The sequence below is a fragment of the Burkholderia sp. 10_S31 genome (genome assembly GCF_056930375.1).
In genome coordinates, this window is record NZ_JBXOWK010000003.1 from 111943 (window position 1) to 339542 (window position 227600).

The 227600-nt window shown below is 65.2% G+C and carries 202 protein-coding genes, 4 tRNA genes, 3 rRNA genes and 3 pseudogenes (2 of these 212 only partly in view); 133 read left to right on the top strand and 79 right to left on the bottom strand.

The window, feature by feature from the left end; translation table 11 throughout:
- The 3 genes from AC1Z3W_RS20505 to AC1Z3W_RS20515 all read left to right on the top strand — a co-directional run.
- Positions 1-335: the 3' portion of a glutathione S-transferase N-terminal domain-containing protein gene (locus AC1Z3W_RS20505; protein ID WP_006400565.1), read on the top strand. Its footprint begins 277 nt before the window's first position; 335 of the gene's 612 nt are visible here — the last part of the coding sequence; its start codon lies off the left edge, out of view; its stop codon occupies positions 333-335.
- A 69-nt stretch (positions 336-404) separates the two neighbouring features.
- A complete protein-coding gene (locus AC1Z3W_RS20510) occupies positions 405-926 on the top strand; it encodes a ClpXP protease specificity-enhancing factor (protein WP_057924752.1) in 522 nt (173 codons plus the stop codon).
- 19 nt (positions 927-945) lie between these two features.
- A tRNA-Thr gene (locus AC1Z3W_RS20515) sits at positions 946-1021 on the top strand.
- 570 nt (positions 1022-1591) lie between these two features.
- Here the strand turns inward: AC1Z3W_RS20515 and AC1Z3W_RS20520 are convergent.
- From AC1Z3W_RS20520 to AC1Z3W_RS20540, 5 genes and pseudogenes are all read right to left on the bottom strand, one after another.
- The gene (locus tag AC1Z3W_RS20520; RefSeq protein WP_124834821.1) at positions 1592-1843 is read right to left on the bottom strand and encodes a PAAR domain-containing protein; all 252 of its coding nucleotides are present in this window, start codon (positions 1841-1843) and stop codon (positions 1592-1594) included.
- A gap of 46 nt (positions 1844-1889) precedes the next feature.
- Positions 1890-2825, bottom strand: a complete 936-nt coding sequence (locus AC1Z3W_RS20525; protein WP_483508367.1) for a hypothetical protein — start codon at positions 2823-2825, stop codon at positions 1890-1892.
- Between the two features lie 575 nt (positions 2826-3400).
- Positions 3401-4204, bottom strand: a pseudogene (locus AC1Z3W_RS20530) (hypothetical protein); the annotation flags it as partial.
- A gap of 124 nt (positions 4205-4328) precedes the next feature.
- A pseudogene (locus AC1Z3W_RS20535) lies at positions 4329-5177 on the bottom strand (DUF2345 domain-containing protein); the annotation flags it as partial.
- 232 nt (positions 5178-5409) lie between these two features.
- Entirely contained in the window at positions 5410-6138 is a 729-nt protein-coding gene (locus tag AC1Z3W_RS20540; protein WP_483508368.1) for a hypothetical protein, read from the bottom strand.
- Positions 6139-6425: 287 nt separating this feature from the next.
- On the opposite strand from AC1Z3W_RS20540, the gene AC1Z3W_RS20545 reads away from it, so the two are divergent.
- The 10 genes from AC1Z3W_RS20545 to AC1Z3W_RS20590 all read left to right on the top strand — a co-directional run bounded on the left by AC1Z3W_RS20545 (position 6426) and on the right by AC1Z3W_RS20590 (position 16877).
- Positions 6426-8957, top strand: coding sequence for a type VI secretion system Vgr family protein (locus AC1Z3W_RS20545; RefSeq protein WP_175826102.1), 2532 nt, complete (start codon positions 6426-6428; stop codon positions 8955-8957).
- Between the two features lie 5 nt (positions 8958-8962).
- Positions 8963-9940, top strand: coding sequence for a DUF4123 domain-containing protein (locus AC1Z3W_RS20550; RefSeq protein WP_483508369.1), 978 nt, complete (start codon positions 8963-8965; stop codon positions 9938-9940).
- A gap of 43 nt (positions 9941-9983) precedes the next feature.
- The gene (locus tag AC1Z3W_RS20555; RefSeq protein WP_483508371.1) at positions 9984-12884 is read left to right on the top strand and encodes a T6SS effector BTH_I2691 family protein; all 2901 of its coding nucleotides are present in this window, start codon (positions 9984-9986) and stop codon (positions 12882-12884) included.
- Positions 12881-13612, top strand: a complete 732-nt coding sequence (locus AC1Z3W_RS20560; protein ID WP_175826099.1) for a putative type VI secretion system effector — start codon at positions 12881-12883, stop codon at positions 13610-13612. Before AC1Z3W_RS20555 ends, AC1Z3W_RS20560 begins: the two co-directional genes overlap by 4 nt.
- A gap of 11 nt (positions 13613-13623) precedes the next feature.
- The gene (locus AC1Z3W_RS20565; RefSeq protein ID WP_175826098.1) at positions 13624-13875 is read left to right on the top strand and encodes a PAAR domain-containing protein; all 252 of its coding nucleotides are present in this window, start codon (positions 13624-13626) and stop codon (positions 13873-13875) included.
- A 117-nt stretch (positions 13876-13992) separates the two neighbouring features.
- A complete protein-coding gene (locus AC1Z3W_RS20570) occupies positions 13993-14799 on the top strand; it encodes a T6SS effector BTH_I2691 family protein (RefSeq protein WP_483509574.1) in 807 nt (268 codons plus the stop codon).
- A complete protein-coding gene (locus AC1Z3W_RS20575; protein ID WP_483508372.1) occupies positions 14796-15164 on the top strand; it encodes a putative type VI secretion system effector in 369 nt (122 codons plus the stop codon). Before AC1Z3W_RS20570 ends, AC1Z3W_RS20575 begins: the two co-directional genes overlap by 4 nt.
- 45 nt (positions 15165-15209) lie before the next feature.
- Positions 15210-16229 (top strand): IS30 family transposase, encoded by a 1020-nt coding sequence (locus AC1Z3W_RS20580; protein WP_483507661.1) that lies wholly within the window; start codon positions 15210-15212, stop codon positions 16227-16229.
- A 16-nt stretch (positions 16230-16245) separates the two neighbouring features.
- Positions 16246-16614, top strand: coding sequence for a putative type VI secretion system effector (locus tag AC1Z3W_RS20585; protein ID WP_483508373.1), 369 nt, complete (start codon positions 16246-16248; stop codon positions 16612-16614).
- A gap of 11 nt (positions 16615-16625) precedes the next feature.
- Positions 16626-16877 carry a PAAR domain-containing protein gene (locus AC1Z3W_RS20590; protein ID WP_483508374.1) on the top strand — a complete coding sequence of 84 codons (252 nt, stop codon included), beginning with the start codon at positions 16626-16628 and terminating at the stop codon, positions 16875-16877.
- 50 nt (positions 16878-16927) lie between these two features.
- On the opposite strand, the gene tssF (AC1Z3W_RS20595) is transcribed toward AC1Z3W_RS20590, so the two are convergent.
- Complete coding sequence (gene tssF / locus AC1Z3W_RS20595; RefSeq protein WP_483508375.1) at positions 16928-18739, bottom strand: type VI secretion system baseplate subunit TssF; 1812 nt, start codon at positions 18737-18739, stop codon at positions 16928-16930.
- 1232 nt (positions 18740-19971) lie between these two features.
- Here tssF (AC1Z3W_RS20595) and AC1Z3W_RS20600 point away from each other — a divergent pair.
- A complete protein-coding gene (locus tag AC1Z3W_RS20600) occupies positions 19972-20376 on the top strand; it encodes a hypothetical protein (RefSeq protein WP_483508376.1) in 405 nt (134 codons plus the stop codon).
- Positions 20377-20734: 358 nt separating this feature from the next.
- Here the strand turns inward: AC1Z3W_RS20600 and AC1Z3W_RS20605 are convergent, their stop codons facing one another.
- Entirely contained in the window at positions 20735-21034 is a 300-nt protein-coding gene (locus AC1Z3W_RS20605; RefSeq protein WP_260428371.1) for a LytR/AlgR family response regulator transcription factor, read from the bottom strand.
- 525 nt (positions 21035-21559) lie between these two features.
- Here AC1Z3W_RS20605 and AC1Z3W_RS20610 point away from each other — a divergent pair.
- The gene (locus AC1Z3W_RS20610; protein ID WP_057924837.1) at positions 21560-21763 is read left to right on the top strand and encodes a hypothetical protein; all 204 of its coding nucleotides are present in this window, start codon (positions 21560-21562) and stop codon (positions 21761-21763) included.
- Positions 21764-21844: 81 nt separating this feature from the next.
- On the opposite strand, the gene AC1Z3W_RS20615 is transcribed toward AC1Z3W_RS20610, so the two are convergent.
- A complete protein-coding gene (locus AC1Z3W_RS20615; RefSeq protein ID WP_057924734.1) occupies positions 21845-22645 on the bottom strand; it encodes a cystine ABC transporter substrate-binding protein in 801 nt (266 codons plus the stop codon).
- Positions 22646-23202: 557 nt separating this feature from the next.
- Here AC1Z3W_RS20615 and AC1Z3W_RS20620 point away from each other — a divergent pair.
- Entirely contained in the window at positions 23203-23520 is a 318-nt protein-coding gene (locus AC1Z3W_RS20620) for a DUF7716 domain-containing protein (protein WP_057924733.1), read from the top strand.
- A gap of 85 nt (positions 23521-23605) precedes the next feature.
- On the opposite strand, the gene icmH is transcribed toward AC1Z3W_RS20620, so the two are convergent.
- From icmH to tssJ, 3 genes are all read right to left on the bottom strand, one after another.
- On the bottom strand, positions 23606-24388 hold the full coding sequence (gene icmH / locus AC1Z3W_RS20625; protein WP_057924732.1) for a type IVB secretion system protein IcmH/DotU: 783 nt from the start codon (positions 24386-24388) through the stop codon (positions 23606-23608).
- Positions 24385-25731, bottom strand: a complete 1347-nt coding sequence (tssK, locus tag AC1Z3W_RS20630; RefSeq protein ID WP_057924731.1) for a type VI secretion system baseplate subunit TssK — start codon at positions 25729-25731, stop codon at positions 24385-24387. Before tssK ends, icmH begins: the two co-directional genes overlap by 4 nt.
- A 103-nt stretch (positions 25732-25834) precedes the next feature.
- Entirely contained in the window at positions 25835-26446 is a 612-nt protein-coding gene (gene tssJ, locus AC1Z3W_RS20635; RefSeq protein ID WP_057924730.1) for a type VI secretion system lipoprotein TssJ, read from the bottom strand.
- Positions 26447-26823: 377 nt separating this feature from the next.
- Between tssJ and AC1Z3W_RS20640 the strand changes: the two genes are divergently transcribed.
- The 9 genes from AC1Z3W_RS20640 to tssA all read left to right on the top strand — a co-directional run bounded on the left by AC1Z3W_RS20640 (position 26824) and on the right by tssA (position 37496).
- Positions 26824-27456, top strand: coding sequence for a tetratricopeptide repeat protein (locus AC1Z3W_RS20640; protein ID WP_057924729.1), 633 nt, complete (start codon positions 26824-26826; stop codon positions 27454-27456).
- 44 nt (positions 27457-27500) lie between these two features.
- A complete protein-coding gene (tssB, locus tag AC1Z3W_RS20645; protein ID WP_044845930.1) occupies positions 27501-28016 on the top strand; it encodes a type VI secretion system contractile sheath small subunit in 516 nt (171 codons plus the stop codon).
- Positions 28017-28031: 15 nt separating this feature from the next.
- Positions 28032-29522, top strand: a complete 1491-nt coding sequence (gene tssC, locus AC1Z3W_RS20650; RefSeq protein WP_039320274.1) for a type VI secretion system contractile sheath large subunit — start codon at positions 28032-28034, stop codon at positions 29520-29522.
- A gap of 70 nt (positions 29523-29592) precedes the next feature.
- Positions 29593-30096, top strand: coding sequence for an Hcp family type VI secretion system effector (locus AC1Z3W_RS20655; RefSeq protein WP_006477093.1), 504 nt, complete (start codon positions 29593-29595; stop codon positions 30094-30096).
- Positions 30097-30158: 62 nt separating this feature from the next.
- The gene (gene tssE, locus AC1Z3W_RS20660; protein WP_044845929.1) at positions 30159-30644 is read left to right on the top strand and encodes a type VI secretion system baseplate subunit TssE; all 486 of its coding nucleotides are present in this window, start codon (positions 30159-30161) and stop codon (positions 30642-30644) included.
- Between the two features lie 77 nt (positions 30645-30721).
- A complete protein-coding gene (gene tssF, locus AC1Z3W_RS20665) occupies positions 30722-32557 on the top strand; it encodes a type VI secretion system baseplate subunit TssF (protein WP_057924728.1) in 1836 nt (611 codons plus the stop codon).
- Positions 32521-33621, top strand: a complete 1101-nt coding sequence (tssG, locus tag AC1Z3W_RS20670) for a type VI secretion system baseplate subunit TssG (protein WP_057924727.1) — start codon at positions 32521-32523, stop codon at positions 33619-33621. The genes tssF (AC1Z3W_RS20665) and tssG overlap by 37 nt, the downstream gene beginning before the upstream one ends.
- Positions 33622-33665: 44 nt before the next feature.
- Entirely contained in the window at positions 33666-36335 is a 2670-nt protein-coding gene (gene tssH, locus AC1Z3W_RS20675; RefSeq protein ID WP_483508377.1) for a type VI secretion system ATPase TssH, read from the top strand.
- 39 nt (positions 36336-36374) lie between these two features.
- Positions 36375-37496, top strand: a complete 1122-nt coding sequence (tssA, locus tag AC1Z3W_RS20680; RefSeq protein ID WP_483508378.1) for a type VI secretion system protein TssA — start codon at positions 36375-36377, stop codon at positions 37494-37496.
- 73 nt (positions 37497-37569) lie between these two features.
- On the opposite strand, the gene AC1Z3W_RS20685 is transcribed toward tssA, so the two are convergent.
- The 4 genes from AC1Z3W_RS20685 to AC1Z3W_RS20700 all read right to left on the bottom strand — a co-directional run bounded on the left by AC1Z3W_RS20685 (position 37570) and on the right by AC1Z3W_RS20700 (position 44605).
- A complete protein-coding gene (locus tag AC1Z3W_RS20685; RefSeq protein WP_057924724.1) occupies positions 37570-38523 on the bottom strand; it encodes an OmpA family protein in 954 nt (317 codons plus the stop codon).
- 4 nt (positions 38524-38527) lie between these two features.
- The gene (gene tagF, locus AC1Z3W_RS20690; protein ID WP_057924723.1) at positions 38528-39517 is read right to left on the bottom strand and encodes a type VI secretion system-associated protein TagF; all 990 of its coding nucleotides are present in this window, start codon (positions 39515-39517) and stop codon (positions 38528-38530) included.
- Positions 39514-43458, bottom strand: coding sequence for a type VI secretion system membrane subunit TssM (tssM, locus tag AC1Z3W_RS20695; RefSeq protein ID WP_124834968.1), 3945 nt, complete (start codon positions 43456-43458; stop codon positions 39514-39516). Before tssM ends, tagF begins: the two co-directional genes overlap by 4 nt.
- A 301-nt stretch (positions 43459-43759) precedes the next feature.
- On the bottom strand, positions 43760-44605 hold the full coding sequence (locus AC1Z3W_RS20700) for a M15 family metallopeptidase (RefSeq protein ID WP_057924721.1): 846 nt from the start codon (positions 44603-44605) through the stop codon (positions 43760-43762).
- 121 nt (positions 44606-44726) lie between these two features.
- Here AC1Z3W_RS20700 and AC1Z3W_RS20705 point away from each other — a divergent pair, with 121 nt between their 5' ends.
- Together AC1Z3W_RS20705 and AC1Z3W_RS20710 are read left to right on the top strand one after the other, a co-directional pair.
- Entirely contained in the window at positions 44727-45680 is a 954-nt protein-coding gene (locus tag AC1Z3W_RS20705) for a hypothetical protein (protein ID WP_057924720.1), read from the top strand.
- Between the two features lie 182 nt (positions 45681-45862).
- Positions 45863-46891, top strand: coding sequence for a transporter (locus AC1Z3W_RS20710; RefSeq protein WP_057924719.1), 1029 nt, complete (start codon positions 45863-45865; stop codon positions 46889-46891).
- 128 nt (positions 46892-47019) lie between these two features.
- On the opposite strand, the gene AC1Z3W_RS20715 is transcribed toward AC1Z3W_RS20710, so the two are convergent.
- Positions 47020-49188 carry a M1 family metallopeptidase gene (locus tag AC1Z3W_RS20715; protein WP_057924718.1) on the bottom strand — a complete coding sequence of 723 codons (2169 nt, stop codon included), beginning with the start codon at positions 49186-49188 and terminating at the stop codon, positions 47020-47022.
- Between the two features lie 644 nt (positions 49189-49832).
- Here AC1Z3W_RS20715 and AC1Z3W_RS20720 point away from each other — a divergent pair.
- From AC1Z3W_RS20720 to AC1Z3W_RS20735, 4 genes are all read left to right on the top strand, one after another.
- Entirely contained in the window at positions 49833-50327 is a 495-nt protein-coding gene (locus tag AC1Z3W_RS20720; protein WP_057924717.1) for an LEA/WHy family protein, read from the top strand.
- A gap of 166 nt (positions 50328-50493) precedes the next feature.
- On the top strand, positions 50494-50826 hold the full coding sequence (locus AC1Z3W_RS20725; RefSeq protein ID WP_057924716.1) for a YegP family protein: 333 nt from the start codon (positions 50494-50496) through the stop codon (positions 50824-50826).
- A gap of 140 nt (positions 50827-50966) precedes the next feature.
- Positions 50967-52100, top strand: a complete 1134-nt coding sequence (locus AC1Z3W_RS20730) for a methyltransferase (RefSeq protein ID WP_057924715.1) — start codon at positions 50967-50969, stop codon at positions 52098-52100.
- 89 nt (positions 52101-52189) lie between these two features.
- Positions 52190-53077 (top strand): class I SAM-dependent methyltransferase, encoded by an 888-nt coding sequence (locus AC1Z3W_RS20735; protein WP_057924714.1) that lies wholly within the window; start codon positions 52190-52192, stop codon positions 53075-53077.
- 75 nt (positions 53078-53152) lie between these two features.
- Here AC1Z3W_RS20735 and AC1Z3W_RS20740 read toward each other — a convergent pair whose 3' ends face one another.
- Positions 53153-53725 (bottom strand): DUF1415 domain-containing protein, encoded by a 573-nt coding sequence (locus AC1Z3W_RS20740; RefSeq protein ID WP_124834961.1) that lies wholly within the window; start codon positions 53723-53725, stop codon positions 53153-53155.
- An 82-nt stretch (positions 53726-53807) separates the two neighbouring features.
- Positions 53808-54431, bottom strand: a complete 624-nt coding sequence (locus AC1Z3W_RS20745; protein WP_057924712.1) for a TetR/AcrR family transcriptional regulator — start codon at positions 54429-54431, stop codon at positions 53808-53810.
- Positions 54432-54648: 217 nt separating this feature from the next.
- Here AC1Z3W_RS20745 and AC1Z3W_RS20750 point away from each other — a divergent pair, with 217 nt between their 5' ends.
- The 3 genes from AC1Z3W_RS20750 to AC1Z3W_RS20760 all read left to right on the top strand — a co-directional run bounded on the left by AC1Z3W_RS20750 (position 54649) and on the right by AC1Z3W_RS20760 (position 58194).
- A complete protein-coding gene (locus AC1Z3W_RS20750; RefSeq protein ID WP_057924711.1) occupies positions 54649-55932 on the top strand; it encodes an MFS transporter in 1284 nt (427 codons plus the stop codon).
- A 157-nt stretch (positions 55933-56089) separates the two neighbouring features.
- Positions 56090-56695, top strand: a complete 606-nt coding sequence (locus AC1Z3W_RS20755; RefSeq protein WP_124834960.1) for a nitroreductase family protein — start codon at positions 56090-56092, stop codon at positions 56693-56695.
- A gap of 248 nt (positions 56696-56943) precedes the next feature.
- Entirely contained in the window at positions 56944-58194 is a 1251-nt protein-coding gene (locus tag AC1Z3W_RS20760; protein ID WP_057924709.1) for an Hsp70 family protein, read from the top strand.
- 124 nt (positions 58195-58318) lie between these two features.
- On the opposite strand, the gene AC1Z3W_RS20765 is transcribed toward AC1Z3W_RS20760, so the two are convergent.
- On the bottom strand, positions 58319-58522 hold the full coding sequence (locus tag AC1Z3W_RS20765) for a cold-shock protein (protein WP_006477070.1): 204 nt from the start codon (positions 58520-58522) through the stop codon (positions 58319-58321).
- A 421-nt stretch (positions 58523-58943) separates the two neighbouring features.
- On the opposite strand from AC1Z3W_RS20765, the gene AC1Z3W_RS20770 reads away from it, so the two are divergent.
- Positions 58944-60542 carry an APC family permease gene (locus AC1Z3W_RS20770; RefSeq protein WP_057924708.1) on the top strand — a complete coding sequence of 533 codons (1599 nt, stop codon included), beginning with the start codon at positions 58944-58946 and terminating at the stop codon, positions 60540-60542.
- A 109-nt stretch (positions 60543-60651) separates the two neighbouring features.
- Here AC1Z3W_RS20770 and AC1Z3W_RS20775 read toward each other — a convergent pair whose 3' ends face one another.
- The 7 genes from AC1Z3W_RS20775 to AC1Z3W_RS20805 form a co-directional block, all read right to left on the bottom strand.
- A complete protein-coding gene (locus AC1Z3W_RS20775; RefSeq protein WP_124834959.1) occupies positions 60652-61443 on the bottom strand; it encodes a DODA-type extradiol aromatic ring-opening family dioxygenase in 792 nt (263 codons plus the stop codon).
- A 218-nt stretch (positions 61444-61661) separates the two neighbouring features.
- Positions 61662-62258 (bottom strand): UbiX family flavin prenyltransferase, encoded by a 597-nt coding sequence (locus AC1Z3W_RS20780; RefSeq protein WP_057924706.1) that lies wholly within the window; start codon positions 62256-62258, stop codon positions 61662-61664.
- A gap of 13 nt (positions 62259-62271) precedes the next feature.
- On the bottom strand, positions 62272-62583 hold the full coding sequence (gene grxD, locus AC1Z3W_RS20785; RefSeq protein ID WP_011883132.1) for a Grx4 family monothiol glutaredoxin: 312 nt from the start codon (positions 62581-62583) through the stop codon (positions 62272-62274).
- A gap of 67 nt (positions 62584-62650) precedes the next feature.
- Positions 62651-63493 carry a peptide chain release factor N(5)-glutamine methyltransferase gene (prmC, locus tag AC1Z3W_RS20790; protein ID WP_483508381.1) on the bottom strand — a complete coding sequence of 281 codons (843 nt, stop codon included), beginning with the start codon at positions 63491-63493 and terminating at the stop codon, positions 62651-62653.
- 7 nt (positions 63494-63500) lie between these two features.
- The gene (gene prfA / locus AC1Z3W_RS20795) at positions 63501-64583 is read right to left on the bottom strand and encodes a peptide chain release factor 1 (RefSeq protein ID WP_124834957.1); all 1083 of its coding nucleotides are present in this window, start codon (positions 64581-64583) and stop codon (positions 63501-63503) included.
- 81 nt (positions 64584-64664) lie between these two features.
- The gene (hemA, locus tag AC1Z3W_RS20800; protein WP_057924703.1) at positions 64665-65963 is read right to left on the bottom strand and encodes a glutamyl-tRNA reductase; all 1299 of its coding nucleotides are present in this window, start codon (positions 65961-65963) and stop codon (positions 64665-64667) included.
- Between the two features lie 26 nt (positions 65964-65989).
- Entirely contained in the window at positions 65990-66751 is a 762-nt protein-coding gene (locus tag AC1Z3W_RS20805) for a response regulator transcription factor (RefSeq protein ID WP_483508382.1), read from the bottom strand.
- 171 nt (positions 66752-66922) lie between these two features.
- On the opposite strand from AC1Z3W_RS20805, the gene AC1Z3W_RS20810 reads away from it, so the two are divergent.
- The 4 genes from AC1Z3W_RS20810 (at position 66923) to AC1Z3W_RS20825 (ending at position 70244) form a co-directional block, all read left to right on the top strand.
- On the top strand, positions 66923-67177 hold the full coding sequence (locus AC1Z3W_RS20810; RefSeq protein ID WP_006759431.1) for a hypothetical protein: 255 nt from the start codon (positions 66923-66925) through the stop codon (positions 67175-67177).
- Positions 67178-67195: 18 nt separating this feature from the next.
- Positions 67196-69010, top strand: coding sequence for an aminopeptidase P family protein (locus tag AC1Z3W_RS20815; protein WP_124834955.1), 1815 nt, complete (start codon positions 67196-67198; stop codon positions 69008-69010).
- A gap of 62 nt (positions 69011-69072) precedes the next feature.
- Positions 69073-69624 carry a cysteine hydrolase family protein gene (locus tag AC1Z3W_RS20820; protein ID WP_483508383.1) on the top strand — a complete coding sequence of 184 codons (552 nt, stop codon included), beginning with the start codon at positions 69073-69075 and terminating at the stop codon, positions 69622-69624.
- The gene (locus AC1Z3W_RS20825) at positions 69621-70244 is read left to right on the top strand and encodes an HAD family hydrolase (protein WP_057924699.1); all 624 of its coding nucleotides are present in this window, start codon (positions 69621-69623) and stop codon (positions 70242-70244) included. Before AC1Z3W_RS20820 ends, AC1Z3W_RS20825 begins: the two co-directional genes overlap by 4 nt.
- 130 nt (positions 70245-70374) lie before the next feature.
- Here AC1Z3W_RS20825 and ettA read toward each other — a convergent pair whose 3' ends face one another.
- The 3 genes from ettA to gcvA form a co-directional block, all read right to left on the bottom strand.
- A complete protein-coding gene (gene ettA, locus AC1Z3W_RS20830) occupies positions 70375-72042 on the bottom strand; it encodes an energy-dependent translational throttle protein EttA (protein ID WP_006752677.1) in 1668 nt (555 codons plus the stop codon).
- Positions 72043-72222: 180 nt separating this feature from the next.
- Positions 72223-72531 carry a DUF3761 domain-containing protein gene (locus tag AC1Z3W_RS20835; protein ID WP_175826132.1) on the bottom strand — a complete coding sequence of 103 codons (309 nt, stop codon included), beginning with the start codon at positions 72529-72531 and terminating at the stop codon, positions 72223-72225.
- Between the two features lie 109 nt (positions 72532-72640).
- Positions 72641-73558: a transcriptional regulator GcvA gene (gene gcvA, locus AC1Z3W_RS20840; RefSeq protein WP_057924697.1), complete on the bottom strand. Its 918-nt coding sequence runs from the start codon at positions 73556-73558 to the stop codon at positions 72641-72643.
- A 193-nt stretch (positions 73559-73751) separates the two neighbouring features.
- Here gcvA and AC1Z3W_RS20845 point away from each other — a divergent pair, with 193 nt between their 5' ends.
- From AC1Z3W_RS20845 to AC1Z3W_RS20865, 5 genes are all read left to right on the top strand, one after another.
- Positions 73752-75014 carry an MFS transporter gene (locus tag AC1Z3W_RS20845; RefSeq protein WP_057924696.1) on the top strand — a complete coding sequence of 421 codons (1263 nt, stop codon included), beginning with the start codon at positions 73752-73754 and terminating at the stop codon, positions 75012-75014.
- 99 nt (positions 75015-75113) lie between these two features.
- The gene (locus tag AC1Z3W_RS20850) at positions 75114-75470 is read left to right on the top strand and encodes an MmcQ/YjbR family DNA-binding protein (protein ID WP_124834952.1); all 357 of its coding nucleotides are present in this window, start codon (positions 75114-75116) and stop codon (positions 75468-75470) included.
- A gap of 473 nt (positions 75471-75943) precedes the next feature.
- Positions 75944-77335 carry a GABA permease gene (gene gabP, locus AC1Z3W_RS20855; RefSeq protein ID WP_483508384.1) on the top strand — a complete coding sequence of 464 codons (1392 nt, stop codon included), beginning with the start codon at positions 75944-75946 and terminating at the stop codon, positions 77333-77335.
- Positions 77336-77642: 307 nt separating this feature from the next.
- Positions 77643-78143: a glycoside hydrolase family protein gene (locus AC1Z3W_RS20860; RefSeq protein WP_057924694.1), complete on the top strand. Its 501-nt coding sequence runs from the start codon at positions 77643-77645 to the stop codon at positions 78141-78143.
- The gene (locus tag AC1Z3W_RS20865) at positions 78140-78565 is read left to right on the top strand and encodes a lysozyme inhibitor LprI family protein (protein ID WP_483508385.1); all 426 of its coding nucleotides are present in this window, start codon (positions 78140-78142) and stop codon (positions 78563-78565) included. The genes AC1Z3W_RS20860 and AC1Z3W_RS20865 overlap by 4 nt, the downstream gene beginning before the upstream one ends.
- Before the next feature lie 87 nt (positions 78566-78652).
- Here the strand turns inward: AC1Z3W_RS20865 and ychF are convergent, their stop codons facing one another.
- Entirely contained in the window at positions 78653-79747 is a 1095-nt protein-coding gene (gene ychF, locus AC1Z3W_RS20870; protein ID WP_057924692.1) for a redox-regulated ATPase YchF, read from the bottom strand.
- 246 nt (positions 79748-79993) lie between these two features.
- Between ychF and AC1Z3W_RS20875 the strand changes: the two genes are divergently transcribed.
- The 4 genes from AC1Z3W_RS20875 to AC1Z3W_RS20890 all read left to right on the top strand — a co-directional run bounded on the left by AC1Z3W_RS20875 (position 79994) and on the right by AC1Z3W_RS20890 (position 84650).
- Positions 79994-81172 carry a UbiH/UbiF family hydroxylase gene (locus tag AC1Z3W_RS20875; protein WP_057924691.1) on the top strand — a complete coding sequence of 393 codons (1179 nt, stop codon included), beginning with the start codon at positions 79994-79996 and terminating at the stop codon, positions 81170-81172.
- Between the two features lie 90 nt (positions 81173-81262).
- Positions 81263-81991 carry a DsbC family protein gene (locus tag AC1Z3W_RS20880; RefSeq protein WP_057924690.1) on the top strand — a complete coding sequence of 243 codons (729 nt, stop codon included), beginning with the start codon at positions 81263-81265 and terminating at the stop codon, positions 81989-81991.
- A gap of 115 nt (positions 81992-82106) precedes the next feature.
- On the top strand, positions 82107-83906 hold the full coding sequence (locus AC1Z3W_RS20885) for a M61 family metallopeptidase (RefSeq protein ID WP_057924689.1): 1800 nt from the start codon (positions 82107-82109) through the stop codon (positions 83904-83906).
- Positions 83907-84053: 147 nt separating this feature from the next.
- Complete coding sequence (locus AC1Z3W_RS20890; RefSeq protein WP_057924688.1) at positions 84054-84650, top strand: FMN-dependent NADH-azoreductase; 597 nt, start codon at positions 84054-84056, stop codon at positions 84648-84650.
- 110 nt (positions 84651-84760) lie between these two features.
- Here AC1Z3W_RS20890 and AC1Z3W_RS20895 read toward each other — a convergent pair whose 3' ends face one another.
- The 8 genes from AC1Z3W_RS20895 to rpe form a co-directional block, all read right to left on the bottom strand.
- Complete coding sequence (locus AC1Z3W_RS20895) at positions 84761-85666, bottom strand: uracil-DNA glycosylase (RefSeq protein WP_124834948.1); 906 nt, start codon at positions 85664-85666, stop codon at positions 84761-84763.
- A 13-nt stretch (positions 85667-85679) separates the two neighbouring features.
- Entirely contained in the window at positions 85680-86306 is a 627-nt protein-coding gene (locus tag AC1Z3W_RS20900) for a CYTH domain-containing protein (RefSeq protein ID WP_057924686.1), read from the bottom strand.
- Positions 86306-87091, bottom strand: a complete 786-nt coding sequence (gene trpC, locus AC1Z3W_RS20905; RefSeq protein WP_124834947.1) for an indole-3-glycerol phosphate synthase TrpC — start codon at positions 87089-87091, stop codon at positions 86306-86308. The genes AC1Z3W_RS20900 and trpC overlap by 1 nt, the downstream gene beginning before the upstream one ends.
- Positions 87092-87120: 29 nt before the next feature.
- On the bottom strand, positions 87121-88152 hold the full coding sequence (gene trpD, locus AC1Z3W_RS20910) for an anthranilate phosphoribosyltransferase (protein WP_057924684.1): 1032 nt from the start codon (positions 88150-88152) through the stop codon (positions 87121-87123).
- A gap of 13 nt (positions 88153-88165) precedes the next feature.
- Entirely contained in the window at positions 88166-88765 is a 600-nt protein-coding gene (locus AC1Z3W_RS20915; RefSeq protein WP_057924683.1) for an aminodeoxychorismate/anthranilate synthase component II, read from the bottom strand.
- Positions 88766-88777: 12 nt separating this feature from the next.
- Positions 88778-90271: an anthranilate synthase component I gene (gene trpE / locus AC1Z3W_RS20920; protein ID WP_057924682.1), complete on the bottom strand. Its 1494-nt coding sequence runs from the start codon at positions 90269-90271 to the stop codon at positions 88778-88780.
- 358 nt (positions 90272-90629) lie between these two features.
- Complete coding sequence (locus tag AC1Z3W_RS20925; RefSeq protein WP_057924681.1) at positions 90630-91385, bottom strand: phosphoglycolate phosphatase; 756 nt, start codon at positions 91383-91385, stop codon at positions 90630-90632.
- Between the two features lie 4 nt (positions 91386-91389).
- The gene (gene rpe / locus AC1Z3W_RS20930; protein WP_006482066.1) at positions 91390-92076 is read right to left on the bottom strand and encodes a ribulose-phosphate 3-epimerase; all 687 of its coding nucleotides are present in this window, start codon (positions 92074-92076) and stop codon (positions 91390-91392) included.
- 176 nt (positions 92077-92252) lie between these two features.
- Here rpe and apaG point away from each other — a divergent pair, with 176 nt between their 5' ends.
- On the top strand, positions 92253-92627 hold the full coding sequence (gene apaG / locus AC1Z3W_RS20935; protein WP_057924835.1) for a Co2+/Mg2+ efflux protein ApaG: 375 nt from the start codon (positions 92253-92255) through the stop codon (positions 92625-92627).
- Between the two features lie 14 nt (positions 92628-92641).
- Here apaG and AC1Z3W_RS20940 read toward each other — a convergent pair whose 3' ends face one another.
- Positions 92642-92785 (bottom strand): hypothetical protein, encoded by a 144-nt coding sequence (locus AC1Z3W_RS20940; protein WP_006758475.1) that lies wholly within the window; start codon positions 92783-92785, stop codon positions 92642-92644.
- A gap of 28 nt (positions 92786-92813) precedes the next feature.
- Here AC1Z3W_RS20940 and mltA point away from each other — a divergent pair, with 28 nt between their 5' ends.
- Complete coding sequence (gene mltA, locus AC1Z3W_RS20945; RefSeq protein ID WP_483508386.1) at positions 92814-93938, top strand: murein transglycosylase A; 1125 nt, start codon at positions 92814-92816, stop codon at positions 93936-93938.
- A 130-nt stretch (positions 93939-94068) separates the two neighbouring features.
- Here the strand turns inward: mltA and paaK are convergent, their stop codons facing one another.
- The 5 genes from paaK to paaN all read right to left on the bottom strand — a co-directional run bounded on the left by paaK (position 94069) and on the right by paaN (position 99705).
- Entirely contained in the window at positions 94069-95367 is a 1299-nt protein-coding gene (gene paaK, locus AC1Z3W_RS20950; protein WP_057924680.1) for a phenylacetate--CoA ligase PaaK, read from the bottom strand.
- Positions 95368-95405: 38 nt separating this feature from the next.
- Positions 95406-95858, bottom strand: a complete 453-nt coding sequence (paaI, locus tag AC1Z3W_RS20955; RefSeq protein ID WP_057924679.1) for a hydroxyphenylacetyl-CoA thioesterase PaaI — start codon at positions 95856-95858, stop codon at positions 95406-95408.
- Between the two features lies 1 nt (position 95859).
- The gene (gene paaG / locus AC1Z3W_RS20960) at positions 95860-96651 is read right to left on the bottom strand and encodes a 2-(1,2-epoxy-1,2-dihydrophenyl)acetyl-CoA isomerase PaaG (protein ID WP_057924678.1); all 792 of its coding nucleotides are present in this window, start codon (positions 96649-96651) and stop codon (positions 95860-95862) included.
- A 57-nt stretch (positions 96652-96708) separates the two neighbouring features.
- The gene (gene pcaF / locus AC1Z3W_RS20965; protein WP_483508387.1) at positions 96709-97911 is read right to left on the bottom strand and encodes a 3-oxoadipyl-CoA thiolase; all 1203 of its coding nucleotides are present in this window, start codon (positions 97909-97911) and stop codon (positions 96709-96711) included.
- Between the two features lie 87 nt (positions 97912-97998).
- Positions 97999-99705 carry a phenylacetic acid degradation protein PaaN gene (gene paaN, locus AC1Z3W_RS20970; protein ID WP_057924676.1) on the bottom strand — a complete coding sequence of 569 codons (1707 nt, stop codon included), beginning with the start codon at positions 99703-99705 and terminating at the stop codon, positions 97999-98001.
- A 129-nt stretch (positions 99706-99834) separates the two neighbouring features.
- On the opposite strand from paaN, the gene AC1Z3W_RS20975 reads away from it, so the two are divergent.
- The 9 genes and pseudogenes from AC1Z3W_RS20975 to AC1Z3W_RS21015 form a co-directional block, all read left to right on the top strand.
- Positions 99835-100611 (top strand): enoyl-CoA hydratase, encoded by a 777-nt coding sequence (locus AC1Z3W_RS20975; RefSeq protein ID WP_006762438.1) that lies wholly within the window; start codon positions 99835-99837, stop codon positions 100609-100611.
- Between the two features lie 567 nt (positions 100612-101178).
- A 16S ribosomal RNA gene (locus tag AC1Z3W_RS20980) occupies positions 101179-102711 on the top strand.
- A gap of 64 nt (positions 102712-102775) precedes the next feature.
- Positions 102776-102852, top strand: a tRNA-Ile gene (locus AC1Z3W_RS20985).
- 42 nt (positions 102853-102894) lie between these two features.
- A tRNA-Ala gene (locus AC1Z3W_RS20990) sits at positions 102895-102970 on the top strand.
- Positions 102971-103257: 287 nt separating this feature from the next.
- Positions 103258-106139 (top strand): 23S ribosomal RNA (locus tag AC1Z3W_RS20995).
- Between the two features lie 128 nt (positions 106140-106267).
- Positions 106268-106380 (top strand): 5S ribosomal RNA (rrf, locus tag AC1Z3W_RS21000).
- The 16S, 23S and 5S rRNA genes sit together here with 2 tRNA genes alongside, the layout of an rRNA operon.
- A 505-nt stretch (positions 106381-106885) precedes the next feature.
- Positions 106886-108961, top strand: a complete 2076-nt coding sequence (locus AC1Z3W_RS21005) for a molybdopterin-containing oxidoreductase family protein (RefSeq protein WP_124835859.1) — start codon at positions 106886-106888, stop codon at positions 108959-108961.
- Positions 108962-109097: 136 nt separating this feature from the next.
- The gene (locus tag AC1Z3W_RS21010) at positions 109098-110771 is read left to right on the top strand and encodes a long-chain fatty acid--CoA ligase (protein ID WP_124835860.1); all 1674 of its coding nucleotides are present in this window, start codon (positions 109098-109100) and stop codon (positions 110769-110771) included.
- Positions 110772-110884: 113 nt separating this feature from the next.
- Positions 110885-111770 (top strand): annotated as a pseudogene (locus AC1Z3W_RS21015) (IS110 family RNA-guided transposase); the annotation flags it as partial.
- A 570-nt stretch (positions 111771-112340) separates the two neighbouring features.
- Here the strand turns inward: AC1Z3W_RS21015 and AC1Z3W_RS21020 are convergent.
- Positions 112341-113498 (bottom strand): porin, encoded by a 1158-nt coding sequence (locus AC1Z3W_RS21020; protein WP_057926866.1) that lies wholly within the window; start codon positions 113496-113498, stop codon positions 112341-112343.
- A 277-nt stretch (positions 113499-113775) separates the two neighbouring features.
- Here AC1Z3W_RS21020 and coq7 point away from each other — a divergent pair, with 277 nt between their 5' ends.
- From coq7 to lpxC, 18 genes are all read left to right on the top strand, one after another.
- Positions 113776-114402: a 2-polyprenyl-3-methyl-6-methoxy-1,4-benzoquinone monooxygenase gene (gene coq7, locus AC1Z3W_RS21025; protein WP_057926865.1), complete on the top strand. Its 627-nt coding sequence runs from the start codon at positions 113776-113778 to the stop codon at positions 114400-114402.
- 386 nt (positions 114403-114788) lie between these two features.
- Positions 114789-115217 (top strand): division/cell wall cluster transcriptional repressor MraZ, encoded by a 429-nt coding sequence (gene mraZ / locus AC1Z3W_RS21030; protein WP_006400450.1) that lies wholly within the window; start codon positions 114789-114791, stop codon positions 115215-115217.
- 23 nt (positions 115218-115240) lie between these two features.
- Positions 115241-116182: a 16S rRNA (cytosine(1402)-N(4))-methyltransferase RsmH gene (rsmH, locus tag AC1Z3W_RS21035; protein ID WP_057926864.1), complete on the top strand. Its 942-nt coding sequence runs from the start codon at positions 115241-115243 to the stop codon at positions 116180-116182.
- The gene (gene ftsL, locus AC1Z3W_RS21040) at positions 116179-116520 is read left to right on the top strand and encodes a cell division protein FtsL (protein ID WP_057926863.1); all 342 of its coding nucleotides are present in this window, start codon (positions 116179-116181) and stop codon (positions 116518-116520) included. The genes rsmH and ftsL overlap by 4 nt, the downstream gene beginning before the upstream one ends.
- Positions 116517-118364 carry a peptidoglycan D,D-transpeptidase FtsI family protein gene (locus AC1Z3W_RS21045; RefSeq protein ID WP_057926862.1) on the top strand — a complete coding sequence of 616 codons (1848 nt, stop codon included), beginning with the start codon at positions 116517-116519 and terminating at the stop codon, positions 118362-118364. Before ftsL ends, AC1Z3W_RS21045 begins: the two co-directional genes overlap by 4 nt.
- Entirely contained in the window at positions 118361-119899 is a 1539-nt protein-coding gene (locus AC1Z3W_RS21050) for a UDP-N-acetylmuramoyl-L-alanyl-D-glutamate--2,6-diaminopimelate ligase (protein WP_483508389.1), read from the top strand. The genes AC1Z3W_RS21045 and AC1Z3W_RS21050 overlap by 4 nt, the downstream gene beginning before the upstream one ends.
- Positions 119896-121302: a UDP-N-acetylmuramoyl-tripeptide--D-alanyl-D-alanine ligase gene (locus AC1Z3W_RS21055; RefSeq protein ID WP_483508390.1), complete on the top strand. Its 1407-nt coding sequence runs from the start codon at positions 119896-119898 to the stop codon at positions 121300-121302. The genes AC1Z3W_RS21050 and AC1Z3W_RS21055 overlap by 4 nt, the downstream gene beginning before the upstream one ends.
- A gap of 16 nt (positions 121303-121318) precedes the next feature.
- Complete coding sequence (mraY, locus tag AC1Z3W_RS21060; RefSeq protein ID WP_006752439.1) at positions 121319-122488, top strand: phospho-N-acetylmuramoyl-pentapeptide-transferase; 1170 nt, start codon at positions 121319-121321, stop codon at positions 122486-122488.
- Between the two features lie 28 nt (positions 122489-122516).
- Positions 122517-124025, top strand: a complete 1509-nt coding sequence (murD, locus tag AC1Z3W_RS21065; RefSeq protein ID WP_483508391.1) for a UDP-N-acetylmuramoyl-L-alanine--D-glutamate ligase — start codon at positions 122517-122519, stop codon at positions 124023-124025.
- Entirely contained in the window at positions 124022-125305 is a 1284-nt protein-coding gene (ftsW, locus tag AC1Z3W_RS21070) for a putative lipid II flippase FtsW (protein ID WP_124834538.1), read from the top strand. Before murD ends, ftsW begins: the two co-directional genes overlap by 4 nt.
- A complete protein-coding gene (murG, locus tag AC1Z3W_RS21075; RefSeq protein ID WP_057926858.1) occupies positions 125302-126405 on the top strand; it encodes an undecaprenyldiphospho-muramoylpentapeptide beta-N-acetylglucosaminyltransferase in 1104 nt (367 codons plus the stop codon). Before ftsW ends, murG begins: the two co-directional genes overlap by 4 nt.
- A complete protein-coding gene (gene murC / locus AC1Z3W_RS21080) occupies positions 126402-127799 on the top strand; it encodes a UDP-N-acetylmuramate--L-alanine ligase (protein WP_483508392.1) in 1398 nt (465 codons plus the stop codon). Before murG ends, murC begins: the two co-directional genes overlap by 4 nt.
- A gap of 1 nt (position 127800) precedes the next feature.
- Complete coding sequence (locus tag AC1Z3W_RS21085) at positions 127801-128742, top strand: D-alanine--D-alanine ligase (RefSeq protein WP_057926856.1); 942 nt, start codon at positions 127801-127803, stop codon at positions 128740-128742.
- Positions 128743-128761: 19 nt separating this feature from the next.
- Positions 128762-129514, top strand: coding sequence for a cell division protein FtsQ/DivIB (locus AC1Z3W_RS21090; RefSeq protein ID WP_057926855.1), 753 nt, complete (start codon positions 128762-128764; stop codon positions 129512-129514).
- Between the two features lie 26 nt (positions 129515-129540).
- A complete protein-coding gene (gene ftsA / locus AC1Z3W_RS21095; RefSeq protein WP_044844232.1) occupies positions 129541-130773 on the top strand; it encodes a cell division protein FtsA in 1233 nt (410 codons plus the stop codon).
- A gap of 111 nt (positions 130774-130884) precedes the next feature.
- Positions 130885-132081, top strand: coding sequence for a cell division protein FtsZ (ftsZ, locus tag AC1Z3W_RS21100; RefSeq protein WP_057926854.1), 1197 nt, complete (start codon positions 130885-130887; stop codon positions 132079-132081).
- Between the two features lie 200 nt (positions 132082-132281).
- Positions 132282-132788: a peroxiredoxin gene (locus tag AC1Z3W_RS21105; RefSeq protein ID WP_057926853.1), complete on the top strand. Its 507-nt coding sequence runs from the start codon at positions 132282-132284 to the stop codon at positions 132786-132788.
- Between the two features lie 240 nt (positions 132789-133028).
- Complete coding sequence (gene lpxC / locus AC1Z3W_RS21110; protein WP_057926879.1) at positions 133029-133946, top strand: UDP-3-O-acyl-N-acetylglucosamine deacetylase; 918 nt, start codon at positions 133029-133031, stop codon at positions 133944-133946.
- A 76-nt stretch (positions 133947-134022) separates the two neighbouring features.
- On the opposite strand, the gene AC1Z3W_RS21115 is transcribed toward lpxC, so the two are convergent.
- Entirely contained in the window at positions 134023-134502 is a 480-nt protein-coding gene (locus AC1Z3W_RS21115; protein WP_057926852.1) for a DciA family protein, read from the bottom strand.
- A gap of 267 nt (positions 134503-134769) precedes the next feature.
- Here AC1Z3W_RS21115 and secA point away from each other — a divergent pair, with 267 nt between their 5' ends.
- The 4 genes from secA (at position 134770) to AC1Z3W_RS21135 (ending at position 140297) form a co-directional block, all read left to right on the top strand.
- Positions 134770-137568 (top strand): preprotein translocase subunit SecA, encoded by a 2799-nt coding sequence (gene secA / locus AC1Z3W_RS21120; RefSeq protein WP_057926851.1) that lies wholly within the window; start codon positions 134770-134772, stop codon positions 137566-137568.
- 143 nt (positions 137569-137711) lie between these two features.
- Positions 137712-138953, top strand: coding sequence for a bifunctional glutamate N-acetyltransferase/amino-acid acetyltransferase ArgJ (gene argJ / locus AC1Z3W_RS21125; protein ID WP_057926850.1), 1242 nt, complete (start codon positions 137712-137714; stop codon positions 138951-138953).
- Between the two features lie 19 nt (positions 138954-138972).
- Positions 138973-139842 (top strand): ATP-binding protein, encoded by an 870-nt coding sequence (locus tag AC1Z3W_RS21130; RefSeq protein ID WP_057926849.1) that lies wholly within the window; start codon positions 138973-138975, stop codon positions 139840-139842.
- Entirely contained in the window at positions 139839-140297 is a 459-nt protein-coding gene (locus tag AC1Z3W_RS21135; protein ID WP_124834540.1) for an NUDIX domain-containing protein, read from the top strand. The genes AC1Z3W_RS21130 and AC1Z3W_RS21135 overlap by 4 nt, the downstream gene beginning before the upstream one ends.
- 61 nt (positions 140298-140358) lie before the next feature.
- On the opposite strand, the gene AC1Z3W_RS21140 is transcribed toward AC1Z3W_RS21135, so the two are convergent.
- From AC1Z3W_RS21140 to AC1Z3W_RS21180, 9 genes are all read right to left on the bottom strand, one after another.
- A complete protein-coding gene (locus tag AC1Z3W_RS21140; RefSeq protein ID WP_124500212.1) occupies positions 140359-140559 on the bottom strand; it encodes a DNA gyrase inhibitor YacG in 201 nt (66 codons plus the stop codon).
- A 28-nt stretch (positions 140560-140587) separates the two neighbouring features.
- Positions 140588-141343: a cell division protein ZapD gene (gene zapD / locus AC1Z3W_RS21145; protein ID WP_057926847.1), complete on the bottom strand. Its 756-nt coding sequence runs from the start codon at positions 141341-141343 to the stop codon at positions 140588-140590.
- A gap of 109 nt (positions 141344-141452) precedes the next feature.
- Positions 141453-142061 carry a dephospho-CoA kinase gene (gene coaE / locus AC1Z3W_RS21150; protein WP_124834541.1) on the bottom strand — a complete coding sequence of 203 codons (609 nt, stop codon included), beginning with the start codon at positions 142059-142061 and terminating at the stop codon, positions 141453-141455.
- 84 nt (positions 142062-142145) lie between these two features.
- Complete coding sequence (locus tag AC1Z3W_RS21155) at positions 142146-143057, bottom strand: prepilin peptidase (RefSeq protein ID WP_124834542.1); 912 nt, start codon at positions 143055-143057, stop codon at positions 142146-142148.
- A gap of 45 nt (positions 143058-143102) precedes the next feature.
- Positions 143103-144317, bottom strand: coding sequence for a type II secretion system F family protein (locus tag AC1Z3W_RS21160; RefSeq protein ID WP_124834543.1), 1215 nt, complete (start codon positions 144315-144317; stop codon positions 143103-143105).
- Positions 144314-145591, bottom strand: a complete 1278-nt coding sequence (locus tag AC1Z3W_RS21165; protein ID WP_124834544.1) for a GspE/PulE family protein — start codon at positions 145589-145591, stop codon at positions 144314-144316. The genes AC1Z3W_RS21160 and AC1Z3W_RS21165 overlap by 4 nt, the downstream gene beginning before the upstream one ends.
- Before the next feature lie 82 nt (positions 145592-145673).
- Positions 145674-146963 carry an HlyC/CorC family transporter gene (locus AC1Z3W_RS21170; RefSeq protein WP_082664715.1) on the bottom strand — a complete coding sequence of 430 codons (1290 nt, stop codon included), beginning with the start codon at positions 146961-146963 and terminating at the stop codon, positions 145674-145676.
- Positions 146964-147113: 150 nt separating this feature from the next.
- Positions 147114-147190: transfer RNA gene (locus AC1Z3W_RS21175), tRNA-Pro, on the bottom strand.
- A gap of 148 nt (positions 147191-147338) precedes the next feature.
- Positions 147339-148334 (bottom strand): polyprenyl synthetase family protein, encoded by a 996-nt coding sequence (locus AC1Z3W_RS21180; protein WP_006752232.1) that lies wholly within the window; start codon positions 148332-148334, stop codon positions 147339-147341.
- Between the two features lie 210 nt (positions 148335-148544).
- Between AC1Z3W_RS21180 and rplU the strand changes: the two genes are divergently transcribed.
- From rplU to proB, 4 genes are all read left to right on the top strand, one after another.
- On the top strand, positions 148545-148856 hold the full coding sequence (gene rplU, locus AC1Z3W_RS21185; RefSeq protein WP_006025184.1) for a 50S ribosomal protein L21: 312 nt from the start codon (positions 148545-148547) through the stop codon (positions 148854-148856).
- Between the two features lie 24 nt (positions 148857-148880).
- Complete coding sequence (gene rpmA, locus AC1Z3W_RS21190; RefSeq protein WP_006476999.1) at positions 148881-149144, top strand: 50S ribosomal protein L27; 264 nt, start codon at positions 148881-148883, stop codon at positions 149142-149144.
- Positions 149145-149330: 186 nt separating this feature from the next.
- Positions 149331-150443, top strand: a complete 1113-nt coding sequence (cgtA, locus tag AC1Z3W_RS21195) for an Obg family GTPase CgtA (protein ID WP_057926841.1) — start codon at positions 149331-149333, stop codon at positions 150441-150443.
- Positions 150444-150532: 89 nt separating this feature from the next.
- Positions 150533-151651 (top strand): glutamate 5-kinase, encoded by a 1119-nt coding sequence (gene proB, locus AC1Z3W_RS21200; protein WP_057926840.1) that lies wholly within the window; start codon positions 150533-150535, stop codon positions 151649-151651.
- Between the two features lie 110 nt (positions 151652-151761).
- On the opposite strand, the gene AC1Z3W_RS21205 is transcribed toward proB, so the two are convergent.
- The gene (locus tag AC1Z3W_RS21205) at positions 151762-152370 is read right to left on the bottom strand and encodes a CNP1-like family protein (protein ID WP_057926839.1); all 609 of its coding nucleotides are present in this window, start codon (positions 152368-152370) and stop codon (positions 151762-151764) included.
- A 13-nt stretch (positions 152371-152383) separates the two neighbouring features.
- Positions 152384-153031, bottom strand: coding sequence for an RNA pyrophosphohydrolase (locus tag AC1Z3W_RS21210; protein WP_057926838.1), 648 nt, complete (start codon positions 153029-153031; stop codon positions 152384-152386).
- 218 nt (positions 153032-153249) lie between these two features.
- Between AC1Z3W_RS21210 and AC1Z3W_RS21215 the strand changes: the two genes are divergently transcribed.
- Both AC1Z3W_RS21215 and AC1Z3W_RS21220 read left to right on the top strand, forming a co-directional pair.
- The gene (locus AC1Z3W_RS21215) at positions 153250-154986 is read left to right on the top strand and encodes a proline--tRNA ligase (protein WP_124834545.1); all 1737 of its coding nucleotides are present in this window, start codon (positions 153250-153252) and stop codon (positions 154984-154986) included.
- A gap of 21 nt (positions 154987-155007) precedes the next feature.
- Positions 155008-155610 (top strand): MarC family protein, encoded by a 603-nt coding sequence (locus AC1Z3W_RS21220; protein WP_012363042.1) that lies wholly within the window; start codon positions 155008-155010, stop codon positions 155608-155610.
- A gap of 77 nt (positions 155611-155687) precedes the next feature.
- Here the strand turns inward: AC1Z3W_RS21220 and AC1Z3W_RS21225 are convergent, their stop codons facing one another.
- Positions 155688-156239 (bottom strand): hypoxanthine-guanine phosphoribosyltransferase, encoded by a 552-nt coding sequence (locus AC1Z3W_RS21225; protein ID WP_057926836.1) that lies wholly within the window; start codon positions 156237-156239, stop codon positions 155688-155690.
- Positions 156240-156333: 94 nt separating this feature from the next.
- Positions 156334-157701, bottom strand: coding sequence for a signal recognition particle protein (gene ffh, locus AC1Z3W_RS21230; protein ID WP_124834546.1), 1368 nt, complete (start codon positions 157699-157701; stop codon positions 156334-156336).
- Between the two features lie 89 nt (positions 157702-157790).
- Between ffh and AC1Z3W_RS21235 the strand changes: the two genes are divergently transcribed.
- The 7 genes from AC1Z3W_RS21235 (at position 157791) to AC1Z3W_RS21265 (ending at position 165711) form a co-directional block, all read left to right on the top strand.
- Positions 157791-158684 (top strand): cytochrome C assembly family protein, encoded by an 894-nt coding sequence (locus AC1Z3W_RS21235; protein WP_057926834.1) that lies wholly within the window; start codon positions 157791-157793, stop codon positions 158682-158684.
- Between the two features lie 13 nt (positions 158685-158697).
- Positions 158698-159000: a PP0621 family protein gene (locus AC1Z3W_RS21240; RefSeq protein WP_124834547.1), complete on the top strand. Its 303-nt coding sequence runs from the start codon at positions 158698-158700 to the stop codon at positions 158998-159000.
- Positions 158997-159587, top strand: a complete 591-nt coding sequence (ampD, locus tag AC1Z3W_RS21245; protein WP_057926832.1) for a 1,6-anhydro-N-acetylmuramyl-L-alanine amidase AmpD — start codon at positions 158997-158999, stop codon at positions 159585-159587. The genes AC1Z3W_RS21240 and ampD overlap by 4 nt, the downstream gene beginning before the upstream one ends.
- Positions 159588-160039: 452 nt before the next feature.
- Positions 160040-163033: a ribonucleoside-diphosphate reductase subunit alpha gene (locus tag AC1Z3W_RS21250; protein WP_124834548.1), complete on the top strand. Its 2994-nt coding sequence runs from the start codon at positions 160040-160042 to the stop codon at positions 163031-163033.
- Positions 163034-163396: 363 nt separating this feature from the next.
- Complete coding sequence (locus AC1Z3W_RS21255) at positions 163397-164608, top strand: ribonucleotide-diphosphate reductase subunit beta (protein ID WP_057926830.1); 1212 nt, start codon at positions 163397-163399, stop codon at positions 164606-164608.
- Positions 164609-164690: 82 nt separating this feature from the next.
- Positions 164691-165017 carry a hypothetical protein gene (locus AC1Z3W_RS21260; RefSeq protein ID WP_080599407.1) on the top strand — a complete coding sequence of 109 codons (327 nt, stop codon included), beginning with the start codon at positions 164691-164693 and terminating at the stop codon, positions 165015-165017.
- A gap of 28 nt (positions 165018-165045) precedes the next feature.
- Positions 165046-165711: a histone H1-like DNA-binding protein gene (locus tag AC1Z3W_RS21265; RefSeq protein ID WP_057926829.1), complete on the top strand. Its 666-nt coding sequence runs from the start codon at positions 165046-165048 to the stop codon at positions 165709-165711.
- Positions 165712-165933: 222 nt separating this feature from the next.
- Here the strand turns inward: AC1Z3W_RS21265 and AC1Z3W_RS21270 are convergent, their stop codons facing one another.
- The 10 genes from AC1Z3W_RS21270 to AC1Z3W_RS21315 all read right to left on the bottom strand — a co-directional run bounded on the left by AC1Z3W_RS21270 (position 165934) and on the right by AC1Z3W_RS21315 (position 174160).
- Entirely contained in the window at positions 165934-166407 is a 474-nt protein-coding gene (locus AC1Z3W_RS21270; protein WP_057926828.1) for an outer membrane lipoprotein, read from the bottom strand.
- 19 nt (positions 166408-166426) lie between these two features.
- On the bottom strand, positions 166427-167365 hold the full coding sequence (locus AC1Z3W_RS21275) for a carbohydrate kinase family protein (RefSeq protein ID WP_057926827.1): 939 nt from the start codon (positions 167363-167365) through the stop codon (positions 166427-166429).
- A gap of 92 nt (positions 167366-167457) precedes the next feature.
- The gene (gene tpx, locus AC1Z3W_RS21280) at positions 167458-167961 is read right to left on the bottom strand and encodes a thiol peroxidase (RefSeq protein WP_057926826.1); all 504 of its coding nucleotides are present in this window, start codon (positions 167959-167961) and stop codon (positions 167458-167460) included.
- Between the two features lie 72 nt (positions 167962-168033).
- A complete protein-coding gene (locus tag AC1Z3W_RS21285; protein ID WP_483508394.1) occupies positions 168034-169371 on the bottom strand; it encodes a DUF3426 domain-containing protein in 1338 nt (445 codons plus the stop codon).
- 45 nt (positions 169372-169416) lie between these two features.
- Positions 169417-170319 carry a 50S ribosomal protein L11 methyltransferase gene (gene prmA, locus AC1Z3W_RS21290; protein WP_057926824.1) on the bottom strand — a complete coding sequence of 301 codons (903 nt, stop codon included), beginning with the start codon at positions 170317-170319 and terminating at the stop codon, positions 169417-169419.
- A 2-nt stretch (positions 170320-170321) separates the two neighbouring features.
- Entirely contained in the window at positions 170322-171689 is a 1368-nt protein-coding gene (gene accC, locus AC1Z3W_RS21295; RefSeq protein ID WP_057926823.1) for an acetyl-CoA carboxylase biotin carboxylase subunit, read from the bottom strand.
- An 85-nt stretch (positions 171690-171774) separates the two neighbouring features.
- Entirely contained in the window at positions 171775-172242 is a 468-nt protein-coding gene (gene accB / locus AC1Z3W_RS21300; protein WP_057926822.1) for an acetyl-CoA carboxylase biotin carboxyl carrier protein, read from the bottom strand.
- Between the two features lie 64 nt (positions 172243-172306).
- The gene (gene aroQ, locus AC1Z3W_RS21305; RefSeq protein ID WP_057926821.1) at positions 172307-172759 is read right to left on the bottom strand and encodes a type II 3-dehydroquinate dehydratase; all 453 of its coding nucleotides are present in this window, start codon (positions 172757-172759) and stop codon (positions 172307-172309) included.
- 194 nt (positions 172760-172953) lie between these two features.
- On the bottom strand, positions 172954-173508 hold the full coding sequence (locus AC1Z3W_RS21310; protein WP_057926820.1) for a TlpA family protein disulfide reductase: 555 nt from the start codon (positions 173506-173508) through the stop codon (positions 172954-172956).
- Between the two features lie 7 nt (positions 173509-173515).
- Positions 173516-174160 (bottom strand): hypothetical protein, encoded by a 645-nt coding sequence (locus tag AC1Z3W_RS21315; RefSeq protein WP_057926878.1) that lies wholly within the window; start codon positions 174158-174160, stop codon positions 173516-173518.
- Positions 174161-174393: 233 nt separating this feature from the next.
- Here AC1Z3W_RS21315 and mpl point away from each other — a divergent pair, with 233 nt between their 5' ends.
- The 18 genes from mpl to AC1Z3W_RS21405 all read left to right on the top strand — a co-directional run bounded on the left by mpl (position 174394) and on the right by AC1Z3W_RS21405 (position 194325).
- Positions 174394-175779, top strand: coding sequence for a UDP-N-acetylmuramate:L-alanyl-gamma-D-glutamyl-meso-diaminopimelate ligase (gene mpl / locus AC1Z3W_RS21320; RefSeq protein ID WP_175826758.1), 1386 nt, complete (start codon positions 174394-174396; stop codon positions 175777-175779).
- Positions 175776-176345 carry a YqiA/YcfP family alpha/beta fold hydrolase gene (locus AC1Z3W_RS21325; RefSeq protein ID WP_057926818.1) on the top strand — a complete coding sequence of 190 codons (570 nt, stop codon included), beginning with the start codon at positions 175776-175778 and terminating at the stop codon, positions 176343-176345. Before mpl ends, AC1Z3W_RS21325 begins: the two co-directional genes overlap by 4 nt.
- An 81-nt stretch (positions 176346-176426) precedes the next feature.
- Complete coding sequence (locus AC1Z3W_RS21330; RefSeq protein ID WP_057926817.1) at positions 176427-178517, top strand: ribonuclease catalytic domain-containing protein; 2091 nt, start codon at positions 176427-176429, stop codon at positions 178515-178517.
- On the top strand, positions 178514-179380 hold the full coding sequence (aroE, locus tag AC1Z3W_RS21335) for a shikimate dehydrogenase (protein ID WP_124834555.1): 867 nt from the start codon (positions 178514-178516) through the stop codon (positions 179378-179380). The genes AC1Z3W_RS21330 and aroE overlap by 4 nt, the downstream gene beginning before the upstream one ends.
- Before the next feature lie 14 nt (positions 179381-179394).
- Complete coding sequence (gene mtgA, locus AC1Z3W_RS21340) at positions 179395-180132, top strand: monofunctional biosynthetic peptidoglycan transglycosylase (protein ID WP_124834556.1); 738 nt, start codon at positions 179395-179397, stop codon at positions 180130-180132.
- Positions 180133-180559: 427 nt separating this feature from the next.
- The gene (locus AC1Z3W_RS21345; RefSeq protein ID WP_124834557.1) at positions 180560-182170 is read left to right on the top strand and encodes a S10 family peptidase; all 1611 of its coding nucleotides are present in this window, start codon (positions 180560-180562) and stop codon (positions 182168-182170) included.
- An 84-nt stretch (positions 182171-182254) separates the two neighbouring features.
- A complete protein-coding gene (locus AC1Z3W_RS21350) occupies positions 182255-182659 on the top strand; it encodes an EF-hand domain-containing protein (protein ID WP_057926813.1) in 405 nt (134 codons plus the stop codon).
- A gap of 336 nt (positions 182660-182995) precedes the next feature.
- Positions 182996-183895 carry an IclR family transcriptional regulator gene (locus tag AC1Z3W_RS21355; RefSeq protein ID WP_124834559.1) on the top strand — a complete coding sequence of 300 codons (900 nt, stop codon included), beginning with the start codon at positions 182996-182998 and terminating at the stop codon, positions 183893-183895.
- Positions 183892-184917 carry a 2-dehydro-3-deoxygalactonokinase gene (locus AC1Z3W_RS21360; protein WP_483508395.1) on the top strand — a complete coding sequence of 342 codons (1026 nt, stop codon included), beginning with the start codon at positions 183892-183894 and terminating at the stop codon, positions 184915-184917. The genes AC1Z3W_RS21355 and AC1Z3W_RS21360 overlap by 4 nt, the downstream gene beginning before the upstream one ends.
- A gap of 22 nt (positions 184918-184939) precedes the next feature.
- Positions 184940-185617 carry a 2-dehydro-3-deoxy-6-phosphogalactonate aldolase gene (locus AC1Z3W_RS21365; protein ID WP_057926810.1) on the top strand — a complete coding sequence of 226 codons (678 nt, stop codon included), beginning with the start codon at positions 184940-184942 and terminating at the stop codon, positions 185615-185617.
- Complete coding sequence (locus AC1Z3W_RS21370; protein WP_124834561.1) at positions 185617-186396, top strand: SDR family oxidoreductase; 780 nt, start codon at positions 185617-185619, stop codon at positions 186394-186396. The genes AC1Z3W_RS21365 and AC1Z3W_RS21370 overlap by 1 nt, the downstream gene beginning before the upstream one ends.
- A 100-nt stretch (positions 186397-186496) precedes the next feature.
- Complete coding sequence (locus AC1Z3W_RS21375; protein ID WP_483508396.1) at positions 186497-187492, top strand: arabinose ABC transporter substrate-binding protein; 996 nt, start codon at positions 186497-186499, stop codon at positions 187490-187492.
- A gap of 67 nt (positions 187493-187559) precedes the next feature.
- On the top strand, positions 187560-189071 hold the full coding sequence (gene araG / locus AC1Z3W_RS21380; protein ID WP_483508397.1) for an L-arabinose ABC transporter ATP-binding protein AraG: 1512 nt from the start codon (positions 187560-187562) through the stop codon (positions 189069-189071).
- A gap of 90 nt (positions 189072-189161) precedes the next feature.
- Positions 189162-190178, top strand: a complete 1017-nt coding sequence (araH, locus tag AC1Z3W_RS21385) for an L-arabinose ABC transporter permease AraH (protein WP_057926808.1) — start codon at positions 189162-189164, stop codon at positions 190176-190178.
- Between the two features lie 23 nt (positions 190179-190201).
- On the top strand, positions 190202-191017 hold the full coding sequence (locus AC1Z3W_RS21390; RefSeq protein WP_483508399.1) for an SDR family NAD(P)-dependent oxidoreductase: 816 nt from the start codon (positions 190202-190204) through the stop codon (positions 191015-191017).
- Between the two features lie 74 nt (positions 191018-191091).
- Positions 191092-192153 carry an aldose 1-epimerase gene (locus AC1Z3W_RS21395; protein WP_175826766.1) on the top strand — a complete coding sequence of 354 codons (1062 nt, stop codon included), beginning with the start codon at positions 191092-191094 and terminating at the stop codon, positions 192151-192153.
- A gap of 39 nt (positions 192154-192192) precedes the next feature.
- Positions 192193-193020: an orotidine-5'-phosphate decarboxylase gene (gene pyrF, locus AC1Z3W_RS21400; RefSeq protein ID WP_047899773.1), complete on the top strand. Its 828-nt coding sequence runs from the start codon at positions 192193-192195 to the stop codon at positions 193018-193020.
- A 246-nt stretch (positions 193021-193266) separates the two neighbouring features.
- Complete coding sequence (locus AC1Z3W_RS21405) at positions 193267-194325, top strand: HAD family hydrolase (RefSeq protein ID WP_124834565.1); 1059 nt, start codon at positions 193267-193269, stop codon at positions 194323-194325.
- 48 nt (positions 194326-194373) lie between these two features.
- Here AC1Z3W_RS21405 and AC1Z3W_RS21410 read toward each other — a convergent pair whose 3' ends face one another.
- From AC1Z3W_RS21410 to thiL, 3 genes are read right to left on the bottom strand one after another with little or no spacing between them, the layout of a single operon-like run.
- A complete protein-coding gene (locus AC1Z3W_RS21410) occupies positions 194374-194874 on the bottom strand; it encodes a CinA family protein (protein ID WP_483508400.1) in 501 nt (166 codons plus the stop codon).
- A gap of 32 nt (positions 194875-194906) precedes the next feature.
- Positions 194907-195452: a phosphatidylglycerophosphatase A family protein gene (locus AC1Z3W_RS21415; protein WP_057926803.1), complete on the bottom strand. Its 546-nt coding sequence runs from the start codon at positions 195450-195452 to the stop codon at positions 194907-194909.
- Positions 195442-196440: a thiamine-phosphate kinase gene (gene thiL / locus AC1Z3W_RS21420; RefSeq protein ID WP_057926802.1), complete on the bottom strand. Its 999-nt coding sequence runs from the start codon at positions 196438-196440 to the stop codon at positions 195442-195444. Before thiL ends, AC1Z3W_RS21415 begins: the two co-directional genes overlap by 11 nt.
- A gap of 179 nt (positions 196441-196619) precedes the next feature.
- Here thiL and AC1Z3W_RS21425 point away from each other — a divergent pair, with 179 nt between their 5' ends.
- The 3 genes from AC1Z3W_RS21425 to AC1Z3W_RS21435 all read left to right on the top strand — a co-directional run bounded on the left by AC1Z3W_RS21425 (position 196620) and on the right by AC1Z3W_RS21435 (position 200312).
- Complete coding sequence (locus tag AC1Z3W_RS21425) at positions 196620-198920, top strand: NADP-dependent malic enzyme (RefSeq protein WP_057926801.1); 2301 nt, start codon at positions 196620-196622, stop codon at positions 198918-198920.
- A gap of 380 nt (positions 198921-199300) precedes the next feature.
- A complete protein-coding gene (locus AC1Z3W_RS21430) occupies positions 199301-199732 on the top strand; it encodes a ribonuclease (RefSeq protein WP_057926800.1) in 432 nt (143 codons plus the stop codon).
- A gap of 16 nt (positions 199733-199748) precedes the next feature.
- Positions 199749-200312, top strand: coding sequence for a barstar family protein (locus AC1Z3W_RS21435; protein WP_057926875.1), 564 nt, complete (start codon positions 199749-199751; stop codon positions 200310-200312).
- A gap of 124 nt (positions 200313-200436) precedes the next feature.
- Here AC1Z3W_RS21435 and AC1Z3W_RS21440 read toward each other — a convergent pair whose 3' ends face one another.
- The 3 genes from AC1Z3W_RS21440 to speE form a co-directional block, all read right to left on the bottom strand.
- Positions 200437-201204: a 16S rRNA (uracil(1498)-N(3))-methyltransferase gene (locus tag AC1Z3W_RS21440; protein WP_057926799.1), complete on the bottom strand. Its 768-nt coding sequence runs from the start codon at positions 201202-201204 to the stop codon at positions 200437-200439.
- 17 nt (positions 201205-201221) lie between these two features.
- Positions 201222-201638 carry a VOC family protein gene (locus AC1Z3W_RS21445; protein ID WP_175826767.1) on the bottom strand — a complete coding sequence of 139 codons (417 nt, stop codon included), beginning with the start codon at positions 201636-201638 and terminating at the stop codon, positions 201222-201224.
- A gap of 236 nt (positions 201639-201874) precedes the next feature.
- A complete protein-coding gene (gene speE, locus AC1Z3W_RS21450; RefSeq protein WP_057926797.1) occupies positions 201875-202732 on the bottom strand; it encodes a polyamine aminopropyltransferase in 858 nt (285 codons plus the stop codon).
- A 216-nt stretch (positions 202733-202948) separates the two neighbouring features.
- On the opposite strand from speE, the gene tkt reads away from it, so the two are divergent.
- Both tkt and gap read left to right on the top strand, forming a co-directional pair.
- On the top strand, positions 202949-205021 hold the full coding sequence (gene tkt, locus AC1Z3W_RS21455) for a transketolase (RefSeq protein ID WP_483508401.1): 2073 nt from the start codon (positions 202949-202951) through the stop codon (positions 205019-205021).
- A gap of 87 nt (positions 205022-205108) precedes the next feature.
- Complete coding sequence (gap, locus tag AC1Z3W_RS21460; RefSeq protein ID WP_006485712.1) at positions 205109-206119, top strand: type I glyceraldehyde-3-phosphate dehydrogenase; 1011 nt, start codon at positions 205109-205111, stop codon at positions 206117-206119.
- A gap of 75 nt (positions 206120-206194) precedes the next feature.
- Here gap and AC1Z3W_RS21465 read toward each other — a convergent pair whose 3' ends face one another.
- Positions 206195-207085, bottom strand: coding sequence for a LysR family transcriptional regulator (locus tag AC1Z3W_RS21465; RefSeq protein WP_124834568.1), 891 nt, complete (start codon positions 207083-207085; stop codon positions 206195-206197).
- A gap of 151 nt (positions 207086-207236) precedes the next feature.
- Between AC1Z3W_RS21465 and AC1Z3W_RS21470 the strand changes: the two genes are divergently transcribed.
- The 4 genes from AC1Z3W_RS21470 to AC1Z3W_RS21485 all read left to right on the top strand — a co-directional run bounded on the left by AC1Z3W_RS21470 (position 207237) and on the right by AC1Z3W_RS21485 (position 211711).
- Entirely contained in the window at positions 207237-208010 is a 774-nt protein-coding gene (locus AC1Z3W_RS21470) for an SDR family NAD(P)-dependent oxidoreductase (RefSeq protein ID WP_057926874.1), read from the top strand.
- Between the two features lie 156 nt (positions 208011-208166).
- Positions 208167-209615, top strand: coding sequence for an MFS transporter (locus AC1Z3W_RS21475; RefSeq protein ID WP_057926794.1), 1449 nt, complete (start codon positions 208167-208169; stop codon positions 209613-209615).
- Positions 209616-209685: 70 nt separating this feature from the next.
- Positions 209686-210642 carry a 2-hydroxyacid dehydrogenase gene (locus AC1Z3W_RS21480; protein WP_057926793.1) on the top strand — a complete coding sequence of 319 codons (957 nt, stop codon included), beginning with the start codon at positions 209686-209688 and terminating at the stop codon, positions 210640-210642.
- Positions 210643-210652: 10 nt separating this feature from the next.
- On the top strand, positions 210653-211711 hold the full coding sequence (locus tag AC1Z3W_RS21485) for an L-idonate 5-dehydrogenase (protein WP_057926792.1): 1059 nt from the start codon (positions 210653-210655) through the stop codon (positions 211709-211711).
- A 93-nt stretch (positions 211712-211804) separates the two neighbouring features.
- On the opposite strand, the gene AC1Z3W_RS21490 is transcribed toward AC1Z3W_RS21485, so the two are convergent.
- Entirely contained in the window at positions 211805-213004 is a 1200-nt protein-coding gene (locus tag AC1Z3W_RS21490; RefSeq protein ID WP_483508402.1) for an MFS transporter, read from the bottom strand.
- Between the two features lie 312 nt (positions 213005-213316).
- Between AC1Z3W_RS21490 and cynR the strand changes: the two genes are divergently transcribed.
- The gene (cynR, locus tag AC1Z3W_RS21495; RefSeq protein WP_175826771.1) at positions 213317-214207 is read left to right on the top strand and encodes a transcriptional regulator CynR; all 891 of its coding nucleotides are present in this window, start codon (positions 213317-213319) and stop codon (positions 214205-214207) included.
- 57 nt (positions 214208-214264) lie between these two features.
- On the opposite strand, the gene AC1Z3W_RS21500 is transcribed toward cynR, so the two are convergent.
- Positions 214265-214987: a FadR/GntR family transcriptional regulator gene (locus AC1Z3W_RS21500; RefSeq protein ID WP_173938496.1), complete on the bottom strand. Its 723-nt coding sequence runs from the start codon at positions 214985-214987 to the stop codon at positions 214265-214267.
- Positions 214988-215200: 213 nt separating this feature from the next.
- Here AC1Z3W_RS21500 and AC1Z3W_RS21505 point away from each other — a divergent pair, with 213 nt between their 5' ends.
- The 3 genes from AC1Z3W_RS21505 (at position 215201) to AC1Z3W_RS21515 (ending at position 218170) form a co-directional block, all read left to right on the top strand.
- Positions 215201-216520, top strand: a complete 1320-nt coding sequence (locus AC1Z3W_RS21505; protein ID WP_057926873.1) for a C4-dicarboxylate transporter DctA — start codon at positions 215201-215203, stop codon at positions 216518-216520.
- 103 nt (positions 216521-216623) lie between these two features.
- Positions 216624-217631 carry an allantoicase gene (gene alc / locus AC1Z3W_RS21510; protein WP_057926788.1) on the top strand — a complete coding sequence of 336 codons (1008 nt, stop codon included), beginning with the start codon at positions 216624-216626 and terminating at the stop codon, positions 217629-217631.
- Positions 217632-217645: 14 nt separating this feature from the next.
- Positions 217646-218170: an ureidoglycolate lyase gene (locus tag AC1Z3W_RS21515; protein ID WP_124834574.1), complete on the top strand. Its 525-nt coding sequence runs from the start codon at positions 217646-217648 to the stop codon at positions 218168-218170.
- A 267-nt stretch (positions 218171-218437) separates the two neighbouring features.
- Here AC1Z3W_RS21515 and fur read toward each other — a convergent pair whose 3' ends face one another.
- On the bottom strand, positions 218438-218866 hold the full coding sequence (gene fur, locus AC1Z3W_RS21520) for a ferric iron uptake transcriptional regulator (RefSeq protein ID WP_011350926.1): 429 nt from the start codon (positions 218864-218866) through the stop codon (positions 218438-218440).
- 142 nt (positions 218867-219008) lie between these two features.
- On the opposite strand from fur, the gene AC1Z3W_RS21525 reads away from it, so the two are divergent.
- From AC1Z3W_RS21525 to AC1Z3W_RS21560, 8 genes are all read left to right on the top strand, one after another.
- On the top strand, positions 219009-219806 hold the full coding sequence (locus AC1Z3W_RS21525; protein WP_057926786.1) for an outer membrane protein assembly factor BamE: 798 nt from the start codon (positions 219009-219011) through the stop codon (positions 219804-219806).
- Between the two features lie 65 nt (positions 219807-219871).
- Entirely contained in the window at positions 219872-220669 is a 798-nt protein-coding gene (gene dapB, locus AC1Z3W_RS21530; protein ID WP_483508403.1) for a 4-hydroxy-tetrahydrodipicolinate reductase, read from the top strand.
- Positions 220670-220688: 19 nt separating this feature from the next.
- Positions 220689-221357 carry a MotA/TolQ/ExbB proton channel family protein gene (locus AC1Z3W_RS21535; protein WP_124834575.1) on the top strand — a complete coding sequence of 223 codons (669 nt, stop codon included), beginning with the start codon at positions 220689-220691 and terminating at the stop codon, positions 221355-221357.
- Positions 221358-221381: 24 nt separating this feature from the next.
- The gene (locus AC1Z3W_RS21540; RefSeq protein WP_057926783.1) at positions 221382-221837 is read left to right on the top strand and encodes an ExbD/TolR family protein; all 456 of its coding nucleotides are present in this window, start codon (positions 221382-221384) and stop codon (positions 221835-221837) included.
- A gap of 276 nt (positions 221838-222113) precedes the next feature.
- Complete coding sequence (gene leuS, locus AC1Z3W_RS21545) at positions 222114-224708, top strand: leucine--tRNA ligase (protein WP_057926782.1); 2595 nt, start codon at positions 222114-222116, stop codon at positions 224706-224708.
- Positions 224709-224746: 38 nt separating this feature from the next.
- Positions 224747-225298 (top strand): LPS-assembly lipoprotein LptE, encoded by a 552-nt coding sequence (locus AC1Z3W_RS21550; protein WP_057926781.1) that lies wholly within the window; start codon positions 224747-224749, stop codon positions 225296-225298.
- An 18-nt stretch (positions 225299-225316) separates the two neighbouring features.
- Complete coding sequence (gene holA / locus AC1Z3W_RS21555; protein WP_057926780.1) at positions 225317-226411, top strand: DNA polymerase III subunit delta; 1095 nt, start codon at positions 225317-225319, stop codon at positions 226409-226411.
- Between the two features lie 138 nt (positions 226412-226549).
- Positions 226550-227600, top strand: partial view of a glutamate-5-semialdehyde dehydrogenase gene (locus tag AC1Z3W_RS21560; RefSeq protein WP_057926779.1) — the 5' portion only. Its footprint extends 221 nt past the window's final position; only the first 1051 of its 1272 coding nucleotides appear in the window; its start codon is at positions 226550-226552; its stop codon lies beyond the right edge, outside the window.

The window sequence follows — 227600 nt, forward strand, 5'->3', positions numbered from 1 at the left end:
TCCTGCTCAACTTCGAGAAGGAGCTGTTCGTTCACGTCAGCACGCTCGAAAACGAGAAGGGCAAGGCAGCGGAGAAGAACCACGAGAAGGCACGCCTCGCGATCCGCGATCGCCTGACGCAGCTCGCGCCGATCTTCGTGAAGAACAAGTACATGCTCGGCGAGGAGTTCTCGATGCTCGACGTCGCGATCGCGCCGCTGCTGTGGCGTCTGGATCACTACGGCATCGAGCTGTCGAAGAACGCTGCGCCGCTGATGAAGTATGCCGAGCGGATCTTCAGCCGTCCGGCCTATATCGAAGCACTGACGCCGTCCGAAAAGGTCATGCGTCGTTGAATGCAATGAGGGCATGACGGAGCGGGCGGCGCGGCTTGCCGCGTGCCCGCTCCGGGTTCGAGGATTGTGATGCAAGAGATTTCAACGAAGCCTTATCTGCTGCGCGCGCTGTACGAGTGGTGCACCGATAACGGTTACACGCCGCATATTGCGGTGAGGGTCGACAACTCGACGCGCGTGCCGCGTCAGTTCGTGCGTGACGGCGAGATCGTGCTCAACATCAGCTTCGAGGCGACGAGCCAGCTGCAGATGGGTAACGAGTGGATCGAGTTCACCGCCCGGTTTTCGGGCAAGGCGCACAAGATCGAGATTCCGGTGGCCAACGTGCTCGCGATTTATGCGCGGGAGAACGGGCAAGGGATGGCGTTCCAGGTCGATGTGGTGGCGGGTGAGGGCGAGGATTCGGGCGCGTTCGAAGACGATGCCGCGCAGGCCGACGAGGCCCGGCGTGACGAGTCGCCTGCCGTGCTGACGCCGGTCGCCGAGCGCGGTGCGAATGAAGAACCGTCCGAAGGTGCCGACGAACCGCCGAAAACCGACGGAGATGGGTCGAAAGGCAGCAGCAGGCCTCGCCTCAAGATCGTGAAATGAGGTAGAATCTCGCGCTTACGCCGGCTTAGCTCATCTGGTAGAGCAGTTGATTTGTAATCATCAGGTGGCGGGTTCGAGTCCTGCAGCCGGCACCAATAAAATCAAGGGGTTACGTGAATTTCACGTAACCCCTTGTGCTTTCTGGGCGTTGAAAAGTACATTTTCGGTACAGTCAGCTCTCAGAGCAGGTACATGGCAACCATCGTCAAGACACCTTCCGGGACGTGGAAGGCGGTCATTCGCAAGATTGGTTGGCAAAGCAAAGCCGCCGGGCACTTCGGTGCCGGCGGCTTTTTTGCGTCTGGCGCCCATGCACGCGCGCGGCGGTTTATAGCGCCTCTGGACGGCCGCCGCCTAGATGCATCCCATGGCTCGGACCAGCCTGCCGCAGGGCCGTGGCGGGCCGCTTGGCGCGTCGGCGGGGCATCCCAAGGGCCGGACCCCTGCCCTTGGGATGACGATTCAGACCCGGCGCGCGCAGTTGTGACCCCGCCCCACCTGCCCGCAAAAATGAACGTTTTTATGCACTCATGCGCCCAGTGCTCGGGGCCGCCCGGCGCGGGCCACGTGGCGATCGGCGGGGCGATTCTTCTATGCACTTTTACGCGCCCTGATTATGCAGTCTCGGCATTTCGTGATCGCGAGCGGTCTGCTCCCCTGGTCGCTCAGGTGAGGCTCGAGATCAGGTGACAGCCGCACGTTGCGCGGTGGCCGTGCCGAGCGATCGGGACGCCGTCGTCCGTCATCGACGGGTCACCTTCCTCGATGACGTTGGGCGACACCTCGGGATGCTGCGGGCACGACACGCGATCACCCTTGCGCGCGACGAAGCGGCCGTCGAAGCGCATCGTCGTGGAGCCCGTTTCGACCTTGCCGCCGTGGTCGGTGTCGTCGCCGACGCGGATAAGATTCATCATGATTGCCTCCTCACCGAATGAGATTCGTTGTCGAAATCCCGTCTCATCATTGGTAGATTGCATCAGGAAGCAAAACCACGGGAAGCTGAGCGCTATTGCGTCTGGATACCCATGTTCCAGTTATATATGGTTTGAATTTTGTAATGCTGAATCTCCCCGTCTCATTTTTTTCATCTTCCTTTTCATATTCTCCAATGGTGGCTGATTTACCATTCTCGATGTTCCCTGATAGGTAAAATTTCCCCGATTTCCCGTCGTATGAGTAATGGCCGATAATTTTTCCATCCCTCTGATTTAGAGAGGCATGGAGAGGGTGCTTTCCGATTGTACCGATGAAATCTCCATCGAGCGAGGCGGCGGAGAAATCACAATTGCTATAGCAAATGATGCTATCCGGATTCAAGCCGCTGCGAGTTTGATAGAGGAAGGTGCGTGTCCCATTGGTCTTTCCGTCTCCATCGTAAACAGTGACCCGCACTGCAGAAAACCCACCGGGGGCGTGCGACAATTTATCCGATTTGAATTCGGATGCAGGCAACTTTCCTTGCCAGTCATATGCCTTATCCCAAGAGAATTGATTGAGACGGGATGGTTCTGCGAGATTGTATTCACTGCCCGACCAGACTTCATGTCCGGCTTGAGTGGATTTCATCAAGTCAATGGAGAGAAATAATACTCTTTTGAAACTTACAGATTGATCATAAAAATCTATCGGAACGATGATCAGGCTATGATCGTTGGTGCTACTCTCCCGGATCAAGTAGTATTTCTGATTTCGCTTTGACACATATGTGGTGTACGTGGCGACATTCCTGTCGTCAGCCTTCATAAGGACTGTATTTCGCTCGCCGTCCTGATACATGACCGCGCCTTTGCTATCAGTAAATACGGTACACGTTCGTGAGTCAGAACACTCCTTTGCGAACACTGCCGACGATATCGTTAGGAGGAGTGTTAATGATAAAATGTATTTTGCTTTCATGATCTCGTATCGTTTATAAGCTTCTCAAATTTTTCGGCATATTCTGCGAATATTCTGGTTTTGTCGGATCCGTTAATGATGTGTCGGGCTCCAATGTAATCTTTCTTTGAGCTATTTAGGTAGTCGGACAGTGATGAGCCAGTAAATACGCCATCACGCATTCCGATTACCATAATCTTAAAGGCAGTGTCCCACTCGAGGGCGATGTCGGGATTTTCGACAAGCGGTAGTTTGAGTCGCCCTGCGAACTCACCGTACATCTTCTTCCACGTAATCTGAACCAGGCCACGGCCCCGATATTTGTAGTCGTCGCCTACCGATGTATTACCGTTGGCTTTGGCAACCTCCGGGCGACGTGCGGTCGGGCCGCACCCATAGTCGATTTCCGCTTTTGCCTCGCTGATTCCCTCGCGAATCGGTCCAAAGAAGATGCCCTTATGAAAATCGTACGATTCGACTCTCGATGTCGCCAGCATGTACGCAATGTGCGGAACGTTGCAGGTGTTGCTCGGGTCGATATAGAGCGTTTTGATTCCCGTAAGCAAGGTTCTTAGGTTCTGTTCTGACGCTTCGTTGACCGGGGGCGGGAGCGGTGTCGCGTTTTGGGGCTCTTCGTCTGTCGGCGGAGGTTCGAAATTGTTGCGGATGAGGTCGCCTAGCGGATCGCTATCGGCGGCGTTGCGCCGCGGCGGCACCGGCGCCTTCGGCCGCGGGACTTCCTGCTTGTCCTTCGCCTTTTCGCCGACGCGATAGTAACGATCTCCTTCCCAATACGGCATAGGCCCGATGTTCAGCTTGGCGCTGTCGGCTTGGGCGACCTTCGCCTGTTCTGCCGCCGACTGGTAGCTGTTGTGATCCATCGTGTGCATGTACAGGCTGAAGAACGTCAACGTCTCGTTCGGTGCCGGTTTGCTCGTGCTGGCCGCTGGCTCCGTACCAGAATTCTTAGCTGGATTCTGTTTCGGTGGTGGCGGCGGCAGTTGCAGTCGATGGCGGATCAACACGAAGCCGGTCGAGTACAGCGCGTGCCGGCCGTCCTGGTAGTCCTGCTCCGGATACTTGCTGTCGAGCCGATATGCGACGACTTCCCCATCGGCGATCGCGCGGACGCCGTCGCCTTGCTTCAGCTTCGCGCCCGTACCTTGGCCGAAGTGGATGCCGCCGTGCCACATGCCGTTCGCGCCAAGCGGATAGAACCCGTCTTCAGCGGCGGCCAGCGCCTTCATGTAGGTCATCGGGTCGGCCGCGTCCGCATTGTCGGCCGGTGTGAACGGAAAGGCCCAGTTCAGCGGAGCGTAGGGCGGCGTCGCGGGGGCGCTCGGTGCGGCCGCTGGCTTGGTTGGCGGGGTCGGCTTCGTGGAAGGAGGGTTCTTGCTCATGTTTCTCGGAATCTCTCGTTTTTTCGTTCTGCGCTGGGTGTCGGCCAGGCGTCAGCCGGAGAACAGCGAGCCGCGCCCGCCGTCGGTCGACCCCGGCGGTTCTGCGCTGGGTGTCGGCCAGGCGTCAGCCGGAGAACAGCGAGCCGCGCCCGCCGTCGGTCGACACCGGCGTCGACTGCAACGGGTCGCGAATCGTCCCGCTCGCCCCGGTCGGCTTGTCCCAGTTCCCGCATTTTTCCAGAATCTGTCCGGTCGTCACGTTTTCGATCAACCCGCCCTTGATGCTGATGTACGAGCCGCCGGCGCCGATCCACACTTCCTTCGCGGCCGTTAGAATCAACCGTCCGTCCGCGCTTTCGATCTTCACGTCCTGAAGACCGACCAGGGAAGCCGGGCCGCTCTGCGCCTGAATCTCCACAGGCCCCTTCGCCGCGAAAATCTTGATGCCGAGGTTTTGCGCGAACAGGCTAATCTTGTCGAGCACGCTCGCGAGCAGCGACTTGCCGGCCGCCAGGTTGACGTTCTTCGACGCTACCACGTTCGCATGCTGGTTCGCGGTGATGTGCACCGACTGCTGCGTCGACGCGGCGATGCCTTCGGGGCTCGACAGCAGCATCACCGGCTTCGAGAAGCCGTTCGCGTTGCCAGTGCCGCCGCCCGCTGTGCGCCCGCCGCTGGTCGAACCCGCGACCGTGCGCTGCGTCGCGTCGGTGAACGACTTCAGCGCGGCCTGGCCGTCCTGCAGACTTTCAGCCCGGTTCGTTTCGCTGGCCTTCGACACGGTTTCGAATACGGCTTCCGCGCCCGCGAGCGGCTCGGTGGCGGCCGTCACGTTCAGCGGCTGCGCGGTGGCCGGCTGCGTCGACACATACAGCCCCTGCTCGGCGCGCACGGCGCCGTAGGCGCCGGACTTCAGGTCGAAACCGTTGCCGAGGAACGCGCCGCGCGTGTTGCCGCTCTGCTCGATCAGGTAGTCTCCTTGCGAATCTTGCCGACGTATTTGCAATGGCATGCGGCGACCAGCATCCCGCCAATGAACGCGAGGGCGAACGCGGCGAGGTAGTCGAGGGGAGAGGGATAGAGCATGGTTCGTTTCCTGAGAATGGACGAACGCGACGCGATGCATCGGCATGCCGACGCTGCCCGATGGTTCGGTAATTGAGCGCTTTTGGCCGGTTGCGCGGATCAGACGGCACGGACGGGGCTCAGCGAATGGTGGAGCCGAAGCCGTGGCCGCATGTCAGACACCGATAGTTGTCAAACACGTTGTCGTCGAGCACGGCGCCGACTGCGGTGCCGGCAACAGAACCGGCTGCGCTACCGAGCAGACCGGCCACGACCGCACCGGCCAGTCCGCCGAACACAGCGCCGACCGGTCCGCCGATTGCGCCGAGGGCTGCGCCGGCTTCAGCGCCGGACAACGCCATGGCAAAACCGCTTGTTGCGCCGGCGACGCTGCCGATCGTGCCGCCGGTTTTACGACCGACATTGCGCGTCTCAATATGCGTCGAACCGCAATGAGGGCAGCCATGTGCGCCCGCTGCGGGCGAGGCAGTTTCCGTCGCCGGTTGGGGCGCATAGGAGAAATAGTCGGAGGGCGGCGGCGCGCGATGCGCCTCCGGTGTGGGCGAGGCAGTCTCGAAAATAGATTCATCGATCTGGGGCGGTGTGGACGACGAGCGAGCGGATGCTGCGGGGCTTGACGATACTGAAACAGGGTTGTGTAGCGCGTCCATCGCATGATCGGGATACGGTGCCTGCGCTTCCCATTCATCGTGTTCGTAGATCACAGTGGACGATGGCGAGGACGGGGCTGGGGTTTGAGGGGAAGTGGGACGGTCTTTGGTCGCGAGCCAGTAGCACCCGAACGCAAACATGGCGACGAGAACGATGGCTAGGCCGACAAGCAAGGCGGTGTAGAGAGTGGAATTCACGAAGTCTCCTGAGCGAAGTGCGCCGATGCGGAGGTGCGTCGGTGAAGCGGCGATAGTGGGCCGTGCTCGTGGAGGTGATATGTGATTAAAAAAATCTAGCTCACGAAGCAATCGGAAATTTTTTCCTGAAAGATTGTGAAATTCTGGCTCTTTCGCGCACGAACGTCGGGTCGCTATTTTTTCGAGATAGGTAGATATGCGAGGCGCACTATCGTCTTGTTCCGAAAGGCATTTATAATCAGCCCTCGGCAGAAACCCCACCTGAATACCAACCAAGGGAAAGCTGCATGGGCCAAACCGCACTTTATAAGACGTTGCGTCTAGGCGACGCGCAATACAATCGTCTTGTCAAACTCGACACGCCGCTCGGCGTCGACTGGTTATTGCCGCTCTATGTGAAAGGCACCGCCCGGCTCGGTCGCGATTACGAATTCGTGATTGATGCCGTTTCACCACGCGGTAGCCAGATTGAACTGAGTGCGCTGCTTGCCAAGCCGGTTACGCTCTGGATTCAGCAGACGGACGGCTCATACATGCCGATCCATGGCTACGTTCACCGGTTCAGCCGGCTGGGAGCGGATGGCCCGTTGACTTTTTACAAGCTGGCGTTCTCGTCCTGGCTCTATTTCTTGCGCCTACGCCGCGACATGCGTGACTGGCAGGAGCAGAGCGGCGAGCAGATTCTGACCGACGTCTTCAACGAGCACCCGCAAGCACGGGGCGCGTTCCGCATCGATCTGCACAAGCCGCTGCCGTCCTATTCCAATCGCGTGCAGTGGGAATACGACCTGAATTTCGTCTATCGCAGCATGGAGGAGGTCGGCGTATTTCCGTACTTCGAGCAAGCCGAAAATGGTCGATCGCACACGATGGTGTTGACGGACGACGTTTATTTCGTCCCTCAACTGAAACAACCCGTTGTCGAGTTCGGTCCTACGGAAATCAGTGGGGAACTGGACGGGTTCGCGCAGTGGAAGGAGCAGCTTCAGATCGACAGTGCGCAGCTGACGTCGCGCTCGTTCGACTATAAGCGGCCCGATCTCCCTCGGCAGGTGCAGGGCGTAACGGACGTGAACGGCGAGTTGCCGACCGATGGGGAAATCTACGACTACCCCGGCGCGTACATGTGGTCGGACCGCGAACAAGGTGAGCGTCTTGCCCAGGTTCGGCTTGAAGAGCGCAAATCGCGGATGAAACGTTTTCACGGGATTGGCGGCTTGCGCTGCGCGATGCCGGGGCGGCGCTTCGAACTTCGCGGTCATCCGGTGCATGACGCGGGTAGCCAACCGGATCGCGAATTTGTTCTGCTCGGGGTTGACTGGCTGATTTGCAACAACCTGCCTGGTCTGGACGAGGCGGATCAATTTCCCGACGGGCTGGCTGCGGAAGTTGCGCAAGCGAAAGCTGGCGCGACGGTTCGCCACGCAGACGGCAGCGAAGGTTTCTTTCAGGTGGTGGTCGAAGCGCAGCCGCGCAACGTCCCGTTCCGTAGCCCGTTCGAACATAAGAAGCCGGTCATGCAATTGCAGAATGCGATCGTTGCCGGGCCGAGCGGGGAAGAGGTGTACACCGACTCACTGAACCGGGTGAAGGTGTGGTTCCACTGGAACCGCCGCAATGGCCAGGACGAACGTGCATCGTGCTGGGTGCGCCCGACGTTCCTGGATGCAGGCTCGAATCGTGGCGGGATTCAGCCGCTGCGCAAGGGCGACGAAGTGGTCGTCGGTTTCATGGAAGGTGACTGTGACCGGCCTGTCATTATCGCGAGAATGTACGGGGGGGCTACGCAGCCGGTGTGGCACACGAACGGCTTGTTGTCCGGTCAACGCTCGCGTGAGTACGGCGGCACTGGCTACAACCAGCTCGTAATGGACGACTCGACGCAGCAGAATCGGGTTCATCTTTACTCGAGCAGCTATCAGTCCCACTTGCACCTGGGGTACCTGATCCAGCAGACCGACAATACGCGTGGTGCTTTCCTTGGAAGCGGCTTTGACCTCAAATCAGATGCCTACGGCGCCATCCGGGCGGGGCAGGGCTTGTTCGTATCTACCCATCCGACAGCAACGAACCAACCATTGAACGTAACGGCTGCGTCCGAGCAGTTAGCCAGTGCGGAAACCGTTGTGGATTTGACGTCGCAGGCGAGCTCGGCGAATCAGGCCGAAAGTTTGCAGGAAGGGCAGGACGCACTCAAGAAGTTCACCGACGCGACGCACTATAGCGTGAGCGGCGGCGCCGGCAGCGGCGGCCGGACTGCGGGCGGCGGCACGGGTAACGCGAACGGCTTCTCGACACCGATCATGCTGATGGCGAGTCCTGCGGGCTTGGGGCTGTCGACTCAGGATTCAGCGCAACTGACGGCCAATCAGCAAGTCAATATCGTGAGCGGCAAGAGCACGCACGTGGCCGCCGGCAAATCGCTGATCGTAAGTGTAATGGAGAAGATTAGCCTGTTCGCGCAGAACGCAGGGATCAAGCTCTTTGCGTCCAAGGGCAAGGTCGAAATTCAGGCGCAGAGCGACGAGATGAAGCTCGCCGCGCTTAACGACGTGACGATCACGAGTTCGAATGGGAAAGTCGTCATTTCGGCGGAGAAGGAGATCTGGATCGGTGCAGGCGGTTCGTACATCAAGATCACACCTGATCTGATCGAGAACGGAACGAGCGGCCAGATTCTCGAAAAATGTGCGAGTTGGGACAAACCGGGCGCGTCGTCAATGCGCCTACCTTCACCGATTGCGAGCGTGCCGAAGGGGTGTTCGTGGAAGACGGCATCGGCGTCCGCAGATAGCGCTTCGAGCGTTGTACTGGAGTAGTGGATATGGAAGACTCAGACGCGCTCGGTGTGGATGAGGGGCCGGAGGCCATTGCGATAGACGCTACCGTCAGCAACTTGCGCACATATTTCAGCAAGCAGCCCAAGATGCACTGCTATCTCGTCGTCGATCCGAGTCAGCGAGATTTCACGAATGATGACGAGGGAGCTGAGCGGTTCCATGAGTTGAAGCGTGCGATCGTCGAGGTGATGCACGACGCGTTTCCTGACAATCACCGGCCATATCTTGTCGAGTTGGATCTTAATACTCCCGAAGGGGCAGGAGTGCTTGCGGAGAGTGTGAGGATTGCCTTCGCGGATCGTCGCCCTATGTCAATGGCCGAAGGACTGGGACAGCGCGTCGGTGGATGGCTGGCCAGTGAGGCGTCGTTAGACGAGGTCGCCGGGCATTGGGGACGCCACGTTTTGCAGTACAACGAGGAGGGGTTACCGTGTGTGCTGCGCTTCTACGATACGCGAGCCCTTAGTTTGATCTGGCCAGTGCTCTCCGAAGAACAACAGCAGACGCTACTGGGGCCGGTAAGGGTATGGCATGCGCTCGACGCGTGCACTAAACCTCGCACGTACAGTGTGTCGGCAGGGTCGCGTGCGGATCTTTCGTTGACGACTGAGCAGTGGCAGCAGATTCATCGTCACGGATTGGTCAATAGAGCGCTTGCGTTGTATGCCATGAAGGCTGATCGTCAGCCGGAACCCTCCGAAATTGCTGCGGCAGTCGCTGCCGCTGAGCGTGCCGAGCACTATGGACTGTTCGACCGGGACGATCGCGTGGCATTCGTTGAAAGTGCTCTGGGATGGCACCCCCAGTTCGACCTACATCCGAAGGTGCTGCAGCTTTTGGGCGCAAGAGCGCCAGACACGTTTTATACGGCAGCAGTTGTTGCTGCACTGACAAAAGAGGACGTCGCGGAGATTCGAGACGGCGCTTGGTACGATCGATTGAGCACTTCGTCGTCTCGTTGATTGGTGTTGGCAAAATTGCCTGAATTCAATACGAAGAGAGCGTATGGCAGCAAATAACCAGAAATGTGCCAACTGTGAGAAGACTGGGTTGCCGATCTTGCCGGTACGGTACACAGTCTTGCCCAAAACGGTAAAGGCCAAGATGCCCGCCGGCATCGTTGGCGACCGTGTCACCAATGTCAGCCTCTCCGAGCATCAATACGGTCTGCGGACCTTGCGCGATGGTTGGCTCTATCTTTTCTACGAAGTGGGTGCACGTGGTCCCAATTACTGGGAAGTGTACAAGGTGACTGAAGACGGTCGGTTATGGAAGCAGTCGCGACCGCTGCCGTCGGTTCCGACGACCCATCCGAATTGTGCGCAGTGTGCCATCGCCGTACCGATGGATGTCATTGCGATCGAGCAACCCGAACTGTGTACGGGGAAGGTCTATATCGCGTTCTCGCAACTTGCGTGGCATCCGCGAACGTTTGATAAATACGAGATTTACGTAGACTTGCGTAAACAACGTATGCAATGGATCGAACCGTCAAAATGGATCACTACCGGAAAGGACGGGACAGGTCACGCGGTCGTTGCAACGGAATCGTCAGTTAACGACGTACTCGAGTACATGCCGGGCCTGGATGCAAAGCAGTTGGACGTGTTGGACGACAAGCAGCGCTTTACTTCAGACGATGGTAGCTATCGAGAGGATCTGCTTGCCCGTGAGGTGTCGCGTTATCCTTTGAATATTCGACAGGCATCGCCAGCATCGGCGAGCCAGGCGCTTTTGAAAATGATGGGCCACATTGGAAAAACGGATGCGGGTGGAAGCGGGGCTACTCCGCCGACCTATCCCCCAATGTTGCTCGCTTTGTGGGATGCGGTCGGCAACGTTCACGAACTGAACGGCTTTCGCAACGACCCGGTGTCCTGGCTCGACCGATATGGGTCGCAGCAGGAACTCGGCATGAAAGTGATGGCTCTGAACGACATCGACACGGCCAAGCGTATCGTCGATTCGCGTACAAAACAGAATCTCGCAACGCAGGAGGCCATGGCGAAAGAGGCGCATGCCATGACTCCGCTCGGCTCGGCGACGGCCCGCGCGGGTTTGGCGGCGCAACGCACCAGAGCACTGGCGGGCGCGGATGCTGCACGTGCCCAAGAGGTCAATGCGTACTATGATGATCTCGACTGGATGGCTGCCAATAACATCCCGGGGAGCTATCAGACGCGTCTTATCCAGATTGGACGATTTAGTCGCGCGGGCAGCGCAAGTTCAAGTGCGCCTTACCTTGGTAAGTACCGCGATGAGATCATGAACGAAGCGCGTGAGTATGCGAAAGCGCAACCCGGCTTCCATGATCGTAATCTAGACAGAATGCAGAAGTCCGAATGGTCTCGGTACGAAGCCAGACTTCAGCGCAAGCAGATCGAGGATTTCCGCAAGCCATACAAGAAATTGCAGAACGCGGTGTTCCAGTTGCAGGACACACGCAGCAATGATGTTGGAAAATGGCTGCGAGCACCGCTTCTTGCGGATACGCTGGAGGACTATTACTGCGACGATCTCAGCGACAGCTTCGAATTCGAGGTTGTCGTTGCAATGGCAATCGACGGGCTGGGATCAACGCCCAAAGGAGTTGCGATTCTTGATGATCTGATTGGCCGTTGGAAGCCGACGGACAAGGAAAGCATCGTTTGGCGGGCAGTTGCCATGAATCATCCTGCGGGGCGCGAGGAACTTGAGAAATTTCTCGCCAGCGCATTGGAGCACAAGGATAAGCCGCTAGAGGACGATGGTGTCAAATACGTCGTAACGGCGGTGAAGTACATTGGCAAACTGGTTGATTATTACAAGAAATATTCAAAGTTGGCGCTCGAAACAAACCCAGCGAAGATCTCGTACTTAGGGGCAACGTACAAAGAGCAAGGGCGTGACGTATTACTCATGGCTATTGGTGATCGGGTTTTCGAAAAACTCCGAATCAATAAGTTGGGGGACTTCGTCGGGGAGAAGATTGTTCAGACGCTGTTTCTCCAGCGAGCGGGTGTCCCGGTCGAGGATGCACTGGCACTTGTCCGCAAGCAGGCTCAGTATGACAAGGTGAGCCGAAGCGAAATCTTGCAGCGTTTTCGCACAGCACGAACCGTGTTGGCAGGGTCGACAAAGGCTGGGCCTAACCCGACCACCGAGTTGTATGAGGTATGGGAAAAGTTGAAGGCGGACAAGGACGCGAACGCGATGAAGGAGCTTCGCCTCGGTCGTATCGCGGTGATTGCTGCGCTATGCGAGTTGGTTAACTTCTGGCATCTGCTGTCGGAAGCCAAGGACGAAGATACCAACGCCAAGTTGATCAAGTCTGGCGCATCACTCAGTGCTTCGATCATCACAATCACGATGACTCCGTATTATGGGACGCTGAAGAAGGCTGTTCGGACGATGAGTTGGAAGATGGTGGGTGGCTTTTTGTCGGGGGCAGGGGCATTTGCTGCAGCGTGGTTGGACTATGGGGCGACTCAAAAAAAGCTGAAGAGTGGCCAGTACGACGTAATGTGGATCCTGGTCGCCAAAACGCTGCTAGGGGCTGCGTCCGGTACGGCCTTCGTTATCGATGCCATCAGTACTGCGGCACCATTATTTAAGAAGTTGGCAGTTCGCTCAGGGAATAGAGTTGTCATCATGGCGGTCGAGGCCGTTGCATCGCGGGTGGCAATGGTTGCATCGCTTCGAGTGGTAAGCATGTTGATTACATGGGAAGCGACGATTGCGGTATTTTCACTTCAAGTGCTCGCCGACGTCCTAACCCCGAACGAGTTGGAGTCGTGGTGTTCTCGCTGTGCATTTGGTACCGGGAAAGAGGCCATCCTTCGAGTGAAAGATCATGGCGTTGAAAAATACACAGATATGGAACAGCAGGAAAAAGACTTTGATAAGGCAATGACGGAGATGGCATGAGTTCTGAGCGAGAATATGCGGTTCAGGCGCTGCGAGGCACGATCAGTAACCTTAAATGCCGGCGTCGCCAGCAGGACTTCGTTTTAAGTGAAGCTCAGCATGCCTACATGCAAGCGACGGCTGCTGGCGCAGCGTTGGCGGGCATGGGTGCTTCTGCAATTGGGTTAATTCAATCGTCTGCGAATTCGGAGGAGGAAGCGGACTGGGTGGAATTTGAACTCGACGGCAAGCAAATCGAGGGATGGCTCTGGAAGATGCCGATGACAAATGGTGACGAGGTTGAAATTGTTGCCGAATCGAGGCCGCGTGATCGGTACTTTGCCTATTCGATCCGAAGAGTCGAGGACGATACGGTTGCGGTGTACCCGCATGCGACGAGAGGAAGGACGGCCCTTTATCGATGGCTGATGAAGATCATGCTGTGGTTTTTTGTGCCGATCTACGCCCTAATGTGCTTCATGCTGTCACGTGATTCAGGTGGTATCGACAGGGAGACTCTCGTGATAGTTCTCGGCGGGGCGGGTGCCTTCTCTCTATTGATATTCTGGATTTTATTCCACCGTGCTTATCTGAAGATGAAGCACTTTGCCAAATTGGCCGAAGTAATTTTCTCGTGCTACGGCTGGAGCGACGTCCGTAGGATTAATCTCGTGCGTTCGTCGAAGGAGATGAGACCAGAGAATCGAGATCTCGAATATGGCATTCACTATTTTCGCTATCGTTCGTAAGGCATTTTACGATGATGAATCTCATCCGCGTCGGTGATGATACCGACCATGGCGGCAAGGTGATCACCGGTTCGTCGACGATGCGTTTCGACGGTCGCTTCGTTGCTCGCAGGGGGGATGAGGTAACTTGCCCCCAACATCCGGACGTCAAACCGAATTTGATCGAAGAGGGCGATGAATCGATGACAGATAACGGTATTCCGATTGCTCGGCACGGTCACCGGGCGACCTGCGGTTGCCACCTCATTTCGAGCCTTACCTAATCTTAATCTACACGAGTTGTAGGGTGACTCGATCGTCGCGGTTTGGAGGCAGGAAAATCAGGCGAGCATGATTGTGCCAGGTCGTGGCGCGCAACGTCGAATTTCCGCGCCGGAACAGTGTTGGCAGGGGCGACAAAGGCCGGGCCTAACCCGACCACCGAGTTGTATGAGGTATGGGAAAAGTTGAAGGCGGACAAGGACGCGAATGCGATGAAGGAGCTTCGTCTCGGTCGTATCGCGGTGATTGCTGCGCTATGCGAGTTGGTGAACTTCTGGCATCTGTTGTCGGAAGCCAAGGACGAAGATACCAACGCCAAGTTGATCAAGTCTGGCGCATCACTCAGTGCGTCAATCATCACAATCACGATGACTCCGTATTACGGGACGCTGAAGAAGGCTGTTCGGACGATGAGTTGGAAGATGGTAGGTGGTTTTTTGTCGGGGGCTGGGGCATTTGCGGCGGCGTGGTTAGATGCTGGGGCAGGGAGTAAGAAAGAAAAGGCCGGCCAATATGATGTGATGGCAGTGTTATTCGTGAAGGCTGGGTTAGGGGTAGCCAGCGGCACGGCGTTCGTTATCGATGCCATTAGTACTGCAGCGCCACTGTTTAAGAAACTGGCGGCCCGTACTGGAAGCCGCGTCGTTATTATGGCGATCGAGACAGCGGCGCCGCGAGTGGTAATGATTGCATCACTGCGAGCGGTGAGCATGCTAATCACGTGGGAAGCGACGATTGGATTGTTCGCATTGCAGGTACTTGCCGATACCCTAACCCCCGATGAGTTGGAATCCTGGTGTTCTCGCTGTGCATTTGGTACCGGTAAAGAGGCTATCCTTCGAGTGAAAGATCATGGCGTCGAGAAATACACAGATATGGAACAACAGGAAAAAGACTTTGATAAGGCAATGACGGAGATGGCATGAGTTCTGAGCGAGAATATGCGGTTCAGGTGCTGCGAGGCACGATCCGTAACCTTAAGTGCCGGCGTCGCCAGCAGGATTTCGTTTTAAGTGAAGCGCAGCATGCCTACATACAAGCGACGGCTGCTGGGGCAGCGTTGGCGGGCATGGGTGCATCTGCAATTGGGTTAATTCAATCGTCTGCGAATTCGGAGGAAGAAGCGGACTGGGTGGAATTTGAACTCGACGGCAAGCAGATCGAGGGATGGCTCTGGAAAATGCCGATGAAAGACGGTGATGAGGTCGAGATCGTTGCCGAACCGAGGCCGCGTGATCGGTACTTTACCTATTCAATCCGGAGAGTTCAGGACGATATGGTGGCAGCTTAGACTCTAGTTTCAAGTGCAACACCTTGGATGAGGTAGGGTGTTGCAATGACGAAATACCAGCATCTGAGCGCCGAAGAGCGCGCGGCGATCATGATCGAGAGGACCAGAAACACGAGCGTCAGGGCGATTGCAAGGCTGCTTGGTCGCAGCGCGTCGACGATCACGCGAGAACTGGCACGCAATCGTACGGAATCGTCTCGCTGTTATGACGCCACGAGCGCGGCTAGAGCCTACCGGGCGCGCCGCGAGCGAAGTCGGCGTCCGGCGAAGCTGGCAACAGGAAGCGCGCTGTACTGGCAAGTGCATCACGACCTGGTTTATCGGCGCTGGTCGCCGCAGCAAATTGCTGCCAAACTTCGCGAGATGCATCCAGATAATCCCGAGCAACGCGTCAGTCATGAAACGATCTACGCGGCGATTTATACCCATCCCCGCGGCGGCTTGAAGCAGGCGATGATCGAGGCCCTGCGCCAGAACAAGCCGGTGCGCGGCAACGCGCGCAAGACGTTGGCCCGCAAGAGCTTTGTACCGGAAGAACTGCGCATCATCCATCGACCCGAGGCAATCGAAACGCGCCAATGGCCCGGTCATTGGGAAGGCGATCTCATCAAAGGCGCCTTCAATCGCTCCTGCGTCGGTACCTTGGTCGAGCGCAAGACCCGGTTCGTCGTGCTGTGCCGCATGGATGGGTGTACGGCCCAGGACGCACTGGAGGGGTTCACGCGCCAGATGAAGAAGCTCCCGGCCTTTCTGCGTGAGAGCCTGACGTACGATCGTGGATCGGAAATGACTTGTCATGTCGAGCTGGCTGAACGACTGAATCTGGACATCTGGTTCGCAGATCCCTACGCCCCTTGGCAACGGGGCAGCAACGAAAATACCAACGGCCTGCTGCGCCAGTTTCTGCCCAAGGGGGCCGACCTGTCAGGCGTCACCCAGATGCAATTGAACGACATTGCCAAACTGATGAACGGCCGCCCTCGCCAAACCCTCAACTGGAAAACCCCTGAAGAGGCTATGGCGATGGAATTGACTGCCGCCGGATTGGCTAAACGTTGCACTTGATTCTTGAGACCACCCAGTGTATCCGCATGCGACGAGAGGGCGATCGGCACTTTATCGCTGGCTTATGAAATTCATGTTAATCGCCTGGGGGTTTTGCAATGGTATTGTAACGGTCTTTATGTTCCGGGACCACGAGGGGATTGATTTAAGTACGCATATTCTGGTAATGACCGGTGCTTGGGGCTTTTCATTGATTGTTTTTTGGATATTATTCCACCGTGCTTATCTGAAGATGAAGCACTTCGCTAGATTGGCCGAAGTCGTTTTCTCGTGCTACGGCTGGAGCGACGTACGTAGGATTAATCTCGTACGTTCGTCGAAGCAGATGAGGCCAGAGAATCGAGATCTCGAATATGGCATTCACTATTTTCGCTATCGTTCGTAAGGCATTTTACGATGATGAATCTCATCCGCGTCGGTGATGATACCGACCATGGCGGCAAGGTGATCACCGGTTCGTCGACGATGCGTTTCGACGGTCGCTTCGTTGCTCGCAAGGGGGATGAGGTAACTTGCCCCCAACATCCGGACGTCAAACCGAATTTGATCGAAGAGGGCGATGAATCGATGACAGATAACGGTATTCCGATTGCTCGGCACGGTCACCGGGCGACCTGCGGTTGCCACCTCATTTCGAGCCTTACCTGATCGGTACGCGCTACGGCGTGACGTGAACTTCGCGGTTTGGACGCGGGAGATCACGCGAGCATGATTGTGCCTGGTCGTGGCGTGCAACGTCGAATTTCCGCGCCTGTGTTGGCTGACATCACGACAAGTTGGACAAAGCTTGTCGTCGGCGCGTGCACGGTGAAGAAGTGATCCATTACGCTGATGAACGCGTTCAAACTGACGGCGGCAAACGCTTGTTCGTTGACCGTCAACGTCACTTCCAAACCCCGAACGAAACTCGGCATTGGTTTTCCCGGAAGCCAGAGCTGTTTGGTTCGATGACTCAGATTCGTCAGTCCGTCGAGGAGTTTCGCGTGTCCCGCAGAGTGAGGGGCGAATTGGTGGAACAGGCGTTTCAGCTCCGCAAGCCCGGTGCGGGTCAATTCGATCGAGTGCGGGGCGAACTGCGTGATGAGCCGCCAAGCCGCATCGCCCTCCTTCGACAATCGCGTGACTTCCGTAGGTGCGTCCAGCATCACGATGCGCGAAACCATCGTTCCCTGCTCGTTCACAAGATCACCATCCTCGGCGCCGGACCGAATCGTGCGAGGGAAATCGCCATTCGAGCAGGTGACATCTGCCGTTATCTGTTCGATTCCGGTGTCGGCGGCCGGTCGGCCGTCGAGTCCGACCAAGCCGAGCGCGGTTTCTTTCTTTCCCGATGGCGAGGCCGCGTTATGGTGCATGAGAACCCAATAGGGGCCCGCTGGTTTGCCGGAACTGCCGTGCATGAGCGACGTGAACGGATGAATAATGTTCGTTCTGGAACTGCCTGTCGTGGCACGAACCGACTCGACAGACCAAACTTCGACACGCGCAACGCCCGTATTCTGGGATTGCACGGGGTACGTGTTCGTGATCGGACTCCGCTTGAGTGGCAGCGACGAAAGCCGGAACAGATTGACGATCGGTGTGCAAAAGAGCCTCAGATTGTCCGCCGACAGATTCTTTAGTCGTTGTGCCGTCCACGAATCTGGATGAACGCCGCAAATGGCGAGATGCACGGTAAGTTGCTGGCTGGAGCCTGCCGTATGCGCGAGCGCGGCGAGATCGACGTCGACGAAATCGAATTTCTTGGGGAACGCAAAATATTCGCTCAGTAGCCGCAGGGCTGGTGGACCGTCGTCTTCGTCGAGAAGCTTCTCGGCCTCATCGTAGCCGGCGGCGGCGAGTGGCGGTGTGATCAGCGTTGACCAGCGACGTTCGGCGTTTTCGACGAAGGCGGCTACCGTATGCATCGTCATCGTGTCCATTGCCGCGCCGACGACTTCGCGAGGGCCGCTGACATGGATGCGCAACGGGCTGGGGACGGTTTCGATGCGAAAGTCTGGGCGGGCAACCGTAAAAGTGATGGAAAGCAGGCCGGTTGTGCCGGCGGGCAGGACGACGTCGGCGGGAACGGCAGTTGCCGGAGCGTAGCGTGCAGTCGAAATCCGCACTGGAGCTAGCGTTACGTCATATACGGTTCGGAAAAGGCAGTCTTCCGTTTTGCTCGCCAGTTCCGTGCCGCGGGCAATGAGCGATGGCTCAGTGAGCTTTTCGAACATGTCTGAGACATCGAACTGGGCGATTGCACACGCAGGAACCGTTCGGAGATACTGGGGATACAGCATGCCGAGGAGGGCCTCGGCGAATTCCGGATAGTTGTCGTCGAGCCGGCTTCCTATATCAGCAGCGAGGAGAGCGAACGACTGCAGCATCCGTTCGACGTGGGGATCTTCGGAGCGGTCGCCGGAAATCCCCAGGCGAACAGCAATTTTGGGATAGCGTGTCGCAAAGATCGCAACTGACCGGCGCAGCAGTGAAAGTTCTCGTTCGTAGTGCGGAAGCAGATGATCCATTGCGTGAAATAATGAACCGGCCGGACAGTAAAACGCCAAGTCTTCCTCTGGCGCGGTTGCGCTGAATGTGTCGGGCACGCCAACGTTTGACGTTGCTATGATAACCGCTTAACTGGGAGGGCCTGTACGTCGATCGTCTCGGAGGCCCGCTGGACCCCGCGATCAGCGGGACCGGAGCGTCTTGTACCGCCCACAACGTATCTTTGTCGCACATGCCAGTTCAGCAAGACGAATCGCATCCGGTATTGGGTCGTAGTCGCGCTTTGCGCAATGCAGCCGAAAAGCATGGCCTGATTTGCCTGGATTTGACCTATCGAGGACTGAGGGAAAAACACCGATTCGCGTGCGAATATGGTCACGTAACCCGTATCAGCCCGCGCAACTTGATCCGTCAGCGAGAACTCGGTTGCCGGGAGTGTACGCAGATTGCGGCGACGGAACGCATGCACCATCTCGCGAAGAAAGCCGATTCGATCTGCCTGAACGTAAAGTGGCGAGGCACGGCTGCACAATACCGTTTCCGCTGCAATGCCGGACATACTTGGTCATGCCTCGGTCAGTCTCTACTGCGCGGGGCAGGGTGTACGGTCTGTGCTGCGCTGAATGGTCAGTTGGCGGGGGCACCGCTCCTGAATGGCCTCAAGCGATTGCAAGATGCCGCCGCGCAGCATGGAGGCGTTTGTCTGTCGAGGCGATACCAGGGCGTGCAGGCCGACTATAAGTTTCGCTGTGCTCAAGGGCATACGTGGCAGACCAAAGGGGCGACCGTTCTCTATCATCATTCGTGGTGCGCGCGATGTGCTCGCGACAGGAAGTACTTCTTGCCGGACGGGCTCGAGCGATTGCGGGCGCTGGCCGCGCAGCGCGGTGGGCGCTGTTTGTCAAAGTCGTTCGGGGGCGCTGCGGCGAAGCACCAATTTGAATGTGCGAACGGCCATCGATGGGAGGCCACGGCCGGAGCACTGCTTTATAGTGGGAGTTGGTGTCGTCGCTGCGCGTACGATCGCCGTCGTTCGTCAGATGGGCTGGCACGGTTGTATGCCGCTGCGCAGACACACGGCGGGCGATGCCTGGCTGATCGCTATGACGGCGTACTTGCGCAATACACCTTTGAGTGTGCAGAAGGTCACAGATGGCAGACGGCAGGTGGCCGAGTATTGCGGGGAAGCTGGTGCAGGCAGTGCGCAAACGCGTATGTCGGTGACGTCCTCCGACATTCGGACGGACTGGCGATGCTCCAGGCTAAAGCGATGGCCAATGGCGGTGAATGTCTGGATGAGCTGTATCTGGGAACGCATCATCCTCATCGGTTTCGTTGCAGTGAAGGCCACGAGTGGGCGGTAAAGGCCGGGAATGTGCTGCGAGGGAGTTGGTGTGCGCGCTGCGGCATTGAGCGGCAGCGCTTGACGATTGAAGATGCGCGAAGGGTTGCTCATGAACGTGGAGGTGCATGCTTGTCGGACGAGTACCTCAACGCGCGCAGCCGGCTCACATGGCAATGCCATCGCGGTCACGTCTGGCAGGCTAATTTCGACAACGTCAAGAACAAGGGCAAGTGGTGCCCGGATTGCAGAAACTTGAACCAGATTACAAACGCGAAATCGAAGGCGGGACGGCGTTATGAGCCGAAAGGTTGATAGCACGGTATCGAGGTATCGCATGATTGGCGTGGGCAGTGCGAGGGCGGGAGATAACGGATGAGAAGAAATACGATGGGGCGAGGTAGCCGCTCGGCGTTAACAAAAGAGATGCTGCAGCCGCACCATATCTGACAAGGGGTTACGAGATTTCGTCTCGTAACCCCTTTTCGTTTTCGCCTTCATGCGGCCGCCACGTAACCCGTTTGAGGGGCCGGCCATCATGACGCCAATATGCGCGTGCCTTGGAAGTAACGGCTAGGCACCAGGCAGCATTTGTCGTATCGGTGTGGCCGAAACGGCATGGCGGCAGCGACATTGCGAGCGTTCTGCGCAAAGGGGGTAGATAGCATCACATCTACCTGAGTAACCCCGCATGCGCGCGACTGACAGGCAGCATCTCCCGCTGCCCACGCACGCGAATCCGCAGCCTTCCCGGCAAATCGTGCTCGACACGATCGTTCGCTGCGTACACAACGATCACGCCGCGATGCACCTGCGCGAATCGCTTCGGATCGAGCCGCTGCGTCAGCGCCTTCAACGGCGTACGAATCACGAGCCGTTCGCCGGACGTGACGATTTCCGTGTACATCTCCGACGCTTGGAAATACGGCACATCGTCGACCGATACGAGTCGCGTCGCATCTTCCACACTCACAGTCAGCCATCGACGCGAGGCGCCACCGGTCCGCGAATTACGGCCGCCCGTCGCAAGCCGTGCCGTTTGCCGGCGCGGCGCATGTCCACTCCGATCAGGCGAATCGACCATGACGCTCGGGCGCGCGGTCAACGTGGTCGTGCGCTAGATGCGTCATGCGAACGCGGCGGGAGACGGCTTACCGTATTCGGTCGATCCGCGATGACGGTGGGAAACGCGAGGCGTTTCGTCGTCGGTCGAATCGGCACCGGACGGATCGAAGCGGCTTGTCACGCGCGCTCTTTTGCCCCCGTTTTACTGTCACAGTCGCGTCACGCTGCGCCCCTAAGGTTGCACGTTCCCGTCGCGGCCCCATTGCCGCGATCCGGGCGTGCGTAACCCGCCCACGACGCCGTGCCTGCGTCGCGCAGCGGTCAACCGGGATCTCGCTTCCGGCAACGCATCGACAAGGCCTCGCACCATTTCATTCGAAAACACGATCGACGCCGATTGAGCTGGATCGCGGACGATCAGGAGACAGGGACCATGCTGAGTCCACATGAATTTTCGATGCTGCTGCGCATTGCACGCGCGCCGGACAGCGTCGACCTGGCGAACCCGGCATTCGCCGTGCTCGTCGAAAAGCGGCTTGTTGACGATACGCAGGTGCGCGTGAATGCGGTGGCCGCGCGCCCGGCGCTGACATCGATCGGCCAGATGCTGCTTGCGCGCTTCGACGAAGCGGCTTGAAGGAAGGGGACAGAACTGCAGAAGCGCGTCACGCCTTCGCTGCAGCGAAGGTCGTGACGCGGTGAAAGTGCGGCGAACCGCTTACTGCGCGACCGGCACCGTCACGTCGCTGCCGAACCAGTGCATCGAGATCTTCTTCAACGTGCCGTCCTTGCGCAGCGAGTCCAGCGCGTCGTTGATGGCCTTCTCGAACTTCGGATTGCCCTTGCGGAACGGGATCGCCATCTCCTGCTTGCCGCCGTTCAGCACCGCACCCGAGCGCAGCGGCAGGTTCGACGTCTTGATCATGTACGGCAGCATCAGGCGGTCATCGAGCGTCGCCTCGATCCGGCCGGCGGCAAGGTCGCGCAGCTTCTCCGGCGCGCCCGGATACGTCTGCACCTCGATGCCCGGCACGCTGCGCGCCATCTGGTCGTAGTTGGTGCCGAGCGTCACGCCGAGTTTCTTGCCCTTGAAATCCTCGAGCGACTTGAAGTTGCGCGTGTCGTCCTTGCGCTGGATCAGCTGCGCGGCCGAGTACGTGTACGGTTCGCTGAAGTCGAGCGCTTCCTTGCGCTGCGGCGTGATCGTGACCTGGTTGACGATCACGTCGAATTTGCCGGCCTGCAGGCCCGCGATGATGCCGCTCCATTCGGTCGGCACGAACTGCGTCTTCACGCCGAGCTTGCCGGCAACCGCATTCGCGACGTCGACGTCGAAACCCTCGAGCTGACCCGACGTGCCGCGCGAGTTGAACGGCGGATACGTGCCTTCGAGCCCGACGCGCAGCACGCCGGCTTTCTTCACCGAATCGAGCAGATCGTCCGCGTGGGCGGCGACGGCCGTGAAGCCGAGGGCCGACGCGAGCAGCAGACCCGACAGCAGGAACTTCGAACGTTTCATCGCAGATCTCCAGTGTTCAGTGTGGTAATCGAGCGCCGGGTATCGGTCGTGCCCGGGCTGGGCCGGAATACGGGCACGTAGACACTACTCGCAACCGGGCCGCGCCGGAAGTCGAATTGGCCCTGATTGCAATCGATTTCAGTGGGCGCAGGGTGAGCGGTGCAGCGTGACGACATGGCTCGTACATGCCGAACGAGCGTTTGAACCGTTCTCCCGGCCCGTCCGGAACACGCTTGAAAATATTCCTTTAAAAGCGGATCGCGCAGCCGGTCACGTTGTGGGTCCAGCAGGGCAATCGCAGCAACCGGCCGATCAACGGATACGTGCATATCGCATACCGCATGCCGCCTCGGTGCCGATGGCGGGCTCACGATCTAAGCGTACGCCGGCGTTCGTGGAACGCCAAAGACCGCAAATGAGACGTTGCGCGATCATGCGGATCGGCCGACAACGAACGCCGGCCAATCTTACGGTCCGGGAGTTGGCATAATCACGGCTTGAATCGTGACGTCACGATCTCCGCACCGTATTCACCAAGCCATGCAACCGCAATGCCCATGTTGACCACCGTCGCGACTGCAGCGTCGCTGAAACACATTCTCGAACACCCCGGCGATTTCTCCGGTTGGCTCTGTCTGCCGCCGATGCCGTGGACGCTCGATACAGAGGGCGCATTCATCGAAGACGCCGAGCAAGCCGAAGCCGATACGCCGCCCGCCACAGCACCGCAACCGGGCTGGCGCGTCACGCTGAATAGCACGACGATCGAGGACATCGTGATCAACGCGCATGATCAGGTCGACGAACCGAGCGTCGCGCAACTGTTCGACGCATTCGTGTTCTACGTCGACAACGAAGAATTCATTCTGCTCTGACGACGCGCGCCACGCGCCACAGTAAGAAAGGACCGCCAGGCGGTCCTTTTTTTATGAAGCAGCAGCGTCGAACGAAGCCCGCCCGTCAAGGCAACGAAATCGTCAAATTAGCCGACTCCGGGCCCACTTTGATGACCTGCGAATAAGGCGCCAGCGCCTGCAGCGTCTTGTCCTTCAGATACGTATTGAGCCCGAGGTACCCCAGCAGCGCGACGAGCGCGAACACTGCCCCGATCGCCCAAACCGGCACCTCGCGCTTCAACCGATGTGCGATCTGATCCGGCAGCGGCCAGTGCGGCGCGAACGGTGCGCGCTTGCCCTTCATATGCGCGATCTCGTCGCCCAGCCGCGCGGTGAGGTAAGCCAGCTTCTCCGGCCCTTCGAGCAGATACTTGCCCTGGAACCCGAGCAGCAGGCACATATGAAACACCTCGAGCGACTGCAGTCGCGCCGCGCCCTGTGCCCGACATTCCTCGAGATACTGAAAGAACTTCTCCCCCGCGAGCTGCTCGCCGAACAGCACGAGTTGCAGCGGCCGGCGTTCCCAGTCGGTCCGGATCTTGAACTGCGATGACAGCACCATCTCGTCGACGGCGGCGCAGTACGCGAACTTCGCGCCGTACACGTCCTCGGCGGGAATGTTGAGCTTCTTCGCGCCGCGCTCGAAATCCGACAGGAATTCCTGGATCTTCGTGCTGAACTCGCCCGCGCTGTCCGGCTCGCGGCCGTTCTTGAGCAGGAACAGCATGAAGAACCCGTCGTACAGCAGATCGAGCAGCGAACGGGCCTGGAACGCGGCGTCGGTCGACGCCGGGGTCTGCAACGGGGCCGGCGTGTTGTCGCCGAACAGGGAGGGCGCGTAGCTCATGATGTGACCGCGATCAGTTCGAATTTCAGGTCATTGATGCCAGTCGGTGCATAGATCATCGCGGACTGGGCCTGCAGCATGCGCTCGTACAGCGCACCGCGCGAATCGAGCTGGAAATAGCACGCGCCGGGCCGCACCGGAATCGCGGGCGGCACCTGCGGCATGTACGACAGCCGCACGCCGGGCATGGCCGACAGCACGAGCTTGTCGACATCGTCGGGCGCACCGACCTTGAAGCGGGCCGGCACCGCATCGATGAGCTCGACGTTGGGCATGTCCGCGGACACGGCCAGATAGAACTCGGTCTTGTCGTCGATCTTGCCCGAATCGAGGCGGCCGAGGTGGAACGACGGACGCACCTCGTCGAGCGTGATCGCGAAGTAGCGCGTCGAGATCACGGTGTCGAGCAGCTCGCGCAGCATCAGGTCGAGACGCGCGAAGCTCGGGCCCGGATCGTCGTGGCGATACACGGGCAGGTCGGCGAGCGTATAGCCCTTCGAGAACGTCATCAGCTGGCCTGCGAGGCGCAGCAGTTCCTGGAACAACCGCTCGGGATGCAGCGCCGCATGCTGGTGCAGGTGAGCGAGCGTCGCAAACGCGGCGTTCGCGGTGTGCAGCAGCCAGAACGATGCGATGTCGCCCGAGCGGAACTCGATGATGTTCTTCGACGGCTCGCGATGAAAGCCGTACAGCGCGTTGACCTTCGCCTGCAGCGCGTCGACGAGCTGGCGCAGCCGCTGGTGCAGGATCGGCGACGCGTCGATCGCGAGGCACGGCGGCACGAAGCTGTCGTCGATCTCGAAGCCGGACGTCGCGGTGCGGCGCACGCGCACGAGCGGCACCGACAGCAGCTGGTCGCGCGGCTCGCTGTGCGCGATCAGCTTGACCTGCGTCTTCAGGAACGTGATGTCGGCTTCGGCGGCGTCGGTGAAGTTGTCGGCGACACTCGTCTGCTCGCTGACGAAACGCGTCATGAAGCCGGCGGCCGGATCGTCGCTGTAGTTGGTGCCGTTCTCGCGCAGCGGGTGCAGCGCGAGGTAGAACACGAATTCGTTGATGCCGTCGGGCAGCGTGTCGAGCGCGATCGGCGGCGGCAGGTCGTCGGCCTGCGGCGCGGCATACAGCGCGCCGTCCTGGAACACGAGCGCGAGTTCGGCTACGCGCAGCACGTTGCTGCCGAGCGCATCGCGGTCGATGCGCACCGAGCGCACGCCCCAGTTGTACGGCTGGATCGCCTGGATGGATTCGAACAGGCGCGCCTCGTGGTAGGCGTCCTGCCGCTGAAAGTGTTGAGGCCGGAGGAACAGCCCTTCCCCCCAAAGCACCTTGGCCGAATAGCTCATGTCAAATCCGGTTAATGTGGCGTTGCGATGTAATCGATTTGTTCATGCCCGAATTAAATCGCCAATTTGTTAACTCTTGTTAATTGACACTCGTGCGTCATGTTTAACCGCAGGTGACCGACGAAAGCATATTCAGCGGTTGCGAAGGCGCACCTTGTTGCGGTGCGATGACGGAGCCATCGGTGACCGTCATCGCGCAATTATGCAGGCCGATGATTATGCCGGATTTCTCCGACTTTGCCGGATCGAACGTCAGTTTCCATCGCTGGATTGCGGGATCACGAAACAGAGCGACGATGCCGAATGCCTGCGCTTCGCGCGATACCTTTTCGGTCGCTGTATAGCGCTGGCCCGGAATCAGCGTGATTTCACGCACGTTGAGCAGATCGGCGCCCAGCGCTGCCTTTTCCTTGGTCGGATCGGTGAACGCATCGAACGGCGCCTGCTGGAACGAAGTCGGATCCTTTAGCGCGTAGAGCCTTACTACTAATGCGAGCGGCTTGTGATCGTTCGCGGCGTTGAGATTGGGCGCGGCGGCGAGCGTGAGCCCGATATTGCGCGGCGGCTTCTGGGCATCCGGCAGTTCGGGCTTGCCGATGCCGGCAGCCTGCATCACGGCGCCCGCGGCGGAACCGAGCAGCGGGGCGGCCGCGCATCCGGCCAGGAGCGCGCAGGCGATCAGCGGCAGCGCATAGCGAATCATGGACGATCTCATCGTATTTCCGGCGTGCCGCCTTTAACTCCCCTGTCAAAACTACCGGGCCTTTCCGCGTTCGCCGCGAATGCCCGGCGTATCTGCCGTTCAACTATTAAGCACACTGCGCTGCATCGCGCCTTCGGAAATTTTTTCCGTCATCCGGGCAATGCGCTGCAGAGCAAGTAAAACTTGCGCATTCCGGCCGATGGAAAAGCCGCCGTCGGGCTGCTGCCAGAGGCGTTTCGAGGGGGTAGCGCACGGTTTTAAAAGGAATTACTCTGCACGCAGCGATTGAATTATGAAAAATTGATCGGTACTATACCCGCGCGCTTCTTGCAAAGCAAAAGAACCAGATTCTCAATGATTTTAATACTCACGCGCCGGTGGATATAACGATGAAAGACCGTCTCTTCGCAAAACTTTCTGGGGTAGTGCTGGCTTGCGGCGTGATCGCCGGTTGTGCGAGCCAGCCGCCGGCGCCGCCGACTGCCGAGGTGTTCAACAAGTCGCTGGCCGATGCGGACGCCGTTGCGAAATCGGGTGATCAGGACAAGGCGCTCGGCCTGTACCAGCAACTCGCGAAGTCGGATCCGACGCGCGAGGAACCGTGGTCGCGCATCGCGCAGATCCAGTTTGCACAGAACCACTATGGCCAGGCGATCGTCGCCGCGCAGGAAGCACTGCAGCGCGACGCGACCGACCGCCAGGCGAAGAGCGTGCTTGCCGTCGCGGGCCTGCGGATCGCGACGCAGTCGCTCGGCGAGCTGCGCCAGGATTCGTCGCTGGCCGGCGACGCGAAGTCGGACGCGCAGGCGCTCGCGAAGCAGCTGCGCGATACGCTCGGCGAATCGGCGCTGTTCCCGCCGGAGCAACGGGGCGCGAAGACGCGCACGACGCGCCGCGTGATTCATCGTCCGAAGGCGGGTGCCGCACCGGCCGCCGAGGCAGCGGCTGCTGCAACCACCGCGCCGACGCCGCCCGTCGCGCCGCAAAAGGGTGGCGCCGATCCGTTCAGTGCCCTGCGCTGACCGAAACTGACGCGATAACCACAACTAACCTGGGAGCCGTCGAGATGGCCAAGAAAGAAAGCATTCAGAAAAGCTTGCAGAAGATACGGCCGCCGCGCGTCCAGCTGACCTACGAGGTCGAGAAGGGCGATGCGATCGAGGTGAAGGAACTGCCGTTCGTCGTCGGGGTCGTCGGCGATCTGGCGGGCCAGTCGGAAGTCGAGCAGCCGAAGCTGCGCGACCGCAAGTTCGTCAACATCGACCGTGACAACTTCGACGACGTGATGAAGGCGATCGAGCCGCGCGCCGCGTTTCAGGTGGAAAACCGCCTGAGCCCGGAAGGCGGCAAGTTCGCGGTCGACCTGAAGTTCCGTTCGCTGTCGGATTTCAGCCCGGACGAAGTCGTCGAGCAGGTCGAGCCGCTGCGCCGTCTGCTCGAGGCGCGCTCGAAGCTCGCCGACCTGCGCAACAAGCTCGCCGGCAACGACAAGCTTGAGGATCTGCTGTCGGAAGTGCTGAAGAACACGCAGCAGCTGCAGGAGCTCGCGAAGGGCACGGGCGGCGACAAAGACGGCGAATGACGACGGAGTGTTGAGATGAACCAGCAAACGGCTGCGGCCCAAGCGAGCGGCGCGGAATACGCCGCCGGGACTTCGCTGCTCGACGACATCGTCGAGAAGAGCAAGGTCGCGAAATCCGATTCCGAGCATGCGCGCGCGAAAGACCTGATCGGCGAGCTCGTGCACCAGGTGCTCGACGGCACGGTGATCGTGTCGGACAACCTGTCGGCGACGATCGACGCGCGCGTCGCGGAACTCGACCGCCTGATCTCCACGCAGCTGTCCGCGGTGATGCACGCGCCGGAATTCCAGCGCCTCGAAAGCACATGGCGCGGGATGGACTACCTGGTCAAGGAAAGCAACACCGGCCAGACGATCAAGATCAAGGCGCTGCACGCACCGAAGCGCGACCTCGTGCGCGACTTCAAGGGCGCGAGCGAGTTCGACCAGAGCGCGCTGTTCAAGAAGGTCTACGAAGAAGAGTTCGGCACGTTCGGCGGCTCGCCGTTCGGGGCGCTGATCGGCGATTACGAGATCTCGCGCCAACCGGAAGACATGTACTTCATCGAGCAGATGTCGCACGTCGCGGCGGCCGCGCATGCGCCGTTCATCGCGTCGGCGTCGCCGGAGCTGCTCGGCCTCGAGTCGTTCTCCGACCTCGGCAAGCCGCGCGACCTCGGCAAGGTGTTCGACACGGTCGAATATGCGAAGTGGAAGTCGTTCCGCGACGCCGAAGATTCGCGCTACGTCGGCCTCACGCTGCCGCGTTTCCTCGGCCGCCTGCCGTTCAATCCGAAGGACGGCCAGACCGCGGAGAACTTCAACTTCGTCGAGGATGTCGACGGCACCGAGCACGACAAGTACCTGTGGTGCAACGCGGCGTGGGCCTTCGCGGCACGCCTGACAGCTGCGTTCGACGACTTCGGCTGGTGCGCGGCGATTCGCGGCGTCGAAGGCGGCGGCCTCGTCGAGGATTTGCCGACCCACACGTTCAAGACCGACGACGGTGAAGTCGCGCTGAAGTGCCCGACCGAAATCGCGATCACCGATCGCCGCGAGAAGGAGCTGAGCGACCTCGGCTTCATCCCGCTCGTCCATTGCAAGAACTCGGATTACGCTGCGTTCTTCGCCGCGCAATCGGTGCAGAAACCGAAAAAATACAGCACCGACAGCGCGAATGCGAACGCCGTCCTGTCCGCCCAGCTTCAGTACATCTTCTCGGTATCGCGCGTGGCGCACTACCTGAAGGCGATGATGCGGGACAAGATCGGCAGCTTCGCATCGGCGCAGAACGTGGAGACTTTCCTCAACCGGTGGATTTCGCAGTACGTCCTGCTCGACGACAACGCATCGCAGGAACAGAAAGCGCAATTCCCGCTGCGCGAGGCATCCATACAAGTGTCGGAGATTCCGGGCAAGCCGGGCTCGTATCGTTCGGTCGCGTTCCTGCGCCCGCACTTTCAGCTCGACGAACTCTCGATTTCTCTGCGACTTGTCGCTGATCTGCCCAAACCGGCAAATTCATAAGCGAGCAAATCGCCCGGGCGGGCCGCCTGGGTAGGACGTTAAAACCACCTCTTTGGGGAGTCGAAGGGCCATGTTACATATGCACTTGCAGTTTGGTAGTCCCGCGGTGAAGGGCGAGTCCGCGGACAAGGACCACCAGGGCTGGATCGAGCTGAAATCGTGGGATCACTCGATCGTTCAACCGCGTTCGGCAACCGCATCGACCGCAGGCGGTCACACGATGACGCGCTGCGAGCACGGCGACATGATTTTCACGAAGGAAATCGATTCGTCGAGCCCGCTGCTGTACCAGCACGCTTCGGGCGGCACCACGTTCGATGAAGTGACGGTCCATTTCTCGCGCGCAGACGGTGAAGGCAAGCGCGTGCAGTACCTGGAAGTGAAGCTCAAGTACGTGATCATCTCGAGCATCGCGCCGAGCGTCCGCGAAGAAGGTCTGCCGCTCGAGACGTTCTCGCTGAAGTACGCGGCCGTGCAGTGGAAGCAGACCCAGCAGAAGATCGGCGGCAACCAGGGCGGCAACACGCAGGGCGCCTGGAGCCTGACGAAGAACGACAAGACCTACGCGGTCTAACGTCGGTTGCGGCAACGGGGCGCGTCGCGTCCCGTTGCCGTTTTCGCTGTGTACGCCGGCCGATGAAACGATTCGAACCCAGTTTTCTCGACAAGCTGTTCGACGATGAACCGCACCTGCCGGCCTCGGCCGCGATGCGGCAATTGTCGCTGGACGAGCTCAAGAACACGGTCGCCCGCGACGTCGAGGCGATCCTCAACACCCGTATCGCGCACACCGAAATCGAGCTGGCCGCACTGCCGGAATGCCAGAAGTCGGTGCTGACCTACGGGCTGAACGATTTCGCGGGGCTGAGCCTCGCGAGTCACTACGATCGCGCGTTCATCTGCAAGTCGATCCAGCAGGCCATCGCGCGCCACGAGCCGCGACTGCAGCAGGTGCAGGTGACGTTCGAGCTGAACGAGCAGTCGACCAACGCGCTTTACTTCGCAATCCAGGCGCTGCTCGTCGTGCATCCGGCCGAGGAGCCGGTCAGTTTCGACGCGATGCTGCAGCCGTCGACGCTGCAGTATTCGGTCACGCGCGCACGCGCTGCAAGAATGCTGTAAATCAAGCCGCCGAGCGGGCCGGACCGCCCGGTGGTGGATCAGGGTCCGGCAGGAAATATTGAGGTTCGGGGTCGTCGATGGAAGAGTTGCTGCCGTATTACGAGCGCGAATTATCGTTTTTGCGGCGCTATTCGCGAGATTTCGCCGAACGCTATCCGAAGATCGCCGCGCGGCTCGCGTTGTCCGGCGAGCACTGCGAGGATCCGCACGTCGAGCGGATGATCGAGTCGTTCGCGCTGCTCGGCGCGCGGATCAACAAGAAGCTCGACGACGATTACCCGGAATTCACCGAAGCGCTGCTGGAAGTGCTGTATCCGCACTATCTGCGGCCGTTCCCGTCGTGCTCGATCGCGCAGTTCACGCCAGCTTCGCCCGGCCAGCAGACCGAACCGGTCGTGATCGATCGTGGCACTGAACTGAAGAGCCGTCCGATCCGTGGCGTGCAGTGCCGGTTTCGCACCGCCTATGACGTGACGCTCGCGCCGATCCGCATTTCGGAAGCGCGCTACACGCCGGTCGCGCTCGCGCCGAGCGCGACAGTGCTGCCGTCCAACGCGACGGGCGTGATCTCGATCACATTCGAGTCGCTCGCCGCGCAGCTCGATCTCGGCGCACTGAAGCTGCCGACGCTGCGCGCGCACCTGCACGGCGAACAGTCGTTCGTCGCCGCGCTGACCGACTGCCTGTTCGTCAACGTGCTCGGCGCGTATGTCGAGCCCGAACGCAACGGCCGCTGGACCGCGTTGCGCAAGCTGCCGATCGCGCACGCCGGCTTCGACGAGGACGACGCGCTGATCGACTATCCGGCGAAGTCGCACCCCGCGTATCGCCTGCTCACCGAATACTTTGCGTTCTCCGACAAGTTCGATTTCGTCGACTTCGACATCGCGGCGATCGCACGCGCGACGGGCCGCTGCCAGCGCGCGACGCTGCATCTCGTGCTGCAGGACGTGCGCAGCGATTCGCACGTCGCGCGGCTGCTCGAACTGCTGACTGCGAGCCACTTCCGGCTGTTCTGCACGCCGATCGTCAACCTGTTCCGCCAGCACGGCGAGCCGATTCGCATCACGCACCGCGCCGTGTCGTACCCGGTGATCGCCGAAGCGCGCCGCGCGTTCGCGTACGAGGTGTACTCGATCGATTCGGTGAAGCTCGTCCGGCAGCAGGCGCATGAAGAGTCGGTGATCGAGTTCCGGCCGTTCTATTCGCTGCATCACGGCGAGTCGGCGCGGATCGGTCATTACTGGTTTGCGCGCCGCAACGACTGGGTCGCGCAGAAGAGCCCCGGCTACGAAACCGAGATCTCGATCGTCGACATCGACTTCGAGCCAACGTCGCCGCAGACCGACACGCTGAGCCTCGATCTCACCTGCACGAACCGCGACCTGCCGTCGATGCTCGCGTTCGGCCTCGAAGGCGGCGACCTGTTCCAGGAAGGCGGCGCGCAGACGAGCGGCATCTCGCTCTTGCGGCGCCCGACGCAGAGCGTGCGTTTCGAGCGCGGCCGTGCCGCGCACTGGCGGCTCGTGTCGCACCTCGCGCTGAACCACGTGTCGCTGGTCGCGCACGGGCTCGCGCCGCTCAAGGAAATGCTGACGCTGTACGACCTGCGGCGCACCGCCGTGTCGATGCGTCAGATCGACGGGCTGACCGGCGTCGAGCAGCGCGGCGCCGTGCAGTGGCTGCCCGGCAAGCCGTTCGCGACCTTCGTGCGCGGCATCGAGATCCGCCTGACGATCGACGAGGAACACTTCGTCGGCGCGAGCCTCGCGTCGTTCGTGCGCGTGCTCGACAGCTTCTTCGGGCTGTATGTCCACCTCAACAGTTTCGTTCAACTAGTCGTCGTGTCGAAGCGCACCGGCGAGGAGATCATCCGATGCAAGCCCCGAACCGGCGAATCGATCCTGGCGTAGTCGACGCGCTGCTCGACGAGCCGCACCGCTTCGAGTTCTTCCAGGCGGTGCGCGTGCTCGAAGGGCTGTTCGCGCGGCAGGCGTCAGATGCGCCGGGCGCTTGGCGGCAGGGTGACGTCGTCGCGCAGCGCATCGAATTCCGCAACACGCTGTCGCTCGGCTTCCCGCCGAGCGAGATCGAAGGCGCCCGCTCGTTCGACGATGGCGGCACGCTGCTCGATTCGGGCGAGGAGCGCGGCGCCGCGCTCGCGGCCGGCGAGCTTGGCCACGTCGAGCTGACGCCCGCGTTCTTCGGGCTGCTTGGCGGGCAGGGCGCGCTGCCGCTGCACTACACCGAGCAGATCGTCGCGCGCGAGCACCTGAAGCGCGACCACGCGGCCCGCGCGTTCTTCGATGTGTTCTCGAACCGCGCGACCGCGCTGTTCTACGCGGCGTGGAAAAAATACCGGCTGCCGTTCCATTACGAACTCGATCGCGACGAGCGCTACCTGCCGCTGCTGCTCGCGATCGCCGGGGTGCCGAGCGACGAGGTCCGCGACAGCCTCGCGGCCGGCGCGGGCGGCGTGCTCGACGAGGCCGTCGCCGGCTACGCGCTCGCCGCGCGGCACCGGCCGATGTCGGCCGCGTACCTGCAGCGCACGCTGTCCGATTACTTCCGCGTGCCGGTGAAGATCGACCAGTTCGTCGGCAAGTGGTACGACGTGCCGCCTGACCAGCTCAGCGTGCTCGGCGAGGTCAACGCGGTGCTCGGCGCGACGGCGCTCGTCGGCGAACGGGTGTGGCAGCGCGACATGCGCGCGCGGATCGTCGTCGGCCCGCTGTCCAAGCGCGACTACGAGGCGTTCCTGCCCGGCGGCGCGCAGGCCGTCGCGCTCGAGCGGATGCTGACGCTGCTCGCCGGCGTCACGCTCGAATACGAGGTGAAGCTCGTGCTGAAGCGCATCGAGGTCGGCGCGAGCGTGCTCGGCGCGGGCTCGCGGCTCGGCTGGGACGCGTTCCTTTGCACACGCGACGCGGTCGACGACCGGTCGGATGCACGCTACGAACTGCATGTGATTCACTGATTCCGAACGACAACAAAGACGCAATCGAACCTGAGATCGACGCCATGAGCACGCCCCTGAAGACCCTGATCACGAAACTGAACCCGCTGTGTCGGCACGCGACCGAGCGGGCGGCGAGCGCGTGCCTGGCGCGCGGCCATTACGAGGTCGATCTGGAGCACTTGTTCCTTGCGCTGCTGGACGAAGCGACGGGCGACCTGCCGCTCGCGCTGCGCGCCAGCCGCGTCGATCCGCATGCGCTGCGTGCCGATCTCGAGCGCGAACTCACGCGCCTGAAGACGGGCAATACGCGCACGCCGGTGTTCTCCGTGCACTTGATCGCGCTGTTCGAACAGGCGTGGCTGATCGCATCGCTCGATTCGCAGCTCGGCCGCATCCGCTCGGGGCACCTGCTGCTCGCGCTGCTGACCGCACCCGATCTCGCGCAGTTCGCGCAGCGCATGTCGTCGCAGTTCGCGGAAATGAACGTGACGGACCTGAAGCACAAGTTCGACGAGATCATGGCCGGCTCGAGCGAGGCCGAGCCGCGCCAGGCGGAGGTGGAAGGCGACGACGTTGCGTCGGCCGCTGACGGCGCCGCGCCCGCGGCCGGCCCGTCGAAGACGCCCGCGCTCGACACGTACACGACCAACCTCACGCAGCGCGCACGCGACGGCAAGATCGACCCGGTGATCGGCCGCGAAGCGGAGATCCGCCAGGCGATCGACATCCTGATGCGCCGCCGCCAGAACAACCCGATCATGACCGGCGAGGCCGGCGTCGGCAAAACGGCGGTCGTCGAGGGCCTCGCGCTGCGGATCGCGGCCGACGACGTGCCGCCGCCGCTCTCCGGCGTCGCGCTGCACGTGCTCGACATGGGCCTGCTGCAGGCCGGCGCGAGCGTGAAGGGCGAGTTCGAGAACCGCCTGAAGAGCGTGATCGACGAGGTGAAGAAGAGCGCGCATCCGATCATCCTGTTCATCGACGAGGCGCACACCATCATCGGCGCGGGCGGCCAGGCCGGCCAGAACGACGCGGCAAACCTGCTGAAGCCGGCGCTCGCGCGCGGCGAGCTGCGCACGATCGCCGCGACGACGTGGAGCGAATACAAAAAGTACTTCGAGAAGGATGCGGCGCTCGCGCGGCGCTTCCAGGTCGTGAAGGTCGAGGAGCCGAGCGAGCCGCTCGCGGCCGCGATGCTGCGCGGGATGTCCGGCCTGATGGAGAAGCACTTCAACGTGCGGATCCTCGACGATGCGATCACCGACGCCGTACGCCTGTCGCATCGCTACATCAGCGGCCGTCAGCTGCCGGACAAGGCGATCAGCGTGCTCGACACCGCGTGCGCGAAGGTCGCGCTCGCGCACAGCGCGACGCCGGCGGCGATCGACGACACGAAGAAGCGCATCGAGCGCATCGACGCGGAAATCGCGTCGCTGGAGCGCGAAGCGGCGGGCGGCGCGTCGCACGACGAACGACTCGGCGAGCTGCGCGGCGCCCGCGACACGGCGCTCGCGCAATTGACCGAGGACGAGGCGCGCTATGAAGCCGAGCGCGCGATCGTCGCCGAGATCACGGAACTGCGCGACACGCTCGACAAGGCACGCGGCCCGTCGGAAGACGGCGAGCCGGTCGACGTGCCGGCCACGCGCGAGAAACTGGCCGAACGCGTCGCGGCGCTGCATGCGCTGCAGGGCGGCGAGCCGATGGTGCCGCTGCAGGTCGACGGCCATGTGGTCGCCGAGATCGTCGCCGCGTGGACGGGCATTCCGCTCGGCCGGATGGTGAAGGACGAGATCGACACCGTGCTGAACCTGCAGCCGCTGCTCACTGCACGCGTGATCGGCCAGGATCATGCGCTGGACGCGATCGCGCAGCGCGTGCGTACCGCGACCGCGAACCTCGAGGATCCAAACAAGCCACGCGGCGTGTTCATGTTCGTCGGGCCGTCGGGCGTCGGCAAGACCGAGACGGCGCTCGCGTTGGCCGACATCCTGTACGGCGGCGAGCGCAAGATGGTCACGATCAACATGAGCGAGTACCAGGAAGCGCACAGCGTGTCGGGCCTGAAGGGTTCGCCGCCGGGCTACGTCGGCTATGGCGAGGGTGGCGTGCTGACCGAGGCCGTGCGCCGCAACCCGTATTCCGTCGTGCTGCTCGACGAGGTCGAGAAGGCGCACCCGGACGTGCTCGAGATGTTCTTCCAGGTGTTCGACAAGGGCACGATGGACGACGCCGAAGGGCGCGAGATCGACTTCCGCAACACGCTGATCATCCTGACGTCGAACGTCGGGTCGGCCGCGGTGATGCAGGCGTGCCTGAACAAGCCGGCGGAGGAACTGCCCGATCCGGACGCGCTCGCCGAGGCGCTGCGTCCGCAGTTGTACAAGACGTTCAAGCCGGCGTTTCTCGGCCGGATGAAGGTCGTGCCGTACTACCCGATTTCCGACGACGTGCTGGCCGAGATCATCGAGCTGAAGCTCGAACGGATCCGCCGTCGCATCGAAGCGAACCACAAGGCCGCGTTCGAATGGGACGAATCGCTCGTCGATGCGGTGCTCGCGCGCTGCACCGAGGTCGATTCGGGCGCCCGCAACGTCGACCATATCCTGAACGGCACGCTGCTGCCGGAGATCGCGGGCCACGTGCTCGGGCGGATCGCCGACGGCGCGGCCATCGCGCGCATCGCGGTGCGCGCGGATGAGGCCGGCGAATTCGCGTACACCGTCGAATGAGCGCGGCCGCGCAACCCGCATTGATGAACTGACCGAACCATGCCGATCAATCTCCCCGAGCTGCTGACGCCGATCAGCGATGCATCACCCAGCGGCGACGACCTGCTGTTCTCGAACGAATTCGACGCGATCCAGGACGCGCGGCGCTATGACGATCCGACGCTCGACCAGGGCGAGTGGGTGACCGAGATCAAGGAGGCCGACTGGGGCTTCGTCGTCGATCACGCGGGCGAACTGCTGCGCACGCGCACCAAGGACCTGCGGCTCGCCGTGTGGCTGACCGAGGCGCTCGCGCTCGAGGACGGCATCACCGGCCTCACCGAAGGCTATGCGCTGCTGGAAGGCCTGTGCCGCGACTACTGGGACACCGTGCATCCGCTGCCCGAAGGCGACGACGTCGAATATCGGCTCGGCAACGTCGCATGGCTGTCCGGTCGCACGGCCGAGCTGCTGCGCGGCATTCCCGTGACGGAAGGCGCGTCGAACGCGTTCACCACGCTCGACTGGGAAGTCGCGCAGCATGTGGCGCAGGCCGTGAAGCGCGACCCCGAACACGCGGACGACATCGCGCGCGGCAAACCGTCGGTCGAGCAGATCGATGCGTCGCGGCGCGTGACGCCGATCGCGTTCTACACGGCGCTGCTCGCGAACCTGAAGGTGTTCGAGTTTGCGCTCGACGCGTTCGAGGAACGGCTCGTCGAACGCGCGGGCGATTCGGCGCCGAGCTTCCGGCAGACGCGCGACGCGTTCGAGACCGTGTACCGGCTCGCCGAGCGCTTTGCGCGCGAGCAGGGCTATACGGGCAGCGCACCGCATGCGCCGTCGGCACCGCAGGCCCAGCCCGAGCGCATCGAGCCGAGCTTCGGCGACACGTTCCACACCGAGGAGACCCAAGTGCAGTCGCAGACCGCTCCGCGTCCGCCGGTGACGCACATGATCGCCGGCATCCAGAACCGTGCGCAGGCCGTCGACCAGCTGCGTGCGGTCGCACGTTACTTCCGCCAGACCGAGCCGCACAGCCCGGTCGCGTATCTCGCGGACAAGGCCGCCGAATGGGCCGACATGCCGCTGCACAAGTGGCTCGAGAGCGTCGTGAAGGACGACGGGTCGCTGTCGCATATCCGCGAGCTGCTCGGGGTGAGGCCCGACGAGCAGTCGTAAACGCAAAAGGGCGGCGCATGACTGCCGCCGCCCGTTGCCTGCCGGCCGCTCCGCGCGGAGCGGCACGCCTCCGTTACTGCCCCACCCGGAACTCGATCCGTCGATTCCGCGCGCGCCCATCCGCCGTGTCGTTCGGCGCGATCGGCTGATCCGGCCCGACACCCGTCGTCGTCATCTGCTGCGGCAGAATGCTCTTCGTGATCAGGTAACCCTTCACCGCATCCGCGCGTGCCTGGCTCAGCGCGATGTTCGACGTCCGGTTCCCCGAGTTGTCGGTGTGGCCGATGATGTCGACCGTGCGGTTCTGCATCTTCGACAACGCGGCCGCCATCTGGTCGAGAATCTGCTTGCCTTGCGGCGTGAGCGTCGCGCTGCCCGTCTCGAACTCGATCGTCCGGTTAGCGAGCGTCTGGTCGAGCACGCCCTGCTCGGATGCCGACACGCGCAGCCCGTTCTTGATCGTGTACGTCGGATTCAGCGTGTTCGCCATGTCGCTCGCGAGCTGCTGGCGCTGCGCTTCGTTGTGCACCTCGCCCTTCATCTCGATCTGCGTGCCGTTGATCTTCAACTGGCCCTTGCTGATCTGCTTGAGCTGCGCGCCGAGCAGCTTCTGCACGTTCGCGCTCCAGTTCGGCGGCGTCGCGACATCGCCGACCTCGATCTGGTCGACCACGTTTGCCGCGCCGTAGGTGTCGCGCAGCTTCTGTAGCACGGCGGCCTTGGTCGCCTCGTCGGGCACCTTGCCGCCGACCACCACCTGGCCGGGCGTCGCGTTCGCGGGCGGCGGCGTGATCGTGCCGGCCGTGCCGTGCACGACCGTGCCGGACGCCGTGGCCGGCGCGGTGCCGGGGTTCGTGTTCGCGGGCAGGGCGGCGGCCGCGACCGTGCCGTTGCCGACCGGCGTGACGGTCGCGCCGCCCGTGTTCTGTGCGCAGGCCGCGCCGCTAGCGACGAGGCCGGCGGCGACGAGGACTGCAACGAAGGGCGACAAGCGTGCGCGGCGGCGGACGTGAATCGTGCGTTGCATCCCGTCAGCCTCCGATGAACGCTTCGCGGAAGGCGTCGATGGCGACGCGCAGCGAGAGTTGCGGTTGGTCGAGGTAGCTGACGAGCTTGCTGATCTGATGATCGTTTTGCGCATGGGCGTCGATCCACTCGGGATCGTCGATGTCGATGTTGTGGGCGGCGTAGGTCTGCGGGTCGACGACGCTCAGCAGCGTCTTCGACGACGCGCCGTTGAAGCCGATGATCAGCCGTTCGCGCTCGGCGATCGTGCCGATGAAGATCGCGAGCTCGAAGTCGGCCTGCGCGACGAACGGTGCGATCAGTTCGAGCCAGAATGCGGCGACGAGGCTGCGATAGAACGGATCGACCGGCAGCGGCAGCGTGAGGCCGCGCTCGATGTGCGACGAACCGCTCTGCATCACGGGCCGCAGGAGCGAGCCGAGCGCGAGCATCGCGCCGCGCAGCCGGACCGGATGGCCGCTTTCGAGCAGCATCTGCTGCAGGCCGTACAGCGACTGGTGTTCGATGAAGTCGTTGAAGGTGCCGTCATGCGACGTGCCGGGGCCGCCGACGTCGATCGGCACCTGCGTGTCGCCGAGCGCCTGCAGCGCGCCGGGCGGCTCCTCCTTCGCGAGCAGCGGCGGCATCTGCGCGGCGACGCGCGACCACAGCCGCGCGAATGCGAGCGGGCTGCGCGCGAGGAACGCGAGCGGCCGGTCGACTTCCAGCGCGGTCGCGCCGAGGAACGGGAAGCGGCGCATCGACACGTCGTGGCTCGCGACCATGTGGCCCGCGATCGCGAGCTTGCTGCGCGAGCCGAGGAACGCGAAATGCATCGGCTTCGCATCCTCGTAGACGATCTTCCAGCGCGGATCTTCCGCGAGCAGTTCGAGCGCCTGCGCGATCCAGCGATCGAGCGTCTGCAGCAACTGCGGATTGTGCGGGCTCTTCACGAAGTCGCCGCGCGACGGAATCTTGCCGAAGTAGGCGATCTGTGCCTGAACGGTTTGCGTCATTGCGCCCCCTGTGCGTTCGTTGCGGTGGCGGCCGCGACGGCCTGTGCGGCCGCCGGCGCGCCCGTGCCGGCCTGCGTCGCGTTCTGCGCGGCGCCCGCGCTCGCGTCGGCGACCGACGACGGCAGCTGCAGGCCGCGCAGGCTCTGCTGCTGCGGCTGGTCGCCGCCGCCGCTGGTCGGCTGCGACGTGCTGATGATGCGCATCGTCACCGACACGTTCACGCTGCCCTGGACCCATGTGAGATCGAAGGTGCCGTCCGGGCGGCGCTTGCGCTGCGCGGAGTTGATCAGCTTCTCGAGACCGTAGCGGCCCGGCTCGTTGACGAGCTGCACCGTGCGGCCGTCGAAGGTCGTCGCGGACAGCGTCGCGCCCGGCGAACCCTGCGGGTTCGGCCACACGAAGTTGGTCCACTGCGGCGGCGTGTTGCGGTAGCGCAGCTGCTGGCCGTCGATCGCGATCGTGTATTCCGTCGTGCCCGTGCTCGGCTGCGGCAGGATCTGGAACACGGTCTGCGGCTCGGACGCCGCGGCCGCGCCGCCTGCGGCGCCGCCGGCGAGCGGGGCGACCCAGCGCGCGAAGCCGTTCGTGAAGTCGGGCGTGAGGCCGATGCCCATGTCGCCCCACGTGCGGGCCGCGAGCGTGTCGCCGCGACGCACCGCGAGCGGGCCCAGCGTCGTGCCGACGAACTTCGCGATCGCACCGTCCGGACCGAACACCTGCGCGATTTCACCGGCGCCGGCCTCGACCTTCGCATTCGCGGCGAACGGGTACTTCGTCGCGAGCGAGTTCTGGAACGGCTGGTAGACCTGCGCGTTCCACACCTTGTTGACTTCGGCGCTGGCCGGCTGGATCACCACCGAGAACGCCTGCATCAGCGGGCGCACCAGCAGCGGGCGCAGCGACTTGCGTTGCGAATCGGTGAGGCCGGTCAGCATCTGCTCGTCGACGAACTTCAGCGAATCGGCGAGTTCCGAGCCGTTGCCGTCGAGCGTCTGCTGCATCAGCTGGCGCGCGCCGGGGCCGGGGTCGCCCTGGTTCTTGATCACGTTGAAGCGCGTGCGGACCTTCGACAGCGACTCCATATAACCCTTGAGCATCGACGTGCCGTCGTGCGTCGCGACGATCCGCGCGAGCCCGATGAACTCCTGGCCGATCGGACCCATCGGCACCTCGGCCGGATTACCGTTGATGTCGATGTTCGCGGCTGCCATCTGGCCGGCCGGCGAGCGCGTGAACAGTTGCTTGACCCAGTTCACGACACCCGTCTGCGCCTTCTTGATCGTCACGTTCGCGAGCGACGGGTTGTCCCACGACGTCTGGTCGTACGCGGTCTCGAGGATCTTGCGGATCGGCGAATCCTGCGGGTCGCCGAGGCGGTTCATCCCGTCGACGGCCTGGCCGAAGCTGCTGAAACCCTGCACCGCGATGCCCTGCATGAACTTCTGCCAGTGCTGCGCGTATTCGGTCTTGTACATGCCGACGAGCGTCTTCTGGATCTGCTCGGGGCTGCCTTCCAGCGTCAGGTCGTCCTGCGTCGACGTGTTCAGCACCCAGTCCTTCGCCTGCAGCTCCTTGGTCGCCGCGTCGCGGATCGCCGGCTGCACGTAGTCGAACCACGCTTCACGCGTGAACGTGCCCGGAATCGCATAGCTGCCGGCGACCAGGCCCTGGTTGCCGTCGCCGACGATGCGTGCGATGGTCATCGGCGCGAAGCGGGTCGACGCGCGGGCCTTGATTTCCTCGTAGACACGCTGGCGGGCCGGCATGCCGCGCACGACGCGGCGCAGGTTCTCGCGGGTCTGGTCGACCAGTGCGAGGTTCGCGTCGATCATCGGCCAGTCGTCGTCGTTCACGCGCGACAGATAGAACGAGATCATGCGCTCGGCGCTCTTGATCATCTCGTCGCGCGGCATGTTGCCGCGATTCGTCTCGAGCCAGCCGCGCCAGAAGCGTGCGAGCTGGTCGGTCAGGTGCGCCTGTTCGACGTGACGCTTGTCGGACAGCATCAGGTAGGTCTTCAGCGCGTTGTACGCGTCCTGCACGTTGGTCGGCGACGCGTCGCTGTACAGCCCGCCCTGCGGTGCGGCCGGCTGCTGCTGCGGCGCCGCGGCCGTCGCGGCGGATGCGCCTTGCGCGGCGCCGGCCAACGGTGCGGCGCCCGGCGGGTTCGTCGAGACCGGCAGCGTGCCGCCCTGCACGGCACCCGATTCGGGCGGGCGCGTCATCGGCACGAGCTGTTCGGGGTGCGCGTTCACGTCCTTCATGAACGACGCGAGGTTCTGCGAGACCGGTGCCAGCAGGATCTGGCGCACGCCGTTGTAGTACTCGGTCAGCAGGTGCTGCTCGAGACGGTCGCCCTGGTACAGGCCGAGCGACACCGACACCGGCTTGTCGCGGCGGAACTGCTCGAGCTGTTCGATCCGGTCTTCGAGAATGTCCATCGCCTGCAGGCGCGACTGCAGGTCGTTGCGGCCCTGCTGCAGGCGCGTGACGTTGTCGAGGTCGGCCTGCACGTTCGCGACGAGCTGCTGGTTGCCGATCGTCGACCAGGTCCAGCCGCCGAGCGCCAGCGCGAGCGCCGCGACGAAGCCGAAGAAGGTCGCGTAGCGCAGCCGGGTCTTGGTCGGGCTCGCGAACTGACGTACGGTCTGGCGGTCGGCGAAGATCACCTTCGAGAACAGGTCGCGCAGGAAGAAGCCGTTCTTCGAGAACGCGCTGTGCGGTTTCGGCAGCGCACTCGCGTCGAGGCCGAAGCGGTGCGCGATGCGCTGCGCGGCCGCGCTGTTGGTTTCGCCTTCCTGCAGTGCGCTGGTGAAATAGAAGCCGCGGAAGATCGGCTTGTACTGGAACGGGTTGTTCTCGAACAGCGTCGCGAGGAATGCGCGCAGCGACGGCTTGATCGTCGAGAATTCGAGCGGGAAGCTCAGCTGACCCGGCGACAGCTGGTTGCCGCGCGACAGCGACAGCTGCGCGACGCTGATCTCCTTCAGCCCTTCGTAGAGTTCCTCGAAGTGCGTGTCGAACTGTGCCACGACATCGCGCTTGTCGTCGGGCTCGTAGGGCAGGGTGGCGCCCCACACGCGGTCGTATTCGTGCTTGTCGCTGCTGCTGAAGAATTCGGTGAAGCCGGTGATCAGGTCGGCCTTCGTGAACATCACGTAGACCGGCGCGAACACCTCGAGCTTCTCCGTCAGCTCCTGAACGCGCTGGCGGAGGTTTTTCGCGAGATTGATCGCGAATTCGGGGCGGTTGCCGGTGAGTTCGGCGATGCTCGCGGTGACGATGATGCCGTTGATCGGTGCCTTCGGACGGTAGCGCTTCAGCAGGCCGAGAAAGCCGAGCCATTCGCTGCGGTCTTCCTCGTGCACCGAGTAGCGGCCGGCCGTATCGAGCAGGATCCCTTCGGTCGTGAAGAACCAGTCGCAGTTGCGCGTGCCGCCGATGCCGTGGATCACGGCGCTGTTCTTGTCCGCGAACGGAAACTGCAGGCCCGAGTTCAGCACGGCGCTGCTCTTGCCCGCGGCCGGGTTGCCGATCACGATGTACCACGGCAGTTCGTACAGCGCGGAGCCGCCCGACACCTGGCCGATCTTCGACGTCTTGATCGTCTTCACCGCATCCGACAGGCGCGTGCGCAGCACGTCGAGGTCGGCGGTCTTCGTGTCGGGCGCGAGCGCGGCCGCGGCCGGCGCGGCGATCTTGCCGGTTTCCGCCTGCTCTTCCAGCACCTGGCCGAGCTGCTGGTTCGCGCGCTTCACTCGCCAGCGGCGCCACAACGCGACGCCGAGCCACAGCACGAGGATCGCCGCGAAGGCGACCGCCGCCCACAGGAGCGGCAACTGCAGCATGTCGGCGACGATGAAGAGAATCGCCGCTAGCGCGACGATCCCGACAATCGAGAGCGTACGCGGATGAGTCAGCACGTTGAGGATGCGTTGCATAGGACGTTCAGGTTCCGGGGCGATTCAGTGAGGCGACGCAGGCGCGCCGAGCGGCAAGAGTGGCGCTGCGATGTGTCGCCATGCTGTCAAACGGGATGAAGGGGGCTGGCATCAATGCGCCCGCGGCATCGGAGAAGGCGCGCGCAATAATGAAAGGACGCTGTGAGAATTAAAACGGAAGCGGCGGCCTGAAAAAATCGCGCAACGGAATGCCCGATCGATTGCGCCGCCCAAATCGTTTCCTGCCGGGTGATTAAAAAGCCCCATGCCGCCCTCATTATTTCTTGTCCGGCAGCCCTGACTAGCTGCCGCGTCCCAGTTTAAAACCGGGTTTATGGTATTCCACGTGCCCGAGATCCATCATTTTCCATCGGCCTCCCCAGGTCAGGCCGACCTGCTCGGCAACCTGTCCGTACAACTGGTAGCCGCGCATCGCCCAGGGATCTTTCTCGGAAATGACCAGCTTGCCGTCGCGCAGAAACGCGTTGTCGGCCGCCAACCCGAACTGGTGATAACTCTGGAAAGCCGCCGCATTGGTCACATTGGTGCCCATCTGCGCGAGCCGGTTCTGCCGTTCCGGACTCCGATAACCTTCCAGCAGCGCCATTTCGTAACCATATTGTTCGTGCATGATCTTATAGACCAGCAGCAAACGCGTACGGAAATCGGGATCCAGCAGGTTCCAGTCGCGGCTCGCATCCTTGAGCGCCGGCCGCACCTGTTCGACTTCCTTCGTGGCAAAGACTTCCGGCGGCAACGGTGGCGGCGGCACGAGTTGTTCGCCTTGCAGCAGCGCAGCGATCTTCTCGTCGGGCACGCGCGCCGTGTCGTCGTATTGAAACAATTGCCGACCGCGTAACGCAATGGCCACCAATGGCGGCGTCGCAAGAATACCTGCCGACACCATAATCATCAAGCGTCGCCGAATCAGTAAATTTTGCACATCACTTAATGCGCCGCGCGTAACGGTTGCCGATTTAACAATTTGACTTCGCGTGCGTGCGGCGCGATCGTTCGCACGGCGCGTCAGGCGGCCGTGAAACTGGGCGACGGTTTCGAAAACGGTCGCCCGGATACCCGGTAAAAGCAACAGTGCCGCAACCGCGACGGCAAGGGCGAAATAGGCGACGAGTGCGACGGCAATCAATGAAATCCCCGGAAATTGGAATTGATTGTGTTTTGCAATGCTTGCTCTTAGAATCAGGCTGCTTTGAGAGGCCGGGCTATATTATCGCGGTGAATTAAACCAGGATTCAATGAGACGCTGAATGAGTGCGCCGGAAAATTCAAATTCGAAAACCCCGCCCAGCCTGTTGTCCGATACCAAACCGGCAGGCGAGGGTGGACCTCAGCAGTCGCGCATTCTCGCGAATCTGGAAGGACGTGTCACGCCGCCAGCCGAAGCGCCGCGCCGTTCGCTGAAGGGGCCGATCGCGGCCGTCGTCGCGCTGGTGGTCGCCGTCGGCGGCTGGGGCGCCTGGCGCTGGCAGCAGCAATCGGGCGAGCAGGCCGTCGTGGCCGCTGCGCCCGCGCAGGCACCCGCGAAAGCCGAGGCAGCCAGCGGCGCCGCCGTGCAGGTCGCGCAGAATGCAGCGTCGGCCACGCCCGCCGCGCAACCGGCGACGATCGTCAATGACGATGCGGCATCCCAGACCGTTGCGTCCGCATCGGGTGCGGACAGCAGCCGCTTGTCGCGCGCGCTCGCGAACGGTGCCGACGATGCATCGGGCGCAGCCACGGCAGGCGCCGTTGCCGCGACGGCCGCCGCAGCAGCGGCGACGAAAACGGCGAAGGCCGATACCGCGAAGGGCGACAAGGTCGCCGCACGCAGCAAGACCGATGCGAAGGCGGAAGCGAAGGCGGAAGCCCGCAAGTCTCATAAGGAACAGCAGGCGGAGCTCGCGCAGGCGAAGAAGCGTCGCGATGCGACGACCCGCACCGCGAGCGGGAAGGCGTCCGGGAAGGACGATCCGGATGCGGACCTGCTCGCCGCGCTCGTCGCACGTACGAAGCCGGCCGACAAGAAGGCCGCCGCGCAGAAGGGGCAAGTCGTGCCGACCAAGACGGCCGCCACGACGGGCGGTTCGCTCGCATCGCGCGTGAAGGATTGCTCGGAACGCGGCTTCTTCGAGGATCAGCTGTGCCGCTGGCGCGTCTGCGACGGCCACTGGGGCAAGGATCCGGCATGCCCGACCGCCGCGCAGTCGGAGACGCGGCAGTAATCGACGGCTTCACGCCGACCCGCTCGTCGCACATGCGCCGCCCATCCGGGCGGCGCGTTGCTTTTGGGGCCGTGTGGCGCACGGACGGCCGCATGTGACAGTGTCACGAGAGCGACACATGCGTCGGGCATACGTTTCCTTTCATTTCCCGGCGCGGCGCGCGCCGCACGACCTTCGACACGATGGACCTGATCGTACAGACTTACGGCGCCGATACGTCCGGCATGGTGTGCGGATTCCGCTTCATCCCGGGCGGATCGGGCGCGATGCTCGATGCCGACGCGGCCGCCGCGTGGCTGCGCGCGTGCCGCGAGCGCGAGGCGGCCGCATCGGACGATTTCGTCTGGCTGCACTTCAATCTCGCGCACGGCGCGAGCGAGCGCTGGATGCGCACGCACCTCGGCTTGCCCGACAGCTTCTTCGAGTTCCTGCACGAAGGGTCGCGCTCGACGCGCATCGAGCAGGAGGACGGTGCGTTGCGCGCGATCGTCAACGACGTGATGTTCAACCTCGAACTGACGCCGTCGGAAATCGCGACGCTGTTCGTTCACGTCGAGCGACGCATCATGGTCACCGCGCGGCTCAAGCCGCTGCGCTCGGTCGACACGCTGCGCGCCTGCGTGCGCGACGGCGAGCGGTTCCGGTCGCCGGCCGAATTGCTCGTGCACCTGCTGCGCGACCAGGCCGACCTGCTGATCCAGATCATGCGGCGCACGAGTGTCGACGTCGATCGCATCGAGGATCGCTTCCTGTCGCAGCGGCTCACGTCGAACCGCATCGAGCTCGGTGCGATGCGCCGCACGCTGACGCGGCTGCAGCGCATGCTGGCACCCGAGCCCGGGTCGATCTTCCGGCTGCTCGCGAAGCCGCCCGCGTGGCTGCATCCCGAAGACGTGCAGGAGCTGCGCGAGTCGACCGAAGAGTTCTCGCTGGTGCTGGCCGACCTGTCGGGGCTCAACGAGCGGATCAAGCTGTTGCAGGAAGAGATCGGCTCGCGGCTCGACGAGCAGAACAACCGGACGCTCTTCACGCTGACGCTCGTGACCGTGATCGCACTGCCGATCAACATCGTCGCGGGTTTCTTCGGGATGAACGTCGGCGGCGTGCCGTTCTCCGAGAACAAGCACGGCTTCTGGCTGATGGTGCTGCTGGTCGCGGGCTTCACCGCGCTTGCCGCGTGGTGGGCGTTTCGCCGGCGCGACGATCGCTAGCCATGCCTTTGCGGATGCTGCGCGAACGGCAAAAAAACAGGCCCCGCATGCGAGGCCTGCCGAAGGACGTGAAGGTTTGAACACCGGCCGGCGCCGCGTACCGCACGGCACCGGCCGGCCGGACCCTGTTACTGAACCAGCGTCTTGCGCGGCTTGAACATGCCCTGGTAGCGCAGCGACGGACGTTCCTTCACCGTCGGCGCGATGCCGCCGAAGCTCGGCGTCTGGCGCAGCTTCATCGCGGCCGGCGAAGCGACCGAGCCGATCGACGTCGAACGCGAAGCCGGGGCGAGGTTGTTCGCGACGAGCAGCGCGGCCTCGCTCTTCAGGTTCGCGAGCAGCACCGGATCGGTCGAGCTGTTGACCTGCGTGAGCAGGCCGCTCCACGCGGCGTCGCTGTAGTTCACGACGTAGTAGTCGAGACCGCTCGGATCCGCGACCACCCCCGTGCAGCCGTCGATCCGCGTCTGCGCCTGCGTATCCTTCAGCGCGAGCGTCGTGTGTTTCGCGAGACCCTGGCCGTACGCGAGCGTGATCGGTACCGTCCACTGCAGGCCCGGATACGCGTTCGTGTTCGGGAACGGCTGCTGTTTCAGCGTGACGACGGTCTGGTTCTTCGTCATGTCGCACTGCGTGTCGAGCGAGATCAGCGGCACGCCCGTCTGGCGCACGTAGCTGTCGCCGATCGGGCCGACCGGCTGGCCGCTCGCCTTCGACAGCGCGTCCCACAGACGCTTCGGCGTGCCGTTGCCGAACGAGTAGTCGACCAGGTACTGCTGCAGGCCGTGGCGCAGCGTCTGCTCGCCGAGATAGTTCTCGAGCGTCTTCAGCACATGGCCGCCCTTGTCGTACGTGAACGCGCTCGCGCTCAGCACGAAGTCGTTCGACGCCCAGTCGTTGAAGTTCGGCGCGACCGGGAACGCGTTCGGGCCGATGTCGCGATTGATCACGCGGTACTTGTTCTTCACCTGGTCGAGCCAGCTGAACTCGTCAGGGAAGAACTGGATCGTCGTCTTCGTCTCGAAGAACGTCGCGAACGACTCGTTGAGCCAGACGTTGTCCCACCAGTCGGTCGTGACGAGGTCTCCGAACCACTGGTGCGCGACTTCGTGCGTCAGCACCTCGTTACCGTAACGCGACATCGGCTGGCCTGGCTGCGGCAGGATGTCGTCCGCGAATTCGAGGATCGATCCCCAGTTCTCCATCCCGCCGAAGTTCAGGTCCTTCTGCTCCTTGAACGCGTCGTTCGCGGCGACCGTATCGAATTTCGTGAGCGGCAGCGGAATGCCCGTGTAGCGGTAGTAGAAGTCGAGCGCCTGCTTGGTGCGGTCCATCGCCGGCTTCGCCCAGTCGCTCATGCCCGGTGGCGTGAACACGCGCAGGTGCAGGCCGCCCTTGCTGCCCGGCAGCGGGCTCGAGAAATCGTCCTCGTAGGTGTCGAACATGCCGCCGCCGAAGAACAGCAGGTACGACGGCATTGGCGGCGTCTTCTCGAACTGCACGAGCTTGTAGCCGCCGCCGACGTTGGTCGACGGCTTCTCGGCCGCGTTCGATACGACGCGCCAGTTCTGCGGCACTTCGGCCGTCACTTCATAGGTCGGACGGAACGCCGGCTCGTCCCAGCCCGGGAACCACTGGCGCGCCAGGTTGGTTTCGCCCTGCGTGAGGATCGCGCCGCTCGTCGTGCCGTCGGTGCTCTTCAGGTCGACGCGGAACACGCCTTCGGCGGCCGAGCAGCCCGGATACGGATCGTCGCCGCAGCTGCCGCCGGTGTGGTTGACCGGATCGTCGTACGACTTGAAGTTGATGATGCCCGACCATTCCATGTGCAGCGAATAGTTGCCCGGCGAGATCGTGCCGGCCACCGGGCGCAGCTGGTAGAAGTCGCCCTTGTCCTGCGGCGTCGCGATCAGCTGGATGTTGCCCGGCTGCAGCGTGATGCGGCCGTTCGTGAACTTGATCCGGTGACCGGCGATCACGATATTGTTGACCGGTTTCAGCACCTTGATTTCGACATCGGCGCGCCCGTCGAACGCGTTCAGCGCGTCGTTCGGGCGGAACCACAGGCGGTAGTTGACCGGTACCACGGTGTCCGGCAGTTCGACAGGCGACACGCTCTTGTCGACGTTGGACGCGCTCGGCGGCGTGTTGGCGGCGGGCGACGAGCTCGAATGCGGCGCGCCGGCGGAACTGAGTGCGGAAGCCGAGCCCATGCCGCCGTCGTCGCCGCCGCACCCGGCGAGTGCGAGTGCGGCAACCAGCGGCAGATAACGCATCTTGTGAATGTTGATCGACATGACTGAAACCTCGATTGTTGAAAGAGTCGTTCAGTGCTGCGAAAACGCCGGCAAAAGCAATCCCTCGCCGTTAATCAATAGCGACGAGAAATGCAAGTGACGGATTATTCGAAAAGACGGCTGGCCGACTACGTGAAGGTAATCATGGTTTACTGCCCCCTCTGTGTTTCCGGATGTCGGTTAACTTGCCGGTTCAAAATGGCCGGGCGCGTGTTGTACTGAATTGATTTCGCGCGCACGACACGGGGCCGCCCGCCCTGCGCGGGCGTGCATTCCCTTTGAACCGACGACCCACGGGGCTGGCCGTACCAGGCCGCAGGACGGAAGGACGGCGTGTCGCCGTTCCGTAAAATCGCCGTCATGCGGCATCAAGGTTTGTCGGCCTGCTCGAAGGATGCGTAAATATACTTGATGGTTTTGGGTAAAGGAAACGAAAAAATTAGAAAATGATTCGATTGGGTTTTTCGTGTGACAGTGAATGCCGGAAGGCATTAATTCACTTTCCGTTTAGCTGTTCATTTCCGTAGTTTTAATCTATTAACGATCTTGGCGATGCGCGAAAACTACGAATCAGGGTGTCGCGACGCGCGCTCGGTACAATGCATCGACGACTTGTCGATCGATTGCCGCAAGGAGGCCAGCCCATGCCACGAGCCCTGTTTCGTATCGCGCCGCTGCGCGCGATGCTGCTGCTGTTCGCCGCCGTGCTTATGCTCGGCGGTTGCGCGGGCCTGATGCGCGAGCCCGTGAGCGTGTCCGTCGCCGGGCTCGACCCGCTGGCCGGACAGGGCCTCGAGATGCGCTTCAGCCTGAAGCTGCGCGTGCAGAACCCGAACGACACGCCGATCGAATACGACGGCATTTCGGTCGCGCTCGAGTTGAACGGCACGCCGTTCGCGAGCGGCGTCAGCGATCGCTCGGGCGTCGTGCCGCGCTTCGGCGAGGCCGTGATCGACGTGCCCGTTTCGGTATCGGCGTTCGCCGCCGCGCGGCAGGCGTGGAACCTGCCCGGCGCGGCGGCCAGCGGCGAGTTGCCGTACGCGTTGCGTGGCCGGCTCGCGGGTGGCGCGCTCGGCACCGTGCATTTTCGCGATGTGGGCACGTTGCGCATGCCGGCGACGCCGGGGTGGGGCGGGTAGACGATGCCTGCGCGATGCCGGATGCCAGGCTGGATGATGCGGCGCGATCGCAACGCCGTCTGACGATTCCTGACGATCGAATTTCGCGTGTCTTACGTCTTGCGTTGCAATCGCGTTTAGACTGCCTCGGTCCGGAGGGCCGGACGACTTTTCCGAGAGGGTCATCATGGCAGCGAAATTCGTCATCAAGAAAGCGAGCGACGGGCAGTTCCTGTTCCACCTGAAGGCCGCCAACGGCGAGATCATTCTGCGCAGCGAGCTGTACAAGACCAGGGCGTCGGCGGAAAACGGCGTCGCGTCGGTGCGCAAGAACGCGCCGGACGACGCGCGCTACGAGCGCAAGACCGCGACCAACGGCCAGTTCATGTTCAACCTGAAGGCCGGCAACCACGAGATCATCGGCACGAGCGAGCTGTACCAGGCCGAAGCGGGCCGCGAGAACGGCATCGCGTCGGTGAAGCAGAACGCGCCGGACGCGGCGCTCGACGACCAGAGCTGACACGCCGCGAGCATCCCCCGCGTGTGGCGGCCAGGGCGGTCGCCCGCGCTTTGCCGCGTGGGCAAAGCGCGGTATGGTGTGGTCCGCGCGGCGCACTCCCGTAGTGCCGCCTGTCTGAAGCCAACCGTAGCCGAGCTCGCGTGACCGATTTCCCCGTTTTCCACTGGACCGACGCCGACGGCGCCGAACATGCCGTGCGCTGGCGCTCCGAAGCCGGCGTGCAGCCGCCCAAGCGTGCCGTGCCCGCCGACGACCGTCTCACCGCCGACGCGGCGTATCGCCTCGCGTGCGAGGGCACGGCACTCGTCTGGCAGGGCGACTTCCAGAATGCGCGCCAGCTCGTGCAGGCGATGGCGCGCCGCGTCGAACGCAAACCGAAGAAGGTGAAGGCCGCGGTGGGCGTCGACGCATTCAACCTGCACCGTCTCGCGCAATCGCAGCGCGCCCGTACGCTCGGAATGCTGCTGATCCCGCTCGATGCCGACTACACGATCCCGCTGCGCCGCGCGCCCGACGTGCGCGCAGCGTGCGAGGAAGCGTACGGGCCGGGCGGCACGCCGTCGGTCGTGTCGCTGCGCGAACTGCTCGGCCTCGTCGGCGCGCACGAATGGCGCAAGAAGGGCGTACCGATTCCGGCGCTCGGCGGCGCGCCGATCCATCCGCATTACGGCGTGTTCTCGCCGGTGCGCGGCGAATATGTCGAACTCGTCGCGCGCGCGCCGCTGCCGGCGACGTCGCTCGCGTTCGACATCGGTACGGGCACCGGCGTGCTGGCGGCCGTGCTCGCATCACGCGGCGTCGAGCGCATCGTCGCGACCGACCAGGATCCGCGTGCGCTCGCATGCGCACGCGAGAACGTCGCGCGGCTCGGCCATGCCGATCGCGTCGACGTCGTCGAAGCCGACCTGTTTCCGGCCGGCCGCGCGCCGCTCGTCGTCTGCAACCCGCCGTGGGTGCCGGCGCGTCCGAGCGCGCCGATCGAATACGCGGTCTACGATCCCGACAGCCGCATGCTGCGCGGTTTCCTCGCCGGGCTTGCCGACCATCTCGAACCGGGCGGCGAAGGCTGGCTGATCCTGTCCGATTTCGCCGAGCATCTCGGCCTGCGGCCGCGCGACACGCTGCTGCAATGGATCGAGGAAGCCGGTCTCGTCGTGCTCGGCCGCGAAGACATCCGTCCCGCGCACCCGAAGTCGGCCGACGCTGACGATCCGCTGCACGCGGCCCGCCGCGCCGAGGTCACGTCGCTCTGGCGACTCGGCGCGCGGGCCTGATCGCGCATTTTCGGTAAACTGTCGCCATTCCTCACGAATTCCCGTCGCCGGGCCGTGGTCGACCGACCGTGGCCCGGCGCCGTTTCACGATGTCGAACAAGACCTACGAAATCCGTCCGGAGCAGTCCGTCGAGCTGCTGAAGGAACTGCACATCCTGACCCGCGACGGCAAGCTGAACCAGGACAGCCGCCGCAAGCTGAAGCAGGTCTATCACCTGTTCCAGTTCATCGAGCCGCTGCTCGCGAGCGTGCAGGCCGACAAGGGCGGCGTGACGCTCGTCGATCACGGCGCCGGCAAGTCGTATCTCGGCTTCATCCTGTACGACCTGTTCTTCAAGCAGCAGCCGGGGCACGGCACGCCCGCGTTCGCGTCGCACGTGTACGGGATCGAGACGCGCGAGGAGCTCGTCACGCGCTCCACCGAACTCGCCGCGCGACTCGGGTTCGGCGGGATGTCGTTCCTGAACCTGTCGGTCGCCGATTCGATCACGTCGCCGAAGCTGCCCGAAACGGTCGATGTCGTGACCGCGCTGCATGCATGCGACACGGCGACCGACGACGCGATCCGCTTCGCGCTCGCGAAGCGCGCGCAGCACATCGTGCTGGTGCCGTGCTGCCAGGCGGAAGTCGCGGGCGTACTGCGCAAGAACAAGGGCAAGTCGCTCGCGAATGCGTTGGCGGAAGTGTGGCGGCATCCGCTGCACACGCGCGAATTCGGCAGCCAGATCACCAACGTGCTGCGCTGCCTGCAACTCGAGGCCCACGGCTACCAGGTCAGCGTGACCGAGCTGGTCGGCTGGGAGCATTCGATGAAGAACGAGCTGATCATCGCGCAGTACAAGAACCTGCCGCGCCGCAAGCCTGGCGAGCGGCTGAACGAGATCCTCGGGATGTTCGGGCTCGCCGAACTCAACGAGCGCTTCTTCGTGCCGGCGCCCGCGGCGGCCGGCGCGGCCGTCGAGCCTGCTGCGGACTGAGGCAGATTGAGGCCGATTGAGGTCGACTGACGCGCGGCGGGTCCGCCGCGCGGTAGCCGGCCGTTGCGCGACGCGTCAGACGTCGTCGCCGGGCCGGCGCATCCATTCACGCCAGCCGTCGTGGCCGAGGCGGCGCAGCGTTTCCTGGTTTTTCTCGTAGATCGCGGACGCGTCCGGAAACGCGTCGACCGCGCGCGCGATGCTGTCCTCGCGCAGCAGGTGCAGGATCGGATACGGTGCGCGGTTCGTGTAGTTCTCGATGTCGTCGGCTTCGCTGCCTTCGAACCGGTACTCGGGATGGAAGCTCGCGATCTGTAGCACGCCGTCGAGCCGTAGCTGTCGCACGAGCCGATCGGCGAAGAACAGCGCATCGTTGTAGTCGACGAAATCCGCGAACACGCGCGGATAGATCACGAGCGTCGTGTCGACCTGCTGCGGATCCGCCGCCTCGAGCGCGCGCAGTTCGGTTTCGAGGTCGGCGAGCGCGTCCTCGAGCGTCGTCGCTTCGCTGATCGCATAGCGCACCTGTTCCTTCACGTAGACGCTCTTCGCGAACGGGCACAGATTGAGCCCGATCACCGCGCGCGCGAGCCAGTGCCGCGTGGCGGCGAGGATGTCGTCGTGCGAGTCGGAGCGGGTATCGGTCATGGCAGAGGCAATCGGGCAAAGCGACAGCGAGGGCCGCATTGTAGCCGGAGCGGATCCGCCCGGTTCGGGCAGGCGCCGCCCGTCACGCACAGGCGGCTTCGATCAGCTGCGTGACCAGCGCGGGCGCGGTGCCGATCGGCGTTTCGCCGTGCCGGTAGGTCTGGCTGGCTGCGTAGATGCCTTCGATCACGAGCGCGAGCCCATTGGCGAGCGCTTTCGGCTGCCGTGCACCGGCGCCTTCGCACAACGCGACGAGCCGCTTCATCAACTGTTCCTTGTTCTGCGCGACGCGCTCGCGCGCCGGGTGCGACGTATCCGGGAATTCGGCCGCGACGTTGACGAACGGGCAGCCGCGATAGTCCTTCTGCGTCGCGCGCTCCGCGAGATCGACGAAATACTGGATCAACTGCGCTTTCGGCTGGCCCGGGTGCTTCGCGACGCTCGAATCGAAACGCTCGAAGAAGCACGCATCCATTCGCTCCAGATACGCGAGGATCAGTTCGTCCTTCGACGAGAACTGGCGGTACAGGCTCATCTTGTTGACGCCGGCGAGTTCCACGACCGCCTCGACACCGACCGCGCGCACCCCTTCCTTGTAAAACAGCTCCTCGGCGGCGCGCAGCAGGTGCTCCTGCGCGGCGGCCGCGGCGATCGGCCGGCGCGTGCGCCGTGCCGGCGCCTTGTTGGCGGCCTCGATGCCCGACATGATGACCCTCGACTGCGTGATGAATTGCTTGACATGTTACCGACTGGTCACTACGATCGCAACACACTTGTGACCGATCGGTAACAATGCCGTCCGGATCGACAGACAAATGCCAGGTGTCGGCCCGGGTCAGCCGATGCAGCGTGCGGCGGAGGTGGCCTGGTGGTGAGGCGGGGCAGGCACGCGGGCGCCGGGCCGCCAACTGGAGAGCGACAACATGAACTGGGCAGTGACACGAATCGGCGGGCGCTTCCACTACGGATGGCTCGCGGCGGCGGTGGTTTTCCTGATCCTGCTGGCGGCGGCCGGCACGCGCGCGACACCGAGCGTGCTGATGGTGCCGCTCGAGCGTGAGCTCGGCTGGAGCCGCGCGGCGATTTCGCTGGCAATCTCGGTGAACATCGCACTGTACGGGTTGACGGGCCCGTTCGCGGCTGCGGCGATGCAGCGCTTCGGGCTGCGGCCGACGATCCTGACCGCGCTGGTGACGATGAGCGTGGGCGTCGCGCTGTCGTCGATGATGACGCAGAGCTGGCAGATGGTTGTGATCTGGGGCCTGATGGTCGGCTGTTCGACCGGCGTTGTCGCCTTGACGCTGTCCGCGACCTTCGTCACGCGCTGGTTCCATGCGCGGCGCGGCCTCGTGATGGGCATCCTGACCGCGAGCACGGCCACCGGCCAGCTCGTGTTCCTGCCGATGCTCGCGGCGATCGCGCAGCGCCACGGCTGGCGGCCGGTCGTGCTGGTCGTCGCGGTGGCTGCCGCGATCGTGATTCCGCTGGTCGCATTCCTGCTGCCCGAGCGGCCGGCCGACGTGAAGCTGCGCCCGTACGGCGAGCCGGCCGATGCCCCGCCCGCGCCTGCGGCGACGAAGGAGAATCCGCTCGCGGTCGCGTTCCGCACGCTGCTGACGGCGAGCCGCTCGCGCGATTTCTGGCTGCTGTTCTTCAGCTTCTTCATCTGCGGCGCGAGCACCAACGGCTATGTCGGCACGCACCTGATCGCGATGTGCAGCGACTACGGGATGACCGAAGTGCAGGGCGCGTCGCTGCTTGCCGCGATGGGCGTGTTCGACCTGTTCGGCACGACGCTGTCGGGCTGGCTGTCCGACCGCTACGACAACCGCGTGCTGCTGTTCTGGTACTACGGGCTGCGCGGCCTGTCGCTGATCTACCTGCCGCATGCGTTCGGCATCGATTTCTTCGGGCTGCCGCTGTTCGCGATGTTCTACGGGCTCGACTGGATTGCGACCGTGCCGCCGACCGTGCGGCTCGCCACCGACGTGTTCGGCAAAGCCGCGGCGCCGGTCGTGTTCGGCTGGATCGTCGCCGGCCACCAGCTCGGCGCGGCATTCGCGGCGCTCGGCGCGGGGCTGCTGCGTGCGAGCCTCGGCACCTACACGATCGCGTCGATGATCTCGGGCGGGCTCTGCATCGTCGGTGCGCTGATCGTGCTGCGGATCAACCGCGGCCCGTCTCGCGCGGCTGCGCAGGCGGCCTGAATGCGGCGCTCCGGCCGGCCCGTGCGCGGGGCGGCCGATCAATGCAGGATCGCTGATTTGCATTGCGCGGGATGATCGGGCGCGTGGCGGCTCAAGCGGTTATGCTTGCGGTTCGCCGGGCGTTCGCGCCCCTTCATCGATGTCAGCGAGGAACCGCATGTCCGTCAAACCTGCTCCCACCACTGTTTCGATTCACGACCTGATCGCGGGCCGCTGGAGCCCGCGCGCGTATTCGGACGAGCCGATCGGCGCCGCCGATCTGCACGCGGTGCTCGAAGCCGCGCGCTGGGCACCGTCCGCGTACAACGCGCAGCCGTGGCGCTTCATCGTGTTCGATCGCGCGCAGGACGAAGCAGCGTTCAAGCGCGCATTCGCGACGCTGGTGCCATTCAACCAGGGCTGGAACGCGCCGGCGCCGGTGCTGATCGCAGTCACCGCGCACACGCTCACGCCGAAGGGCGAGCCGGCGCCGACCGCGCTGTACGACGCGGGCGCGGCCGCGATGTCGCTGGTACTGCAGGCGCATGCGCTGGGACTTGCCGCGCACCAGATGAGCGGTTTCGACGCGAAGGCGTTCCGCGATGCATTCGAGATTCCGGCAGACGTCGCCATTCCGGCAATCATCTCGCTTGGCCACTACGGCAACGTCGACAAGCTCGATCCGGTGCTGCGCGACCGCGAAAAGGCGCCGCGCACGCGCCATGCGCTCGGCGAGGTCGTGTATGCAGGCGCCTGGAAGAAGGGTTTCGACGCAGCAGCCTGATTCCCCGGGCGGGCAGGCATGGGGCGAGCACCTTGCCTGCGCCAGTTGCCGGCGTGCTGCAAGCGCGCGACGGGGATGCGTCGAGCACCCCGTTCGCACCTGTCGCCGGCGCGCCGCAGGTGCGCCTGATCGCCGCCCTGTGCTGGTTGCACGGTACTGGTGGCCGGCCCCGGTTGTGATCCGGCGGGCTTCATGTTACAAAGCCCGTCCTTTCCGTTTTCGCGCCGGCCATGCTGCGGCACCTTCCCATGACTTACTGCGCGATCGATTTCGGCACGTCCAATTCCGCCGTGGCGCTGCCCGACGGCGGCGGCATGCGCCTCGCGCCCGTCGAGGGCGACCACCTGACGCTCCCCACCGCGATCTTCTTCAATAACGACGAGGAGACGGTCGAATTCGGCCGCGCGGCGCTTGCGTCCTATATCGACGGTTTCGACGGCCGGCTGATGCGCTCGATGAAGAGCATCCTCGGCTCGCCGCTCGCGGAAACCACGACCGATCTCGGCGATGGCAGCGCGATGGCGTACACGGAGATCATCGCGCGCTTCCTGACGCACCTGAAGCGCAAGGCCGAAGCGCGCGCGGGCGCGCCGATCGGCCGCGCGGTGCTCGGCCGGCCGGTGTTCTTCGTCGACGACGATCCGCGCGCCGACCGCCTCGCGCAGGATCAGCTCGAAGCGGCCGCGCAGTCGGTCGGCTTCGCGGACGTGCATTTCCAGTACGAGCCGATCGCGGCCGCGTTCGACTACGAGTCGCGCCAGCCGGCCGAACGGCTCGTGCTAGTCGCCGACATCGGCGGCGGTACGTCGGACTTTTCGCTGGTGCGTGTCGGGCCGGAGCGGATGGCGCGCCTCGAGCGCAAGGACGACGTGCTCGCGCACCACGGCGTGCACGTCGCGGGCACCGATTACGACCGCCGCGTCGAGCTGGCGGCAATCCTGCCGGCGTTCGGATATCGCTCGCTCGATCCCGAAGGGCGCGAACTGCCGAACCGTATCTACTTCGACCTGGCGACCTGGCACCTGATCAACACGGTCTACACGCCGAAGCGGCTGGGCGAACTGAAGCTGATGAAGCACCTGTACCAGGACGTGCGGCAGTACGACCGGCTGACGCGCGTGGTCGAGCAGCGGCTCGGACATGCGCTGATGGCGCGTGCGGAAGAGGCGAAGATCGGCGTTGCGGCGGGCGGGGAGACGATGATCGACCTGAACGACGTGGAAGAGGATCTGCAGATCGCGTTCGACGCCGAACGTCTTGTCGGTGCGAGCGTCGACGACACCGCGCGTATCGTCGACGCCGCGCGCGAAACCGTGCGGATTGCGGGCGTCGCGCCGCGCGACGTCGGCGCGCTGTATTTCACCGGCGGCTCGACCGGGCTCGCATTCCTGTCGGGTGCGCTCGCCGGCGCGTTTCCGGACGCGCAGCCGGTGTTCGGCGACCGTCTCGCGAGTGTCGCGACGGGGCTCGGCATCCACGCGCAACGGCTGTTCGGCTGAGCGGGTGCAAAAATCCAACACGGCCGATGGCCGCTCGGATTATCGGCGGCAGCATGATCCGCGCGCCGCAAAACAAAAAGCCCCGCCGAAGCGGGGCTTTTTTACACGAAATATCGCGCCGAACTTAGACCGGACGGATGTTCGCAGCTTGCAGACCCTTCGGGCCCGTCTTCACTTCGAATTCAACCTTCTGGTTTTCTTGCAGCGTCTTGAAGCCTTCGACGCGGATTTCCGAGAAGTGCGCGAACAGATCGTCGCCGCCGCCTTCCGGGGTGATGAAGCCGAAGCCCTTTGCGTCATTGAACCACTTGACGGTACCGGTTGCCATGTTACTTGTTCCTAAAAAGATAAAACGGGGCCGAGGCCCATGGGTGCGGAAAATCAAGGAAGGGGGTAATAGGACCAACCGGAGTACCGTTGATGGGCGAACTACGAAAGAACCAATTCACTCGCCGCTTGAAATCCTGCAACGTTGTTTATACGGCTTATCGCTCCCGCGGTCAACCGGATTTCCATTCACTCAGGGTTATTGCGGGGTTCAGGTTTACAAACCTTGCAAATGACGCGAATTTTTTGTAGAGGCTGGATGATTTTGGCGCCAACTTGCAGGTGCAACCCGTTAAACTACGCGCCGCGTGGACGGGTTGCCCCGATCGGGTGATCCGTCCCCCCAAAATGGCGTGCGCGCTGCTGTCCGAGCCGATCCCGGACCGCGGGCCGACCACGCTTTTTGAGACACAGGAGAGGATGTGAAGAGTTCTATTCAACGGAACATCGGCCCGTTTGCACTGATGTTGACGGGGCTGGGTTCAATTATCGGCTCGGGCTGGCTGTTCGGCGCCTGGAAGGCCGCGAAGATCGCCGGTCCGGCGGCGATTTGCGCGTGGATCATCGGTGCGGTCGTGATTCTCGCGATTGCGCTGACGTACGCTGAACTGGGCGCGATGTTCCCCGAGTCGGGCGGCATGGTGCGCTACGCGCGCTACTCGCACGGTTCGCTGGTGGGCTTCATCAGCGCGTGGGCGAACTGGATCGCGATCGTATCGGTGATTCCGATCGAGGCGGAAGCGTCGATCCAGTACATGAGCACGTGGCCGTATCCGTGGGCGCATGCGCTGTTCGTGAACGGCGAACTGACGACACCGGGCCTGCTGCTGTCGGCCGTGCTGGTCGTCATCTACTTCATGCTGAACTACTGGGGTGTCAAGGCCTTCGCGCGTGCGAACACCGCGATCACGATCTTCAAGTTCCTGATCCCCGGCCTCACCATCCTCGGCCTGATGCTGACGAGCTTCCACCCGGACAACCTCGGCACCGCATCGAACGCGAGCTTCGCGCCGTACGGCTGGTCGGCCGTGCTGACCGCGGTCTCGACGAGCGGTATCGTGTTCGCGTTCAACGGCTTCCAGAGTCCGGTGAACCTGGCCGGCGAAGCGCGCAATCCGTCGCGCAGCGTGCCGTTCGCGGTGATCACGTCGATCCTGCTCGCACTCGTGATCTACGTGCTGCTGCAGATGGCGTACATCGGCTCGGTGAATCCGGCCGACGTTGCGAAGGGCTGGGCGCACTTCAACTTCTCGTCGCCGTTCGCGGAACTCGCGATCGCACTGAACCTGAACTGGCTGGCGATCCTGCTGTATGTCGACGCGTTCATCAGCCCGAGCGGCACCGGTACGACTTACATGGCGACGACCACCCGGATGATCTACGCGATGGAGCGCAACAACACGATGCCGAAGATGTTCGGCAACGTGCACCCGATCTACGGTGTGCCGCGCCAGGCGATGTGGTTCAACCTGCTCGTGTCGTTCATCTTCCTGTTCTTCTTCCGTGGCTGGAGCTCGCTCGCGGCGGTGATCTCGGTTGCGACGGTTATCTCGTACCTGACCGGCCCGATCAGCCTGATGGCGCTGCGCCGCGCGGCGACCGACATCGAGCGTCCGCTGTCGATTCCGCTGATGAAGCTGATCGCACCGTTCGCGTTCGTCTGCGCGTCGCTGATCCTGTACTGGGCGAAGTGGCCGCTGACCGGCGAAATCATCCTGCTGATGATCGTCGCGCTGCCGGTGTACTTCTTCTTCCAGGCCAAGGCTGGCTGGACCGGCTGGGGCGCTGACCTGAAGGCCGCATGGTGGCTGGTCGCGTACCTGCCGACGATGGCCGTGCTGTCGCTGATCGGCAGCAAGGAGTTCGGCGGTCATGGTCTTCTGCCGTACGGCTGGGACATGCTGATCGTTGGGGGGATTTCGCTGGTGTTCTACTTCTGGGGCGTGAACACGGGCTACCGGACCAAGTATCTCGACGAGCGCGAGTCGCACGACGAGATCCTCGAAGGGGTCGGTGCCTGACGCCTGATCTGCCACCGGAATCGGCGGTGGCGGAAAGTGCAGGAAAAAGCCCGCCCGAGCGATGCTCGGGCGGGCTTTTCGTTTGTGGTCGCCGGTTGTGCCGCGCGACTCAGGCGGCCGCGCTCGCGAATACGTAGTTCGTCATCGCGAGCACGCGTTGATACGTGCCGAGCGACTGGATGCCCAGCCGGTAATCGTCGTCGGCCGCACCGAGCGCGGTGAACACCGGCAGCAGGTGTTCGTCGGTCGGGTGCATCAGTACCGCGTGCGGCGCCTGCCGGCGATAGTCGAGTAGTGCATCCACATCGCGTGCGGCAAGCTTCGCCTCGAACCAGTCGGTGAACTCCGCGACGCGCGGGTCCGCATCCTCGGGCGCCGCACCGAAATCGGCTTCGCGCAGGTTGTGCGTGATCTGGCCCGAGCCAATCACCATCACGCCTTCGTCGCGCAGCGGCCGCAGCGCGCGGCCGAGCGCGAAGTGATGGGCGGCGTCCGCGCGCGGCTGGATCGATAGCTGCGCGACCGGTACGTCCGCCTCCGGAAACATCAGCAGCATCGGCACCCACGCGCCATGGTCAAGGCCGTGCTCGGTCGTGGCGGTCGCGATGCCGGCTGCGTTCAGCAGCGTGGCCGCCCGTTCGGCGACCTCGGGCGCGCCGGGTGCCGGATAGCGGATCTCGTACAGCGCGCGCGGGAAGCCATGGAAGTCATGGATCGTTTCCGGCTGTGCGGCCACGCTCGCGACCGGCTGCTGCGTGCCCCAGTGCGCGGACAGCATCAGCACCGCGCGCGGGCGCGGCAATTCGGCACCGAGGTATGTGAATGCGCCGGATGGCAGCGTCGGGTCGATCGGCAGCGTCGGCGCGCCGTGGGACAGGTAAAGCGAGGGCAAGCGGTTCATGGTGGGAGCCGGCAAAAAGGGTTTGCATGTGACTATAGGCGCGCACCACGCATTGATAAACCCGCGGAGTGGAATTTGATTGAATCTCGCCGGTTGATAATGTGACCGATTCCGCAGGCATGAGAGCAGGCGGGGCCTGATGGGCTCGATCGAGCCGGAAGGCGGCCGAATCGGCGGAGATGCGTGAAGAACGGTGCGCAAGCGCCGCGTCGGGCAGCTTACTGTGCGGGCCGGATGCCGGCCCACGGCGGCGTCATCGGCGCACTGAGCGCGAACAGGTCGAGCACGCGCGTGACGGTCTGGTCGACGAGTTCCTCGATCGTCTTCGGCATTGCGTAGAACGCGGGTAGCGGCGGAAACACGATGCCGCCCATTTCGGTCACGGCGGTCATGTTGCGCAGATGCGCGAGGTTGAACGGCGTTTCGCGCACCATCAACACGAGACGGCGGCGTTCCTTCAGCGTGACGTCGGCTGCGCGCGTGATCAGGTTGTCCGACAGCCCGTGTGCGACGCTCGCAAGCGTCTTCATCGAGCAGGGTGCGATCACCATCCCGTCGGTCGCGAACGAACCCGATGCGATCGTTGCGCCGACATCGCGCACCGAATGCACGACATCCGCACGGCTTTCGACCTCGGCCTTCGACAGCTTCAGTTCATGCTGGATATTGAGCCAGCCGGCGTTCGAAACCAGCAGATGCGTTTCGACGCCGCCGGCGGCGCGCAGCAATTCAAGCAGCCGCACGCCGTAGACCGCGCCGGTGGCGCCGGTGATCGCGACGATCAGCCGGCGTGGCGGCGCGCTGGGAGATGCCATCGGGAAGGGGGCGTTACGCGGCGGCGAACAGTTGCTGCAGTTCGCCCGACTGGTACATCTCCATCATGATGTCCGAGCCGCCGATGAATTCGCCCTTCACGTACAGCTGCGGGATGGTCGGCCAGTTCGAGAATTCCTTGATGCCCTGGCGGATTTCGTCGTCCTCGAGCACGTTGACCGTCTTGAACTGGTCGACGCCGCAGGCTTTCAGCACCTGCACGGCGCGGCCCGAGAAGCCGCACATCGGGAATTGCGCGTTGCCCTTCATGAAGAGCACGACCTGGTTTTCGTCGACGATTTGCTTGATACGTTGTTGGGTGTCCATGACTGACCTTGCGTTTGCGGGGCGTTAGAACGAAATGATAGCGGATTTCAACCGGGCGGGCGGGCCATCAGCCGGGCCGGCGGCCGCCTGTCGTGCGTTCGATCGCAGCCAGATCGGTGAGCGATTCGACCGCGACGAAGCCGCGTGACACGAGCAGCGCGCGGACGGCTTCGGCCTGGTCGTAGCCGTGCTCGATCCAGAGCGTGCCGCCCGGTTTCAGGTAGGCGCCGGCGCCTGCGACGATCGTGCGGATCGCGCTCAGGCCGTCGGCGTCGTCGGTGAGCGCGCCGCGCGGCTCGAAACGCAGGTCGCCCTGCGCGAGGTGCGGATCGTGCCGCGCGATGTACGGCGGATTGCTGACGATCGTGTCGAACGCGAGCGCCGGGTCGAGCGCGGCGTACCAGTCGCTCCGCAGCCAGTGCAGCGGGCCGCCGGGGCGGCGCGCGTCGAGCAGCTTGTCCGCGTTGTGCTGCGCGACTTCGAGCGCGGCCGACGAACGGTCGAGCGCCCAAACGCGTGCGTCAGGCCGTTCTGCCGCGATCGACACGGCGATCGCGCCGCTGCCGGTGCCGAGATCGAGCACGGCCGGATGCGGCCGTTCGTCGATCGCATCGAGCGCCGCTTCGACGAGCAGTTCGGTTTCGGGGCGCGGAATCAGCACGTCGGGCGTCACGTCGAACGGCCGGCCGAAGAATTCGCGCATCCCGACGAGCTGCGCGACCGGCTCGCCGGCCACGCGGCGCGCTTCGAGGGCGCGGAAGCGCTCGATCGCGGCAGGCTCGAGCGGGACGTCGCCGCGCGTGATGAGTTGCGTTCGCGTCCAGCCGAGCGCGTACGCGAGCAGCACGCGTGCATCGACCGGGTCGAGCGGCGATGCACGCAGCAGGTCGTCGGCGGTGGTGTCGGACATCGCGGCCTCAGTCGGTGTCGCCGAGCGACGCGAGCAGTTCGGCCTGGTGCTCGCTGACGAGCGCGCCGATCAGTTCGTCGAGATCGCCGTCCATCAGCGCCTCGAGCCGGTACAGCGTCAGGTTGATCCGGTGGTCGGTCATCCGGCCCTGTGGGAAGTTGTACGTGCGGATCCGCTCCGAGCGGTCGCCGGAGCCGATCAGGCTCTTGCGCGTCGCCGCTTCCTTCGCGTGCTGCTCGTGATACTGCTTGTCCTTGATCCGCGCGGCGAGCACCTTCAGCGCGCGATCCTTGTTCTTGTGCTGCGAGCGGTCGTCCTGGCACTCGACGACGATCCCGGTCGGGATGTGCGTGACGCGCACGGCCGAATCGGTCTTGTTGATGTGCTGGCCGCCCGCGCCCGACGCGCGGAACGTGTCGATCCGCAGGTCGGCCGGATTGATCTCGACCTCGCCGATCTCGTCGGCTTCCGGCATCACCGCGACCGTGCATGCGGACGTGTGGATGCGCCCCTGCGTCTCGGTTGCCGGCACGCGCTGCACGCGATGGCCGCCCGATTCGAACTTCAGGCGCGAGTACGCGCCCTGGCCCGCAATCCGCACGATCACTTCCTTGTAGCCACCGAGATCCGACGGGCTCTCCGACATCATCTCGACCTGCCAGCGCTGGCGTTCCGCGAAGCGCAGGTACATGCGCAGCAGGTCGCCCGCGAACAGCGCCGATTCGTCGCCGCCGGTGCCCGCACGGATTTCGAGGAAAATGTTGCGGTCGTCGTTCGGGTCCTTCGGCAGCAGCATCTTCTGCAACTCGCCTTCGAGGCGGACCATGCGCTCACGTGCGCTGCGAATCTCGTCTTCGGCGAAATCGCGCATCGATGCATCGGAGAGCAACTCCTGCGCGGCCGTCTCGTCGCTGCGCGACTGGCGCCACAGTGCGTACTGCTCGACGACCGGGCCGAGTTCCGCGTGTTCGCGCGTCAGCTTGCGGTACTGGTCGAGGTCGGCCGTGACGTTTTCGCGGCTCAGCAGGTCGTTCAGTTCGGCCAGCCGGGTAGACAGCTGGTCGAGCTTGCGTTGCATGCTCGTCTTCATGGTGTGGAGCGGCGCTCCCGGGCAAGGGTATTCGGAAAGGATAGGCCGGCTCGCGGCCGGCGGCAGGGCAACCGACCGGCGCTAGTGGCCGGACTGGTCGTTCGAGCGCGGCGCGTGCTGGTAGAAGCCGCGCATCAGGTCGATCAGCGAATCGCGGTCGGCGCCGTTCACGCGGTTGAGCGCGCTCGTCGGGCCGTGGATCAGCTTGTTGGTGAGCGCCTGCGACAGCGCTTCGAGGACGGCGGCCGGATCGTCGCCGCGCGCGAGCAGCTTCTGCGCCTTCTCGACTTCGGCACGGCGCAACGCGTCGGCCTGCGTATGCATGTGGCGGATCACCGGCACGACACTGCGCGTGTCGAGCCACTGCATGAAATTCTGTACGCGCGTCTCGATGATCGTCTCGGCCTGCGCGACCGCGGCCTGGCGCGATGCGTTGCCTTCGCGCACGATCGCGCCGAGATCGTCGACGGTGTAGAGGAATACGTCCTTCAGCTTGCCGACTTCCGGCTCGATGTCGCGTGGCACCGCGAGGTCGACCATGAAGATCGGACGGTGGCGGCGAGCCTTCACCGCACGCTCGACCGCGCCGAGGCCGATGATCGGCAGCGTCGACGCGGTGCACGACACGATGATGTCGAACTCGTGCATGCGGGCCGGCAGGTCGGACAGCGGCATCGCGCGGCCATTGAAGCGTTCGGCGAGCCGCTGGCCGCGTTCGGCCGTGCGGTTCGCGACGACGAGCTCGCGCGGGCTCTGCGCGGCGAAGTGCGTCGCGCACAGCTCGATCATCTCGCCGGCGCCGATGAACAGCACCCGTTGATCCGACACCTTTTCGAAGATGCGCTGCGCGAGGCGGACTGCGGCGGCGGCCATCGACACCGACTGAGCGCCGATCTCGGTCGTGCCGCGCACTTCCTTCGCGACGGCGAACGTGCGCTGGAACAACTGGTTCAGATAGGTGCCGAGCGCGCCGGCTTCCGTCGCGGTGCGCACCGCATCCTTCATCTGGCCCAGGATCTGCGTTTCGCCGAGCACCATCGAATCGAGGCCCGACGCGACGCGGAATGCGTGCCGGACCGCTTCCGACTGCGGCAGCGCATAGACGTGCGGCGCGAGTTCATCGACTGGAATCTGGTGGTACTCCGACAGCCAGCGAATCGCCCCCTCGCGGGCGGCGCGATCGTCGGTCGCGCAGTAGAGCTCGGTGCGGTTGCAGGTGGAGAGGATCGCCGCTTCGGGCGCATTCGGCGCCTGGGGGCCGAGGAACACGTTCTTGAACGTGACGAGAGCCGGCTTGATTTGCTCGAGCGGAAACGCCACGCGTTCGCGCAGGGCGACAGGCGCAGTGTGGTGGTTGATTCCGATCGTGAGGAGTTGCATATCGAGGGCTATCGTTTAGCCCCATATTATAGCGTTTCAGCGATTTCCTCACTCGCGGCATACCGGGCATCAGTGTGGCGTGGCCTCGAATTTGGGGGCTCTATCGGCACGCGATCGAGCTGATAGCCAAAGCCATAGAGCGGCAGAAGCCGGTAGCCGCGCTCCGGAAACAACTGCAGTTTGCTGCGCAACCGCGACGCATGGGTGTCGAGGGTGCGCGACTTCATGTCGCGGCGGCAGGCCCAGACCGTTTCGAGGATATGGGCCCGCGACACGGGGCGGGACAGGTTTGCGAACAGCAGCTGCGCGAAGCGGAACTCCTTCGGCGTGAGCGAGACGACCGCGTCGCCGAAGCGCACGAGGCCGTGGGTCGCATCGGACGCGTATTCTCCATACATTTCGCGCGAGCGATTCGGCGGCCGCCGGACCCCGGCGCGCCGGCTCAGCGCGTTGACCCGTGCGAGCAGCTCGGGCCCGCTCACCGGCCGCACGAGGCAGTCGTCGGCGCCTGCGTGCAGGCACGACACGACTTCGCTTTCGCGCGGCAACTGCATCACGACGATGGCCGGCAGCCCGGGCAGGATCGTCTGCGCGCGCGGGATGACTTCCTCGGCCGGTTGATCGCCGGCCCAGTGGCCGGTGATCAGCATGTCGCAGGTATCGGTGGCGAGCCACTCGAAGAATGCCGCGCTGGACGCAAACGCGTGGCACACATGACCGCCGGCGAAGAGCAGGCGGTTCAGGAGCGCAGCATGACGCGCCTCCGGATCGATCAGGGCGATTCGCATGAGGATTTCTTCAATACGGCTGCCGGTGCGCGCTTGCCATAATGTCAGGTCGGCCCATACACTCGAATGTTCGCGGCGCCCGGCTGGTCTCGGGTTCGATGGATGAATCGATGCTAGCCGCTGGCAACGTTCACGCCTATGGGACGAATCTGAATTTATAGAAGGCGTTGAATGAACTGGTTTGGAATCCTTGTCCTGGGAGCGGCTGTCGGGCTGTTCGGCCGGTGGCTGCATCCGATGCGGCGCACGGGCCGGCCGGCATGGTGGATCGTGGTGCTGGTCGGTATCGCAGGCGCCGCCGCCGCGCGCATGGCCGGCAACCTCTCTGGACTGTTTTACGATGGCGAAACGCTCGAATGGCCGGTCTGCACCGGTGTCGCGTTCCTCGCCGTAGCCGTGACGGTCGCCCTGTCGGCCCGTCGCTGAAAGCTCTCAGGTGAAATCATGAATGCCCGTCTCCCCGAAGCCTCGCCGGTGCCGGCCCGCCTCGCGCTGCTGCGCGGCGCGATGGTCCGCGAGGACCTGGCCGCCTATCTCGTGCCGTCCGCCGATCCTCACCTGTCCGAGTACCTGCCCGAACGCTGGCAGGCGCGCCGCTGGCTGTCCGGGTTCACGGGCTCGGTCGGCACGCTGGTCGTGACCGCGGATTTCGCGGGCTTGTGGGTCGATAGCCGTTACTGGGTGCAGGCCGAGGCCGAACTGGCCGGCACGGGCGTCCAGCTGATGAAGATGACGGGCGGGCAGCAGAGCGCGCCGCATGTCGACTGGCTCGCGCAGAACGTGCCGGCCGGTGCGACGGTCGGCGTCGACGGCGCCGTGCTCGGCGTCGCCGCGGCACGCGTGCTGACAGCCGCGCTGAGCGCACGCGGCATCGCGCTGCGCACCGATCTCGACCTGCTCGACGCGATCTGGCCGGAGCGCCCGGGGCTGCCGGGCGATGCGGTGTTCGAGCACGTGGCGCCGCAGGCCGACACGACGCGCGCAAGCAAGCTCGCGGAAGTGCGCCGTGCGATGCACGAGCAGGGCGCGCAATGGCATTTCGTATCGACGCTCGACGATCTCGCCTGGTTGTTCAACCTGCGCGGGGCCGATGTCAACTTCAATCCCGTGTTCGTCGCGCACGCGATGATCGGCACCGATCGCGCGACGCTGTTCGTCGCCGACGGCAAGGTGTCGCCGGCGCTGGCTGCATCGCTCGCGCAGGACGGCGTCGAGGTTCGCGCGTACGATGCCGCGCGCGCGTCGCTCGCGGCGCTGCCCGACGGCGCGACGCTGCTGATCGATCCGCGCCGCGTGACGTTCGGCACGCTCGAGGCCGTGCCGGCCGGCGTGAAGCTGATCGAGGCCGTGAACCCGTCGACGTTCGCGAAGTCGCGCAAGACATCCACCGAGATCGAGCACGTGCGTGTGACGATGGAGCACGACGGCGCCGCGCTCGCCGAATTCTTCGCGTGGTTCGAGCAGGCCGTGCACCGCGAGACGATCACCGAACTGACGATCGACGAGAAGCTCACGGCCGCGCGCGCACGGCGCCCCGGCTACGTGTCGCCGAGCTTCGCGACGATCGCCGGCTTCAACGCGAACGGCGCGATGCCGCACTACCGCGCGACGGCCGAGTCGCATGCGACGATCGCCGGCGACGGCCTGCTGCTCATCGATTCGGGCGGTCAGTACACGACCGGCACGACCGACATCACGCGCGTCGTGCCGGTCGGCACGATTACCGACCTGCAGCGCCGCGATTTCACGATCGTGCTGAAGTCGATGATGGCGCTGTCGCGCGCACGTTTTCCGCGCGGCATCCGCTCGCCGATGCTCGACGCGATCGCGCGCGCGCCGATGTGGGCGGCAGGGCTCGACTACGGTCACGGCACCGGCCACGGCGTCGGCTACTTCCTGAACGTGCACGAGGGCCCGCAGGTCATCTCGCACTACGCGCCGGCCGAGCCGTACACGGCAATGGAAGAGGGGATGATCACGTCGATCGAGCCGGGCGTGTACCGGCCCGGCAAATGGGGCATCCGGATCGAGAACCTGGTCGTGAACCGCGCGAGCGGGCAGACCGAGTTCGGCGATTTCCTCGCGTTCGAGACGCTCACGTTGTGCCCGATCGACACGCGCTGCGTGCTGCTCGAGATGCTGCATGAAGAAGAGCGTGCGTGGCTGAACGCGTATCACGCGACCGTGCGCGAGCGTGTCGGTCGGCACGTGAGCGGCGACGCGAAGGCGTGGCTCGACGCACGCACGCAGCCGATCTGATTCCACGCACAACGCGCGGCACCGGCCGCACGACGACCGGACCGTGATCGAGAGGGCAACCGATGGCAGATACCGCAGTGATCGTGATCGACATGCAGCGCGGGTTGGTACAGCGGGCACGGCCCGCGTACCGGCTCGACGACGTCGTGTCGGGTATCAACCGGCTGACGGCGGCGGCGCGCGCGGCGAACGCGCCCGTATGCTTCGTGCAGCATGACGGCGATGCGGACGACGACATCGTGCCCGGGACGCCCGGCTGGGAACTGCATGAGGCGCTGATCGTCGGTCGCGCCGACTGGCGCATCCGCAAGCAGATGAGCGACTCGTTCCACGACACGCCGCTCGCCGCGCAACTCGATGGCCGCGGCATCCGTTCGGTGCTGATTTGCGGCTATGCGACCGAGTTCTGCGTCGATTCGGCCGCGCGTCGCGCGGCACTGCTCGGCTACCGGACGACCGTCGTCTCCGACCTGCACACGACGAACGAGCGCACGCACCTGTCGGCCGCGCAGATCGTCGCGCATCATCACTTCGTCTGGGAAAACAATACGCTGTCGGGCAATGCGGTGACGCCGCATCCGCTTGCCGATGTGCTCGCCACGGAGTTCGCATGACGATCAAGGCGGTGGTGTTCGATTTCGGCGGCGTGCTGATCGACTGGAGCCCCGAATATCTGTACCGGCAGCTGATTCCGGACGAAACCGAGCGTCGCTGGTTCCTCACGCACGTGTGCGCGATGGACTGGGTGATCCGTCAGGACGGCGGGCAGACGATCGATGAGGGAACGCGCGAGCTCGTCGCGAAGTTTCCGGCGCACGAGGCGCTGATCCGTGCGTTCTACGCGCGCTGGCACGAGATGATCGGCGGCGTGCTCGACGAAGGCGCGGCGCTCGTCGACCGGCTCGACGCGCAGGGAATGCCGCTCTTCGGGTTGACCAACTGGTCCGCGCAGACGTTTCCGTATGCGTGGGACAACTTCCCGGTGCTGCGGCGCTTCAAGGACATCGTCGTGTCGGGCCGCGTGAAGCTCGTGAAACCCGATCCGGCGATCTATCGCGAAATGCATGCGCGCATCGATCCACACCTGCCGGGCATCGCGCCGCACGAGCTCGTGTTCATCGACGACAACGCGAAGAACGCGGCGGCCGCGACGGCGCTCGGCTGGCATGGCATTCATCACACGAGCGCGGCGGCGACCGAGGCGCGCCTGCGCGAACTGGGCGCGCTCGCGTAGGCGGTGACGCAACGATAGCCAGACGAAAAAGCGGGCCGGAGCCCGCTTTTTCGTTTTGTCGATCCGGGAGCGGCCGCTTTCGGCCCCCGGCTCTGCGTTGCCGCAGTGCCGGATGCCCGGGCCGCGCCGTTCAGCGGCTGATCGGCTTGTAACGCAGGCGCTTCGGCTTCGCGGCTTCCTCGCCGAGGCGTGCACGCTTGTCGGCTTCGTATTCCTGGTAGTTGCCGTCGAAGAACGTGACCTGCGAATCGCCTTCGAACGCGAGGATGTGCGTCGCGATCCGGTCGAGGAACCAGCGATCGTGCGAGATCACCATCACCGAACCCGCGAACTCGAGCAGTGCGTCTTCCAGCGCGCGCAGCGTTTCGACGTCGAGGTCGTTCGACGGTTCGTCGAGCAGCAGCACGTTGCCGCCGGAGATCAGCGTCTTCGCGAGGTGCAGGCGCCCGCGTTCGCCGCCGGACAGGTTGCCGACGATCTTCTGCTGGTCGCCGCCCTTGAAGTTGAAGCGGCCGATGTACGCACGCGACGGCGTTTCGTACTTGCCGACCGTCAGCACGTCGGCGCCGCCCGAGATTTCCTCGAACACCGTCTTCGAGCCGTCGAGCGCGTCGCGGCTCTGGTCGACGTATGCGAGCTTCACGGTCGGACCCATCACGACTTCGCCCGAATCCGGCTGTTCCTTGCCGGTCAGCATCCGGAACAGCGTCGACTTGCCGGCGCCGTTCGGGCCGATGATGCCGACGATCGCGCCAGCCGGGATCTTCAGGTTCAGGTTGTCGATCAGCAGGCGGTCGCCGAATGCCTTGCTGACGTTCTTGAACTCGATCACTTCATTGCCGAGGCGGTCGCCGACCGGGATGAAGATTTCCTGCGTTTCGTTGCGCTTCTGGTATTCCTGGCTGTTCAGCTCCTCGAAGCGCGCGATACGTGCCTTCGACTTCGCCTGGCGGCCCTTCGGGTTCTGGCGCACCCACTCGAGTTCCTTCTTGATCGCCTTCTGGCGCGCCGATTCCGACGCTTCTTCCTGCTTCAGGCGCTCTTCCTTCTGGTCGAGCCAGCTGCTGTAGTTGCCCTTCCACGGAATGCCGTGGCCGCGGTCGAGTTCGAGAATCCACTCGGCCGCGTTGTCGAGGAAGTAGCGATCGTGCGTGACGGCGACGACGGTGCCCGGGAAGCGCACCAGGAACTGCTCGAGCCAGTCGACCGATTCGGCGTCGAGGTGGTTGGTCGGTTCGTCGAGCAGCAGCATGTCCGGCTTCTCGAGCAGCAGCTTGCACAGCGCGACGCGGCGCTTTTCGCCGCCCGACAGGTGCTCGATCTTCGCGTCCCACGCCGGCAGGCGCAGCGCGTCGGCGGCCACTTCGAGCTGCTGCTCGGGGCTGCCGCCGTCGCTCGACGCGAGGATCGCTTCGTATTTCGCCTGCTCGGCCGCGAGCGCGTCGAAGTCGGCGTCCGGTTCCGCATACGCGGCGTAGATTTCTTCAAGCTTCTTGTTCGCCTGGAACAGGTCGCCGAGGCCTTCCTCGACGGCTTCGCGCACCGTCTTCGTCGGGTCGAGCTGCGGCTCCTGCGGCAGGTAGCCGATGTTCAGGTTCGGCATCGGCGTCGCTTCGCCTTCGATGTCCTTGTCGACGCCCGCCATGATGCGGATCAGCGTCGACTTGCCCGAGCCGTTCAGGCCGAGCACGCCGATCTTCGCGCCGGGAAAGAACGACAGCGAGATGTCCTTCAGGATCTGGCGCTTGGGCGGCACGATCTTGCCGACCCGGTTCATCGTGAAAACGTATTGGGCCATTTCGGTGTGAAAGTCAGAAAGGGTTGAGACTGCCACGCAGCGCATGGGCGTGCGTGGCGTCGGGTGATTCGGTACGGAGCGTGGCGCGGCGGCGTCGCCGCGGGTTGGCGGCGCGAGCGCGTATTGTACTTCGCCGCCGGCTGCCGCTGGCACCGCGCAGGCCATTCGGCCGACCCGCGTTCACAGCCACGCGGCGACGCCGCCGTGCCCCGAGCAGGTGCCGCGCCGATGGCGGCTGAAGCTGTCCGTGCCGTCGCGGCAGCGCGCGCTCGCACCCTCGGGCACGCGGCCCGATTTCGAATGGGCCGGCGCATGGACGGTGTCGCCGTCGCGATTGCGGTACGTGTCGTGCCGGTCGAGATCGGCTTCGTTGCCATAGCCAGGCGACGCGCGATACGCGTGCGCCGGAGGCGGCAGGGCAGCGCACGCGACGAGCAGCGCGGCCGACAGGGTCGCGATGCGCGTCGTGCGGCGGAGCAGGGCGGGTATGGTCTCTCTCCGGATGTTGTTGTCTGCTGGTGATCGCAGGCCGGCGGGCCGGGTCGCATGTCAGTCGACCGGCTGAAGATCGGTGCCGCCGCCCGGTGGTACGGCCACGCTACGCCGCGCCGGTCATCGATGCCGCGCCGTCGGCCTGCGCGGCATCGAGTATCCACCGGCGGAACGCCGCGACTTTCGCACGTTCCGCATGATGCGGCGGATAGACGAGGTAGTACGCGAAGTCGTCGAGCCACGCGACGTCGGCAAGCTGCACGAGCCGGCCGCTCGCGAGTTCGTTGCGCACCATCGCCGCCGGCAGCAGTCCGGCGCCCTGGCCGGCGAGGATTGCCTGCAGCAACAGGCCGGAATCGTCGAACGCGGGGCCGCGCGGCGGGCCGAAGTCATCGATTCGCTGCGCATCGAACCAGATGTGCCAGCCCTTGCGTTCGGCGTCGTGCAGATGAGGCCAGCCGGCCAGGTCGGCTGGCGTGGCCGGCATGCCCAGCCGCGCGACGAGTGCCGGCGCCGCGAGTGCGACGATCTCCACCGTCAGCAGCCGTTCACTGCATAGCCCGATGTAGCGGCCGAGACCGTGGCGGATCGCGACGTCGACGCCGTCGCGGGAGAAATCGGCGAGCGCGTGGCTCGCGACGATCTGCAGGTCGACGTCCGGGCACGCGTCGCGGAACTGCGCGAGGCGCGGCACGAGCCATGCGGACGCGAAAAACGGCGTGACGCTCACCGTCAGCACGCCGCTGTCGGCGGTGCCCGACACGCGTTGCGATGCGTCGGCGATCTGGCGGAACGCGTTGCGCACGGGCGGCAAGTAGTCGCGGCCCGCCGCAGTCAGCAGGATGCCGCGGTTCACGCGCTCGAACAGTTGCACGCCGAGATGTGTCTCGAGCGTGCGGATCATCTGGCTTACCGCGCCGGGCGTGACCGACAGCTCCTCGGCCGCGGATTTCACCGACAGATGGCGGGCGGCCGCCTCGAACGCACGCAGCGCGTTGAGGGGCGGTAGGCGGGAACGGATCATTGAGTTTTTCTAAAGCGAAAGGCCGACGAAATATCGTTTGAGGCGATGCGTACGCGCGAGTACCGTCAGCGCAACGGATCGCATTCGTCGCGGCTGTCTTGCTGCAGGCGATGCGATCAACATAGTTCAACTATATCCATGAGGCAATCCGGATGCCGCGCGGCATCCGGCGAAACCTGAGAGGAGCATCGTCATGAGCAGCCCGCGCGCATCGCGCGTCTTCTACGGCTGGTATGTGGTGGCGGCGGCATTCGCCGTCACGTTCGTCGGATTCGGCAGTGCGTACACGTTCAGCGCGTTCGTCGAATCGCTGCAGCGGGATTTCGCCGCCTCGCGCGGGCAGATCTCGCTCGTGTTCTCGCTCGCCGGCTTCCTGTATTTCGGCTTCGGCATCGTCAGCGGCCCGCTTGCCGATCGCTTCGGCTCGCGGCGGCTCGCCATCGCCGGCATGTTGCTGACGGCCGCCGGTCTCGCAGCGGCCGGTGCCGCGCATACGCTGCTGCAGGTCTATGTCGCATACGGGCTCGGGGTCGGTTTCGGCGTCGGCTGTGCGTATGTGCCGGCCGTCGGCGCCGTGCAACGCTGGTTCGTGCGGCGGCGCGGTTTCGCGTCGGGGCTTGCGGTTGCCGGGATCGGTGTCGGCACGCTCGTGATGCCGCCGCTCGCATCCGCGCTGATCGCGCACGTTGGCTGGCGCGGCGCGTATGTCACGTTGGCGGCGATCGCGTTGGTGGTGGGCGCGGGCATGTCGCTGCTGATCGAGAACGATCCGCGCGGGCGCGGCTTGTTGCCCGACGGCGACGCGGCGCGTACGCAAGCGGGCGACGCGCCGCCCGGCGCCGCTTCGTCGGCACCGGCCGGCGCGACCGTGCGCGAGGCCGTGACGTCGCGACCGTTCGCGAGCCTCTACGCCGCGTGTCTCGTGTGCTCGTTCGGCGTCTTCGTGCCGTTCGTGCACCTCGTGCCGTACGCGCTCGATCATGGTGTTGCGCCGTCGACGGCCGTGCTGCTGCTCGGCGCGATCGGCGTCGGCAGCACGGCAGGGCGCTTCTTCCTTGGCGGCCTCGCCGACCGCTTCGGCCGCCGCGCGTCGCTGCTCGCGATGTTCGCGGGCATGGCCGTCGCGCTCGTCGCGTGGGCCGGCGCGGGGAGCGTTGCGACGCTGGCCGCGTTCGCACTCGTGTTCGGCGTGTTCTACGGTGGCTGGGTCGCCGTGCTGCCCGCCGTCGTGATGGACTATTTCGGCGGCCGCAACGTGAGCGCGATCATCGGCGTGCTGTACACGAGCGTCGCGTTCGGCACGCTGATCGGGCCCGCCGCGGCCGGTTTCATCTACGACGCGGGCGGCGGCTATCTCGTGCCGATCCTGGCCAGCGCAGTCGCCAATGCGATCGCGTTCGCGATCGTTGCCACTACCGGACGCGCACCGGTGGCCGCGCGCGCGGTCGGCCGCTAGGTAGGTGTCGCGGCACGGCCGGGCGCCTCGCGGTCAGGTGTCATCCGCGATTTCTGCTACGGTGTGCGGGCGTCGATCATCGACGGGCGGAGGCGCATCGTGACATTCGACGAAGTTCGGCAGATCGCGCTGGCATGGCGCGGTGTCGAGGAGGGCACGTCGTACGGCACGCCTGCACTCAGGGTGAAGGGCAAGATGCTCGCGCGGCTGCGCGAGGACGGCGACACGCTCGTCGTGAAGGGCGTCGGCCCAGACGAGCGGGCGTGGCTGATCGAATCGGAGCCCGACGTGTATTACGTGACCGACCACTATGCGGGCTGGCCGATCGTGCTGGTGCGTCTGTCGGCCGCGCATCCCGACGCCGTGAAAAACCTGCTTCTGCGCGCATGGCGCACGATCGTGCCGGCTAAATGGCGGGACGAAGGGCAGGGCGAGGGGCCGGGCGGCGCGAACTGAGCAGCCGGCGCAACACCTGCGTGGCACGCGAACCACTTCGACCGGACGCGTTTGTCGCCGCGACACCGGACGACCCGTATCGCCTTCAATCGCTTGATCCGGCGGCGCTCGCGTGAATGCCGAACCGGACCAAGCGTTGCATCGATTCACATCGATGCAACAAGTGGTTCTATCGAAATTCTTCAATTGGTTCTTAGTGAAGAACCGTTTGGTGCTTACACTCCTTCGCTTCGAAGGCGGCTGACCGACAGCCGACGGAAAGGGCGCACGCGATGCGCCGGCACCCTTGAGCGCCGCATCGCACCCGCAGCTTCGCAGCCTGCGTCGCGCCCCGAACCGGAACAGGCTCGATCCGGCTTCCTGCCCACGTGCCGCGCACGCGCGGCGGGCGGCCGGGTTCAACAACGACAACTCCCCGCGCCGCCTTCACGCGACACCCGGTCGTACCGGAACCGTTTTTTGGAGAGAGACACATGAGTGGAAGCAACACGGGCCTCGGCACGGGCCTGAAGCAGCGTCACGTGACGATGATGTCGATTGCGGGCGTCATCGGCGCGGGCTTGTTCGTCGGCTCCGGCCATGCGATCGCGGAAGCCGGTCCGGCTTCGATCCTCGCGTATGCGATCGCGGGCGTGCTGGTCGTGCTGGTGATGCGCATGCTCGGCGAGATGGCCGTCGCGCATCCCGACAGCGGTTCGTTCTCGACCTATGCCGATCGCGCGATCGGCCATTGGGCCGGCTTCGCCATCGGCTGGCTGTACTGGTGGTTCTGGGTACTCGTGATTCCGATCGAGGCGACCGCCGCCGCCACCATTCTCAATGCATGGTTCCCCGGCATCGCGACCTGGATCTTCGCGCTCGGCATCACGCTGCTGCTGACGATCACGAACCTCTTCTCGGTCAAGAACTACGGCGAATTCGAATTCTGGTTCGCGCTGATCAAGGTCGTCGCGATCGTCGTGTTCCTGTGCATCGGCGGTGCGGCGATCGTCGGCATCGTGCCCGCGCCGGCCGTATCGGGCGTATCGAACCTCTTCGTGCACCAGGGCTTCATGCCGAACGGCGCCGGCGCGGTGCTCGCGGCGATGCTGACGACGATGTTCTCGTTCCTCGGCACCGAGATCGTGACGATCGCGGCCGCCGAGTCGGACAACCCGCAGCGTCAGATCGTGCGCGCAACGAATTCCGTCATCTGGCGTATCACGCTGTTCTATCTCGGCTCGATCCTCGTCGTCGCGGCCATCGTGCCGTGGAACGATCCGCTGCTGCCGAAGCACGGCTCGTATCAGCGCGCGATGGAGCTGATCGGCATCCCGAACGCGAAGGCCATCATCGACGTGATCGTGCTCGTGTCGGTCGCGAGCTGCCTGAATTCCGCGCTGTACACCGCATCGCGGATGCTGTTCTCGCTGTCCAAGCGCAAGGACGCGCCCGCCTTCCTGCATCGCACCGATGCGACCGGCACGCCGCGTGCGGCCGTGCTGGCATCGACCGCGTTCGGTTTCCTGACCGTGATCGCGAACTACCTGATGCCGGAGCAGGTGTTCGGCTTCCTGCTGGCGACGTCGGGCGCGATCGCGCTGCTCGTGTATCTCGTGATCGCGATCTCGCAGCTGCGGATGCGCAAGACGCTCGAATCGAGCGGCGCCGACCTCACGTTGCGGATGTGGCTGTTCCCGTGGCTCACGTGGGCGGTGATCCTGTTCATCTGCGGCACGCTGACCGTGATGTTCGTCAGCGAGGAACACCGGATGGAAGTAGGCGCGACGGCCGTGCTCGCGTTGCTCGTGCTGTTTGCGTCGTGGCTGAACAAGCGCGGCCGCGACGCGCAAGCGTGGGCGGGGCGGCGGGTATCGGCGATGTGATGACGACGTGATGGAGCGGCGGCTGCGCTGAGCGTTTGCTGCCCGCCGGCGCGGGGATTCCCGTCGTGAAAATGGCCCGATCGGCATGTGCCGGTCGGGCCATTTGTTTTTCATGAGTAAGCAGATGCGCTTGCCCCTGGCGATGCAGGCCGTTCCGCAACATGGCGCGGCATCGACATCTGGACTCACAAAAATCGAACTCGTCTGATTTCATCGACAACGGCAACTTCATACATTGTTCGCTTCGACAACCGAAGTGAATGATGAAGTCGACTCGCGATTAGCGGTCGTGCCGGGAGGGTGACAGATGGCGAATGAGAGCATGCGATTGAGTGAAGCGGGCTGGGCCGAGCTGCGTCGGCGGGAAAGCGCGGTGATGGCCTACTACAACGATCAGGCAAACAACTGCACTTATGGTGTCGGGACGCTTGCTCATACCGGGCCTTGCACCCCGGAAGAATTGCGCAGGCCGGTTACGACGACGCAGGTGAATGCGCAACTCGCAGCCCGTGTCAGACGGGCGGAGGCCGCCGTGCGACGACATGTCTCAACTCGGCAATTGACGCAGGTGCAATTCGATGAACTCGTCAGCTATACATACAATGCCGGTAATACAGGCGCGCTGGCCGCGCTGCATTCGGCGAATCAGAGCGATGATGCTGGCGTGGTGTCACACATGATTCAGCTCGTCTGGATTCATCCGCGAGACGAGAACGGGCGTCGCCTGGCACCGGTCCGTTCGAACGGTCTTGTCAATCGGCGTCGGCTCGAATCGGCGCCGTTTCAGCCACAACAGAGGGCACAGTGAGACGGGCCATGATAGGTTTGTTCGTGCTGGTGTCGATGAATGCATGTGCCGGTCCGACGCCAGCCGACGAGATAGCAGCACGCAGTGGTTTGCCGGCAAGCGAGGTCAATGCGTTGCTCAGCGACTGCTATTCGAATCAGACGAGCATGAATTTCTGCGCTTGGCGCGATCAACTTGTCGCCGAGCGGGAATTGCAGCGCGTCGTCGATAAACAGGCGGGCGAGCAGCCGCGGCGCAAGAAGGCGCTCGACGCGCAGATTGCGAAGTGGAAGAGGGCGCGCGACGCATCATGCAAAAAATCGACGCGTAACGCATGGGGTGACGGGTCAATGCGTCCCGCAGCACAGGCGATCTGTGCAGCGGAGGCGACGAAGGAAATGACGAAAAGATTGTCCGCGAGCACCTCCCGCAAACCTTCATGAACCAATGCGGAATGAAAAAAGGCCCGCTACTTCAGCGGGCCTTTCCGGGGTGCCGTGACACTGCGAGAGGCGGTGTCTGTCGATGTGTCAGACGTTGAACAGGAAGTTCATCACGTCCCCGTCGTGCACGACATATTCCTTCCCTTCCGCGCGCATCTTGCCGGCTTCCTTCGCACCCTGTTCACCCTTGTACGTGATGAAGTCGTCAAATGCGATCGTCTGCGCGCGGATGAAGCCGCGCTCGAAGTCGGTGTGGATCACGCCGGCTGCTTGCGGCGCCGTGTCGCCGATGTGGATCGTCCACGCGCGCACTTCCTTCACGCCCGCGGTGAAGTAGGTCTGCAGGCCGAGCAGCTTGAAGCCCGCGCGGATCACGCGGTCGAGGCCCGGCTCTTCCATGCCCATGTCGGCGAGGAACGCTTCCTTGTCCGCATCGTCGAGATCGGCGATTTCCGCCTCGATCGCCGCGCACACCGCGACCACCGGCGAATTCTCGGCTTCCGCGTACTTGCGTACCGCGTCGAGGTGCGGGTTGTTCTCGAAGCCGTCATCCTTCACGTTCGCGACGTACATTGCCGGCTTCGCGGTGATCAGGCAGAACGGCTTGAGCAGCGCCTGCTCGTCGTCCGACAGATCGAGGCCGCGCACGGCCTTGCCCTGGTCGAGGTGCGCGCGCACCTTTTCGAGCACCGCGGCGAGCTTCACCGCTTCCTTGTCGTTGCCCGACTTCGCGGCCTTCGAGTAGCGCGTGAGCGCCTTCTCGACAGTGCCGAGGTCGGCGAGCGCGAGTTCGGTGTTGATCACTTCGATGTCGTCGATCGGGCTGACCTTGCCGGCGACGTGGATGACGTTGTCGTCCTCGAAGCAGCGTACGACGTGCGTGATCGCATCGGTTTCGCGGATGTTCGCGAGGAACTGGTTGCCGAGGCCTTCACCCTTGCTCGCGCCCGCGACGAGGCCCGCGATGTCGACGAATTCGACGACGGCCGGCACGACGCGCTCGGGGCTGATGATTTCGGCGAGCGCCTTCAGGCGCGTGTCGGGCACTTCGACGATGCCGACGTTCGGCTCGATCGTGCAGAACGGGTAGTTCTCGGCGGCGATGCCGGCCTTGGTCAGCGCATTGAACAGGGTGGACTTGCCGACGTTGGGCAAGCCGACGATGCCGCATTTGAGACTCATGGAATCCTTCGGACGGGTGGAGCGGCGCGGCCGGACAAGGCACGGCGGCGCGGGAAAATAGGGACGGCCGGCGCCTGGGGCGCGGCGGGCCGACGTTCAAAGGCGCTATTGTACCGTGCCGACGCCCGGTTTCCGGCCTTCCCCCGAACGCCTGATGTGACCGGCCGCTACGCTGCCGGGCCGGCCCGCGATTCTGCTGATTTCCCGCAAAGTCCGGCCGCGTAAGGGATGGGCCCCGCAGCTATAATGCCCGCCATGACTGCCCACCACACCTTCGACGTCGCCGTGGTCGGCGGCGGGCTTGTCGGCAAGACGGCCGCGCTCGCGCTGACCCAGTCCGGCTACAAGACCGCCTTGCTCGCCCAGCCGGCCACACCGCGCCCCGCCGATCTCGCGTTCGACACGCGCATCTACGCGCTGTCGTCCAGCTCGCAGGCATTGCTCGAGCGGCTGCGGGTCTGGCAGGCGCTCGACCATGGCCGGCTCGCGCCGGTCTACGACATGCGCGTGTACGGCGATGCGCACGCGGAGCTGCATTTCTCCGCGTATCAGGCCTCCGTGCCGCAGCTCGCGTGGATCGCCGAATCGTCGCTGATCGAGGCGTCGCTCGACGCCGCACTGCGGTTCCAGCCGAACCTCACGTGGTTCGACGCGCGCGCGCAGGGCTTCGACGTACGCGACGACGCGGCCGTGCTCACGCTGTCGTCGGGGCAAGTGCTCGAAGCGGACCTCGTGGTCGGCGCGGATGGCGCGCATTCGTGGGTGCGCTCCCAGATGGGGGCCAGGATCGAGCGGCGCGATTACCGGCAGACGGGCGTCGTCGCGAACTTCAAGGCGTCGCTCCCGCACCGCGAGGCTGCCAGCCAATGGTTCCGCGACGGCGAGATCGTCGCGTTGCTGCCGCTGCCGGACGGTCATGTATCGCTCGTGTGGTCCGCGCACACCGCGCACGCGGACGAACTGCTCGCGCTCGATCCCGCGCAACTCGCGGCCGAGGTCGAGCGCGTGTCGCACGGCCGGGTCGGCGCGCTCGAATGCGTGACGCCCGCAGCCGGTTTCCCGCTCGCGCTACAAACCGTCGACAAGCTGATCGCCCCGCGCGTCGCGCTCGTCGGCGATGCCGCACACCTGATCCACCCGCTCGCGGGGCAGGGGATGAACCTCGGGCTGCGCGATGTCGCGGCGCTCGCCGATGCGATCGCGAACAAGGAGAGCTTCCGCAACCTCGGCGACACGGTGCTGCTGCGCCGCTACGAGCGTTCTCGCCGCGAGGACATCCGCGCGCTGATGGTCGCGACCGACGGGCTGCAGCGGCTCTTCGCGGTGCCCGGCTCGTTCGCGAAGGCCGTGCGCAACGCGGGCATGGCGTTCGTCGGCGCGCAGCCGCTCGTGAAGCGCTGGCTCGTGTCGGCCGCGCTCGGCTGATCGAACCTTCGCGTCCCCGGCTTGTCGGACAGGGCTCCGTTACGGCGTACACTGTGACGTGCACTCCGATTGAGCTGAAGGAACAACAGGATGAAAAAAACGATCCGCATCGCATCGCTGGCGCTGGCCGTCACGATGGCGACGCTCGGCTGCAGCGCGCAGGCCGACCAAACCACGGACAAGCTGAAAGCCACGCTGCAAGCGCGTCTCGGCAGCGACGCGCCGATCAAGAGCGTGTCGAAATCGCCGGTCGCGGGCCTGTACGAAGTCAACCTCGGCACGCAGATCATCTATAGCGACGCAGCCGGCGACTACGTGCTGCTCGGCGATCTCGTCGACACCAAGACGCACAAGAACCTGACCGACGCACGCCTGTCCGACCTCAACAAGATCGACTTCGCGAGCCTGCCGCTCGCCAACGCGATCAAGGTCGTCAAGGGCAACGGCGCACGCAAGATCGCGGTGTTCTCCGATCCGAACTGCCCGTACTGCAAGCGGCTCGAGACGACGCTTCAGTCGATCGACAACGTGACCGTCTACACCTTCCTGTACCCGGTGCTGTCGCCCGATTCGACCACCAAGTCGAAGGCGATCTGGTGCGCGACCGACCGCGCGAAAACCTGGGAGGGCTGGATGCTCGACCATCGCGCACCGTCCGGCGCCGGCAACTGCGATACGAGCGCGCTCGACAAGAACCTCGCGCTTGGCCGCGGGATGAACGTCACCGGCACGCCGACGATCTTCCTGCCCGACGGCCGTCGGCTGCCGGGCGCGGTGTCGGCCGACCAGCTGAACCAGGCGCTCGCGTCGAGCAAGTAACCGACCGACACGCCGGGCCGCGTGGCCCGGCCAGCGAGGGGCGCCCGCGATATTTGCCGGCGCCTCTCTTCGTTTCCGCCGCCGTATTCCGTCCGATTTTCGACCGATTGCCACGATGACCCAGCCGATCCGTTATTCGATTGCCCCGAAAGATCTTGCCGCGCACCTGTTCGAAGTGTCGGTGACGGTCACCGATCCCGATCCCGCAGGCCAGCGCTTCTCGCTGCCGGTGTGGATTCCGGGCAGCTACCTCGTGCGCGAGTTCGCGCGCAACATCGTGACGCTCGCCGCGTTCAACGACACGGGCCGCAAGGTGCGGATCGCGAAAACCGACAAGAACACATGGCAGGCCGCGCCGGTGAACGGCACGCTGACGCTGCGCTACGACGTGTATGCGTGGGACCTGTCGGTCCGCTCCGCGTATCTTGACGAATCGGGCGGCTTCTTCAACGCCACGGCCGTGTTCTTGAGCGTCGCCGGTCGCGAGGATGCGCCGTGCGAAGTCGACATCGCGAAACCGGCGGGGGCCGCGTTCCGCACGTGGCGCGTCGGCACGTCGCTACCTGAGGCGCGCGGCACCAGGCGCTACGGGTTCGGCGCGTATCGCGCGTCGAACTATGACGAGCTCGCCGACCATCCGGTGACGATCGGCGAGTTCGCACTGGCGACCTTTGACGCACACGGCGTGCCGCACGACATCGTGATCGCCGGGCGCGTCACGCAGCTCGACATGGAGCGGCTGCGCACCGACCTGAAGCGCGTGTGCGAAGCGCAGATCGCGCTGTTCGAGCCGAAATCGAGGAAGGCACCGATGGACCGCTACGTGTTCATGACGCTCGCGGTCAGCGACGGCTACGGCGGCCTCGAACATCGTGCGTCGACCGCGCTGATCTGCAACCGCACCGACCTGCCGGTGAAGGGCCGGCAGGAAACGACGGAAGGCTATCGCACGTATCTCGGCCTTTGCAGCCACGAGTATTTCCACACGTGGAACGTGAAGCGCATCAAGCCGGCCGCGTTCGTGCCGTACGACCTCGCGCGGGAAAACTACACGTCGCTGCTGTGGCTGTTCGAGGGCTTCACGTCGTATTACGACGACTTGATGCTCGTGCGCAGCGGGCTGATGTCGCAGGACGAATATTTCGCGGCGCTCGGCCGTACCGTCGGCGGTGTGCTGCGCGGCACGGGGCGCCTGAAGCAAAGCGTCGCGGAAAGCTCGTTCGACGCGTGGGTCAAGTATTACCGGCAGGACGAGAACGCGACCAACGCGATCGTCAGCTACTACACGAAGGGCTCGCTCGTCGCGCTCGCGTTCGATCTCGCGATCCGCGCGCAGACGCGCAACCGCAAGTCGCTCGACGACGTGATGCGTCTGCTGTGGCAGCGCTACGGCCGAGAGTTCTATCGCGGCAAGCAGGCGGGCGTCGAGGAACACGAGGTCGAGACGCTGATCGAGGAAGCCACGGGCGTCGCACTCGGCCGGCTGTTCGCAGACGCCGTGTACGGCACGCGCGACCTGCCGCTCGCCGAACTGCTCGCGCCGTTCGGCGTGGCGCTCGCGCCCGAGGTCGCGTCCGGCGCGGCTGCGAAGCCGACGATCGGCGCGCGCCTGCGCGGCGGTGCGGACTGCACGCTGGCGGCGGTCTACGAAGGCGGCGGTTCGCATCGTGCAGGGCTGTCGGCTGGCGACACGCTGATCGCGGTCGACGGGCTGCGGGTTACCGGCACGAATCTCGACACGCTGCTTGCGCGCTACCGGCCGGGCGACAAGGTGGAGGTGCACGCGTTCCGCCGCGACGAGCTGCGGACCGTGAAACTGAAGCTGGACGGGCCGGAAGTCTCACGCTACCGGCTTACGGCGGCCGCGAAGCCGGCCGCCGCGCACAAGGCCCGGGAAGCCTGGCTGAAAGGCTGAGCATGTGTGAGCGGGTTTCGGGGCGCGATCATGGATTGTTCTGTTGGTGCAACAATCCGTCGCCCGGAACCCGCTTTTTCGCGATCATTCGGCCACGCACAATGGCGTCACTCGCGCTACCGAAGCGCAACCTAACTGGAGCCTGACATGACGACCATTCTGCAAATCAATTCCGCGGCGCGCTCGCAAGGTGCGCAGTCCACGCTGCTGGCCAACGAACTGACGGCAAAGCTGCAACAATCGAACCCCGGCGCGAAGGTCGTGGTTCGTGACCTGCTGGCCGACGCGCTGCCGCACCTCGACGAATCGGTGCTTGGTGCGTTCTTCACGCCGGCCGACAAGCGTAATGCGGAACAGAATGCGATCGTCGCGAAGAGCGATGCGCTGATCGCCGAACTGCAAGCTGCCGACATCATCGTGATCGGCGCACCGATGTACAACTTCGGCGTCTCGTCGCAACTGAAGACGTATTTCGACTGGATCGCCCGCGCAGGCGTCACGTTCCGCTACACCGAGAACGGCCCGGAAGGCCTGATCACGGGCAAGAAGGTTCATGTGGTGACGGCGCGCGGCGGCAAGTACGCCGGCACGCCGAACGACAGCCAGACGCCGTTCCTGCGCACGTTCCTCGGCTTCGTCGGCATGACCGACGTGAGCTTCATCCATGCCGAAGGTCTGAACCTCGGGCCGGATTCGCAGAGCGCGGCACTTGCTAGCGCACGCGAAGCGATCGCTGCTGCGTAAGGCCGGTGCGGGTGCGTTGCATCCGCTGCGTCGTCCGATAAAAAACGCCGCGTTCCGAAAGGGACGCGGCGTTTTCGCGTGATGCGTGCGAAAGCGAAAGCGAAACGCGATTACGCGAGCGTTTCGGCCACTTCAGGCAGGCGCCAGTCGATCGGCTCGCGGCCCGCTTCGACGAGATAGTCGTTCGCGAGCGCGAAGTGGCGGCAACCGAGGAAGCCGCGGTGTGCAGACAGCGGCGACGGATGCGGCGCCTCGAGCACGCAGTGCGCGCTCGCATCGAACAGCGCGCGCTTCGCCTGCGCATGCGCGCCCCACAGCATGAACACGAGCCCGCGATGGCGGCCGGCCAGTTCGCGGATCAGCGTGTCCGTGCATTGCTCCCAGCCGCGCTTCGCGTGGCTCGCGGCCGCACCGCGCTCGACCGTCAGCACGGTGTTGAGCAGCAGCACGCCCTGGCGCGCCCAGGTATCGAGGCAGCCGTGACGCGGCGTGTCGTGGCCGAAATTCGCGACGATTTCCTTGAAGATGTTGCGCAGCGACGGCGGCGTGCGCACGGCAGGCGGCACCGAGAACGCAAGGCCGTGCGCCTGCGGCGTGCCGCGGTCGTCGCCGTGGTACGGGTCCTGGCCGAGGATCACGACTTTCACATCGTCCGGGCTCGTCAGGCGCAGCGCACGGAACACGTCGGTCGGGTAGACCGTCTTGCCGGCCGCGCGCTCGTCGTCGACGAAGCGGCACAGCGGCGCATACGCGTCGCTGTCGGTGAAGGGTTTCAGCACCTCGCGCCAGACGACCGGCAATGCATCGAATTGCGCGGCGAGGTGCGGGACGTCCGCGGCAACGGGCCGCGGCGCGGCGGAAACCGGGGCGGCTGCCGCGGCCTTTTTGGCGGGCTTGCGCCCGGCTGAGGCCGGCGCGGGCGCCGGGGCGGGAACATCGTCCTGCGCCGTTTCCGGTACAGGATCGTCGAACAGCGACGCCTGGTGTGGCGTACGGAGAGTCTTGCGGGTTGCCATGCGTGATGCGGGTTTATTGCGCGCGCAGCCGGTAGCCGCGCTGCGCCTTGCTGATGTTTTCGGGGGCGAGGCCCGGCAGCGCCTGCTGCAGTTCGGCGGCGAGCGTCGCGAGCGCTGCTTCCGGGCCGTCGATCAGTTCGAGTTCGATTTCGCTGATCGGTTCGCGGCGCGTATCGTTTTCCGCCTGGACGACGATCTCGCCGATGTCGACCGCGGCCTCGACGGTTGCGCCGCCGATTGCGATGCGCCACAGCGTACGCGAAAAGTCCGTCCGGAACAGCGCGTGCAGTGCGGGCGCCGCGTCGCGCAATGCGCTGGCGGCGCCCGGCACGTCACACGCAGCGACGAGCGCATCGATTTCGAGCGCATCGCCGGCGACGGGCAACTCCCATTCGTGGCGGCTATGCAGGCCGGCTTCCGCGCTGCCGACCGTCTTGAAGGTCTGCAACCAGCCGTGCGGCGTGCGGCGCACACGCACCGCGCTCTTGGAACGGGCCAGCGCGAGATCGGGCGTGTCGTAGTAGACGTTCGCGAGCGCGATGACGTCGCCGGCTTCGCTGGTCAGCGTCTCGAAAAAACGCCGCGCCGCATCGGCCTGGCCGGCCGGCAGCGCGAGCTTGATTTCCTTTTCGATCGCCATCAGAAGAACATCCGCGCGAGTTCCTCGCCCGGCTGGTCGGCGCGCATGAACGCTTCGCCGACGAGGAACGCGTTCACGTTCGCCGCGCGCATCGTGTCGACTTCGGTGCGCGACAGGATCCCCGACTCGGTCACGACCATGCGGTCCTGCGGAATCATGTCGAGCATGTCGAGCGTGGTCTGGATCGTCGTCTCGAACGTGCGCAGGTTGCGGTTGTTGATGCCGAGCAGCGGCGTCTTCAGCGTCAGCGCCTGTTCCATCTCGTTGCGATCGTGCACTTCGACCAGCACCGCGAGGCCGAGCGAGTGCGCGTACGCCTCGAGTTCCTGCATCAGCGGCGTGTCGAGCGCGGCGGCGATCAGCAGGATCGCGTCGGCGCCCATCGCGCGTGCCTCGAGGATCTGGTACGCGTCGACGATGAAGTCCTTGCGTAGCACCGGCAGCGTGCAGGCCGCGCGTGCCTCCTGGAGATAGCGGACGCTGCCCTGGAAGAACTGTTCATCGGTCAGCACCGACAGGCATGCGGCGCCGTGTGCCGCATACGAGCGCGCGATGTCGGCCGGCACGAAATGTTCGCGCAGCACGCCCTTCGACGGGCTTGCCTTCTTTACTTCGGCAATCACTGCCGCGTTGCCGGCCGCCTGCTTCGCGCGCAGCGCGCCGACGAAGTCGCGCAGGTCGCGCGTGGACGCTTCGAGTTTCAGTGCCTCGAGCGGCGTGCTGCGCATGGCCGCCGCGACTTCTTCGCGCTTGACGGCGATGATGCGGTCGAGAATGTCGCTCATGTGGGTTCCTGCTTGATTCGTAAGGGGAGTCAGCGCTTGAATTGCTGCGTGAAGCGCACGAGTTCGTCGACTTTCGCGCGTGCCTTGCCGCTCGCGATCGCTTCGCGGGCGAGTTGGATGCCGTCTGCGATCGATTCGGCGATATTGGCCGCATAGAGCGCGGTGCCCGCGTTCAGCGTGACGATCTCGCGCGCGACGCCCGGCTGATTGTCCAGCGCGCCGAGCAGCATCGTGCGCGATTCCTCGGCATTTTCCACCTTCAGCGTGCGGTTCGACACCATCTGCAAGCCGAAGTCTTCCGGATGGATCTCGTATTCGTGCACCTTGCCGTCGCGCAATTCGCCGACGAGCGTCGCGGCGCCGAGCGACACTTCATCCATCCCGTCCTTGCCGTACACGACCAGCACGTGCTGCGCGCCCAGGCGCTGCATCACGCGCACCTGGATGCCGACGAGGTCAGGGTGGAACACGCCCATCAGCTGGTTCGGCGCGCCGGCCGGATTGGTCAGCGGGCCGAGGATGTTGAAGATCGTCCGCACGCCGAGCTCGCGGCGCACGGCCGCGATGTTTTTCATCGCCGGATGGTGGTTCGGCGCGAACATGAAGCCCATGCCGGTTTCGGCGATCGATGCGGCAACCTGCTCGGGTTGCAGGTCGATGTTCACGCCGAGCGCCTCGAGCACGTCGGCGCTGCCGGACTTGCTCGATACGCCGCGGTTGCCGTGCTTCGCGACCTTCGCGCCGGCCGCTGCCGTGATGAACATCGACGCGGTCGAGATGTTGAACGTGTGCGCGCCGTCGCCGCCCGTGCCGACGATGTCGACGAAGTTCGAGTTGTCCGGCACCTCGACGTGATTCGCGAATTCGCGCATCACGGTCGCGGCGGCGGCGATCTCGCCGATCGTCTCCTTCTTCACGCGCAGCCCGGTGATGATCGCGGCCGCCATCACGGGCGACATGTCGCCGCGCATGATGAGCCGCATCAGGTGCAGCATCTCATCGTGGAAGATTTCGCGGTGCTCGATCGTGCGTTGCAGCGCTTCCTGCGGGGTAATCGTCATCGTGCGTCTCCCGTCACGCAGCCGGCGCGGCCGCGTGGGCCGCTGCGCGATTCTGCTTCAGGAAATTCTCGAGTAGCGCATGGCCGTGCTCGGACAGGATCGATTCCGGGTGGAACTGCACACCTTCGATCGGCAGCGTCTTGTGGCGCACGCCCATGATCTCGCCGTCGTCGGTCCATGCGGACACCTCGAGGCAGTCGGGCAGCGATTCGCGCTCGATCGCGAGCGAGTGGTAGCGCGTCACGTCGAAATGCTTCGGCAGGTCGGCGAACACGCCGCGGCAGTCGGTTTCGATCCGGCTCACCTTGCCGTGCATGATGGTCTTCGCGCGCACGACGCGGCCGCCGAACGCTTCGCCGATCGCCTGGTGGCCGAGGCAGACGCCGAGGATCGGCTTCTTGCCCGCGAATTCGCGCAGCACGTCGAGCGTGATGCCTGCGTGCTGCGGGTTGCTCGGGCCGGGCGACAGGCAGATGGTGTCGGGATTCAGGCGCGCGATCTCGTCGAGCGTGATCTCGTCGTTGCGGTACGTGTGCACGTCCTCGCCCAGTTCGCCGAAGTACTGGACCAGGTTGTAGGTGAACGAGTCGTAGTTGTCGATCATGAGCAGCATGGTCAGTCTCCGTCAGAAGTCGCTATCGAGGCCGTCCTGGACCTGTTCGGCCGCACGCAGCACCGCGCGCGCCTTGTTCTCGGTCTCTTGCCATTCGGATTCGGGCACCGAGTCGGCGACGACGCCGGCCGCCGCTTGCACATACAGGTTGCCGTTGTGGATCAGGCCCGTGCGGATCGCGATCGCGAGATCCATCTCGCCCGAGAACGACAGGTAGCCGACGGCACCGCCGTACAGCCCGCGCTTGATCGGTTCGAGCTCGTCAATCAGTTCCATCGCGCGCACTTTCGGCGCACCGGACAGCGTGCCGGCCGGGAACGTCGCGCGCAGCACGTCGTAGTTCGTCATGCCGGGCTTCAGCTTGCCTTCGACCGAGCTGACGATGTGCTGCACGTGCGAGTACTTTTCGATCACCATCTTGTCGGTCACCTGCACCGAACCGATTTCCGCGATGCGGCCGACGTCGTTGCGCGCGAGGTCGATCAGCATCACGTGCTCGGCGATTTCCTTCGGATCGTTCAGCAGTTCGGTCGCGAGTTCGGCATCGCGCTCGGGCGTGTTGCCGCGCGGACGCGTGCCGGCGAGCGGACGGATCGTGACGATCTGGTCTTCGCCGCGCTTTTCCTGGCGGACCAGGATTTCCGGCGACGCGCCGACCACGTGGAAATCGCCGAAGTTGTAGTAATACATGTACGGCGACGGATTCAGCGAACGCAGCGCGCGATACAGCGACAGCGGATTGTCGCGATACGGCTTCGTCAGTCGCTGGCCGACCTGGACCTGCATCAGTTCGCCGGCAGCGATGTATTCCTTCGCCTGGCGCACGGCGGCCAGATAGTCTTCCTTCTTGAACTCGCGGAACGTCTCGGTGCGCACGCTCGCCGACGTGACGGGCGGCTGCACGGTCGTGCGCAGGCGCTGCTTCAGCTCGCGCAGGCGCTGTTTCGCCTTCGTGTAAGCCTCGGGCTGGGCCGGATCCGCGTAAATGATCAGGTAGAGCTTGCCGGCGAGATTGTCGATCACCGCGACTTCCTCGGTGAGCAGCAACTGGATGTCAGGCAGGCCGAGATCGTCGCGCGGTGCGGTGTTCGCGAGCTTCTTCTCGATGTAGCGCACCGCGTCGTAGCCGAAATAGCCGGCGAGACCGCCGCAGAAGCGCGGCAGGCCCGGGCGCTGCGCGACCTTGAAGCGCGCCTGGAACGACTCGATGAATTCGAACGGGTCGCCGTCGTGCGTCTCGACGACCTGGCCGTCGCGCACCACTTCCGACACGCCGTTGCGGGTACGTACCAGCGTGCGGGCGGGCAGGCCGATGAACGAATAGCGGCCGAAGCGTTCGCCGCCGACCACCGACTCGAGCAGGAACGAGTTCGCGCCCGCGCGTTCAGGCTGGGCCAGCTTCAGGTAGAGGGACAGCGGCGTTTCGAGGTCGGCGAGCGCTTCCGCGATCAGCGGGATGCGGTTGTAGCCTTCGTTCGCAAGCGATTGGAATTCGAGTTCGGTCATGTTCCGGTCCTGTTCGGGACGAGCGGCGGAGTGCGCCAGGGATCACTTGACGCTGCGCGGGCTGCCGTCGGCGAAAGGGCGGTCGATCGAGAAGTGCCTGTTGCCGGCCGGCACTCCGGGCGTGAACGTCGCGAGCCTGCGGCCGATCCTGAACGCAAGCGTTCGGACGCGGTAGAACTCGAGGTGGTGCGACGATCGGCGCGCGGATGCGCAGCGAGATAAAAAACGGCGCTGAAGACGTGCTTCAGCGTACCTCATCGAAGAGGTTAGTGCGACCAGCGACGCCAGGGCCAGGCTCCCCGGTCGATGCTGCTCAGACTCCGTTTTTTATTCAGAAACATGCGGATGGAAGAAATAATCAGATGGTTGGCCGGCCGGCATTGTGCGCGGTGATCGCGCGTGCTGCGACCAGCAACGAATCGACTATACCATCCGAATTTATCGTTTGTATAGCTTTGCCGTGGTTGTAGCCGTACGGCACCGTTAGCGTCGCCATGCCGGCCGCGCGGCCCGCCAGTGCATCGTTTTCCGAGTCGCCGATCGCGACCGCCGCGTCCGGCGCGACGCCGAGCGCGTCGCAGGCCGTCAGCATCGGCAGCGGATCGGGCTTCTTGCGCGCGACGCTGTCGCCGCCGAGCACGATGCCGAAGCGATCGATCAGCCCGTATTGCTCGAGCAGCTCGACCGCGAAGCGGTGCGGCTTGTTCGTCACGCACGCGAGCCGGATGCCGGCTGCGTGCAACGCATCGAGACCGGCTGCGACCTCGGGATAGAGGCGCGCGTGACGGCCATTGATCTTCGCGTACTCGGTCTGGTAGATCGCGAGCGCGTCGTCGAAGCGCGCGTGCGCGTCGTCGGGCGCGAAGCGCGGCTTCAGCACGCTCTGGATCAGATGCTCGGAGCCCTTGCCGACATAGCCGATCACCTCGTCGCGCGACGTGGCCGGCGCGCCGAGCTGCGCGAGCATCCCGTTCAGCCCGGCCGTGAAATCGTCGGCCGTGTCGACCATCGTGCCGTCGAGGTCGATCAGCGCCGCAGCGATGCGCGGCGCCGCAAAACGGATCGTGCCGTCGGCTTCGGCCGGTGCCTGACCGGCTTGCGAGGAATCGGCCACGGCGTCAGCTCCGTTCGACGGTGGCGAGCGCGGCGCGCATCTCGTCGATCACCTTGCGGTAGTCGGGCTTGCCGAAGATCGCCGAGCCCGCAACGAAGGTGTCCGCGCCGGCCGCAGCGATCTCCGCGATGTTGTCGGCCTTCACGCCGCCGTCCACCTCGAGCAGGATCTCGCGGCCGGTGCGCTCCGTGTACGCATCGATGCGCGCGCGCGCTTCGCGCAGCTTGTTCAGTGTTTCCGGAATGAACGACTGGCCACCGAAGCCGGGGTTCACCGACATCAGCAGCACGAAGTCCAGGCGGTCCATCACGTGGTCGAGATAGTTCAGCGGCGTGGCCGGATTGAACACGAGGCCGGCCTTGCAGCCGTGATCCCGGATCAGCGACAGCGTACGGTCGATGTGATCCGAGCCTTCCGGGTGGAAGCTGATCAGGTTCGCGCCGGCTTTCGCGAAATCGGGCACGATCCGGTCGACCGGGCGCACCATCAGGTGCACGTCGATCGGCACCTGCACGTGCGGGCGGATCGCCTCGCAGACGAGCGGGCCGATCGTCAGGTTCGGCACATAATGGTTGTCCATCACGTCGAAGTGAATCCAGTCGGCGCCGGCGGCGACCACGTTGCGGACTTCTTCGCCGAGCCGTGCAAAGTCGGCCGACAGGATGCTGGGAGCGATGCGGAATTGAGTCATGACAGGGGAGCGGGGACGCTGCGGCGCAAAACCGCCATTCTACCGTCCGGCGACCCGGTGCGCGGCGACGGGCCGTGCGGTTGCGGCCCGATTCCGCATAGAATGCCGAACCAATGCGGCGCGCCGCGGCCTGGCCGCTCGAGTCGGCGCGGGCGGTTACCTACAGCGGAAACACCATGAGTCAGTATCAGTTCACCGTTTCGGTGAAAACCAGCTACTTGCCGGAACAATCCGACCCCGATCGACGTCAATACGCATTCGCGTACACGCTGACGATCCGCAACACGGGGCAGGTCGCGGCGCAGTTGATCGCGCGTCACTGGATCATTACGGACAGCGAAAACCACGTGCAGGAAGTGAAGGGGCTCGGCGTCGTCGGGCACCAGCCGCTGCTGCAGCCGGGCGAACAGTTCGAATACACGAGCTGGGCCGTGATCGCGACGCCGGTCGGCACGATGCGCGGCGCGTACTTCTGCGTGGCGGAGGACGGCGAGCGGTTCGATGCGCCGGTCGACGAGTTTGCGCTGCACATGCCGCGCACGCTGCATTGAGCGTGCGGGGCCGGTCAGCGTGGCTGGCGGTCGTTGCCGCGGGCGTGCTTCTTCCTGCCCGACGACGTCCACACGACGATGAAGATCAGCAGGGCAAGCGCTACGAAAGCTTCGAGCGCGAAGATGAGCATCGGATATTGGTCGAGAAAATCTGACATGGCGGTTTCCATCAAGAACGGACATTGTATGTGGTTTGGGCCCCGGGTGGCCGGCTGGGTTGCGGCGGCCGCGACGGCCGCGCTGCTTGCTGCGTGCGGCGGCGCGCCGACGCGAACGTCGGCGCTCAAGCCGCCGACCGGCGCGGCGATCGTGCCGGGGCAGGTCGCCGCGAAGCGGCTGACGCCGGTCGCTTGGCAGCAGGTGCCGGGCTGGCAGGACGATTCGCTGATCGGCGCGACGGCCGCGCTGCGGCAGAACTGCGTGCGGCTTGCTCGCCAGCCGGCGTGGCAGCGCGCCTGCGCGGCTGCCGACCAGCTCGACGAGCTCGACGTCAGCGGCGCGCGTGCATTCTTCGAAACGTATTTCACGCCGTTTCAGCTGGCGAACACCGACGGCACGCTCGACGGGCTCGTGACCGGCTATTACGAGCCGCTGCTGCACGGTTCCCGTGTGCGTCGCGGTCCTTACCAGTACGCGCTGTATCGCTGGCCGGCCGGCTATCGTGCCGGCGCCGCGCTGCCCGCTCGCGCGCAGCTCGAGCGCGCTGGCGTCCTGAACGGCAACGAACTCGTGTGGGTCGACGATCCGATCGAGGCGTTCTTCCTGCAGGTGCAGGGTTCGGGACGCGTGCTGCTCGACGACGGTTCGGTGATGCGGGTCGGCTTCGGCGGCACCAACAACCAGCCGTATCGCTCGATCGGCAAGTGGCTGCTCGATCGCGGCGAGCTGACGCCCGCTCAGGCGACGATGCAGGGCATCAAGGCGTGGGCGAAGGCGAACCCGACTCGCGTCGACGCGTTGCTCGACACGAATCCGCGCTTCGTGTTCTTCCGCGACATGCCGACCAAGGAAGATGCGCCGCACGGCGGCGCGGACGGCCCGATCGGTGCGCTCGGCGTGCCGCTCACGCCCGAGCGTTCGATCGCGGTCGATCCGTCGTCGATCCCGCTCGGCACGCCCGTGTTCCTGCAGACCACGCGTCCGCTGACGAATACGCCGATGAACCGGCTCGTGTTCGCGCAGGATACGGGTTCCGCGATCCGGGGTGGCGTGCGGGCCGACTATTTCTGGGGGCTCGGCGACGACGCCGGCGACCAGGCCGGACGGATGAAGCAGATCGGCCGGATGTGGCTGCTCTTTCCGAATTCGTGATGCGCGGTGATGCCGGCGTACACGGGTAGCCGGGCATCGAAACGAAACAGCCCCATCGGCGTCGGCGATCGGGCTGTTTTTTTTGCGTACGCGATTGCTGCTTCGCGCGGCGATGGGATAACGACGGGTATCAGCCCTTGCGCTTGTCGATCACGCGGCGTGCCTTGCCGACGGAGCGCTCGATTCCGTTCACGGGCAGCACGTTGATTACGGCCGTCACACCGATCAGCGACTTGATGTCGTGCGCGAGCGCCTGTCTGGCCGCGTGGATCGCCGCCGTGTCGGGGGCCGTTTCGGGACACGGTTCGACGTTGAGCGTCAGCACGTCGAGCGGCCCTTCCTTGGTCAGCACGATCTGATAGTGCGGGGCGAGCGCGCGTTGCTTCAGCAGCTGTTCCTCGATTTGCGTCGGGAAGACGTTGACGCCCCGCACGATCATCATGTCGTCCGAACGCCCGGTGATCTTCTCCATCCGGCGCATCGTGCGGGCGGTGCCGGGCAGCAGACGCGTGAGGTCGCGCGTCCGATAGCGGATGATCGGCAGCGCTTCCTTCGTCAGCGACGTGAAGACCAGTTCGCCGAGCTCGCCATCCGGCAGCACTTCGCCGGTTTCGGGATCGATGATTTCCGGATAGAAGTGGTCTTCCCAGATCGTCGGGCCGTCCTTGGTCTCGACGCATTCCGACGCGACACCTGGGCCCATCACCTCGGACAGCCCATAGATGTCGACCGCGTCGATGCCCATCCGCTGCTCGATGGCCGCACGCATGTCGTTGGTCCACGGTTCAGCACCGAAGATGCCGATGCGAAGCGAGCTTTGCGCGGGATCGAGGCCCTGACGCTCGATTTCGTCGGCGATCGATAGCATGTAGCTCGGCGTCACCATGATGATGTCGGGCCGGAAGTCCTGGATCAGCTGCACCTGCTTCTCGGTCTGGCCGCCGCCGAAAGGGATCACCGTCAGCCCGGCGCGCTCGGCACCGTAGTGTGCGCCGAGCCCGCCCGTGAACAGTCCGTAGCCGTAGCTGACGTGAACCTTGTCGCCGCGGCGCGCGCCGGCCGCACGGATCGAGCGAGCAACCAGATTCGCCCACGTATCGATGTCGCGGGCCGTGTAGCCGACGACGGTCGGCTTGCCGGTCGTGCCCGACGACGCGTGGATGCGCGAGATCTGGTCCTGCGACACCGCGAACATCCCGAACGGATAGCTGTCGCGCAGATCGCTCTTGGTCGTAAACGGGAAGCGCGACAGATCGGCGAGCGTCTTCAGGTCGTCGGGATGCACGCCCGCTTCGTCGAATTTGCGGCGATAGACGGGGGAGTGCTCATACGCATGCCGGAGCGACCATTTCAGGCGTTCGAGCTGCAGCGCGGTCAACTCGTCGCGTGAGGCGGTCTCGATCGGCTCGAGCGGTAGCGGGGTAGTCATGCCTGTCTCCAGTGATTGTTATGAGCGAGCCGTGGACGTCAGCGGTCTTCCGGAAGGACCGTACCCTTGATCTGGGCCGATTTGCCGCGAAACATCGCGACTGTTTCGCCTGTCTGGTTCGTGACGCGGATGTCGTAGATGCCGTACCGGCCGCTGCGCGTCTGTTCGACCGCCTCGGCCGTCAGCAGCTCGTTGCCGTGTACGGGACGCAGGTATTCGATCGAGCAGCCTGCTGCAACGGTATTCAGGTTGTACGAGTTGCACGCGAACGCGAACGTCGAATCGGCGAGCGTGAAGATGATGCCGCCGTGGCAGGTCTGGTGTCCGTTCAGGAACTCCGGCCGTACGCGCATCTGCAGGCGTGCGTAGCCGGCGCGTACCTCGGCGATTTCCATGCCGAACGCGCGGCTGCAGGCGTCCGCGTCGTACATGGCTCGCGCTGTCGCACGGGCGAGCGCATCGGGGGCGAGCGTGTCGGTGGACGTGGTCATGTCACCGCCCCTCGAAGCGCGGCGCGCGCTTCTCGATGAACGCCTTCACGCCTTCCGCGTAGTCGTACGACTGGCCGAGCTTGCGCTGCAGGTCGCGCTCGAGGTCGAGCTGCTGGTCGAGCGTATTCGTCATGCCGTCGCGCATCGACTGCTTGATCGACGCGATCGCGAGCGTCGGCTGCTGCGCGAGCTGGTTGGCGACCTGACGGGCCGACGCGGCAAGCGCATCGTCGTCGACCGCGCGCCAGATCAAGCCCCATTGTTCGGCCTGTTCGGCGCCGAGCTTGTCGCCGGTCAGTGCGAGGCCCAGCGCGCGGGCCATGCCGATGCGTTGCGGCAGCAACCATGTGCCGCCCGAATCGGGCACGAGCCCGATCTTGACGAAGGCCTGGATGAAACTGCTCGAGCGCGCGGCAAATACGATGTCGCATGCGAGCGCGAGATTCGCGCCGGCGCCGGCCGCCGTGCCGTTGACGGCGGCGATCACCGGAATTGGCGTGCGTTGCAGGCGGCGGATCAGCGGATTGAAATGCTCGTCGATCAGCGTGCCGAGGTCGGTGGACGCGCCCGGCGTGAAGTCGAGGTCGGCCAGGTCTTGGCCCGCGCAGAAGCCTCGCCCCGCACCCGTCAGGATCAGCGCCCGTGCACCGGCTGCCTCGACTTCATCGAGTGCCGACTGCAGTTCGCGGTGCATCGCCCGCGTAAAGCTGTTCAGCTTGTCCGGACGGTTGAGGGTGATCGTGGCCACGCGGGCAGCCTGATCGATATCCACCTGGATCGCCTGATATGACATGCAGTGTCTCCTTCATGACTTCGTTCATGACTTCGTTATAGGCGCGCGGCGCGTCGGTTACACGCGTTCGATCGCGATTGCGATGCCCTGGCCGACGCCGATGCACATCGTACAGAGCGCAAAGCGGCCGCCCGTACGCTCGAGTTGGTGAAGCGCCGTGGTCACGAGCCGGGCGCCCGATGCGCCGAGCGGGTGGCCGAGCGCGATCGCACCGCCGTTCGGGTTCACGCGCGGATCGTCGTCGGCGACACCGAGCATGCGCAGCACCGCGAGACCTTGCGACGCGAACGCTTCGTTCAGCTCGATCACGTCGAACTGGTCGATCGTCATGCCGAGCTGGCGCAACAGTTTCTGCGTGGCCGGCGCCGGGCCGATGCCCATCACGCGCGGCTCGACGCCGGCGGTCGCCATGCCGACGACGCGTGCGCGGCGGTGCAGCCCGTATTGATCGGCGGCGTCAGCGTTGGCGAGCAGCAGGGCGCATGCGCCGTCGTTGACGCCCGACGCGTTGCCGGCCGTCACCGACCCGTCCGGGCGCACGACGCCCTTCAGCTTCGCGAGCGCTTCGAGCGACGTTTCGCGCGGATGCTCGTCGTACGAGACGACGAGCGCGTCGCCTTTCTTCTGCGCAATCGTAACCGGGACGATTTCCGCGGCGAGCGTGCCGTCCTGCTGCGCACGCGCGGCCTTCTGCTGGCTGTGCAGCGCGAACCGATCCTGATCGGCGCGGCTGATGTTGTAGTCGACCGCGACATTCTCGGCCGTCTCGGGCATCGAATCGACGCCGTATTGCTGCTTCATCAGCGGATTGATGAAGCGCCAGCCGATCGTCGTGTCGTGGATGTCGGCCTGGCGAGCGAACGCGCTCGCAGCCTTGCCCATCACGAACGGCGCACGCGTCATGCTTTCGACGCCGCCTGCGATCAGCAAGCGTGCCTCGCCCGACTTGATCGCGCGCGCGGCTGTGCCGACGGCGTCCATGCCCGAGCCGCACAACCGGTTCAGCGTCGTGCCCGGCACGGCGGTCGGCAGGCCCGCGAGCAGCGCGGACATGCGTGCGACGTTGCGGTTGTCCTCGCCGGCCTGGTTCGCGCAGCCGTAGATCACGTCGTCGATTGCCGACCAGTCGACGTTGCGGTTGCGTTCGATCAGCGCCTTGAGCGGCACTGCGCCGAGATCGTCGGCACGAACGTCTTTCAGGGCGCCGCCGTAGCGGCCGATGGGGGTGCGAATTGCGTCGCAGATATAGGCGTCGGTCATGGGGGTGTCGATGTGCAGCGAACCCGCCGGCTGGCGGATTCGTTCATGGTAGAGAACGTGGCGGCGTTTGCACGTCGGCCATTCGGGTTATGCCGTCTGGCCGGCTTCCGCGGTTACGGCCTTCGGCGCAACATGGACGCGGCTTTGCACCACGCGGAACCGGTTGGCGACGAACGCCGGGTCGGCCAGCGCGGCGTTGGCGGCCGGGTTCGCACCGGTGCCGTGGAAGTCGGAGAACGCGGCCGACTGGTTGACGAACACACCGCCCGTCAGGTTGATCGACAGCGCGACGCCGCCACGCACCGCCGCATCGTGCGCGGCGTCGAGGATCTTGTCGTCGGTGCTGTAGACGGAGAGTGTCAGCGCGCCATGCTCCGCGGCGATTTCGCCGGCGAGATCGAGCGACTGTGCGGTCGAGTCGGTCGCGATCACGAACGAGATCGGGCCAAACCACTCCTGCGTGAATTTCGCGCGGTCAGCCACGTCGAGCTGCAGCACTAGCGGCGTGCGCACGCGAGCGTCGGCGAACGTCGGGTGCTGGAGCGTCTGGCTGTCGGCGAGCACGCGGCCGAGCTTGCGGGCGTCGTCGATGCGCGCGGTCACGCCGTCGTTCTGGATCGCGCCGATCAGTTCGACCGAGCGCGCCGGGTCGCCGGTCAGCTTCTGCACGGATACGGCGATCGCCTGGGCGACCTCGTCGAAGCTCGCGTGGCCGTCTGCCGTCCGGATGCCGTCGCGCGGCACGTAGATATTCTGCGGTGCCGTGCACATCTGGCCGGAGTACAGCGCCAGCGAGAACGCGATGTTCTTGGCTGCGGCCTTCAGGTCGTCGGTCGAATCGATCACGATCTGGTTGACGCCAGCCTTCTCGGTATACACCTGTGCCTGATGGGCATGGCGTTCGAGCCACGTGCCGTTTTGCGTGCTGCCCGTGAAGTCGATCAGCTTGATTTCAGGACGCAGCGCGAGGTCTTGCACGAGGGCGCCGTCGTTCGGCTCGGTCGCGAGGAGCGTGACGACGTTCGGATCGAAGCCGGCTTCGCGGAGCACGTCGCGGGCGATGCGGACCGTGATTGCGAGCGGCAGGATCGCGCCCGGGTGGGGTTTGACGATTACCGTGTTACCGGTCGCCAGGTCGGCGAACAGACCGGGGTAGCCGTTCCAGGTCGGGAACGTGCAGCAGCCGAGCACGAGGCCGGTGCCGCGCGGGACGATCGTATAGCGCTTGTGCATCGCGAGCGGCGGGTTCTTGCCTTGCGGCTTTTCCCAGTGCGCATCGGCGGGGATGCGGCGCAGTTCGTCCCAGGCATAGGCGACCGCTTCGAGCGCGCGATCTTGCGCGTGCGGGCCGCCGGCCTGGAACGCCATCATGAACGCCTGGCCGGTGGTGTGCATCACGCTGTAGGCAATCTCGAAGCTCGCGCGGTTCAGGCGCGCGAGGATTTCGAGGCTTACGCCGATCCAGGCGCTCGGGCCTGCTTCGCGCCATGCACGCTGGGCAACGGCGGCCGCTGCAACCAGTTCGTCAGGCGTCGATTTCGGATAGCGGATGCCAAGTGCGATCCCGTACGGCGACTGCTCCGCACCGACGGTTCCGCCGGACGCCGGCTGGTCGAGCACGAACGTGTTGCCGAGGTGTGCTTTGAACGCAGCTTCACCATCGGCGTTAGCGCTTTCCCCGTACACTTTGGGACTCGGCATTTCCGCGAACGGGCTCCAGTACCCGCGGCTTTCGATGGCGGCGAGGGCGTGGTTCAGCGTGTCTTCGTGCTTCGTGAACAGTGCATGGGTCATGACGGCGGCCTGATGGATGTTGAGAGGGGTTGGATCGATTAATTAACCGACCGGTTGGTCGGAGAATGGTAGCATCAAACTATTCGCGTGTGCGAGGCGTTTCTCATTTCATTGATCGAGGAGAAATAGATGTCTTACGAGAACATCCTGGTGGAGACCCGGGGGCGAGTCGGGCTGGTCACGCTGAACCGTCCGAAGGCGCTGAATGCGCTGAACGATGCACTGATGGATGAATTGGGTGCCGCACTGAAAGCATTCGACGCGGACGACGAGATCGGCGCGATCGTCGTGACGGGGAGCGAGAAGGCGTTCGCGGCGGGGGCCGACATCGGCATGATGGCGACCTATTCCTATATGGATGTTTATCGCGGCGACTACATCACCCGTAACTGGGAGACCGTCCGCGAGATCCGCAAGCCGATCATTGCGGCCGTGGCGGGCTTCGCACTCGGCGGCGGCTGTGAGCTCGCGATGATGTGCGACATCATCTTTGCGGCAGATACGGCCAAGTTCGGCCAGCCCGAGATCAAGCTGGGCGTGATGCCCGGCGCGGGCGGCACGCAGCGCCTGCCGCGCGCGGTGTCGAAGGCGAAGGCCATGGACATGTGCCTGACCGCACGCTTCATGGATGCAGCCGAGGCGGAACGGGCGGGGCTCGTGTCGCGTGTGCTGCCGGCCGACAAGTTGCTCGATGAAGCGATTGCCGCAGCGACGACGATCGCCGAGTTTTCGCTGCCGGCGGTCATGATGGTCAAGGAGTCGGTGAACCGTGCGTATGAGACGACGCTGGCTGAAGGCGTCCATTTCGAGCGTCGGCTGTTCCATTCGCTGTTCGCGACTGAAGATCAGAAGGAAGGGATGGCGGCATTTGTCGAGAAGCGCAAGCCGGTATTCAAGAACCGTTGATCCGGTGGCGGGGTGGGCGGCTTGGCGAGCGACGGGTATCCGTCGCCGGCATGGTTGCCTGGTGCAACGAGCTCCAAGCCCCCGTGCGCGGCAGCGCACGGGGGCTTTTTCAAAATATTTTCACAAAGGGGGTTGCGGAGACGGGGTGGGGTGCTTAGAATCACGCCTCTTTCGCGCTAACGGAAACGCGGCGCGGGGGAAGAAGGGAAGCGGTGCGGTTGAGGGCGGGTTGTAGAGCCCCGGCGCACACGGAGTTGAACCCCAGCCGTCGCAACGAAGCAGTTAAAAAAGTTGTTGACGAACTGAGAAACACGGTTCATAATCTCGCTTCTCTGCTGCTGAAAACGCAGCGCTGCTGAGAAACACGAAGTTCCTCGCAGAAACGCTCTTTAAAAATTAACAGCCGATAAGTGTGGGCGCTTGATGGCCGCGAGCTGATCCTCGGATCAGATAGCGAAAGTATCAAGAGTCTCACACTAAAGTAAGTCAGGTTTATGAAGTGATTCATATACCTGTCAGCTTTGAGTGAGCGACCGGTTCGAAAGAACCGAAAACAGTAACAGGTTTAAACTGAAGAGTTTGATCCTGGCTCAGATTGAACGCTGGCGGCATGCCTTACACATGCAAGTCGAACGGCAGCACGGGTGCTTGCACCTGGTGGCGAGTGGCGAACGGGTGAGTAATACATCGGAACATGTCCTGTAGTGGGGGATAGCCCGGCGAAAGCCGGATTAATACCGCATACGATCTATGGATGAAAGCGGGGGACCTTCGGGCCTCGCGCTATAGGGTTGGCCGATGGCTGATTAGCTAGTTGGTGGGGTAAAGGCCTACCAAGGCGACGATCAGTAGCTGGTCTGAGAGGACGACCAGCCACACTGGGACTGAGACACGGCCCAGACTCCTACGGGAGGCAGCAGTGGGGAATTTTGGACAATGGGCGAAAGCCTGATCCAGCAATGCCGCGTGTGTGAAGAAGGCCTTCGGGTTGTAAAGCACTTTTGTCCGGAAAGAAATCCTTGGTTCTAATATAGCCGGGGGATGACGGTACCGGAAGAATAAGCACCGGCTAACTACGTGCCAGCAGCCGCGGTAATACGTAGGGTGCAAGCGTTAATCGGAATTACTGGGCGTAAAGCGTGCGCAGGCGGTTTGCTAAGACCGATGTGAAATCCCCGGGCTCAACCTGGGAACTGCATTGGTGACTGGCAGGCTAGAGTATGGCAGAGGGGGGTAGAATTCCACGTGTAGCAGTGAAATGCGTAGAGATGTGGAGGAATACCGATGGCGAAGGCAGCCCCCTGGGCCAATACTGACGCTCATGCACGAAAGCGTGGGGAGCAAACAGGATTAGATACCCTGGTAGTCCACGCCCTAAACGATGTCAACTAGTTGTTGGGGATTCATTTCCTTAGTAACGTAGCTAACGCGTGAAGTTGACCGCCTGGGGAGTACGGTCGCAAGATTAAAACTCAAAGGAATTGACGGGGACCCGCACAAGCGGTGGATGATGTGGATTAATTCGATGCAACGCGAAAAACCTTACCTACCCTTGACATGGTCGGAATCCTGCTGAGAGGTGGGAGTGCTCGAAAGAGAACCGGCGCACAGGTGCTGCATGGCTGTCGTCAGCTCGTGTCGTGAGATGTTGGGTTAAGTCCCGCAACGAGCGCAACCCTTGTCCTTAGTTGCTACGCAAGAGCACTCTAAGGAGACTGCCGGTGACAAACCGGAGGAAGGTGGGGATGACGTCAAGTCCTCATGGCCCTTATGGGTAGGGCTTCACACGTCATACAATGGTCGGAACAGAGGGTTGCCAACCCGCGAGGGGGAGCTAATCCCAGAAAACCGATCGTAGTCCGGATTGCACTCTGCAACTCGAGTGCATGAAGCTGGAATCGCTAGTAATCGCGGATCAGCATGCCGCGGTGAATACGTTCCCGGGTCTTGTACACACCGCCCGTCACACCATGGGAGTGGGTTTTACCAGAAGTGGCTAGTCTAACCGCAAGGAGGACGGTCACCACGGTAGGATTCATGACTGGGGTGAAGTCGTAACAAGGTAGCCGTATCGGAAGGTGCGGCTGGATCACCTCCTTTCCAGAGCTTCTCGCACAAGTTGAGCGCTCACGCTTATCGGCTGTAAATTTAAAGACAGACTCAGGGGTCTGTAGCTCAGTCGGTTAGAGCACCGTCTTGATAAGGCGGGGGTCGTTGGTTCGAATCCAACCAGACCCACCACCGTCTTAGCCGGCGGTACACCCTGAGGCAATCTGTACTCATGGGGGCATAGCTCAGCTGGGAGAGCACCTGCTTTGCAAGCAGGGGGTCGTCGGTTCGATCCCGTCTGCCTCCACCAATCTTCAATGACAAGCGTTCGAACGAAGCGTTGTTCGAGTCCTTGTCATTGGCGATTGAGCCAGTCAGAGGATACGTAGTATGTATCGGCTGTCGTTCTTTAACAATCTGGAAGAAGTAAGTAATTTGGATAGCGGAAGCGTCTTGAGATGGACGTGGAAGTTATCCGGGTTGTGATTGTATCGATGTATCTCAAGATGATTCGAACTCTATGTTTGACTCAATTGGAATACGGCACAACGCGAGAACTCAACCTGTAGCGACTGTCGCAAGACAGACTCGTTATAGGGTCAAGCGAACAAGTGCATGTGGTGGATGCCTTGGCGATCACAGGCGATGAAGGACGCGGTAGCCTGCGAAAAGCTACGGGGAGCTGGCAAACGAGCTTTGATCCGTAGATGTCCGAATGGGGAAACCCACTCCTTTTGGAGTATCCATGGCTGAATACATAGGCCATGTGAAGCGAACGCGGTGAACTGAAACATCTAAGTAACCGCAGGAAAAGAAATCAACCGAGATTCCCAAAGTAGTGGCGAGCGAAATGGGATGAGCCTTGCACTCTTTATTTGTATTGTTAGCCGAACGCTCTGGAAAGTGCGGCCATAGCAGGTGATAGCCCTGTAGGCGAAAACAGTATGAAAGAACTAGGTGTGCGACAAGTAGGGCGGGACACGTGAAATCCTGTCTGAAGATGGGGGGACCATCCTCCAAGGCTAAATACTCGTGATCGACCGATAGTGAACCAGTACCGTGAGGGAAAGGCGAAAAGAACCCCGGGAGGGGAGTGAAATAGATCCTGAAACCGCATGCATACAAACAGTCGGAGCCTCGTAAGGGGTGACGGCGTACCTTTTGTATAATGGGTCAGCGACTTACGTTCAGTAGCAAGCTTAACCGTATAGGGCAGGCGTAGCGAAAGCGAGTCCGAATAGGGCGTTCAGTTGCTGGGCGTAGACCCGAAACCAGGTGATCTATCCATGGCCAGGATGAAGGTGCGGTAACACGTACTGGAGGTCCGAACCCACTAACGTTGAAAAGTTAGGGGATGAGCTGTGGATAGGGGTGAAAGGCTAAACAAACCTGGAAATAGCTGGTTCTCTCCGAAAACTATTTAGGTAGTGCCTCGTGTCTCACCTTCGGGGGTAGAGCACTGTCATGGTTGGGGGGTCTATTGCAGATTACCCCGCCATAGCAAACTCCGAATACCGAAGAGTGCAATCACGGGAGACAGACATCGGGTGCTAACGTCCGGTGTCAAGAGGGAAACAACCCAGACCGCCAGCTAAGGTCCCCAAATATAGCTAAGTGGGAAACGAAGTGGGAAGGCTAAAACAGTCAGGAGGTTGGCTTAGAAGCAGCCACCCTTTAAAGAAAGCGTAATAGCTCACTGATCGAGTCGTCCTGCGCGGAAGATGTAACGGGGCTAAGCTATATACCGAAGCTGCGGATGCGAGCTTTGCTCGCATGGTAGGAGAGCGTTCCGTAAGCCTGCGAAGGTGCCTTGTAAAGGGTGCTGGAGGTATCGGAAGTGCGAATGCTGACATGAGTAGCGATAAAGGGGGTGAAAGGCCCCCTCGCCGTAAGCCCAAGGTTTCCTACGCAACGTTCATCGGCGTAGGGTGAGTCGGCCCCTAAGGCGAGGCAGAAATGCGTAGCTGATGGGAAGCAGGTCAATATTCCTGCACCATTGTTAGATGCGATGGGGGGACGGATCGCGGAAGGTTGTCCGGGTGTTGGAAGTCCCGGTCGCTGCATTGGAGAAGGCACTTAGGCAAATCCGGGTGCGTAATTCAAGGGTGTGGCGCGAGCTCCTTAGGGAGCGAAGCAATTGGAAGTGGTTCCAAGAAAAGCCTCTAAGCTTCAGTCTAACGATGACCGTACCGCAAACCGACACAGGTGGGCGAGATGAGTATTCTAAGGCGCTTGAGAGAACTCGGGAGAAGGAACTCGGCAAATTGGTACCGTAACTTCGGGATAAGGTACGCCCTTGTAGCTTGATGCGCCTGCGCGCAGAGGGTGAAGGGGTTGCAATAAACTGGTGGCTGCGACTGTTTAATAAAAACACAGCACTCTGCAAACACGAAAGTGGACGTATAGGGTGTGACGCCTGCCCGGTGCCGGAAGATTAAATGATGGGGTGCAAGCTCTTGATTGAAGTCCCGGTAAACGGCGGCCGTAACTATAACGGTCCTAAGGTAGCGAAATTCCTTGTCGGGTAAGTTCCGACCTGCACGAATGGCGTAACGATGGCCACACTGTCTCCTCCCGAGACTCAGCGAAGTTGAAGTGTTTGTGATGATGCAATCTACCCGCGGCTAGACGGAAAGACCCCATGAACCTTTACTGTAGCTTTGCATTGGACTTTGAACCGATCTGTGTAGGATAGGTGGGAGGCTATGAAACCGGAACGCTAGTTTCGGTGGAGCCGTCCTTGAAATACCACCCTGGTTTGTTTGAGGTTCTAACCTTGGCCCGTGATCCGGGTCGGGGACAGTGCATGGTAGGCAGTTTGACTGGGGCGGTCTCCTCCCAAAGCGTAACGGAGGAGTACGAAGGTACGCTAGGTACGGTCGGAAATCGTGCTGATAGTGCAATGGCATAAGCGTGCTTAACTGCGAGACCGACAAGTCGAGCAGGTGCGAAAGCAGGTCATAGTGATCCGGTGGTTCTGTATGGAAGGGCCATCGCTCAACGGATAAAAGGTACTCTGGGGATAACAGGCTGATACCGCCCAAGAGTTCATATCGACGGCGGTGTTTGGCACCTCGATGTCGGCTCATCTCATCCTGGGGCTGTAGCCGGTCCCAAGGGTATGGCTGTTCGCCATTTAAAGAGGTACGTGAGCTGGGTTTAAAACGTCGTGAGACAGTTTGGTCCCTATCTGCCGTGGGCGTTGGATATTTGAAGGGGGCTGCTCCTAGTACGAGAGGACCGGAGTGGACGAACCTCTGGTGTACCGGTTGTCACGCCAGTGGCATCGCCGGGTAGCTATGTTCGGAAGAGATAACCGCTGAAAGCATCTAAGCGGGAAACTCGCCTTAAGATGAGATATCCCTGGGGACTAGATCCCCTTGAAGGGTCGTTCGAGACCAGGACGTTGATAGGTCAGGTGTGTAAGCGCAGTAATGCGTTCAGCTAACTGATACTAATTGCCCGTAAGGCTTGATCCTATAACAAGTCTGTTTCGCGCTAGAGAGCGCGTCGGACAAGTTGGATTCTCGTGTGTGATACACACAACCTGAATTACTGCTTCTTCCAAGATTGGTTGTGCTGCGAAGCAGCGCAACAACCCTCTTTGCCTGATGACCATAGCGAGTCGGTCCCACCCCTTCCCATCCCGAACAGGACCGTGAAACGACTCTACGCCGATGATAGTGCGGATTCCCGTGTGAAAGTAGGTAATCGTCAGGCTCCCTAAGCCAGAAACCCCCGCCCGAACAGGCGGGGGTTTTTGCATTTGTGGCGTCGGAAAAGGAAAAGGGCGATGGCCGCCAGGTGTTGGCTTGGTCGCTGGTGCCAGTGAGCGGATGCGATCGACCAGATCGCCACTCGATGCAAATCGCTCGCAGTATCCCGACTGCGTTCAGACAATCGGATCTCGCCCGTTGTTGCTCGAGCCATAACGCATCGCTGCCACTTTCCATCATTCTGAGCCATTCACCGGCCTATTCGCTTCTATCCCCGGCCAAAGAGACCATTCGTGCTCCGCTCGGAGAAGCCACCGCCGGGGTGCCTCCCACGCTAACTCGACACCCATATCGTCGTAGCGTCAGTTGGAAGCCAGCCCAACGTCGATATCGACCGCTCTCCGTTCCCGCTTTTTGGGCCAAATAAACGGGAAAATCGAACAGAATGACGTCTTATTCGATCCGTCCACGTAAAATTTGCGAATCTCCACCCAGCCACATCCAGAACGATGAACGCCGCCACTCAGATAGCTCGGGCCGTTTGCCCGCACGATTGTCCGGATACGTGCGCCATGCGCGTGACTATCGAAAACGGTCGGGCAATCAAGGTAACGGGCGATCCGGATCATCCGCCCACACAAGGCGTGTTGTGTACGAAAGTGAGCCGCTATGCCGACCGCGTTCATCATCCCGACCGTCTCACCGTCCCGCTCAAGCGTGTCGGAATGAAGGGGGAGGGGCGTTTCGCGCCGATCAGCTGGAGCGAGGCGTTCGACGAGATCGGTCGTCGTCTCGGGGAAATCGCCGCGCGCGGGCCGGAGGCGATCGTGCCGTACAGCTATGCGGGAACAATGGGGCTGGTGCAGGGCGAAGGCATTGCGCAGCGGTTCTTCCACAAACTCGGCGCGTCACGGCTCGAGCGGGCAATCTGTGCCGCGGCTGGCGCGGCAGGGCTGCGCTATACCTATGGCGGAAGCGTCGGCATGCATCTCGAGCATTTCGAGGAAAGCGAGCTGATCCTGATCTGGGGTGCCAATCCGATCGCATCGAGCCTGCATTTCTGGACTCGTGCGCAGGAAGCCAAGCGTCGCGGCGCCCGTCTGGTCGCAATCGATCCCTATCGCTCGCTGACGGCGGAGAAATGTCATCAGCACATCGCACTGAAGCCAGGCACCGATGGTGCGTTCGCGCTCGGCATGATGCATGTGCTGATTACCGACGATCTGCTCGATCATGACTACATCGCGCAACATACGCTCGGCTTCGAGGCGCTCAAGGCGCGAGCCTTATCCTATCCGCCGGAGCGCGTGGCACAGATCTGCGGCATCGAAGCATCGGAACTGATCGAACTCACGCGTCGTTACGGCGCGACCCGCAAGGCATCGATCCGCCTCAATTACGGTATGCAGCGCGTACGCGGCGGCGGCAATGCCGTGCGCGCGATCGCGAGCCTGCCTGCGCTGACGGGCGCATGGCGCGATCGGGCGGGCGGGCTGCTGCTGTCGTCGTCGGAATCCGCACCGGTCGATCAGACGGCGCTGCAGCGCCCCGATCTGATACCCGGCTGGCCGAACAAGCTGCCGCGTATCATCAACATGAATGCGATCGGCGATGCGTTGCTGCATCCGGGCGACGCGACTTTCGGCCCGAAAGTCGAAGCGGTGATCGTCTACAACTCGAATCCGATTGCTGTCGCACCCGACTCGTCGAAAGTAGCCGCGGGGTTTGCACGCGAAGATCTGTTCACGGTCGTTCTCGAGCACTTCAAGACAGATACCGTTGATTTCGCCGACATTGTGTTGCCGGCCACAACCCAGCTCGAGCATCTCGACGTCCACAAGTCATATGGCCACACGTATGTGATGGCGAATCTGCCGGCGATTCCGCCGGTCGGCGACGCACGGCCGAACACTGAAATCTTTCGCGGCATTGCGCGCAGCATGGGGCTTGACGAGCCCGCGCTTTATCACAGCGACGAAGAGGTCGCGCAGGCTGCGCTCCGTTGGGACGATCCGGCGCTCGAAAGTGATTGGGAAACGTTGAAGCGCGCCGGCTGGCTGAAGCTCAAGGTGGCGGACGCGCCTTTCGCGAACGGCGGTTTCCGCACGCCGTCAGGCAAATGCGAGTTCTACAGCGGGCGACTCGAGCAGATGGGCCTGGACCCGGTGCCCGACTACCTGCCGCCGTTCGAATCGGAGGAGACCGCGCCCGAACTCGCCGCCCGCTATCCGCTCGCGATGATATCGCCGCCGGCCCGGCATTTCCTGAACAGCACGTTCGTCAACGTGGACAGCCTGCGCAGCACGGAAGGCCAGCCGCACCTCGACATGCATCCGGCCGATGCCGATGCGCGCGGCATCGCGGAGGGTGACGTCGTACGCATCTTCAACGATCGTGGATCGATGCAGGCGGTTGCGAGAGTGACTGATCGTGCGCGGGTGGGGCTCGTCGTCGGGTTGTCGATCTGGTGGAAGAAATTGTCGCCGGACGGGCGCAACGCGAACGAGGTGACGAGCCAGGCGCTGACCGATCTCGGCAACTCGGCGACGTTTTACGATTGCCTCGTTGAAGTTGAGCGGATTTGACCGAAGTTCGAGATATGATCAGATGAATTCATTCGAAAGTTCGAAGTGGGCATCTAACCCTGTTGTCTCGGGACGGGCGAGCCGCTACGATGCGTTTTAGCACGACCATTCGAAAATCTGTGAGGAGACGCGCGGTATGGACAAAATTTGGCTGAAATCGTACCCACCCGGCGTTCCAGCCGAAATTGACGCGTCCCCGTATCCTTCCATCCCGGATCTCCTTGACGAAAGCTTCAAGCAGTATCGCGACCGCAAGGCGTTCGTCTGCATGGGCAAGAGCATCACGTATGGCGAACTCGATGTGCTGTCGCGCCAGTTCGGCGCGTGGCTGCAGTCGCGCGGTCTGAAACGCGGCGCGCGCGTCGCGCTCATGATGCCGAACGTGCTGCAGTACCCGGTGGCGATCGTCGCGGTACTCCGCGCGGGCTACACCGTCGTCAACGTCAACCCGCTCTATACGCCGCGCGAGCTCGAACATCAGCTGAAGGACAGCGGGGTGGAAGCGATCGTCATCCTCGAGAATTTCGCGTCGACGCTGCAGGCCGTCATTGCCAATACCGCGGTCAAGCATGTCGTGGTCGCGTCGATGGGCGACCTGCTCGGCATCAAGGGCTGGCTCGTCAATTACGTCGTGCGCAACGTGAAGAAGATGGTGCCGGCCTGGCAGCTTCCGTCGTTCACGCGCTTCAAGGCCGCGCTGTCGGAAGGCGCGCGGCAGACCTTCAAGTCGCAGAAGCTCGGCCCCGATGACGTCGCGTTCCTCCAGTACACGGGTGGTACGACGGGTGTCGCGAAGGGCGCGACGCTCCTGCACCGGAACATCGTGTCGAACGTGCTGCAGGCCGGCGCGTGGCACCATCCCGCACACGAGAAGTACCCCGAGGTGAAGCAGTTCGTGACGGTTGTCGCGCTGCCGCTCTATCACGTGTTTGCGCTGACGGTCTGCGGTTTCCTGACGATGCGCACGGGCGGCATGGGTATCCTGATCCCGAATCCGCGCGACATCGGCGGCATGATCAAGGAGTTGAAGGGCTACCAGATCTCGACGATTCCGGCCGTCAACACGCTGTACAACGCACTGTTGAACCATCCCGAATTCAACCAGCTGGATCTTTCGAAGCTCGTGATCGCCAACGGCGGCGGCATGGCGATCCAGGAAGGCGTCGCCAAGCGCTGGTATGAGAAGACCCATACGGCGATCGTCGAAGGGTATGGCCTGTCTGAAACATCGCCGGTTGCGACCTGCAATCCCGTGACGGCGACCGAGTACAGCGGGACGATCGGTCTGCCGCTGCCGTCGACCGAGGTCGCGATCCGCGACGACGCGGGCAACGACGTCGCGCTCGGCGAGCCGGGCGAGATCTGCATCCGCGGGCCGCAGGTCATGGCAGGCTACTGGAACCGGCCGGAAGAGACCGCGAAGGTCATGTGCCCGGACGGTTTCTTCAAGACCGGCGACGTCGGCGTGATGGACGCGCGCGGTTACGTGAAGATCGTCGACCGGAAGAAAGACATGATCCTGGTATCCGGTTTCAACGTGTATCCGAACGAGGTAGAGGACGTGGTGGCGTCGCACCCGGGCGTGTTCGAGGTGGCGGCAGTCGGTGTGCCGGACGAGCACTCGGGCGAAGCCGTGAAGCTGTTCGTCGTGAAGAAGGATCCGGCGCTTACCGACAAGGACATCCTCGCGTACTGCAAGGAACGGCTCACCGGCTACAAGCGTCCGAAATTCGTCGAGTTCCGCACGGAGCTGCCGAAGACGAACGTCGGCAAGATCCTGCGGCGCGAATTGCGCGACGGACGCGCGTAACACCGAAGTCGAACGAACGAGCCCGGCCTGTGCCGGGCTTAATAGGATGGTCAGCCCGATCCTCACTCAGTGGACCACGCTGAGTGAGGATTTTGTCCTTCTGGAGGGCCATCATGGACACGGTATCGCTGATCGGAGTCGATCTCGGCAAGCACTGCTTCCACCTGCATGGACAGGATGCGTCAGGCAGGAAAAGCTCACGCGTAGCCAGATGTTCACGCTGCTGGGCAATTTTCCGCGTTGTATGGTGGTCATGGAGGCCTGCGCCGGTGCTCACTGGATCGCACGTCGACTTCAAGCGCTGGGCCATGAGGCCAAGCTGATTTCTCCGCAATTCGTCAAACCGTTCCGGCAAGGCAACAAGAACGATTTCGCGGACGCCCAGGCGATCTGCGCAGCAGCTTCCCGTCCGAGCATGCGTTTCTGTTGGAGTTCGGTATCAGCTTGCCGTGCGGCATGGCAGCGATCCGGCGACTCCCCACCGTGCTGGAGGCAGAATCGTTGCCGCCGAGGTTGGTGGTCGTGCTCGAACGCTTGCAGGCGCATTTCAAGTATCTGGACGAGCAGATCCGCCAGCTCGAACGTGAGCTGCTTCCCCAGCTACACGAGGATGAACGCAGCGAACGGCTGCTGGAGATTCCCGGCATTGGCCCGATGACCGCCAGCATGTTGGTGTCCGAGTTGGGCGATGCCCATCAATATGGTTCGGCAAGGCAGTTTGCAGCTTCGGTCGGTCTGGTGCCGCGACAGTACAGCACCGGCGGCAAACCAACGCTACTGGGCATCAGCAAGCGCGGCGACAAGGAACTGCGACGGCTGCTGGTGCAATGTGCGCGGACCATCATGCAGCACATCGAGCACCGCACGGATGCATTAGGCGTCTGGATTCGCAGTCTGTTGGCGCGACGACACTCGAACGTGGTCGCCTGTGCCCTGGCCAATAAATTGGCGAGGATCGCCTGGGCCATCCTCGCCAAAGGGACACACTACCGAAGCATCGAGGCTGTTCCCTCAGTCGGACGCTTCCTATCGCTCAGTAGTCACCTCTGGTTTTGCGACGCGAGATATGTGAAGGCATAACCGACTCAACGGCCGGGCAAGTAACCTGACACAAAAAACAGCACGTCAATGCTGTGGGCTTTTTGAGGTTTGCCCGGCGCGGCTCCCATCATGGGGCGGGATCTTTCCCATCCGCGACCCCGGATAGATTCGAGCAAGTCCACTTTAGGTCAACACTGCCTCGCTTGCAAAAATCGGGCTGACCATAGATTTGTCTGGGATGCCGGCATCGGAGCTGCGGCGCACCGATTCGGCTATCGCCGGAACGACGCGGGTTCGACCGGGTGCGGTGCGGCTGACGGAGCGCCTCAGTCGAACTGCCCGCGTCGCATGGCGCGGCACCTCGATGAATGCCGCGGGCAGTCGGCAATCGCGTTGATCGGGCACCGCGAACGGTACGTTCCATGAATGCGGTGAGCGGCGACCATTCTGATCACCGCTTCCCAACCCCAAAAGGAAAAAGGCGCCCGAAGGCGCCTTCAATATGCTGCGGCTTGTCAGGCAAGCTGATTAGAACTTGTGACGGATGCCGACGCGCGCTGCGACCTGGTTGCTGGTGGTCGACGGGTCGAGGCCGTTGATCGAAGCGTGTGCCTGAACGACGTTGCCAGCCGAGTCGAGCGCGTTGCCCGATGCGTGCTGGTACACGCCGATCACGTAGACGTCCGTGCGCTTCGACAGGAAGTAGTCGACGCCGAGCGAGCCTTGATGGTACTTGGCTGCCGAGTTGCCGTCGATCTTGCTGCCTTGCGTGTAGTCATACGCGGCGCCGACGATCAGCGCCGGGGTCAGCTGATACTTGAAGTTGATTTCGCCGTTGTTGAACGTCGCGGTCTGGTCCACAAACGGACCAACCGAGAAGCCCTTGAACTTCGTGTTCGAGTACGTCGCGCCGATCGTCGCTGCGCCGAACGTATACGCGCCGCCCGCGCCGATGACCTGATACGTGTTCGCGCTGTTCGCATACGCGCCGTAGACCGGCGACGACACGGCCGTCGCGGCAGCCGACGCACCGGTGTTGAACATGCCGCCGAAGTTCGCCGGCGTGCGTGCGTTCAAGTAGCCGACACCCAGGACGAGCGGGCCGTTGTTGTAACCGGCGCCGAGCGACCAGACCTGGTTCTTCGAGAACTGGCCAGCCTGGCCACCGAAGCTGTACATGCCGCCGAACGTGAAGCCGCCGTAGCTCGGGCTCATGTACTTGACGGCGTTGTTCACACGGTACGCGTTGTTGAAGTTGTCGAGGTCGCCCGGGTGAGCGGCGATGTAGCCGCCCCACTGGTCGCCTGCCTCGAGCGGGCCGACGAAGTCGACGACGGAGTCGTACTGACGACCCAGCGTGACCGTACCGTACTGGCTGGACAGGCCGACGTAAGCCTGACGGCCGAACATCAGGCCACCCTGGCCGAGCTTGCCGGAGTTGACGTCAAAACCGTTCTCGAGCACGAAGATCGCCTTCAGGCCGCTGCCCAGATCTTCGGTGCCGCGCAGGCCGAAGCGGCTGCCTTGCATCACGCCGCTTGCCAGACCGTACAGGTGGCCGCCCTTGGCGTTGTTGTTGAAGATGAGGCCTTCATCGATGATGCCGTAAAGCGTCACGCTGCTTTGCGCGTGGGCTGCGCCAGCAAACGCGCCCAGCGCGACGAGCGCGAGAAGCGACTTTTTCATTAGCGGATCTCCAAGAATCACTGAATTTTTTTGGCGGGGCGGATAGTTATGTTGTGTCGACGGGCCCCATCAACTTCGCAAGAAGTCGGACGTAATGTAGCAAAGCCGATTTTTCCGACAAAGCGAAATGCCGTTGCTCAAGGTCACCATGTTTCCTTTATGCAACAATGGTTAAAATCACGGGTTAACCGCAATTTCCGCTGAATAATCAAGTCGGTTACGCAGTGGAGCACGTGCCTTTGCCGCCCGCGGCAGCACACGCAGCCAGGAGAACAGGATGGTGTTGGATGAACTGATCAGCGAATTCGATCGCGGCTTGCGATCGCTGACCGGCATTAGCCGGATGAGCCGCCCGGTGCCCGTGCCGGCGGAGCCGCCGACCGGCGAACTGACGCCCGCGGAGCGCACGCATGCCGCCGGGCTGATGCGGGTGAACCACGTCGGCGAGGTCTGCGCGCAGGCGCTTTATCAGGCGCAGAAGCTAACTGCGCGCTCGTCGTCGTCGAAGGCGATGTTCGAGGAGGCCGCGCGCGAGGAGGAGGATCATCTCGCATGGACCGCGCATCGGCTGAAGGAACTTGATTCGCGCCCGAGCCTGCTCAACCCGCTGTGGTACGCTGGCGCGCTCGCGATCGGCGTCGCGGCCGGTACGCTGGGCGACAAGGTCAGCCTCGGCTTCATGGCGGAGACGGAGCGTCAGGTCGAAAGCCACCTCGACGGGCATCTGTCCGAACTGCCGGCGACCGACACGGCGTCGCGCGCGATCGTCGAGCAGATGCGGCTCGACGAGGTGAAGCACGGCAAGGCCGCGACCGACGCCGGCGGGATGGAGTTGCCGCTGCCCGCGCGGATGCTGATGCGCGCCGCGTCGAAAGTCATGACGAGCACTGCGTACTATCTCTGACATTCGGGCCGGGGCGACGCACGACGCCGCCCTGGTTCGCCGTCCCGATACCGCCCGTTTTCTCCGCGTTTTCCCGCCCCCGAAAGCCCCGTCCGCACGCCAGTCTGGCCCGCCTTTCTCACGTATCACCTTCACAAGTTGCACTAGCTCATTCATTTATAACGTTTTTTGGAATGAGGGGCAGCATGAGCATGTGCGCGTAAGTCCTTGTTCTAACTAACAAAATTCGTCAAAAAACCGGGCCGCTCCCTTGACCGTGCCAAACCCTTCCTCTAAAGTGGGAGACAGTGTGAGAAAGTGTATTTTTGTGTGATTTGGCGGGCTATTCCGGCTAAATTCTTGATCGTTGAGCGGGTGCTTCGGTGCCCTGAACGGGAGAGCGGAAAGTGTTCCAAGGGGCGTCGGCGCTGACGCTCGATGCGAAAGGGCGGATGTCGGTGCCGGCTCGCTATCGCGAAGCGCTGCAAGGACAGGCAGAGGGACGGGTGACTGTGACCAAGCACCCGGACGGCTGCCTGTTGCTGTTTCCGCGCCCCGAATGGGAAGTATTTCGCGCCAAGATCGCCGCACTGCCGATGGATGCCCATTGGTGGCGGCGGATTTTTCTCGGCAATGCGATGGATGTCGATCTCGACAGCGCGGGCCGGATTCTCGTATCGCCCGAGCTGCGGATGGCGGCCGGACTGGAAAAGGAAGTCATGTTGTTGGGAATGGGTAGTCACTTCGAGCTGTGGGATTCGCAGACCTACATCGCGAAGGAGCAGGCAGCGATGGCGCAGGGCATGCCCGACGCGCTGAAGAACTTTACGTTCTGATTGCGGTGACGGAGACGCCCGCGATGGGAAATGAATTGCAGCATCGGACCGTGTTGCTGGACGAAGCGGTCGAGTCGCTCGTGACGCGGCCGGACGGCATCTATGTCGACGGCACATTCGGGCGGGGCGGTCATAGCCGTGCGGTACTCGCGCGGCTGGCGCAGGCCGGCCGGCTGATCGCGTTCGACAAGGATCCGAGGGCGATCGAGACAGCGCAGCGCATCGAGGATGCGCGCTTCTCGATCGTGCATGACAGCTTTGCATCGATGCGCGACGCGCTTGCGGCGCGCGGCATCGAGAAGGTGTCGGGTGTGTTGCTGGACCTGGGCGTGTCCTCGCCGCAGGTGGACGATCCGGCGCGCGGCTTCAGCTTTCGCGCCGATGGCCCGCTGGACATGCGAATGGATCCGACGCGTGGCGAGTCGGCGGCCGAGTGGCTCGCACGGGCTTCGGTGCAGGAATTGACGGAGGTGATACGAGATTATGGGGAAGAACGGTTTGCTTTTCAGATTGCAAAGGCGCTTGTTGCTCGCCGGGCAGAGTCCGACCGTCTTGGGCCTCTCGACACCACGGGCGAGCTTGCCCAAATCGTGGGTCACGTCGTCAAAACCCGTGAGAAGGGCAAGGATCCGGCAACCCGCACCTTTCAGGCTATACGGATTCACGTCAATCAAGAGCTTGCGGACCTGCAAGTCGTACTAGACGCTGCATTGTCGTTGCTGGAGCAAGGGGGGCGGCTGGTGGTCATCAGCTTTCATTCACTCGAGGACCGGATCGTCAAGCGATTCATGCAGGCGCACGCGAGTGCACCTGCGATCGATCGTCGCCTGCCGATCCGTGCCGTCGACCTCCCGAGCCCACCGCTCAAGATAATCAGCCGTCAGTTTCCGAGCGAAGCGGAAGTCGTCGCGAATCCGCGCGCCCGGTCGGCCGTGATGCGCATCGCGGAGCGCGTCACGCCATGAGCCGCTTCAACATCTTCCTGCTGATCATCGTGATGGGTTGCGCGCTGTCGGTCGTCAACTCGACGAACCAGCAGCGCCAGATCTTCATTCAGCTGCAGCGCGCGCAGTCGCAGGAGCGTCAGCTCCAGCAGGACTACGCGCAGCTCCAATATCAGCAGAGCGCGCTGTCGAAAACCTCGCGCATCGAGCAACTCGCGAACGATTCGCTGAAGATGCAGCCGATCACGACCGGCCGTACCCAATACCTGACGCTGCCGCCGGGCGCCGTGAAGGCGATCGACGCGCCGATTCCCGCTTCGGCCGACGCGGCTGCCAAGGGCAACGGAGGCGCGCGATGAAGCCGTCGCAAAAGCGCCAGGACGTGAAATTCTCGTCGAGCCCCGTGCTCGGCGTGCATCTGCCGATGTGGCGCTCGAAACTCGTCGTGTTCATGCTGTTCATGGCGTTCGTCGCGCTCGCCGCACGGGCCTTCTGGATCCAGGGGCCAGGCAACGCGTTCTATCAGAAGCAGGGCGAAAGCCGCTATCAGCGCACGATCGAGCTGCCGGCCACGCGCGGCAAGATCCTCGACCGTAACGGGCTCGTGCTCGCGACGAGCCTGCCCGTGCGCGCGATCTGGGCGATTCCGGACGCGGTGCCGGACGATCTCGACACGAACAAGGTCAGCCAGCTCGGCAAGCTCCTCGGCATGACGCCGAAGGAACTGCGCGTGAAGCTGTCGGAAGACAAGGGTTTCGTCTACGTGAAGCGCCAGGTGCCGATCGACGTCGCGGACAAGGTCGCTGCGCTCGACATTCCCGGCATCTATCAGCGCAACGAGTACAAGCGCTTCTATCCGGAAGGCGAGATCACCGCGCACCTGATCGGCTTCACGAACGTCGAGGACGAAGGGCAGGAAGGTGTCGAGCTCGGCGACCAGAAGATGCTGTCCGGCACGTCCGGTGTGCGCCGCGTGATCAAGGATCGGATGGGGCACATCATCGAGGACGTCGCCGAACAGATCCCGCCGCACAACGGGACGGACGTCGACCTGTCGATCGACAGCAAGATCCAGTACATCGCGTATGCGAACCTGAAGGCCGCCGTCGAGAAGTTCAAGGCGAAGGCCGGCGCGGCGGTGGTCGTCGACGTGCGCACCGGCGAGGTGCTCGCGCTGGTCAACTATCCGACCTACAACCCGAACGACCGTACGCGCCTGACGGGCGAGCAGCTGCGCAACCGGATCCTCACCGACGTGTTCGAGCCGGGCTCGATCATGAAGCCGTTCACGGTGTCGCTCGCGCTCGACCTGCATCGCGTGACGCCGAACACCCTCGTCGAGACGGGCAACGGGCACTTCGTGCTCGACGGCGCGCCCATCACCGACGATGCGGGCTTCGGCACGCTGACGGTCGGCGGTGTGATCCAGAAGTCGAGCAACATCGGCGCGACGAAGATCGCGATGACGATGCGGCCCGAGGAAATGTGGAACATGTATACGAGCATCGGCCTCGGCCAGGCGCCGAAGGTCGGCTTCCCGGGCGCAGCGGCCGGTCGCTTGCGTCCGTGGAAGAGCTGGCGCCGCATCGAACAGGCGACGATGTCGTATGGCTATGGCCTGTCGGTGTCGCTGTTCCAGCTGGCGCGCGCGTACACCGCGATCGCGCACGACGGCGAGATGATGCCGGTCACCATTTTCAAGACCGACCCCAATCAGCAGATCACGGGCACGCAGGTATTCGCGCCGACCACCGCGCGTGAAGTGCGCACGATGCTCGAGACCGTGGTCGCGCCGGGCGGTACGTCGCCGGATGCGGCCGTGGCGGGGTATCGCGTCGGCGGCAAGAGCGGTACCGCGTACAAGCACGAAGGCCACGGCTACACGCGCAAGTACCGCGCGTCGTTCGTCGGGATGGCACCGATGCCGAACCCGCGCATCGTTGTCGCAGTGTCGGTCGACGAACCGACCGCCGGCAGCCACTTCGGCGGCCAGGTGTCGGGCCCCGTATTCTCGGCGATCGCGGGCGATACGCTGCGCGCGCTGAACGTGCCGCCGAACATGCCGATCAAGCAGCTCGTCGTGTCCGACGACGCACCGGGCGCGCCCGCTGCGACGGGGCCGCAAAAGCTGGCCGCAGGCGGCGGCGCGAAGCATATGATCGTATCCAGCACGACACGTAATTCACCAGGAGTTGTTCGATGAGCGCCGCTCGCAGTTCTCATCCGGCGCATCAGCAGATCGCAGCCGCGCTTGCGTGGCTGCGCCAGCATGTGGCCCCCGCGGCGCAACTGCATGCCGACACGCGCAGCCTTCAGGCGGGCGACGTGTTTCTCGGCTATGCGGTCGACGGGGCAGACAATCGCGCCTTCATTGCCGATGCCGTTGCACGTGGCGCGGCCGCCGTGCTGTATCAGCCGGAAGGCCTCGCGGCCGCGCCGGCCGTGCCCGTCGCACTCGCGGTGCCGGCGCTCGACCAGCTGGCCGGCGAGATCGCCAGCGGCTGGTACGGCGACCCGAGCGACAGCCTGCTCGCGGTCGGCGTGACCGGCACGAACGGCAAGACGTCGTGCACGCAATGGATCGCCGCCGCGCTGACGGCGCTGCACCAGCCGTGCGCGGTGATCGGCACGCTCGGCACCGGCATGCCGGGCCAACTGGTGCCCACGGGCTTCACGACACCGGATGCGCCACAACTGCAGCGCAGCCTCGCGCAACTGCGCGACGCCGGCGCGAAGGCCGTCGCGATGGAAGTGTCGTCGCACGCGCTGCATCAGGGCCGCGTGAACGGCACGGCATTCGACATCGCCGTCTTCACGAACCTCACGCAGGATCACCTCGACTATCACGGCACGTTCGACGCGTACGAAGCCGCGAAGGTGAAGCTGTTCGCGTGGCGCGGCCTGCGCACGGCAGTCGTCAATCGCGACGACGCGGCCGGTCGCCGCCTGCTCGAGAAGCTGGCAGGCCGTGTGCGCACGATCGCATACGGGATCGGCGACGCGCAGGCGCCTGACGCCGACCGCGAACTGGTCGCGCTCGACGTGCGCGCGACCGCCACAGGCACGGCATTCCGCCTGCGCTCGTCGTGGGGCGACGCGGACGTCGAGGTCGGCACGCTCGGCGTGTTCAACGTCAGCAACCTGCTCGCGGTGCTCGGCTCGCTGCTCGCGGCCGACGTGCCGTTCGACGCGGCGGTCGCGGAAATCGCACGGCTCGAGTCCGTCAACGGCCGCATGCAGCGCCTTGGCGGCCGGCTGCAGAACGACGAACCGCTGGTCGTGATCGACTATGCGCACACGCCCGATGCGCTCGAGAAGACACTCGACGCGCTGCGCCCGATCGCGGCCGCGCGTGGCGGCCGGCTCGTCTGCATGTTCGGCTGCGGCGGCGATCGCGACACGACGAAGCGCCCACTGATGGGCGCGATAGCCGAGCGGTTCGCCGACGAAGTCGTCGTCACGAGCGACAACCCGCGCAGCGAAGATCCGCAGCGCATCATCGACCAGGTCATCGCGGGCATGACCGCACCCGATCGCGCACGCCGCATCGAGGATCGCGCGAGCGCGATCCTGCAGGCCGTGCGCGGCGCCGCACGCGAGGATGTCGTCGTGCTGGCCGGCAAGGGGCACGAGGCAACGCAGGAAATCATGGGCAAGAAGCGCACGTTCTCCGATCAGGATCACGCACGGCTCGCGCTCGCGGCACGCGCGACGCACGGCAAGGGAGGCGGCGAATGACGATGCTCAGTCTCGGCGAAGCCGCCCGCCTGATTCCCGGTGCCACCGTCCACGGTGATCCGGACACGACGTTCGAGCGCGTGTCGACGGACAGCCGCACGGTCGGCACTGGCGACTTGTTCGTCGCGCTGAAGGGCGAGCGCTTCGACGCGCACGACTTCCTCGGCGACGTGGCCGCGCGCGGCGCAGCCGCGGCGCTCGTCGCGCACGTGCCGGCGGGGCTCGCGATGCCGGTTGTCGAGGGCGGCGAAACGCGTGCCGCGCTCGGCGCGCTCGCGCATGGGTGGCGCAAGCGCTTCGCGGTGCCGCTCGTCGCGGTGACGGGCAGCAACGGCAAGACGACCGTCAAGGAAATGATCGCGTCGATCTTTGCCGCGGCAGTCGGCGCCGACGCGCGACTGGCGACGGCCGGCAACCTGAACAACGACATCGGCGTGCCGCTGACGCTGCTGCGCCTGTCGGGCGCGCATCGCGTCGCGGTGATCGAGCTCGGGATGAACCACCCGGGCGAGACCGAGATCCTCGCGCGCGTCGCGGCACCGACCGTCGCGCTCGTCAACAACGCGCAGCGCGAGCACCAGGAATTCATGGCGACGGTCGAAGCCGTTGCGCTCGAACACGCGGCCGTGATTCATGCGCTGACGCCGGACGGCGTCGCGGTGTTTCCGGCCGACGATGCGTACGCCGGCATCTGGCGCGTCGCGGCGACCGGCAACCGGATTCTCGATTTCGCGCTGCACGATGGCGAACGGCAGGTCGAAGCGCAGGTCACGGGCCGTCTGCACGGCGGCGAGCTCGCGATCGACACGCCGTCCGGCGCAGGGACGGTGCGACTGCGCGCGCTTGGCGAGCACAACGCACGCAATGCATTGGCGGCTACGGCGGCGGCGCTCGCGGCCGGCATCGAGCTGGCTGCGATCAAGCAGGGCCTCGAATCGTTCGAGCCGGTTAAGGGTCGTCTGCAGGTCCGGCAGGCGGACGTCGGCAGTCTCGCGGGCGCGACGGTCGTCGACGACACCTACAACGCGAATCCCGACTCGATGCGCGCGGCGATCGACGTGCTGGCCGCGCAACCGGCACCGCGCGTGCTGGTGATCGGCGACATGGGCGAAGTCGGCGACGAAGGCCCGGCATTCCACCGCGAGATCGGTGCGTATGCGCGCGAGCGCGGCATCGATGCGCTGTTCGCGCTCGGCGATGCGTCGCGCGATGCATGCACGGCGTACGGCGACACGGCTCGCCATTTCGGCGACGTCGGTGCGCTGGTGACGGCGCTGCTCGCGGCGGGCTACGGCGCGCAGGCGACGGTGCTCGTGAAGGGCTCGCGGTACATGAAGATGGAGCGCGTGGTCGACGCGCTGACGAACCAACCCGCGGCGGGCACGGTGCCCGCCGCACACTGAGTAGAAGGAAGGAAGCATGCTGCTGGCGCTGGCGCAATGGCTGCAAGGAGACGCAAGCTTTTTGCGCTTGTTCACGTACCTGACGTTCCGTGCGGTGATGGCTACCATCACCGCGCTCGGGATCGGGCTCGTGTGCGGACCGTGGGTGATCCGCAAGCTGACGCAAATGAAGGTCGGTCAGGCCGTGCGCAAGGACGGCCCGCAGAGTCACCTCGTGAAATCCGGCACGCCGACGATGGGCGGCGTGCTGATCCTGATCGGCATCGCGGTCGCGACGCTGCTGTGGGGTGACCTGACGAACCGTTTCATCTGGATCGTGATGCTCGTCACATTCGGCTTCGGCGTGATCGGCTGGGTCGATGACTATCGCAAGGTCGTCTACAAGGACCCGCGCGGGATGTCGTCGCGCGAAAAGTATTTCTGGCAGTCGGTGATCGGGCTTTTTGCGGCCGTCTACCTCGCATTCAGCGTGTCCGAGGCGAACAACGTGCGCGTGTTCGACCTGTTCATGGCGTGGGTGAGGAGCGGCCTGTCGATGGGGTTGCCCGCGAGGGCCGACCTGATGCTGCCGTTCCTGAAGTCGATCAGCTACCCGCTGGGCGTGTGGGGCTTCATCGTGCTGACCTACTTCGTGATCGTCGGCGCGAGCAACGCGGTGAACCTGACCGACGGTCTCGACGGCCTCGTGATCATGCCGGTCGTGCTGGTCGGCGGCTCGCTCGGCGTGTTCGCGTACGTGATGGGCAGTTCGGTCTATTCGAAATACCTGCTGTTCCCGCACATTCCGGGCGCGGGCGAACTGCTGATTTTCTGTTCCGCGATGGGCGGGGCAGGGCTCGCGTTCCTCTGGTACAACACGCACCCCGCGCAGGTGTTCATGGGCGACGTCGGCGCGCTGGCGCTGGGCGGCGCGCTTGGCACGGTCGCGGTGATCGTGCGCCAGGAAATCGTGCTGTTCATCATGGGCGGCATCTTCGTCGCGGAAACGCTGTCGGTGATGCTGCAGGTGTCATGGTTCAAGTACACGAAGAAGCGTTACGGCGAAGGGCGACGCCTGCTGAAGATGGCGCCGCTGCATCACCATTTCGAATTGTCCGGCTGGAAGGAAACGCAGGTGGTGGTGCGTTTCTGGATCATCACGCTGATGCTGTGCCTGTTCGGTCTGTCCACCCTCAAGTTGCGGTAAAGGAAAGGTAACAAGGATGTCTGGCGAGATGTTTGGAGATCGGCAGCGGCCGATGGTGCTCGTACTGGGGCTCGGTGAATCGGGTCTCGCGATCGCGCGGTGGTGCGCGAGGCACGGGTGCCGGCTGCGTATTGCCGATACCCGCGAGGCGCCGCCGAACCTTGCCGCGCTGCAGGCCGAAGGCATCGATGCGGAGTTCGTCGGCGGGCCGTTCACGCCCGCGCTGCTCGACGGCGGCGTCGAGATCGTCGGGCTGAGCCCCGGCCTGTCGCCGCTCGAACCGGCACTCGCGGCGCTGGTCGCGGCCGCGAACGAGCGCGCGATCGCGGTGTGGGGTGAACTGGAATTCTTCGCGCAGGCGCTGCGCGCGCTCGGCACGAGCGGCTACCAGCCGAAGGTGCTCGCGATCACCGGTACCAACGGCAAGACCACGACGACGAGCCTCACGGGCCTGCTGTGCCAGCGTTCGGGCAAGAAGGTCGCCGTCGCCGGCAACATCAGCCCGGCGATGCTCGATCGGCTCGCGGGCGCGATCGACGAGACGGCGCTGCCCGACGTCTGGGTGCTCGAACTGTCGAGCTTCCAGCTCGAGACGGCGCGCACGTTCGCGCCCGATGCGGCTGCGATTCTCAACATCACGCAGGATCACCTCGACTGGCACGGCAACTTCGACGCGTATGCGGCGGCGAAGGGCCGGATCTTCGGTGCGACGACGACGCGCGTGCTCAACCGCGACGATGCGGCCGTGATGAAGTTCGCGCCGGCGGCAGGCGCCGCGGATGCGGCACGCACGATCACGTTCGGCCTGAACGAGCCGACGCAGGACGGCGACTACGGCCTGTCGCGCGACAATGGCATCGCGTGGCTGGTCGAGGCGGTCGACCGCGACGCGCCGGACGAGACGACGAGCCGCAGGCGCAAGCGCGACGGCGCGCATACGCCCGACATCGCGCAGAAGCGCCTGATGCCGGCCGACGCGCTGCGAATCCGCGGGCTGCACAACGCGGCGAACGCGCTGGCCGCGTTCGCGCTCGCGCGTGCGATCGACCTGCCGGCCGCGCCGCTGCTGCACGCGCTGCGCGAATACCGCGGCGAAGCGCATCGCGTCGAAGTGATCGCGACGATCGACGACGTGGACTACGTCGACGACAGCAAGGGAACGAACGTCGGCGCGACGGTGGCCGCGCTCGATGGGCTTGCGCAGAAGATCGTGCTGATCGCGGGCGGCGACGGCAAGGGTCAGGATTTCGCGCCGCTCATCGCGCCCGTCGCGCGCTGGTGCCGCGCGGTGATGCTGATCGGCCGCGACGCGCCGGCGATTCGCGACACGCTCGCCGAAACCGGTGTGCCGCTCGCGGACCACGCGACGCTCGAAGATGCGGTGCGTGCCGCCGCCGATCTCGCCGAGCCGGGCGATGCGGTGCTGCTGTCGCCTGCCTGCGCGAGCCTCGACATGTTCCGGAACTACGCCCATCGCGCGGATGTGTTCCGCGCGGCGGTGGATGAAATCGCCATCGACAAAGGAGCGACGCCATGAGCTGGTCCGATCGCCTCGTCTCCCGTTTCAACGACCGGCGCGACACCGGCGGCAATGCCGCGGGCGGCCGCGTCTCGTCGGCCACGCGCGCCGCGACCGGCGGCCTCGCGAGCGTCGTCAACGGCGTGCGGCCGAGTCGCTCGCGGATGCTCGACTTCGACTACTCGCTGCTGTGGGTCGCCATCGCGCTGCTCGGGCTCGGCGTCGTGATGGTGTATTCGGCGTCGATCGCGATGCCTGATTCGCCGAAATACGCGTCGTATCACGACTACGCGTTCCTGATGCGCCACGTGATCTCGCTGGTCGTCGCGTTCATCGCGGCCGTGATCGCCTTCCGGGTGCCCGTGTCGACCTGGGACAAATACGCGCCGCATCTCTTCCTGATCGCGCTGGTCAGCCTCGTGATCGTGCTGATCCCGCACGTCGGCAAGGGCGTGAACGGTGCGCGCCGCTGGATTCCGCTCGGCATCACGAACATGCAGCCGTCGGAAATCATGAAGCTCGCGGTGACGATCTACGCAGCGAACTACACGGTGCGCAAACAGGAGTACATGCAGAGCTTCGCGAAGGGCTTCCTGCCGATGGCGTTCGCGGTCGGTCTCGTCGGCGCGCTGCTGCTGCTTGAGCCGGACATGGGCGCGTTCATGGTGGTCGCCGCGATCGCGATGGGCGTGCTGTTCCTCGGCGGCGTGAACGGCAAGCTGTTCGGCGGCCTGGTCGCGACGGCGGTCGGCACCTTCACGATGCTCGTGTGGCTGTCGCCGTGGCGTCGCGAGCGGATCTTCGCGTATCTCGATCCGTGGGACGAACGCTACGCGCAGGGCAAGGCGTACCAGCTCACACACTCGCTGATCGCGTTCGGCCGTGGTGAGTGGTTCGGCGTCGGCCTCGGCGGCAGCGTCGAGAAGTTGAACTACCTGCCCGAAGCCCATACCGACTTCATCCTCGCGGTGATCGGCGAGGAACTCGGCTTCGTCGGCGTGCTGGTGGTGATCCTGCTGTTCTACTGGATCGTGCGCCGCGCGTTCGAGATCGGCCGCCAGGCGCTCGCGCTCGACCGCACGTTCGCGGGCTTGATGGCCAAGGGCATCGGCATCTGGTTCGGGGCGCAGACCTTCATCAACATGGGCGTGAACCTCGGTTTGCTGCCGACCAAGGGCCTGACGCTGCCGCTCGTGAGCTATGGCGGCTCGGGCATCCTGCTGAACTGTGTTGCGCTCGCCGTACTGCTGCGGGTCGACTATGAAAATCGCGTGCTGATGCGGGGAGGGAAGGTATGACCGCGTCGCAACGCACGCTGATGGTGATGGCAGGCGGCACCGGGGGCCACGTGTTCCCGGGGCTCGCGGTCGCGCACCGGATGGAGGCGGCGGGCTGGCGCGTCGTATGGCTCGGCAATCCGGCCGGGATGGAAGCGACGCTCGTGCCGAAGCACGGCATTCCGATGGAATACGTGCGCTTCGGCGGACTGCGCGGCAAGGGCCTGAAGACCAAGCTGACGCTGCCGTTCAACCTGCTGCGCGCATGCTGGCAGAGCCTCGGCGCGCTGCGCCGCGTGCGGCCGGACGTCGTGCTCGGGATGGGCGGCTACATCACGTTCCCGGCGGGCGTGATGACCGCGCTGTCGGGCCGTCCGCTCGTGCTGCACGAACAGAATTCGATCGCCGGTCTCGCGAACAAGGTGCTCGCGAAATTCGCGAAGCGCGTGCTCGTCGCGTTCCCCGGCGCACTGCCGCACGCGGAATGGACCGGCAACCCGATTCGCGCGGAACTTGCGCGCACGGAAACACCCAAAGCACGCTATGCGTCGCGCAGCGGTCCGCTGAACGTGCTGGTGGTCGGCGGCAGCCTGGGCGCGGCCGCACTGAACGAAGTCGTGCCGCGTGCGCTGGCGCTGCTGGCGCCGGGCGAGCGCCCGCGCATCGTGCATCAGGCCGGCGCGAAGCACATCGACGCGCTGAAGGCGAATTACGAAGCGGCCGGTTTCTCGGGCGGCGACGACGTGCGGCTCGTGCCGTTCATCGACGACATGGCGACCGCGTACGCAGCGGCGGATCTCGTGATCTGCCGTTCCGGCGCGATGACGGTGTCGGAGATCGCGGCGGTGGGCGTGGCGGCACTGTTCGTGCCGTTCCCGTATGCAGTCGACGATCACCAGACGACCAATGCCGCATTCCTCGCCGATGCGGGCGCGGCGGTGCTGGTGCAACAACGCGACCTGTCGGCGGAACTGCTCGCCGACTGGCTGCACGGCCAGTCGCGGGCCTCGCTCGCTGACATGGCGGAGCGTTCGCGCTCGCTGGCAAAGCCCGAGGCTACCGACGAAGTCGCGCGCGTCTGCGCGAAGGTGGCTGGCGCGAACCTGGAAATACTGCAATGAAACACATCGTCAAACATATTCATTTCGTCGGGATCGGCGGCGCGGGCATGAGCGGCATCGCCGAAGTGCTCGTCAACCTCGGCTACGAGGTCAGCGGCTCGGACCTGTCGCGCAACGCGGTGACCGATCGTCTCGAGGCGCTCGGCGCGCGGATCGCGATCGGCCACGACGCGGCGAACATCGAGGGCGCGAACGCGGTCGTCGTGTCGACGGCCGTGCGCTCGGACAACCCCGAAGTGCTGGCCGCACGGCACCAGCGCGTGCCGATCGTGCAGCGCGCGGTGATGCTCGCTGAGCTGATGCGCCTGAAGCAGGGGATCGCGATTGCCGGCACGCACGGCAAGACCACGACGACGAGCCTCGTCGCGAGCGTGCTCGCGGCGGGCGGCCTCGATCCGACCTTCGTGATCGGCGGCCGGCTGATCAGCGCCGGCGCGAACGCGCGACTCGGCACGGGCGACTTCATCGTCGCCGAGGCCGACGAGTCGGACGCGTCGTTCCTGAACCTGTATCCGGTGATCGAAGTCATCACGAACATCGACGCCGACCACATGGACACCTACGGCCACGATTTCGCGCGGCTCAAGCAGGCGTTCATCGAATTCACGCAGCGCCTGCCGTTCTACGGCAGTGCGGTCGTGTGCGTCGACGATCCGAACGTGCGGCAGATCATCCCGTTCATCTCGAAGCCGGTCGTGCGCTACGGGCTGTCGCCGGACGCGCAGGTGCGCGCGGAAGACATCGACGCGCGAGACGGCCGCATGCACTTCACGGTGATCCGCGAAGGCCGCTCGCCGCTCGCGGTGGTGCTGAACCTGCCGGGCCTGCACAACGTGCAGAACGCGCTCGCGGCGATCGCGATCGCGACCGATCTCGGCGTGTCGGACGACGCGATCCAACTGGCGCTGGCGGAATTCAACGGCGTCGGTAGGCGCTTCCAGCGCTACGGCGAGGTGCCGAGCGCGGACGGCGGCCAGTACACGCTGATCGACGACTACGGCCACCACCCGGTCGAGATGGCCGCCACGATCGCGGCCGCGCGCGGCGCGTTCCCGGGCCGCCGCCTCGTGCTGGCGTTCCAGCCGCACCGCTATACGCGCACGCGCGACTGCTTCGACGACTTCGTCAACGTGCTGTCGACGGTCGATGCGCTGGTGCTGACGGAAGTCTATGCCGCTGGCGAAGCGGCGATCGCGACGGCCAACGGCGACGCGCTGTCGCGTGCGCTGCGCGCGGTGGGGAAGGTTGACCCGGTGTTCGTCGCGACGGTCGACGACGTGCCGGACGCACTGGCCAGGGTCGCGCTGAACGGCGACGTGGTGATCACGATGGGCGCGGGTTCGATCGGCGGCGTGCCGGCGAAGCTCGTGCAACACACACAACAGAAGGCATGACATGAGCGGGATCGATCCGAAACGTTTCGGCAAGGTGGCGGTGTTGTTCGGCGGCGAATCCGCCGAGCGCGAGGTGTCGCTCACCTCGGGCCGCCTCGTGCTGCAGGGCCTGCGCGACGCGGGCATCGACGCGCATCCGTTCGACCCGGCCGAGCGGCCGCTATCGGCGCTGAAGGATGAAGGCTTCGTGCGCGCGTTCAACGCGCTGCATGGCGGCTACGGCGAGAACGGCCAGATCCAGGGCGCGCTCGATTTCTACGGGATTCGCTACACGGGCAGCGGCGTGCTCGGTTCGGCGCTCGGCCTCGACAAGTTCCGCACGAAGCTCGTGTGGCAGCAGACGGGCGTGCCGACGCCGCCGTTCGAGACGGTGATGCGCGGCGACGACTACGCGGCGCGCGCGACGGACATCGTCGCGAAGCTCGGCCTGCCGCTGTTCGTGAAGCCGGCGAGCGAAGGCTCGAGCGTCGCGGTGCTGAAGGTGAAGACGGCCGACGCGTTGCCCGCCGCACTGTCGGAAGCCGCGACGCACGACAAGATCGTGATCGTCGAGAAGAGCATCGAAGGCGGCGGCGAATACACCGCGTGCATCGCCGGCGATCTCGACCTGCCGCTGATCAAGATCGTGCCGGCGGGCGAGTTCTACGACTACCACGCGAAGTACGTCGCCGACGATACGCAATACCTGATTCCGTGCGGGCTGCCGGCCGAGCAGGAAGCGGAGCTGAAGCGCATCGCGCGCCGCGCGTTCGACGTGCTCGGCTGCACCGACTGGGGCCGGGCAGACTTCATGCTCGACGCCGCCGGCAACGCGTATTTCCTAGAAGTGAACACGGCCCCCGGGATGACCGACCACTCGCTGCCGCCGAAGGCCGCGCGCTCGATCGGCATCGGCTATTCGGAGCTGGTCGTGAAGGTGCTGTCGCTTACGCTCAACGACTGACGCAGGAACGGAACGACGTATGTGGAACAACGTTCGCCAACTCAACCTTGCCGCCAGCGCGCTGTACGCGCTGCTGCTGCTCGTGTTGGCGGCGGCCGGCTGCTACTGGCTGATCCAGCGTCCGACGTTCGCGCTTCGCGAAATCCGGATCGACGGCGACACCGAGCACATCAACACGCCGACAGTGCGTGCGGGCGTGGTCGGCCGGCTGAAGGGCAATTTTTTCACGGTCGATCTCGACACGGCGCGCGCCGCGTTCGAGCAGATGCCGTGGGTGCGTCACGCGAGCGTGCGCCGGGTGTGGCCGAATGCGCTGGCTGTCACGCTCGAGGAGTACAAACCGCTCGGGACCTGGGGCAGTGCGCAGCTCGTGAGTGTCGACGGCGAGCTGTTCACCGCGAACCAGGGCGAACTCGATCAGGAACTGCCGGCGTTCGATGGCCCGGAGGGCAGTGCGAAGGAGGTCGTCACGCGGTATCGCGACTTCACGAACTGGTTTGCGCCGCTGAAGGCGGCGCCGGAGGAAGTGACGCTGTCGGCGCGCTACGCGTGGACGGTGAAGCTGTCGAACGGCATGCAGGTCGAGCTGGGCAAGGAGCGCACCAGCGAGACCCTGCATGACCGGAGCCAGCGCCTCGTCGCCGCATGGCCGGCCGTCACGGAGCGTTGGGGCAACGACATCGAGTACGCGGACCTGCGTTATCCGAACGGATTCGCGATTCGTGCGGCAGGCATGCGGTTCCTGACCGATACCGACAAGCGCAAGAAGTAACGAGAGATCACACGCAAGAGCACTTTATGAGCAAAGACTACAAGGATCTGCTGGTTTCCCTCGACATCGGCACGTCGAAGGTGGTGGCCATCGTCGCCGAGCTGAAGGGCGAAGGCCATTACGAGGTGATCGGCCTCGGCCAGAGCGAATCGAAGGGTCTGAAGAAGGGCGTGGTGGTCAACATCGAGGCCACCGTGCAGTCGATCCAGCGCGCGCTCGAGGAAGCCGAGCTGATGGCCGACTGCAAGATCACCAACGTGTTCACGGGGATTGCCGGTAGCCATATCCGCAGCTTCAACTCGAGCGGGATGGTTGCGATCAAGGACAAGGAAGTCACGCAGACCGACGTCGCGCGCGTGATCGAGACCGCGAAGGCGATCAACATCCCGACCGACCAGCAGGTGCTGCACATCCTCACGCAGGAATTCATCATCGACGGCCAGGAGGACGTGCGCGAGCCGATCGGGATGAGCGGCATCCGGCTGGAAGTGAAGGTGCACATCGTGACGGGCGCGGTCAGTGCCGCGCAGAACATCGTCAAGTGCGTGCGCCGCTGCGGGCTGGAAGTGAACGACCTGATCCTGCAGCCGCTCGCGTCGTCGCTGGCCGTGCTGACGGAAGACGAGAAGGATCTCGGCGTGGTGCTGGTCGACGTCGGCGGCGGCACGACCGACATCGCGATCTTCGCCGAAGGCGCGATCCGTCATACCGCGGTGATTCCGATCGCCGGCGACCAGATCACGAGCGACATCGCGATGGCGCTGCGCACGCCGACGCCGGACGCGGAAGACATCAAGGTCGGCTACGGCATTGCCAAGCAGGCGCTCGCCGACCCGGACGAGATGGTCGAAGTGCCGGGCCTCGGCGAACGCGGTCCGCGCACGCTGTCGCGCCAAGCGCTCGCCGCAGTGATCGAGCCGCGCGTCGAGGAACTGTTCTCGCTCGTGCAGCAGGTCGTGCGCGAGTCGGGTTACGAAGAACTGCTGAGCTCCGGCGTGGTCATTACCGGCGGGGCTTCGATGATGCCGGGCATGGTCGAGCTCGGCGAAGACATTTTCCTGAAACCGGTGCGCATCGGCGCGCCGGAATATGCAGGCGGCCTCGCCGACGTGGTGCGCAATCCGCGCTACTCGACGGCGATGGGCCTGCTCGTCGAAGGCAGTGCCCAGCGCATGCGTGGCCGCAAGGTCGCCGTGCAGTCCGGCAACGCGGGGCAGATCTTCTCGCGGATGAAGGAATGGTTCCTGAGCAACTTTTGACGAACCGAATCGAAATTCGCGCTGGTGCCGGCGGCTGGCGCGCGACAGGGGGTTGCCCGATCTCCTGCCGAATAACGGCCGAGTAGCTTTATTCTCTTGACGGAGGCAACAATGGAATTCGAAATGCTGGAAACCGAAACCAACGGCACCATCATCAAGGTGGTCGGCGTTGGCGGCGCTGGCGGCAATGCCGTCCAGCACATGATCAACCGCGGCGTGCAGGGCGTCGACTTCATCGTGATGAACACGGATGCACAGGCGCTGTCGCGTTCGCGCGCATCGTCGGTGATCCAGCTGGGCAACACGGGCCTGGGCGCCGGTGCGAAGCCGGAAATGGGCAAGGCGGCGGCGGAAGAGGCGCGTGAGCGCATCGCCGATGCACTGCGCGGCGCGCACATGGTGTTCATTACGGCCGGCATGGGCGGCGGCACGGGCACGGGCGCAGCGCCGGTGGTCGCGCAGATCGCGAAGGAGATGGGCATCCTGACGGTTGGCGTCGTCAGCAAGCCGTTCGAATTCGAAGGCGGCAAGCGGATGCGCGTCGCGGAAGCAGGTTCGCAGCAACTGGAGGATCACGTCGACTCGCTGATCGTCGTCCTGAACGACAAGCTGTTCGACGTGATGGGCGATGACGCCGAGATGGACAAGTGCTTCCAGTGCGCGGACGACGTGTTGAACAACGCGGTCGCAGGCATCGCCGAAATCATCAATGTCGATGGTCTCGTGAACGTCGACTTCGAAGACGTGAAGACGGTGATGGGCGAGCAGGGCAAGGCGATGATGGGCACGGCGACGGTTGCCGGCGTCGATCGCGCACGCCTCGCGGCGGAACAGGCCGTGGCGAGCCCGCTGCTCGAAGGCGTCGATCTGTCGGGCGCGCGCGGCGTGCTGGTCAACATCACGTCGAGCCGTTCGCTGCGCCTGTCGGAAACGCGCGAAGTGATGAACACGATCAAGAGCTACGCGGCGGAAGATGCGACGGTGATCTTCGGTGCGGTGTACGACGACGCGATGGGCGATGCACTGCGCGTGACGGTCGTGGCGACGGGCCTGGGCCGTGCGGCGAAGAAGCAGCAATCGGCTCCGATGACGCTGCTGCGCACGGGTACCGACAACCAGCCGGTCAGCGCGGTTTCGCACGGCTATGCGCAGCCGCAACACGTCAGCACGGCCGACTACGGCGCGCTCGATACGCCGGCGGTATGGCGCAACTCGCGCGAAACCGCGGCATCGCACGTGCAGGCGCTGCAGGAGAAGGGTGTCGACACGTACGACATCCCGGCTTTCCTGCGCAAGCAGGCTGACTGACGACGCACACACAGGCGAAGCCGCGGCGCAATCGCCGAGATTGCCGCGGTAACGCCGGCGTGACGGATGCCACGGACCACAACAGGCCGCGTCGGATGCGACGCCGGGCCGGGAGTCGTGCCCTCTTCGCATGAGCGGAGCGGGATGGGACGTGCTGTCCGCAATACGCTGAAAAACCGTATCGCTATGAGGGACCAGCCATGATTCAAGTGGGCGACGCGCTGCCCGACGCGCAACTGTTCGAGTTCATCGACGACACGCGCGAAGGCTGCACGCTGGGGCCGAATGCCTACAGCGTGCGCGACCAGGTTGCAGGAAAGCGGGTGGTGATCTTCGGATTGCCGGGTGCTTTCACGCCGACCTGCTCGGCGCAGCATGTGCCGGGCTATGTCGAGCACGCCGAGCAACTGCGCTCGGCGGGCATCGACGAGCTCTGGTGCGTGTCCGTCAACGACGCATTCGTGATGGGCGCATGGGGACGTGATCTGCACACCGCGGGCAAGGTGCGCATGATGGCGGACGGCAGCGCTGCTTTCACTCATGCGCTGGGGCTGACGCAGGATTTGTCCGCGCGTGGCATGGGAATCCGTTCCCTGCGCTACGCGATGGTGGTCGACGACGGTGTGGTCAAGACGCTGGCCGTCGAAGCGCCGGGCAAGTTCGAAGTGAGCGATGCGGCGAGTGTGCTCGCGACGTTGACGTCCTGATCGTGCGGTGCGCCGTTGCCTGCCGGCAACGCTGCTCACCAGCCTCAGGGCAGTTGTAACACGGGTCGATGACCGGAAACGCCTCCGTTCCGGGCATCGGCCCGTCCCGTATCGATGCGGGTAAACAGTCGAAACAGATTGATACGCGGTTTCAAACAGCGTTGAATAGGGAATTACGCTATAATCCCACCTATCGAATATAGCTCCTGATTGATATTCTCAATCAAGATGAAGAACACCATGCTGAAGCAGCGCACCATCAAATCGATCGTGAAGACCGTGGGCATCGGTCTCCACTCGGGCCGCAAGGTCGAACTGACGCTCCGCCCGGCTGTGCCGGGCACGGGGATCGTATTCTCGCGTGTCGACCTGCCCACGCCCGTCGACATTCCGGCATCCGCGATGTCGATCGGCGACACGCGCCTCGCGTCGGTGCTGCAGAAGGATGGCGCGCGCGTGTCGACCGTCGAGCACCTGATGTCGGCGTGCGCCGGCCTCGGCATCGACAATCTCTATGTCGACGTGACGGCCGAGGAAATCCCGATCATGGACGGCAGTGCTGCGTCCTTCGTGTTCCTGATCCAGTCCGCCGGCATCGAGGAGCAGAACGCGCCGAAGCGCTTCATCAAGGTGAAGAAGCCGGTCGAAATCCGCGACGGCGACAAGTTCGCGCGTCTCGATCCGTTTTTCGGTTTCAAGCTGAAGTTCACGATCGACTTCCGTCACCCGGCTGTCGACAAGACCGGCCAGGAACTCGAGGTCGACTTCGCAAACACGTCGTACGTGCGCGAGATCGCGCGTGCGCGCACGTTCGGTTTTGCCCACGAAGTCGAAATGATGCGTGAGCTGGGCCTCGCACGTGGCGGCAGCATGGACAACGCGATCGTGCTCGACGAGTACCGGATCCTGAACAACGACGGACTGCGCTACGACGACGAGTTCGTGAAGCACAAGATGCTCGACGCGATCGGCGACCTGTACGTGGTCGGCCATCCGTTGCTGGCGTCGTACACGGCGTACAAGTCGGGTCACGGGCTGAACAACGCGCTGCTGCGCGAGCTGCTCGCGCATGAAGACGCGTACGAGATCGTCACGTTCGACGATCCGCAAGCTGCGCCGAGCGGCTTCGCGTTCGACACGCAGACAGCCTTCGCCTGATCGGCGTCCGGCACGAGCGATAAAAAAAGCGACCTTCGGGTCGCTTTTTTGTTGGGCAGCGCGGCCGGAAGCCCCTTCAGCGCGACGATTTCGCGCCGTGCCGCGCAGCCATACGCGCGAGCGCGGCCTGCAGCGGCGACGGCTCGAGGTGATCGGCGAGCTCGCGCAACGCGGTAGCGCCAACGGTCGTCATGCGCGCCTGCTTGACGTGCGGCGGCTCCGGCGCGTCCTTCGGCCGCACGCGCACGCGCAGCGCCGAGACCGGCCAGCCACGCTTCTGGAGATCGGCGAGCAGGCGCGGCTCGACCTGCCGCAGCCGGGCAGCGAGCGCATTGTGCGCGGCAAAGAGGGTCAGTGTACCGTCCTTGATGGAGCCCGGTTCGACATGACTGGCGAGATAGTCGGGCAGGAGCGCGGTGAGGTCGCGCTGCAGCGACGCAACCTGTTCGACACCGGCGCGCAGTGCCGCGAACGCGTCGGTGCGGTTGAGCACTTCGGACACGGGTTGCGGGCGATACGCGGGGAGCGGGCCGAAACGCTTGGAAAATCGGTTCATCGAGGCATTCTTCGGGCGCGCACGGGCGCAGACGTTGATGCCGATTGTACCCGCGCCGGCTCGCGCACGGGCGGCTTTCGGGCCGCGTGTCCGGTTGCCAGCGCGGGTTCGGCGCGCGGCGTGAGTCCAGCCGGGACACGGGCGCATGCTTTCCCGCGTGCTAAAATTCCTCGTTTGATTCCACTAATTCGCTAAGCCGCCGAGGCTCGGGCGTCGGGGCGCGCAACACGCGCCGGGCGCCGGTGCTGCGACGCAGGATCCGATCCGATGACAACCGGTTTTCTCCAGAAAATTTTTGGCAGCCGCAACCAGCGGCTCGTCAAGCAATATCAAAAGACCGTCGCGACGATCAATGCGCTCGAAACGCAGATCGAGAAGCTGACGGACGACCAGTTGCGCGGCAAGACGGATGAGTTCCGCCAGCGGATCGCGGGCGGCGAGTCGCTCGACAAGCTGCTGCCCGAGGCGTTCGCGGTCTGCCGGGAGGCGAGCCGCCGCGTGCTGAAGATGCGCCACTTCGACGTGCAGATGATCGGCGGCATGGTGCTCCACTACGGCAAGATCGCGGAGATGCGCACCGGCGAGGGCAAGACGCTCGTCGCGACGCTGCCCGTGTACCTGAATGCGCTGGCGGGTCGCGGCGTGCACGTCGTGACGGTCAACGACTACCTCGCGCAGCGCGACGCCGAATGGATGGCGCGCCTCTACAACTTCCTCGGTCTGTCGGTCGGCATCAACCTGTCCGGCATGGAGCACGATCAGAAGCAGCAGGCCTACGCGTCGGACATCACCTACGGTACGAACAACGAGTTCGGCTTCGACTACCTGCGCGACAACATGGTCTACGAGACCGACGCGCGCGTGCAGCGGGCACTGAACTTCGCGGTCGTCGACGAAGTCGACTCGATCCTGATCGACGAGGCGCGTACGCCGCTGATCATCTCGGGCCAGGCGGAAGATCACACCGAACTGTACGTGCGGATGAACGCGCTGCCGCCACTGCTCGAGCGCCAGATCGGCGAGGAGAAGGCCGACGGCACGGGCGTGGAGAAGCCGGGCGACTACACGCTGGACGAAAAATCGCGCCAGGTGTTCCTGACGGAGTCGGGCCACGAGAAGGCCGAGCGGCTGCTCGCCGAGTGGGGCCTGATCGGCGAGGGCGAGAGCCTGTATGCGCCGCAGAACATCACGCTGATGCACCACGTGTACGCGGCGCTGCGCGCCCACACGCTGTTCTACAAGGACCAGCACTACGTCGTGCAGAACGGCGAGGTGGTGATCGTCGACGAATTCACGGGCCGCCTGATGGCGGGCCGCCGCTGGTCCGATGGCCTCCACCAGGCGGTCGAGGCGAAGGAGCACGTGAAGATCCAGAGCGAGAACCAGACGCTCGCATCGATCACGTTCCAGAACTACTTCCGGATGTACGCGAAGCTCGCGGGCATGACGGGTACGGCGGACACCGAAGCGTACGAATTCAACGAAATCTACGGCCTCGAGACGGTCGTGATCCCGACCAACCGTCCGCCGAAGCGGATCGACAAGCAGGACCAGATCTACAAGACGGCCAAGGAGCGCTACGACGCGGTGATCCGCGACATTCGCGAGTGCTACGAGCGCGGTCAGCCGGTGCTGGTCGGCACGACGTCGATCGAGAACTCGGAACTGCTGTCGCACCTGCTGAAGCAGGCCGGGCTGCCGCACGAAGTGCTGAACGCGAAGCAGCACGAGCGTGAAGCCGCGATCGTCGCGGAAGCTGGTCGCCCGAACCGCATCACGATCGCGACCAACATGGCCGGCCGCGGTACCGACATCGTGCTCGGCGGCAACGCCGAGAAGCAGGCCGCGTTCATCGAAGCCGACGAAGCGATTCCGGCCGACGAAAAGGCCCGCCGCATCAAGCAGCTGCACGACGAGTGGGAAACGCTGCACGAACAGGTGAAGGCCGCAGGCGGCCTGCACATCATCGGCACCGAGCGTCACGAATCGCGCCGGATCGACAACCAGCTGCGCGGCCGTGCGGGCCGTCAGGGCGATCCAGGCTCGTCGCGCTTCTACCTGTCGCTCGATGATCCGCTGCTGCGCATCTTCGCGGGCGACCGCGTGCGCTCGATCATGGATCGTCTCAAGATGCCGGAAGGCGAGGCGATCGAGGCCGGCATCGTCACGCGTTCGATCGAATCCGCGCAGCGCAAGGTCGAAGCGCGCAACTTCGACATCCGCAAGCAGCTGCTCGAATACGACGACGTGTCGAACGACCAGCGCAAGGTGATCTATCAGCAGCGCAATGAACTGCTCGAAGCGCACGACATCACCGAGACGATCGCGGCGATGCGTCACGGCGTGATCACCGAAGTCGTCCGTCAGTTCGTGCCGGAAGGCAGCATCGAGGAACAGTGGGACGTGCCCGAGCTGGAGGAAGCGCTGCGCAACGACTGGCAGCTCGACCTCGCGATCCAGGAAATGGTGAACGAGTCGTCGTCGATCACGGCCGAGGAGATTCTCGAAGCCGTGACGACCGCCGCCGACGAGCAGTACGAGGCGAAGGTCGCGATGGTCGGCCGCGAATCGTTCAGCGCGTTCGAGCGTTCGGTCATGCTGCAGACGGTCGACCGCCTGTGGCGCGAGCACCTCGCGGCGCTTGACCACCTGCGCCAGGGTATCCACCTGCGCGGCTATGCGCAGAAGAACCCGAAGCAGGAGTACAAGCGCGAAGCGTTCGAGCTGTTCGCCGCGATGCTCGAGGCGATCAAGCAGGAAGTCACGCGCATCGTGATGAACGTGCAGATCCAGTCGCCCGAACAGCTCGAGGAAGCCGCCGAGCAGATCGAGGAGCGCAGCGGTCATCTCGAGAACGTCGAATACCAGCACGCCGACTACGCGGAATCCGGTGCGCCGGTGGCGAACGTTGCAGCCGCCACGGCGGCCGCCGCGACGGCCGACATGGTCGGTAGCGCGATGACCCACAGCGGCCCCGGCGGCGAAATGCCGAAGGTCGGCCGCAACGACCCGTGCCCGTGCGGCAGCGGCAAGAAGTACAAGCAATGTCACGGGAAGCTGTCATGATCGGCGGCGGCGCGCATTCGCGTGCCGCTTCGTTCGCAGCTTCGAGTCAGTGACGTGAGTTGCGGCGGCCCGCTCGTGCGGCCGCCGGTTCTTCCAATCGATGCCGGCGCGTGCCGGCATTTTCCATCCGGCAGGTGTGCCCCATGGCTGTCAATTTTCCGTCGATCGATCCCGCCCAACTGCATCCCGTCGCCGGCGTCACGCTCGGCTGGGCGGAAGCGAACATCCGCAAGCCGAATCGCAAGGACGTGCTGGTCATTTCCGTCGACGAAGGGGCGACGGTCGCCGGCGTATTCACCGAGAACCGCTTTTGCGCCGCACCCGTGATCGTGTGCCGCGAGCACCTGGCCAAGGTGCGTGCGGGCGGCGCGGGCATCCGCGCGCTCGTCGTGAATACGGGCAATGCGAACGCGGGCACCGGTGAGCCGGGCCTCGCGAACACCCGCGAAACCTGCGCGGAACTCGCACGCCTCGCAGACATCGACGCTGCACAGGTGCTGCCGTTCTCGACCGGCGTGATTCTCGAGCCGCTGCCGATCGACCGCCTGAAGGCAGGGCTGCCGGCTGCGCTCGCGAACCGCAAGGCCGCGAATTGGTACGACGCCGCGCAGGCGATCATGACGACCGACACGCTGCCGAAGGCCACGTCGCGTCAGGTGACGATCGACGGCCACACGGTCACGCTGACGGGTATCAGCAAGGGCGCGGGCATGATCAAGCCGAACATGGCGACGATGCTCGGCTTCCTCGCGTTCGATGCGAACGTCGCGCAGCCGGTGCTCGACACGCTCGTGAAGGAAGTGGCCGACCGCTCGTTCAACTGCATCACGATCGACGGCGATACGTCGACGAACGACTCGTTCATCCTGATCGCGTCGGGCAAGAGCACGCTGCCCGCGATCACGTCCACCGACTCGCCGGCCTATGCGGCGCTGCGCGACGCGGTCACGCAGGTCGCCCAGGTGCTGTCGCAACTGATCGTGCGCGACGGCGAAGGCGCGACGAAATTCATGACCGTGCAGGTCGAAGGCGGCAAGAGCGTCGCCGAGTGCCGCCAGATCGCATACGCGATCGGTCATTCGCCGCTGGTGAAGACGGCCTTCTACGCATCCGACCCCAACCTGGGCCGGATTCTCGCGGCGATCGGCTACGCAGGCGTCACCGATCTCGACGTCGGCAAGATCGATCTCTATCTCGACGACGTGCTCGTCGCCAAGGCGGGCGGTCGCAACCCGGCCTACCAGGAAGAGGACGGCCAGCGCGTGATGAAGCAGAGCGAAATCACGATCCGCGTGCTGCTCGGCCGCGGCGACGCGCAGGCTACCATCTGGACGTGCGACCTGTCGCACGATTACGTGAGCATCAACGCGGACTACCGCTCCTGATCGGGAGCGCTCGGACGACATGGACAAGCTCGAACAGTTTCTGACGCGTGCCGAAGCATTGCTCGGCCGCCTCGAGGGGATGCTGCCGCCCGCACCGGCGGCTGTCGACTGGAATGCCGCCACCGCGTTCCGCTGGCGCAAGCGCCAGGGGCGCGGTTATCTGCAGCCGGTGCCGGCAGCGTCGTCGATTACCCTCGGCGACCTGCACAACATCGACCGGCAGAAAGGGCTGATCGAACAGAACACGCGACAGTTCGTGCAGTGCAAGCCGGCGAACAACGTGCTGCTGACCGGTGCGCGCGGCACCGGCAAGTCGTCGCTGATCAAGGCGTGCCTGAATGCGTATGCGAAGGACGGGCTGCGCCTGATCGAAGTCGACAAGGACGACCTGCACGATCTCGGCGACATCGTCGAGCTGATCTCGCAGCGTCCTGAGCGGTTCATCGTGTTCTGCGACGACCTGTCGTTCGAGGAGGGCGAATCGGGCTACAAGGCGCTGAAAGTCGCGCTCGACGGCTCGATCGCCGCACAGTCCGACAACGTGTTGATCTACGCGACGTCGAACCGCCGCCATCTGCTGCCCGAGTACATGAGCGACAACGAGTCGTACAAGCATCTGCCGGACGGCGAGATCCACCCCGGTGAAGTCGTCGAGGAAAAGATCTCGCTGTCGGAGCGCTTCGGCCTGTGGGTCAGCTTCTACCCGTTCAAGCAGGACGACTATCTCGGCATCGTCGCGCACTGGCTGCGCCATTTCGGCTGCGCGGACGCCGAGATCGAGACGGCGCGCGGCGACGCGCTCGTCTGGGCGCTCGAGCGCGGTTCGCGTTCGGGGCGTGTCGCGTGGCAGTTCGCACGCGACTGGTCGGGCCGCAAGGAGCAGGCATGAGCATGGATTCCGCAGCGGGCGCCGTGCGCGCGCCTGACGGCCGCAAGGTGACGGAAGTCGCGGTCGGTGTGATGGTGCAGCCGGACGGCCCGGTCGGCGGCTGCCGCTACCTGCTCGCGCAGCGGCTGCAGGGCAAGCCGTACGAAGGCTACTGGGAATTCCCGGGTGGCAAGCTGGAAGCCGGCGAGAGCGTCGAGGACGCGCTGGCGCGCGAACTGCACGAGGAACTCGGCATCGTCGTCACGGCCAGCCACCGCTGGCATACGCTCGAGCACGATTATCCGCACGCGTATGTGCGGCTCTATTTCTGCAAGGTGACGGGCTGGACGGGCGAGCCGCACAGCAAGGAAGGGCAGGCGTTCGTGTGGCAGCAATTGCCGGTCGACGTCGCGCCGCTGTTGCCAGCGGCGCTGCCAGTGCTGGAACTGCTCGAGAAGGAAGCGGCGTCGCAATGACGCCGCGGCGGCCCGTCTGAAAAGCGGGCCATATCCGCGAACGGACGATGCCGCGTGCCGCTCAGCTGTCGTGGCGGCCGTCGGTGCCGTCTTCCTCCGACGACGGACCTTCGTCGGAGGATCCGCCGATCCGATACTTTTCTGCGGCCCATGCCCCGAGGTCGAGCTGCTTGCAGCGGGCCGAACAGAAGGGGCGGAACTTGTTTTCAGGCGTCCAGCGCACTTCTGCGCCGCACGAAGGACATTTCACAACAGTAGTCATACGAAAGCGTCGAGCCGGCGCACGGCCGTTACAGATTGCACAGGGTCAGATGGAACGGTACGTCGATGTCCACCGCGCGCGGCCGCACGTCGCCGTCCTGCATGGTGAACCGTACCCACAGCATGTACTTGTTGGCGCTCGCTTCGGGAATCACGCGCAGCTCAGGCGGCACGCGTACCTGCATCAGCTGGTAGGTGCGCCCCGACAGCATTTGCTGGTAGCTGCCCTGCATCGCCATCACCTTCGACGCCTGACCCGATTCGCGCGCGAGCCGCAGCACGATCGCCGCCGCGTCGCGCAGCGGCAGCAGCGGCATGATCCATTTCGCGATGTCCTGGCGCCGCTGTTCGGCGGGCCATTGCTGCCATGCATAGTATGACGGCAGGTCGAACTTGCACGTGCCGCCGGGAATCACCGCGCGGCTGCGAATGCTGGCGAGCCACTCGTTGTCGACCAGATGCTGCCCGGTCTTGCCCTGCATCTGCGCAAGATTGGCGAGCGTCTGCTCGATTTCGCCGAGGACGGCTTCGAGCGCATTCTGTTCGATGCCCGGATTGCCGCGAAAGGGAGCGAGCGTCTGGCGCTGACGTTCGAGCTCCTTCATCAGATCCGATTTCAGGTCCGCGCGGCCCGTGACCTCGGCGATTTCGAACAGCGTCGTCAGCGCGACGTGGTGTTCACGCGGGTCCTCCTGAGCCAAAAAGAACGCGAAGCGCTCGAACAGGTCTTCGAGGCGCAACAGCGTGCGAATTCGCTCGTTGAACGGATACTCGTAAAGAATCAAGCGCGCTCGCCTCTCGGGTAGGGATTGAAACAATGCAGGACATTCTAATGCTCACTCTCTACCCTAGCAACGCACCAATTTCGTACACCATCACGATCGCGCGCGGCGGTCAGTGCGCGGCGGCCGCAAATTCGAGATAGCGTTGGTGCAATGTATCGACCTGCGCGGCGAGTGCACCGGGTGTTGTCGCATCGTTGACGATCACGTCGTCGGCTGCCGCGAGACGCGCTTCACGCGTCGCCTGTCTTGCGATGATCGCTTCGACCTGTTCGCGCGTGAAATCATTGCGCCGCATCACACGTGCAATCTGCGTTTCGACCGGACAATCGACGACCAGCACGCGATCGCTTCGTGCCTTCCAGTTACCTGACTCCACGAGCAGCGGCACGACGAAGATCACGTACGGGCCCTGCGCTTCACGAGCCTCGCGATCGGTCTCCGCGCGGATCAGCGGATGCGTGATTGCTTCGAGGCGCCGGCGTGCGTCGTCGTCGCTGAAAATCAGTGCGCGCATCTTCGCGCGATCGAGCGAGCCGTCGGCCGCGACGAAGTCCGGTCCGAATGCGTGTTCGATCGCCGGCATCGCGAGACCGGCCGGTGCGGTGATACGGTGCGCGATCAGGTCGGTATCGACGAGCGATGCACCGCGTGCGGCGAACATATCGGCGACGGTCGTCTTGCCACTGCCGATGCCGCCGGTGAGTCCTATTGCAAACATGTGAGCCTCCGCCGGGTCGCCGCGGGGAAGCGAGTCGCTTCTCCACGACGCAGCGAACAAAGCGGACGCGGGCGGTGCGTCATGTCAGCCGCCGAGCGCCGAATAGAAAGGGGTACCGAAAAACAGCGTCGCGACGCCGCCTGCTGCGAGGAAAGGGCCGAACGGAATCGGCTCCTCGAAGCGCATGCGCCCGCGCCAGGTCGCGACGAGCCCGACGATCGCGCCCGTCACCGCGGCGAACAGCACGACCTGCGGCAGCGCGGCCCAGCCCATCCATGCGCCGAGCGCGGCGAGCAGCTTCAGGTCGCCGAAGCCGATGCCCTCGATGCCGCGCAGCCATTTGAACAGCCAGTAGATCGACCACAGGAACAGATAGCCAACCATCGCGCCGACCACGGCCGAGCGCAGCGACGTAAACGTGCTGCCGAGATTCAGTGCGAGCCCCGCCCACAGCAGCGGCAGCGTCATCGAATCGGGCAGGTAGCCGGTCCGGATATCGATCGCGCTCATCGCCAGCAGTGCGGTGCAAAGTCCGAACGCGGCGAGTGCGGCGGCGGTGGGGCCGAACGCGGCGAGCGACCCGGCGGCGAGCAGCGCACCGGCGAGCTCGACGAGCGGATAACGCATGCCGATCGCATGGCCGCACTGGCGGCAGTGCCCGCGCAACATCAGGTAGCTGACGAGCGGGATGTTCTCCCAAGCACGCAGCACGTGACCGCAGTGCGGACATGCGCTGCGCGGGCGCCACAGATCATAGTGCGGCGGATAGCCGTCGTCCGGCGCCGGGCTCGGGTTGCCGGTCGCTTCGGCGATTTCGGCCTGCCATGCGCGCTGCATCATCACCGGGATCCGGTGCACGACGACGTTGACGAAGCTGCCGACGCACAGACCGAGCGCGACGGCGAATGCATACTGCACCGCGGGCGGCAGCATCGCCAGCGCGAGCAACGTGCCTTCGGGCGAATCGAAAACGGTGGTCAGGGGCACGGGCGTCATGGGGCTCGGGTTCGGGCTTGAAAGGCGACAGAATCGGTTGCGATGCTACACCACGTTGCCCAGCTGAAGGATGGGCAGATACATCGCGATCACGAGGCCGCCGACGAGTGCGCCGAGCACGATCACGATCAGCGGCTCGCCGAGCGCGGCGAGCGCATCGAGGCGGGCGTCGAACTGACGCTCGCAGAGCGCGGCGATGTCGGCGAGCATCGTGTCGAGTGAGCCGGTTTCCTCGGCGACGGCGATCGGTTGCACGACGTCGTCCGGGAAGCAGCCCGCAGCGTGCATCGCATCGGCAAGACGTGCGCCGCGCAACACGCGCGTCGCGATCTGCACGGTGGCCTGTTCGAACACCGGGTGGCCCGCAGTGCGTTCGAGCGTGGCGAATGCATCGGCGAGCGGTACGCCGGCACCGAGCAGCGTGGCAAGCGAGCGGCACCAGCGCGCGGTCGCGAACCGCGTGAGCGCGCTGCCGACAAGCGGTGCGTTCAGCACGTGCCGCGCGACCGTATAGTTCAGCGATGGCGAGCGCCGCAGCGTGTGGCGTGCGGCGAGTCCCGCCACTGCGGCGCCGGCGACGAACGTTCCGCCCCAGGCCGATGTCGCGGAAGAAAGGGCAAGCAGCGCGCGGGTCGGTGCCGGCAGTGTCGCGCCGAAGCCGTCGAAGATTTGCTGGAACGTCGGCACGACCCATACCATTAGCGCGGCCGAGATCGCGAGCGCGAACACGATGACGGCGACCGGATAGGCGAGCGCGGCACGCAGCTTGCGCCATTGCGCGTCGGCGCGTTCACGGTGCTCCGCGACGCGGGTCAGCACGGTGTCGAGTGCGCCCGATGCTTCGCCTACCTCGATCAGTTGGCGATACAGCATGCCGAACTGCGCCGGATAGCGCGCAAGCGCGGTGGCGAAGCGCTGCCCGCCGACGATCTCGCGTGCGAGGCCTGCGGCGATGCGCGGCAGCCCGCCGCGCGTGCGGGTGCGGGCGAGCATCTCGAGCGATGGTGCAAGCGGCAGTCCGGCCTGCAGCAGGCTCGCGAGCTGGCGCGTGAAGCGCGTGACCTCCCGTGCGCCGACCGCAGGTGGCCGGGCTGTGCCGCGGATGTCAAGCGACAGCACTACGACGCCGTCGCGCGCGAGCGCGGCACGTGCGGCGGCTGCGTCGAATGCGATGACGTTCCCGCGGCACGGCGTGCCGTCGCGACGACGGCCGCGCCACGCGAAGCGGGTTTCGGGCGGCGGCATATGCATCGCGATCATGCGTCAGGCGTCGCGGACAGCGCTTCCGCGACGCTCGTCGTGCCGTCGCGAACGTGCGCGAGTGCCGCGTCGCGCAGACTGCGCACGCCTTCGTCCGCCGCGCATTGCGCCAGCGCAACGACGCTTGCGCGCGCGACGATGCGTTCGGCCATCTCGGACGAAACCGGCATGGTCTGGTGCAGGCCGATCCGGCCTCGATAGCCAATACCGTGACAGACGGCACAGCCGCGCGCGACGAACGGGCGCCATCCGGATGCCAGCGCTGCCGGATCGCAGCCCGCATCGCGTAGCGCGCGCGCCGGCGCGTCCGAGCGTACACGGCAGGTGACGCACAGACGCCGCACGAGACGTTGCGCGGTGACAAGGCGCAGCGCGGCTGCCAGGTTGTACGGCGCGACGCCGATGTCGAGCAGTCGCGCGACGGCTGCCGGCGCGTCGTTCGTGTGCAGCGTCGACAGCACGAGGTGCCCGGTCTGCGCGGCCTTGATCGCGACGTCGGCTGTCTCCGCATCGCGGATCTCGCCGACCATGATGACGTCCGGGTCCTGCCGCAGCAGCGCGCGCAGCGCAGTGGCGAAGGTGAGCCCGGCCTTCTCCGCCACGCCGACCTGGTTGATGCCGTCGAGCTGAATCTCGGCAGGATCCTCGACCGTGCATACGTTGTGCGCGTTGCGATCCAGCATCTGCAGCGCGCAGTAGAGCGACAGCGTCTTGCCGCTGCCAGTGGGGCCGGTGACGAGCACGAGACCGTGCGGCGCGCGTATTGCGGCCTCCATCGCCGCGGCCTGCCGCGCGTCGAAGCCGAGGCGCGTGAGCGTGAGATCGGGCGGCAGCGTTTCGAGGCGGCGCAGCACGAGCTTCTCGCCGAACAGCGTGGGCAGCGAGCTGACCCGGTAGTCGCCTCGCAGGCCGCCGTCGACCGCGATGCGCAGCCGGCCGTCCTGCGGAAGCCGGCGCTCGGCGATGTCCATGCGGGCGAGCACCTTGATTCGTGTCACGAGCGCGTCGCGCAGATGAGCAGGTGGCCGCGCGTGTTCATGCAGGACGCCGTCGATGCGCAGGCGGATGCGCCAGCCCGCTTCGAACGGCTCGACGTGGATGTCGGACGCATCGCGCACGCGGGCGGCGTGAAGCGTGTCGGTCAGCAGCCGTACGGCGGGCGAGTCGTCGAGTTGCGTCGCATCGAGCGAACGGGGTGTTTCAGCGGGCGATGCGTCGGTAGCGACGGGCGGCCGCTGCGTGCGCAGCGGCGCTCCGGGAGATGGGAAGTGCATGTGAGCCGGCGCTCGGCCGCCTGTTGATCGTGACCGGCAAATGGTCGCGTATCGCGAGTGGCGCCGACAGTCGGCCGTTCGGCTAGCGCGTTGTGGCGCGTGAGCGTGTGCTGCGTGGCTTGAAGAGCTTGACGGTACGCACGGCCTGGTCGTCGCTGCGCATGACCTCGAGCATCACGTCGCGGATTTTCAGGCACACGTCGCCTTCGGGAATTTCCTCGAGGATCTCGAGGATCAGGCCGTTCAGCGTCTTCGGTCCGTCGGTCGGCAGCTGCAGGTGCAGCCAGCGGTTCAGTTCGCGCAGCGGCGTGCTGGCGGCGACGATGCATTCACCGTTCTCGTCCCAGCCGCCCGTACGCTCGCCGCGCGGCATCGACGTCGTGAATTCGCCGATCAGCTCCTCGATGATGTCCTCGGGCGTGACGAGCCCCTCGAGTTCGCCGTACTCGTTGACGACGAGCGCCGTGCGCTGCCGGCTTTCCTGGAAATACTGGAGCTGCTGGACGACCGGCGTGCCCGATGGCACGTAGTACGGTTCGGCGAGCAGCACGCGCAACGTTTCGCGATCGAAATCCTGGTTGTGCAGCGCGGTGAGCGTCTTGCGGACGTGCAGCACGCCGAGCACCTTGTCGATGTCGCCTTCGTAGACGACCAGGCGGTTGTGATAGCAGGTCTCGAGCTGATGCAGGACGTCGTCGAGCGGCGCGTAGAAGTTGAGCGACTCGATCTGCCGGCGCGGCACCATCACGTCGTCGACCGTGATGTTCTCGAGGTCGAACAGGTTGAGCAGGATGCTGCGGTGCTTGGTCGGCATGAAACTGCTCGACTCGAGCACGATCGCGCGCAGTTCGTCGGCCGACATCCGTTGGTCGCGGCCCTTCTTCGTATTGATGCGCAGCGCCCAGAGCACGCCGTTCGCGAGCGCGTTGACGAACCAGACGACCGGCTTGAACACGCGCATCAGTGGCGCGATCACGAGACTCGCGGGCAGCGCGATGCGCTCGGGAAAGGTCGCGCCGACGATCTTCGGCGCGATTTCCGCGAACACGATGATCAGGAACGCGACGATGCCGGTTGCGATCGACAGTGCGAGGTTGTTACGGCCGAACGTGTGCAGTGCGAGCGACGTCGTCAGGACCGGGATGATCGTGTTGAACAGGTTGTTGCCGATCAGGATCACGCTGAGCAGCAGGTCGGTGCGCGTGAGGAGACCCTGCGTGGTTTTCGCGCCGAGCACGCCCTGGCCGGCGAGATGCTTCAGCCGATGGCGGTTGAGCGCCATCATCGCGGTCTCGGAAATGGAAAAGAAGCTGGAGCAGAGGAGAAGCAGGAAGACGGCGCCGATTTGCGCCCATAAGGGAATTTGGTCCACGCGTCAGAAGGGGCAGTGAAGGACAGGGATGAAGGGAATATAGCAGAGGCCGACGGCCGGGATGTGTCGTGCGTGGCACGAGGGTTCGTGAGACCGGGCGAAAAGAAGGCAAAAAAAAACCGTGCACACGGTGCACGGTTTTTTCAAATCTGGTCGGGGTGAGAGGATTCGAACCTCCGGCCTCTACGTCCCGAACGTAGCGCTCTACCAGGCTAAGCTACACCCCGATTTTTTGCTCTTCCAACTTCGCTTTCTTCGTGAAGATCGCTGCGTCGTCTCAAGCAAGAATGTAACTATAACGATGTTTTTTCGAAAAGGGAATACCTTGATGAAAAAATTTTTGGGGCAAGGTATCGCCTCTCGTTCGCGACGCGTTTACGACTGTCGCGACGTCGAGTACGAGCACAACGCGAGCAGGCTTTCCTTGTAGATCGAATCCGGGAACGCGGTGATCGCGGCAGCAGCGGCCTGTGCTTCCTGGCGTGCACATTCGAGCGTATGGTCGAGTGCGCCCGAACGCGTGATCGCGTCGAAAATCGTATCGAAGCGATCGGTGCCGCCTTGTTCGATCGCCTCGCGTGCGAGTGCCGACTGTTCAGGCGTGCCGCGTTCGATCAGATAGATGAGGGGCAGCGTCGGCTTGCCTTCGCGCAGGTCGTCGCCGGCGTTCTTGCCCATTGCTTCGGCCGTGCCCGCGTAGTCGAGCCAGTCGTCCATGATCTGGAACGCGGTGCCGATCCGGCGGCCGTATTCGGCCGCCGCGGCTTCGGTCGGCGCATCGGCGCCGGCGAGCACCGCGCCCAGGCGCGCCGATGCTTCGAACAGTTTCGCCGTCTTGTAGCGGATCACCTGCATGTAGCGCGTCTCGTCGACGTCCGCGTCGTGCATGTTCAGAAGCTGCAGCACTTCACCTTCGGAAATGATCGTCGTCGCTTCCGACAGGATTTCCATCACGCGCATCTTGCCGACGCCGACCATCATCTCGAACGAGCGCGAATAGAGGTAGTCGCCTACCAGCACGCTCGCTGCGTTGCCGAACAGCGCGTTGGCCGTCTGGCGGCCGCGCCGCAGTTCGGACTCGTCGACGACGTCGTCATGCAGCAGCGTGGCGGTGTGGATGAACTCGACGACGGCGGCCAGCACGTGCCGCTGGTGCGACGTCTCGCCGAGGGCGCCGGCGACGAGCAGCAGCAGGGCCGGACGCAGCCGCTTGCCGCCCGCGCCGATGATGTACTCGGCGATCTGGTTGATCAGCAGCACGTCGGACGCGAGGCTTTGCCGGATAACGCGATTCACCTGCTCCATGTCGCTGGTGATCGGAGCGAGCAGGTGGGCGGCGCTGAGGGTGGGGGAGGCGGTGGACGACGACATGATGATCGAAATGGGTGATGCGGCGGATTATAAGTCGAATCCGCGATATCCCGGTCTGTCGGACGTGCCTGCACGGTGATTTTGGCCGTCCGGCCGAGGCTCGCGCGCGGCAATCGCGGATCGGCTTTGACTTGGGTGCTAACCCCATGTATAATCACGTGTTTTCCGCGCGTGGTGTGCGGAAAAATTGGATCCAGAGTGAGGTTCTCAATGTACGCGGTCATAAAAACCGGCGGCAAGCAGTACAAGGTTGCCGTTGGCGAAAAACTCAAAGTAGAACAGATACCGGCTGACATTGACGCTGAAATCACGCTCGACCAGGTTCTCGCAGTGGGCGAAGGCGAATCGATTAAGTTCGGTACGCCGCTGGTCAGTGGGGCTTCCGTCAAGGCCACCGTTGTGTCGCACGGTCGTCATGCCAAGGTCACCATCTTCAAGATGCGTCGCCGGAAGCACTACCAAAAGCACGGCGGCCACCGCCAGAACTACACTGAGCTGCGCATCGACGCGATCAACGCGTAAGCGCCTCGGTAAAGGAGCAATCAGATGGCACACAAAAAGGCAGGCGGCTCTTCCCGGAACGGCCGCGACTCCGAGTCGAAACGTCTCGGCGTGAAAGTGTACGGCGGCCAGGCGATCAACGCTGGCGGCATCATCGTGCGTCAGCGCGGTACGCGCATGCACGCTGGCGAGAACGTCGGCATGGGCAAGGATCACACCCTGTTCGCGCTGGTCGACGGTCACGTCAAGTTCGCGACCAAGGGCGCGGACAAGAAGCATCTGGTCATCGTCGTCCCGGCGGCTGCCTAAGTTCAGGCACCCACGGGCTTCGTAGCCGAAAGGCCCCGCAGTCTTCGCGGGGCCTTTTTTTATTTGGCCGCCGCGCGCATGTGCGCGCCGGCGGCTGTCGCGAACGGCGGGCAATCGGCCGAACGGCAGATTGTTCAAGCGTGCCGGCGCGCGGCACAATAGCGGAAATACTGGTCGGAGTGACGAATGAAGTTCATTGACGAAGCACGAATCGAAGTCATCGCCGGCGACGGAGGCGATGGCAGCGCGTCGATGCGCCGCGAGAAGTTCGTTCCGTTTGGCGGGCCGGACGGCGGCGACGGCGGCCGGGGCGGCAACGTCTACGCGATCGCCGACCGCAACATCAACACGCTGATCGACTACCGTTACGCGAAGAAGCACCTGGCGCGCAACGGCGAAAACGGTCGCGGCTCGGATTGCTACGGCAAGGGCGGTGACGACGTCACGCTGCGCATGCCGGTCGGCACGGTCGTGACCGATATGGACACGGGCGAGCTGATCGCCGACCTGACCGAGCACGACCAGCAGGTGATGCTTGCGAAGGGTGGCGCCGGTGGTCTCGGCAACCTGCATTTCAAGTCGAGCACGAACCGCGCGCCGCGCCAGAAGACCGACGGCAAGCCCGGCGAACGGCGCATGCTGAGGCTTGAGCTGAAGGTGCTCGCCGACGTCGGCCTGCTCGGCATGCCGAACGCCGGCAAATCGACCTTCATCTCGTCGGTGTCGAACGCGAAGCCGAAGATCGCCGATTATCCGTTCACGACGCTCGCGCCGAACCTCGGCGTCGTGCGGGTCGGCCCGAGCAAGAGCTTCGTGATCGCCGACATCCCGGGGCTGATCGAGGGCGCAGCCGAAGGCGCGGGCCTCGGCCACCAGTTCCTGCGGCACCTGCAGCGCACCGGCGTGCTGCTGCATCTCGTCGATTTGGCCCCGTTCGACGAAAGCGTCGATCCGGTTGCGGAAGCGAAGGCGATCGTCGGCGAATTGCGCAAGTACGACGAGGCGCTCTATGAGAAGCCGCGCTGGCTCGTCCTCAACAAGCTCGACATGGTGCCGGAAGACGAGCGCGAGGCACGCGTCGCCGATTTCCTCGATCGTTTCGGCTGGGACGGCCCGGTGTTCGAGATTTCGGCGCTCACGGGCCAGGGCTGCGAAGCGCTGTGCTACGCGATCTACGATTACCTCGCCGAGCATTCGGACGCGCATCGCGCGGCGGAAGAGGAAGATCTGGCCGCGGACGTGCGGTTCCGCGATGCGCCGGCCGCCGATGGCGGCGCGACGCCCGGCGACGACGCCTGAGCGGGCCGAAATGCACCGGGCGTCGCGCCCGGTGCCGGAATTTAATCGCGCCCGGCCGGGCAGGCATCAGATACAGGAGACAGCGCACGATGCGTTCGATCATCGCGGATTCGAAGCGATTGGTGGTGAAGGTGGGCTCGAGCCTCGTGACCAACGACGGCAAGGGGCTCGATCATGCTGCAATCGGCCGCTGGGCGGCCCAGATCGCCGCGCTGCGCGCGCAGGGCAAGGAAGTGGTGCTCGTCAGTTCGGGCGCGATTGCCGAAGGGATGCAGCGGCTCGGCTGGAGCAAGCGTCCGCGCGAGATCGACGAGCTGCAGGCCGCCGCCGCGGTTGGCCAGATGGGGCTTGCGCAAGTCTATGAAAGCCGCTTTACCGAGCACGACATCCGCACCGCGCAGATCCTGCTCACGCATGCCGACCTTGCGGATCGCGAACGCTACCTGAACGCGCGCTCGACGCTGCTCACGCTACTGCGGCTCGGCGTCGTGCCGATCATCAACGAGAACGACACGGTTGTCACCGACGAAATCAAGTTCGGCGACAACGACACGCTCGGCGCGCTCGTCGCGAACCTGATCGAAGGCGATGCGCTGATCATCCTGACCGACCAGCCGGGGCTGTTCACCGCCGATCCGCGCAAGGATCCGAACGCGACGCTCGTCGCGGAAGCCAGTGCGGGGGCATCGGAGCTCGAGGCGATGGCGGGCGGCGCAGGCTCGAGCCTCGGCCGCGGCGGGATGCTGACGAAGATTCTCGCGGCGAAGCGTGCGGCGCACAGTGGCGCGAACACCGTGATCGCGAGTGGCCGCGAAGCCGACGTGCTGGTGCGGCTGGCGGCGGGCGAGGCGATCGGCACGCAGCTGATCGCGCGCACCGCGCGGATGGCCGCGCGCAAGCAATGGATGGCCGATCACCTGCAGGTTCGCGGGCACGTCGTGATCGATGCGGGTGCAGTCGAGAAGCTGACGGCCGGCGGCAAGAGCCTGCTGCCGATCGGCGTGATCGGCGTGCAGGGTGCGTTCGCGCGCGGCGAGGTGATCGCATGTGTCGGCCCCGACGGGCGTGAAGTGGCGCGCGGCCTCACGAACTACAGCAGTGCGGAAACGAAGCTGATTCACCGCAAGCCGAGCGGCGAGATCGAGACGGTGCTCGGCTATATGCTGGAGCCGGAGCTGATTCACCGCGACAACCTCGTGCTCGTATAACCGTTCGGCCAGACGTCGCGAGACAACAAAAAGCCCGCATTGCGCGGGCTTTTTGTTGTCTCGACTGGTGCGGGGCAGGGCCGGCCAGGCGGCCGGCCTGCGTTGCGCCGTCAGCGCAACTGGTTCATCGCGGTGCGATGGAATCGGATGTTCTCCAGGATCTGCTGGGTCGTGCCCTGCGGCATCTTGTTGGAGCAGAAGTAGTCCTGGTACAGCGCCGAGTGGTATGCATTGAGTTCGCCGTTCTCGATGCGACGCCAGTCGTTCTCGACCGTGCGGTCCCAGCCGTCGTGATCCGAATTCAGGCCTGCATACTGACGCCATTCGTAGGTGTCGCAGCGGATGCCTTCGTAATTCACGTTGCGCGCGCCGGCCGGGCTCGTGATGACGACTGCATAGCGCACGACGCCGTCGGTGCCGACCGCGAGCGATTTCGCATCGATGGAGAACTTGAGCGGCGTGTTTTGCGACACGTTGAACGGCAGCAGATCGCCGGCCTGCGGCAGCGGCGGCAGCGTGTCGACCGCGTTTTCCTTCCAGTTGCCTTGACGGTCCAGCAGATACACGAACGTGCTGTCATCCTTGTTGGTCGGCGCCTTCGAATTCGCGCAGCCGGCCAGCGTGGCCGCCGCGACGATCGAGGCGAGCGCGAGAGCAATCGCTTTCAATATGCATTCCTCGTAAAAAAAGGGCGCGACATCAAGGTCGCGCCCGGTCATGCAGTCCGACTTGTCATTTGCCGACGATCACGCGGGGCGGCATCTCGTCGAGCGTGCTCGCCTCCACTTCGATCTCCGAACACACTACCGTTGTGTCGACAATCGTCAGCGTCTGCTGGACTTGCGCACCGATGACGCGCGGATAGCGCGACGGACGCGGCCCACGCGGCTTGTCGGCTCGCTGCGCCGGGCGGCGCAGGAAGCGCGACAGTTCCGTCAGCGCCAACTGATAGACATCCCGCTTGAACTCGATCACCGCATCGAGCGGCACCCAGTACTCGTTCCAGCGCCACGCATCGAACTCCGGGTGGTCGGTCGCGCGCAAGCAAATGTCGCAATCGCGTCCGACCATCCGCAGCAGGAACCAGATCTGCTTCTGGCCGCGGTAATGGCCGCGTACTTCGCGTTTGATGAACTTGTCAGGCACCTCGTAACGCAACCAGTCGCGAGTGCGGCCGATTATCTTGACGTGTTCAGGGTGCAGGCCCGTTTCCTCGTGCAGCTCCCGGTACATCGCCTGCATGGGGGTCTCGCCGTACTTGATCCCACCTTGAGGAAACTGCCAGGAATGCTCGCGGAGCCGCTTGCCCCAAAACACCTCGTTGCGCGCGTTCAAGAGGATGATGCCGACGTTCGGGCGAAAGCCTTCACGATCCAGCATACAACCACCTTCGAATCCTTTAAAATTGCTTTGATTATAAACAGATAACGGGCGCTGCGCACCGTGACGGAGCGAATCCGCGCGGGGTACACCGGCTGAATTGTCCCTGATTTGTCTGCTAAGTCATCTGCGCCATCGTCGTTCGTCGCGCGCAGCTTTTTCACCTTGAAACTTTTTCGGGCGCCCCGCTTGGGGGCGCCGTATTTGGAACCGTCCGCATGAAAGCTTCCCGTTTCTTTATCGGCACCCTCAAAGAGGCACCGGCCGACGCAGAGATCGTCAGCCACAAGCTGATGGTGCGCGCCGGCATGATCCGTCGTGTCGCCGGCGGCATCTATAACTACCTGCCGGTCGGCCTGCGTTCGATTCGCAAGGTCGAGGCGATCGTGCGCGAGGAAATGAACCGGGCAGGCGCCATCGAGCTGCTGATGCCGGCCGTGCAGCCGGCGGAGCTGTGGCAGGAGTCGGGCCGCTGGGAACAGTACGGCCCCGAGCTGCTGCGCTTCAAGGACCGCAAGGACAACGACTTCGTGATCGGGCCGACGCACGAGGAAGTCGTCACCGATATCGCGCGCAACCAGATCAAGAGCTACCGGCAGATGCCGGTGAACTTCTACCAGATCCAGACGAAGTTCCGCGACGAGATCCGCCCGCGCTTCGGCGTGATGCGCGGCCGCGAATTCATCATGAAGGACGCGTATTCGTTCGACAAGGATGCGGCCGGCCTGAACGAGTCGTACCGCAAGATGTATGACGCGTACGTGCGCATCTTCACGCGCCTCGGCCTCGAGTTCCGTGCGGTCGCGGCCGACAGCGGCTCGATCGGCGGCAACTTCTCGCACGAGTTCCACGTGATCGCCGATACCGGCGAGGACGCGATCGCCTACTGCCCGACGTCCGACTTTGCGGCGAACATCGAAGCGGCCGAAGCGCTGCCGCTGATTGCCGAGCGCGCTGCGCCGGCCGAAGCGATGGAGAAGGTCGCGACACCCGGCAAGGCGAAGTGCGAAGCGGTCGCCGAACTGCTGGCGATCCCGCTCGAGCGCACGATCAAGTCGATCGTGCTCGCCACCGAGAACGAAGGCGCCGAGCCGACCATCTGGCTCGTGATGCTGCGCGGCGACCACGACCTGAACGAGATCAAGGTCTCGAAGCTGCCGGGGCTGAAGAACCACCGGTTCGCGACCGAGCAGGAAATCGTCGAATGGTTCGGCACGCCGCCGGGCTATCTCGGCCCGGTCGGCACGAAGAAGCCGGTGAAGGTGATCGCCGATCGCACGGTCGCGAACATGAGCGATTTCGTCGTCGGCGCGAACGAGGTCGACTATCACATCGCGGGCGTGAACTGGGGCCGCGACCTGCCGGAGCCGGAAGTCGCCGACGTGCGCAACGTGAAGAAGGGCGATCCGTCGCCGGACGGCAAGGGCGCGATCGACATCTGCCGCGGCATCGAAGTCGGCCACGTGTTCCAGCTTGGCACCAAGTATTCGGAAGCGTTGGGTGCGACGTTCCTCGATGAGTCGGGCAAGCCGCAGCCGATGCTGATGGGTTGCTACGGCGTCGGCGTCACGCGCATTCTCGGCGCGGCGATTGAACAGAACTTCGACGACAAGGGCATCATCTGGCCCGAGTCGATCGCACCGTTCGAGGTCGTGCTGTGCCCGATGGGCTACGATCGCAGCGACATGGTTCGCGAGGCCGCCGACAAGCTGTATGCGGAACTGACGGCCGCCGGCATCGACGTGATCCTCGACGATCGCGGCGAGCGCCCGGGGGTGATGTTCGCCGACTGGGAACTGATCGGCGTGCCGCATCGCCTGGTGATCGGCGAGCGCGGCCTGAAGGAAGGCAAGATCGAGTACCAGGGCCGCCGCGATGCCGAGGCGACGCTGCTGCCGGCCGACGCGGCCGCGGCGACGGTGACGGAGAAGATCCGCGCCGCGCTCGCGCACTAAGCGCCGCGACCGGGGGACACGGTGGAATACACCTTCCTGTCGGCCACCGTGCTCCTCGTGCTGATCACGGATCCGCTCGGCAACATCCCGCTGTTCATCACGGCGATGCGGGACGTGCCGCGCGAGCGGCGCGTGAAGCTGATCCTGCGTGAAGTGGGGATCGCGTTCGTGATCCTGCTGTTCTTCATGGTGGTCGGCGATCGCTTCCTGCGGATGATGAGCCTCACCGATCTGTCGTTGCGGCTCGGTGGCGGTATCGTGCTGTTCTTGATCGCGCTGCGGATGATCTTCCCGCATCCCGACGGCGCGCTCGGCAGCGATCCGCGCGCGGGTGGCGAGCCGTTCATCGTGCCGCTCGCGATTCCGGCGCTCGCCGGGCCGTCGGCGCTCGCGACGGTGATGCTGCTGACGTCGCAGGCGCCGGGCAAGATGTTCGAGTGGGTCGGTGCGCTGACGGTCACGATGATCGTCTGCGCGATCACGCTGGTGCTGGCCGAACGGATCCAGCAGTGGCTCGGCGAGCGGACCGTCGCGGCGTTCGAGCGGTTGATGGGCCTCGTGCTCGTCGCGATCTCGGTCGAGATGCTGCTGGCCGGCATTCGGGCGTTCGTGCACCAGCTGTAGCACGGGCGGCGCAGTCGACGAAAAAAAGCGGCGCTCCGGGAAACCGGAGCGCCGCTTTTTCTTATGGCGGGCGGGGGTCAGACGTTCGCGGTCAGCGCGCGGATCGTCGGCAGGTTGCGCCAGTAGCCCTTTGCGTCCATCCCGCAGCCGAACACGTAGCGGTCCGGCACCGCGAAGCCGCAGAAGTCGGGATGCAGCGGTTTCGCCTTCGTGAGCGTCTTCTCGCACAGCACGGCGGACATGAAGCGCTTCGCGCCCATGTCGAGGATGCGGTCGCGGATCGCGGCCATCGTCTCGCCTTCGTCGAGGATGTCGTCGAGCACGAGCACGATCCGGTCCTTCACCGATTCGCGCGGCGCGACGCGCCAGTGCATCTCCGGGCTGCCCTGCGTCGTGTTGCGATAGCGGGTCAGGTGGATGTAGTCGAATTCCAGCGGGAAATCGAGATGCGGTAGCAGCATCCCGGTAAACACCGCGGCGCCGCCCATCACCGAGAGAACGAGCGGGAACGCATCGCCGATCTCGGCGCGGATCGCGTCGGCCATCCTGGAGATCGACGCGTTGACGGCATCTGCCGAGACGATCTCTTCGGAGTGGTCGAAAATGTGGAGGGCTTCTTCGCGGTTCATGTGTTCTGGCGAGCAGTCGGTATACAAATAAGGATGAAGCAGAACGGCAGGCGCGCGCTACGGCAAAAACCCGCGCGCCGGCCGACGGGCGGAATCAGCGCATGCCGGGCATCATGCCCTTCAGGCCACGCATCATCTTCTGCATGTTGCCGCCCTTCAGTTTCTTCATCATCGTACGCATCTGGTCGTACTGGTTCAGCATCCGGTTGACTTCCTGTACCGGCACGCCCGCACCGGCTGCAATGCGGCGCTTGCGCGTCGCCTTGATGATTTCGGGTTTCGCGCGCTCGGCGGGCGTCATCGAGCTGATGATCCCTTCCATCCGGCGGATCTGCTTCTCGGCCTGACCCATGTCGGCGCCGGCCGCGGCCTGCTGGAACTGCGCGGGCAGCTTGTCCATCAGCGACGACAGGCCGCCCATGTTCTTCATCTGCGAGATCTGCGCGCGGAAATCGTTCAGGTCGAAGTCGCCGCCTTTCTTGACCTTGTCGGCAAGCTTCTGCGCGGCCTGCACGTCGACGCCGCGCTGCGCTTCCTCGACGAGCGCGAGGATGTCGCCCATGCCGAGGATCCGGTTCGCCATCCGGTCAGGGTGGAACACCTCAAGGCCGTCGAGCTTTTCGGCGACGCCGACGAACTTGATCGGCTTGCCCGTGACGTGTCGCACCGACAACGCGGCACCGCCGCGCGAATCGCCGTCGAGCTTGGTCAGCACGACGCCGGTCAGCGGCAGTGTGTCGTTGAATGCCTTCGCGGTATTGACCGCGTCCTGGCCGAGCATCGCGTCGACGACGAACAGCGTTTCGGCCGGCTTCAGCGTGCCGTGCAGCGCGGCGATTTCCTGCATCATCACCTCGTCGATGCCGAGGCGGCCGGCCGTGTCGACGATCAGCACGTCATGGTAGTGGCGCTTCGCCCAGTCGACGGCGGCGACCGCGATGTCGACGGGCTTCTGGTCCGGCGTCGACGGGAAGAAGTCGGCGCCGACCTGTTCGGTCACCGTTTTCAACTGCATGATCGCGGCCGGGCGATACACGTCGCACGACACCGTCAGCACCTTCTTCTTGTACTTCTCGCGCAGCAGCTTCGCGAGCTTGCCGACGGTCGTGGTCTTGCCGGCGCCCTGCAGGCCGGCCATCAGGATCACGGCAGGCGGGGTGACCGCAAGGTTCAGCTCGGCGGCCTTGCCTTCGTAGTCGCCGCCGATCACGGCGGTCAGTTCCTTCTGGACCACGCCGACGAGCGCCTGACCCGGCGACAGGCTGCTGATCACTTCCTCGCCGAGCGCCTTTTCCTTGACCTTGGCGATGAATTCGCGGACGACGGGCAGTGCGACGTCGGCCTCCAGCAGCGCGAGACGCACCTCGCGGAGCATCTCCTGGGTGTTCGCCTCGGTAAGCCGGGCCTCGCCGCGCAGCGTCTTGACGACGCGCGCCATCCGTTGAGTGAGATTGTCGAGCATGGGGAGCGATGGACAGTGGGGCCCGAAGGCGCAACGGAACCGAACAAAGGGAGCCGTCGCGGGGAGGGGGCCTAGTGTAAACTTCGAACATGGATATTGTACTGTATGCCCTCACCGCATTCCTGTACGGCGGCCTTGCCGTCGCAGGCTGGCGCACGCACCGCCAGGGCGCGACGCCGCTCGTCGCGAGCGTGCCGGCCGTGCCGGTTCCGGCGTCCGCCGCGTCGGGGATGAGCTCGGCCGGCCGCGCGCTGCTGTTCGCGGCGCTCGTCGCGCACGGCGTGCTGCTGCACATGACGATCTTCCCGCACGACGCGATGATCTTCGGGTTCGCGTTCGCGCTGTCCGCGATGTTCTGGCTCGGCGCCGGCATCTACTGGATCGAGAGCTTCTTCTTCCCGCTCGACAGCCTGCGCCTGCTCGTGCTGCCGCTTGCGTGCGGCGCGTCGCTGCTGCCGCTCGTGTTCGGTGGCGTGCGGGTGCTGCCTTATGCCGCAGCACCGCTGTTCAAGATGCACTTCCTGATCGCGAACATCGCATACGGCCTCTTTGCGATCGCCGCGCTGCACGCAGTCCTGATGCTGATGGTCGAGCGGCGCCTGCAATCGCTGAGAAGCGGCGGGCGCGACGGTTCGACCGGCTGGATCGCGAGCTGGCTCGAAACGCTGCCGCCGCTGCTCACGCTCGAGAAGCTGCTGTTCCGCCTGATCGGCGCCGGCTTCGTGCTGCTCACGCTGACGCTCGCGTCGGGGATCCTGTTCAGCGAGCAGGTCGATGCACGCGCGCTGCGGCTCGATCACAAGACCGTGTTCGCGGTGCTGTCGTGGCTGATGTTCGGCGGCCTGCTGGTGGCCCGCAAGACGTCGGGCTGGCGCGGGCGCGGCGCCGCGCGCTGGGTGCTCGTGTCGTTTGCCGCGCTGCTGTTCGCGTATGTCGGCAGCCGGTTCGTTTTCGAGGTGCTGCTGCACCGCTCCGTGGTTTGAACGCAGGTTTCCGATGCGACAGATTCTTCTCCTGATTCTTCTTTTCTTCGCGGGTTCGTGGCTCGCGCGCAAGCTGCGCCAGGCCCAGGAGCATGCGCAGGCGCGCACCGGCCGCGGTGGCGGCTACGACGGCGGTGCCGGTACGGCACGCCCGAACGGCGACGCGCGCTCGCTGCCCGAGCCGATGGTGCGCTGCGCCGAATGCGGTGTGCATGCGCCGAAGGGCGACGCCGTCGCAGTGGGCGGCGAATACTTCTGCAGCACTGAGCACGCGCAGCGCCACGGCGCACGCGCGAGCGGCCACGACGCCCGATGAGCGACGCAGCGCTGCTGTCGGTCGATGCACGCGGCTGGGTGCGCGAAGCGCGTCATGCACCGTCGCCGAATTTCGAGGCGCGACCTGCCGGCGCGGTGCCGACGCTCGTCGTCGTCCACAACATCAGCTTGCCGCCCGGCGAGTTTGGCGGCGACGCGATCGAATCGCTGTTCCTGAACCGTCTCGATTGCGATGCGCACCCCTATTACCAGAGCCACCTGCGCGGCGTGCGCGTGTCCGCGCACTTCCTGATCCGCCGCGACGGCGAACTCGTGCAGTTCGTGTCGTGCGACGAGCGCGCGTGGCATGCGGGCGCGTCCGAGTTCTTCGGCCGGACACGCTGCAACGACTTCTCGATCGGCATCGAGCTCGAAGGCGCGGACGATGTGCCGTTCGACGACGCGCAGTATGCGATGCTCGCCGCGCTCTCCCGCGCGCTCGCCGCACGCTATCCGGTCGACGCATTTGCTGGGCACTCGGACGTCGCGCCGGGCCGCAAGACCGACCCGGGCCCGCACTTCGATTGGCAACGCTTCGCGAGCGATGCCGGTTTTTCCGCCGAATACTTTCCGTTCCGTCAGCACTGATCGCGGGGTTTTTTGACCGGGGAAAGTTTTTTCTCCGACCAATGCCTTGTCGTGTCTGCGCGTGAGCGATGTCAAGACCTCCATCGCAAATTAACCGTTTGGACGTCCTCCGAATGTCCACTATACTTGGTGCCAGTTGAGCGGTTCTGTACTAGATATAGTGTGTGTCGCAGGGGAAACCCGAGCGGCACCGGCCGGCGGGCAACGCCGGCGGACAGGGTTCTCAGGGCGGCGCGCCAGGCCGGGCGGTCCGGGCGTCGCGATCAAGCGCAGCGAACTTCGACGGGGCAGGGGACACATGACGAAGCACACGACCGGATCGGTTGTCGCGCATCGACCGAACCGGCTTCCCCGACGCATCGCTCGCCTCTTACCGCTCGCGCACCTTATTGCGCAGCGTTCGTTTTAATCCGCGGTTCTCTCCGCACCATCCAACACCAGGAGCTTTGCACATGCAAACCACCGACAACGCGACGTCCCAGTACGAGAGCGCCTCGAGCCGTCCGCTCGGCGGGACCGAACAGGGCGCGCAGGCGCTCGCGCCGCAGGCCACGTTCGCCGACTACAAGGTGATCCGACGCAACGGCAGCGTGGTGTCGTTCGAGCCTTCGAAGATCGCGATTGCGGTGACCAAGGCTTTCCTGGCCGTCAACGGCGGGCAGGGCGCGGCATCGGCGCGCGTACGCGAACTCGTCGAGCAACTGACGCACAACGTCGTTCGCGCGCTCGTGCGCAGCCGTCCGAACGGCGGTACGTTCCATATCGAAGACATTCAGGACCAGGTCGAACTCGCGCTGATGCGCGGCGGCGAGCACAACGTCGCGCGCGCGTACGTGCTGTATCGCGAGAAGCGCCACCTCGAGCGCCAGCATGCGGGCGAGGAAGCAGCGGCAGCGGGCGGCGAGGCGAGCACCGGCATCAACGTCGTCGACAACGGCGTCACGCGCCCGCTCGACATGAACGCGCTGCGTGCGCTGATCGTGTCGGCATGCGACGGCCTCGGCGCTGCGGTTAACCCTGACCCGATCGTCGCGGAAACGGTGAAGAACCTGTACGACGGCGTGCCGATGAGCCAGGTCTACGACTCGGCGATCCTCGCTGCGCGCACGATGATCGAAAAGGATCCGGCGTACAGCCAGGTCACGGCCCGCATCCTGCTGCACACGATCCGCCGCGAGATCCTCGGCGAGGAAGTGGTCCAGGCCGAGATGTCGACCCGCTACGCGGAATACTTCCCGCAGTTCCTGAAGCGCGGCGTCGACGCCGGCCTGCTCGACGACAAGCTGCTGCAGTTCGACCTGAAGCGTCTCGGCGACGCGCTCGACGCGAATCGCGACCTGCAGTTCGGCTACCTCGGCCTGCAGACGCTGTACGACCGCTACTTCCTGCACGTCGACGGTTCCCGCATCGAAATGCCGCAGGCATTCTTCATGCGCGTCGCGATGGGCCTGTCGCTGAACGAGATCGACCGCGAAACGCGCGCGATCGAGTTCTACAACGTGCTGTCGAGCTTCGACTTCATGAGCTCGACGCCGACGCTGTTCAACTCGGGCACCCATCGCTCGCAGCTGTCGTCGTGCTACCTGACGACGGTCGCGGACGACCTCGACGGCATCTATGAAGCGCTGAAGGAAAACGCGCTGCTGTCGAAGTTCGCCGGCGGTCTCGGCAACGACTGGACGCGCGTGCGTGCGCTCGGCTCGCATATCAAGGGCACGAACGGCAAGTCGCAAGGCGTGGTCCCGTTCCTGAAGGTGGTCAACGACACGGCCGTCGCGGTCAACCAGGGCGGCAAGCGCAAGGGCGCGGTGTGCGCGTACCTCGAATCGTGGCACCTCGACATCGAGGAATTCCTCGAGCTGCGCAAGAACACCGGCGACGATCGCCGCCGTACGCACGACATGAACACGGCGAACTGGATTCCCGACCTGTTCATGAAGCGCGTGATGGAAGGCGCCGACTGGACGCTGTTCTCGCCGTCGACCTGCCCGGACCTGCACGACAAGTTCGGCGCGGAGTTCGAAGCGGCTTACACGGCTTACGAAGACAAGGTCGCGCGCGGCGAGATCAAGCTGTTCAAGAAGATCCCGGCGCAGCAGCTCTGGCGCAAGATGCTCGGCATGCTGTTCGAAACGGGCCACCCGTGGATCACGTTCAAGGATCCGTGCAACGTGCGCTCGCCGCAGCAGCACGTCGGCGTCGTCCACTCGTCGAACCTGTGCACGGAAATCACGCTGAACACGAGCGACACCGAAATCGCGGTGTGCAACCTGGGCTCGGTGAACCTCGTCGCCCACCTGGTGAAGCAGGCCGACGGCAGCTACGCGCTCGACCACGACAAGCTGAAGCGCACGATCAGCGTCGCGATGCGCATGCTCGACAACGTGATCGACATCAACTACTACGCGGTGCCGAAGGCGCGTAACTCGAACCTGAAGCACCGCCCGGTCGGCATGGGCATCATGGGCTTCCAGGACTGCCTGCACCTGCTGCGCACGCCGTACGCGTCGGAAGCGGCGGTCGAGTTCGCCGACCGTTCGATGGAAGCGGTCTGCTACTACGCGTACTACGCGTCGACCGAGCTGGCCGAGGAACGCGGCCGCTACTCGAGCTACCGCGGCTCGCTGTGGGATCGCGGCATCCTCCCGCAGGACACGCTGAAGCTGCTGACGGAAGCGCGCGGCGGCTACGTCGAAGTCGACACGTCGGCGTCGCTCGACTGGACGACGCTGCGTTCGCGGATCGCCTCGCACGGCATGCGCAACTCGAACTGCGTCGCGATCGCGCCGACGGCGACGATCTCGAACATCATCGGCGTGTCGGCGTGCATCGAGCCGACCTTCCAGAACCTGTACGTGAAGTCGAACCTGTCGGGCGAATTCACGGTGGTCAACGAGTACCTCGTTCGCGACCTGAAGGAGCGCGGCCTGTGGGACGAAGTGATGGTGGCCGACCTGAAGTACTTCGACGGCATGCTGTCGCGCATCGACCGCATCCCGGCCGACCTGCGCGCGATCTACGCGACCGCGTTCGAGGTCGACCCGACGTGGCTGGTCGAAGCGGCATCGCGTCGCCAGAAGTGGATCGACCAGGCGCAGTCGCTGAACATCTACATGGGCGGCGCGTCGGGCAAGAAGCTCGACGAGGTCTACAAGCTCGCATGGCTGCGCGGTCTGAAGACGACCTACTACCTGCGCACGATGGCGGCGACGCACGTCGAGAAGTCGACGGTCGCACATGGCGCGCTGAACGCAGTGCCGACGAGCGGTGGCTCGAGCAGCGGCGGCGCGCAAGGCGCGGCAGGCGGCTTCGGTGCGGCAGGCGGTGATGCATCGTCGGGCGCGGTCAATGCGGCACCGGCGCTGGCGCCGGTCGAAGCAGACGGTCCGGTGTGCACGATGCGTCCGGGCGATCCGGGCTTCGACGAGTGCGAAGCCTGCCAGTAACACGGCGCGCATGACCTGAAGAAGGTTCGGGCGGCGTGCACGACAACCGATCGAGGTTGAAGTGTGCGCCGCTCTCTACTAAAAAAATGATAAGGAATCTGTAACGCGCCACTTGCGTTGCAGGCAGTGACAAGCGATCGAAACATCCCCGACGACGTCGCGTTTCGATCAGCGTTCGATGCGTCGAGCGCACCTCGCGATACATGTGCGACACGCGTCGCGCGCCGCATGAACGACGATGCGTTGCTCAAAGTGTTGTATCGAGGTCGCAACGCGAATCGAAAAAAGGATTTTTCGTGAGCGAGCCCTTTTATCGCTCAGGAAAAGATGGTACAAACCGTTCTAAATTGATGGTGAGAATTTATGCTCAACTGGGATGACGAGAAGACTGCCGTAACCCCCGCGAGCGGAGCGCAGCAAAACGCGATGCGCACCTCCGCAGGGATGGCTGTCGGAATGCAGGCGGCAGCGCCTGCCGCCCATCAGGTCCGCGACATTTTCGAAGGCGATCTTGCGGTGCCGCCGCAAGCATCGGCTGTTCCCGCTGGCGGTTCGGAAACGCGGGTCAATGTCGCCGACAAGCGCATCATCAACGGCCAGACTGACGTCAATCAGCTGGTGCCGTTCAAGTACAAGTGGGCGTGGGAAAAGTATCTGGCGGGTTGCGCGAACCACTGGATGCCGCAGGAAATCAACATGTCCCGCGACATCGCACTGTGGAAGGACCCGAACGGTCTGACCGAGGACGAGCGCCGCATCGTCAAGCGCAACCTCGGTTTCTTCGTGACGGCCGATTCGCTCGCCGCGAACAACATCGTGCTCGGCACGTACCGCCACATCACGGCGCCCGAGTGCCGGCAGTTCCTGCTGCGCCAGGCGTTCGAAGAGGCGATCCACACGCACGCGTATCAATACATTGTCGAATCGCTCGGTCTCGACGAAGGCGAGATCTTCAACGCGTACCACGAGGTCACGTCGATCCGCGCGAAGGACGAATTCCTGATCCCGTTCATCCACACGCTGACCGACCCGGCCTTCAAGACCGGTACGCTCGAAGCGGATCAGAAGCTGCTGAAGTCGCTGATCGTGTTCGCCTGCATCATGGAAGGCCTGTTCTTCTATGTCGGCTTCACGCAGATTCTCGCGCTCGGCCGCCAGAACAAGATGACGGGTGCTGCAGAGCAATATCAGTACATCCTGCGCGACGAATCGATGCACTGCAATTTCGGCATCGACCTGATCAACCAGATCAAGCTCGAGAACCCGCATCTCTGGACCGCGGAATTCCGCGCCGAGATCCGCGAGCTGTTCAAGCAGGCTGTCGAACTCGAATACCGCTACGCCGAGGACACGATGCCGCGCGGCGTGCTGGGTCTGAACGCGTCGATGTTCAAGAGCTATCTGCGCTTCATCAGCAACCGCCGTTGCCAGCAGATCGGCCTCGACCCGCTGTTCCCGAACGAGGAAAACCCGTTCCCGTGGATGAGCGAGATGATCGACCTGAAGAAGGAGCGCAACTTCTTCGAGACGCGAGTGATCGAGTATCAGACGGGCGGCGCGCTGTCCTGGGAATAACCCGCAGCAGCGAACCCGTCACATGATGGAGCAGCCGGCGGCCTCTCGGCCCCGGCCCAAGGTTTAGGAGCAAGAACGCCTGATGCAAAGCATGCCCGGTGCCTTAACGGCCCAACGACATGATCGGCACTTTGCGAACCCTTCAGTGGGATGGGCAAACTTCCCTCCGGAAAAAGCGGACGGCCGTGTGGCGGTCCGCTTGATCAAGCGATTAGGGGTAGCGGTGCGAGGTGCGCCGGCTACCGACTTGATTTGGCGCGCGAGGCCATGGGGTCACGCGCGCCATACCGTATTCATTAGCGTAAGCGCGTGGTATCCGCGTACGCCGATGAATAGCCCGCTTCGAAGCGCACGTCCTGAACAGCGTCCGCGGGAAGCGGGTTTTGACGAAGGGTGTAGTTTGAACTGACTCTCATCTGAACCTGAAGGAGAACAACATGGCTACTGCCAAGAAAAAACCGGCTGCTAAGAAGGTCGCTGCCAAGAAGACCGTAGCGAAGAAGGCTGCAGCCCCGGCGAAGAAAGCCGCTGCAGTGAAGAAAGTTGCTGCGAAGAAGGTCGCGGTGAAGAAGGTTGCCGCGAAGAAGGCAGCACCGGCGAAGAAGGCCGCAGCGAAGAAGGTCGCGGCAAAGAAGGTCGCAACGAAGAAGGTTGCAGCCAAGAAGGTCGCTGCGAAGAAAGTCGCGGTGAAGAAGGTTGCCGCGAAGAAGGCAGCACCGGCGAAGAAGGCCGCAGCGAAGAAGGTTGCCGCCAAGAAGGTCGCGGTGAAGAAGGTTGCTGCGAAGAAGGCAGCACCGGCGAAGAAGGCTGCTGCGAAGAAGGCCGCGCCGGCGAAGAAGGCTGCTGCCAAGAAGGCTGCGCCTGCGAAGAAGGCCGCTGCGAAGAAGGCTGCGCCCGCCAAGAAGGCTGCCCCTGCGAAGAAGGCTGCTGCACCGAAGGCTGCTGCACCGGCGAAGAAGGCAGCTGCTCCGAAGAAGGCCGTCGTGAAGAAGGCTGCACCGGCAACCACCGCGTCGACCGCATCGGTCGCGCCGGCATCGGGCGTGAAGACCGCGCTCAACCCGGCAGCGGCATGGCCGTTCCCGACCGGCAGCCGTCCGTAATCGCGGCTGACCAGTACTACCCGGACACTCACGCGGTGTCCGCGGGTTGAGTAGCGCTACTCAATCGATCCCGCTATCTGGCTCAGGTGGCGGGATTTTTTTCGTCCGTATTCATCGCAGCGCCCACCGTCGGCCGGCAACGAATTGCGGACGAAAAAAAACGCATGTGCAGCTTCGCACATGCGTTCGACCGCGGCTTGCGCCGCATGCTGAGGATGCTCGTTAGTGCGTGACGCGCGTGACGCCGCCGCTCGACAGCAGTCGCACACGTTCGCCGGCGCGGAACATTTCGCCGCTTGCCGCCTGCGTGATCGAGCGCAGGTCGCCGTTGTCGAGGCGCACGGTGATTTCGACACCGTTCGCCGTGCTGAGATTTTCGCCGACCGCGTTGCCTGCGACCGCGCCGACGAGACCGCCCGCGATGGCCGTCAGGATCGACCCCTTGCCGCCGCCGATCGCGCTGCCCGCGACTGCGCCGAGCGCACCGCCGCCGAGCGTGCCGATGGCGCTGCCGCCGCCGTCGGACTGGATGCGCACCGCGCGGACGCTTTCGACCGTGCCCATGCGGACGGTCTGTTCGCGCTGCGCCTGGCCGACGCTATAGACATCCGCCGAGCCCGGCGCCGTGAAGCAGCCGGCGAGCGTCAGCGTGGCCGTCAGCATCGCCGCGAACGTGAGGGTTTTCTTGGTCAACATCTTTGCTCTCCCGCAATATTCATTTGAGACTGTAACCGAAGGCAGCCTCGAAGCGCACGTCGATTTCGGCGCGCGTCAATGCGTAGGTCTGGGGCCCCTGGTGGGCGATCTTGATCGAGCCCATCAGGCTCGCGAGGCGGCCCGTGGTTGCCCAGTCGAGACCGTTCTCGATGCCGTACAGCAGGCCGCCCCGGAAGGCGTCGCCGCAACCGGTCGGATCGACGACACGCTCTGCTTGCACGACCGGAATATGTTCTTCGCCGTTTTTGTGAAGAATGGTGGAGCCGTGCTCGCCGCGCGTGATGATCAACGCCTGAACCCGGCTGGCGATTTCCTGTTCGGACCAGCCCGTCTTGTCGCTGACGAGCTTGCCCTCGTAGTCGTTGACCGCGACGAAGGTCGCGAGTTCAATGATGCGGCGCAGCGTCGCACCGTCGAACAGCGGCAGGCCCTGGCCCGGATCGAAGATGAACGGGATGCCGGCCTTCGCGAATTGCTCGGCATGCTGGACCATCCCGTCGAAGCCGTCCGGCGCGACGATGCCGAGCTTCACGCCCGGCACTTCGTCCGCACGGTTCAGGTGCGACTCCATCATCGCGCCTGGGTGGAATGCGGTGATCTGGTTGTTCTCGAGATCGGTCGTGATCATCGCCTGCGCGGTGTGCGTTTCGGGCACCACGCGCACATTGGCTTTCGACAGGCCGAGGCTGTCGAGACGCTCGAGATAGCGGTCGGCGTCGTTCGCGCCGACCGTCGCCATGATGCGCGCGTCGCCGCCGAGCATGTGCAGCGCGTAAGCGATGTTCCCCGCGCAACCGCCGAATTCGCGACGCATCGTCGGCACGAGGAAGCTCACGTTCAGAAGGTGAACCTGGTCGGGCAGGATGTGCTCGCGAAACCGGCCTTCGAAGGTCATGATGTTGTCGTAGGCGAGCGAGCCGCAAATCAGCGTAGTCAAGGCGTGCGTTCCTGTAGAGAGCAAAAGGAGGCGGCCGCCCGGCCGGTGCGCAGACCGTCGGGCCTCGCGCGGCAGGGCCGGGCGGCTGCGGATTACTTCAGTGCGGCGAGCGCTGCGTCGTAGTTCGGCTCGTCCTTGATCTCGCCGACGAGTTGCGCGTGGATCACCTTGTCCTGCGCGTCGAGCACGACGACCGCGCGGGCCGTCAGGCCGTCCAGCGGGCCGCTCGTCACGTCGACGCCGTACGCGTTCGCGAATGCGCGGCCGCCGCGGAACGTCGAAGCCGTCACGACGTTCGCGAGGCCTTCGGTCGTGCAGAAGCGCGTGGCGGCGAACGGCAGGTCGCCGGACACGACGACCACGACCGTGTTGTCGAGCGACGACGCGGCTTCGTTGAACTTGCGGGTCGACGTCGCGCAGGTCGGCGTGTCGAGGCTCGGGACGATGTTCAGCACCTTGCGCTTGCCGGCGAAGCTGGCGAGCGACAGATCGGCGAGATCCTTGCCGACCAGCTTGAAGTCGGGGGCTTGCGAGCCGACGGCCGGGAACGTGCCGGCGAGATCGATCGGGTTGCCACCCAGCGTAACTTTGCTCATGTTCGTGCTCCGAAATAGCGCGCCGCTGCGGCGCGCGGGTTGAGACGGCGCGCATGCGCGCGCCGCGGGGCGTCACGGATAGAAGATCTGGACGCGGAAATTCGAGGCGGGCGTGCCGTTCGTGTCGAGACGCACGATCATCGTTTGTGTCGTGCCGCGCGGCAGCCCGGCGTCGATCGGCGTGCCCGGGCGCACGTAGTCGCGCGGCGCGAGCACGCGGCGCACGGTCACGTGATTCGTGTCGTCGAGCAGCGTCAGCTCGAGCGACGGGTAGGCGAGCGCGACGCGATAACGGTTCGTCAGCGGCACCTTCAGCTCCAGCACGCGCGGGCCGTCGAGCTGGCGCAGGTCGGCCGCGTCGAGCCGCAGGCCGTCGATCGCGCGCGGCGGCGTGACCGTGCAGCCGAGCGGCGCGCACGCTTGCCGGAACCAGACCTGCGTGACGGGCCAGTAGATCATCACGGGTTCGCGCTGCCACCACGCAAGCTGCGCGACGAGCAGCACCGCGAGCGCGGCGGCGACGAGGCCGCCGAAAAAGCCGCCGAGCATCCCGTGCCGCTGTGGCGCACGCGACTCGCGCGTCACGGCGAAGTGCGTGCGGTCGTCGTCGGTCAGTGCGGCGGGGAAGGTGGCGGCCGGTTGGACGTCCGGTTCGCTGGCGGCCGCGGTCGGTGCGGGCGCGTGCTCGCCGGAGTTGCTGCCGGGTCCACGTTCGGATTCGGCTGCGGCTTGCGCCGGCCTGAATGCAAAGCGCGGTTCACGCGGCGCGTGTTCATCGTCGGGCACCGCGAAGCGCGCGTTGCCAACCGGTTCGACGGGCTCCGCTGCGGCTTGTTCGGCCGACGGCGTGTGCGCGACGAAGCGCGGTTCGCGCAGGTCGGGCTCGACAGTCGGCGCGGCCAGCGACGTGTCCGATGCGTCGGTTTCGTGCGGCGTTCCGTCCGGTTCGGCCGGTGGCGCAACCGCGGCGTGCAGCTCGGCAGGGACGGAGGCGATCGGTGCGGGCGTGCCGGACAGATGAATGACACCGGCTTCAGTGGCCGGCAGCGCGAGCGGCACCAGCGGCTCGGCGCGTACGGTCTGCCCGGTGTGCTGCAGCGCCGGGTCGACGCCGGCATCGAGCCACGGCGCCCACATGTCCCAGCCTTCCGGCTTGTAGTCCGTGTCGGATGCCGACCCGACCGGTGCGTCGGCGAAGAGCCGCGCGGGCGTGGCGTCGTGTTGCGGGGTGGCGGCGGCCGGCTCGGCCGGCGCCGCTTCGGTCAGCGCCGGCTCGGGCACGAGCGACTGCGACGCGTTGAAGACCTGCTGGCAGTGTCCGCAGCGCACGAGCCCGTCATGCAGCGAGAGCTGTTCCTGCTGCAGCCGGAAGACGGTTTCGCAATGAGGGCAGCGCGTCGCAAGAAGCATGTCGAGCCGGGCGGCCTGCTGGCCAGAGTGAAGGACAGCGCTATTCTAATGGCTTTCCCGCCGGGTTCCGGCGAGGCATACCCAACCTTCGTGTTCGCGCCAGACCGAGATGTCGACGTAGCGCGCATAGACGGCCGCGACTTCGTCCGCCTGGCGCGCGAGCACGCCCGACAGCGCGATGTGCCCGCCCGGTTTCACCTTCGATGCGAGCATCGACGCCATCAGCTTCAGTGGGTTCGACAGGATGTTCGCGACGACGATGTCGAATTCGCCGGCCGGACACGCGTCGGGCAGCCCGTACGTGACTGCCGCGTGGTTACGTTCGCTGTTCTGCCGCGCCGATTCCACCGCCTGCGGGTCGATATCGATGCCGACTACGGGGTTCGCCCCGCATTTCTGCGCGAGGATCGCGAGAATGCCCGAGCCGCAGCCGTAGTCGAGCACCGACTGGCCGGGCTTCACCGACTGTTCGAGCCATTCCATGCACAGGCGCGTGGTCGGGTGGCTGCCGGTGCCGAAGGCGAGGCCGGGGTCGAGTTCGAGGATCAGTGCATCGGGGTCGGGCGCGTCGTGCCACGACGGCACGACCCAGATCCGCTCGCCGATCGGAATCGGCTCGAATTGCGACTGCGTGAGCCGCACCCAGTCCTGTTCCTCGACTTCGCGCACGTCGAACTTCGGTGTCTCGGCGACGCCGATTTCGTTCGCGGCCGCCGCGAGCAGCACGGCCGGCTCGTGATCGGGCGACAGCAGCGCGATCACGCGCGAGTGCTGCCACGCGGTGCGCTCCGGAACCAGGCCGGGCTCGCCGAAGAGCGGCTGTTCATCGGGCGTGTCGGCGTCGGCGTCCTCGACAGACACCGACAGCGCGCCGAGTTCGAGCAGTGCGTCGGACAGCGCCTCCGCATGCTCACGGGCCAGTTCGACGACGAGTTCGCGGTAGCTCATGCTTACGCTTCTTCCGGTGCGACCTGCTGCTTCTGGGCGAGCCGGTTTTCGAGATAGTGGATGCTGGTGCCGCCTTCGACGAACTTCGAGTCGATCATCAGCTCGCGGTGCAGCGGGATGTTGGTCTGGATGCCTTCGACGACCATTTCCGACAGCGCGATGCGCATCCGGCGGATCGCCTGGTCGCGCGTCGCGCCGTAGGTGATCAGCTTGCCGATCATCGAATCATAGTTCGGCGGCACGAAATAGCCATTGTAGGCGTGCGAGTCGACGCGCACGCCAGGGCCGCCCGGCGTATGCCACGACGTGATCCGGCCCGGCGACGGCGTGAACTTGAACGGATCTTCCGCGTTGATCCGGCATTCGATCGCATGTCCGCGGAACTGGATGTCGCGCTGGCGCAGCGCGAGCTTCTCGCCGGCCGCGATGCGGATCTGTTCCTGCACGATGTCGACGCCCGTGATCATCTCCGACACCGGGTGCTCGACCTGCACGCGCGTGTTCATCTCGATGAAGTAGAACTCGTTGTTCTCGTACAGGAATTCGAACGTGCCCGCGCCGAGGTAGCCCATCTTCTTGCACGCGTCCGCGCAGCGGTCGCCGATGCGCTCGATCAGGCGACGCGGAATGCCGGGCGCCGGCGCTTCCTCGATCACCTTCTGGTGACGGCGCTGCATCGAGCAGTCGCGCTCGCCGAGCCAGATCGCGTTCTTGTGCGCGTCCGACAGCACCTGGATTTCGATGTGGCGCGGGTTCTCGAGGAACTTCTCCATGTACACCTGCGGGTTGCCGAACGCACGGCCGGCTTCCTCGCGGGTCATGTTGACCGCGTTGACGAGCGCGGCCTCGGTGTGCACGACGCGCATCCCGCGCCCGCCGCCGCCGCCCGCTGCCTTGATGATGACCGGATAGCCGATCGCGCGCGCAATCTTCACGATCTCCTTCGGATCTTCCGGCAACGCGCCTTCCGAACCCGGCACGCACGGCACGCCGGTCTTGATCATGGTCTGCTTCGCGGTGACCTTGTCGCCCATCAGGCGGATCGTTTCCGGACGCGGGCCGATGAACGTGAAGCCCGACTGCTCGACGCGTTCCGCGAAGTCGGCGTTCTCCGACAGGAAGCCGTAGCCGGGGTGGATCGCCTCGGCATCGGTGACTTCCGCGGCGCTGATCAGCGCCGGCATGTTCAGGTAGCTCAGGTTCGACGGGGCCGGGCCGATACAGACGGCTTCGTCCGCGAGGCGCACGTACTTGGCTTCCTTGTCGGCTTCCGAGTAGACGACCACCGTCTTGACGCCGAGCTCGCGGCACGCACGCTGGATGCGCAGCGCGATTTCACCGCGGTTGGCAATGAGGATTTTTTCAAACATAGCGAGTATTCGTCTCTTCGAGGGGCGCGCGAACGGCGCCTGGCGAGCATCGGCGGCGCGCGGCCGGCTGGGCCGCGCAGCGGGCTTAGCCGATCACGAAAAGCGGCTGGCCGTATTCGACGGCCTGGCCGTTCTCGACGAGGATTTCCTTGATCACGCCGGCCTTGTCCGACTCGATCTCATTGAGCAGCTTCATCGCTTCGATGATGCAGATGGTCTGGCCTTCCTTGACCGTGTCACCGACCTGGGTGAACGGGTCCGCGCCCGGCGACGGCGCGCGATAGAACGTGCCGACCATTGGCGAGGTCACGACGTGACCTTGCGGCACGGCCGGTGCGGCAGCGCCTGCGGCGGCCGGCGCGCCGTCGGCCGGCAGCGCGACCGACGGGGCCGGTGCGCTGACCTGCGGGGCAAATCCAGCCGTCGGCTGCACGTAGACCGGCGGTGCGTTCTTGACGATGCGCACCTTACCTTCGCCTTCCGTCACTTCCAGCTCGGAGATGCCGGATTCGGAGACGAGGTCGATCAGAGTTTTCAGCTTACGAAGATCCATCGGGAATTCCCCTTTCAATACGTGAAAGCGCCGGTGGGACCGGCGCTGAATCTAGATCGCGAAATCAGCCGCGCGACGTGCCTTGCAGCTTGTCCAGCGCGTACTCGAGCGCGTACAGATAACCTTTCCAGCCGAGCCCGCAGATCACGCCTTCGGCCTGGTCGGAAAAGTAGGAGTGATGCCTGAACGCTTCGCGGCGGTGCACGTTCGACAGATGAACCTCGACGAACGGGATGCCGACGCCGGCAATCGCGTCCCGAATCGCGACGCTCGTGTGCGTATACGCGGCGGGATTGATCAGGATGAAATCGGTCTGTTCCTCCCGCGCGGCCTGGATGCGGTCGACGAGCGCACCTTCATGGTTGCTCTGGAACGACGACAGTTCGGCGCCGGCTTCCTGCGCCCGTGCGGCAAGCGCCTGATCGATCTGCGCGAGCGTAACGCGGCCGTACACCTCCGGTTCCCGGGTGCCGAGAAGGTTCAGGTTGGGGCCGTGCAGCACCAGCAATCGTGTCATGGTCGCTTCTATTTCTGCGGAATTGCGCGAACTTTAGCGCTATTTAGAGAAATTTGTCTAGTTTTGCCGAACGGCTGGGCGCGCGGGACCTGCAAGAATTACCGGCGCACTGGCAAAGTATCGGCGAATTCACGTGAATTTGCGGCGATCGACGCACAAATCGCCGCCAACGTGCGGGCGGCCGTTCAGGACGATCACAACGCGTCGAGGGTCTTTTTCAGGTCGGCCGGTTGGATTTGTCCTAATTTTGTCTCGCGAATCTTGCCGGTTTCGTCGATGACGACCGTAAACGGCAGCGCGCCGGCCGTATTTCCGAAATTACGGGCCAGATCGGCGCCCGCATAACCGCTGATGAAAACCGGATAGTCGACCTTCACCTTCTGAAGAAAGTTCTTCACGTTCTGGTCGGAATCGACGCCGATTCCGATGAAGCGGATGCCTTTCTGCTTGTATTGATGCGACAGCGCGACGAGTTCCGGCATCTCTTCGACACACGGGCCGCACCACGACGCCCAGAAATTGACCACGACCTTCTGGCCCTTGAAGGACGCGAGCGACGCCGGCTTGCCGTCGATGCCGGTCAGCGACGCGGCCCACAGCTGGTCGACCGGGTTGCCCTGCGCGGCGGGCGCCGCGACGGCGACGCCGTCATCGGCGCTGCCGCCGCGGAACCAATGGCCGGCGGCAATCCCGCCGGCGACGGCGGCCGCCGCGACCACCGCGAGCGCCAACATGCGTTTCATCATCATCGTTGAATCATTCCGGTTCGGAAGGAGCGTTGCCGGCTTCGAGCAGCGCGTGCAAGGCGGCGGCGTCCGCGCGCGCGACCCGGCCGCGCGCGTCGGCCTTGACCGCGCCGCGCAGGTCGTCGCTCGCGTAGAGCGCGACGTGAATGCCGATCGCGTCCACGTCGCGCCGCGGGCGCCACAGGAAGCTGAGCGTCTCGACGTCCGCGCGACCGGCGAAATGCCGCGTCTCGGACACGTCGTACTGAACGTTCTGGTTCAGCAGGTAGATCGCGACGTCCTTCGGGTTGTCGGTGAATATCTGCAAATGGATGTCCGAATGCGCGTTCGCGGTGCCGTTCAGCACCGCGCCCGTCACATAAGGATTGAACTCCGCGAGCCGGCGCATCCAGTCGAGTGCGATCTCGCGCAGGCGGCGCAGTTCGTCCGGCTGCGTGTCGCTCTGGAACAGGGCGAGGTACTCGCGCAGTTCTTCCTCGATCAGGTCGTTATCCGGCAGCCATTCGCCGGCAACGCGCGTATCGCCGAACAACTGGCGCGCGGCCTTGCGTTTCGCGCTGGCGTAATCGAGGCCGTCCTCCGCGATCAGGCGGGCGGCGGACTGGGCGATTTCCTCGCGGGCGCGCCGCGGGTCGACAAGGGGTTTGCGAGACATGATCCGGCAATCATACTCGATCGCCGTCACGCCCGAACGCCGTGTGGCTGCGTGCCGCCCGCCGCGCCGGCCGGCATCCGGATCCATCGTTCGGGCCGCCGGGCAGGGCGGACCGTCAGTTACAATGACGGTCTTTGTGTCGCGGCGAAAGTCGTTGGCCGGGCGGCCTGTCCGGCGTGCCGCAGACCATCTTTCCGAATCGACGGCGCCCGGCGGCGCGAAAGCATTCATCTATGCACATCCACATTCTTGGCATCTGCGGCACCTTCATGGGCGGTCTTGCCGTGCTCGCGCGCGAGGCGGGCCACACGGTGACGGGTTGCGACGCGGGCGTCTATCCGCCGATGAGCACGCAGCTCGAGGCGCAGGGCATCACGCTGATCGAGGGCTACGGCGCCGAGCAGATCGACCTGAAGCCCGACCTGTTCGTGATCGGCAACGTCGTCACGCGCGGCAATCCGCTGATGGAAGCGATCCTCGATCGCGGCCTGCCGTACGTGTCCGGTCCGCAATGGCTCGGCGAGCACGTGCTGGCGGGCAAGTGGGTGCTGGCGGTCGCGGGCACGCACGGCAAGACGACCACGTCGTCGATGCTCGCGTGGCTGTTGGAAGATGCCGGCCTGAACCCGGGCTTCCTGATCGGCGGCGTGCCGCTGAACTTCGGCGTGTCGGCGCGGCTGACCGATTCGAGCTTCTTCGTGATCGAGGCCGACGAATACGACACGGCGTTCTTCGACAAACGTTCGAAGTTCGTCCACTATCGGCCGCGTACCGCGGTGCTCAACAATCTCGAATTCGATCACGCCGACATCTTCCCGGATCTCGCTGCGATCGAAACGCAATTCCACCATCTCGTGCGCACCGTGCCGGGCGTCGGGCGGATCGTGACCAACGGCCGTTCGGATGCGCTGGAGCGCGTGCTCGCGCGCGGCTGCTGGAGCGAGGTCGAGCGCTTCGGCGTCGACGGCGGCTGGCAGGCGCTGCCGGCCGAGGACGGCGTGCCGGTCGACGAGCGGTTCGCGGTGTATTCGAAGGCCGAGCGCGTCGGTGAAGTCGCGTGGCAGGTGCAGGGCGACCACAACCGGATGAACGCGCTCGCGGCGATCGCCGCCGCGCGCCACGTCGGCGTGCCGCCGGCGCAGGCGGCCGAATCCCTCGCATCGTTCCGCAACGTGAAGCGGCGCATGGAAGTGCGCGGCAGCGTCGACGGCGTGACCGTCTACGACGACTTCGCGCACCATCCGACCGCGATCGAGACCACGATTGCCGGCCTTCGTGCGCGCATCGGTCGTCAAAACTCCCGCATTCTGGCCGTGCTCGAGCCGCGCTCGAACACAATGAAGCTCGGCGTGATGAAGGCGCAACTGCCGGCAAGCCTTGCCGACGCCAATCTGGTGTTCGGCTATGGCGCGCCGACCGGGCGCGACGCGCTCGGCTGGAACCTCGGCGACGCGCTCGCGCCGCTCGGCGACAAAGCTCGCGCGTTCGACGATCTCCATCTGCTGGTGAAGTCGGTCGTCGAGGCCGCGCGCCCGGGCGACCACGTGCTCGTGATGAGCAACGGCGGCTTCGGCGGCGTGCACCAGAAGCTGCTCGACGCGCTCGGGAGCCGCGCGTGATCCTGTACCTGCACGGGTTCCGGTCGTCGCCGGAGTCGCAGAAGTCGCGGCTGCTCGCCGCGCGCATGGCCGCGCTCGGCCGCACGCACGAGTGGCGCTGCCCGTCGCTGTCGGTGTCGCCGCTCGAGGCGATCGCCGTCGCGCAAGCCGAGGTGGCCGATGCGCACGACGTGACGGTGATCGGCAGCTCGCTCGGCGGCTACTACGCGACCTGGCTCGCCGAGCAGCACGGCTGGAAGGCCGTGCTGCTGAATCCGGCGATCGTGCCGCAGCGCGATCTCGAGCAGCACCTGGGCGAACAGCCGTTGTGGCATGGCGGCGGCTCGATCGTCGTCGAACGCCATCACCTGCAGGAGCTCGATGCGCTGCGCGTGCCGGCGATTTCGCGGCCCGAACGCTACTATCTGTTCGCAGCGACGGGCGACGAAGTGCTGGACTACCGCGAGATGCTCGCCCATTACCCGGGCGCGAAAACGCGCGTGATCGAAGGCAGCGATCACGGGATCAGCGAATTTGCCGACTATGTCGACGACGTTCTCGCCTTTTGCGACGACAAAACGTCATGAACCCGGCGTCATGCCGATTGAATTCCCATCATCATGCGGCGCCGCCGATGCGGTGCCCGGCAGTCTGAACGAGAGTACTGAGTGAACGTTTTCTTCGAGGAATCGGGCAGTTTCAAGGCGGGCAGCGTGCTGTCGCGCCAGGGCGACGCGTTTCAGGTCGAGTTGCCCGGCGGGCGGCGAGCGAAAGTGCGCGCAAAAGACGTGCTGATCGAATTCGAGAAGCCGGCCGCGAGCGAACTGATGCAGGAAGCCGACACGGCCGCGCAGCAGATCGACCTGGATTTCCTGTGGGAATGCGCGCCGGCCGATGAATTCGCGTACACGGCGCTGGCCGCGGAATACTTCGGCGCGACCTACGGCCCGGTCGAGCGCGCGGCGCTGGTGCTGCGGCTGCACGGCTCGCCCGTCTACTTTCGCCGCAAGGGGCGCGGCCAGTATCAGCGCGCGCCGGAAGAGCAGCTCAAGATGGCGCTCGCGTCGCTCGAGCGCAAGCGCCAGCAGGCGCTCGTCCAAGCGCAGTATGAAGAGGAACTGAAGGCCGGCAAGCTGCCGGAAGCGTTCGCGGGCAAGGTGCTCGGGCTGTTGACGCGGCCGGACAAGAACGCGATCGAATACAAGGCGATGGAAGCGGCGGCCGGCGCGCGCGGCGTGTCGCCGGCGCGGCTGATGCTCGACTGCGGCGGCATCGCGTCGCCGCGTGCGCTGCACGAGGCGCGTTTTCTCGCGGAATTCTTCCCGCACGGCACGGGCTTCCCGGCCGTCACGGTCGGCGCGCTGCCGGACGACCTGCCGCGCGCGGACGTCGAGGCGTTCTCGATCGACGACGTCACGACGACCGAAATCGACGACGCGTTCTCGGTCGAGCACCTGTCCGACGGTCGCGTGCGGATCGGCGTGCACATCGCGGCGCCCGCGCTCGGCGTCGTGCGCGGCGACGCGGTCGACACGATCGCGCGCACGCGCCTGTCGACCGTCTACATGCCGGGCGACAAGATCACGATGCTGCCGGACGACGTCGTAGACGTGTTCACGCTGAAGGAGGGCGACTACCGCCCGGCGCTGTCGCTGTACATCATCGTCAACCGCGACACGCAGGAAATCGTCGCGAACGAGACGCGCGCCGAGCTCGTGTTCGTGAAGAACAACCTGCGCCACAACCACCTCGACGAGCTCGTCAACGAAGAGACGCTCGCGGCCGGCACCGGCGACTACCCGCACAAGGACGACATCGCCGTGCTGTGGCCACTCGCGCAGGCGCTGTTCGAGAAGCGCCAGGTCGCGCGCGCGGGCTATGGCCTGAAGCGCGAAGTGCAGCGCAACACCGACTACAACTTCTACGTCGAAGGCGAGCACGTGACGATCACGCCGCGTCGCCGCGGGTCGCCGCTCGACCTGATCGTGTCGGAGCTCGCGATCCTCGCGAACTCGACGTGGGGTGCGTTCCTGCACGATCACACGGTGCCGGGCATCTACCGTTCGCAGCGCGGCTTCGGCGCGCCGGGCCCGAAGCGCACGCGGATGCAGACGTCGGCCGCGCCGCACGAAGGCCTCGGCGTCGCGCAATATGCATGGAGCACGTCGCCACTGCGCCGCTACGTCGACCTCGTGAACCAGTGGCAGCTGCTCGCATGCGTGCAGCACGGCGTCACCGCGAAGCTCGCCGCGCCGTTCAAGCCGAAGGACGCCGATCTGTATGCGGTCGTGCAGGGCTTCGACGATACCTACACGGCCTACGCCGACTACCAGCGCCGGATGGAGTACTTCTGGTGCCTGCGCTGGCTCGCGCAGGAGCAGAAGAAGCAGGTGGTCGCGAGCGTCGTGAAGGGCGATCTCGTGCGTCTCGAGGAAATTCCGCTGCTGCTGCACGTGCCGGGGCTCGGCGTGCATGCGCGCGGCACGCGCGTGCTGCTCGACGTGATGTCGCTCGACGAGCTGACGATCGAGGCATCGGTGCGGCTCTTGAACGTGCTCGACGCGCCGACCGTGACGAGCGGCGATGCGGCGGACGACGAGGAGGAGGCCGAAGGCGGCGAAGACACGCTGGTCGATGCGGAAGATGCATCGGCGGAAAGCGAGGCCGAAGCGCTGGCCGAATCGGACGGCGCGGCGGTCGGTGGCGGCGACGCCGCGACCGGCAACGGCCAGGAAAGCGAAGAGGGGCGCGCATCGTGAACGCAAACGCGTCGACGAGCGGCGCCGACCGCTACGTGGTATTCGGCAATCCGGTGGCGCACAGCAAGTCGCCGTTCATCCACGCGCAGTTCGCTGCGCAAACGGGCGAGGCGATCGTCTACGAGCACCGGCTCGCGCCGGTCGACGGCTTCGAGGCCGCCGTGCGCGCGTTCGTCGCCGAAGGTGGTCGCGGCGCGAACGTGACGGTGCCGTTCAAGCTCGACGCGCATGCGCTCGCCGACACGCTGTCGCCGCGCGCGGCGGCGGCGGGCGCGGTAAACACGCTGCGCATCGACGCCGACGGAAGCATCTACGGGGACAACACCGACGGCGTTGGCCTCGTGCGCGACATCGAACTGAATCTCGGCGTGTCGCTCGCGGGCGCGCGCATCCTGCTGCTCGGTGCGGGCGGCGCGGCGCGTGGCGTGGTGCTGCCGATGCTCGAGCGCGCACCGCTGTCGATCACGATCGTGAACCGCACCGCGAGCAAGGCCGAGGCGCTCGTCGGCCAGTTCACGCAGGCCGCGCACGATGCGGGCTGCGTGCTGTCGGGCGGCGGCCCTGACGCCGTTCGCGCGGAACCGTACGACGTGATCGTCAACGCGACGGCCGGCAGCCTCGACGCGGCGCTGCCGGAGTGCGACGCGGCCGCGTTCGGCGCGGGCACGCTTGCGTACGACATGATGTACGGCGCGCAGCCGACCGTGTTCATGCAGCATGCGGCGTCGCTCGGCGCGCGCACGGCCGACGGGCTCGGGATGCTGGTCGAGCAGGCGGCCGAATCGTTCTTCATCTGGCGCGGCGTGCGGCCGGACGGCGCACCGGTGCTGGCCGCGCTGCGCCAGGCGCTCGCGGTGGCCTGACCGGAGCGCGGCAGGTGGTGGCGGTCAGCGGCACGCAGCGCACGCGCACGGTCAGCCCGACCCGCTGGATCGTCTATGCGGGTTCGGTGTTCGCGGGCGCGTGGCTCGCGACGCAGCTGTTCTACCTCGTGCAGATCGCGCTGTGGTCGTTCGTCAATCCCGGTTCGACCGCGTTCATGCGTACCGATGCGTGGTGGCTGTCGCACGACAAGCCGCCCGCGCAGATTCAGCACCAGTGGGTGCCGTACGACCAGATCTCGCGCAACCTGAAGCGCGCGCTGATCGCGTCGGAGGATTCGACCTTCGCGACCAACAACGGCTACGACGTCGACGCGATCCTGCAGGCGTGGGAGAAGAACAAGGCGCGCGGCAAGATCGTCGCGGGCGGCTCGACGATCACGCAGCAGCTCGCGCGCAATCTGTTCCTGTCGCGCGAGAAGAGCTACATCCGCAAGGGGCAGGAGCTGATCATCACGTGGATGCTCGAGACGGTGCTCGACAAGGAGCGGATCTTCGAGATCTACCTGAATTCGGTCGAATGGGGCCGCGGCGTGTACGGTGCCGAGGCCGCCGCCCGCTATTACTACAGAATCCCCGCGAGCCGGCTCGGCGCGTGGCAGTCGGCGCGCCTTGCGGTGATGTTGCCGAAGCCGCGCTGGTTCGACGCGCACCGCGGCTCGGCCTACCAGGCGCAGCGCGCGGCCGTGATTGCCCGCCGGATGGGTGCGGCCGAGCTGCCTCAGTCGCAGTGAGCGGCGCGATCGCGCCGTCGCATCGTCCGTTCCGTCGTCGGCGCGTCATTGGTGCGCCGCAGCGCATTCGTGTCGCCCGCATTTCGGGTCGCATCCATTAGACGAAATCGTCTATTTCGCTTTACTGAGCAATGCCTGTGGGCGTGCGATTCTGTTTGACGTCATGGCACGAAATCCGCGGAATTTTAGTATTTCCCGGTAAACGCACGAGCCTCTGAAAGGCAGCTGAAAAGCGATGGTTCGCGAAACGAAGCATTCCTGAAAGGTGTGCACTGCACCGGCCGTCGCTCAAATATTTCCAAATTTTTCAAAGCCGACCCGCTCGCGTATATTGGCCAGCGCCTCGGCTTATCGGCCGCAATCGAGGCGGGGGGCGGCTTATCCGGCTGCTCGACACACAAAAACATTCGAGAGAAGGAAAGCAACGATGCCAGCGAGCAAAGCGAAGCTGTTGTTGGGGGTTGTGTTCTCTTCGCTGATTCTGACGGCCTGCAACGACGACGTGACGTCGTCCGCCGCGGCAGGCGCCGACAATTCAGCCGATCCCGCCGCTCAGGTGGACAGGCCGTACAACGATCCCAACAGCTATTCGTCGAGCGCGACCGCGTCGCTCGACGCGTCCGCCGCGGTCGAAAAGGCCGCCGTCACCCATCACCAGATCACGCTGAACGGCCAGACGATCCGTTACACGGCCACCGCTGGCCACCTCGTCGCGCGCAATCCGCAGACGGGTGCGCCCGAAGCATCGTTCTTCTACGTCGCATACACCGCCGACAACCAGCCCGCGGCGAAGCGGCCCGTCACGTTCCTGTACAACGGCGGCCCCGGTTCCGCATCGGTGTGGCTGCATCTCGGCTCGTTCGGTCCGAAGCGGATCCAGACGGGCGACCCGAACGCGAACACGTCGACGTTCCCGTTCGTCGACAACGCGGAAAGCCTGCTCGATACGACCGACCTCGTGTTCGTCGATGCGATCGGCACCGGCTTCTCGGAAGCGATCGCGCCGAACACGAACCAGACGTTCTGGGGCGTCGACCAGGACGGCGGCGCGTTCCGCGACTTCGTGATGCGCTACCTCGCCGTGAACCAGCGCAACGATTCGCCGAAATACCTGTTCGGCGAGTCGTACGGCACGCCTCGCACCGACGTGCTCACGAACCTGCTCGAGACGGCCGGCGTGAAGCTCGCCGGCATCGTGCTGCAGTCGTCGATCCTGAACTACAACGCGAACTGCGACATGGCGAGCGACTATGTCGGCAACTCGAACAACGGCGCGAGCCCGGTGAGCTGCGCGGGCTTCGTGCCGTCCTACGGCACGGTCGGCGCGTACTACCAGCTCGACAATCCGAATCCGTCGAATCTGCCGCAGTACGCGGACCAGATGCGCCTGCTGACGGCCGGCAGCTACGCGCCCGCCGTGAACGCCTATCTCGCGAGCCACACGCCGCCGCCGCCGCCGCTCGTCACGACGATGGTGAATTCGACCGGCGTGAAGCAGTCGCTGTGGAATGCCGACTTCAACGTGGTCCCGACCTTCTTCGACAACAGCTTCCAGGTGTCGCTGATCCCGGGCACGCTGATCGGCCGCTACGACGCGCGCGTGAACGTGCCGTCGTCGAGCCCGCTCGCCGCGGACGGCGACCCGTCGAGCACGTTCATCACGAAGCCGTTCACCGACACGATCGGCAGCTATCTGCCGAACGTCCTGAAGTACAGCGCGCAGTCCGCGTATTCGGTCAGCAGCGATGCGATCCGGACCTGGGACTGGTCGCACGACGGCCTCGCGATGCCCGACACGATTCCCGATCTCGCCGCGGCGCTGACGCTGAATCCGTCGCTGAAGGTGCTGTCGCTGAACGGGTATCACGACATCGCGACGCCGTTCTACCAGACCGAGCTCGACCTCGCGCGGCTCGGATCGCAACCGAACCTGACGATCAAGGACTATCAGGGTGGACACATGGTCTATCTCGACGATACGTCGCGTCCGCAGGAGAAAGCCGACCTCGTGACTTTCTACAACGCGGCCGCGCACTGATGCGATGGGCGGATCTGGCGACGCGCGCCCGTGGCGGCGCCGTTCGCCGGCCGTCGACGACCTCATTCCAGACTGGAGCCTGACATGAAGAAACGTTTCATCGTCGTTGCCGCGGCGCTCGCATGCGCCGGCGTTGCAGCATCCGCATCGGTGTCCGCGTTCGCGCAGGCGAGCGACGCCGCCACGCCGGCGCGCGCGCGCCAGGCGCAGCTCGGCGATCCGTACGTGCCGCCGGCCGCGCGCAAGCCGACCGCCGGCACGCAGACGACCGGCGCCGCGCTGCACGCGCAGGTGGTGCGCAAGCTCGCGCGGCAGTTCGGCGCGGCCGATACGCAGAACAGCGGCTCGATCACCGAAGCGCAGGCGCGCGCAGCCGGCCTCGGCTATGTCGCGAATCACTTCCGGCAGATCGACGCGAGCGGTAGCGGCCGCGTGTCGTTCGCCGACGTGCAGCGCTACATGCAGGCGCGCAGCACGAACCAGCAGTAAGCGCGGCGCGCCTGGATAACCGGGGGCGGAACCCGCGACGCGCCGGGTTCCGCCCCCGCGCGCATGGCGCGGCCGTTTGGCGCCTTCCGCTCGCTTTCTCATTATCTGGGCAACGCATTCAAATATTGGAGACGAGTGCGTGCGCTCCTACAATCCGAAGCACATCGACAGCTTCGGACCCACGCATCGCGCGGCGCCCGACGCACACGGAGACACATTCCATGAAGTTCGCCGGGCGCTTTCCTCGGTGCATCGACTGCCGCATTGCCGCGACGCCCGACCTCGTTCCGGCCTCGCGACCGCGGCTTCACCGATTCCGTTGAAGAAGCCTGTTCCATGACCAAGATGCCCGATTCCCTTGCTCTCGACGCCCGGCGCGCGACGCCGGACGATGCGCCGCTGACCGACAGCATCGGCGCGACCAGCACGCCGCTCGACCTCGCCGCGCAGCAGGCCGGCACGCAGACGCTGTTGCGCGGCCTCGCGATCCTCGAAGCGATCGCGAACGGCGCACGCGACATGCGTGCGATCGGTGCCGCGCTCGGCACGACGCGCAGCACGACGCACCGTCTCGTCAGCAGCCTCGTGCAGGCGCGCTACCTGCGCCAGGTGCAGGGCGGCTACCTGCTCGGCCCGAAGCTGATCGAGCTCGGCACGATCGCGCTCGAGCAGATGCCGCTCACCGCGGTTGCGCGGCCGCACCTCGAAGCGCTCGCGGAAGCGACGCTCGACACGATTCACCTCGGCGTGCGCGACGGCGACGACGTGCTGTACATCGACAAGATTCCCGGCACGCGCGGCCTCGAGATGCGTTCGCGCGTCGGCCACCGGATGCCGCTCGCGTCGACCGGTATCGGCAAGGCGATGATGCTGGACCTCGATCCGGACCGGTGGCACTCGCTGTTCGAGGCCGCGCGGCGCGCGCTGGCCGGCGTCAATTTCAAGCCGGACAACCGGCCCGAGACGAGCGGGTTCCTGCAGCGCATGGCGCATTACGCGGCCGGCGGCTACACGTTCGACCTCGAGGAAAACGAGGCGTCGATCCGCTGCGTGGCTGCACCGATCCGCGACGCGTCGGGCGCGATCGTCGCGGCCGTGTCGGTCGCGAGCACCATTCCGTACATGCCGCATGACCGGATGGACGAACTGATTCCGCTCGTGCAGCGCGAAGCGCGAGCCATTTCCGCGGAACTGGGCTGGAGCCCGCCGCAGGGTACCCGCAGGATCAAACGATGACCAATTCGACCCGGACCGCTCCGGACGCCAGTTCCGCCGCACCGTCGCTGATCGCGCTCGACTGGGGCACGACGTCGCTGCGCGCGTATCTGTTCGACGCGCACGGCGCGCTGCTCGACACGCGCAGCCGCGCGGCGGGCGTGATGCACGTGCCGGCCGGCGGCGCGCGCGCATTCGACGTCGTGTTCGAGGAAGCGTGCGGCGACTGGCTCGACCGCGCGCCGGGCGTGCCGGTGCTGGCAGCCGGAATGGTCGGCAGCGCGCAGGGCTGGCGCGAGGCGCCGTACGTCGCGGTGCCGGCCGGCGCCGACGCGCTCGTCGCGGGCCTCGTCACGGTGACGACGGCGCGCGGCACGACGGTGTCGATCGTGCCGGGCGTGATCGCGACGGGCGAATTGCCCGATGTGATGCGCGGCGAAGAAACGCAGATATTCGGCGCACTCGCGAACGATCCCATGCTTGATGCCGATCGTTCAGGGGTACTGATCGGCTTGCCGGGCACGCATGCGAAATGGGCATGGGTGAAGGACGGGCTCATCGAGCGCTTCCAGACCTTCATGACGGGCGAGTTGTTCGCGGCGCTGCGCGACCACACGATCCTCGGCCGCACGATGCGCGCGAGCGCGACGCCCGACCGCGCGGCATTCGCGCGCGGCGTCGCGGTGGCGCGCGGCGCGCAGCGCGCGGGGCTGCTCGCGACGATCTTCAGCACGCGCACGCTGGGCCTGACCGACCGGCTCGCACCCGATGCACAGGGCGACTACCTGTCCGGCTTGCTGATTGGCCATGAGCTCAACGCGCTCGACGCGATGCTCGCGGAGCGCGGCGTTGCGCTCGCGAACCAGCCGCTGCTGCTGATCGGCGACGACGGGCTGTGCGCGCGCTATGTCGACGCGCTGCACGTGTTCGGCTGCACGCATGCGCGCGTCGTCGCGCAGGCGACCGAGCGCGGCCTGTGGCGGATCGCATCGCGCGCCGGACTCGTCCGCGCGGACGGCGAACCCGTCTGCGCCGATCAATGAACCGATTGAAGAGGAACCATCGATGCCGTCCGACCTTACGCTGCCCGCACCGTACACGCCGCATCCCGCACTGACGCGCGCGTTCGACGCGTGTCCGCTGATCGCGATCATGCGCGGCATCACGCCTGCCGAAGCGGCCGACCACGGCCTTGCGCTGCATGAAGCGGGCTTCCGGATCGTCGAGGTGCCGCTCAATTCGCCCGATCCGTTCGACAGCATCGCGGCGCTGCGCCGTGCGTTGCCGGACGACATGATCGTCGGCGCGGGCACCGTGCTGCGCGCCGAACTTGTCGACCGCGTGCAGGACGCCGGCGGCACGCTGATCGTGATGCCGCACAGCGACGCGGCCGTGATCCGCCGCGCGCGCGAGCGCGGGCTCGCGAGCGCACCGGGCGTCGCGACGCCGACCGAGGCGTTCGCCGCACTCGCGAACGGCGCCGACGTGCTGAAGATGTTCCCGGCCGAGCAGCTCGGCGTGCCCATCGTGAAGGCGTGGCGCGCGGTGATCGACCGCGCGGTGCCGCTGATTCCGGTCGGCGGAATTTCGCCGGACAACATGCAGCCGTTCCTCGCGGCCGGCGCCAATGGCTTCGGACTCGGCTCGGCGCTGTACCGGCCCGGCCAGTCGGCGGACGCGACCGCGGCGAACGCGCGCGCGTTCCAGGCCGGCTTGCGCGCGGCGCGCAGCGGAGCGGCGTGATGGGACGCCTCGCAGGCAAGGTCGCGATGGTGACGGGCGCGGGCCGCGGGATCGGCGCCGCGATCGCGCATGCGTTCGTGCGCGAGGGCGCGGCCGTCGCGCTCGTCGATCTCGACTTCCCGCAAGCGCAGCGCACGGCGGCCGCGATCGCCGACGACATCGACGGCGCGCGCGTGCTCGCGCTGCATGCGGACGTCGCGCGGCAGGACTCGGTGCGCGACGCGCTTGCGCAGACCGAAGCCGCATTCGGCCCGCTCGACGTGCTCGTGAACAACGCCGGCATCAACGTGTTCGCCGATCCGTTGACGATGACGGACGACGACTGGCGCCGCTGCTTCGCGGTCGACCTCGACGGCGTGTGGCACGGCTGCCGCGCGGCGCTGGAAGGGATGGTCGAGCGCGGGCGCGGCAGCATCGTGAACATCGCGTCGACGCATGCGTTCCGGATCATCCCGGGCTGCTTTCCGTACCCGGTCGCGAAACATGGCGTGCTGGGCCTCACACGTGCGCTCGGGATCGAATACGCGGCGCGCAACGTGCGTGTGAACGCGATCGCGCCCGGCTATATCGAGACGCAGCTCACGCGCGACTGGTGGGATGCGCAGGCCGACCCGGCCGCGGCGCGCGAGCAGACGCTCGCGCTGCAGCCGATGAAGCGGATCGGCAAACCGGAGGAAGTCGCGATGACGGCCGTGTTCCTCGCATCCGACGAGGCGCCGTTCATCAATGCCGCGTGCATCACCGTCGACGGCGGGCGCGCGGCGCTGTACCACGACTGACGCAACGATTCGACAGACCGCACGTGCGACGGCCGCGCGCACGCTGCGTCGAAACCAACAAGCGGCTGTACCGTTCGATGAAGACAAGGAGACACTGGAGATGAAACGCAGAACGTTCGTAACGCTGGCCGCCGCGGCCGCGGTGGTGATAGGGAGCCCGGTTGCGCACGCGGCCGATCCGGTCAAGATCGGCTTCCTCGTGAAGCAGCCGGAAGAGCCGTGGTTCCAGGACGAGTGGAAGTTCGCGGAGATGGCGGCGAAGGACAACGGCTTCACGCTCGTGAAGATCGGCGCGCCGTCGGGCGAGAAGGTGATGAGCGCGATCGACAACCTGTCCGCGCAGAAGGCGCAGGGCTTCATCATCTGCACACCCGACGTGAAGCTCGGGCCGGGCATCGTCGCGAAGGCGAAGTCGCACAACCTGAAGATGATGACGGTCGACGACCGCCTCGTCGACGGTGCGGGCAAGCCGATCGAGTCGGTGCCGCACATGGGGATTTCCGCGTACAACATCGGCAAGCAGGTCGGCGACGGCATCGCGGCCGAGATCAAGAAGCGCGGCTGGAACATGAAGGACGTCGGCGCGATCGACATCACGTACGAGCAGCTGCCGACCGCGCATGACCGCACGAGCGGCGCGACCGACGCGCTGGTGGCGGCGGGCTTTCCGAAGGCGAACGTGATCGCGGCGCCGCAGGCGAAGACCGACACCGAGAACGCGTTCAACGCGGCGAACATCGCGCTCACCAAGAACCCGCAGTTCAAGCACTGGGTTGCGTACGGCCTGAACGACGAGGCGGTGCTCGGCGCGGTGCGCGCGGCCGAAGGGCGCGGCTTCAAGGCGGACAACATGATCGGCATCGGCATCGGCGGTTCCGAATCGGCGCTCAACGAATTCAAGAAACCGCAGCCGACGGGCTTCTACGGCACCGTGATCATCAGCCCGAAGCGCCACGGCGAGGAAACCTCGGACCTGATGTACGCGTGGATCACGCAGGGCAAGGCACCGCCGGCGCTGACGCTGACGACGGGCATGCTGGCGACGCGCGACAACGTGTCGAAGGTGCGCGAGGAGATGGGGCTCGCCTCGAAGTAAGCGGCTTGCCGGCCGCCGCGGCGATGCGGCAGCCGGCGATCGATGGATCTGCAAGTGAGGAGACGACGTGTCAGCGGCACTGCGTTTTGACAATATCGGCAAGGTATTTCCCGGCGTGCGCGCACTCGACGGCATCTCGTTCGACGTGCATGCGGGCGAGGTGCATGGCCTGATGGGCGAGAACGGCGCGGGCAAGTCGACGCTGCTGAAGATTCTCGGCGGCGAATACCAGCCCGATGCGGGCAGCGTGCTGGTCGACGGCCAGCCCGTGCATTTCTCGAGTGCGGCTGCGTCGATCGCGGCCGGCATTGCAGTGATTCACCAGGAGCTGCAGTACGTGCCCGACCTGACGGTCGCGGAAAACCTGCTGCTCGGCCGCCTGCCGAACGCGCTCGGCTGGGTGAGGAAGGGCGAGGCGAAGCGCCACGTGCGCGAGCGGCTCGCCGCGATGGGCGTCGATCTCGATCCCGATGCGAAGCTCGGGCGGCTGTCGATCGCGCAGCGGCAGATGGTCGAGATCTGCAAGGCGCTGATGCGCAACGCGCGCGTGATCGCGCTCGACGAACCGACGAGCTCGCTGTCGCATCGCGAGACCGAGGTGCTGTTCAAGCTCGTCGACGACCTGCGCGCGCAGGGCCGCGCGCTGATCTACATCTCGCACCGGATGGACGAGATCTACCGGCTGTGCGATGCGTGCACGATCTTCCGCGACGGGCGCAAGATCGCGTCGCACGAATCGCTCGCCGACGTGCCGCGCGAGCGGCTGGTTGCCGAGATGGTCGGGCGCGAGATTTCGGACATCTACCATTACGCGCCACGCGCGCTCGGCAACGTGCGGTTTTCGGCCGAAGACGTCGACGGCCCGGCGCTGCGCGAACCGGCGAGCTTCTCCGTGCGCGCGGGCGAGATCGTCGGGTTCTTCGGTCTCGTCGGCGCGGGGCGCAGCGAACTGATGCGTCTCGTGTACGGCGCGGACCGCCGGCGCGCGGGCGAGCTGACGCTCGACGGCAAGCGCATCGACGTGAAACGCACCGGCGACGCGATCCGCCACGGCATCGTGCTGTGCCCGGAGGATCGCAAGGAAGAAGGGATCATCGCGATGGCGTCGGTCGCGGAGAACATCAACATCAGCTGCCGCCGTCATTCGCTGCGCGCCGGGCTCTTCATCGACCGCAAGACCGAAAGCGCAACGGCCGACCGCTTCATCCAGCGGCTGAAGATCAAGACGCCGAATCGTCGGCAGAAGATCCGCTTCCTGTCGGGCGGCAACCAGCAGAAGGCGATCCTGTCGCGCTGGCTCGCGGAGCCCGACCTGAAGGTCGTGATCCTCGACGAGCCGACGCGCGGCATCGACGTTGGCGCGAAGCACGAGATCTACGACGTGATCTACCGGCTCGCGGAGCGCGGCTGCGCAATCGTGATGGTGTCGTCGGAGCTGCCGGAAGTGCTCGGCGTGTCCGATCGCATCGTCGTGATGCGCGAAGGCCGCATCGCGGGCGAGCTGTCGCGCGAGCAGGCGAACGAGCATGCGGTGCTGAGCCTCGCGCTGCCGCAGACGAGCGTCGTCGAGGCGGCCTGACGGAGTGTCAGGTCGCCGCGGGCGACGCACGATATTCGAATCGATCACGCGCGGCGCGGGCCGCGCGATGCAGGAGCAGGAGACACAACCATGCAAGTCAGGGAAAACCTCGCCAGCGCAGCCGTGAAGCCGTCGGCCGACGCGCTGGTTCCACAGCAGAGCGATCGCCAGAAGTGGTGGCAGCACCTCACCGAATACAGCCTGATCGCGATCTTCGCGGTGATGTTCATCACGATGTCGCTGACGGTCGATCACTTCTTCTCGATCGACAACATGCTTGGCCTCGCGCTGTCGATCTCGCAGATCGGGATGGTCGCGTGCACGATGATGTTCTGTCTGGCCTCGCGCGACTTCGACCTGTCGATCGGCTCGACCGTCGCGTTCTCCGGCGTGCTGTGCGCGATGGTGCTGAACGCGACCGACAACACGTTCGTCGCGATCGTCGCGGCGGTCGCGGCCGGTGCGGCGATCGGGTTCGTGAACGGCGCGGTGATCGCGTACCTGCGCATCAACGCGCTGATCACGACGCTCGCGACGATGGAAATCGTGCGCGGGCTCGGCTTCATCGTGTCGAAGGGGCAGGCGGTCGGCGTGTCGTCGGATACGTTCATCGCGCTCGGCGGGCTGTCGCTGTTCGGCGTATCGCTGCCGATCTGGGTCACGCTCATGTGCTTCATCGTGTTCGGCGTGCTGCTGAACCAGACCGTGTACGGCCGCAACACGCTCGCGATCGGCGGCAACCCCGAGGCATCGCGCCTGGCGGGGATCAACGTCGAACGCACGCGCGTCTACATCTTCCTGATCCAGGGCGCGGTGACGGCGCTCGCAGGCGTGATCCTCGCGTCGCGCATCACGTCGGGCCAGCCGAACGCCGCGCAGGGTTTCGAGCTGAACGTGATCTCCGCATGCGTGCTCGGCGGCGTGTCGCTGATGGGCGGCCGCGCGACGATCTCGGGCGTCGTGATCGGCGTGCTGATCATGGGCACCGTCGAGAACGTGATGAACCTGCTGAACATCGACGCGTTCTACCAGTACCTGGTGCGCGGCGCGATCCTGCTCGCGGCCGTGCTGCTCGACCAGCTGAAGAACCGCGGCGTACGCGACTGACCGATTTCACGGAGACGATTCGCATGACCATCGACACTTCCGCGCAGGACCCGCGCGCCGCGAGCGACGCGCGCTATGCGCGCTACCCGAGCCTCGAGGATCGCGCGGTGCTGATCACGGGCGGCGCGACCGGCATCGGCGCGGCGTTCGTCGAGCACTTCGCGCGACAGGGCGCGCGCGTCGCGTTCGTCGATCTCGACGCGCACGCGGGCCAGGCACTCGCGGAAAGCCTCGCGCAGAGGCCGGACGTACGCCACGCGCCGCTGTTCCTGCCGTGCGACCTGACCGACATCGACGCGTTGCGCCATGCGATCGACGCGATCCGCGCGCGGATCGGCGCGATCGCGGTGCTCGTGAACAACGCGGCCAACGACGCGCGCCACGCGATCGGCGACGTGACACCCGCGTCGTTCGACGCGGGCATCGCGGTGAACCTGCGCCACCAGTTCTTCGCCGCGCAGGCGGTGATCGACGACATGAAGCAGCGCGGCGGCGGCGCGATCATCAACCTCGGCTCGATCAGCTGGATGCTGAAGAACGGCGGCTATCCCGTCTACGTGATGGCGAAGGCGGCCGTGCAGGGGCTCACGCGCGGCCTCGCGCGCGATCTCGGCCCGTTCGGGATCCGCGTGAATTCGCTCGTGCCCGGCTGGGTGATGACGGACAAGCAACGCAGGCTGTGGCTCGACGACGCGGGCCGTGCGGCGATCAAGGCCGGCCAGTGCATCGACGCCGAGCTGCTGCCGGACGATCTCGCGCGCATGGCGCTGTTCCTCGCGGCCGACGACAGCCGGATGATCACCGCGCAGGACGTGGTGGTCGACGGCGGCTGGGCCTGATTGCCGGGGAACGTGTTCGCGCGGCATCGCGCGACGACCCGTATCGATTCATCGACGAAGGAAAGGAGCTCATCATGACCGCCACGTCCTCGCGCGCATCGTCGTCCACGAGCCAGTCGCGCCGCGCGCGCCTGGCTGCCGCCGCGCAGCCGGTCAGCGCCGGCCCGCAGACTGCCGCGCTCGCGCAGGGCATCGGCGCCGCGCATGCGGCGGCCGTCACGCTGTCGAACGCGTCGCTGCGGCTCGACGTGCTGCCGCACCTCGGCGGCGGCATCGCGCGCTTCGACTGGCGCGGCGACGACGGCGCACTGGTGCCGGTGTTCCGCCGCTGCGAGCAACCGGAAACGGCGACCGATCCGAACGCGCTCGCGTGCTATCCGCTGCTGCCGTATTCGAACCGGATCGGCAACGGCCGCTTCGAATGCGATGGGCGCAGCATCGCCGTGCCGCGCAATCGCCGCGACGAGCCGCTGCCGATTCACGGCGACGGCTGGCTCGCGCCGTGGCAGGTGGACGACGCGACCGACACGACGCTGCAACTGTCGCTCGATCGAGCGAGCGGCGCGCCCTATGCGTTCCACGCGATCCAGTCGTTCGCACTCGACGACACGACGCTGTCGATCGCGCTGACGATCGAGAATGCGGGGCGCGCACGGCTGCCGTTCGGTCTCGGCGTGCATCCGTTCGTGGTGCGCGACAACGTGACCGAGCTGGCCGCGGCCGCGGGTGGGCTGTGGCTGTCGGGTGCCGATTTCCTGCCGGTGCGGCACGTGAGCGTGCCGCCGGCCTGGCAGTTTGGCGTCGCCTATCCGCTACCGGCGACGCTCGTCAATCACGCGTTCACCGGCTGGGGCGGTCACGCGACGGTGAGCTGGCCGCGTCGCGGGCTGTCGCTGACGGTGGCGGCGGACGCCGATGCTTACGTGCTGTATACGCCGCCCGGCGAGGATTTCTTCTGCTTCGAGCCGGTCGATCATCCGATCAATGCGGTGAACCTGCCGGGCGGCGCGGCCGCGCACGGGATGACGCTGCTCGCGCCGGGCGAGCGGCTCACGCGGCGTTTCGCGTTCACCGTCGAGCGGACCGATACGCGCGTCGATGCGGCCGCGCGCGAGGGACGCCGGCGACGCGGGTAAAATACGCGGTCTACCAACGGTTTGCCGCGAGTATCCGCCATGTCTTCCCCGCTTACTTTCATCGAATCGCTGCGCGCCGCGTGGCAGCGCACGAATTCGCTGCTGTGCGTCGGCCTCGATCCCGAGCCGTCGCGCTTCCCCGTGCAGTTCGACGGTCAGCCCGACGCGATCTTCGAATTCTGCCGGCAGATCGTCGACGCGACCGCGCAGTATGCGAGCGCGTTCAAGCCGCAGATCGCCTACTTCGCCGCGCATCGCGCGGAGGATCAGCTCGAGCGCCTGATCGCGCACATCCACCTCCAGCATCCGGGCCTGCCCGTGATCCTCGACGCGAAGCGCGGCGACATCGGCAGCACCGCCGAGCAGTACGCGCGCGAAGCGTTCGAGCGCTACCGCGCGGACGCGGTCACGGTGAACCCGTACATGGGCTACGACTCGGTCGAGCCATACTTCGAGCATGAAGGCAAGGGCGTGATCGTGCTGTGCCGCACGTCGAACCCGGGCGGCTCGGACCTGCAGTTCCTCGACACGAACGGCCGGCCGCTGTACCAGGTCGTGGCCGATCTCGCGGCGAACAAGTGGAATGCGAAGAACGGCCAGCTCGGCCTCGTGGTCGGCGCGACGTTCCCGAAGGAAATCGAGATCGTGCGCGGGATCGTCGGCGACATGCCGCTGCTGATTCCCGGCATCGGCGCGCAGGGCGGCGACGTGCAGGCGACCGTCAACGCGGGCCGCACGGCAGACGGCACCGGGATGATGATCAACTCGTCGCGCGCGATCCTGTACGCGAGCAACGGCGAGGATTTCGCCGAAGCCGCGGCGCTCGCCGCACAGAAAACCCGCGACACGATCAACGCGCATCGCTGATTGCGGACGGCACGGGGCGCCCGCACGGGCGGCCCGCTCCGGCAGGCCCGTGCCCGCGGGCACGGGCCGCGTTCTCCGCTGTTCCCCTCCGCCTTCGTCTCCCGCTCGTTCCTGATTCCGTCCCGCTGCATTGGCGCACGCGAACAACTTCCCGTCGCTTGCGTACCGCATGCCGGCGCAGTAATCGCGCGATGCTGCCGCTTGTCATCGATCCGTAATCAAAATGTCAAGAAAGGGAGCGACGCCATGACCAAGCTGTCCCGCCGTTTTCTGAGCGCGCTTGCCGCGTCGTTGTGCATGTCGTTCGTCCACGCGGCGGACCTGTCGCACTGGCCGGCGGGCAGCGCGAAGGCGCTGAATGCGATGATCGCCGCGCATGCGCACCGCGGCGACTATGCGGTATTCGACGCCGACAACACGACCTACCGCTACGATCTCGAGGAATCGCTGCTGCCGTATCTCGAGAACCGCGGCGTGCTCACGCGCGACTCGCTCGATCCGTCGCTGAAGCTGATCCCGTTCAAGGATTCCGCCGACTACAAGGAATCGCTGACAAGCTACTACTACCGGCTCTGCGAGATCGACGATCTCGTCTGCTACCCGTGGATCGCGCAGGCGTTCGCGGGGCTGTCGCTCGCGGAGCTCAAGCGTCACGTCGACGCGATGCTCGCCGACGGGAAGCCCGTGCCGATCCGCTACTGGCACGGTGACAAGGTCGTCGACGGCGCCGCGAATCCGCCGCGCTTCTTCCGCGGGATGCAGGAGCTGTACAACGCGCTGCGCGAGAACGGGATCGAGGTCTACGTGATGACGGCAGCGCACGAGGAACTCGCGCGGCTCGTGCTGTCCGATCCGAAATACGGCTACAACGTGAAGCCGCAGAACGTGATCGGCGTGACGACGCTGCTGCGCAATCCGGCGACGGGCGCGCTGACGACGTCGCGGCTGCAGATCAAGGCCGGCAAGTACGACGAGGCCGCGAACCGCAACCTCGTGATCACGCCGTTCCTGATGAACCCGATGACGTGGTACGAAGGCAAGCTCGGCTCGATCGTCGGCTGGATCGACCAGTGGAAGAAGCCGGTGCTCGTCGCGGGCGACACGCCGATGTCCGACGGCTACATGCTGCTGAATGCGACCGACGTCGCGCGCGGCGGCGTGCGCGTGTGGGTCGACAAGAAGGACAAGCAGATGGCGCAGATCCGCGCGTGGTCGGACGAATCGGCCGCGAAGCAGAAGGCGCTCGGTCTGCCGGTGACGGCGGACAAGAACTGGATCGTCGTGAAACCCGACGCGATCCAGTAAGCAGTGCGGGGCGCCGGCCGCTCCTGCCTCGGCCGTCGCGCGGGCGAATCAGCCTTCGCGCTCGTCGAGCAGCTTCAGCAGCCCGCGCAGCGCATGCGCGGCCGCTTGCGTGCGGATCTGCTCGCGATCGCCCTTGAACACGAGCGTCTCGACGTCGGTATGCAGCCGGTTGCTCCACGCGAACGACACGGTGCCGACCGGCTTCTTCTCGCTGCCGCCCGCCGGGCCTGCGATGCCGGTGACGGACAGCGCGACCTGCGCGCGGCTGTTGCGCAGCGCGCCTTCGGCCATCGCGCGCGCGACCGGCTCGCTGACGGCGCCGTGTTTGTCGATCAGGTCGGGCGGCACGCCGATCATCTCGCTCTTGGCCTGGTTCGAATAGGTGACGAAGCCGCGCTCGAACCACTGGCTGCTGCCGGAGATGTCGGTGATCGCGGCGGCGATCATGCCGCCCGTGCAGGATTCGGCGGTGGCGAGCGACAGGTGCTCGTCACGCAGCTTGTTGCCTGCGCAGATCGCAAGCTGGTGGACGACGGAATCGGTTGGCATGCGCGTCGGGAAACGGGAGTCGGGAAAAGCGGTCAGCCGACGACGGAGCGCCACAGGGCGATCACGAGCAGGGTCATGAACGCGGCGATCAGGTCGTCGATCATGATGCCGAGCCCGCCTTTCATGCGACGGTCGAAATAGCGGATCGGCGGCGGCTTGAGCATGTCGAAGAAGCGGAATACGACGAACGCCCATAGCTGGCCGATGAAGGTCGCGGGCGTGACGAACAGCATCACGAGCCAGATCGCGACGATTTCGTCCCAGACGACGGCACCCGGATCGGTCGTGCCCATCTTGCGCGCGGTGAAGCCGGTGATCCACGTGCCGGCGACGAATCCGACCGCGATCAGCGCCCACCATTCGGGCACCGTCAGGTAGCGGTTCAGCACGACGAACGTGAGCCACCCGAACAGCGAGCCGAACGTGCCGGGCATGAACGGCGCGAGGCCGCTGCCGAAACCGAGCGACACGATGTGCGCAGGGTGCGACAGCATGAAGCGCGCGGTGGCGCGCCGAGGCACGTTCCGGGCGGCGCCGTGCGCGGCCGCGGTTTGCGCGGTCGTCGGGTCAGTCTGCATGGAAGTGGTCGAAACCGTGCAACGTGAGAGTCAGGGGCGCACCGGCGGCATCGCGCCACGCGATCGCGGGCTGCTCCGACGGCGAGGACAACGCGTGTATTGTACCGATTCGCGTGACCCGCACGCCGGCGCTCGCGCCGGCTGCATCGACCGCGGTGCGGGCCGCGGCCGGTGCGGTGAAGCACAGTTCGTAGTCGTCGCCGCCGGCCAGCGTGCAGCGTCGCTGCACGTCGGGCGGCAGCGTCGCGAGCGCGGCCGAGCGCGGCACCGCGTCCGCGTCGATTTCGGCACGCACGTTCGAGCGGGTCAGGATGTGCCGAAGATCGCCGGCGAGGCCGTCCGAGATGTCGAGCGCCGCGTGCGCGACGCCGGCGAGCGCGAGCCCGAGCGCGATGCGCGGCTCGGGACGCTCGAGCGCCTGCCGGAACGCGGCAGCTTCAGCCGCGCCGGCGCTCCATTCGCCGCGCGTCACCCCGAGCCCCGCACGGGCGTCGCCGAGCGTGCCCGACACCCATACGTCGTCGCCGTCGCGCGCGGCATCGCGCCGCAGCGCCGCATCCGGCGCCACTTCGCCGAACACGGTCACGCACAGGTTCAGCGGCCCGCTCGTCGTGTCGCCGCCGATCAGCTCGCAGCCGAACCGCTCGGCGAGCGCGAACAGCCCGTTGCTGAACGCCTCGAGCCACGCGGCATCGGCACGCGGCAGCGCGCATGCAAGCGTGAACGCACGCGGCTCGGCGCCCATCGCCGCGAGATCCGACAGATTGACCGCGAGCGTCTTGTGGCCGAGCGCGTCGGGCGCGACATCGGGGAAGAAGTGGCGGCCCTCGACCAGCATGTCCGTCGAAATGGCCAGCAATTTCCCGGATCGAGGCGCGATCAGCGCGCAATCGTCACCGATGCCGAGCGTCGACGCACGCGCTCCCCGGGCCGCGCGGCGCGCGAAGAAGCGATCGATCAGCGAAAACTCGGACAAGGCGGCTGGCACGGCGGACGGACCCGGAAGCGGTGAAAGGGAACGGCATTGTACGCAGCGAACGGCACTGTTCCTGCGCCGTTCGGTACATTTTTGTCGCGGCTGCTGCACCCGAATCGCCGGTCTGATGGCCTTCGATTGGCGCTACAATGCCGTCGAACAGTCATTCTAATCCGCCCGCCACGAGACACATGTCGACCCAAGCCTCCTCCAAAGCCAAGCTCCGCGAAGCCGCTCTCGACTATCACGAATTCCCGACGCCCGGGAAGATCGCGATCGCCCCGACCAAGCAGATGATCAACCAGCGCGACCTCGCGCTCGCGTATTCGCCGGGCGTCGCGTATGCGTGCGAGGAGATCGTCGAGAACCCGCTGAACGCCGCGCGCTTCACCGCGCGCAGCAACCTGGTCGGCGTCGTCACGAACGGCACCGCGGTGCTCGGGCTCGGCAACATCGGCCCGCTCGCGTCGAAGCCGGTGATGGAAGGCAAGGCCGTACTGTTCAAGAAGTTCGCCGGCATCGACGTGTTCGACATCGAACTGAACGAGTCGGACCCGCACAAGCTGGTCGACGTGATCGCCGCGCTGGAGCCGACCTTCGGCGGGATCAACCTGGAAGACATCAAGGCGCCGGACTGCTTCATCGTCGAGCGCGAGGCGCGCAAGCGGATGAAGATCCCGGTGTTCCACGACGACCAGCACGGCACCGCGATCGTCGTGGCCGCGGCCGTCACGAACGGCCTGAAGGTCGTCGGCAAGGACATCAAGAAGGTCAAGCTGGTCGCGTCCGGCGCGGGCGCGGCGGCACTCGCGTGCCTGGACCTGCTGGTCGACATCGGCCTGCCGCTCGAGAACATCACGGTGACCGACCTGGCCGGCGTGGTCTACAAGGGCCGCGCCGAGCTGATGGATCCGGACAAGGAGCGTTTCGCCCGCGAAACCGAAGCCCGCACGCTGGCCGAGGTGATCGACGGCGCGGACATCTTCCTCGGCCTGTCGGCTGCCGGCGTGCTGAAGCAGGAGATGGTGAAGGGCATGGCGGAGCGCCCGCTGATCCTCGCGCTCGCGAACCCGACGCCGGAAATCCTGCCGGAACTGGCGCTCGAAGTGCGCCCGGATGCCGTGCTGGCCACGGGCCGCACCGACTATCCGAACCAGGTCAACAACGTCCTGTGCTTCCCGTTCATCTTCCGCGGCGCGCTCGACGTCGGCGCGACGACGATCACGCGTGAAATGGAAATCGCGGCCGTCAACGCGATCGCCGAGCTCGCGCAGCACGAGCAGAGCGACATCGTCGCGACCGCCTACGGGATCCAGGACCTGTCGTTCGGGCCCGACTACCTGATTCCGAAGCCGTTCGATCCGCGCCTGATCGTCAAGATCGCGCCGGCCGTCGCCCAAGCCGCGATGGACGGTGGCGTCGCGACGCGCCCGATCGAGGACATGGACGCGTACAAGCAGCACCTGCAGCAGTTCGTGTACCACAGCGGCACGACGATGAAGCCGATCTTCCAGATCGCGCGCGCCGCGGCGGAAGAGAAGAAGCGCGTCGTGTTCGCGGAAGGCGAAGAAGAACGCGTGTTGCGCGCCGTTCAGATCATCGTCGACGAGAAGCTCGCGAAGCCGATCCTGATCGGCCGTCCGTCGGTGATCGAGCACCGTATCCAGCGCTACGGCCTGCGCCTCACGCCGGGCACCGATTTCACGGTCGTCAACACCGAGCACGACGAGCGCTATCGCGACTTCTGGCAGACGTACTACAAGATGATGGCGCGCAAGGGCATCAGCGAGCAGCTGGCTCGCGTCGAGATGCGCCGCCGCACGACGCTGATCGGCTCGATGCTGGTGAAGAAGGGCGAAGCCGACGGGATGATCTGCGGCACGATCAGCACGACGCACCGCCACCTGCACTTCATCGACCAGGTGATCGGCAAGCGAGCCGGCTGCAGCGTGTACGCTGCGATGAACGGCCTCGTGCTGCCGGGCCGCCAGATCTTCCTGGTCGACACGCATGTGAACGTCGATCCGACCCCGGAGCAACTCGCCGAGATCACGATCATGGCGGCGGAAGAAGTGCGCCGGTTCGGCATCGAGCCGAAGGTCGCGCTGCTGTCGCACTCGAATTTCGGCACGAGCAACGCACCTTCGGCGAAGAAGATGCGCGATACGCTCGCGATCCTGCAGGAACGTGCGCCGGAGCTGAAGGTCGATGGCGAAATGCATGGCGACGTCGCGCTCGACGCGGCGCTGCGCAAGGAAATCCTGCCGGAATCGACGCTGGAAGGCGAAGCGAACCTGCTGATCCTGCCGAACATCGACGCCGCGAACATCGCGTACAACCTGCTGAAGACGGCCGCCGGCAACAACATCGCGATCGGGCCGATCCTGCTGGGCGCAGCCCAGCCGGTACACGTGCTGACCGAATCGGCGACCGTTCGCCGCATCGTCAACATGGCGGCGCTGCTGGTCGCCGACGTGAACGCCACGCGCTGAGCCAAAACGAACGCGCCAGGCCGGTCGAACCGGCGTGGCGCGTCGGGCGAAATTGTAAACAAAAGCAAAAAAGGGGCGTGCCCGCAATGGGCACGCCGCGGGTAGGGCGCAAACGCGCTTCCCTCAAGCAACATCAGCATCTCTCTCCACTCAGCATAGCCGGCATGGCAAGGAGGCAGGGTCTTGCCATGGCAGAGATGCCGCTCGCATTTTATCCTATGTAAGATAAATGTAGTGTTGTTTCGGTAAAAAATGCGCAATTCTGGGAATCACGGGGCTTTCGATTCCCAAACGAACATTGATTCGCGCGGACAATAGCGCTACGCTAACGCCTTTGGTTGGTCGTCAACTACTTGATTTAACAGCGGGAACCCTGGTTCATGGCACGCAAGTGGCTCCGCAACGGCGCGCTCGCGTCCGTCTTCGCGATGTTCGCGATGGGTATCGTCGGTACACCGACGGGCAGTCTGGTTTCCGCCGCTTACGCACGGCAGGCCGTCTCGGCCGACATGGCCGTCGGCGGGGTCGATACGATCCCGACCGCTCGTCTGCCGCGCGAGGCCGTGACCACGCTTGGCCTGATCGGCGCCGGTGGCCCCTATCCGTACGAGAAAGACGGTGTCGTCTTCGGCAACCGCGAGCGGATCCTGCCGAAGGCGAAGCGCGGCTTCTACCACGAGTACACGGTGCCGACGCCGCGCGCACGCAATCGCGGCGCGCGCCGGATCGTCTGTGGCGGGCCCTTGCGCCGGGTCGACAACTGTTATTACACGGACGACCACTACAACAGTTTTAAACGTATTGTTGAATGACTTCGGGATGAACGGCATGAGCGACTCCATCTACGCGCACGACACGGCGGCGGCGGAACTGTTCGCGGCCGGCGACGGCAATCTGTTTCAGCGCGTGATGCAACTACACGCGGCGGCACAGGCCGGCGGCGCGCCGGAGCAACAGGAAGCTGCGCCCGGGCTTTCATCGAACGAGGAGCCTATGAGCCTTTTCACGACCGTGCGACCCAACCTCGTGCAGTCGATCCGCGCGTTCCGCGTGCAGGATCTCGCCGACGAAGCCGGCCGGCTCGGCCAGCATTTCCTGTATGCGTATTGCGGCGCCGCGCAGTCGAAGCAGGAAGTGATGGAGACGATCGCGACGTCGTTCCTGTTTCCGAAGCATTTCGGCAAGAACTACGACGCGCTGTACGACTGCCTGACCGACCTCGTCGCGAAGGCCGGTGCGCAGCCCGGTTTCGTGATCGTCCTCGAAGGGCTGCCGATCGCGCAGAAATTCGACAAGGAAGGGCGCGAGACGCTGCTCGACGTGTTCCGCGAAGCCGCCGAGTTTTGGGCCGAGCGCAAGGTCGCGTTCCGCGTGTTCTACTCGTTCGCGTAAGTCTGTATCCATCGGCCGCCCACCTGCGGCCGATCTGCCGAAAAGCCCGCGTCGAGCGGGCTTTTTTGCGTCTGCGAGAACGCTGACGGGCCGTGCTCCTCCGTGGCCCGGCACGATCTGCTCGTCACCACCCGCCCCAGCGTGCCGCGAGGGCGGCGAGCACGGCCGCACCGGCCGTCTCGGTGCGCAGCACGCGCGGGCCGAGCGACAATGCGGTGAACCCGTGTGCGCGGGCCGCGTTTTCCTCGTCCGGCGACAGCCCGCCCTCCGGCCCGATCAGCAGCGTGACCGCTGCCGCGGGCGGTGCGTCGGGCAGCGACGCGAACGGGATACTCGCGCGCGGCGACAGCAGCAGCCGCAGCTCGCCGTCGGCCGGCGCGGCCGGCAGCGTATCGAGCCACGCGCCAAAGCCCCGTACCGCCGCGACATCGGGCACGCGGTTGCGCCCGCATTGTTCGCACGACGCACGCACGACGCCGCGCCAGTGCGCGACGCGCTTGTCCGCGCGCTCGCCCGACAGTTTCACGACGCCGCGCGCGGTCGACAGCGGCACGACCGCCGCGACGCCGAGCTCGACGGCCTTCTCGATCACCCAGTCCATCTTGTCGCCGCCGGCGATGCCTTGCGCGAGCGTCACGCGATAGGGCGGCTCGGCCTCGGCCGGGTCGAACGCTTCGATCTGCGCGAGCGCGGTGCGCTTGTCGATCTCGACGAGCCGCGCGCGGTACTGGCCGCCGTTGCCGTCGAACAGCGCGAGCGCGTCGCCGGGCTGCAGCCGCAGCACTTGCGCGTGACGCGCGACGTCGGCCGGCAGCGTGAGCGTCGCATCGGCGTGCAGCGCCGCTTCGACGAAAAAGCGCGGCACGGCCGCGGTGGTGGTGGCTTCATTCATGCTTGATGCGGCTCCGTTCATGCGCCCAGGCGACACCCGAGTGCCCAGCGATAGCCGTCGAGATCCTCGATTTGCGCGAAGCGGTCGCCCCAGAACTGGTCTTGCGGCGCGGTCAGCGACTTCGCGCCCGCGTCGAGCGCGCGCTGCCAGGTCGCGTCGACGTCGTCGACATACAGATAGAACGACTGCGGGGCAGTTGCGTGCGCACTCTTCGGCGTGAGGGCGATCGAGCCGAACGCGCCTTCGGGCGCGAACATCACGATCAGCTGCCCTCGGTAGGTCATCTCGACGTGCATGATCGCGCCGTCCTCGTCGTGGACGTCGCGCAGCTCGAAGCCGAATGCGGCCTGGAAGAACTCGATGGCCGCCTGCGCATTGCGCACGGCCAGATAAGGCGTCAACCAAGGCACGTTGGCCGGACGTGGATCGGTCATGAAATCTCCTGTCGGACAGTGGTGGTGCTTTAGCGCCTGCCCTGTTCCGATGCTTTGCGCTCGAACAGTATTGGCGCTTGGGCGGCTGCTCCGGTCATATGCGTTGCGATCCCGCGGATAGTGGCGCCCGGTGCGGTTCCGCCGCGGGCCGCTGTATCGTTGCGGGCCTGCGCGTCGCAGGTCGAGCGCGGGAGAAAGCGCGACCAACCCACGCAACGCTGCGTTCGCCCGGAAGCTCAGCGGCGAACGCCCAGTGTATCGCGCAGCGCGCGCGGCAGGGCAAAGAGGGCCGCATGAAGTCGCGCATCGTAGTAGCGCAGGCCTTGCACGCGGCGCGCGGCGAGGCGTTCGTCGACGTCGTGCGCGAACAGCGAGGCCGCATCGAGCGTATCGCTCGCGATCGCCATCAGCCACTGGGAGCCGTACAGCGGCACGTGCGCGGACAGCGGGTCGACGACCGTGAAGCTCGCGCGCAGGTCGTCGAGCAGCGCGGCGATGCGCGCCGTGTGGAACACCGGCGAGCCGAGATGCATCGAGATCGCGCCGCAGGGCGTGAGGATCCGCTTGAGCCGCGCGTAGAATTCGCGCGTATAGAGGCCGGCCGCCGGCGAATCGGGCGGCGTGAGGTCGAACACGACGAGATCGAAATGCTCGACGGTCGACGTGACGAAATGCGCGGCGTCGCCAATCACGACCTCGACGCGCGGGTCGTCGAGCGCACCCTGGTGCACATCGTCGAGATAGCGGCGCGCCATGCCGACCACTTCGTCGTCGAGCTCCGCGACGACGATCCGCTCGATGCACGCATGCTTGAGCAACTGGCGCGCGGCGCCGCCGTCGCCGCCGCCGAGCACGAGCGCCTTCCTCGGGTACGGATGCGCGAGCGCGGCCGGGTGCGTCATGCACTCGTGGTACACGTATTCGTCGCCGACCGACGTCATTGGCCGGCCGTCGAGCGTAAACAGGCGGCCGAGCTGCGGGGTTTCCCAGACCTCGATGTGCTGGTGCGGCGATGCGACGTGCGCGAGCCGACGTGCGTTCGGGAAGCCGTACGCGGCGTCGGGCGTGGGATGGAAGAGTAGGGTCGTGCTCACGGGCGGGCCGCTCGGGGCGGGCAGTTCCGACGTCTGAATTATAGGAGGCGCGCGGGTCCGCGGAAATGCGTGCCGGAACACCGTGCGCCGACAAGGGAAATGTCAGCCCATCTGTTAAAATGACGAGCTTTGCAGCCCCGTCCGTAGGCTCCGTCCGCTTCGCGTCCGTCAGGCGCCGCACCGCGCGCCGGGAACGATTGACGCTCGAGCTTCCGGATGCCGCCGTGCCCCCGTTTCCTCGACTCGTTCTCCGGACTCGACATGACGACTTCGTCTCCCGCCTCCACCACCCTGATGGCCAACGCGATCCGTGCGCTCGCGATGGATGCCGTCCAGCAAGCGAACTCCGGCCACCCCGGCATGCCGATGGGCATGGCCGAAATCGGCGTCGCGCTTTGGTCGCGCCATCTGAAGCACAACCCGACGAACCCGCACTGGGCGGATCGCGACCGCTTCGTGCTGTCGAACGGCCATGGCTCGATGCTGCTGTACTCGCTGCTGCACCTGACCGGCTACGACCTGCCGATGGAAGAGCTGAAGAACTTCCGCCAGCTGCACTCGAAGACGCCGGGCCACCCGGAATACGGCATCACGCCGGGCGTCGAGACGACCACCGGCCCGCTCGGCCAGGGTCTCGCGAACGCGGTCGGCATGGCGCTCGGCGAAGCGCTGATGGCCGACGAGTTCAACCGTGACGGCGCGAAGATCGTCGATCACCACACGTACGTGTTCCTCGGCGACGGCTGCCTGATGGAAGGCATCTCGCACGAAGCCTGCTCGCTCGCGGGCACGCTGAAGCTGAACAAGCTGATCGCGCTGTACGACGACAACGGCATCTCGATCGACGGCGACGTCGTGAACTGGTTCCACGACGATACCCCGAAGCGCTTCGAGGCGTACGGCTGGAACGTGATCCCGAACGTGAACGGCCACGACGTCGACGCGGTCGACGCGGCGATCGCGAAGGCGAAGCTGTCGGACAAGCCGACGCTGATCTGCTGCAAGACGGTGATCGGCCAGGGCGCGGCGACCAAGGCCGGCGGCCACGACGTGCACGGCGCGGCGCTCGGCGCGGAAGAAATCGCGAAGACGCGCGAAGCGCTCGGCTGGAAGTGGGAGCCGTTCGTGATTCCGCAGGAAGTCTATGCGGCATGGGACGCGAAGGAAGCCGGCAAGCGTGCTGAAACCGAATGGGACGCGACGTTCGCGCAATATCGCGCCAAGTTCCCGGCAGAAGCGGCTGAATTCGAGCGCCGGATGGCCAACCAGCTGCCGGCCGACTGGGCCGAGAAGGCCGCGGCGATCATCGCCGGCGCGAACGAGCGCGCCGAGACGGTCGCGACCCGCAAGGCGTCGCAGCAGGCGATCGAAGGGCTGGCCGCCGCACTGCCGGAACTGCTCGGCGGCTCGGCCGACCTGACCGGTTCGAACCTGACCAACTGGAAGGCGTCGAAGGCGGTGCGCGCGAATCCGGAAGGCGCGGGCGTGCTGCTCGGCAACCACATCAACTACGGCGTGCGCGAATTCGGCATGAGCGCCGCGATCAACGGCCTCGCGCTGCACGGCGGCCACAAGCCGTTCGGCGGCACGTTCCTGACGTTCTCCGACTACAGCCGCAACGCGCTGCGCGTGGCCGCGCTGATGAAGGTGCCGTCGATCTTCGTGTTCACGCACGATTCGATCGGCCTCGGCGAAGACGGCCCGACGCACCAGTCGATCGAGCACGTGTCGAGCCTGCGCTTGATCCCGAACCACGACGTATGGCGTCCGGCCGACACGGTCGAGACGGCCGTCGCATGGACGCACGCGGTGGCTGCCGACCGTCCGTCGAGCCTGATCTTCAGCCGCCAGAACCTCGCGTTCAACCCGCGCACCGACGCGCAGATCGCGAACATCGAGAAGGGCGGCTACGTGCTGAAGGACTGGGACGAAGAGATCGTCGCGCGCAAGATCATCCTGATCGCGACGGGCTCGGAAGTCGAACTCGCGATGAAGGCCGTCGAGCCGCTCGCGCAGCAGGGCATCGCGGCCCGCGTCGTGTCGATGCCGTCGACCAACGTGTTCGACCGCCAGGACGCCGAATACCGCGAACGCGTACTGCCGCACGGCGTGCGCCGCGTCGCGATCGAAGCGGGCGTGACCGCGTTCTGGCACAAGTACGTCGGCCTCGAAGGCGGCGTCGTCGGGATCGACACGTTCGGCGAATCGGCGCCGGCCGGCGTGCTGTTCAAGTACTTCGGCTTCACCGTCGAGCACGTCGTCGAGACCGCGAAGGCCGTGCTGGCCTAAAAGCATTCGCGACGCGCGCCACCCCTCGCGCGCGTCGCACCGTGAAGCTGCACGAATCGAATTTTTTCAGCCATCAGGAGATAAACCATGACGATCCGCGTCGCAATCAACGGCTACGGCCGTATCGGCCGCAACACGCTGCGCGCGTTCTATGAAAACGGCAAGAAGCACGATCTCGAGATCGTCGCGATCAACGACCTGGGCGATGCGAAGACCAACGCGCACCTGACCCAGTACGACACCGCGCACGGCAAGTTCCCGGGCGAAGTGTCGGTCGACGGCGATTACCTCGTCGTGAACGGCGACAAGATCCGCGTGCTGGCCAACCGCAACCCGGCAGAACTGCCGTGGGGCGAACTCGGCGTCGACGTCGTGATGGAATGCACGGGCTTCTTCACGACGAAGGAAAAGGCGAGCGCGCACCTGAAGGGCGGCGCGAAGAAGGTGATCATCTCGGCGCCGGGCGGCAAGGATGTCGACGCGACGATCGTCTACGGCGTGAACCACGACGTGCTGAAGGCCGAGCACACCGTCATCTCGAACGCATCGTGCACGACGAACTGCCTCGCGCCGCTCGTCAAGCCGCTGAACGACAAGATCGGCCTCGAAACCGGCCTGATGACGACGATCCACGCGTACACGAACGACCAGGTGCTGACGGACGTCTACCACGAAGACCTGCGTCGCGCGCGTTCGGCCACGCACAGCCAGATCCCGACGAAGACGGGTGCCGCATCGGCCGTCGGCCTGGTGCTGCCGGAACTGAACGGCAAGCTCGACGGTTACGCGATCCGCGTCCCGACGATCAACGTGTCGATCGTCGACCTGTCGTTCATCGCGAAGCGCGATACGACGGTCGAGGAAGTCAACGCGATCATGAAGGAAGCATCGGAAGGCGCGCTGAAGGGTATCCTCGGCTACAACGACGCACCGCTGGTGTCGATCGACTTCAACCACAACCCGGCTTCGTCGACGTTCGACGCCACGCTGACCAAGGTGTCGGGCCGCCTCGTCAAGGTGTCGAGCTGGTACGACAACGAGTGGGGTTTCTCGAACCGCATGCTGGATACGGCAGTCGCATTCGCGAACGCGAAGTAATCCCGTACGTGGCGCGGCTGCCGCAAGGCGGCCCGCGCGGCGAACGAACCCGGCCCGATTCTGCGGCCGGGTTTTTTATTGCCCGGCGTTCGCCGTCGTGTGTTCGAGCGCGTCGACGAACGCGCGCTTCAGCGGGCTGTCGAGGTCGGTCCACGCGAGCCCGATGCCGGTGCGGTGGCCGGCCAGGTCGAGCGGCCGTGCGAGCACGTTCGGCGGCAGTGCGCTCGCGGCTTCCGACGGGATCAGCCCGATACCCATCCCGGCCGCGACGAGCGCGAGCATCGTCGTGAACTCCCCGAACTCCTGCGCGATCTCGAGCGTCGTGCCCGCGCGGCTCAGCGCGAGCAGCATGTCATCGTGAAAGCCGGGCGCGTAGCGGCGCGCGAGCACGAACGCGGGCTGGTCGCGCAAAGCGTCCGGCGCGATCGTGGCGTGCGCGGCGAGCGGATGGTCGAGCGGCAGTGCGACGACGAAACCTTCCTCGAGCACCACGCGCGTGTCGATGCCCGCATACGCGGCCGGCAGCCGGATCATCCCGAAATCGATGCGCCGGTCGCGCAGCGCGGCGACCTGATCGGGCGTCGGCAAATCCTTCAGTTCGACCGTGATCAGCGGATAGCGCTCGCGCATCGTGCGCAGCACGGCCGGCAGCAGCGCCGGCAGCACCGACGACACGAACGCGATGCGCAGCGTGCCGATCTCGCCGCGGCTCGACAGTCGCGCCATCTGCTCCGCGCGCGCGGCCTGCTGCAGCGTGGCGCGCGCCTCGGGCAGGAACACGCGCCCCGTATCGCTCAGTTCGACCTTGTGCCGGTCGCGCTCGAACAGGCGCGCGCCGAGCTCTTCCTCGAGTGCCTTGATCTGCATGCTCAGTGCGGGCTGCACGATGAACAGGCGCTGCGCTGCGCGCCCGAAATGCAGTTCTTCCGCGAGCGTGACGAAGGCGCGCAATTGCTTGAGTTCCATGGGCGGCGGGCAGGTGAGAGCGGTAATCAGGTTTCATGATAACCGGATCAAAAAAGACCATTGGCGCGGCGCCCGGCTGGCAGCCGAAGATACCTTCAACGCGAGACCGGCCGCGATGGGCCGCCGGCTCGACTGGCACGAGGAGACACGCATGAACAACGCGCTTGACCGGTTCCGCCTCGACGGCCGCCGCGCACTGATTACCGGTTCCGGACGCGGGATCGGGCTGACGCTCGCCCGCGGGCTCGCCGAAGCGGGGGCGGCTATCGTCATCAACGATCGCAATGAAGAGAAGGCCGCGACGCTCGTGCGGCACCTGCGCGAGGAAGGCTTCACGGCCGATTACGCGGTATTCGATGTCGCCGAGCATGCGCAGGTGCGCGCGGCGATCGACGATTTCGAGGCGCGCGCCGGCGCGATCGACATCCTCGTGAACAATGCGGGCATCCAGCGCCGCGCACCGCTCGACGCGTTCGAACCCGACGACTGGCATGCTCTGATGCGCGTGAACCTCGACGGCGTGTTCAACGTCGCGCAGGCCGTCGCGCGGCACATGATCGCGCGCGGCCGCGGGAAGATCATCAACATCTGCTCGGTGCAGAGCGAGCTCGCGCGGCCGACGATCGCGCCATACGCGGCGACCAAGGGCGCGGTGCGGATGCTGACGAAAGGGATGTGCGCCGACTGGGCGCGCCACGGCATCCAGGCGAACGGCCTCGCGCCCGGCTATTTCGAAACCGAACTCAACCGCGCGCTGGTCGATGATGCGGCGTTCTCCGACTGGCTGTGCAAGCGCACGCCGGCCGGTCGCTGGGGGCGCGTGGACGAGCTGTGCGGCGCGGCGATCTTCCTCGCGTCGGCCGCATCCGATTTCGTGAACGGCCAGACGCTGTTCGTCGACGGTGGCTTGACCAGCGCCGTTTGAGCGGCGGCGCGCCCGCGTAGTGCGCGGCGCGCCGTTGCGCCGGCTTCGGCCGGCATCCGAAGTCCCAGAAGAGCCCGCCGCACGAGCGGGCCGATGTCCCGGTCGCGCGATACGCAGCCGGGTTCCGGAACGGAAGGCAGGAGACAGGAGACAACGATGGATCGCATTTCCCCGCCGCCCGCGCGGCACGATGCAGGGTCCGGCGCGCCGGGCGAGACCGTCGAGCGCCGCGGCGTCGACCCGAAGCAGCTCAACCGCGCGGCATGGACCTGCTCGCTCGGCAGCGCGCTCGAATACTACGATTTCGCGTTGTACACGCTCGCGTCGGCGCTGGTGTTCGGGCCGCTGTTCTTTCCGGCGCAGACCGCCGAGATGCGGCTGATCGCGAGCTTCGGCACTTACTTCGTCGGCTTCGCGGTGCGCCCGCTCGGCGGCGTCGTGTTCGGCGTGCTCGGCGACCGGATCGGCCGCAAGTTCGTGCTGACCGCAACGGTGCTGCTGATGGGTGTCGCGAGCACGCTGATCGGCGTGCTGCCGACCTTCGCGACGGCCGGCTACTGGGCGCCCGCGCTGCTGATCCTGCTGCGCATCCTGCAGGGCCTGGGCGCAGGCGCGGAGCAGGCCGGCGCCGCGGTGCTGATGACCGAATACGCGCCGCCGGGCAAGCGCGGCTTCTATGCGTCGCTGCCGTTCCTGGGCATCCAGCTCGGCACGGTGCTCGCGGCGGCCGTCTATTTCCTGCTGCTCGCAAACATCGATCGGGTCACCGACGGCTGGGGCTGGCGCGTGCCGTTCCTGTTCAGCGCGGTGATCGTCGCGGTCGGGATCTACATGCGCGTGCGGCTGCACGAGTCGCCCACCTTCGTGCGGCTCGAGAAGCGCGCGCAGGTCCTGGCGAATCCGCTGAAGAGCGCCGTGCAGCATTCGAAGCGCACGCTGCTGATCGGCATCGGCCTGCGGATGGCCGAAAACGGCGGCTCGTCGATCTACCAGGCGCTCGCCGTCAGCTATCTCGCCGGCGTGATCGGGATGAAGGGGCCGATCGGCGCGCTCGCGCTGGTGTGCGCGGCGACCGTCGGCGCGTGCACGGTGCCGCTGGCGGGCCGGTTGAGCGATCGCTTCGGCCGCGTGCGCGTGTACCGCACGTTCGCGTGGCTGCAACTCGCGCTCGCGTTCCCGGTGTGGTGGATCTTCAGCCAGGGAAACGTGGTCGCGAGCGTCATCGCGATCTCTGTCGCGCAGGGCTTCGCGAACTGGGGGATGCTCGGCGCGCAGGCCGCGCTGCTGCCCGAACTGTTCGGCTCACGCCATCGCTACATGGGCGTGTCGTTCTCGCGCGAAGTGTCGGCCGTGCTCGCGGGCGGGATCGCCCCGCTCATCGGCGCGACGATCATCGCGACCGTGATCGCGCTGCACGGCGGCGACCACACGGCCGGCGTGCGCGCCTGGGTGCCGATTGCCGCGTACCTGGTGCTGCTGACGCTGATCACGCTGTTCACGACGTCACGCATGCCGGAACCGCTGAACCGCGATCTCGACGATCCGCTCGACGCCGCGCAGGCGCAACCGGCCGCTGACGCAGAACCGCTTGCACGGCATGCATGAACGGGCCGGGCGGCCGACGCGGCCCGGCACGCATTCGAATTCCAACGCTTTTCGACAGGAGCAAGCGCAGATGGCGCACGAATCGACCCAGCGGCCCGAACTGCTGATGACGGGCCCCTACCAGCCGTGGGACGACGCATGGCTGTCGACCGGCTATGACGTTCACCGGCTGTGGGAGGCCGCCGACCGCGCGGCGTTCCTCGCCGAACACGGCGCCGGCGTGCGCGCGATCGCGACGCGCGGCGACCTCGGTGCCGATGCCACGCTGATTGCCGCGCTGCCCCAGCTCGAGATCATCTCGTGCTACGGCGTCGGCACCGATGCGATCGATCTGGCGGCAGCCCGCGAGCGCGGGATCCGCGTGACCAACACCCCCGACGTGCTGACCGGCGACGTCGCCGATCTTGGTGTCGGGCTTACGCTCGCATTGCTGCGTCGGATCGGCGCCGGCGACGCGTACGTGCGCTCCGGTGCGTGGTCAGGCGGCGACATGCCGCTCGTCACGCGCCTGTACGGCAAGCGCGTCGGCATCGTCGGCTTCGGCCGGATCGGTTCGACGCTCGCGCGCCGGCTGTCGGGCTTCGACGTCGAACTCGGCTACTTCGACGTCGCGCCGCGTGCGGACAGCCAGCACCGCTTCTTCGGCCGCCTGACCGAGCTGGCCGGCTGGTGCGACGTGCTGATCGTCACGCTTGCGGGCGGCGCGTCGACCCGCCATCTCGTCGATGCGGCCGTGCTCGACGCGCTGGGCTCGCGCGGCTATCTCGTGAACGTGTCGCGCGGCACGACCGTCGACGAGCCCGCGCTGCTCGATGCGCTCGAACGTGGCGTGATCGCCGGCGCGGCGCTCGACGTGTTCTGGAACGAGCCGCGCATCGACCCGCGTTTCCTCGCGTTGCAGAACGTGCTGCTGCAGCCGCATCATGCGAGCGGCACCGTCGAGACGCGCCAGGCGATGGGCTGGCTCGTGCGCGACAACCTCGCTGCGCACTTTGCCGGCGAGCCGTTGCTCACGCCGGTCGTCTGAGGAGGATGTCATGCGTATGCGCTGCATGTGTCTCGTGATCCACGGGCCGAACGACCTGCGGCTCGAAGAGCAGGACGCGGGCGAGATCGGCCCGGGGCAGGTGCGCGTCGATGTCGCGATGGGCGGCATCTGCGGCTCCGACCTGCATTACTTCCGGCATGGCGGCTTCGGCGCGATCCGGCTGCAGCAGCCGATGGTGCTCGGCCATGAAGTGGCCGGCACGGTCGCGGCGGTTGCCCCGGACGTGACGTCGGTGCAGGTCGGCGATCGCGTGGCGGTGAATCCGAGCCGCCCGTGCGGCGCGTGCCGCTATTGCCTCGAAGGACTGCCGAACCAGTGTCTCGACATGCGCTTCTACGGCAGCGCGATGCGCATGCCGCACGTGCAGGGCGCGTTTCGCAACGCGCTCGTGTGCGACGCCGCGCAGTGCGTGAAGGTGGCGGACCATGTGCCGCTGTCGCTCGCGGCGCTCGCCGAGCCGTTCGCGGTCGGGCTGCATGCGGTATCGCGCGCAGGCCCGCTGATCGGCAGGCGCGTGCTCGTGTCGGGGTGCGGGCCGATCGGCGTGCTGGCGGTCGCGGCGGCGCGCGTGCACGGTGCGGCGGAGATCGTGGCGACCGACGTGGTCGATGCGCCGCTCGAGGTCGCCCGCGCGCTCGGCGCCGACCGCACGATCAACGCGATGACGGACACCGGCTGGGTCGCGCGCTACGGCGCCGACAAGGGCACGTTCGACGTGATGATCGAGTGTTCGGGCAATGCGCGCGCGCTGCGTGACGGTCTCGACGTGATGCGGCCGCGCGGCATCGTCGTGCAGCTCGGGCTCGGCGGCGACGTCAGCCTGCCGCAGAACGTCGTGGTCGCGAAGGAGCTGTCGATCTGCGGCTCGTTCCGCTTCCATGCGGAATTCGCGCTCGCGGTGCAGCTGATCAATACGGCGCGCGTCGACTTGCGTCCGGCCGTGACGAGTGTGTTCCCGATGCGCGATGCGAACCGCGCGTTCGAATTGGCCGGCGACCGGCAGCGCGCGATGAAGGTGCTGATCGATTTCGCGAGCGAGGGGGCGTGATCGTGCGCTGATGCCGCGCGATTGCGCCGACGTAAAAAAGGCACGCCCGCGGGTCGCGGAGCGTGCCTTTTCAATTGATGGCGCGGGAGCGGCTTATTGCGTGACCTGGCGCACGCCCACGCGCTGCGACGCGAGCCACAGCGCGATCAGCACGCCGGACAGTGCCGCGCCCGCGATGCACACGCCGCGCCAGCCGTCGATGCCGTATGCGACGCTCGCCGCGAACGATCCGAGCGCACCGCCGATGAAGTAGCTCGTCAGGTAGATCGTCGTCACGCGGCTGCGCGCGTTGCCGGCGAGCGCGTAGATCACGCTCTGGTTCGAGATGTGCATGCCCTGCACGCCGACGTCGAGCAGCAGGATCCCCGCGATCAGCGCGACGAGCGAATGCGCGCCGGCCGCGATCAGCGCGAACGAGGCGAGCACGGCTGCCGCGAACAGGCCGGTCGCCGCGTTGCCGTGGCCGCGATCGACGAGCCGGCCAGCCGACGTCGCCGCGAGCGCGCCCACCGCGCCGACGATCCCGAACAGGCCGATCTGTCCTTCGGAATAGCTGTACGGCGGCTGGCTCAACAGGAACGTAAGACCGGTCCACAGCAGGCTGAAGCATGCGAACACGAGTGCGCCGTATGTGGAGCGCAGTGCGATCAGCGGCTGCGCGCGCACCAGCGCGACGAGCGACTTCATCAGCGCCGCGTAGTCGAGCCGCGCGTGGCGGCGATCCTTCGGCAGCTTCACCGCGAGCACGCCGGTCAGTGCGAGGATCATCGCCGCGGCGATCCCGTACACCGCACGCCAGCCGAATCCGTCGGCGACCGCACCGGCCGCGACGCGCGCGAGCAGGATGCCGAGCAGCAGCCCGCTCATCACGGTGCCGACCGCGCGGCCGCGCGTGCGCGCATCGGCGAGCGATGCGGCGAACGGCACGAGCAGCTGCGTCGAGCATGTGACGAAGCCGAGCGCGATGTTCGCGACGACGAACATCGTGAAGTTCGTGCTGAGCGCGACGGCCACCAGCGCGACGACGTTGAGCACGAGCAGCCGCACGATCAGCGTGTGGCGGTTGACCGCGTCGCCGAGCGGGACGATCAGCAGCAGGCTCGCCGCATAGCCGAGCTGCGTCAGCGTGACGAGATAGCCGAGCTCGGCGGGCGGGCGGCCGAAGCTGTGCGCGATCGCCGCGAGCAGCGGCTGCGCGTAATAGATGTTGCCGATGACAATGCCGCACGCGCAGGCGAACAGCAGCGTCATCGCGCGGGTCAGGGGAGGATGGTTGTCGTGATGCGGTTCCATGGTCGCGAAAAACAGCGGCGCCGGCCGGCGGCACGGGCCGTCGGCTGCGCGGGGTTGCGGAAATCGGGGCCGGCGTCAACGGATCGGCGATGGTCCGATGCGCGCCGGGCGGAGCGTGGCCGGCGCCCGGATGGGGCGGCGGCGCATCGTCGTGCGGCGGGCGGGGGCAGGGCGGGCCCGGGCGTGCCGCTCCGGTGCGGCGGCCAGGCGCCGTGTGCGGGAGCGGAAGTGCATATGATGCGGGAATCGAATCATAGCGTCCAAGACTGGATCATTATGGTATTCATTGGTTTAACCAATACCTGAGCCGCGATGCTACTCCGCCACATCCGCTATTTCCTGGCCGTCGCCGAGCAGCGCAGCTTCACGCGTGCGGCCGACGCGCTGCACGTGTCGCAGCCGACGCTGTCGCAGCAGGTCCGCCAGCTCGAGGACATGCTCGGCGTGCAACTGTTCGACCGCTCGGGCCGCACGGTGCGGCTCACCGAATTCGGCGAAGTCTATGCGCGCCACGCGCGCGCGGCGCTGCACGAGCTCGACACCGGGCAGCGTGCGTTGCACGACGTCGCCGATCTCGGCAGCGGTTCGCTGCGGCTCGCGATGATGCCGACCTTCGCGGCCTACCTGAGCGGCTCGCTGATCGACGCGTTCCATGCGGATTTCCCGAACGTCGCGCTGACGATCGACGCGATGCCGCAGGAGCGCATCGAGGCGCTGCTCGCCGACGACCGGCTCGATGCAGGCTTCGCGTTCGTGCCGCCGCGCGCGCCGGACATCGACGCGCTGCCGCTGTGGGAAGAACCGCTCGCGCTCGTGACGGGCCGCACGCACCGGCTCGCGCGTCGCCGCCGCGCGCTGAGCCCGTCCGAACTCGCCGGCGAGCCGCTGGTGCTGCTGAGCCGCGCGTTCGCGACGCGCGAAAGCATCGACCGGTATTTCATCGAGCAGGGCGCGCAGCCGAAGGTCGCGATCGAGACGAATACGGTCAGCGCGGTGCTGGAACTCGTGCGCTGCGGGCGGCTGGCCACGGTGCTGCCGGACGCGGTCGCGCGCGAGAGCGGCGACTTGTGCGCGCTGGAGCTCGATCCGCCGCTGCCGTCGCGCACGGCAGCGCTGCTCACGCGCAAGGGCGCATACCGCAGCGTCGCGGCACGCGCGTTCATCGAACGCGCGCTCGCGTATCGCGATCCTTCGGGGGGATGACCGGTACGACCGGAGAACGGCTGCGGCGCCGGCCGCGACCGCCGGCCGACGGCTGCATCAGACGCCGGGCGTCGGGAAGAAGATGCCCGCGCGCTGTGCGGCGTTCGCGATGTGCGTCTCGATCGCGATACCGGCCGCTGCCGCATCGCGGGCGATCAGCGCGTCGACGATCGCGCGATGCTCGTGCCATGTCGACAGCAGCAGCTCGCGCCGATAGAACGGCATGCGCTGGCTTTCCTTCATGATGTCGGCGCTGCTGCGCAGCACCGACTCGATCGCCGCGTTGCCCGCGAGATGGATGATTCGCATGTGGAAGTCGAAGTCGAGCCGCGACGCTTCGTCGAGCGCGCTCTCGGTCAGCGCGACGTGGAGGTCGGCGAGGTTGTCCTCGAACCACGCGATGTCGTCGTCGGTGACGACATGCGCGGCCATGCGTGCGGCGAACCCTTCGAGCGCATAGCGCATCTGGTACGTGTCGGGCGGCGACGACTGCTCGGCGAACTGCCATGGATGGGCGGCTGCCGCCTGCGCGCTTTCGACATATACGCCCTTGCCGGCGCGGATGCGCAGCATCCCGAGCGCCTCGAGCGTGGAGAGCGCCTCGCGCAGCGACGCGCGGCTGATTTCCAGCTCCTCGGAGAGCTGGCGCTGGGCCGGCAGCAGGCTGCCGACCGGATACACGCCTGCCTCGATCCGGTCGCGGATCGTCGCGATGGCGGCGTCGGTCACGGTGTGCGGAACGTTTTTCATGATGTGAACGATGGCCGGTCTGACCGGCATTGTAATCCGCACGCGCACGGTGCATGAGCGGCCTACGGGAAAGCCACGATCGCCCCCTGTTTTCGTGCATCGCAAGTCGGTGCGAAGAGGCGGGAAATCCCTATTTGATTCGTCCTTGACGCCACTATATCGGCTTCCTACTATCCACCATAACATCACTGGTCTTACCAGTATGAACAGACGAAACTGCAACCGTTGGATCGGGAGAGCGCCGTGTCGAAATTCCTCAACTCACTGTTTGGCCGGGTAGTCGTCGCACTTATCCTGGGGGTCGCGCTCGGCGCGTTCTTCCCGCATTTCGCCGAGTCGCTGCGACCGCTCGGCGACGGCTTTCTGAAACTCATCAAGATGGTCATCGGCCCGATCGTGTTCTGCGTCGTGGTCAGCGGGATGGCCAATGCGGGCGACCTGAAGAAGGTCGGCCGGGTCGGCCTGAAGGCCGTCGTCTACTTCGAGATCATGACGACGCTTGCGCTCGGCATCGGTCTGGTACTCGCGTGGCTCACGCGCCCGGGCGTCGGGATGAACATCGACCTGCGCTCGCTCGACGCGGCCTCGCTCGCGTCGTACGCGAAAAACGCCGAAAGCCTGAAGGACACGGCCGGCTACCTGATGAAGATCATCCCCGAGACCGCGATCGACGCGTTCGCGAAGGGCGACATCCTGCAGATCCTCGTGTTCGCGGTGCTGTTCGGCTCCGCGCTGTCGCTGCTTGGCGACAAGGCGCAGCGCGTGAACAGCCTGATTGAGGAGCTGTCGCACGTGTTCTTCCGCATCATCGGCTTCATCATCAAGCTCGCACCGCTCGGCGTGCTCGGCGCGATCGCGTTCACGACCGGCAAGTACGGCGTCGCGTCGCTCAAGCAGCTCGGCTACCTCGTCGCGGTGTTCTACCTGAGCTGCTTCGTGTTCGTCACGGTCGTGCTCGGCGCGGTGATGCGTCTCGCGGGCTTCTCGGTGTTCAAGCTGATCCGCTACCTGCGCGAGGAACTGTCGATCGTGCTCGGCACGGCATCGTCGGACGCGGTGCTGCCGCAGGTGATGAGCAAGCTGGAATACATGGGCATCAAGGATTCGACGGTCGGCCTCGTGATCCCGACCGGCTATTCGTTCAACCTCGACGGCTTCTCGATCTACCTGACGCTCGCCGTGCTGTTCATCGCGCAAGCCACCAACACGCCGCTGTCCACGCATGACCTGATCGTCGTGCTGCTCGTGTCGCTCGTCACGTCGAAGGGCGCGCACGGGATTCCGGGCTCGGCGATCGTGATCCTCGCGGCGACGCTGTCGGCGATTCCCGCGATTCCGGTGCTTGGCCTCGTGCTGATCCTGCCGGTCGACTGGTTTGTCGGCATTGCCCGCGCGGTGACCAACCTGATCGGCAACTGCGTCGCGACGGTGGTCGTCGCGGTGTGGGAGAACGACATCGACCGGGCCCGCGCGAAGCGCGTGCTGAACCGCGAACTGCGCTACGTGGCCGACGCGCAAGGCAACGCCGCACCGGTCGCGGGCGACCAGGCCCACGCGCTCTGAGCACACCCCCGCGCGGAGCGGCCTCCCCGACTGCGCCGCGCGAACGAATTTCCTGAGGCAGGCGCGACGAAGCGCCTGCCCTTCTCAAGATAATGGAGACGACATGGCAGCCCCCATCCTCGACCCGAACGCGCCGGCTTTCACGCGGCGCTACATGAACCTCGCCGATCCGCGCCTGGGCGCGCAGGCGCTCTTCGCCAGCGACGAATTCTTCGCGCCGAAGGAGCGCATGCTGAATCCCGAGCCGGCCGTCTTCATTCCCGGCAAGTATGACGATCACGGCAAGTGGATGGACGGCTGGGAGACGCGCCGCAAGCGCACCACCGGCCACGACTTCTGCGTGGTGCGGCTCGCGCGGCCGGGCGTGATTTACGGCGTCGATCTCGATACGAGCCACTTCACCGGCAACTTCCCGCCGGCTGCGTCGATCGAGGCCTGCGCGGTGGACGGCGACACGCCGTCGGACGACACCGAATGGCGCACGATTGTCCCCGCGACGACGCTGCAGGGCAATTCGCATCACTACGTGAGCGTCGACGATGCGCAGCCGGTCACGCACCTGCGCGTGAACCTGTACCCGGACGGCGGGCTCGCGCGGCTGCGCGTGTACGGCCAGCCGCAGCGCGACTGGCGCCACGTGCCGGCCGGCGAGCTCGTCGACCTCGCGGCGATCGAGAACGGCGGCTACCTGGTGGCCGCGAACAACCAGCACTTCGGCCCGGCCTCGCAGATGCTGATGCCGGGGCGCGGCGCGAACATGGGCGACGGCTGGGAAACGCGGCGCCGCCGCGAGCCCGGCAACGACTGGGCGATCGTCGCGCTGGCGCGGCCGGGCATCATCCGGCGCGTCGAGGTCGATACGGCGTTTTTCAAGGGAAACTTCCCCGACCGCTGCTCGCTGCAGGCCGCGCGGGTCGCGGGCGGCACCGACGATTCGCTCGTCACGCAGGCGATGTTCTGGGCCGAACTGCTCGGCGAGCAGAAGCTGCAGATGGACCACGTGCATACGTTCGACCAGCTCGCGGCCCTCGGCCCCGTCACGCACGTGCGCTTCAACATCTTCCCGGACGGCGGCGTATCGCGCCTGCGTCTGTGGGGCGAGCCGGCTTGAAGGAGGGCACCGGCATGAGCGGACCACACATCCTGCGCGTCGAGCGCCTGACCCGCGACGCGTTCGCGCCGTTCGGCGACGTGATCGCGCTCGAAGGCGCGCGGCACTTCCCGATCAACGGCGGCACGACCGAGCGCTTCCACGATCTCGCGACGATCGATGTCTGCGCGGACGGCGGCCGGCCGCTCGTCAGCGTGTTTCGCGCGCAGCCGCGCGCGCTGCCGGTCGCGATCACGCTGATGGAGCGTCATCCGCACGGCAGCCAGGCGTTCATCCCGCTGGCGGCCGTGTCGCGCTACGCGATCGTCGTCGCGCCGGCCGGCGAATTCCGGCCCGATGCGATGCGCGCGTTCCTGGCCGAAGGCTGGCAGGGCGTGAACTACGCGAAGGGGGTCTGGCACCATCCCCTGCTCGCGCTCGATGCGGTCAGCGATTTCGTGATCGTCGACCGCGGCGGCCCGCAGCCGAACTGCGACGAGATTCCGCTCGACGATGCGTGGGCGCTCGAGTTCGAGCCGGCATGCGCGAGCGCGGCCTGACGCGCGACGAAGGCGGCATCAGGCATCAGGCATCAGGCATCGGGCATCGGGCATCGGGCATCGGGCATCGGGCATCGGGCATCGAGGGTCGAGGGTCGAGGGTCGCGCGGCGGCAGCACGGCTCGCCGCCGCCGCATGATTGATTGAAAGCGTTCCCGGACCGGCCCGCGCGCGACGCGCGGGCCGTTTTTATTCCTGTCCCGAAAACAACGCGGCCCGGACGGCGAAATGCCGGCCGGGCCGTCGCGCATGTGCGCAGGATGCGGATCAGTGCTTGCGGTGCGGGCAGTTCTCGGTCGTGCAGGAACCGTACATCGCGAGCGAGTGTTCCTGGAGCCGGAAGCCGCGCTCCTTCGCGATCGCCTGCTGGCGGCCTTCGATCTCGGCATCGAAGAATTCCTCGACGCGGCCGCAATCGAGGCAGACGAGGTGATCGTGGTGCGAACCTTCGTTCAGTTCGAACACGGCCTTGCCGGATTCGAAGTTGCTGCGCGTGAGCAGGCCGGCCTGCTCGAACTGCGTCAGCACGCGGTAAACGGTGGCGAGCCCGATGTCGAGCTGCTCGTTGAGCAGGTTCCGGTAGACGTCTTCGGCCGTCAGGTGACGCACCGGGCTCTGCTGGAAGATCTCGAGAATCTTGAGGCGCGGTAGGGTGGCCTTTAGCCCGATATTCTTGAGATCCGTCGGATTGGTCATGGCTAGGCATCCCTAGAGTACAATGCAGGGCTTCAATGTTACCGGCTTTTCGCCGTTCCAGAAACACGCGCGGCCTGCGACGCGGGCCAGCACGGTGACGGAAATGTTCCCGGAATCTCTTTCGCACTTTCAGAGGAGTCGCATGCGGAGTGCCATCATCGCTGCCGCCGCCGTTGCCGCGCTGGCTGGTTGTTCGTCGTACGACAGCGTGACGCAGCGCATCGCGCAGAGCATCACGCCCTATCGGATCACTGTCGTGCAGGGCAACTTCGTGTCGCAGGAGAAGGCCGCGCAGTTGCAGGCCGGGATGACGCGCGAGCAGGTCCGCGCGTTGCTCGGCACGCCGCTGCTGGCCGACATGTTCCATGCCGACCGCTGGGATTACCTCTTTTACTTCAAGCGCGGCTCGACGTCCGTCGTCCAGCAGCGCGACCTCGTACTGACGTTCTCGGGCGATCGCCTCGCGAGCTGGACGGGTGCCGAGAACCTGCCGTCCGAACTCGACCTGCTGGCCGATATCGACGGCGACCGCGGCGGCAAGAAGGCGAAGGCCGCGGCCGCGGCGAAGAAGGCGTCGGAAGCCGCTGCCGCTGCGAGCGCCGCGCAGGCCGCCGCCGAGAGCCCGTCCGCCCAGCCGGCGTCCGGCGCGGCGGTCGATCAGGATGCGAACGCCCAGGCGGCGCGCGCGGCGAACCGCGCGACCAATCAGGTGTCGGGCCAGGGCGCGACCGCCCGCCGCTTCACGCCGTCCGCGCAGGCCTCGGGCGGCGCGCCGGTGCCGGGCGGCCAGCCGCCGGGCGCCGCGCCGGCGATCCAGCCGCAATTCCAGTTCCATCGTCCGCCGCCGCCGAACGCGTCGAACGAGGCGTCGCCCGTCGGCCCGCAAGGTTCCGACAACCTGCAGAACCAGCCGCTCACCGCGCCGGCCCAGTCGCAGTAAGCGGCCGGCGTGCGGAAACAGGGCGGCATGCGCCGCCCGCCTTTAGACCTGTCGTGTAGAAAGCCATGAAGATTGCGATTGCCGGTGCATCGGGCCGTATGGGCCGGATGCTGATCGAAGCCGTTCTCAACGATGCCGACGCGCAGCTCGTCGGTGCGCTCGACCGCGCCGATTCGCAGTTCCTCGGCCAGGACGCGGGCGCGTTTCTCGGCAAGGAAACCGGGATCAAGCTGACCGACGACCTCGATGCGGTGTTCGCGCAGGCCGATTACCTGATCGACTTCACGCGGCCGGAAGGCACGATCGCGCACGTCGCGGCCGCGCTGCGCCACGACGTCAAGCTCGTGATCGGCACGACCGGCTTCACCGCCGAGCAGAAGGCCGAGCTGCAGGCCGCGGCAGGCAAGATCGGCATCGTGTTCGCGGCGAACATGAGCGTCGGCGTGAACGTCACGCTGAAGCTGCTCGAATTCGCGGCGAAGCATTTCTCGCACGGCTACGACATCGAGATCATCGAGGCGCACCACCGTCACAAGGTCGACGCACCGTCGGGCACCGCGCTGATGATGGGCGAGGCCGTGGCCGGCGCGCTCGGGCGCTCGCTCGACGACTGCGCGGTGTACGGCCGCCAGGGCGTGACGGGCGAACGCGATCCGTCGACGATCGGCTTTGCGGCCGTGCGCGGCGGCGACATCGTCGGCGATCACACCGTGCTGTTCGCCGGGATCGGCGAACGGATCGAGATCACGCACAAGTCGTCGAGCCGCGTGTCGTACGCGCAGGGCGCGCTGCGTGCGGTCCGCTTCCTGTCGGCGCGCGGCGCCGGCCTGTTCGACATGCAGGACGTGCTCGGCCTGCGCTGACCCTCGCGGGGAAACTCCGATGGCGATTCCCACCGGCGTTGTCCACTACCTCGAAAGCGGCGATGCGATTACGCACGCCGTCGCCTATGTCCTGCTGGCGATGTCCGTCGCCAGCTGGTGCTTCCTCCTCATGAAAGCCTGGCTGCTGGTCCGCGCGAAGCGGCAGGGGCCGCGCGCGCTCGCCGCGTTCTGGCGCGCGGCGTCGCTCGACGCGGGCATCGCCGCGCTCGCCGGTGCCGATCGCGAGCGCGTGTTCGTGCCGCTCGCCGAAGCCGCGCGCGATGCGGCCGACGAACACGACCCGGCCGCGCTGGCCGCGCGCGTCGAGCGCAGCGAACGCGTGCTGCGCGCGCTGCGTCACGCGATGCTGCGCTCGCAGCGGCGTCTCGAATTCGGCCAGGTGCTGCTCGCGTCGATCGGCAGCACCGCGCCGTTCGTCGGGCTGCTCGGCACCGTATGGGGCATCTATCACGCGCTCGGCAGCATCGCCGCGAGCGGGCAGGCGCAGATCGAGAACGTCGCGGGGCCGGTCGGCGAGGCGCTGATCATGACCGCGTTCGGGCTCGTCGTCGCGATTCCCGCGGTGCTTGCCTACAACATCCTCGGGCGGCTCGTGCGTCAGCTCGCCGAGGAACTCGATGGCTTCGCGCGCGACCTGCACGTGTTCGTGTGCGCGCAGCCAGCCTGACGCGCCCGATCCGGAGGAGCGACCATGGCATTCGGCGGACTGGAGCACCACAAGACGTCCGCGCCGATGGCGGAGATCAACATGACGCCGCTGATTGACGTGATGCTCGTGCTGCTCGTCATCTTCATCATCACCGCGCCGCTGATGACGCACGCGATCCGGCTCGATCTGCCGAAGGTCGCGGCCAGCGCCGCGCGCGACACGCCGCAATCGGTCACGCTGTCGATCGACGACGCCGGCAAGCTGTACTGGGACGACACACCCGTCGCACTCGATGCGCTGCCGGCGCGGTTCCGGACCGCCGCCGCGAGCGCCGCGCCGCCCGAGCTGCGGCTGCGCGCATCGCGCGCAACCCGCTACGACGTGATCGCGCAGGTGATGGGTGCCGCGCAGGCAGCCGGCCTCACGCGGATCGGCTTCGTCACCGACATGCCGTCGGCGGGCGCCGCCGCGCCGGCCGCCGCAGGCGCGAAACCCTGACCTGCCGGCCGCCTGCGCGGCCCGCGCAGGCGAGAATGCGCCGCTGCCCGCGAGACCGGCCGTGCCGCCCGCCACGGACGGTATAATTGTCGTTTGCGCCCGGTTGGCAGGGTTTCGCCGGGTAACCTGGAGACCCTCCGGGTTACCCGGCGAATATCCGGAACCACGAGGCAGGCCCGAGAACCGTGAGCCTGCCGCCGCCGGGCTGCCCGATTTCGTCCACTTCCGCGTGCCCGCCTTGTGGCGCGCCGCTTAAAGCCTAGTCCGAACCACACCATGCACGAGAGATACGTACCCGCCGACGTCGAAGCCGCCGCCCAGGGCGACTGGCGCGCAGCCGATGCCTACAAGACGCAGGAAGATTCGCAGAAGCCGAAGTTCTACTGCGTGTCGATGCTGCCGTACCCGTCCGGCAAGCTGCACATGGGTCACGTGCGCAACTACACGATCAACGACGTGATGTACCGCTATCTGCGGATGAACGGCTACAACACGCTGATGCCGATGGGCTGGGACGCGTTCGGGATGCCGGCCGAGAACGCCGCGATGGCGAACGGCGTGCCGCCCGCGAAGTGGACCTACGACAACATCGACTACATGAAGGGCCAGATGCAGTCGATGGGCCTCGCGATCGACTGGTCGCGCGAGATCGCGACGTGCAAGCCCGACTACTACAAGTGGAACCAGTGGCTGTTCCTGAAGATGCTCGAGAAGGGCATCGCGTACAAGAAGACGGGCACCGTGAACTGGGACCCGGTCGACCAGACCGTGCTCGCGAACGAGCAGGTGATCGACGGCCGCGGCTGGCGCTCGGGCGCGCTCGTCGAGAAGCGCGAGATCCCGATGTACTACCTGCGCATCACGCAATACGCGGATGAGCTGCTGAACGATCTCGACGGCCTCGGCTGGCCCGAGCGCGTGAAGATCATGCAGCAGAACTGGATCGGCAAGAGCTTCGGCGTGAACTTCGGCTTCCCGTACGAACTCGACGGCGAGAAGAAGCTGCTGCGCGTGTTCACCACGCGTGCCGACACGATCATGGGCGTCACGTTCTGCGCGATCGCGGCCGAGCATCCGCTCGCCACGCGTCTCGCGCAGGACAAGCCGGAACTGCTCGCGTTCATCGACGAATGCAAGCGCGGCGGCGTCGCCGAGGCCGATGTCGCGACGATGGAGAAGAAGGGCGTCGCGACGGGCTTCACGGTGTCGCACCCGCTGACGGGCGAGCCGGTCGAGGTGTGGATCGGCAACTACGTGCTGATGAGCTATGGCGAAGGCGCGGTGATGGGCGTGCCCGCGCACGACGAGCGCGACTTCGCATTCGCGAAGAAATACAACCTGCCGATCAAGCAGGTGATCGCGGCCGAAGGCCAGACGTACTCGCTCGACGCATGGCAAGAGTGGTACGGCGACAAGGAAGTCGCGACCTGCATCAACAGTGGCAAGTACGACGGCCTTGCGTACGGCGCGGCGGTCGACGCGATCGCGGCCGACCTGAAGGCTGGCGGCTTCGGCGACAAGCAGGTCACGTGGCGCCTGCGCGACTGGGGCGTGTCGCGCCAGCGCTACTGGGGTACGCCGATCCCGATCATCCACTGCCCGTCGTGCGGCGACGTGCCGGTGCCGGAGCAGGACCTGCCGGTGGTGCTGCCGGAAGACCTCGTGCCGGACGGCTCGGGCAACCCGCTCGCGAAGTCGGAAGCGTTCCTGAACTGCGCGTGCCCGAAGTGCGGCGCGGCCGCGAAGCGCGAAACCGACACGATGGACACCTTCGTCGATTCGTCGTGGTACTTCTCGCGCTACACGGCGCCGGACGCCGAGACGATGGTCGACGCGCGCACCGATTACTGGATGCCGATGGATCAGTACATCGGCGGCATCGAGCATGCGATCCTGCACCTGCTGTATTCGCGCTTCTGGACCAAGGTGATGCGTGACCTCGGCCTCGTGAAGTTCGGCGAGCCGGCGAAGAACCTGCTCACGCAGGGGATGGTGCTGAACGAGACGTTCTACCGCGAAGACGCGGCGGGCAAGAAGACCTGGTACAACCCGGCCGACGTGACCGTGGCATTCGACGAAAAGGGCCGCCCGGTCGGCGCGACGCTGAACGCCGACGGCCAGCCGGTCGTGCTCGGCGGCATCGAGAAGATGTCGAAGTCGAAGAACAACGGCGTCGATCCGCAGGTGTTGATCGACCAGTACGGCGCCGATACCGCGCGCCTGTTCACGATGTTCGCCGCGCCGCCCGAGCAGCAGCTCGAGTGGTCGGGCGCGGGCGTCGAAGGCGCGAGCCGCTTCCTGCGCCGCGTATGGAGCTTCGGTGCGACGAACCGCGAAGCGCTCGCCGCGCGTGCGGGCTTCGATGCGGCCGCGCTCGGCGAAGCCGACAAGGCGCTGCGCCGGGAGATCTACAGCGTGCTGAAGCAGGCCGATTTCGACTATCAGCGCCTGCAGTACAACACGGTCGTGTCGGCCGCGATGAAGATGCTGAACGCGATCGACGGCGCGAAGGGCGCGACGCCCGGCGTGTTGCGCGAGACGTACAGCGTGCTGCTGCGCGTGCTGTACCCTGTCGTGCCACACGTCACGTTCGAGCTGTGGAAGGCGCTCGGCTATGCGGACGAATTCGGCCCGCTGCTCGACGCACCCTGGCCGAAGGTCGACGAGGCCGCGCTCGAGCAGGCCGAGATCGAACTCGTGCTGCAGGTGAACGGCAAGGTGCGCGGCGCGCTGAAGGTCGCGAAGGACGCGAGCCGCGAGGCGATCGAAGCCGCGGCGGTGGCCGACGAGGCGTTCGCGAAGTTCAGCGACGGCAAGCCGGCGAAGAAGATCGTCGTCGTGCCCGGCCGCCTCGTGAACATCGTCGTCTGACGGCCGTTGGCCGTCGGGCGCACACAGAAGGAGCGAAGGTGATCCGCAGATCGTTTTTGGTGCTCGTCGGCAGCGCGGTCGCGCTGTCGGCATGCGGTTTCCAGTTGCGCGGCCAGCAGGACTACGCGTTCAAGCGCCTGCTGATCGCCGGTGCGCCGGCGTCCGCCGAGGCGCGGCTCGTGCGCCTCGTCGAGGCCGGCAGCGACACGAAGATCGTCAAGTCGGCGGACGACGCCGACGCCGTGCTGCGCATGTGGGAATCGCGCGGGCAGAACACGCTGACGCTCAACAAGTACGGCTCCGCGCAGGAATATGCGCTCTTCTACACGCTGAACTACACGCTGACGAGCCGGGACGGCACCGTGCTGATCCCGCCGAGCGCGATCGCGTTGAACCGCGCGATGACGTACAGCGACCAGTACACCAACGCGAAGGCGCAGGAAGCCGACATCCTGTACGGCGACATGCAGAACGACGCGGTCGACCAGCTGATGCGGCGTCTCGCGATCGTCCATTCGCTGACGCCGGCCCCGGAGGATGTGGTGCCGGGCGTCGCGCCGGGCGCGCCGCTGCCGCCGCCGCCGCTCTGATCGCCGGCGCACGCACCGATGCAATTGCGACTTGATGCGCTGGAGCCGCACCTCGCGAAGGGGTTGACCGGGCTCTACACCGTCTACGGCGACGAGCCGCTGCTCGCGCAGGAAGCGTGCGACCGCATTCGTGCGGCCGCGCGCGCGGCCGGCTTCACCGAGCGTTCGGTGCATACGGTCGAGCGCGGCTTCGACTGGAGCGTGCTGCTCGGCGCGACCCAGGCGATGTCGCTGTTCGGCGAGCGCCAGCTGATCGAGCTGCGCATTCCGTCGGGCAAGCCCGGCAAGGAAGGCGCCGACGCACTGAAAACGCTCGCGGCCACGCCCAACCCCGACGCGCTGATGCTCGTCACGTTGCCGCGCCTCGACGCGGCCACGCAGAAATCCGCGTGGTTTACCGCGCTGCAGAACGGCGGCGTCGCGCTGAAGATCGATCCGGTCGACCGCGCGCAGCTGCCGAACTGGATCGGCCAGCGTCTGTCGATGCAGGGCCAGCGCGTCGCGCTCGGCGACGACGGCCGGCGTGCGCTGCAGTTCATCGCGGAGCGCGTCGAGGGCAACCTGCTCGCCGCGCACCAGGAAATCCAGAAGCTCGGGCTGCTCTATCCGCAGGGCGTGCTGTCGTTCGAGCAGGTGCACGACGCGGTGCTGAACGTCGCGCGCTACGACGTCTTCAAGCTGAACGAGGCGATGCTCGCGGGCGACGCCGCGCGGCTCGCGCGGATGATCGACGGGCTGAAGGGCGAGGGCGAGGCGATCGTGCTCGTGATGTGGGCCGTCGTCGAGGAATTGCGCACGCTGCTGCGGATCAAGCGTGGCGCGACGGCCGGCAAGCCGCTCGCTACGCTGCTGCGCGAGAACCGCGTGTGGGGGCCGCGCGAGCGGCTGATCGGACCCGCGCTGAACCGCGTATCGGAAGCCGTGCTCGAGAAGGCGCTCGCGTTTGCCGCGAAGCTCGACCGGCAGGTGAAGGGGCTGTCGGCCGTCACGCCGGGTCGCCGCACGCAGGACGATCCGCCGCCCGATCCGTGGGACGGCCTGTTCCAGCTCGCGATGACGGTGGCGGGCGAGCGCGGCGAGCGACCGCCGCCCGCGGGTCGCGTGCGGCGTTAAGCCTCGTCGGGGCCGTCAGCGCCCGCAGCGCAACCCGCTTACAATATTTCGATGGTCGGTGCGGCCCTTCCTGCTGCCGCGCTGCACGCTTTCCCCGAATTCACGCCGCGCCAAGCGGCTCGCTTCTCGAGTCACATGATGGATATCGACCAGTACATGACGGACCTGGGCCGCCGTGCCCGGCACGCTTCCCGCGCGATGGCGCGCGCCAGCACGGCCGCGAAGAACGCGGCGCTCGACGCCGTGGCACGCGCGATCGAGCGCGATGCGCAGGCGCTGAAGGATGCGAATGCACGCGACGTCGCCCGTGCCCGCGAAAAGGGGCTCGATGCGGCGTTCATCGATCGCCTGACGCTGTCGGACAAGGCGCTGAAGACGATGGTCGAGGGCCTGCGCCAGGTTGCGTCGCTGGCCGATCCGATCGGCGAGATCGGCAACCTCAAGTACCGCCCGAGCGGGATCCAGGTCGGCCAGATGCGCGTGCCGCTCGGCGTGATCGGCATCATCTACGAGTCGCGTCCGAACGTGACGATCGACGCGGCCGCGCTGTGCCTGAAGTCGGGTAACGCGACGATCCTGCGCGGCGGCTCCGAGGCGCTCGAATCGAACGCGGCGCTCGCGAAGCTGATCGGCGAAGGGCTCGAGGCGGCCGGCCTGCCGCAGGACGCCGTGCAGGTGGTTGCGACCGCCGATCGCGCGGCGGTCGGCAAGCTGATCACGATGACCGAATTCGTCGACGTGATCGTGCCGCGCGGCGGCAAGAGCCTGATCGAGCGCCTGATCAACGAGGCACGCGTGCCGATGATCAAGCACCTCGATGGCATCTGCCACGTGTACGTCGACGATCGCGCCGATCTCGCGAAGGCGCTGACCGTGTGCGACAACGCGAAGACGCACCGCTACGGCACCTGCAACACGATGGAGACGCTGCTCGTCTCGAGCGGTATCGCAGCGAGGCTGCTGCCGCCGCTCGGCAAGCTGTATCGCGACAAGCAGGTCGAGCTGCGCGTCGATGCGGCCGCGCGCGCGGTGCTCGCCGAGGCGGGCGTCGGCCCGCTCGTCGACGCGACCGACGAAGACTGGCACACCGAATATCTCGCGCCGGTGCTCGCGATCAAGGTCGTCGACGGCCTCGATGCCGCGATCGAGCACATCAACCACTACGGCTCGCATCACACCGATGCGATCG

Coding starts and splice junctions, on each gene's coding strand:
- AC1Z3W_RS21260 (WP_080599407.1), top strand. CDS start 164,691: ATGCAAAGCATGCCCGGTGCCTTAACGGCCCAACGACATGATCGGCAC.
- AC1Z3W_RS21485 (WP_057926792.1), top strand. CDS start 210,653: ATGCGTATGCGCTGCATGTGTCTCGTGATCCACGGGCCGAACGACCTG.
- AC1Z3W_RS21440 (WP_057926799.1), bottom strand. CDS start 201,204: ATGAATGAAGCCACCACCACCGCGGCCGTGCCGCGCTTTTTCGTCGAA.
- AC1Z3W_RS20900 (WP_057924686.1), bottom strand. CDS start 86,306: ATGGCGATCGAAAAGGAAATCAAGCTCGCGCTGCCGGCCGGCCAGGCC.
- rpe (WP_006482066.1), bottom strand. CDS start 92,076: ATGACTCAATTCCGCATCGCTCCCAGCATCCTGTCGGCCGACTTTGCA.
- secA (WP_057926851.1), top strand. CDS start 134,770: ATGACAACCGGTTTTCTCCAGAAAATTTTTGGCAGCCGCAACCAGCGG.
- ettA (WP_006752677.1), bottom strand. CDS start 72,042: ATGGCCCAATACGTTTTCACGATGAACCGGGTCGGCAAGATCGTGCCG.
- AC1Z3W_RS21390 (WP_483508399.1), top strand. CDS start 190,202: ATGACCATCGACACTTCCGCGCAGGACCCGCGCGCCGCGAGCGACGCG.
- AC1Z3W_RS20885 (WP_057924689.1), top strand. CDS start 82,107: ATGACCCAGCCGATCCGTTATTCGATTGCCCCGAAAGATCTTGCCGCG.
- paaI (WP_057924679.1), bottom strand. CDS start 95,858: ATGACCACGTCCACCGACACGCTCGCCCCCGATGCGCTCGCCCGTGCG.
- tssF (WP_483508375.1), bottom strand. CDS start 18,739: ATGGATCATCTGCTTCCGCACTACGAACGAGAACTTTCACTGCTGCGC.
- AC1Z3W_RS21345 (WP_124834557.1), top strand. CDS start 180,560: ATGCCAGCGAGCAAAGCGAAGCTGTTGTTGGGGGTTGTGTTCTCTTCG.
- AC1Z3W_RS21285 (WP_483508394.1), bottom strand. CDS start 169,371: ATGCTTCTTGCGACGCGCTGCCCTCATTGCGAAACCGTCTTCCGGCTG.
- AC1Z3W_RS20550 (WP_483508369.1), top strand. CDS start 8,963: ATGGAAGACTCAGACGCGCTCGGTGTGGATGAGGGGCCGGAGGCCATT.
- AC1Z3W_RS20775 (WP_124834959.1), bottom strand. CDS start 61,443: ATGAACCGCTTGCCCTCGCTTTACCTGTCCCACGGCGCGCCGACGCTG.
- rplU (WP_006025184.1), top strand. CDS start 148,545: ATGTACGCGGTCATAAAAACCGGCGGCAAGCAGTACAAGGTTGCCGTT.
- AC1Z3W_RS20655 (WP_006477093.1), top strand. CDS start 29,593: ATGTTACATATGCACTTGCAGTTTGGTAGTCCCGCGGTGAAGGGCGAG.
- rpmA (WP_006476999.1), top strand. CDS start 148,881: ATGGCACACAAAAAGGCAGGCGGCTCTTCCCGGAACGGCCGCGACTCC.
- AC1Z3W_RS21115 (WP_057926852.1), bottom strand. CDS start 134,502: ATGAACCGATTTTCCAAGCGTTTCGGCCCGCTCCCCGCGTATCGCCCG.
- AC1Z3W_RS20755 (WP_124834960.1), top strand. CDS start 56,090: ATGTCCGTCAAACCTGCTCCCACCACTGTTTCGATTCACGACCTGATC.
- AC1Z3W_RS20895 (WP_124834948.1), bottom strand. CDS start 85,666: ATGGCAACCCGCAAGACTCTCCGTACGCCACACCAGGCGTCGCTGTTC.
- AC1Z3W_RS21445 (WP_175826767.1), bottom strand. CDS start 201,638: ATGACCGATCCACGTCCGGCCAACGTGCCTTGGTTGACGCCTTATCTG.
- cgtA (WP_057926841.1), top strand. CDS start 149,331: ATGAAGTTCATTGACGAAGCACGAATCGAAGTCATCGCCGGCGACGGA.
- tkt (WP_483508401.1), top strand. CDS start 202,949: ATGCCGCCGTGCCCCCGTTTCCTCGACTCGTTCTCCGGACTCGACATG.
- ftsW (WP_124834538.1), top strand. CDS start 124,022: ATGAGCTGGTCCGATCGCCTCGTCTCCCGTTTCAACGACCGGCGCGAC.
- tssG (WP_057924727.1), top strand. CDS start 32,521: ATGCAAGCCCCGAACCGGCGAATCGATCCTGGCGTAGTCGACGCGCTG.
- AC1Z3W_RS21240 (WP_124834547.1), top strand. CDS start 158,698: ATGCGACAGATTCTTCTCCTGATTCTTCTTTTCTTCGCGGGTTCGTGG.
- AC1Z3W_RS21395 (WP_175826766.1), top strand. CDS start 191,092: ATGACCGCCACGTCCTCGCGCGCATCGTCGTCCACGAGCCAGTCGCGC.
- trpE (WP_057924682.1), bottom strand. CDS start 90,271: ATGACCGAACTCGAATTCCAATCGCTTGCGAACGAAGGCTACAACCGC.
- lpxC (WP_057926879.1), top strand. CDS start 133,029: ATGCTGAAGCAGCGCACCATCAAATCGATCGTGAAGACCGTGGGCATC.
- AC1Z3W_RS20875 (WP_057924691.1), top strand. CDS start 79,994: ATGCCCGCCATGACTGCCCACCACACCTTCGACGTCGCCGTGGTCGGC.
- AC1Z3W_RS20805 (WP_483508382.1), bottom strand. CDS start 66,751: ATGCGAATCGCCCTGATCGATCCGGAGGCGCGTCATGCTGCGCTCCTG.
- AC1Z3W_RS21105 (WP_057926853.1), top strand. CDS start 132,282: ATGATTCAAGTGGGCGACGCGCTGCCCGACGCGCAACTGTTCGAGTTC.
- AC1Z3W_RS21090 (WP_057926855.1), top strand. CDS start 128,762: ATGTGGAACAACGTTCGCCAACTCAACCTTGCCGCCAGCGCGCTGTAC.
- AC1Z3W_RS20575 (WP_483508372.1), top strand. CDS start 14,796: ATGAGTTCTGAGCGAGAATATGCGGTTCAGGTGCTGCGAGGCACGATC.
- AC1Z3W_RS21010 (WP_124835860.1), top strand. CDS start 109,098: ATGGACAAAATTTGGCTGAAATCGTACCCACCCGGCGTTCCAGCCGAA.
- murC (WP_483508392.1), top strand. CDS start 126,402: ATGAAACACATCGTCAAACATATTCATTTCGTCGGGATCGGCGGCGCG.
- AC1Z3W_RS21350 (WP_057926813.1), top strand. CDS start 182,255: ATGAAGAAACGTTTCATCGTCGTTGCCGCGGCGCTCGCATGCGCCGGC.
- leuS (WP_057926782.1), top strand. CDS start 222,114: ATGCACGAGAGATACGTACCCGCCGACGTCGAAGCCGCCGCCCAGGGC.
- aroQ (WP_057926821.1), bottom strand. CDS start 172,759: ATGACACGATTGCTGGTGCTGCACGGCCCCAACCTGAACCTTCTCGGC.
- paaN (WP_057924676.1), bottom strand. CDS start 99,705: ATGACCCATGCACTGTTCACGAAGCACGAAGACACGCTGAACCACGCC.
- rsmH (WP_057926864.1), top strand. CDS start 115,241: ATGGGAAATGAATTGCAGCATCGGACCGTGTTGCTGGACGAAGCGGTC.
- AC1Z3W_RS20555 (WP_483508371.1), top strand. CDS start 9,984: ATGGCAGCAAATAACCAGAAATGTGCCAACTGTGAGAAGACTGGGTTG.
- AC1Z3W_RS20715 (WP_057924718.1), bottom strand. CDS start 49,188: ATGTCGATCAACATTCACAAGATGCGTTATCTGCCGCTGGTTGCCGCA.
- AC1Z3W_RS21525 (WP_057926786.1), top strand. CDS start 219,009: ATGCGGAGTGCCATCATCGCTGCCGCCGCCGTTGCCGCGCTGGCTGGT.
- AC1Z3W_RS20620 (WP_057924733.1), top strand. CDS start 23,203: ATGTTGACCACCGTCGCGACTGCAGCGTCGCTGAAACACATTCTCGAA.
- AC1Z3W_RS20610 (WP_057924837.1), top strand. CDS start 21,560: ATGCTGAGTCCACATGAATTTTCGATGCTGCTGCGCATTGCACGCGCG.
- AC1Z3W_RS21020 (WP_057926866.1), bottom strand. CDS start 113,498: ATGAAAAAGTCGCTTCTCGCGCTCGTCGCGCTGGGCGCGTTTGCTGGC.
- AC1Z3W_RS20560 (WP_175826099.1), top strand. CDS start 12,881: ATGAGTTCTGAGCGAGAATATGCGGTTCAGGCGCTGCGAGGCACGATC.
- AC1Z3W_RS21160 (WP_124834543.1), bottom strand. CDS start 144,317: ATGATCGCGATGCATATGCCGCCGCCCGAAACCCGCTTCGCGTGGCGC.
- AC1Z3W_RS21480 (WP_057926793.1), top strand. CDS start 209,686: ATGGCGCACGAATCGACCCAGCGGCCCGAACTGCTGATGACGGGCCCC.
- mpl (WP_175826758.1), top strand. CDS start 174,394: ATGCACATCCACATTCTTGGCATCTGCGGCACCTTCATGGGCGGTCTT.
- AC1Z3W_RS20750 (WP_057924711.1), top strand. CDS start 54,649: ATGAACTGGGCAGTGACACGAATCGGCGGGCGCTTCCACTACGGATGG.
- AC1Z3W_RS21130 (WP_057926849.1), top strand. CDS start 138,973: ATGGACAAGCTCGAACAGTTTCTGACGCGTGCCGAAGCATTGCTCGGC.
- AC1Z3W_RS21180 (WP_006752232.1), bottom strand. CDS start 148,334: ATGTCGTCGTCCACCGCCTCCCCCACCCTCAGCGCCGCCCACCTGCTC.
- AC1Z3W_RS21225 (WP_057926836.1), bottom strand. CDS start 156,239: ATGAACCGCGAAGAAGCCCTCCACATTTTCGACCACTCCGAAGAGATC.
- mltA (WP_483508386.1), top strand. CDS start 92,814: ATGTGGTTTGGGCCCCGGGTGGCCGGCTGGGTTGCGGCGGCCGCGACG.
- AC1Z3W_RS20640 (WP_057924729.1), top strand. CDS start 26,824: ATGAAAGACCGTCTCTTCGCAAAACTTTCTGGGGTAGTGCTGGCTTGC.
- AC1Z3W_RS21500 (WP_173938496.1), bottom strand. CDS start 214,987: ATGCCGGTCAGACCGGCCATCGTTCACATCATGAAAAACGTTCCGCAC.
- AC1Z3W_RS21055 (WP_483508390.1), top strand. CDS start 119,896: ATGACGATGCTCAGTCTCGGCGAAGCCGCCCGCCTGATTCCCGGTGCC.
- icmH (WP_057924732.1), bottom strand. CDS start 24,388: ATGAGCTACGCGCCCTCCCTGTTCGGCGACAACACGCCGGCCCCGTTG.
- AC1Z3W_RS21415 (WP_057926803.1), bottom strand. CDS start 195,452: ATGCAGACTGACCCGACGACCGCGCAAACCGCGGCCGCGCACGGCGCC.
- AC1Z3W_RS21050 (WP_483508389.1), top strand. CDS start 118,361: ATGAGCGCCGCTCGCAGTTCTCATCCGGCGCATCAGCAGATCGCAGCC.
- pyrF (WP_047899773.1), top strand. CDS start 192,193: ATGTCTTCCCCGCTTACTTTCATCGAATCGCTGCGCGCCGCGTGGCAG.
- AC1Z3W_RS20915 (WP_057924683.1), bottom strand. CDS start 88,765: ATGCTGCTCATGATCGACAACTACGACTCGTTCACCTACAACCTGGTC.
- tssH (WP_483508377.1), top strand. CDS start 33,666: ATGAGCACGCCCCTGAAGACCCTGATCACGAAACTGAACCCGCTGTGT.
- argJ (WP_057926850.1), top strand. CDS start 137,712: ATGGCTGTCAATTTTCCGTCGATCGATCCCGCCCAACTGCATCCCGTC.
- pcaF (WP_483508387.1), bottom strand. CDS start 97,911: ATGACCGACGCCTATATCTGCGACGCAATTCGCACCCCCATCGGCCGC.
- AC1Z3W_RS20765 (WP_006477070.1), bottom strand. CDS start 58,522: ATGGCAACCGGTACCGTCAAGTGGTTCAATGACGCAAAGGGCTTCGGC.
- prmC (WP_483508381.1), bottom strand. CDS start 63,493: ATGTCCGACACCACCGCCGACGACCTGCTGCGTGCATCGCCGCTCGAC.
- AC1Z3W_RS20600 (WP_483508376.1), top strand. CDS start 19,972: ATGCTCCAGGCTAAAGCGATGGCCAATGGCGGTGAATGTCTGGATGAG.
- AC1Z3W_RS20815 (WP_124834955.1), top strand. CDS start 67,196: ATGAATGCCCGTCTCCCCGAAGCCTCGCCGGTGCCGGCCCGCCTCGCG.
- AC1Z3W_RS20520 (WP_124834821.1), bottom strand. CDS start 1,843: ATGATGAATCTTATCCGCGTCGGCGACGACACCGACCACGGCGGCAAG.
- AC1Z3W_RS20890 (WP_057924688.1), top strand. CDS start 84,054: ATGACGACCATTCTGCAAATCAATTCCGCGGCGCGCTCGCAAGGTGCG.
- AC1Z3W_RS20940 (WP_006758475.1), bottom strand. CDS start 92,785: ATGTCAGATTTTCTCGACCAATATCCGATGCTCATCTTCGCGCTCGAA.
- gap (WP_006485712.1), top strand. CDS start 205,109: ATGACGATCCGCGTCGCAATCAACGGCTACGGCCGTATCGGCCGCAAC.
- AC1Z3W_RS21370 (WP_124834561.1), top strand. CDS start 185,617: ATGGGACGCCTCGCAGGCAAGGTCGCGATGGTGACGGGCGCGGGCCGC.
- accB (WP_057926822.1), bottom strand. CDS start 172,242: ATGGATCTTCGTAAGCTGAAAACTCTGATCGACCTCGTCTCCGAATCC.
- AC1Z3W_RS21135 (WP_124834540.1), top strand. CDS start 139,839: ATGAGCATGGATTCCGCAGCGGGCGCCGTGCGCGCGCCTGACGGCCGC.
- paaG (WP_057924678.1), bottom strand. CDS start 96,651: ATGTCATATCAGGCGATCCAGGTGGATATCGATCAGGCTGCCCGCGTG.
- AC1Z3W_RS20580 (WP_483507661.1), top strand. CDS start 15,210: ATGACGAAATACCAGCATCTGAGCGCCGAAGAGCGCGCGGCGATCATG.
- AC1Z3W_RS20705 (WP_057924720.1), top strand. CDS start 44,727: ATGAGTGCGCCGGAAAATTCAAATTCGAAAACCCCGCCCAGCCTGTTG.
- AC1Z3W_RS21540 (WP_057926783.1), top strand. CDS start 221,382: ATGGCATTCGGCGGACTGGAGCACCACAAGACGTCCGCGCCGATGGCG.
- ftsL (WP_057926863.1), top strand. CDS start 116,179: ATGAGCCGCTTCAACATCTTCCTGCTGATCATCGTGATGGGTTGCGCG.
- AC1Z3W_RS20760 (WP_057924709.1), top strand. CDS start 56,944: ATGACTTACTGCGCGATCGATTTCGGCACGTCCAATTCCGCCGTGGCG.
- AC1Z3W_RS21375 (WP_483508396.1), top strand. CDS start 186,497: ATGAAACGCAGAACGTTCGTAACGCTGGCCGCCGCGGCCGCGGTGGTG.
- AC1Z3W_RS21465 (WP_124834568.1), bottom strand. CDS start 207,085: ATGGAACTCAAGCAATTGCGCGCCTTCGTCACGCTCGCGGAAGAACTG.
- AC1Z3W_RS20810 (WP_006759431.1), top strand. CDS start 66,923: ATGAACTGGTTTGGAATCCTTGTCCTGGGAGCGGCTGTCGGGCTGTTC.
- AC1Z3W_RS20710 (WP_057924719.1), top strand. CDS start 45,863: ATGGACCTGATCGTACAGACTTACGGCGCCGATACGTCCGGCATGGTG.
- AC1Z3W_RS21155 (WP_124834542.1), bottom strand. CDS start 143,057: ATGACGCCCGTGCCCCTGACCACCGTTTTCGATTCGCCCGAAGGCACG.
- holA (WP_057926780.1), top strand. CDS start 225,317: ATGCAATTGCGACTTGATGCGCTGGAGCCGCACCTCGCGAAGGGGTTG.
- AC1Z3W_RS20525 (WP_483508367.1), bottom strand. CDS start 2,825: ATGAAAGCAAAATACATTTTATCATTAACACTCCTCCTAACGATATCG.
- tssF (WP_057924728.1), top strand. CDS start 30,722: ATGGAAGAGTTGCTGCCGTATTACGAGCGCGAATTATCGTTTTTGCGG.
- AC1Z3W_RS20565 (WP_175826098.1), top strand. CDS start 13,624: ATGATGAATCTCATCCGCGTCGGTGATGATACCGACCATGGCGGCAAG.
- murD (WP_483508391.1), top strand. CDS start 122,517: ATGTTTGGAGATCGGCAGCGGCCGATGGTGCTCGTACTGGGGCTCGGT.
- AC1Z3W_RS20590 (WP_483508374.1), top strand. CDS start 16,626: ATGATGAATCTCATCCGCGTCGGTGATGATACCGACCATGGCGGCAAG.
- AC1Z3W_RS20735 (WP_057924714.1), top strand. CDS start 52,190: ATGTCGAACAAGACCTACGAAATCCGTCCGGAGCAGTCCGTCGAGCTG.
- apaG (WP_057924835.1), top strand. CDS start 92,253: ATGAGTCAGTATCAGTTCACCGTTTCGGTGAAAACCAGCTACTTGCCG.
- AC1Z3W_RS21210 (WP_057926838.1), bottom strand. CDS start 153,031: ATGCTGGATCGTGAAGGCTTTCGCCCGAACGTCGGCATCATCCTCTTG.
- trpC (WP_124834947.1), bottom strand. CDS start 87,091: ATGAGCGACATTCTCGACCGCATCATCGCCGTCAAGCGCGAAGAAGTC.
- fur (WP_011350926.1), bottom strand. CDS start 218,866: ATGACCAATCCGACGGATCTCAAGAATATCGGGCTAAAGGCCACCCTA.
- AC1Z3W_RS20740 (WP_124834961.1), bottom strand. CDS start 53,725: ATGACCGATACCCGCTCCGACTCGCACGACGACATCCTCGCCGCCACG.
- ampD (WP_057926832.1), top strand. CDS start 158,997: ATGAGCGACGCAGCGCTGCTGTCGGTCGATGCACGCGGCTGGGTGCGC.
- gcvA (WP_057924697.1), bottom strand. CDS start 73,558: ATGATCCGTTCCCGCCTACCGCCCCTCAACGCGCTGCGTGCGTTCGAG.
- AC1Z3W_RS20510 (WP_057924752.1), top strand. CDS start 405: ATGCAAGAGATTTCAACGAAGCCTTATCTGCTGCGCGCGCTGTACGAG.
- prmA (WP_057926824.1), bottom strand. CDS start 170,319: ATGAGCTACCGCGAACTCGTCGTCGAACTGGCCCGTGAGCATGCGGAG.
- AC1Z3W_RS20615 (WP_057924734.1), bottom strand. CDS start 22,645: ATGAAACGTTCGAAGTTCCTGCTGTCGGGTCTGCTGCTCGCGTCGGCC.
- AC1Z3W_RS21255 (WP_057926830.1), top strand. CDS start 163,397: ATGCTCAACTGGGATGACGAGAAGACTGCCGTAACCCCCGCGAGCGGA.
- AC1Z3W_RS21205 (WP_057926839.1), bottom strand. CDS start 152,370: ATGACCGGGCGCGACCTTGATGTCGCGCCCTTTTTTTACGAGGAATGC.
- accC (WP_057926823.1), bottom strand. CDS start 171,689: ATGTTTGAAAAAATCCTCATTGCCAACCGCGGTGAAATCGCGCTGCGC.
- tssC (WP_039320274.1), top strand. CDS start 28,032: ATGAACCAGCAAACGGCTGCGGCCCAAGCGAGCGGCGCGGAATACGCC.
- coaE (WP_124834541.1), bottom strand. CDS start 142,061: ATGTTTGCAATAGGACTCACCGGCGGCATCGGCAGTGGCAAGACGACC.
- tpx (WP_057926826.1), bottom strand. CDS start 167,961: ATGAGCAAAGTTACGCTGGGTGGCAACCCGATCGATCTCGCCGGCACG.
- tagF (WP_057924723.1), bottom strand. CDS start 39,517: ATGACGCAAACCGTTCAGGCACAGATCGCCTACTTCGGCAAGATTCCG.
- AC1Z3W_RS21425 (WP_057926801.1), top strand. CDS start 196,620: ATGTCGACCCAAGCCTCCTCCAAAGCCAAGCTCCGCGAAGCCGCTCTC.
- AC1Z3W_RS21405 (WP_124834565.1), top strand. CDS start 193,267: ATGACCAAGCTGTCCCGCCGTTTTCTGAGCGCGCTTGCCGCGTCGTTG.
- tssB (WP_044845930.1), top strand. CDS start 27,501: ATGGCCAAGAAAGAAAGCATTCAGAAAAGCTTGCAGAAGATACGGCCG.
- AC1Z3W_RS21235 (WP_057926834.1), top strand. CDS start 157,791: ATGGATATTGTACTGTATGCCCTCACCGCATTCCTGTACGGCGGCCTT.
- tssE (WP_044845929.1), top strand. CDS start 30,159: ATGAAACGATTCGAACCCAGTTTTCTCGACAAGCTGTTCGACGATGAA.
- dapB (WP_483508403.1), top strand. CDS start 219,872: ATGAAGATTGCGATTGCCGGTGCATCGGGCCGTATGGGCCGGATGCTG.
- AC1Z3W_RS20975 (WP_006762438.1), top strand. CDS start 99,835: ATGTCTTACGAGAACATCCTGGTGGAGACCCGGGGGCGAGTCGGGCTG.
- trpD (WP_057924684.1), bottom strand. CDS start 88,152: ATGACGATTACCCCGCAGGAAGCGCTGCAACGCACGATCGAGCACCGC.
- ffh (WP_124834546.1), bottom strand. CDS start 157,701: ATGCTCGACAATCTCACTCAACGGATGGCGCGCGTCGTCAAGACGCTG.
- AC1Z3W_RS21310 (WP_057926820.1), bottom strand. CDS start 173,508: ATGATGATGAAACGCATGTTGGCGCTCGCGGTGGTCGCGGCGGCCGCC.
- AC1Z3W_RS21360 (WP_483508395.1), top strand. CDS start 183,892: ATGACCAATTCGACCCGGACCGCTCCGGACGCCAGTTCCGCCGCACCG.
- murG (WP_057926858.1), top strand. CDS start 125,302: ATGACCGCGTCGCAACGCACGCTGATGGTGATGGCAGGCGGCACCGGG.
- coq7 (WP_057926865.1), top strand. CDS start 113,776: ATGGTGTTGGATGAACTGATCAGCGAATTCGATCGCGGCTTGCGATCG.
- AC1Z3W_RS20780 (WP_057924706.1), bottom strand. CDS start 62,258: ATGGCATCTCCCAGCGCGCCGCCACGCCGGCTGATCGTCGCGATCACC.
- tssK (WP_057924731.1), bottom strand. CDS start 25,731: ATGAGCTATTCGGCCAAGGTGCTTTGGGGGGAAGGGCTGTTCCTCCGG.
- AC1Z3W_RS21470 (WP_057926874.1), top strand. CDS start 207,237: ATGAACAACGCGCTTGACCGGTTCCGCCTCGACGGCCGCCGCGCACTG.
- AC1Z3W_RS21535 (WP_124834575.1), top strand. CDS start 220,689: ATGGCGATTCCCACCGGCGTTGTCCACTACCTCGAAAGCGGCGATGCG.
- araH (WP_057926808.1), top strand. CDS start 189,162: ATGCAAGTCAGGGAAAACCTCGCCAGCGCAGCCGTGAAGCCGTCGGCC.
- alc (WP_057926788.1), top strand. CDS start 216,624: ATGGCAGCCCCCATCCTCGACCCGAACGCGCCGGCTTTCACGCGGCGC.
- AC1Z3W_RS20845 (WP_057924696.1), top strand. CDS start 73,752: ATGAGCAGCCCGCGCGCATCGCGCGTCTTCTACGGCTGGTATGTGGTG.
- AC1Z3W_RS20545 (WP_175826102.1), top strand. CDS start 6,426: ATGGGCCAAACCGCACTTTATAAGACGTTGCGTCTAGGCGACGCGCAA.
- AC1Z3W_RS21515 (WP_124834574.1), top strand. CDS start 217,646: ATGAGCGGACCACACATCCTGCGCGTCGAGCGCCTGACCCGCGACGCG.
- AC1Z3W_RS21355 (WP_124834559.1), top strand. CDS start 182,996: ATGACCAAGATGCCCGATTCCCTTGCTCTCGACGCCCGGCGCGCGACG.
- AC1Z3W_RS20685 (WP_057924724.1), bottom strand. CDS start 38,523: ATGCAACGCACGATTCACGTCCGCCGCCGCGCACGCTTGTCGCCCTTC.
- cynR (WP_175826771.1), top strand. CDS start 213,317: ATGCTACTCCGCCACATCCGCTATTTCCTGGCCGTCGCCGAGCAGCGC.
- tssA (WP_483508378.1), top strand. CDS start 36,375: ATGCCGATCAATCTCCCCGAGCTGCTGACGCCGATCAGCGATGCATCA.
- AC1Z3W_RS21085 (WP_057926856.1), top strand. CDS start 127,801: ATGAGCGGGATCGATCCGAAACGTTTCGGCAAGGTGGCGGTGTTGTTC.
- mraY (WP_006752439.1), top strand. CDS start 121,319: ATGCTGCTGGCGCTGGCGCAATGGCTGCAAGGAGACGCAAGCTTTTTG.
- AC1Z3W_RS20825 (WP_057924699.1), top strand. CDS start 69,621: ATGACGATCAAGGCGGTGGTGTTCGATTTCGGCGGCGTGCTGATCGAC.
- ftsA (WP_044844232.1), top strand. CDS start 129,541: ATGAGCAAAGACTACAAGGATCTGCTGGTTTCCCTCGACATCGGCACG.
- AC1Z3W_RS20880 (WP_057924690.1), top strand. CDS start 81,263: ATGAAAAAAACGATCCGCATCGCATCGCTGGCGCTGGCCGTCACGATG.
- AC1Z3W_RS20745 (WP_057924712.1), bottom strand. CDS start 54,431: ATGTCGGGCATCGAGGCCGCCAACAAGGCGCCGGCACGGCGCACGCGC.
- AC1Z3W_RS21140 (WP_124500212.1), bottom strand. CDS start 140,559: ATGACTACTGTTGTGAAATGTCCTTCGTGCGGCGCAGAAGTGCGCTGG.
- AC1Z3W_RS21270 (WP_057926828.1), bottom strand. CDS start 166,407: ATGTTGACCAAGAAAACCCTCACGTTCGCGGCGATGCTGACGGCCACG.
- AC1Z3W_RS20820 (WP_483508383.1), top strand. CDS start 69,073: ATGGCAGATACCGCAGTGATCGTGATCGACATGCAGCGCGGGTTGGTA.
- AC1Z3W_RS21250 (WP_124834548.1), top strand. CDS start 160,040: ATGCAAACCACCGACAACGCGACGTCCCAGTACGAGAGCGCCTCGAGC.
- proB (WP_057926840.1), top strand. CDS start 150,533: ATGCGTTCGATCATCGCGGATTCGAAGCGATTGGTGGTGAAGGTGGGC.
- hemA (WP_057924703.1), bottom strand. CDS start 65,963: ATGCAACTCCTCACGATCGGAATCAACCACCACACTGCGCCTGTCGCC.
- AC1Z3W_RS20860 (WP_057924694.1), top strand. CDS start 77,643: ATGGCGAATGAGAGCATGCGATTGAGTGAAGCGGGCTGGGCCGAGCTG.
- prfA (WP_124834957.1), bottom strand. CDS start 64,583: ATGAAGACGAGCATGCAACGCAAGCTCGACCAGCTGTCTACCCGGCTG.
- grxD (WP_011883132.1), bottom strand. CDS start 62,583: ATGGACACCCAACAACGTATCAAGCAAATCGTCGACGAAAACCAGGTC.
- AC1Z3W_RS21490 (WP_483508402.1), bottom strand. CDS start 213,004: ATGGAACCGCATCACGACAACCATCCTCCCCTGACCCGCGCGATGACG.
- AC1Z3W_RS21165 (WP_124834544.1), bottom strand. CDS start 145,591: ATGCACTTCCCATCTCCCGGAGCGCCGCTGCGCACGCAGCGGCCGCCC.
- AC1Z3W_RS21410 (WP_483508400.1), bottom strand. CDS start 194,874: ATGCCAACCGATTCCGTCGTCCACCAGCTTGCGATCTGCGCAGGCAAC.
- AC1Z3W_RS21435 (WP_057926875.1), top strand. CDS start 199,749: ATGAGCGACTCCATCTACGCGCACGACACGGCGGCGGCGGAACTGTTC.
- ftsZ (WP_057926854.1), top strand. CDS start 130,885: ATGGAATTCGAAATGCTGGAAACCGAAACCAACGGCACCATCATCAAG.
- AC1Z3W_RS20720 (WP_057924717.1), top strand. CDS start 49,833: ATGCCACGAGCCCTGTTTCGTATCGCGCCGCTGCGCGCGATGCTGCTG.
- AC1Z3W_RS21265 (WP_057926829.1), top strand. CDS start 165,046: ATGGCTACTGCCAAGAAAAAACCGGCTGCTAAGAAGGTCGCTGCCAAG.
- AC1Z3W_RS21005 (WP_124835859.1), top strand. CDS start 106,886: ATGAACGCCGCCACTCAGATAGCTCGGGCCGTTTGCCCGCACGATTGT.
- gabP (WP_483508384.1), top strand. CDS start 75,944: ATGAGTGGAAGCAACACGGGCCTCGGCACGGGCCTGAAGCAGCGTCAC.
- tssM (WP_124834968.1), bottom strand. CDS start 43,458: ATGCAACGCATCCTCAACGTGCTGACTCATCCGCGTACGCTCTCGATT.
- AC1Z3W_RS21045 (WP_057926862.1), top strand. CDS start 116,517: ATGAAGCCGTCGCAAAAGCGCCAGGACGTGAAATTCTCGTCGAGCCCC.
- AC1Z3W_RS21430 (WP_057926800.1), top strand. CDS start 199,301: ATGGCACGCAAGTGGCTCCGCAACGGCGCGCTCGCGTCCGTCTTCGCG.
- AC1Z3W_RS21365 (WP_057926810.1), top strand. CDS start 184,940: ATGCCGTCCGACCTTACGCTGCCCGCACCGTACACGCCGCATCCCGCA.
- ychF (WP_057924692.1), bottom strand. CDS start 79,747: ATGAGTCTCAAATGCGGCATCGTCGGCTTGCCCAACGTCGGCAAGTCC.
- AC1Z3W_RS21475 (WP_057926794.1), top strand. CDS start 208,167: ATGGATCGCATTTCCCCGCCGCCCGCGCGGCACGATGCAGGGTCCGGC.
- AC1Z3W_RS21215 (WP_124834545.1), top strand. CDS start 153,250: ATGAAAGCTTCCCGTTTCTTTATCGGCACCCTCAAAGAGGCACCGGCC.
- tssJ (WP_057924730.1), bottom strand. CDS start 26,446: ATGAGATCGTCCATGATTCGCTATGCGCTGCCGCTGATCGCCTGCGCG.
- AC1Z3W_RS20725 (WP_057924716.1), top strand. CDS start 50,494: ATGGCAGCGAAATTCGTCATCAAGAAAGCGAGCGACGGGCAGTTCCTG.
- paaK (WP_057924680.1), bottom strand. CDS start 95,367: ATGACTACCCCGCTACCGCTCGAGCCGATCGAGACCGCCTCACGCGAC.
- AC1Z3W_RS21315 (WP_057926878.1), bottom strand. CDS start 174,160: ATGTCTCGCAAACCCCTTGTCGACCCGCGGCGCGCCCGCGAGGAAATC.